The sequence below is a fragment of the Thermococcus sp. CX2 genome (assembly GCF_012027555.1).
Taxonomy (GTDB): domain Archaea; phylum Methanobacteriota_B; class Thermococci; order Thermococcales; family Thermococcaceae; genus Thermococcus.
Genome location: NZ_SNUQ01000001.1, coordinates 216855 through 435503, shown reverse-complemented (window position 1 = coordinate 435503; position 218649 = coordinate 216855). Strand labels below are relative to the sequence as shown.

Annotated in this window: 242 protein-coding genes, 1 tRNA gene and 3 pseudogenes (2 of these 246 running past the window's edge); 110 read left to right on the top strand and 136 right to left on the bottom strand. The window is 52.3% G+C overall.

All coding sequences use genetic code 11. From position 1 onward, the window contains the following. The 3 genes from E3E23_RS02455 to hjc form a co-directional block, all read right to left on the bottom strand. Window positions 1-110, bottom strand: partial view of a lysyl aminopeptidase gene (locus E3E23_RS02455; RefSeq protein WP_167906618.1) — the start only. Its footprint begins 928 nt before the window's first position; only the first 110 of its 1038 coding nucleotides appear in the window; its start codon is at window positions 108-110; its stop codon lies off the left edge, out of view. An 87-nt stretch (window positions 111-197) separates the two neighbouring features. After that, window positions 198-1727, bottom strand: a complete 1530-nt coding sequence (locus E3E23_RS02450; RefSeq protein WP_167906117.1) for a hypothetical protein — start codon at window positions 1725-1727, stop codon at window positions 198-200. Beyond that, window positions 1717-2118, bottom strand: a complete 402-nt coding sequence (hjc, locus tag E3E23_RS02445; RefSeq protein WP_167906116.1) for a Holliday junction resolvase Hjc — start codon at window positions 2116-2118, stop codon at window positions 1717-1719. The genes E3E23_RS02450 and hjc overlap by 11 nt, the downstream gene beginning before the upstream one ends. Window positions 2119-2189: 71 nt before the next feature. Between hjc and E3E23_RS02440 the strand changes: the two genes are divergently transcribed. From E3E23_RS02440 to E3E23_RS02425, 4 genes are all read left to right on the top strand, one after another. Further along, window positions 2190-2714, top strand: a complete 525-nt coding sequence (locus E3E23_RS02440; RefSeq protein WP_167906616.1) for a gamma carbonic anhydrase family protein — start codon at window positions 2190-2192, stop codon at window positions 2712-2714. A gap of 6 nt (window positions 2715-2720) precedes the next feature. After that, window positions 2721-3515, top strand: a complete 795-nt coding sequence (gene uppS, locus E3E23_RS02435) for a polyprenyl diphosphate synthase (RefSeq protein ID WP_167906114.1) — start codon at window positions 2721-2723, stop codon at window positions 3513-3515. Between the two features lie 100 nt (window positions 3516-3615). Then, on the top strand, window positions 3616-4296 hold the full coding sequence (locus tag E3E23_RS02430; RefSeq protein ID WP_167906112.1) for a TBP-interacting protein: 681 nt from the start codon (window positions 3616-3618) through the stop codon (window positions 4294-4296). An 82-nt stretch (window positions 4297-4378) separates the two neighbouring features. Continuing rightward, window positions 4379-5107, top strand: a complete 729-nt coding sequence (locus E3E23_RS02425) for a hypothetical protein (RefSeq protein WP_167906614.1) — start codon at window positions 4379-4381, stop codon at window positions 5105-5107. Here E3E23_RS02425 and E3E23_RS02420 read toward each other — a convergent pair. Then, window positions 5097-6977 (bottom strand): threonine--tRNA ligase, encoded by a 1881-nt coding sequence (locus E3E23_RS02420; protein WP_167906110.1) that lies wholly within the window; start codon window positions 6975-6977, stop codon window positions 5097-5099. The genes E3E23_RS02425 and E3E23_RS02420 overlap by 11 nt on opposite strands. A 128-nt stretch (window positions 6978-7105) precedes the next feature. On the opposite strand from E3E23_RS02420, the gene E3E23_RS02415 reads away from it, so the two are divergent. From E3E23_RS02415 to E3E23_RS02395, 5 genes are all read left to right on the top strand, one after another. Further along, window positions 7106-7693, top strand: coding sequence for an exosome complex RNA-binding protein Csl4 (locus E3E23_RS02415; RefSeq protein ID WP_167906108.1), 588 nt, complete (start codon window positions 7106-7108; stop codon window positions 7691-7693). Between the two features lie 2 nt (window positions 7694-7695). Then, entirely contained in the window at window positions 7696-8328 is a 633-nt protein-coding gene (locus E3E23_RS02410; protein ID WP_167906106.1) for a DUF2067 family protein, read from the top strand. Beyond that, complete coding sequence (locus tag E3E23_RS02405; protein ID WP_167906104.1) at window positions 8318-8605, top strand: DNA-directed RNA polymerase subunit L; 288 nt, start codon at window positions 8318-8320, stop codon at window positions 8603-8605. Before E3E23_RS02410 ends, E3E23_RS02405 begins: the two co-directional genes overlap by 11 nt. A 101-nt stretch (window positions 8606-8706) precedes the next feature. Continuing rightward, on the top strand, window positions 8707-10026 hold the full coding sequence (locus E3E23_RS02400) for a hypothetical protein (RefSeq protein ID WP_167906102.1): 1320 nt from the start codon (window positions 8707-8709) through the stop codon (window positions 10024-10026). Next, complete coding sequence (locus E3E23_RS02395; RefSeq protein ID WP_167906100.1) at window positions 10023-10409, top strand: ribonuclease III family protein; 387 nt, start codon at window positions 10023-10025, stop codon at window positions 10407-10409. Before E3E23_RS02400 ends, E3E23_RS02395 begins: the two co-directional genes overlap by 4 nt. Here E3E23_RS02395 and E3E23_RS02390 read toward each other — a convergent pair. Beyond that, on the bottom strand, window positions 10406-11212 hold the full coding sequence (locus tag E3E23_RS02390) for a sugar phosphate isomerase/epimerase (protein ID WP_167906098.1): 807 nt from the start codon (window positions 11210-11212) through the stop codon (window positions 10406-10408). The two genes, E3E23_RS02395 and E3E23_RS02390, sit on opposite strands and share 4 nt — an antisense overlap. A gap of 93 nt (window positions 11213-11305) precedes the next feature. On the opposite strand from E3E23_RS02390, the gene sppA reads away from it, so the two are divergent. Genes sppA through E3E23_RS02375 form a run of 3 tightly spaced genes read left to right on the top strand, consistent with a single transcriptional unit; the run spans window position 11306 to window position 13805 of the window. Continuing rightward, complete coding sequence (gene sppA, locus E3E23_RS02385; RefSeq protein WP_167906096.1) at window positions 11306-12313, top strand: signal peptide peptidase SppA; 1008 nt, start codon at window positions 11306-11308, stop codon at window positions 12311-12313. Window positions 12314-12325: 12 nt separating this feature from the next. Beyond that, entirely contained in the window at window positions 12326-12808 is a 483-nt protein-coding gene (locus E3E23_RS02380; RefSeq protein ID WP_167906094.1) for a PH1570 family protein, read from the top strand. Continuing rightward, entirely contained in the window at window positions 12798-13805 is a 1008-nt protein-coding gene (locus E3E23_RS02375; RefSeq protein WP_167906092.1) for an AI-2E family transporter, read from the top strand. Before E3E23_RS02380 ends, E3E23_RS02375 begins: the two co-directional genes overlap by 11 nt. On the opposite strand, the gene folP is transcribed toward E3E23_RS02375, so the two are convergent. Further along, the gene (folP, locus tag E3E23_RS02370; RefSeq protein ID WP_167906090.1) at window positions 13783-14601 is read right to left on the bottom strand and encodes a dihydropteroate synthase; all 819 of its coding nucleotides are present in this window, start codon (window positions 14599-14601) and stop codon (window positions 13783-13785) included. The genes E3E23_RS02375 and folP overlap by 23 nt on opposite strands. A gap of 71 nt (window positions 14602-14672) precedes the next feature. Between folP and E3E23_RS02365 the strand changes: the two genes are divergently transcribed. The 4 genes and pseudogenes from E3E23_RS02365 to E3E23_RS02350 all read left to right on the top strand — a co-directional run bounded on the left by E3E23_RS02365 (window position 14673) and on the right by E3E23_RS02350 (window position 18341). Continuing rightward, entirely contained in the window at window positions 14673-15644 is a 972-nt protein-coding gene (locus tag E3E23_RS02365) for a beta-ribofuranosylaminobenzene 5'-phosphate synthase family protein (RefSeq protein WP_167906612.1), read from the top strand. A gap of 1 nt (window position 15645) precedes the next feature. After that, window positions 15646-16437, top strand: a complete 792-nt coding sequence (locus E3E23_RS02360; RefSeq protein WP_167906088.1) for an N-glycosylase/DNA lyase — start codon at window positions 15646-15648, stop codon at window positions 16435-16437. A 97-nt stretch (window positions 16438-16534) separates the two neighbouring features. Beyond that, window positions 16535-17416: an ABC transporter permease subunit gene (locus E3E23_RS02355; RefSeq protein ID WP_167906086.1), complete on the top strand. Its 882-nt coding sequence runs from the start codon at window positions 16535-16537 to the stop codon at window positions 17414-17416. Further along, window positions 17416-18341, top strand: a pseudogene (locus E3E23_RS02350) (ATP-binding cassette domain-containing protein). Before E3E23_RS02355 ends, E3E23_RS02350 begins: the two are co-directional and overlap by 1 nt. A gap of 32 nt (window positions 18342-18373) precedes the next feature. Here the strand turns inward: E3E23_RS02350 and E3E23_RS02345 are convergent. Then, window positions 18374-19639, bottom strand: coding sequence for a UbiD family decarboxylase (locus E3E23_RS02345; RefSeq protein WP_167906084.1), 1266 nt, complete (start codon window positions 19637-19639; stop codon window positions 18374-18376). 75 nt (window positions 19640-19714) lie between these two features. Between E3E23_RS02345 and E3E23_RS02340 the strand changes: the two genes are divergently transcribed. Continuing rightward, the gene (locus tag E3E23_RS02340; RefSeq protein ID WP_167906611.1) at window positions 19715-21088 is read left to right on the top strand and encodes a DEAD/DEAH box helicase; all 1374 of its coding nucleotides are present in this window, start codon (window positions 19715-19717) and stop codon (window positions 21086-21088) included. On the opposite strand, the gene truA is transcribed toward E3E23_RS02340, so the two are convergent. Further along, window positions 21059-21859 (bottom strand): tRNA pseudouridine(38-40) synthase TruA, encoded by an 801-nt coding sequence (gene truA, locus E3E23_RS02335; protein WP_167906082.1) that lies wholly within the window; start codon window positions 21857-21859, stop codon window positions 21059-21061. The genes E3E23_RS02340 and truA overlap by 30 nt on opposite strands. A 178-nt stretch (window positions 21860-22037) precedes the next feature. Between truA and E3E23_RS02330 the strand changes: the two genes are divergently transcribed. Beyond that, window positions 22038-22190 carry a hypothetical protein gene (locus E3E23_RS02330; protein ID WP_167906080.1) on the top strand — a complete coding sequence of 51 codons (153 nt, stop codon included), beginning with the start codon at window positions 22038-22040 and terminating at the stop codon, window positions 22188-22190. 13 nt (window positions 22191-22203) lie between these two features. On the opposite strand, the gene pheT is transcribed toward E3E23_RS02330, so the two are convergent. The 3 genes from pheT to tdh all read right to left on the bottom strand — a co-directional run bounded on the left by pheT (window position 22204) and on the right by tdh (window position 26539). Beyond that, window positions 22204-23883, bottom strand: a complete 1680-nt coding sequence (pheT, locus tag E3E23_RS02325) for a phenylalanine--tRNA ligase subunit beta (RefSeq protein ID WP_167906609.1) — start codon at window positions 23881-23883, stop codon at window positions 22204-22206. Window positions 23884-23905: 22 nt separating this feature from the next. After that, complete coding sequence (locus E3E23_RS02320) at window positions 23906-25408, bottom strand: phenylalanine--tRNA ligase subunit alpha (protein WP_167906078.1); 1503 nt, start codon at window positions 25406-25408, stop codon at window positions 23906-23908. Window positions 25409-25486: 78 nt separating this feature from the next. Beyond that, the gene (tdh, locus tag E3E23_RS02315; protein ID WP_167906607.1) at window positions 25487-26539 is read right to left on the bottom strand and encodes an L-threonine 3-dehydrogenase; all 1053 of its coding nucleotides are present in this window, start codon (window positions 26537-26539) and stop codon (window positions 25487-25489) included. A gap of 159 nt (window positions 26540-26698) precedes the next feature. Between tdh and E3E23_RS02310 the strand changes: the two genes are divergently transcribed. After that, window positions 26699-27442: a MinD/ParA family protein gene (locus E3E23_RS02310; protein ID WP_167906605.1), complete on the top strand. Its 744-nt coding sequence runs from the start codon at window positions 26699-26701 to the stop codon at window positions 27440-27442. Between the two features lie 17 nt (window positions 27443-27459). Further along, on the top strand, window positions 27460-28686 hold the full coding sequence (gene hmgA, locus E3E23_RS02305) for a hydroxymethylglutaryl-CoA reductase (NADPH) (RefSeq protein ID WP_167906076.1): 1227 nt from the start codon (window positions 27460-27462) through the stop codon (window positions 28684-28686). Window positions 28687-28794: 108 nt separating this feature from the next. On the opposite strand, the gene E3E23_RS02300 is transcribed toward hmgA, so the two are convergent. The 4 genes from E3E23_RS02300 to E3E23_RS02285 all read right to left on the bottom strand — a co-directional run bounded on the left by E3E23_RS02300 (window position 28795) and on the right by E3E23_RS02285 (window position 32957). Next, the gene (locus E3E23_RS02300) at window positions 28795-29313 is read right to left on the bottom strand and encodes a hypothetical protein (protein ID WP_167906074.1); all 519 of its coding nucleotides are present in this window, start codon (window positions 29311-29313) and stop codon (window positions 28795-28797) included. Between the two features lie 38 nt (window positions 29314-29351). Then, window positions 29352-31232, bottom strand: coding sequence for a Glu-tRNA(Gln) amidotransferase subunit GatE (gene gatE, locus E3E23_RS02295; RefSeq protein ID WP_206205601.1), 1881 nt, complete (start codon window positions 31230-31232; stop codon window positions 29352-29354). A 5-nt stretch (window positions 31233-31237) separates the two neighbouring features. Beyond that, window positions 31238-32557: a Glu-tRNA(Gln) amidotransferase subunit GatD gene (gatD, locus tag E3E23_RS02290; RefSeq protein ID WP_167906072.1), complete on the bottom strand. Its 1320-nt coding sequence runs from the start codon at window positions 32555-32557 to the stop codon at window positions 31238-31240. A gap of 106 nt (window positions 32558-32663) precedes the next feature. Further along, window positions 32664-32957: a transcriptional regulator gene (locus E3E23_RS02285; protein WP_167906070.1), complete on the bottom strand. Its 294-nt coding sequence runs from the start codon at window positions 32955-32957 to the stop codon at window positions 32664-32666. Window positions 32958-33002: 45 nt separating this feature from the next. Between E3E23_RS02285 and E3E23_RS02280 the strand changes: the two genes are divergently transcribed. The 5 genes from E3E23_RS02280 (at window position 33003) to rsmA (ending at window position 36483) form a co-directional block, all read left to right on the top strand. Beyond that, window positions 33003-34166 carry a tRNA pseudouridine(54/55) synthase Pus10 gene (locus tag E3E23_RS02280; protein ID WP_167906068.1) on the top strand — a complete coding sequence of 388 codons (1164 nt, stop codon included), beginning with the start codon at window positions 33003-33005 and terminating at the stop codon, window positions 34164-34166. A gap of 147 nt (window positions 34167-34313) precedes the next feature. After that, on the top strand, window positions 34314-34610 hold the full coding sequence (locus tag E3E23_RS02275) for a 50S ribosomal protein L21e (RefSeq protein ID WP_167906067.1): 297 nt from the start codon (window positions 34314-34316) through the stop codon (window positions 34608-34610). 2 nt (window positions 34611-34612) lie between these two features. After that, window positions 34613-34975, top strand: a complete 363-nt coding sequence (locus E3E23_RS02270; RefSeq protein ID WP_167906601.1) for an RNA polymerase Rpb4 family protein — start codon at window positions 34613-34615, stop codon at window positions 34973-34975. Window positions 34976-35044: 69 nt separating this feature from the next. Further along, window positions 35045-35665, top strand: a complete 621-nt coding sequence (locus E3E23_RS02265) for a DUF655 domain-containing protein (RefSeq protein ID WP_167906065.1) — start codon at window positions 35045-35047, stop codon at window positions 35663-35665. After that, window positions 35662-36483, top strand: a complete 822-nt coding sequence (gene rsmA, locus E3E23_RS02260; protein ID WP_167906063.1) for a 16S rRNA (adenine(1518)-N(6)/adenine(1519)-N(6))-dimethyltransferase RsmA — start codon at window positions 35662-35664, stop codon at window positions 36481-36483. Before E3E23_RS02265 ends, rsmA begins: the two co-directional genes overlap by 4 nt. 31 nt (window positions 36484-36514) lie before the next feature. On the opposite strand, the gene E3E23_RS02255 is transcribed toward rsmA, so the two are convergent. Continuing rightward, a complete protein-coding gene (locus tag E3E23_RS02255; protein WP_240920720.1) occupies window positions 36515-36931 on the bottom strand; it encodes a ferritin family protein in 417 nt (138 codons plus the stop codon). A 226-nt stretch (window positions 36932-37157) separates the two neighbouring features. Between E3E23_RS02255 and E3E23_RS02250 the strand changes: the two genes are divergently transcribed. Continuing rightward, a complete protein-coding gene (locus E3E23_RS02250; protein ID WP_167906061.1) occupies window positions 37158-38903 on the top strand; it encodes a radical SAM protein in 1746 nt (581 codons plus the stop codon). On the opposite strand, the gene E3E23_RS02245 is transcribed toward E3E23_RS02250, so the two are convergent. The 8 genes from E3E23_RS02245 to E3E23_RS02210 form a co-directional block, all read right to left on the bottom strand. Next, entirely contained in the window at window positions 38893-39675 is a 783-nt protein-coding gene (locus E3E23_RS02245; RefSeq protein WP_167906059.1) for a hypothetical protein, read from the bottom strand. The two genes, E3E23_RS02250 and E3E23_RS02245, sit on opposite strands and share 11 nt — an antisense overlap. A 45-nt stretch (window positions 39676-39720) precedes the next feature. Continuing rightward, the gene (locus E3E23_RS02240; RefSeq protein ID WP_167906057.1) at window positions 39721-41520 is read right to left on the bottom strand and encodes an S-layer protein; all 1800 of its coding nucleotides are present in this window, start codon (window positions 41518-41520) and stop codon (window positions 39721-39723) included. Between the two features lie 200 nt (window positions 41521-41720). Continuing rightward, window positions 41721-42545 (bottom strand): hypothetical protein, encoded by an 825-nt coding sequence (locus E3E23_RS02235; RefSeq protein ID WP_167906597.1) that lies wholly within the window; start codon window positions 42543-42545, stop codon window positions 41721-41723. Window positions 42546-42550: 5 nt separating this feature from the next. After that, window positions 42551-43594, bottom strand: coding sequence for an AmmeMemoRadiSam system radical SAM enzyme (gene amrS, locus E3E23_RS02230; protein ID WP_167906595.1), 1044 nt, complete (start codon window positions 43592-43594; stop codon window positions 42551-42553). Between the two features lie 47 nt (window positions 43595-43641). Continuing rightward, window positions 43642-44355: a polysaccharide deacetylase family protein gene (locus E3E23_RS02225; RefSeq protein ID WP_167906056.1), complete on the bottom strand. Its 714-nt coding sequence runs from the start codon at window positions 44353-44355 to the stop codon at window positions 43642-43644. Further along, window positions 44352-45578: a glycosyltransferase family 4 protein gene (locus E3E23_RS02220; protein WP_167906054.1), complete on the bottom strand. Its 1227-nt coding sequence runs from the start codon at window positions 45576-45578 to the stop codon at window positions 44352-44354. The genes E3E23_RS02225 and E3E23_RS02220 overlap by 4 nt, the downstream gene beginning before the upstream one ends. Next, window positions 45554-46432 (bottom strand): lysylphosphatidylglycerol synthase transmembrane domain-containing protein, encoded by an 879-nt coding sequence (locus tag E3E23_RS02215; protein WP_167906052.1) that lies wholly within the window; start codon window positions 46430-46432, stop codon window positions 45554-45556. The genes E3E23_RS02220 and E3E23_RS02215 overlap by 25 nt, the downstream gene beginning before the upstream one ends. A 91-nt stretch (window positions 46433-46523) precedes the next feature. Beyond that, a complete protein-coding gene (locus E3E23_RS02210; protein ID WP_167906593.1) occupies window positions 46524-47459 on the bottom strand; it encodes a thiamine-phosphate kinase in 936 nt (311 codons plus the stop codon). Between the two features lie 140 nt (window positions 47460-47599). On the opposite strand from E3E23_RS02210, the gene E3E23_RS02205 reads away from it, so the two are divergent. Further along, window positions 47600-48208, top strand: a complete 609-nt coding sequence (locus E3E23_RS02205) for a hypothetical protein (RefSeq protein ID WP_167906050.1) — start codon at window positions 47600-47602, stop codon at window positions 48206-48208. 7 nt (window positions 48209-48215) lie between these two features. On the opposite strand, the gene E3E23_RS02200 is transcribed toward E3E23_RS02205, so the two are convergent. Together E3E23_RS02200 and E3E23_RS02195 are read right to left on the bottom strand one after the other, a co-directional pair. Continuing rightward, the gene (locus E3E23_RS02200) at window positions 48216-49475 is read right to left on the bottom strand and encodes a TIGR00375 family protein (RefSeq protein ID WP_167906048.1); all 1260 of its coding nucleotides are present in this window, start codon (window positions 49473-49475) and stop codon (window positions 48216-48218) included. Between the two features lie 9 nt (window positions 49476-49484). Beyond that, complete coding sequence (locus tag E3E23_RS02195) at window positions 49485-51206, bottom strand: chloride channel protein (RefSeq protein WP_167906046.1); 1722 nt, start codon at window positions 51204-51206, stop codon at window positions 49485-49487. 74 nt (window positions 51207-51280) lie between these two features. On the opposite strand from E3E23_RS02195, the gene E3E23_RS02190 reads away from it, so the two are divergent. Beyond that, the gene (locus tag E3E23_RS02190) at window positions 51281-51751 is read left to right on the top strand and encodes a hypothetical protein (RefSeq protein ID WP_167906591.1); all 471 of its coding nucleotides are present in this window, start codon (window positions 51281-51283) and stop codon (window positions 51749-51751) included. A gap of 13 nt (window positions 51752-51764) precedes the next feature. Here E3E23_RS02190 and E3E23_RS02185 read toward each other — a convergent pair whose 3' ends face one another. After that, window positions 51765-53084 carry a cation:proton antiporter gene (locus E3E23_RS02185; RefSeq protein ID WP_167906044.1) on the bottom strand — a complete coding sequence of 440 codons (1320 nt, stop codon included), beginning with the start codon at window positions 53082-53084 and terminating at the stop codon, window positions 51765-51767. Beyond that, window positions 53072-53566: an HPP family protein gene (locus E3E23_RS02180; protein WP_167906589.1), complete on the bottom strand. Its 495-nt coding sequence runs from the start codon at window positions 53564-53566 to the stop codon at window positions 53072-53074. Before E3E23_RS02180 ends, E3E23_RS02185 begins: the two co-directional genes overlap by 13 nt. A 398-nt stretch (window positions 53567-53964) precedes the next feature. Here E3E23_RS02180 and E3E23_RS09980 point away from each other — a divergent pair, with 398 nt between their 5' ends. Then, the gene (locus tag E3E23_RS09980; protein WP_206205600.1) at window positions 53965-54123 is read left to right on the top strand and encodes a hypothetical protein; all 159 of its coding nucleotides are present in this window, start codon (window positions 53965-53967) and stop codon (window positions 54121-54123) included. A 62-nt stretch (window positions 54124-54185) separates the two neighbouring features. On the opposite strand, the gene speB is transcribed toward E3E23_RS09980, so the two are convergent. The 5 genes from speB to E3E23_RS02150 all read right to left on the bottom strand — a co-directional run bounded on the left by speB (window position 54186) and on the right by E3E23_RS02150 (window position 58810). Continuing rightward, window positions 54186-55049 carry an agmatinase gene (gene speB / locus E3E23_RS02170; protein WP_167906042.1) on the bottom strand — a complete coding sequence of 288 codons (864 nt, stop codon included), beginning with the start codon at window positions 55047-55049 and terminating at the stop codon, window positions 54186-54188. A 75-nt stretch (window positions 55050-55124) separates the two neighbouring features. Continuing rightward, window positions 55125-55535, bottom strand: coding sequence for a translation initiation factor IF-5A (locus E3E23_RS02165; protein ID WP_167906040.1), 411 nt, complete (start codon window positions 55533-55535; stop codon window positions 55125-55127). A gap of 83 nt (window positions 55536-55618) precedes the next feature. Beyond that, window positions 55619-56998, bottom strand: a complete 1380-nt coding sequence (locus tag E3E23_RS02160) for a sodium-dependent transporter (RefSeq protein WP_167906038.1) — start codon at window positions 56996-56998, stop codon at window positions 55619-55621. 86 nt (window positions 56999-57084) lie between these two features. Next, complete coding sequence (locus E3E23_RS02155; protein ID WP_167906036.1) at window positions 57085-57744, bottom strand: 16S rRNA methyltransferase; 660 nt, start codon at window positions 57742-57744, stop codon at window positions 57085-57087. Beyond that, window positions 57722-58810: a saccharopine dehydrogenase family protein gene (locus tag E3E23_RS02150; protein ID WP_167906034.1), complete on the bottom strand. Its 1089-nt coding sequence runs from the start codon at window positions 58808-58810 to the stop codon at window positions 57722-57724. The genes E3E23_RS02155 and E3E23_RS02150 overlap by 23 nt, the downstream gene beginning before the upstream one ends. Before the next feature lie 60 nt (window positions 58811-58870). On the opposite strand from E3E23_RS02150, the gene E3E23_RS02145 reads away from it, so the two are divergent. Both E3E23_RS02145 and E3E23_RS02140 read left to right on the top strand, forming a co-directional pair. Further along, window positions 58871-59449 carry a metallophosphoesterase gene (locus E3E23_RS02145; protein ID WP_167906032.1) on the top strand — a complete coding sequence of 193 codons (579 nt, stop codon included), beginning with the start codon at window positions 58871-58873 and terminating at the stop codon, window positions 59447-59449. Beyond that, window positions 59449-60411, top strand: a complete 963-nt coding sequence (locus E3E23_RS02140; protein ID WP_167906030.1) for a hypothetical protein — start codon at window positions 59449-59451, stop codon at window positions 60409-60411. Before E3E23_RS02145 ends, E3E23_RS02140 begins: the two co-directional genes overlap by 1 nt. On the opposite strand, the gene E3E23_RS02135 is transcribed toward E3E23_RS02140, so the two are convergent. The 4 genes from E3E23_RS02135 to argF form a co-directional block, all read right to left on the bottom strand. After that, window positions 60380-61051: a DUF257 family protein gene (locus E3E23_RS02135; protein WP_167906028.1), complete on the bottom strand. Its 672-nt coding sequence runs from the start codon at window positions 61049-61051 to the stop codon at window positions 60380-60382. The genes E3E23_RS02140 and E3E23_RS02135 overlap by 32 nt on opposite strands. Next, the gene (locus tag E3E23_RS02130; protein ID WP_167906026.1) at window positions 61048-61677 is read right to left on the bottom strand and encodes a DUF257 family protein; all 630 of its coding nucleotides are present in this window, start codon (window positions 61675-61677) and stop codon (window positions 61048-61050) included. The genes E3E23_RS02135 and E3E23_RS02130 overlap by 4 nt, the downstream gene beginning before the upstream one ends. 51 nt (window positions 61678-61728) lie before the next feature. Then, window positions 61729-62658 (bottom strand): RsmB/NOP family class I SAM-dependent RNA methyltransferase, encoded by a 930-nt coding sequence (locus tag E3E23_RS02125; RefSeq protein WP_167906024.1) that lies wholly within the window; start codon window positions 62656-62658, stop codon window positions 61729-61731. A 71-nt stretch (window positions 62659-62729) separates the two neighbouring features. Beyond that, a complete protein-coding gene (gene argF / locus E3E23_RS02120) occupies window positions 62730-63677 on the bottom strand; it encodes an ornithine carbamoyltransferase (protein WP_167906587.1) in 948 nt (315 codons plus the stop codon). A 233-nt stretch (window positions 63678-63910) separates the two neighbouring features. On the opposite strand from argF, the gene E3E23_RS02115 reads away from it, so the two are divergent. The 5 genes from E3E23_RS02115 to E3E23_RS02095 all read left to right on the top strand — a co-directional run bounded on the left by E3E23_RS02115 (window position 63911) and on the right by E3E23_RS02095 (window position 68547). Then, window positions 63911-64417, top strand: coding sequence for a DUF996 domain-containing protein (locus E3E23_RS02115; RefSeq protein ID WP_167906022.1), 507 nt, complete (start codon window positions 63911-63913; stop codon window positions 64415-64417). Window positions 64418-64512: 95 nt separating this feature from the next. Beyond that, complete coding sequence (thyX, locus tag E3E23_RS02110) at window positions 64513-65250, top strand: FAD-dependent thymidylate synthase (protein WP_167906585.1); 738 nt, start codon at window positions 64513-64515, stop codon at window positions 65248-65250. Between the two features lie 50 nt (window positions 65251-65300). Beyond that, window positions 65301-65957 carry an ACT domain-containing protein gene (locus tag E3E23_RS02105; protein WP_167906020.1) on the top strand — a complete coding sequence of 219 codons (657 nt, stop codon included), beginning with the start codon at window positions 65301-65303 and terminating at the stop codon, window positions 65955-65957. A gap of 157 nt (window positions 65958-66114) precedes the next feature. Next, window positions 66115-67746, top strand: a complete 1632-nt coding sequence (locus E3E23_RS02100; RefSeq protein WP_167906018.1) for a Na+/H+ antiporter NhaC family protein — start codon at window positions 66115-66117, stop codon at window positions 67744-67746. Between the two features lie 105 nt (window positions 67747-67851). Continuing rightward, a complete protein-coding gene (locus tag E3E23_RS02095; RefSeq protein WP_167906016.1) occupies window positions 67852-68547 on the top strand; it encodes a hypothetical protein in 696 nt (231 codons plus the stop codon). Here the strand turns inward: E3E23_RS02095 and E3E23_RS02090 are convergent. Continuing rightward, the gene (locus tag E3E23_RS02090; RefSeq protein WP_167906014.1) at window positions 68544-69044 is read right to left on the bottom strand and encodes an HIT domain-containing protein; all 501 of its coding nucleotides are present in this window, start codon (window positions 69042-69044) and stop codon (window positions 68544-68546) included. The genes E3E23_RS02095 and E3E23_RS02090 overlap by 4 nt on opposite strands. A gap of 137 nt (window positions 69045-69181) precedes the next feature. On the opposite strand from E3E23_RS02090, the gene E3E23_RS02085 reads away from it, so the two are divergent. From E3E23_RS02085 to E3E23_RS02075, 3 genes are all read left to right on the top strand, one after another. Next, window positions 69182-70414: a 2,3-bisphosphoglycerate-independent phosphoglycerate mutase gene (locus E3E23_RS02085; RefSeq protein ID WP_167906584.1), complete on the top strand. Its 1233-nt coding sequence runs from the start codon at window positions 69182-69184 to the stop codon at window positions 70412-70414. Between the two features lie 108 nt (window positions 70415-70522). Beyond that, window positions 70523-71359 (top strand): aldo/keto reductase, encoded by an 837-nt coding sequence (locus E3E23_RS02080; RefSeq protein ID WP_167906012.1) that lies wholly within the window; start codon window positions 70523-70525, stop codon window positions 71357-71359. Continuing rightward, complete coding sequence (locus tag E3E23_RS02075; protein ID WP_167906010.1) at window positions 71359-73212, top strand: aldehyde ferredoxin oxidoreductase family protein; 1854 nt, start codon at window positions 71359-71361, stop codon at window positions 73210-73212. Before E3E23_RS02080 ends, E3E23_RS02075 begins: the two co-directional genes overlap by 1 nt. A gap of 43 nt (window positions 73213-73255) precedes the next feature. Here E3E23_RS02075 and E3E23_RS02070 read toward each other — a convergent pair whose 3' ends face one another. From E3E23_RS02070 to E3E23_RS02020, 11 genes are all read right to left on the bottom strand, one after another. Beyond that, complete coding sequence (locus E3E23_RS02070; protein ID WP_167906582.1) at window positions 73256-73981, bottom strand: tRNA-binding protein; 726 nt, start codon at window positions 73979-73981, stop codon at window positions 73256-73258. After that, window positions 73908-75014, bottom strand: a complete 1107-nt coding sequence (locus tag E3E23_RS02065) for a tetratricopeptide repeat protein (protein WP_206205597.1) — start codon at window positions 75012-75014, stop codon at window positions 73908-73910. The genes E3E23_RS02070 and E3E23_RS02065 overlap by 74 nt, the downstream gene beginning before the upstream one ends. 63 nt (window positions 75015-75077) lie before the next feature. Beyond that, a complete protein-coding gene (locus tag E3E23_RS02060; protein WP_167906006.1) occupies window positions 75078-75404 on the bottom strand; it encodes a hypothetical protein in 327 nt (108 codons plus the stop codon). 2 nt (window positions 75405-75406) lie between these two features. Then, window positions 75407-76393 (bottom strand): bifunctional oligoribonuclease/PAP phosphatase NrnA, encoded by a 987-nt coding sequence (locus E3E23_RS02055; protein WP_167906004.1) that lies wholly within the window; start codon window positions 76391-76393, stop codon window positions 75407-75409. Then, window positions 76371-76703 carry a DUF3194 domain-containing protein gene (locus E3E23_RS02050; RefSeq protein WP_167906002.1) on the bottom strand — a complete coding sequence of 111 codons (333 nt, stop codon included), beginning with the start codon at window positions 76701-76703 and terminating at the stop codon, window positions 76371-76373. The genes E3E23_RS02055 and E3E23_RS02050 overlap by 23 nt, the downstream gene beginning before the upstream one ends. Window positions 76704-76734: 31 nt before the next feature. Then, window positions 76735-77085 (bottom strand): prefoldin subunit beta, encoded by a 351-nt coding sequence (locus E3E23_RS02045; protein ID WP_167906000.1) that lies wholly within the window; start codon window positions 77083-77085, stop codon window positions 76735-76737. A gap of 92 nt (window positions 77086-77177) precedes the next feature. Continuing rightward, a complete protein-coding gene (locus tag E3E23_RS02040) occupies window positions 77178-77768 on the bottom strand; it encodes a type I restriction endonuclease (protein WP_167905998.1) in 591 nt (196 codons plus the stop codon). Between the two features lie 87 nt (window positions 77769-77855). Next, window positions 77856-78134, bottom strand: coding sequence for a KEOPS complex subunit Pcc1 (gene pcc1 / locus E3E23_RS02035; RefSeq protein ID WP_167905996.1), 279 nt, complete (start codon window positions 78132-78134; stop codon window positions 77856-77858). Further along, complete coding sequence (locus tag E3E23_RS02030; RefSeq protein WP_167906580.1) at window positions 78077-78718, bottom strand: ribosomal biogenesis protein; 642 nt, start codon at window positions 78716-78718, stop codon at window positions 78077-78079. The genes pcc1 and E3E23_RS02030 overlap by 58 nt, the downstream gene beginning before the upstream one ends. A gap of 55 nt (window positions 78719-78773) precedes the next feature. After that, entirely contained in the window at window positions 78774-78923 is a 150-nt protein-coding gene (locus E3E23_RS02025) for a DNA-directed RNA polymerase subunit P (protein WP_167905995.1), read from the bottom strand. Window positions 78924-78957: 34 nt separating this feature from the next. Then, a complete protein-coding gene (locus E3E23_RS02020) occupies window positions 78958-79218 on the bottom strand; it encodes a 50S ribosomal protein L37ae (RefSeq protein ID WP_167900725.1) in 261 nt (86 codons plus the stop codon). Between the two features lie 844 nt (window positions 79219-80062). Here E3E23_RS02020 and E3E23_RS02015 point away from each other — a divergent pair. The 5 genes from E3E23_RS02015 to E3E23_RS01995 all read left to right on the top strand — a co-directional run bounded on the left by E3E23_RS02015 (window position 80063) and on the right by E3E23_RS01995 (window position 83682). After that, entirely contained in the window at window positions 80063-80563 is a 501-nt protein-coding gene (locus tag E3E23_RS02015; protein ID WP_167905993.1) for a hypothetical protein, read from the top strand. A 64-nt stretch (window positions 80564-80627) separates the two neighbouring features. Then, window positions 80628-80891: a hypothetical protein gene (locus E3E23_RS02010; RefSeq protein WP_167905991.1), complete on the top strand. Its 264-nt coding sequence runs from the start codon at window positions 80628-80630 to the stop codon at window positions 80889-80891. Beyond that, window positions 80888-81649: a 7-carboxy-7-deazaguanine synthase QueE gene (locus tag E3E23_RS02005; RefSeq protein WP_167905989.1), complete on the top strand. Its 762-nt coding sequence runs from the start codon at window positions 80888-80890 to the stop codon at window positions 81647-81649. The genes E3E23_RS02010 and E3E23_RS02005 overlap by 4 nt, the downstream gene beginning before the upstream one ends. A gap of 9 nt (window positions 81650-81658) precedes the next feature. Beyond that, the gene (locus tag E3E23_RS02000; protein ID WP_167905987.1) at window positions 81659-82093 is read left to right on the top strand and encodes a hypothetical protein; all 435 of its coding nucleotides are present in this window, start codon (window positions 81659-81661) and stop codon (window positions 82091-82093) included. A 266-nt stretch (window positions 82094-82359) separates the two neighbouring features. After that, window positions 82360-83682, top strand: coding sequence for a RuvB-like helicase (locus E3E23_RS01995; RefSeq protein ID WP_167905985.1), 1323 nt, complete (start codon window positions 82360-82362; stop codon window positions 83680-83682). Window positions 83683-83692: 10 nt separating this feature from the next. Here the strand turns inward: E3E23_RS01995 and E3E23_RS01990 are convergent, their stop codons facing one another. The 4 genes from E3E23_RS01990 to E3E23_RS01975 are packed head-to-tail and all read right to left on the bottom strand — an operon-like array spanning window position 83693 to window position 86095. Further along, window positions 83693-84703 carry a PIN domain-containing protein gene (locus E3E23_RS01990; RefSeq protein WP_167905983.1) on the bottom strand — a complete coding sequence of 337 codons (1011 nt, stop codon included), beginning with the start codon at window positions 84701-84703 and terminating at the stop codon, window positions 83693-83695. Then, window positions 84687-85181, bottom strand: a complete 495-nt coding sequence (locus E3E23_RS01985; RefSeq protein ID WP_167905981.1) for a hypothetical protein — start codon at window positions 85179-85181, stop codon at window positions 84687-84689. Before E3E23_RS01985 ends, E3E23_RS01990 begins: the two co-directional genes overlap by 17 nt. Further along, window positions 85175-85624, bottom strand: coding sequence for a hypothetical protein (locus E3E23_RS01980; protein ID WP_371807512.1), 450 nt, complete (start codon window positions 85622-85624; stop codon window positions 85175-85177). Before E3E23_RS01980 ends, E3E23_RS01985 begins: the two co-directional genes overlap by 7 nt. 9 nt (window positions 85625-85633) lie before the next feature. Continuing rightward, complete coding sequence (locus tag E3E23_RS01975) at window positions 85634-86095, bottom strand: DUF2284 domain-containing protein (protein ID WP_167905979.1); 462 nt, start codon at window positions 86093-86095, stop codon at window positions 85634-85636. Window positions 86096-86249: 154 nt separating this feature from the next. On the opposite strand from E3E23_RS01975, the pseudogene E3E23_RS01970 reads away from it, so the two are divergent. Continuing rightward, a pseudogene (locus tag E3E23_RS01970) lies at window positions 86250-86728 on the top strand (YbhB/YbcL family Raf kinase inhibitor-like protein). Between the two features lie 3 nt (window positions 86729-86731). Here E3E23_RS01970 and E3E23_RS01965 read toward each other — a convergent pair. Both E3E23_RS01965 and E3E23_RS01960 read right to left on the bottom strand, forming a co-directional pair. Then, window positions 86732-86983 carry a hypothetical protein gene (locus E3E23_RS01965; RefSeq protein WP_167906576.1) on the bottom strand — a complete coding sequence of 84 codons (252 nt, stop codon included), beginning with the start codon at window positions 86981-86983 and terminating at the stop codon, window positions 86732-86734. A gap of 100 nt (window positions 86984-87083) precedes the next feature. Then, window positions 87084-87548 (bottom strand): hypothetical protein, encoded by a 465-nt coding sequence (locus tag E3E23_RS01960; RefSeq protein ID WP_167905978.1) that lies wholly within the window; start codon window positions 87546-87548, stop codon window positions 87084-87086. A gap of 92 nt (window positions 87549-87640) precedes the next feature. Between E3E23_RS01960 and E3E23_RS01955 the strand changes: the two genes are divergently transcribed. Further along, window positions 87641-88246 (top strand): CGP-CTERM sorting domain-containing protein, encoded by a 606-nt coding sequence (locus E3E23_RS01955; RefSeq protein ID WP_167905976.1) that lies wholly within the window; start codon window positions 87641-87643, stop codon window positions 88244-88246. A 62-nt stretch (window positions 88247-88308) separates the two neighbouring features. Further along, window positions 88309-89037, top strand: coding sequence for a cytochrome c biogenesis CcdA family protein (locus E3E23_RS01950; protein ID WP_167906574.1), 729 nt, complete (start codon window positions 88309-88311; stop codon window positions 89035-89037). Here E3E23_RS01950 and E3E23_RS01945 read toward each other — a convergent pair. The 4 genes from E3E23_RS01945 to E3E23_RS01930 form a co-directional block, all read right to left on the bottom strand. Then, window positions 89032-89379, bottom strand: coding sequence for a thioredoxin family protein (locus E3E23_RS01945; protein ID WP_167905974.1), 348 nt, complete (start codon window positions 89377-89379; stop codon window positions 89032-89034). The two genes, E3E23_RS01950 and E3E23_RS01945, sit on opposite strands and share 6 nt — an antisense overlap. 60 nt (window positions 89380-89439) lie before the next feature. Continuing rightward, entirely contained in the window at window positions 89440-90009 is a 570-nt protein-coding gene (locus tag E3E23_RS01940; protein ID WP_167905972.1) for a hypothetical protein, read from the bottom strand. An 11-nt stretch (window positions 90010-90020) separates the two neighbouring features. Beyond that, window positions 90021-90836, bottom strand: coding sequence for a hypothetical protein (locus tag E3E23_RS01935; protein WP_167906572.1), 816 nt, complete (start codon window positions 90834-90836; stop codon window positions 90021-90023). Between the two features lie 71 nt (window positions 90837-90907). Further along, complete coding sequence (locus E3E23_RS01930; protein WP_167905970.1) at window positions 90908-91294, bottom strand: transcriptional regulator; 387 nt, start codon at window positions 91292-91294, stop codon at window positions 90908-90910. A 340-nt stretch (window positions 91295-91634) separates the two neighbouring features. Here E3E23_RS01930 and hcp point away from each other — a divergent pair, with 340 nt between their 5' ends. Continuing rightward, window positions 91635-92999, top strand: a complete 1365-nt coding sequence (gene hcp / locus E3E23_RS01925; RefSeq protein WP_240920719.1) for a hydroxylamine reductase — start codon at window positions 91635-91637, stop codon at window positions 92997-92999. Here the strand turns inward: hcp and E3E23_RS01920 are convergent. After that, window positions 92996-93475 carry a DUF1858 domain-containing protein gene (locus E3E23_RS01920; RefSeq protein WP_167905968.1) on the bottom strand — a complete coding sequence of 160 codons (480 nt, stop codon included), beginning with the start codon at window positions 93473-93475 and terminating at the stop codon, window positions 92996-92998. The two genes, hcp and E3E23_RS01920, sit on opposite strands and share 4 nt — an antisense overlap. Before the next feature lie 135 nt (window positions 93476-93610). Between E3E23_RS01920 and E3E23_RS01915 the strand changes: the two genes are divergently transcribed. The 3 genes from E3E23_RS01915 to E3E23_RS01905 are packed head-to-tail and all read left to right on the top strand — an operon-like array spanning window position 93611 to window position 96338. Next, window positions 93611-94945, top strand: coding sequence for a DUF438 domain-containing protein (locus E3E23_RS01915; protein ID WP_167905966.1), 1335 nt, complete (start codon window positions 93611-93613; stop codon window positions 94943-94945). Between the two features lies 1 nt (window position 94946). Then, window positions 94947-95258 (top strand): cupin domain-containing protein, encoded by a 312-nt coding sequence (locus tag E3E23_RS01910; RefSeq protein WP_167905964.1) that lies wholly within the window; start codon window positions 94947-94949, stop codon window positions 95256-95258. 3 nt (window positions 95259-95261) lie between these two features. Next, complete coding sequence (locus E3E23_RS01905; RefSeq protein WP_167905962.1) at window positions 95262-96338, top strand: Xaa-Pro peptidase family protein; 1077 nt, start codon at window positions 95262-95264, stop codon at window positions 96336-96338. Here the strand turns inward: E3E23_RS01905 and E3E23_RS01900 are convergent. After that, window positions 96335-96796 (bottom strand): Lrp/AsnC family transcriptional regulator, encoded by a 462-nt coding sequence (locus E3E23_RS01900; protein ID WP_167905960.1) that lies wholly within the window; start codon window positions 96794-96796, stop codon window positions 96335-96337. The two genes, E3E23_RS01905 and E3E23_RS01900, sit on opposite strands and share 4 nt — an antisense overlap. A gap of 118 nt (window positions 96797-96914) precedes the next feature. Here E3E23_RS01900 and E3E23_RS01895 point away from each other — a divergent pair, with 118 nt between their 5' ends. Together E3E23_RS01895 and E3E23_RS01890 are read left to right on the top strand one after the other, a co-directional pair. After that, window positions 96915-98246 carry a leucine/methionine racemase gene (locus E3E23_RS01895; protein WP_167905958.1) on the top strand — a complete coding sequence of 444 codons (1332 nt, stop codon included), beginning with the start codon at window positions 96915-96917 and terminating at the stop codon, window positions 98244-98246. A gap of 79 nt (window positions 98247-98325) precedes the next feature. Continuing rightward, window positions 98326-99627, top strand: a complete 1302-nt coding sequence (locus E3E23_RS01890; protein ID WP_167905956.1) for a uracil-xanthine permease family protein — start codon at window positions 98326-98328, stop codon at window positions 99625-99627. Window positions 99628-99666: 39 nt separating this feature from the next. Here the strand turns inward: E3E23_RS01890 and E3E23_RS01885 are convergent, their stop codons facing one another. From E3E23_RS01885 to E3E23_RS01810, 16 genes are all read right to left on the bottom strand, one after another. Continuing rightward, window positions 99667-100251: a DUF996 domain-containing protein gene (locus E3E23_RS01885; RefSeq protein WP_206205596.1), complete on the bottom strand. Its 585-nt coding sequence runs from the start codon at window positions 100249-100251 to the stop codon at window positions 99667-99669. A 59-nt stretch (window positions 100252-100310) separates the two neighbouring features. After that, on the bottom strand, window positions 100311-100481 hold the full coding sequence (locus E3E23_RS10010; RefSeq protein WP_240920717.1) for a hypothetical protein: 171 nt from the start codon (window positions 100479-100481) through the stop codon (window positions 100311-100313). Between the two features lie 389 nt (window positions 100482-100870). Further along, window positions 100871-101518, bottom strand: a complete 648-nt coding sequence (gene nuoI / locus E3E23_RS01875; protein WP_167906568.1) for an NADH-quinone oxidoreductase subunit NuoI — start codon at window positions 101516-101518, stop codon at window positions 100871-100873. 5 nt (window positions 101519-101523) lie between these two features. Continuing rightward, on the bottom strand, window positions 101524-102699 hold the full coding sequence (locus E3E23_RS01870) for an NADH-quinone oxidoreductase subunit D (protein ID WP_167905952.1): 1176 nt from the start codon (window positions 102697-102699) through the stop codon (window positions 101524-101526). Window positions 102700-102709: 10 nt separating this feature from the next. Then, the gene (locus E3E23_RS01865) at window positions 102710-103243 is read right to left on the bottom strand and encodes an NADH-quinone oxidoreductase subunit C (protein ID WP_167900734.1); all 534 of its coding nucleotides are present in this window, start codon (window positions 103241-103243) and stop codon (window positions 102710-102712) included. 5 nt (window positions 103244-103248) lie between these two features. Then, complete coding sequence (locus tag E3E23_RS01860) at window positions 103249-103821, bottom strand: NADH-quinone oxidoreductase subunit B family protein (RefSeq protein ID WP_068666612.1); 573 nt, start codon at window positions 103819-103821, stop codon at window positions 103249-103251. 10 nt (window positions 103822-103831) lie between these two features. After that, on the bottom strand, window positions 103832-104761 hold the full coding sequence (locus E3E23_RS01855; RefSeq protein ID WP_167905950.1) for a respiratory chain complex I subunit 1 family protein: 930 nt from the start codon (window positions 104759-104761) through the stop codon (window positions 103832-103834). A 3-nt stretch (window positions 104762-104764) separates the two neighbouring features. Next, window positions 104765-106624, bottom strand: coding sequence for a proton-conducting transporter membrane subunit (locus E3E23_RS01850; RefSeq protein WP_167906566.1), 1860 nt, complete (start codon window positions 106622-106624; stop codon window positions 104765-104767). Further along, on the bottom strand, window positions 106624-108111 hold the full coding sequence (locus E3E23_RS01845; protein ID WP_167905949.1) for a proton-conducting transporter membrane subunit: 1488 nt from the start codon (window positions 108109-108111) through the stop codon (window positions 106624-106626). Before E3E23_RS01845 ends, E3E23_RS01850 begins: the two co-directional genes overlap by 1 nt. Continuing rightward, a complete protein-coding gene (locus E3E23_RS01840) occupies window positions 108108-108452 on the bottom strand; it encodes an NADH-quinone oxidoreductase subunit K (RefSeq protein ID WP_068666617.1) in 345 nt (114 codons plus the stop codon). Before E3E23_RS01840 ends, E3E23_RS01845 begins: the two co-directional genes overlap by 4 nt. After that, entirely contained in the window at window positions 108449-109159 is a 711-nt protein-coding gene (locus E3E23_RS01835; RefSeq protein ID WP_167905948.1) for a Na(+)/H(+) antiporter subunit B, read from the bottom strand. The genes E3E23_RS01840 and E3E23_RS01835 overlap by 4 nt, the downstream gene beginning before the upstream one ends. After that, complete coding sequence (locus tag E3E23_RS01830; protein WP_068666621.1) at window positions 109153-109437, bottom strand: DUF4040 domain-containing protein; 285 nt, start codon at window positions 109435-109437, stop codon at window positions 109153-109155. The genes E3E23_RS01835 and E3E23_RS01830 overlap by 7 nt, the downstream gene beginning before the upstream one ends. Next, window positions 109434-109814, bottom strand: coding sequence for a monovalent cation/H(+) antiporter subunit G (gene mnhG / locus E3E23_RS01825; protein ID WP_167905947.1), 381 nt, complete (start codon window positions 109812-109814; stop codon window positions 109434-109436). The genes E3E23_RS01830 and mnhG overlap by 4 nt, the downstream gene beginning before the upstream one ends. Further along, window positions 109811-110065, bottom strand: a complete 255-nt coding sequence (locus E3E23_RS01820; RefSeq protein ID WP_167905946.1) for a monovalent cation/H+ antiporter complex subunit F — start codon at window positions 110063-110065, stop codon at window positions 109811-109813. Before E3E23_RS01820 ends, mnhG begins: the two co-directional genes overlap by 4 nt. Further along, window positions 110062-110568 carry a Na+/H+ antiporter subunit E gene (locus E3E23_RS01815; RefSeq protein ID WP_167905945.1) on the bottom strand — a complete coding sequence of 169 codons (507 nt, stop codon included), beginning with the start codon at window positions 110566-110568 and terminating at the stop codon, window positions 110062-110064. The genes E3E23_RS01820 and E3E23_RS01815 overlap by 4 nt, the downstream gene beginning before the upstream one ends. A gap of 277 nt (window positions 110569-110845) precedes the next feature. Continuing rightward, the gene (locus E3E23_RS01810) at window positions 110846-111346 is read right to left on the bottom strand and encodes a regulator (protein WP_167906564.1); all 501 of its coding nucleotides are present in this window, start codon (window positions 111344-111346) and stop codon (window positions 110846-110848) included. Between the two features lie 185 nt (window positions 111347-111531). On the opposite strand from E3E23_RS01810, the gene E3E23_RS01805 reads away from it, so the two are divergent. Then, a complete protein-coding gene (locus E3E23_RS01805) occupies window positions 111532-112791 on the top strand; it encodes a radical SAM protein (RefSeq protein ID WP_167905944.1) in 1260 nt (419 codons plus the stop codon). 42 nt (window positions 112792-112833) lie between these two features. Beyond that, window positions 112834-113511, top strand: coding sequence for a hypothetical protein (locus tag E3E23_RS01800; protein ID WP_206205594.1), 678 nt, complete (start codon window positions 112834-112836; stop codon window positions 113509-113511). Here the strand turns inward: E3E23_RS01800 and wecB are convergent. Beyond that, window positions 113504-114637, bottom strand: coding sequence for a non-hydrolyzing UDP-N-acetylglucosamine 2-epimerase (gene wecB, locus E3E23_RS01795; RefSeq protein WP_167905942.1), 1134 nt, complete (start codon window positions 114635-114637; stop codon window positions 113504-113506). The genes E3E23_RS01800 and wecB overlap by 8 nt on opposite strands. Continuing rightward, window positions 114634-115920: a UDP-N-acetyl-D-mannosamine dehydrogenase gene (locus E3E23_RS01790; RefSeq protein WP_167906562.1), complete on the bottom strand. Its 1287-nt coding sequence runs from the start codon at window positions 115918-115920 to the stop codon at window positions 114634-114636. The genes wecB and E3E23_RS01790 overlap by 4 nt, the downstream gene beginning before the upstream one ends. 285 nt (window positions 115921-116205) lie before the next feature. Between E3E23_RS01790 and E3E23_RS01785 the strand changes: the two genes are divergently transcribed. Then, window positions 116206-117336 carry a DUF354 domain-containing protein gene (locus E3E23_RS01785; RefSeq protein ID WP_167906560.1) on the top strand — a complete coding sequence of 377 codons (1131 nt, stop codon included), beginning with the start codon at window positions 116206-116208 and terminating at the stop codon, window positions 117334-117336. On the opposite strand, the gene E3E23_RS01780 is transcribed toward E3E23_RS01785, so the two are convergent. Next, complete coding sequence (locus E3E23_RS01780; RefSeq protein WP_167905940.1) at window positions 117271-117852, bottom strand: stage II sporulation protein M; 582 nt, start codon at window positions 117850-117852, stop codon at window positions 117271-117273. The genes E3E23_RS01785 and E3E23_RS01780 overlap by 66 nt on opposite strands. Window positions 117853-117857: 5 nt before the next feature. Beyond that, entirely contained in the window at window positions 117858-118136 is a 279-nt protein-coding gene (locus tag E3E23_RS01775; protein ID WP_167906558.1) for a lipoate protein ligase C-terminal domain-containing protein, read from the bottom strand. A 70-nt stretch (window positions 118137-118206) separates the two neighbouring features. On the opposite strand from E3E23_RS01775, the gene E3E23_RS01770 reads away from it, so the two are divergent. Then, on the top strand, window positions 118207-120105 hold the full coding sequence (locus E3E23_RS01770; protein ID WP_167906556.1) for an arginine--tRNA ligase: 1899 nt from the start codon (window positions 118207-118209) through the stop codon (window positions 120103-120105). A gap of 45 nt (window positions 120106-120150) precedes the next feature. Continuing rightward, window positions 120151-121032: a dihydrodipicolinate synthase family protein gene (locus E3E23_RS01765; protein WP_167905938.1), complete on the top strand. Its 882-nt coding sequence runs from the start codon at window positions 120151-120153 to the stop codon at window positions 121030-121032. On the opposite strand, the gene prf1 is transcribed toward E3E23_RS01765, so the two are convergent. The 3 genes from prf1 to E3E23_RS01750 all read right to left on the bottom strand — a co-directional run bounded on the left by prf1 (window position 121026) and on the right by E3E23_RS01750 (window position 123156). Further along, window positions 121026-122273, bottom strand: coding sequence for a peptide chain release factor aRF-1 (gene prf1, locus E3E23_RS01760; protein ID WP_167906554.1), 1248 nt, complete (start codon window positions 122271-122273; stop codon window positions 121026-121028). The two genes, E3E23_RS01765 and prf1, sit on opposite strands and share 7 nt — an antisense overlap. Window positions 122274-122347: 74 nt before the next feature. After that, window positions 122348-122584 (bottom strand): pro-sigmaK processing inhibitor BofA family protein, encoded by a 237-nt coding sequence (locus E3E23_RS01755; protein WP_068666657.1) that lies wholly within the window; start codon window positions 122582-122584, stop codon window positions 122348-122350. Between the two features lie 11 nt (window positions 122585-122595). Next, window positions 122596-123156, bottom strand: coding sequence for a HEAT repeat domain-containing protein (locus tag E3E23_RS01750; RefSeq protein WP_167905936.1), 561 nt, complete (start codon window positions 123154-123156; stop codon window positions 122596-122598). Window positions 123157-123361: 205 nt separating this feature from the next. On the opposite strand from E3E23_RS01750, the gene E3E23_RS01745 reads away from it, so the two are divergent. Next, entirely contained in the window at window positions 123362-124939 is a 1578-nt protein-coding gene (locus E3E23_RS01745; RefSeq protein ID WP_167905934.1) for a DUF2079 domain-containing protein, read from the top strand. Beyond that, window positions 124932-127199 carry a glycosyltransferase family 39 protein gene (locus E3E23_RS01740; RefSeq protein WP_167905933.1) on the top strand — a complete coding sequence of 756 codons (2268 nt, stop codon included), beginning with the start codon at window positions 124932-124934 and terminating at the stop codon, window positions 127197-127199. Before E3E23_RS01745 ends, E3E23_RS01740 begins: the two co-directional genes overlap by 8 nt. 259 nt (window positions 127200-127458) lie before the next feature. On the opposite strand, the gene E3E23_RS01735 is transcribed toward E3E23_RS01740, so the two are convergent. Beyond that, window positions 127459-127635, bottom strand: coding sequence for a class III signal peptide-containing protein (locus E3E23_RS01735; protein ID WP_167905931.1), 177 nt, complete (start codon window positions 127633-127635; stop codon window positions 127459-127461). 177 nt (window positions 127636-127812) lie between these two features. Between E3E23_RS01735 and E3E23_RS01730 the strand changes: the two genes are divergently transcribed. Further along, window positions 127813-128316: a hypothetical protein gene (locus E3E23_RS01730; protein WP_371807511.1), complete on the top strand. Its 504-nt coding sequence runs from the start codon at window positions 127813-127815 to the stop codon at window positions 128314-128316. On the opposite strand, the gene E3E23_RS01725 is transcribed toward E3E23_RS01730, so the two are convergent. Genes E3E23_RS01725 through E3E23_RS01715 form a run of 3 tightly spaced genes read right to left on the bottom strand, consistent with a single transcriptional unit; the run spans window position 128306 to window position 131163 of the window. After that, window positions 128306-129556: a site-2 protease family protein gene (locus E3E23_RS01725; RefSeq protein ID WP_167905929.1), complete on the bottom strand. Its 1251-nt coding sequence runs from the start codon at window positions 129554-129556 to the stop codon at window positions 128306-128308. The genes E3E23_RS01730 and E3E23_RS01725 overlap by 11 nt on opposite strands. A gap of 44 nt (window positions 129557-129600) precedes the next feature. Then, the gene (locus E3E23_RS01720; RefSeq protein WP_167905927.1) at window positions 129601-129993 is read right to left on the bottom strand and encodes a DUF126 domain-containing protein; all 393 of its coding nucleotides are present in this window, start codon (window positions 129991-129993) and stop codon (window positions 129601-129603) included. Window positions 129994-130002: 9 nt separating this feature from the next. Further along, window positions 130003-131163, bottom strand: a complete 1161-nt coding sequence (locus tag E3E23_RS01715) for an aconitase X catalytic domain-containing protein (RefSeq protein WP_167905925.1) — start codon at window positions 131161-131163, stop codon at window positions 130003-130005. Between the two features lie 121 nt (window positions 131164-131284). On the opposite strand from E3E23_RS01715, the gene E3E23_RS01710 reads away from it, so the two are divergent. From E3E23_RS01710 to E3E23_RS01665, 10 genes are all read left to right on the top strand, one after another. Then, entirely contained in the window at window positions 131285-131737 is a 453-nt protein-coding gene (locus E3E23_RS01710) for a hypothetical protein (RefSeq protein ID WP_167905923.1), read from the top strand. A 14-nt stretch (window positions 131738-131751) separates the two neighbouring features. Then, the gene (locus tag E3E23_RS01705; protein WP_167905922.1) at window positions 131752-132456 is read left to right on the top strand and encodes a hypothetical protein; all 705 of its coding nucleotides are present in this window, start codon (window positions 131752-131754) and stop codon (window positions 132454-132456) included. 86 nt (window positions 132457-132542) lie between these two features. Continuing rightward, window positions 132543-132620: transfer RNA gene (locus E3E23_RS01700), tRNA-Met, on the top strand. Between the two features lie 45 nt (window positions 132621-132665). Further along, window positions 132666-132884, top strand: a complete 219-nt coding sequence (locus E3E23_RS01695) for a hypothetical protein (protein WP_167905921.1) — start codon at window positions 132666-132668, stop codon at window positions 132882-132884. Between the two features lie 152 nt (window positions 132885-133036). Then, entirely contained in the window at window positions 133037-133579 is a 543-nt protein-coding gene (locus E3E23_RS01690) for a lamin tail domain-containing protein (RefSeq protein WP_167905920.1), read from the top strand. Window positions 133580-133662: 83 nt separating this feature from the next. Further along, the gene (locus tag E3E23_RS01685; RefSeq protein WP_012571476.1) at window positions 133663-134118 is read left to right on the top strand and encodes a 30S ribosomal protein S15; all 456 of its coding nucleotides are present in this window, start codon (window positions 133663-133665) and stop codon (window positions 134116-134118) included. A gap of 29 nt (window positions 134119-134147) precedes the next feature. Then, the gene (locus E3E23_RS01680) at window positions 134148-135578 is read left to right on the top strand and encodes a DHHA1 domain-containing protein (protein ID WP_167905918.1); all 1431 of its coding nucleotides are present in this window, start codon (window positions 134148-134150) and stop codon (window positions 135576-135578) included. After that, window positions 135568-135819, top strand: coding sequence for a KEOPS complex subunit Pcc1 (locus E3E23_RS01675; protein ID WP_167905916.1), 252 nt, complete (start codon window positions 135568-135570; stop codon window positions 135817-135819). The genes E3E23_RS01680 and E3E23_RS01675 overlap by 11 nt, the downstream gene beginning before the upstream one ends. A gap of 18 nt (window positions 135820-135837) precedes the next feature. Continuing rightward, window positions 135838-136440: a 30S ribosomal protein S3ae gene (locus E3E23_RS01670; RefSeq protein ID WP_068666683.1), complete on the top strand. Its 603-nt coding sequence runs from the start codon at window positions 135838-135840 to the stop codon at window positions 136438-136440. Between the two features lie 89 nt (window positions 136441-136529). Then, entirely contained in the window at window positions 136530-137579 is a 1050-nt protein-coding gene (locus tag E3E23_RS01665; RefSeq protein ID WP_167905914.1) for an SPOUT family RNA methylase, read from the top strand. Between the two features lie 143 nt (window positions 137580-137722). Here the strand turns inward: E3E23_RS01665 and E3E23_RS01660 are convergent, their stop codons facing one another. The 7 genes from E3E23_RS01660 to E3E23_RS01630 all read right to left on the bottom strand — a co-directional run bounded on the left by E3E23_RS01660 (window position 137723) and on the right by E3E23_RS01630 (window position 141527). Next, window positions 137723-138436, bottom strand: a complete 714-nt coding sequence (locus tag E3E23_RS01660; protein WP_167905913.1) for a DUF92 domain-containing protein — start codon at window positions 138434-138436, stop codon at window positions 137723-137725. 78 nt (window positions 138437-138514) lie between these two features. Continuing rightward, window positions 138515-138964, bottom strand: a complete 450-nt coding sequence (locus E3E23_RS01655) for an Lrp/AsnC family transcriptional regulator (RefSeq protein WP_167905912.1) — start codon at window positions 138962-138964, stop codon at window positions 138515-138517. Window positions 138965-139133: 169 nt separating this feature from the next. Then, window positions 139134-139436, bottom strand: a complete 303-nt coding sequence (locus E3E23_RS01650) for a MazG nucleotide pyrophosphohydrolase domain-containing protein (protein ID WP_167905911.1) — start codon at window positions 139434-139436, stop codon at window positions 139134-139136. A gap of 8 nt (window positions 139437-139444) precedes the next feature. After that, entirely contained in the window at window positions 139445-139822 is a 378-nt protein-coding gene (locus tag E3E23_RS01645) for a helix-turn-helix transcriptional regulator (RefSeq protein ID WP_167905910.1), read from the bottom strand. Window positions 139823-139879: 57 nt separating this feature from the next. Further along, window positions 139880-140251, bottom strand: coding sequence for a Mov34/MPN/PAD-1 family protein (locus E3E23_RS01640; protein ID WP_167905908.1), 372 nt, complete (start codon window positions 140249-140251; stop codon window positions 139880-139882). 23 nt (window positions 140252-140274) lie between these two features. Further along, the gene (locus E3E23_RS01635) at window positions 140275-140661 is read right to left on the bottom strand and encodes a RidA family protein (protein WP_167905906.1); all 387 of its coding nucleotides are present in this window, start codon (window positions 140659-140661) and stop codon (window positions 140275-140277) included. Between the two features lie 77 nt (window positions 140662-140738). Continuing rightward, window positions 140739-141527, bottom strand: a complete 789-nt coding sequence (locus E3E23_RS01630) for a DUF2666 family protein (RefSeq protein ID WP_167906550.1) — start codon at window positions 141525-141527, stop codon at window positions 140739-140741. A gap of 117 nt (window positions 141528-141644) precedes the next feature. Here E3E23_RS01630 and lonB point away from each other — a divergent pair, with 117 nt between their 5' ends. From lonB to E3E23_RS01610, 4 genes are all read left to right on the top strand, one after another. Further along, complete coding sequence (gene lonB, locus E3E23_RS01625) at window positions 141645-143552, top strand: ATP-dependent protease LonB (RefSeq protein ID WP_167906548.1); 1908 nt, start codon at window positions 141645-141647, stop codon at window positions 143550-143552. A 113-nt stretch (window positions 143553-143665) separates the two neighbouring features. Further along, the gene (gene sufC, locus E3E23_RS01620) at window positions 143666-144412 is read left to right on the top strand and encodes a Fe-S cluster assembly ATPase SufC (RefSeq protein WP_167905905.1); all 747 of its coding nucleotides are present in this window, start codon (window positions 143666-143668) and stop codon (window positions 144410-144412) included. Beyond that, window positions 144405-145742, top strand: coding sequence for a SufD family Fe-S cluster assembly protein (locus E3E23_RS01615; protein ID WP_167905904.1), 1338 nt, complete (start codon window positions 144405-144407; stop codon window positions 145740-145742). The genes sufC and E3E23_RS01615 overlap by 8 nt, the downstream gene beginning before the upstream one ends. 114 nt (window positions 145743-145856) lie before the next feature. After that, window positions 145857-146150, top strand: coding sequence for a hypothetical protein (locus tag E3E23_RS01610; protein WP_167905902.1), 294 nt, complete (start codon window positions 145857-145859; stop codon window positions 146148-146150). 8 nt (window positions 146151-146158) lie between these two features. Here E3E23_RS01610 and E3E23_RS01605 read toward each other — a convergent pair whose 3' ends face one another. From E3E23_RS01605 to hydB, 5 genes are all read right to left on the bottom strand, one after another. Beyond that, window positions 146159-146620, bottom strand: a complete 462-nt coding sequence (locus E3E23_RS01605) for a hydrogenase maturation protease (RefSeq protein ID WP_167905901.1) — start codon at window positions 146618-146620, stop codon at window positions 146159-146161. A 133-nt stretch (window positions 146621-146753) separates the two neighbouring features. After that, the gene (gene hydA / locus E3E23_RS01600; protein ID WP_167906546.1) at window positions 146754-148034 is read right to left on the bottom strand and encodes an NADPH-dependent hydrogenase/sulfhydrogenase 1 subunit alpha; all 1281 of its coding nucleotides are present in this window, start codon (window positions 148032-148034) and stop codon (window positions 146754-146756) included. Beyond that, window positions 148034-148822, bottom strand: a complete 789-nt coding sequence (gene hydD, locus E3E23_RS01595; RefSeq protein ID WP_167905899.1) for an NADPH-dependent hydrogenase/sulfhydrogenase 1 subunit delta — start codon at window positions 148820-148822, stop codon at window positions 148034-148036. Before hydD ends, hydA begins: the two co-directional genes overlap by 1 nt. Before the next feature lie 10 nt (window positions 148823-148832). Next, window positions 148833-149708, bottom strand: coding sequence for an NADPH-dependent hydrogenase/sulfhydrogenase 1 subunit gamma (gene hydG, locus E3E23_RS01590; protein WP_167905898.1), 876 nt, complete (start codon window positions 149706-149708; stop codon window positions 148833-148835). Beyond that, window positions 149705-150808, bottom strand: coding sequence for an NADPH-dependent hydrogenase/sulfhydrogenase 1 subunit beta (gene hydB, locus E3E23_RS01585; RefSeq protein WP_167905896.1), 1104 nt, complete (start codon window positions 150806-150808; stop codon window positions 149705-149707). Before hydB ends, hydG begins: the two co-directional genes overlap by 4 nt. 514 nt (window positions 150809-151322) lie before the next feature. Here hydB and E3E23_RS01580 point away from each other — a divergent pair. The 10 genes from E3E23_RS01580 (at window position 151323) to E3E23_RS01535 (ending at window position 161926) form a co-directional block, all read left to right on the top strand. Next, complete coding sequence (locus E3E23_RS01580) at window positions 151323-152777, top strand: hydrogenase 4 subunit D (protein ID WP_167905895.1); 1455 nt, start codon at window positions 151323-151325, stop codon at window positions 152775-152777. Next, on the top strand, window positions 152777-154711 hold the full coding sequence (locus tag E3E23_RS01575) for a complex I subunit 5 family protein (RefSeq protein ID WP_167905893.1): 1935 nt from the start codon (window positions 152777-152779) through the stop codon (window positions 154709-154711). Before E3E23_RS01580 ends, E3E23_RS01575 begins: the two co-directional genes overlap by 1 nt. Window positions 154712-154728: 17 nt before the next feature. Then, window positions 154729-155625 (top strand): respiratory chain complex I subunit 1 family protein, encoded by an 897-nt coding sequence (locus E3E23_RS01570; RefSeq protein WP_240920715.1) that lies wholly within the window; start codon window positions 154729-154731, stop codon window positions 155623-155625. Window position 155626: 1 nt separating this feature from the next. Then, window positions 155627-157270: an NADH-quinone oxidoreductase subunit C gene (locus tag E3E23_RS01565; protein WP_167905892.1), complete on the top strand. Its 1644-nt coding sequence runs from the start codon at window positions 155627-155629 to the stop codon at window positions 157268-157270. Continuing rightward, window positions 157267-157809 (top strand): 4Fe-4S dicluster domain-containing protein, encoded by a 543-nt coding sequence (locus E3E23_RS01560; protein WP_167905890.1) that lies wholly within the window; start codon window positions 157267-157269, stop codon window positions 157807-157809. The genes E3E23_RS01565 and E3E23_RS01560 overlap by 4 nt, the downstream gene beginning before the upstream one ends. Next, window positions 157806-158603 (top strand): NADH-quinone oxidoreductase subunit B family protein, encoded by a 798-nt coding sequence (locus E3E23_RS01555; protein WP_167905888.1) that lies wholly within the window; start codon window positions 157806-157808, stop codon window positions 158601-158603. Before E3E23_RS01560 ends, E3E23_RS01555 begins: the two co-directional genes overlap by 4 nt. Window positions 158604-158649: 46 nt before the next feature. Then, the gene (locus tag E3E23_RS01550; RefSeq protein WP_206205592.1) at window positions 158650-158859 is read left to right on the top strand and encodes a hypothetical protein; all 210 of its coding nucleotides are present in this window, start codon (window positions 158650-158652) and stop codon (window positions 158857-158859) included. Window positions 158860-158864: 5 nt separating this feature from the next. Continuing rightward, the gene (locus E3E23_RS01545; protein ID WP_167905884.1) at window positions 158865-159923 is read left to right on the top strand and encodes an FAD-dependent oxidoreductase; all 1059 of its coding nucleotides are present in this window, start codon (window positions 158865-158867) and stop codon (window positions 159921-159923) included. 5 nt (window positions 159924-159928) lie between these two features. Continuing rightward, the gene (locus E3E23_RS01540; RefSeq protein ID WP_167905882.1) at window positions 159929-160435 is read left to right on the top strand and encodes a 4Fe-4S dicluster domain-containing protein; all 507 of its coding nucleotides are present in this window, start codon (window positions 159929-159931) and stop codon (window positions 160433-160435) included. Between the two features lie 270 nt (window positions 160436-160705). After that, on the top strand, window positions 160706-161926 hold the full coding sequence (locus E3E23_RS01535; RefSeq protein ID WP_206205591.1) for an iron-containing alcohol dehydrogenase: 1221 nt from the start codon (window positions 160706-160708) through the stop codon (window positions 161924-161926). Between the two features lie 261 nt (window positions 161927-162187). Here E3E23_RS01535 and E3E23_RS01530 read toward each other — a convergent pair whose 3' ends face one another. The 6 genes from E3E23_RS01530 to E3E23_RS01505 all read right to left on the bottom strand — a co-directional run bounded on the left by E3E23_RS01530 (window position 162188) and on the right by E3E23_RS01505 (window position 168594). Beyond that, window positions 162188-162361: a hypothetical protein gene (locus E3E23_RS01530; RefSeq protein ID WP_167905880.1), complete on the bottom strand. Its 174-nt coding sequence runs from the start codon at window positions 162359-162361 to the stop codon at window positions 162188-162190. Window positions 162362-162427: 66 nt separating this feature from the next. After that, window positions 162428-163468 (bottom strand): ABC transporter substrate-binding protein, encoded by a 1041-nt coding sequence (locus tag E3E23_RS01525; RefSeq protein ID WP_167905879.1) that lies wholly within the window; start codon window positions 163466-163468, stop codon window positions 162428-162430. Between the two features lie 108 nt (window positions 163469-163576). Then, window positions 163577-164770, bottom strand: a complete 1194-nt coding sequence (locus E3E23_RS01520) for a hypothetical protein (protein ID WP_371807510.1) — start codon at window positions 164768-164770, stop codon at window positions 163577-163579. Window positions 164771-164974: 204 nt separating this feature from the next. Then, a complete protein-coding gene (locus tag E3E23_RS01515; RefSeq protein ID WP_167905878.1) occupies window positions 164975-165547 on the bottom strand; it encodes a CBS domain-containing protein in 573 nt (190 codons plus the stop codon). A 287-nt stretch (window positions 165548-165834) separates the two neighbouring features. Then, entirely contained in the window at window positions 165835-166704 is an 870-nt protein-coding gene (locus tag E3E23_RS01510) for a DMT family transporter (protein WP_167905877.1), read from the bottom strand. Window positions 166705-166875: 171 nt separating this feature from the next. Beyond that, window positions 166876-168594, bottom strand: coding sequence for a hypothetical protein (locus tag E3E23_RS01505; protein ID WP_167906538.1), 1719 nt, complete (start codon window positions 168592-168594; stop codon window positions 166876-166878). Window positions 168595-168706: 112 nt separating this feature from the next. On the opposite strand from E3E23_RS01505, the gene E3E23_RS01500 reads away from it, so the two are divergent. Further along, window positions 168707-170170 carry a DHH family phosphoesterase gene (locus E3E23_RS01500; RefSeq protein ID WP_167905876.1) on the top strand — a complete coding sequence of 488 codons (1464 nt, stop codon included), beginning with the start codon at window positions 168707-168709 and terminating at the stop codon, window positions 170168-170170. Between the two features lie 2 nt (window positions 170171-170172). On the opposite strand, the gene E3E23_RS01495 is transcribed toward E3E23_RS01500, so the two are convergent. From E3E23_RS01495 to E3E23_RS01475, 5 genes are read right to left on the bottom strand one after another with little or no spacing between them, the layout of a single operon-like run. Beyond that, complete coding sequence (locus tag E3E23_RS01495; protein ID WP_068666737.1) at window positions 170173-170382, bottom strand: PRC-barrel domain-containing protein; 210 nt, start codon at window positions 170380-170382, stop codon at window positions 170173-170175. Between the two features lie 41 nt (window positions 170383-170423). Further along, entirely contained in the window at window positions 170424-170948 is a 525-nt protein-coding gene (locus E3E23_RS01490; protein WP_167905875.1) for a hypothetical protein, read from the bottom strand. Further along, complete coding sequence (locus tag E3E23_RS01485) at window positions 170945-171583, bottom strand: DUF120 domain-containing protein (RefSeq protein ID WP_167905874.1); 639 nt, start codon at window positions 171581-171583, stop codon at window positions 170945-170947. Before E3E23_RS01485 ends, E3E23_RS01490 begins: the two co-directional genes overlap by 4 nt. Beyond that, window positions 171580-172149 (bottom strand): endonuclease V, encoded by a 570-nt coding sequence (locus E3E23_RS01480; protein WP_167905873.1) that lies wholly within the window; start codon window positions 172147-172149, stop codon window positions 171580-171582. Before E3E23_RS01480 ends, E3E23_RS01485 begins: the two co-directional genes overlap by 4 nt. Window positions 172150-172179: 30 nt before the next feature. After that, on the bottom strand, window positions 172180-172797 hold the full coding sequence (locus tag E3E23_RS01475) for a haloacid dehalogenase (protein WP_167905872.1): 618 nt from the start codon (window positions 172795-172797) through the stop codon (window positions 172180-172182). Window positions 172798-173132: 335 nt separating this feature from the next. Here E3E23_RS01475 and E3E23_RS01470 point away from each other — a divergent pair, with 335 nt between their 5' ends. Further along, on the top strand, window positions 173133-174350 hold the full coding sequence (locus E3E23_RS01470) for a methionine adenosyltransferase (protein WP_167905871.1): 1218 nt from the start codon (window positions 173133-173135) through the stop codon (window positions 174348-174350). 41 nt (window positions 174351-174391) lie between these two features. Here the strand turns inward: E3E23_RS01470 and E3E23_RS01465 are convergent, their stop codons facing one another. Beyond that, window positions 174392-174613, bottom strand: coding sequence for a hypothetical protein (locus E3E23_RS01465; RefSeq protein ID WP_206205590.1), 222 nt, complete (start codon window positions 174611-174613; stop codon window positions 174392-174394). Between the two features lie 134 nt (window positions 174614-174747). Between E3E23_RS01465 and E3E23_RS01460 the strand changes: the two genes are divergently transcribed. From E3E23_RS01460 to E3E23_RS01450, 3 genes are read left to right on the top strand one after another with little or no spacing between them, the layout of a single operon-like run. Continuing rightward, window positions 174748-175278, top strand: coding sequence for an adenylate kinase family protein (locus E3E23_RS01460; RefSeq protein WP_167905870.1), 531 nt, complete (start codon window positions 174748-174750; stop codon window positions 175276-175278). 4 nt (window positions 175279-175282) lie between these two features. Continuing rightward, window positions 175283-176155 carry a zinc metalloprotease HtpX gene (htpX, locus tag E3E23_RS01455; RefSeq protein ID WP_167905869.1) on the top strand — a complete coding sequence of 291 codons (873 nt, stop codon included), beginning with the start codon at window positions 175283-175285 and terminating at the stop codon, window positions 176153-176155. A 33-nt stretch (window positions 176156-176188) separates the two neighbouring features. Beyond that, window positions 176189-176833: a metallophosphoesterase gene (locus E3E23_RS01450; protein WP_167905868.1), complete on the top strand. Its 645-nt coding sequence runs from the start codon at window positions 176189-176191 to the stop codon at window positions 176831-176833. Between the two features lie 23 nt (window positions 176834-176856). Here the strand turns inward: E3E23_RS01450 and E3E23_RS01445 are convergent, their stop codons facing one another. Together E3E23_RS01445 and E3E23_RS01440 are read right to left on the bottom strand one after the other, a co-directional pair. Continuing rightward, a complete protein-coding gene (locus E3E23_RS01445; RefSeq protein ID WP_167906535.1) occupies window positions 176857-178026 on the bottom strand; it encodes a pyridoxal phosphate-dependent aminotransferase in 1170 nt (389 codons plus the stop codon). 79 nt (window positions 178027-178105) lie between these two features. After that, window positions 178106-179710 (bottom strand): carbamoyltransferase, encoded by a 1605-nt coding sequence (locus tag E3E23_RS01440; protein ID WP_167905867.1) that lies wholly within the window; start codon window positions 179708-179710, stop codon window positions 178106-178108. A gap of 91 nt (window positions 179711-179801) precedes the next feature. On the opposite strand from E3E23_RS01440, the gene E3E23_RS01435 reads away from it, so the two are divergent. Further along, window positions 179802-180188 (top strand): pyrolysin, encoded by a 387-nt coding sequence (locus E3E23_RS01435; protein ID WP_167905866.1) that lies wholly within the window; start codon window positions 179802-179804, stop codon window positions 180186-180188. Window positions 180189-180265: 77 nt separating this feature from the next. Here E3E23_RS01435 and proS read toward each other — a convergent pair whose 3' ends face one another. After that, the gene (gene proS / locus E3E23_RS01430) at window positions 180266-181714 is read right to left on the bottom strand and encodes a proline--tRNA ligase (RefSeq protein ID WP_167906534.1); all 1449 of its coding nucleotides are present in this window, start codon (window positions 181712-181714) and stop codon (window positions 180266-180268) included. Between the two features lie 100 nt (window positions 181715-181814). On the opposite strand from proS, the gene E3E23_RS01425 reads away from it, so the two are divergent. Genes E3E23_RS01425 through E3E23_RS01415 form a run of 3 tightly spaced genes read left to right on the top strand, consistent with a single transcriptional unit; the run spans window position 181815 to window position 184600 of the window. Further along, window positions 181815-182816 (top strand): 2-hydroxyacid dehydrogenase, encoded by a 1002-nt coding sequence (locus E3E23_RS01425; protein ID WP_167905865.1) that lies wholly within the window; start codon window positions 181815-181817, stop codon window positions 182814-182816. A gap of 10 nt (window positions 182817-182826) precedes the next feature. Further along, a complete protein-coding gene (locus tag E3E23_RS01420) occupies window positions 182827-183822 on the top strand; it encodes a M42 family metallopeptidase (protein WP_167906533.1) in 996 nt (331 codons plus the stop codon). A 13-nt stretch (window positions 183823-183835) separates the two neighbouring features. Beyond that, on the top strand, window positions 183836-184600 hold the full coding sequence (locus E3E23_RS01415) for a sulfite exporter TauE/SafE family protein (protein WP_167905864.1): 765 nt from the start codon (window positions 183836-183838) through the stop codon (window positions 184598-184600). On the opposite strand, the gene E3E23_RS01410 is transcribed toward E3E23_RS01415, so the two are convergent. After that, window positions 184542-185099 carry a hypothetical protein gene (locus tag E3E23_RS01410; RefSeq protein WP_167905863.1) on the bottom strand — a complete coding sequence of 186 codons (558 nt, stop codon included), beginning with the start codon at window positions 185097-185099 and terminating at the stop codon, window positions 184542-184544. The two genes, E3E23_RS01415 and E3E23_RS01410, sit on opposite strands and share 59 nt — an antisense overlap. A 105-nt stretch (window positions 185100-185204) precedes the next feature. On the opposite strand from E3E23_RS01410, the gene E3E23_RS01405 reads away from it, so the two are divergent. Genes E3E23_RS01405 through E3E23_RS01395 form a run of 3 tightly spaced genes read left to right on the top strand, consistent with a single transcriptional unit; the run spans window position 185205 to window position 187635 of the window. After that, window positions 185205-185486, top strand: a complete 282-nt coding sequence (locus E3E23_RS01405; protein WP_167905862.1) for a hypothetical protein — start codon at window positions 185205-185207, stop codon at window positions 185484-185486. 55 nt (window positions 185487-185541) lie between these two features. Next, entirely contained in the window at window positions 185542-186750 is a 1209-nt protein-coding gene (locus E3E23_RS01400; protein ID WP_371807509.1) for a hypothetical protein, read from the top strand. A gap of 36 nt (window positions 186751-186786) precedes the next feature. Beyond that, window positions 186787-187635 carry a helix-turn-helix domain-containing protein gene (locus E3E23_RS01395; RefSeq protein WP_167905861.1) on the top strand — a complete coding sequence of 283 codons (849 nt, stop codon included), beginning with the start codon at window positions 186787-186789 and terminating at the stop codon, window positions 187633-187635. A gap of 7 nt (window positions 187636-187642) precedes the next feature. Here E3E23_RS01395 and metG read toward each other — a convergent pair whose 3' ends face one another. Next, a complete protein-coding gene (metG, locus tag E3E23_RS01390) occupies window positions 187643-189844 on the bottom strand; it encodes a methionine--tRNA ligase (RefSeq protein ID WP_167905860.1) in 2202 nt (733 codons plus the stop codon). Window positions 189845-190022: 178 nt separating this feature from the next. On the opposite strand from metG, the gene E3E23_RS01385 reads away from it, so the two are divergent. Continuing rightward, complete coding sequence (locus E3E23_RS01385) at window positions 190023-190370, top strand: 6-carboxytetrahydropterin synthase (protein ID WP_167905859.1); 348 nt, start codon at window positions 190023-190025, stop codon at window positions 190368-190370. Here the strand turns inward: E3E23_RS01385 and E3E23_RS01380 are convergent. The 9 genes from E3E23_RS01380 to E3E23_RS01340 all read right to left on the bottom strand — a co-directional run bounded on the left by E3E23_RS01380 (window position 190367) and on the right by E3E23_RS01340 (window position 197395). After that, window positions 190367-190837, bottom strand: a complete 471-nt coding sequence (locus E3E23_RS01380) for a DUF192 domain-containing protein (RefSeq protein ID WP_167905858.1) — start codon at window positions 190835-190837, stop codon at window positions 190367-190369. The two genes, E3E23_RS01385 and E3E23_RS01380, sit on opposite strands and share 4 nt — an antisense overlap. Before the next feature lie 61 nt (window positions 190838-190898). Further along, window positions 190899-191459, bottom strand: coding sequence for a 2-oxoacid:ferredoxin oxidoreductase subunit gamma (locus E3E23_RS01375; protein ID WP_167905857.1), 561 nt, complete (start codon window positions 191457-191459; stop codon window positions 190899-190901). Continuing rightward, entirely contained in the window at window positions 191456-192301 is an 846-nt protein-coding gene (locus E3E23_RS01370) for a 2-oxoacid:ferredoxin oxidoreductase subunit beta (RefSeq protein WP_167905856.1), read from the bottom strand. The genes E3E23_RS01375 and E3E23_RS01370 overlap by 4 nt, the downstream gene beginning before the upstream one ends. After that, window positions 192302-193450, bottom strand: a complete 1149-nt coding sequence (locus E3E23_RS01365; RefSeq protein WP_167905855.1) for a 2-oxoacid:acceptor oxidoreductase subunit alpha — start codon at window positions 193448-193450, stop codon at window positions 192302-192304. It abuts the gene before it with no gap. Beyond that, complete coding sequence (locus tag E3E23_RS01360; RefSeq protein ID WP_167905854.1) at window positions 193447-193959, bottom strand: 2-oxoacid:ferredoxin oxidoreductase subunit gamma; 513 nt, start codon at window positions 193957-193959, stop codon at window positions 193447-193449. The genes E3E23_RS01365 and E3E23_RS01360 overlap by 4 nt, the downstream gene beginning before the upstream one ends. A gap of 5 nt (window positions 193960-193964) precedes the next feature. Beyond that, complete coding sequence (locus E3E23_RS01355; RefSeq protein WP_167905853.1) at window positions 193965-194819, bottom strand: 2-oxoacid:ferredoxin oxidoreductase subunit beta; 855 nt, start codon at window positions 194817-194819, stop codon at window positions 193965-193967. After that, a complete protein-coding gene (locus E3E23_RS01350) occupies window positions 194819-196009 on the bottom strand; it encodes a 2-oxoacid:acceptor oxidoreductase subunit alpha (protein WP_167905852.1) in 1191 nt (396 codons plus the stop codon). The genes E3E23_RS01355 and E3E23_RS01350 overlap by 1 nt, the downstream gene beginning before the upstream one ends. 3 nt (window positions 196010-196012) lie before the next feature. Next, the gene (locus tag E3E23_RS01345) at window positions 196013-196270 is read right to left on the bottom strand and encodes a 2-oxoglutarate ferredoxin oxidoreductase subunit delta (RefSeq protein ID WP_167905851.1); all 258 of its coding nucleotides are present in this window, start codon (window positions 196268-196270) and stop codon (window positions 196013-196015) included. Window positions 196271-196420: 150 nt separating this feature from the next. Next, window positions 196421-197395, bottom strand: coding sequence for an archaeosine biosynthesis radical SAM protein RaSEA (locus E3E23_RS01340; protein ID WP_167905849.1), 975 nt, complete (start codon window positions 197393-197395; stop codon window positions 196421-196423). Window positions 197396-197454: 59 nt separating this feature from the next. On the opposite strand from E3E23_RS01340, the gene surE reads away from it, so the two are divergent. Continuing rightward, window positions 197455-198237, top strand: coding sequence for a 5'/3'-nucleotidase SurE (gene surE / locus E3E23_RS01335; protein ID WP_167905847.1), 783 nt, complete (start codon window positions 197455-197457; stop codon window positions 198235-198237). Window positions 198238-198287: 50 nt separating this feature from the next. Further along, window positions 198288-198794 carry a hypothetical protein gene (locus tag E3E23_RS01330; RefSeq protein WP_167905845.1) on the top strand — a complete coding sequence of 169 codons (507 nt, stop codon included), beginning with the start codon at window positions 198288-198290 and terminating at the stop codon, window positions 198792-198794. Window positions 198795-198825: 31 nt separating this feature from the next. Here E3E23_RS01330 and ftsY read toward each other — a convergent pair whose 3' ends face one another. Next, on the bottom strand, window positions 198826-199731 hold the full coding sequence (ftsY, locus tag E3E23_RS01325) for a signal recognition particle-docking protein FtsY (protein WP_167906531.1): 906 nt from the start codon (window positions 199729-199731) through the stop codon (window positions 198826-198828). Between the two features lie 139 nt (window positions 199732-199870). Then, window positions 199871-200320, bottom strand: a complete 450-nt coding sequence (locus tag E3E23_RS01320; protein ID WP_167906530.1) for a hypothetical protein — start codon at window positions 200318-200320, stop codon at window positions 199871-199873. A gap of 122 nt (window positions 200321-200442) precedes the next feature. Between E3E23_RS01320 and E3E23_RS01315 the strand changes: the two are divergent. From E3E23_RS01315 to E3E23_RS01300, 4 genes and pseudogenes are all read left to right on the top strand, one after another. Then, window positions 200443-201679 (top strand): annotated as a pseudogene (locus E3E23_RS01315) (BMP family protein). A gap of 45 nt (window positions 201680-201724) precedes the next feature. Then, the gene (locus E3E23_RS01310) at window positions 201725-203251 is read left to right on the top strand and encodes an ABC transporter ATP-binding protein (RefSeq protein ID WP_167905843.1); all 1527 of its coding nucleotides are present in this window, start codon (window positions 201725-201727) and stop codon (window positions 203249-203251) included. Then, the gene (locus tag E3E23_RS01305; protein ID WP_167905841.1) at window positions 203244-204278 is read left to right on the top strand and encodes an ABC transporter permease; all 1035 of its coding nucleotides are present in this window, start codon (window positions 203244-203246) and stop codon (window positions 204276-204278) included. The genes E3E23_RS01310 and E3E23_RS01305 overlap by 8 nt, the downstream gene beginning before the upstream one ends. Further along, entirely contained in the window at window positions 204275-205165 is an 891-nt protein-coding gene (locus tag E3E23_RS01300; RefSeq protein ID WP_167905839.1) for an ABC transporter permease, read from the top strand. The genes E3E23_RS01305 and E3E23_RS01300 overlap by 4 nt, the downstream gene beginning before the upstream one ends. Before the next feature lie 46 nt (window positions 205166-205211). Here the strand turns inward: E3E23_RS01300 and E3E23_RS01295 are convergent, their stop codons facing one another. Continuing rightward, window positions 205212-206195, bottom strand: coding sequence for a metal ABC transporter solute-binding protein, Zn/Mn family (locus E3E23_RS01295; RefSeq protein ID WP_167905837.1), 984 nt, complete (start codon window positions 206193-206195; stop codon window positions 205212-205214). Between the two features lie 178 nt (window positions 206196-206373). Between E3E23_RS01295 and E3E23_RS09975 the strand changes: the two genes are divergently transcribed. Next, complete coding sequence (locus tag E3E23_RS09975) at window positions 206374-206664, top strand: hypothetical protein (protein ID WP_206205589.1); 291 nt, start codon at window positions 206374-206376, stop codon at window positions 206662-206664. On the opposite strand, the gene E3E23_RS01285 is transcribed toward E3E23_RS09975, so the two are convergent. The 3 genes from E3E23_RS01285 to cysS form a co-directional block, all read right to left on the bottom strand. Continuing rightward, window positions 206646-206969 carry a hypothetical protein gene (locus tag E3E23_RS01285; protein WP_167905835.1) on the bottom strand — a complete coding sequence of 108 codons (324 nt, stop codon included), beginning with the start codon at window positions 206967-206969 and terminating at the stop codon, window positions 206646-206648. The genes E3E23_RS09975 and E3E23_RS01285 overlap by 19 nt on opposite strands. A gap of 12 nt (window positions 206970-206981) precedes the next feature. Next, a complete protein-coding gene (locus E3E23_RS01280; RefSeq protein ID WP_167905833.1) occupies window positions 206982-207629 on the bottom strand; it encodes a phosphoribosyltransferase in 648 nt (215 codons plus the stop codon). A gap of 90 nt (window positions 207630-207719) precedes the next feature. Next, complete coding sequence (cysS, locus tag E3E23_RS01275) at window positions 207720-209150, bottom strand: cysteine--tRNA ligase (protein ID WP_167905831.1); 1431 nt, start codon at window positions 209148-209150, stop codon at window positions 207720-207722. Between the two features lie 116 nt (window positions 209151-209266). Between cysS and E3E23_RS01270 the strand changes: the two genes are divergently transcribed. Both E3E23_RS01270 and mrtA read left to right on the top strand, forming a co-directional pair. Further along, window positions 209267-210313, top strand: coding sequence for a peptidylprolyl isomerase (locus tag E3E23_RS01270; protein ID WP_167906529.1), 1047 nt, complete (start codon window positions 209267-209269; stop codon window positions 210311-210313). Between the two features lie 37 nt (window positions 210314-210350). After that, window positions 210351-210953: a CPBP family archaeomyxosortase MrtA gene (gene mrtA, locus E3E23_RS01265; RefSeq protein WP_167905830.1), complete on the top strand. Its 603-nt coding sequence runs from the start codon at window positions 210351-210353 to the stop codon at window positions 210951-210953. Here mrtA and E3E23_RS01260 read toward each other — a convergent pair. The 4 genes from E3E23_RS01260 to E3E23_RS01245 form a co-directional block, all read right to left on the bottom strand. Beyond that, window positions 210934-212835, bottom strand: a complete 1902-nt coding sequence (locus E3E23_RS01260) for a GNAT family N-acetyltransferase (protein WP_167905829.1) — start codon at window positions 212833-212835, stop codon at window positions 210934-210936. The genes mrtA and E3E23_RS01260 overlap by 20 nt on opposite strands. 97 nt (window positions 212836-212932) lie before the next feature. Then, a complete protein-coding gene (locus E3E23_RS01255; RefSeq protein WP_167905828.1) occupies window positions 212933-213769 on the bottom strand; it encodes a DUF835 domain-containing protein in 837 nt (278 codons plus the stop codon). 434 nt (window positions 213770-214203) lie between these two features. After that, window positions 214204-215514: a bifunctional hydroxymethylpyrimidine kinase/phosphomethylpyrimidine kinase gene (gene thiD / locus E3E23_RS01250; RefSeq protein ID WP_167905827.1), complete on the bottom strand. Its 1311-nt coding sequence runs from the start codon at window positions 215512-215514 to the stop codon at window positions 214204-214206. Window positions 215515-215517: 3 nt separating this feature from the next. Further along, entirely contained in the window at window positions 215518-216276 is a 759-nt protein-coding gene (locus E3E23_RS01245; protein WP_167905826.1) for a sulfide-dependent adenosine diphosphate thiazole synthase, read from the bottom strand. Between the two features lie 80 nt (window positions 216277-216356). Between E3E23_RS01245 and thiC the strand changes: the two genes are divergently transcribed. The 3 genes in view from thiC to E3E23_RS01230 are tightly spaced (each overlapping or abutting the next) and all read left to right on the top strand, a layout consistent with a single transcriptional unit that may run on beyond the window. Further along, on the top strand, window positions 216357-217646 hold the full coding sequence (gene thiC / locus E3E23_RS01240; protein ID WP_167906528.1) for a phosphomethylpyrimidine synthase ThiC: 1290 nt from the start codon (window positions 216357-216359) through the stop codon (window positions 217644-217646). Further along, the gene (locus tag E3E23_RS01235; RefSeq protein ID WP_167905825.1) at window positions 217643-218302 is read left to right on the top strand and encodes a phosphoribosylaminoimidazolesuccinocarboxamide synthase; all 660 of its coding nucleotides are present in this window, start codon (window positions 217643-217645) and stop codon (window positions 218300-218302) included. Before thiC ends, E3E23_RS01235 begins: the two co-directional genes overlap by 4 nt. Further along, on the top strand, window positions 218299-218649 hold the 5' end (the start) of the coding sequence (locus E3E23_RS01230; RefSeq protein ID WP_167905824.1) for a formate--phosphoribosylaminoimidazolecarboxamide ligase. 582 nt of this gene lie beyond the right edge of the window; only the first 351 of its 933 coding nucleotides appear in the window; its start codon is at window positions 218299-218301; its stop codon lies beyond the right edge, outside the window. Before E3E23_RS01235 ends, E3E23_RS01230 begins: the two co-directional genes overlap by 4 nt.

The following is a 218649-nucleotide window of genomic DNA, read 5'->3' as shown; positions in this document are numbered from 1 at the left end:
TCAACGTGGCCCTCGAGGGTCTCGATGACGACGTCTCGTATTCCGAGAAATTCGTACCCAGAAACACCAGGAGCCTCAATGACCTTTTTCAAAAGCTCGATGTCCACCATTTCAATCACCTCTTTCGTTAAGATTTCCATCTAACGGTAAAGCTTCCTTTCCTTAAAAGGTTTGCCGCAGAAGAGGGAGAAAAGAGGTCAGCCGAGGATTACCTGGAGGTAGGCCTCTTCACCTGGCTCCAAATGCTCTATTTCCCAGATTACTCTGTTGTCCTCAACTTTTGCCGTCCCCTTGGTTGCCCTAACGTCTATGGCAGACACAGCCTTTTCAAAGCGGAAGTTATCCATGCCCCTGAGCCTCGGTGCCTTCACCTTCACGAAGTAATAGCGGTCGAGCACTTCCTCTTGGGTTAACGGCATGAAGAAGGCCGCGTAGGACGTTCCAGCGAATAGAATGCCGGCTATGATGAGTATGACACCCAAGGGACCGTAGCCCTTTTGAGGCTCCTGCGGAACTGTGCTCGTCGAGGCGTTGCTTTCGGGTGTGGTCGTTGTGGGCGTCGGCGTGGGAGTTATGGGAGGAACTACCTTAACGCTCGCCTCTGCTCCAACGTATCTGCTGCTCTCGGCCTTGAGCATGATGGTCCCGTAGCCGGTCTTCTTCAGATCTACCGTAGCGAGACCTGACGAGTCCGTCACGGCGTAGGTCTTTCCTAGGGGCCCCGATGCCGTTACGGTGATGTTGGGAACTGGAACGCCGGTGGAATCCACGACTTTAACCAGCAGTGTATCATTTTCTTGAGAATAGCTCAGAAAGAGCTTTTTCACCTCGACGAAGGTTGTTATGATTCTTCCATCGAGGTTGAGCACTATTTTGTACGTTCCGGGCTGGTTCACCAGGTAGGCGACTGTGCCATCGTCATCCGTCTTGAACGGAATTTCGTTTATCTTACCCGAGATATCTGGGACGCCGTTTCCGTTCTCATCGTAAACCTGAACGTAAATCACTCCGTCCCTGAAGTAGGCTTCGTATTTGAGGTTCCTCTGGTAGACGCGGAAAGTCGCGGTGGTGCTCTTGAACCTGCCGCTAAAGTTGCCCCAGAAGTAAATCATGTAGTTGCCAACCTTGGGCGTGGTCAGCGTGAGGTTCTGAAGCCAGCTCTCGCCGGGTCTAAGGTAGATGACCGTGGAAAAGCTCTTGAGAAGGGTTCCATCGTAATAGAAACTGTATCCTATCCGCCCGATGATAACACCGTTCGCTTGGGACGTGATCCTAAGGAGGGCCGTTACGTTGTTTCCGTAGAGGTATTCATCGTCGACATCTATCCTGAGGGCGTAATCGACAAAGGTTTTCACCGTTATCGTTACCTGTGCTTCCGAGTAGCTTGAACCCACACGGGCGACAATGGTAAGGATATATTTTCCGGGATCAATGTTAAGGATCTTCACGGATAGAGTGTCCTGAACTGTCTCGTTTGGTCCGATTGGATCCCTGATGACCTTGCTCTGGTAAAGGAAGCCCTCCGTCGGTCCCGTAACGTACACGGTAACGTTCGAGATTGTCTCGTTTCCAAGGTTTATGAGACGGAAGGGTATTACTATAACGTCGCCAGGGACACCAGAAAAGTTATCATTTAGTGGAATGATAGCTAGCGGGGACTGGGCGCTGGCGGATGGAAGGAAAACCGGAATCATCAGGAGGACGAGAATTAAAGCCCTAAGCTTCACGACTTATCACCTCTTCGAGAGACCTCTGCTTTCCAACGACCTCATCAAAGGTCAGGTAGTTTGATGTTTGGAGGCTAACCTTATAGTTTTTGCCTCCCCTCTCAAGGTTTTCCGGATGGAAGAAGCGCCAGCCGTTGTTGATGAACTTGACAGCTATAATAGGCCTCCCCCCGAACTTCTCCGCGAAGGAGACGAGCTTATCGTAATCTTCCCGACTGAAGTAGAGCTTCTCGTCGTGGGTGCTCTTCACCTCTATACAGAGGTACAGCTTTCCATTGCCGGCCACGATGTCAACCTTCTTGCTCCCGGCGGAGCGTACGACTGCGAATCCCTCCTTCTCGAGCATCTTTATGAGCTCCCTCTCGGCACTCGCACCCCTTCTGTACTTCATTGCACTCCCTCAGACTATCTTGTCTGGTTAGGTTTATAAGTTATGTCGAGGAGTTAGGGGCGGTGGTACTAATGGCAGTCTACGAGCTGGATGGAAAGAAGCCTAAAATTCACGAGACCGCTTTCATTGATGAGACTGCATCGGTCATAGGTGATGTTGTTCTTGAAGCCAAGACCAGCGTGTGGCCATCGGCCGTGCTCAGGGGAGACATAGAGCAGATTTACGTGGGCGAAGGCTCCAACATCCAAGACAACGTGAGCATACACACATCCCACGGACAGCCGACGATAATCGGCAAGTACGTTACCATCGGGCACAACGCCGTCGTTCATGGGGCGGAGATAGGGGACTACACCATCATTGGAATGGGTGCGGTTGTCCTAGACGGTGCTAAGATAGGCAAGCACGTCGTCATTGGCGCCGGTGCCCTCGTCCCACCGGGCAAGGAGATACCGGACTACAGTCTCGTTGTCGGTGTTCCAGGTAAGGTCGTCAGGCAGCTCAGTGAGGAGGAGATTGAGTGGACAAAGAAGAACGCCGAGATTTATATCGAGCTGGCTGAAAAGCACATGAAGGGTAGGAAGAGAATCGAGTGATGCGTGATGATATCCCGTTTGGTTTCCCATATTCCCCACATTTTATTCAAGCCCGCCTACGACCTCTACGAGAGCTACCTCCTAGACAAGGTTAAGAGGGGCCGTATTCCGAAGCATGTAGCAATAATTATGGACGGAAACAGGCGGTGGGCGAGGAAGCTTGAGAAGCCCCCGTGGTACGGCCACCTCTTCGGCTCCCGAAAGCTTGAGGAGATTCTGGAGTGGTGCCGCGAGCTCAATATAAGGACGCTCACCGTTTATGCCTTCTCCACGGAGAACTTCAAGCGCTCGCCAGAGGAAGTAAATGCCCTTATGAACCTCTTTAAGGAGAAGTTCCACGAGCTGATACACGACGAGAGGGTTCATAAGTACGGCATCCGCGTGAACGTTATAGGCAGAAAGGAACTCCTCCCCGAAGACGTCAGGGAGGCCGCTGAAGAGGCGGAAAGGGCCACAAGAAAGTACGACAACTACTTCCTGAACATAGCGATAGCCTACGGCGGGAGAAGCGAGATAGTGGATGTGGTGAGGGAGATCGTTGACGACGTTCTCGCTGGAAAAATAAGCAGGGAAGACATAGACGAGGATCTCATAAAGCGCTACCTCTACTACCCCAACATGCCGGACCCTGATATCGTGATAAGGACGGGCGGCGAGGTGAGAATAAGCAACTTCCTTCTCTACCAGATAGCATACAGTGAGCTGTTTTTCGTCGATGTCTACTTCCCTGAGTTCAGGAAGATAGACTTCCTCAGGATAATCAGAGAGTACCAGAAACGGCAGAGGCGCTTCGGAAGGTAGCACTTCTCAATCGCAGCCCCCATTGGGCAGAACGACCCTTTTTAAAATTTTTCGCTAAAGCTTATTAACGTTAGCTTCCATCTCTTCACGGTGGTGATTAATGACCTACGCGGAGCTCAGTCCGAGGATTAAAAAAGTCTATGCCCAAGTGAGATACCTTGATGACTATTACTGGGAGATTAAGGATGACAGAATCATCGGAATCCACAAGAAGAGCAGTGTGAAGATAACAATAGACGTCGCCGACAATAAGGAGCACGCGGAGAAGCTTTCAGAGGAGGACGCTGATGGAATAAGGATAATCGCCATACCGGACAAGAGCGTCTTCTACATCCACAACGGGGCCTTTATCCTCACCTACCGCTACCTCAAGGCAACGCTCGCCGACATAAACGACCACATAGTGTGGAGCGGGTTCAAGGTCGTCGAGGGGGACGGCAGGCTGGTTCAGGAGGATTTCTACGAGTACCTTGGGGGCGTGCTCGTCCAGCACATCAAGAACAACATGCTGGCTGGCCAGGACTACGTCTTCTGGCAGTTCTACAGGTGTAAAGACTGCGGGAAGTATGTTGATATAGAGAGCGTCGAGAGGCACCTCAAGTGGCACGGTATCAAGCACCATGAGAAGAGCGAGGAGAGGTACGAGGTCTTCGAAATCAACTTCAGGGATGGCAAGGTTTACGACAAGTACGGAAAAGAAGTGCCGAGGGAGCAGTTCAGCGAAGAGGCCAAGGACTTCCTCGACGAGATTATGGCAGGTATGCGGGAGTCCGTCGAGTGATTTCTTCTTCTCTAATTCTTGTTACAATCAGCTGGCTGGAATTCAGTGTGCATCATTCGTGGAGGTGGTGCCAGTGAAGGAGATGAACGTCATTGAAATCTTCCACAAGGAGCACCTCCCAGGTTCAACGGTTAGCGTAATCTACGATGCCTACTCGTCGGCTTGGCAGATAGCGCTGCTCCTTCTACGCTATGGCCTGGAAAACGGCTACTTTGGAATTGTTTCAAACTACAGCGTCCCGCTAAGTGCGTTCATAAGAAAGGCCGAAACAGTTGGCCTTGACATCAGGAACACCCTAGAGAAAGGGGAGATGGCAATAATAGACCTCTTTGGGTCCAGGTACCTCTCAAAGGAGGAGCTTCCCAACGTCTTCTACCTCGATAAGGTCGAGCCAGAGACCCTGAACCCGAAGATAGAGCGTATCTACGATGGTCCACTGAAGGAATATCTCTCGGAGAAACCGGCACTTCGCCTGATATACACCCTTGATGGGGCCTCCCTCCTCCTGGGGGAGGATAATACCCTGAAGCTTCTAAATCAGACGCTTGCCTCGAAGAGCATTCAGCTCCTGGATTCCACCCTGGTCCTTGCAATCAATAGGGACGTGGTCTCTCAGCGCTTCGTGGCGTGGGTGGCGAGCATAAGCGACTACGTCATCCTTACCAAGTCTCAACTCGACGAAGACGGTCCAAAAGAGTTCCTCTATCTAATAACGGCCCCCTACGAGGAGTTCGAGCCAACGGCTTATTCATTCAAGGTTACCAAAAACAGAGGGATGGATAAATTAAAGGTCAGAAAAATCAGCCCCTGAACTTGGGCCTCTTCGAGAGGAGAAGTGGCAGAGGCCTCGGCTTGTAGGGGAAGCCCTCAGTCTGGCTCTTTATCTCCCTGATGAGATCCTCGAGCTGCATCTCGGCCTGGCCTCCGCTCCTGCGCCTTACAGTTACAGTGTTCTGCTCCTTCTCGTTTCTGCCGACCACGATGACGTAGGGAATCCATTCTTTTTCTGCCTTCCTTATCTTCTTGTTGAGCCTGTCGTTGGTGTCGTCGACGTCGACCCTGATCCTTGCCCCCTCGAGCTTTCCTGCGACGTAGAGGGCGTAGTCAAGAACCTCCTCGCTGACCGGAATGACCCTGACCTGTATCGGGCTCAGCCAGAGCGGGAACATCGGCTTTACTCCCTTGGCCTGGAGCTTGGCCTGTTTCTCAAGGATGGCGTACATGACGCGCTCTATTGCTCCGCTCGGCGAGCAGTGGAGTATGAGTGGATACTGCTCCTTGCCTTCCTCATCGTAGTAGGTGATACCAAAGCGCTCGGCGTTCTCGACGTCTATCTGGACTGTGCTAAGTGCGGCCGCCTTGTCGAGGTTGTCCACGAAGTTGAACTCGAACTTGAGGATGAAGTAGAAGAACCTCTGCTTCCACATCTCGATGAGCACGGGTTTTCCTATAATCCTGGCGAGCTCCACTATGAAGTCCCTGTTCTCGTTCCAGAAGTCCTCCGTAAACCTTATGGCCACCTCGTAGTCTTCTGGGGTAAGCCCGACACCCTTGAGGACCTCCATACTGAGCTTGTACTGCTTCTTGAACTCGTCCATGGCCTGCTTGAGGTCCTTAGCGACGGTGTGCATATCTGGCATCGTGAATGCCCTAAGGCGCCTGAGTCCGCTCAGCTCGCCGCTTTTTTCACGCCTGAAGGAATATCTGGTGAGCTCGTACATTCTGAGCGGCAGGTTGCGGTAGCTTATTATCGCGTCCTTCTTGATGAGGAACTGGCCGAAGCAAGCCGCAAAGCGGAGGAAGAACTTCTTGTCACCGCTCTTAACTATGTACTGCCTCGCTGGGAAGCGGTTGAGGTACTTCTCGAGAGCTGGGTGCTCGAAGTCATACATGATAGGGGTCTCGACTTCCATCGCGCCGTACTCGATGACCTTCTCAGTTACGTACTGTTCGAGGAGGCTCTTTATCAGCCTGCCCTTCGGGTAGTAGCGCAGGTTGCCTGGGTCGCTTCCCGGCTCATAATCCACGAGCTCCTGCTCGAGCATTATCCTGACGTGTGGTGGCTCCCTGTCAGCGATGCGGCTCTTGCTTATCTCGTAGTTGGCGAACTTTCTGAGGTTCTCGTGGCCTGTGAAGTCGAACTTGTCGACCTCGATAAGCTCGCCTTCGGGGGTGAGTATGTACCAGTAGCTGACGAGTTCTTCCTCCTCCTTCTTGAGGGCCTCTGGGACCTCCTCTTCGGCCTTGGCTTCGCCGCTCGGGACTATCGTCCTGCTGAGTTCTGCCAGCGGGTGGCCCTTACAGGAGAGCTTGAAGGCCTTGTAGTAACCAAATGGGGCGCGCTTGACGTTGAAACCCTCCTCTTTGAGACGCTCTTCTATCTTTTTAAGGATTTCAAGGGCCACATCGGGCTTGGCGAGCTCACTGCTGAGGTGGGCGAACGGATAAACGAACACGTTTTTGGCTTTAACCTGAGAGGCGACATCTTTGATTTCGTTAACGGCCTTTTCTACAACTTCATCGGGATTGGTCTCGTCGACCTTCTCAACGCTTATAAAGGCTGCCAGAACCTCCTCAAGCCTTCCCTTCTTCTGCTCTTCACTTATCGGCTCGGGGTTCTTTAAAGCCTTATCTTTGACCTCGTACTCCAAATAGTCGCTGTGTATTAGAAGCATTCTCATCTTTAACCACCACCCTAGGGTCAATAGGAATTACTAAAACTTTTCCCTCGGCCTTTATAAACTCTCACCTGACGTCCCATAGCAAAGACTTAAAAAATCCGAACCCGAACTCCCTTGGAGGTGGGAGAATGGATGAAAAGAAACGGGTAGAAAACGGCGACCTCGTTCTCCCTGGAGATTATCTCGGCGTCATCGAGGAGTACTTCCCTGGTGATGGTGTTAAAGAGGAGAACGGGGAACTCTACGCGATCAGGCCAGGAAGAGTCAGGATAAATCCAAACAAAATGGAAATAAGCATAGAACCAGTTACGGACACGCCTCCGCTTCCGCAGATAGGAGACATCGTTATAGCCAAGGTCATAGAGGTCAAGCCCCAAGCTGCGATAGTCCAGCTCGTTAGAATCGAGGGCCGGAACGAGAGGGAGATCGCCACATCGAAGCTGGCCGGCATCCACATCTCCCAGGTTAGGGAGGGCTACATCGAGAGCATGACCAACGAGTTCAAGATTGGGGATGTAATCAGGGCCAGGGTAATAGCCAACGAGAAGAGTCCAATACAGCTCTCCACGAAAGGCCATGACCTTGGGGTGGTTTACGCGCTGTGCACACGCTGTAGGGCTCCACTCGTCAGACGCGGGAACCAGCTCGTCTGCCCAAGATGCGGCCACGTCGAGACAAGGAAGCTCTCCTCCCTCTACAGAAAGCTGAAGGTGTGAGCATGGCGAGGGCAAAAAAGGTAATTACAATTCACGTTCAGGACGATAGGGAGAAGGAAGAGTTCCTCAAGGAGCTCCAGAAGCTCCGCCTTCCAGCTTTCATCTACGTCCACGGAAAGCTCAACGACCTCAAGATAAACATACAGGGAACGAAGGAGGAGATCCGCGAGGCGACTTACAAAATCAAGGAGATTCACAACCGCGTGAGGGCTAAGCTCTACCCAGATAGGCGCGGACTCTACCGCTACAATCTCGACGATCTCTTCAGGGGAGCCGGCGCGAGCGTCTCGACACCAATCCTCGTTAAGACCCTTGAGCTCCTCGGGGAAACCGTGGAGGTCAAGAATGGAGAGCTAGTAACGTCGATGCCGTGGGAGGAGATAATTAAACTCGTCGGAAGGCTGGGTGAGTATCTCGGTGATGTTTCCCTCCAGACAACGAGGCAGATACGCGAGGTGATTCTCCCGGTAGCCATCCGTTACAACTTGGATCCCGAGGAAGTTATAGACATCCTGCTGGAACTGGGTCTGGCCGAGTGGAAGGAGGATAAGTTTAAATACGAACTGGTGAAGAACAAGGAGCAGGCGTTGGAGATCCTGCTAAAGCATCTGAAGGGTGAGGAAGATGAAGATTGAGGTCATCAAGCGTGAGGAAAACGTCCTTGAGTTCTACCTTGAGGGTGAGGACCACACCTTTGCCAACCTGCTCAACGAAGTCCTTCACGAGAACGAGCATGTGACCTTTGCCGGCTACACCATCGAGCACCCGGTTCTCATGGCCAGGAAGCCGAAGTTCAGGGTCGTCACCGATGGAAAAGTGACTCCAGAGCAGGCACTTGAAGAGGCTGCCCAGAAGATATTTGACAGGGCGAGGGCCGTTCTCGAGGCCTGGAAAGAGGCCGTTGGCCAGTAAGCCCTCCACCCTTTTTGTTAACCCCCGCTTCCAAAACCCTTAAATCCTGAACTCTTCTAACTTTAAGTTGAAACCTCCCGACCCTCTGTGAGGTGGAATGATTGAAAAGTCCTCCCCCACTGCTTACTGCACTAATCCTAACTGGGCTCGCTGTGAGGCTGGTATTGGCCCCGTATTCAGCTGGCAGTGATTTGGCCCAGTTCTACGGCTTCGCTGGGACAATGCTTGAACATGGAGCCTGCTTTTACTCCTACGCTGATGGGATCGGCCACATCGGGGAGGGCTGGCCGTATCCCTGGCCCTACGTCTACGGCCCGGTTCTGGCTTATCTCTTGGCTTTAATCCGCCGTCTCGTCGGGGGTTCTGTAGAAGCCTTCTGGAGCGATGGGAATTACTACGTCTATGTTGACCCCACATGGGCATTGTCTGTGAAGCTTTTCTTCATCCTTGCAGATGCTCTCGTGGCGCTCCTGCTCTACCGCATGCTCATGTCAAGGGGTGAGAAGAAAGCCTTCTTCCTGACCGCGCTCTATTATTTGAACCCGATGACGATTTACGTCTCCTCCATCTACGGCATGTTTGACGGGCTGGCACTCCTCCTTTTTCTGCTGGGCCTCTACATCTCGACCCTGAAGGAGAATCTCTCCCACGCACTTTACGGCTTTACATTAGCCGTCAAGCACACCCTTCTCTTCCCGGCTCTCGTCTCAGTATGGGACGCCCTTCTAACTGGAAGAGGAGCTGTTAAGAAGCTCGCCCTCTTTCTTCTGGGTGTCTCGCTTCCGTTCCTTCCACTTCTACTCCTCTGTCCTTCGAGCCTCCGCTCGGTACCGGAACTTATGGGTGGGATGTCTATAGGCTACACGCTTCCGATCCCCTACAGCCTAAACGGGGTTTCAAGCCTGGCCACTTACCTCCACCAGACGAGGGGAGCCGAAACCCTTGCCCTTCTGGAGCACTGGTACGTCCCAGCGGCCATTCTGCTCTCCCTCGTTTTTGTGAGGCACTCCTTTGAGGGGAACTTGCTCGTCTCAAGCTCCCTCGCCTATGCCGTTTTCGTGGCGACCTTCTGGAGGGTAAACCCCCAGTACCTTGCCCCCCTCGTGGCGTTCCTGGTTCTGATTGCTTCCCGCGGAAGGGACTTCCCCTCAATCCTTGCCCTTGGAACGGCAATCTACGCTGGGTTCTGGCCGATAATGCAGCCGGCGAGCTTCTGGTTCCATGTGCATCTGAAAAACCCGAACTGGAGAATGGTGCACCTGGTAGACAGTTTAACCCTGAGGATTTTCAAGGACGAGCCGTACGTTGCCTACAGCCTTGGTCTGACGGTTCTTCTTTACCTCATAGTTTTGACCTCGACCGTTCCCCACCTCAAAACCCTTAAAACCTGGCTCTCCAACCGTCTTGGGGTGGGAGCTTGAGATACGAGAGGGACTTCAGGGACAAGGGGCTGTCGAAGTTTGGTGATTCTCTGGTGAACTTCGTCTTCTCGCTGGCGCTGAGCGAATATCTTGGGCGCCCCACCGGCGAGAGGGTTCCGAACGCCTCTCTAAGCATGGCCCTCGAGCTCTCTGGGCTGAGGCACGTGGTTCCACCGAGGACCGACAAGCACGGGAAGGGGGACATAGCCGAGGCCATATTCGCCTACGCCTGGCTTGAGGGTAAGATAACGGTCGAGGAAGCCGTCGAGATTTTGAAGGAAAACTTCACCGAGGATGTTACTCACTTCTCAAGGAGAAAAGAGGCAATAGGAAAGGCCTTTGCAGAGGTTTTCAAGGTAATAAGGGAGAGGCTGGAGCTTTAAAGGCTCGTCAGTAGCTCAATAAGGCCCTGCTTGTTGGGAACCTTGGCGAACTTCTCCGGGTTCTTGACCTTTAGCAGGAGCGGGACGTCACCGAAGAGCCTGAGCACCTTTCCGAAGGGTATGCTTCCCTCGCCGGGTATCAAATGGAGGTCACCGACGCCGTAAGCTAGGGCATCCTCTGGCTCGACCTGCGGGAAGAGCTTTCCGAAGTTGTCGTGTATCATCAGAATGATCGTCTTGTCGGTACCGAGCTTGACGTCCTCGAGGAGCTTGTCTGCATCGCCCTGGGCGCTCAGGAAGGCGTGGGCAACATCCAGGGCAAAGCCAACGTTCTCCCTGTCGACGTTGTCAACGACGTAGAGTGTATCCTTGACGCTGAAGGTGTTTTCGAGGGCTATCTTTATGCCGAATGGGTGCACCATATCGGCAAGCTGCTGTATGGCCTCTATCTCGAGGTCGAGCCTTCCGGTTCTGCCGCTCTGCATGACGATGACCTTGGCACCGAGCTTTATGGCGACGTCGGCCACGGCCCTCGCGACGCGGAAGTGACGCGTGTAGTAGATGTGGTCGCGCAGGTTGACCGAGATCGGCATTCTGACGATGTAGTCGATGCCCACTCCGCGAAGCGTGGTCTCGACGTTTCTGAGCTTCTTCTCAATGACAATGCCGTTCATTATAAGGCCGAGGGTGTGCGGGAAGATTGACACGAAGTCGTAGTTCTTTATCTTGACGTCGGCGAGAATCGATGCGAGCGTCTTGTCCTTCGTGACGAAATGTGGATAAATCGTTACACCTATCTCCATACTATCACCTACACAAGAGTGGAGCGGAGGATATAAAAGCTTAGCGAGGGGCAGGTTTAAAAGTTCCACTTGGGAGTATATGTGGGTGAGCGGATGAGGGAAAACATTTGGAAGTACGTCTCGGCGATTCTTATCCTCCTTCTCGCAACGTCGAGCGTAGCGGTCGTTTTGCTCTACATGCAGAACTCCGAGCTGAGGAGTTACACACCACCGAACGTCACAAGCACGGTCATCGTTGAGAGACCCCTCAACGCGAGCTGCAATTTGACGGCCTATGAGCTGCAGGTAGAGGAGCTCCGGAAGCAGGTGGAATTTCTGAAGGCCCAGCTAAGGGAGCAGAACCTGCCTGAAGGCAACACGACCATAGCAATCGTTCCCATTTTTGGACTCATCGATGAGTATACCTCCCTTAGTATAATCCCCATTCTAAGGGATATCGCTAAAAACGACTCCATAGGGGGGGTCGTTCTCTGGATAGAGAGCCCCGGCGGCTACGTGGGGCCAGTGAGGGAGATATACGCGACCGTGAAGAAGCTTAACATGATAAAGCCAGTCGTGGCCTACACTGGCGGAATAGCGGCCTCCGGCGGCTACTACATAGCGGTCGGTGCGGAGAAGATAATAGCCGACCCGCTCGCTGAAGTGGGAAGCATAGGCGTCATCTACGTCCACTACGACATGGAGCAGAACTACCAGATGAACGGAATAAAGGTTGAGGTCTTCAAGACGGGCCCGTACAAGGACATGGGCGCCGAGTGGAGGGGTCTGACTGAGGAAGAGAAGAACATGATAGCCGAGAGCATCGACACTTACTTCCAGGCCTTCCTGCAAGCGGTCAGCGGCGGCAGGAACATGAGCCTCAACGAGACCAGGGAGTACGCAACTGGAAGAACCTGGTTTGCCATCAACGTGACGGGCACGCTTGTTGATGAGACCGGCGATCTCGACTACGCGGTTAAGGTTTTGGAGGACATGCTCAACGTTACAAACGCGAGGGTGGTGATATATAACAGCCGCTCCTCCTCGGACTTCGGGATATTCGGAAGCATGGCCCTCCTCCTCGACCCCCGCTACGTTAGTCCCTATTTAAGGACGGGCTGAGGGGGTGGGAGCTTGCTGTGCGAAGAGAAGCTGGAAGTGTTTGAGAACGGCTTCGAGGACGGGAAGTTCAACCTCAGGGTGGAGTTCTACGGAAGCGACGCCAGGCGGGTTCTCCTGGCCATCATTAGGGAGCTGTACCTTCCAGATTACGGAGAGGACTACGTCTATCCATTCGAGTGCGCCAAGGAGTTCTGGGGCATCTACATGGATGCTGGAGAAATAATCGCCGAAGACTTCACGCCGAGTCCCATAAAGTTCCTGAACAGGAGTGTGCTCAACAAGCTCGAAAAGGCCCTCGACGAGATAGATGCTCCCGAGGAAGTCAAAGAGGCCATCGATTTTGAGAGCGCGGAGGTTCACAAGCTCAAGAAAGGTTTATTAGCCCTCGGGAAGAACTTCATCCTTGACGAGGGCAGAGGGGTGCTCTTCGTCTTCAACAAGCCCAGCGCCCGCGAGCTGATACTCAAGTACTTGGGGATGGCGGATGGAGCTTGAGGCGGCCATATGGATTGCGATTTCCATCATAATCCTTTACCTCGTATGGGAAACGGTTAGCCCAATCCTTTCTCCTCTAATCATCGCCGTGACCCTTGCCTACATACTCTACCCCTTCCACGAAAGATTGTCCAAGAAGATGGGCAACAAGCTTTCCGCCTTCACCATAACGGCCATCCTCACGGTTATAATGTTCCTCTTTATAATAGGCTTCGTCCTGTGGATGAACGACGTCAAGCGCTCCCTGGCTTACTACCTGGATGGCTTCTTCACATGGCTGCTCACCTTCAATCTTCCGCCTTCACTCTATGAACTCCTCCAGAAGCTTGCGGAGGACATTCCGAAGCGTTTTGAAGAATATATCCTCGGATACACCTATTCCCTTCCTAAACTCTCGCTCCAGGCGATAGTGACGGTCTTTGCATTCTACGGCATTCTTGTCAATGCCAGAACCATCAGGCGTGAGGTCTACTCACTCCTCCCGCCGGAGAACAAGGAACTGGCAATAAAACTCCTTGACAAGGCTGGAGAAACCCTCCACACTCTCCTGCGTGGCTGGCTCTCCCTCAGCGTCCTCAAGGGAATCTTCACCGCGGCGGGCTTTTTGCTCTTTGGAATGGCCGATATGGGCGGTGCCATAGCCGCTGGAATTTTCACCATAATCTTTGAGCTCCTCCCGGTCTTCGGCGGCTGGGTGGTTTGGCTCGCAGGGATGATCTACCTTATCAACGGAGGTCAGATTATTTCCGGACTGTTATTTGCGCTCTACGGTGTGGTGTTTATCTCGCCGCTCCCCGATATCGTCCTCAAGCCCAGAATAACCGTTAGGGAGCGGGGTGTCAACGCCCTCATCTCGCTCATCGGAATCTTCGGAGGACTGCTGGCTTTTGGATTCGTAGGAATCATAATCGGACCCGTTGCCCTTGGTCTGTTCGCGACCCTCGTTGATGAGTGGAAAGAAACGAAGAAGAAAATTAAGGCGCAAACCGCCTTATGAATTCCGCCATCCTCACAGCGTCGAGGGTTTCCTTGACGTCGTGGGTTCTGATGATGTTTGCCCCATTGAAAACTGCTATGGCCGTGGCGCTTAGGCTCCCGGGGAGTCTCTCGTTTGGATCCTTCCTCCCCGTTATTGCGCCTATGAAGGACTTCCTGGATACGCCCACCAGAATGGGCTTTCCGAATATCTTGAGCATATTGAGGTTGGCTATGACTTTAGAATCCCATTCGTACCAGGGGGGCCACTCCGGACGGAGAAATCCGATGGCTGGATCCACTGCAACCTCCTCAATGCCGTGCTTTTCCGCTATTACGAGGCTTTCTTGGAGGAAGTCCATGACAGTGTGGATGGGGTCGCTCAGGTTTTTGACCTCGCCGTGGGCGCAGACTATCACCGGAGCGTTGTATTCCCTGGCTATTTCGGCCATCTTGGGGTCTCCTTTAAGGCCGGTGACGTCGTTGATTACGTCCGCTCCCGCCTTCAGGGCTTCTTCTGCCACCTTGGCGCTGGTGGTGTCTATGCTTATCGGGACTTCAACGTGCTCGCGGATGGTCTTTATTGCCCAGACTGCCCGCCTTACCTCCTCCTCCAAAGGAATCTGCGTTTCAAGATACGGGGCAGTGGATTTTGCCCCAATGTCAATGAAGGAGGCGCCGTCCTCGACCATTTTCACGGCTGTTTCAATCAGTTTCTCCTCGTCGTTCCTGACGCTTCCCTTGTAGAAGCTCTCCGGCGAGACGTTAATGACGCCCATTATCTTTGGCTCTGAGAGGTCTATTCCTGCGAACTTCATGGTACTCACCCCCTCAAGAGTACAGCGCTGGGTATAAAAGGACTTTTGCCCTTTCAGTTTTGGTGGTGTTCATGATAATCCGTACTCCCAGGAGGCTCCACCTCGGCCTTATAGACCCCTCCGCAACGCTCGGAAGACGATTCGGAAGCCTTGGCGTTGCCCTGGAAGGAGGCTACGAGATTAAAATCATCGAAAACGACACTATGGAGATAGTAGCTGAAGGTGAGGATAGAGAGACGATAGAGTTCACAATAAAGAGGATGAACTCACGCTACGAGGTCGGCGTGAACTACCTTGTCGAAGTCAGGAAATCGATTCCCAGACATGTGGGCTTAGGCTCAACCACACAGCTCAGTCTGGCCGTTGCAATGGGGATAGCAAAGCTCAGAGGGTTGAACGTTTCAGTTGAAGAGCTTGCCAGGATTCTTGGCAGGGGGAGGAACGGAGGGGCCGGGATCTATGCTTTCAAGCATGGGGGATTTGTGATAGACGGCGGCGTGAAGGGGGACATACCTCCGCTCATCTTCCGTGAGGACTTTCCAGAGAACTGGGCGTTTCTGCTGATAACGCCCGACCTCAGGCCGGGACTGGATGAGAAGGAGGAAAAGCCCGTTATGGCGCGAATGACGGGAAGGGTTGACGTTGCGATGGAGATATCTTACAGAATCCTGCTCGGTCTCCTGCCCGCGCTGAGGGAGAGGAACATAAAGGTCTTCGGCGAGCACTTGAGTGCCATCCAGAGACTCGTCGGGAAGCACTTCGAGGCCTACCAGGGAGGAGAATTCAGGGAAGATGTAAAGCTCATCTTGGACTTCCTCGCCCAAAAAACCTACGGCTACGGTCAGAGCTCGTGGGGACCAACCGTCTATGGGCTGATACTCAAGGGAGAGTTCGCGAGACTCAGCGCAGAGGCTCACGACTACTTGAGGGAGCACGGGATAAAAGCGCGGATTGAGCTTGGCCTTCCGAGAAACAGGGGTGCCGAGGTAGTTGAGGAGAACGCCTTCCTCCAAAGGATTCTGCGGAACGTGGCAGGTGAGTGAAGTGACGCTGGACAGGTTCCTCAGGGTAAAGTACAAGACCGACGAAGCAAAGGTCTTCCGCTTAAAGGAAATCCTTAGTGAGCTCGGCATCGAGTGTGCGAGGACCATCGAGGAAAAGGTTGACCTGCAGTTCCCTGCGCTGGAGAATCTCCATAAAAACCTGAAGGACAGCGAGCTCTTCATTAAACTGGTCATAGCGAATGCGATAGTGAGCTACCAGCTGACTGCGACCGGGGAGGAGTGGTGGTGGGAGTTTTCGATGCATTTCTCGAGAAATCCACCACGGGAGGGCATAGCCAAGGCCTATTCAGAGTTCCTCCCAGCTTCGAAAACCAACAGGCGATTGGTCTCCGGGAAGGTAAGAAGACTGCAGAAGCTGGAGCCGTTTCTGGAAAAGCTGAGTCTGGAAGACCTTAAGGGGTATTACTTCACTGGAATGAGCGCCCTGAGGGACGACCTCGCTCAGGTTCTCGGTTCGAAGAGGAGCGCCAAAACCATAGTCTTTGCCGTCAAGATGTTCGGCTACGCTGGGAGAATAGCCTTTGGCGAGTTTGTTTCCTATCCAACAGAGATAGAGATTCCCGATGACGTCAGGATAAACGCCTACACGAAGCGCTTCACGAATGAGCCGCCGGTAAGGTTTTGGAGCAGAATAGCTGAGGAGGTTGGCATTCCACCGCTCCACATTGACTCAATCCTGTGGCCGGTCTTGGGAAGACACAGGGAAGTGATGGAGAGGCTCAAAAAATACTGCCCAAGGGCGGATCTCGTTTTTGAACTGGCGACTCTTTGATGTATAACCTCTTTTTGAGAAAAATTTTTATACTCCGCTATTTAGTTGTAATTGAAAGCTATTCGCGATAATGCTCGCGACTGTAGAGGTGATTCATATGTGGTGGGGATTTCAGCTTGAGTTTAAGCAGAGCCTTCGAACAAAGAAGCTCTGGGTGATACTCGGCACAATGGCGCTTCTCTACATCCCCGTGTTCTACATCATGAAGAGTGCGGGTGTACAGGATTTCACCACCGAGGAGGCCATGTCGTTTCTGATACAGTTCGTCACAGGCATGGCGGGGTTCTTCATTGGGATACTCGCCCTGCTCATGGGCGCGACAGCAATAAACAGTGAGATAGAGAAAGGCACCCTTCGCGTTGCGATGAGCAAGCCCATAAAGAGGCTCAGCTACATAGGCGGCAAGTTTTTCGCCCACGCGGTGGTTCTCCTCATAGCCCTGCTCATATCAACTCTCATCGGGGTGCTGGGTGTTGTCTACCTCGGTGTGCCCCTGAGCGGCCAGCTCGTGACAGACGTTCTGCTTCTCAATATGCTCCTTCTCCTAGCAATGCTCCAGCTCGTTGCCCTTGGCTACATTCTTTCCACGGTAATAAAGTCCTCGAGCTCAGCCCTTGGGGCCGCGCTGGTTCTGGTCTTCGTGATGTTCCTCATAGTCCCCAACATCGTTGGATACATGGTGTTTAAGGAAGCCATGGACAACCCCGACATGAGCATGACTGAGCTCAAACAGCTGCAGAAGGACTACACCACCAAATACCTCTTCTACGTCCCGACATCACAGGTTGGCGTCATCACTGGAGACGTTGGAACTGTTTCAGATGGAAGATTCGGGGATTACGGAGATGTTAACACTGAATACAAGGGCATGGCATACGCCATAAGCAACAACCTCGTGAACTTCGCGATAATTGTTGTGATGACACTTCTCTACCTGGGCATCGGATTCTACAGGTTCAGCAGGATGGATCTGAGGTGATGATAATGGTACTGAAAATCGAGAACCTTGTTAAGGTTTATAAGGACGTTAGGGCTCTGGACGGTCTCGATCTTGAAGTGAAGAAGGGTCAGATTTACGGTTTCCTCGGCCCGAACGGTGCTGGAAAGAGCACGACTATCCTGAGCGTTCTTGGTCTTATCTTTCCCCAGGAGGGTAGGATAGAACTCTTTGGAGAGGAAGTCTTCCGAAACGGGAAATACGATGAGAGCAAGCTCGTTGAGGCCAAGAGGAGAATCGGCTACATGCCTGAGCACGCTACTCTGTGGGACTTCCTCACGCCGATGCAGACCCTTGACATAATAGGCGAGGCCTTTGGGATACCAAGCCCGAAAGGGAAAAACAGGCGAGGGAACTGCTCGAGCTCCTCAACCTATGGGAGGTCAGGGATAAGAAGGTGGGCAAGTTCTCCAAGGGAATGCAGCAGAGACTCCTCCTCGCCCAGGCCCTAATGAACGATCCGGAGCTGCTCATCCTCGATGAGCCTATGACGGGCCTCGACCCAACAGGGATAGCGGAGTTTAAGGGGATAATCAGGGAGCAGAAGAAGGCTGGAAAGACGGTGTTCTTCTCCTCGCACATCCTCGCACACGTCGAGGAGATATGCGACACAGTGGGAGTAATCGTGAAGGGCAAACTCCGCGTGGAGGACAAACTTGACAACATTAAGCGCGAGTTCCTCCAGAGGGCAGGATACACCATAGTCCTTGAGACCAACAGGCCGGTTGACTTCAGCGGCGTTGAGTGGAAAGTCACACCCCTCGGGGAGAAGAAATACCGCATCGTCGCGCCTGGAGACATCAGGGAGGCAGTTCATGACTTCGTGGCGGCACAGGGCGCTAAGGTACTTACGATGCAGGTCAAGGAGCCCAGCCTCGAGGAGATTTTCCTTAAGATGGTCGAATGACTTGGCATAAAAAGTGAAGTGAACTGGGAGGTCTAAATCTTAGCCCTCTCGAATTCCTCTTTTCTATCGAGCGGCTTTGTGGCGTCGATGCCCCACTTGGCTGTAAGGCTCCTCTCAGCAGAGGGGTCGAGGGAGCTTCCCCTCGCGTTCGGGATTACCACGAGATCCCTATCGGCTTGGAAGCGAGTGGCTACCGCCCACTCCACTTCTCTATCATCATAGATGTCGATGTCTTCATCAACGACGATGACGTGCTTGAGCGAGGGATGGCCAGTGAAGGCCGCTAGGATGGCGTTTTTACCGTCGCCATCGTGCTGCTTGGTTATGCTGACCACTGCATGGAGCCACATCGCTCCGCCTTCAGTCAAACGGACCCCGTGAACCTTTGGAACGACCCGTTTCACGCTGGCATAGATTTGGGGCTCCTTGGGGAGTCCCATCAGCATGTAGTGCTCATAACCTCCTGGGAGGAGGGCATGGAATATCGGCTCGTCAACGTGGTACATCCTCTCGAAGACCACCACAGGCTGCTTTCTAACATAGTCGTAGGTTCCGGTGATGTCCACAAAGGGACCCTCGTCCGTTAGTTCGGGAAGTATCTTTGCCTCGAAGACGAACTCGCTCTCCACTGGTACAGGAATCCCGTTGAGGTCAACGACCTCTAAGGGCTTTCCGAAGGTTCTTTGGCTTATGGCGGATGCTATCTCAAGCTCACTTACGCCGTAGGCGACGCTGGTTGCTCCAGCCAAAAGCAGGTGAATGGGGTTGCCTACGACTATTCTAACGTTCAGTGCTTCGCCATGTTCCATTTTGTCCTTCCACATCGAATAGAGGTGCCTAGGTACGAGCCTTATCGCAACGCGCTTATCATCGAACACCATCATTCTGTGGAACGACATATTTACGAAACCGTTCTCGTCCTTTGCAATTACCATTGCGGAGGTAAAGTACTGGCCCCCATCCTTCGGGAAGTACTTGGGAATTGGGAGCTCCTTAAGGGAAAAGTCTTTCGTTGAGTTCTTCATAAAAGGGGCCTTCTCGGCCTTTTGGTATGGCATGGGATTCTCCATGGCCTCTGCCATGAGATGGAGGATTTCCCCCTTCTCCACACCGAGATAGTCCGCTATCCTTTCCCTCTTTGACCAGATGTTTCCAACAACTTGCCAGCCATCAACGTCCTTAAAGAGCACTGGCCGATCTCTGTACTTCATCAGGTAGCGGGTTACCTCGAGCTCTTTGCTAACCGGCCTCTCGATGACCACGGTATCATCAAAATGTTCGATGATCTCTCTCAGCATTTTACCACCTTAGACTACTGTTCCAAAAGGTCTATAAAGGCTTTTTCCAGAACTCTTGTCTGATTGATCATGCCCGTGGTTGTCCTTCGTATTCCTGACGGTTCCGCATTGGTGCACGTAGAGAAGGCAGATCCACAGGTTTACTTTAGAATATACGAGCTACTGACGTATAGAAAGGATTTCGGCAAGTGGGAGAAGCCCGAGAGCCTCTACGATCCCTACGAGAAGACTTTCCCTGTTGGTGTGCTTCCAAGGGTGAAGAAGTTCCTTAACTCCAAGGGCTACCGCGTCAGGGTAAAGGACGAGCGAGAGATTGGGGGCGTTAAGCTCAACTCGACTTGGAACGAGGACTACATTATGAGACGGTATCAGCAGAGAGCCGTTAAAAAGGCTTTGAAGGAGAAAATGGGTGTTCTTTCACTTCCAGTTGGTAGCGGAAAGACTGTAGTTGGGCTGAGGATAATCCACGAGCTTGACCTTTCGGCTCTCATTGTCGTTCACACCAAAGAGCTCCTCTATCAGTGGGCGGATAAGGTGCACGAGGTTCTCGGTGTCGAGCCGGGAATTGTTGGAGACAACAAGTGGGAAGAAAAAGCCGTAACCATAGCGATGATCCAGACACTCCTCTCAAGAGGCGCTGATAAGCTCCAGAACAACTACGCAATAGTCATGTTCGATGAGTGCCACAGAACCTCTGCAGCTGAGAAGTTTTACAAGCTGGGTCTCTCTCTACCCCAGGTCTACCGTTTTGGACTCTCTGCTACTCCCTGGAGGCGCGTTAAAGGGGAAGAAATCAAGATCGAGGCAGTTGTTGGTCCAACGATATTTGAGGTTCGTGCTGAGGATCTCATCAAGGAAAGCTTTCTGGCAAAACCGCGCTTCGAGATAATAACCTATGAGTCGACCATGCCTTCATTCAGTGAGCGCTATAAGGAGCTCTACGAGGATATGATAATGAACAACGACGAGAGGAACAGGGCAATAATCAAGAAGGCTGTGGAGCTGGCCAAGAAGGGCCACAGAGTCCTCATAGACGTTAAAAGGATAGAGCACGGTAAGATACTAAAGGAGATGCTCGCGAAGGAGGGCATAAAAGCGGAATTCCTCAGTTCCAAGAGTCCCAACCGCTGGGAGATTCTCGAGGGCTTCAAGGAAGGTAGCATACCTGTCCTCGTGTCAACCCTGCTGAAAGAGGGTGTCGACATACCTGAAATCTCGGCGATAATTCTTGCTGGAGGCGGGAAGAGCGACATCATGACCATCCAAACCATAGGCAGAGCTCTTAGACCGAAAAAGGGTATGAAAGCCGTCATTGTGGACGTTCAGGACGACGATCCCCTGCTCTTTACGCACTTCCTTGAGCGGCAGAAGGCCCTCAAGCAGTACTACGGCAAGTACTATGACAGGGAAATGGAGAGATCAAAGGCCAAGAAGAAGGTCACCAAATAGGGCTGCCCTTGTTAGGGCCTCGGAATAGCGCTCAAAGAGGTCACGTTTCGCTTTTTTAATCCCCCTTTCATCCGCGGAAAATTTAACCCCCTCATATTCTATTCTCCAGAGCACGAGGCCCTCTGGCCTCGCTGGCGGTATCTTCTTGGAGTACTCCCCCCTGAGCATGCCCTCGATTTCCCTCTCCGTCAGGATACCCAGTCCGCAAAATCGGAGTGCATTGACTATCCTCCTGGCCATTTCCCAGAGGAAGCTTTTCCCTTCAAGCTCGATGATGTAGTAGCCCTGGCGTTTAATCACTTCCACCCTCGTGAGTTCCCTCACTGGGTCTCTGTGGGGTTCGAGCTTTGCAAAGGCTGAAAAATTGTGGGTTCCGACGAATAGCCCCGCGCACTCCCGCATTGCTTCTACATCAAAGCCTTCATCGACGAGGTAGTACCTGTAGGTCTTGGACTTCGCCCAGAAACGTGGGTGGAAGTCCTCGGGAACCTCAGCAACCCCAAGAACCCAGACGTCCCTAAGATGGTGATTGAGGATTTCAGGCCTTGCCAAGCGAGAATTTTCTGTGTCGAAAGAGACGACATTGAAGAAAGCCGAAACGCCCCTGTCAGTTCTCGAGGCACCCTTGAAGTTGGAGCTTTCGGCATCGTCGATTATTCCAAGCTTGGTGAGAACCCTGATGAGTTCTCCCTCAACGGTTCTAAGGTCCGGTTGCCTTTGGAATCCGTAAAAAGCTGTTCCATCGTAGGCTATGCGAAGGGCAAGTCTCATGGTCTGGAGTTGTTAGGTAAAGTTAAAGCCTTTTTGGTGCTTAATTTGTTGGCATTCTGATAATAATTGGTGTAAAAACTGGGCGAATTTTGACAAATATTTTCAAAATTTTTCGAAATGTTTAATAAAGCGACCTTGGAGTTATCAATTTGAAAAAAGTTATGGAGGTGATCACTAGGTGGAATCTGTGATTGAACCCGAAGTCTTCATAAACATCGTGAACTTTGATATTATGTGGCAGTTCCTTCTTAAGAAATTGAATGAAAACCCTGAGAATGTCGGAAAAGATGCTAATTCGGTATCTCCGTCTTTCTCTCTCCAAAAGAGATAGATAGTAGAGAAGGTCAGAAATACGGTTCTGAATAGAGCGGTCTGAGAAAAATCTCAAAGGCCGCCACTGGCATTTCTATTCCCCAGTTTTCGAGCACCTGCGGATGGATTTCTCCGATTATACCGATTTCCTGACCGTTCACTATTATCTTGCCAACCCTTCCAGGGATGAACGAGCCGTGTTCAGTTTCCTTTAGTTCGTACTCAAAGCCTAAATGGTAGATAACGCTCTCGAGTATCTCTTTGACCTCAGTGAATGTGACGCGTGGGTGGGCGATGGCAACGGCGAGCTTGCTCTCGCTTATCGTCTTCGTCTCCCTGCTCTCGTCTATCAGCGTGGCCTTCCCGACCTCAAAGATTTTCTGCGGGTACTCCTCGTGGGTGTTCTGGCTCAGGAACTCAAGAAGGGAAGGTATGAGCCACTTCCTCAGGGCCGACCACTTTAGGCTTATCGGGTTCTCTATTTCGACGATGTCCTCCTCCGGAATGTTCATCTTGGCGAACTGGGCCTCCTTGTTCGTCAGGTTGAAGGTCATGACTTCCTGCAAGCCGAAGCCGATCATCAGCTCCCTTACAGCATCCTCAAACCCCACGAATTTGTCTCCCCTGCCCTGAACGGCTAACTTGGGCTCCTCGGGTTCGATCTCGTTGTAGCCGTAGGCTATGAGGACGTCCTCGAGCACATCGCGGGCGTGCATTATGTCGTCGCGGAAGGCCGGATACTTGAGCTTTGCCTTGCCATCGACCAGCTCGACCTCGTAAAACATCCTCTCGAGGAGGTCTTTGATTTCAACATCGCTCAGCTCTATCCCGGCTAGCCTTTTGATATAGTCGAGCTCGACTTCAAAGGTCTTGGGGGTTAGATCTGGGGTTTCGATCTCGAAGTCCTTGTAAACTACCTTGACGCTCTTTATCTTGCCGCCGCGCTCGGCTAAGGCAGTAACGACTACATTGAGGGCGAGCATTATCTTTTTCAGGTCCCAGCCAGTGACGTCAACAAAGACATTCTTGGTCTCGGTGGTTACCCTTCCGGTGAGCTCGGAGTTGATAATCGGTGGCATGGAAAGAACGTTGCCCTCGCTGTCAACGAGGAGCGGATAGTATGGTTTGTCCTTTATGAGGTGGCCGTACTCCTTACCCTTCTCGTGCTTTTCGAGGATTTCCTCCAGAGTGAGCTCCTCGTCGAAGCCAAGGGGAATGAACTTCTCTGTTTTCTCCGCCGCACGATAATAGATAGGTGGCTTCACCTTGTCGAAGTCGAAGATGCCTATGGCAACCTCCCTTCTGCGCCTTCCGAAGGTTAAAGCGACTTTTTCCTGGAGGTTGATCATCTGCTTGAGAGCCTCTTCGTCGAGGCTGAGACCCTCAACGATGGCATAGACACCGTAGGGCCTGATATCTTTGAGCTTCTCGTCAACGTAAACAGTGACGTCGCTCTTCGCAACTTCATACCTCGGGAGGCCTTTCTGGAATCCGAGCGCCCAGCGTATCTGCCTTGCTATACCCTCGGCGCTCCAGAGGTCTGGCCTGTTGGTGTCCTTCGAGTCCGCCTTGAAGTAGATTTGACCGTTCTCCTCCCAGACGTCGTCGAGCTCACATTTCGCGTAGAGGAAGAGGTCTTCCCACTCCTGTACGCTGAAGGTCTTCCCAACGAGCCTTTCCAAATCAGTCTTTGAAACGTCGAACTTCGGCACGAGCATCACCACCCGTGAGGTTTCACCATACCAGCCTCGCCTCTCTGAGCCACCTCAGGTCGTAGCTGAAGAGGTAGCGGATGTCATCAATTCCGAGCTTGAACATGGCCAGCCTGTCTATTCCAATTCCCCAGGCTATGACAGGGACATCTATACCCAGAGCCTTGGTCATCTCCTCACGGAATATTCCTGCTCCTCCGAACTCAACCCAACCGAGTTCTGGATGGTAGGCACTCATCTGAACGCTCGGCTCGGTGAACGGGTAGTAGTCAGGCAGGAACTTGACTTTCTTTGCTCCGGCAATTTCAACGGCGAAGCGCTTGAGTATACCTAAGAGATGCCTGAAGTTGAGATCTTCGCCAACCACAAAACCGTCTACCTGGTTGAACTCTATGAGGTGGGTTCTGTCAAGGACGTCAGGCCTGAAAACGCGCTGTATCGTGAAGTATTTACCTGGAATCTCGACACCTTTAGCAAGCTGCCTGCCGCTCAGGGCGGTACCGTGGGCTCTTGGCATCAGCAGCATGGCCCTCTCCGGACTCCAGACGTAGCCCCAGCCGCGTGAGCCAGCTATGCCTCTCTCGTGGGCGGTCTTAACCCTCTCGACGAGTTCTTCATTGGGTAGGTAGCCGCTCTTTGGGTATTTGAGCTGGTAAGTGTCTGTCCATTCCCTCGCGGGGTGGTTCTGGGGCTGGAAGAGGGCGTCGAAGTTCCAAAACTGAGTCTCGATGAGGCTGTCAACGGTCATCTCGATGAAGCCCATCTCGATGAGCCTTCTCCTTATCTTGTCGAGGAACGCCCTGTAGGGCTGTTTTTTGCCCGGATAAACCCTTCTAACGGGTGCGGAGATGTTGAAGCGCTTGAACTCAACTTCCCTCCACTTGCCGGACTTTATCAGCTCGGGTGTGAGGGTAGAAACTTCCTCCTTGAGCTCAACACCTGCTTTGACCACATCCTCTCCCTCTGGTGTTATCTCAACCTCGCGCTCTGTGACGGTGTCTTCTTCCGCTATCTTCCTCCTCTTGAGTTCGTTCACCTTAACGAGCCCCTCGATTTCACTAACCGGAAGGGCTTTCCTCTTGGCGAGCAGTTTGAGGGCCCTGTCTATCGGTCTCTCCCCGGCTTTGAGGCCCTTCTCCGTTATCTCAAGGATGAGCTTTCCTTCTTCCTTCCTGACGCTTGCCCAGCCTTCTCTCCTGAGAAGGCCAACTATCGGCTTGAGCTCATCCTCGCTGAGGACATCCCTAAGGTCGTCGAGCGTGATTTTTCCTTTCTCCCTCAAAACGCTCAGGGCTCTCCACTCCGGTAATCCTATTTGGGCGTACCTTTTACCCGTCTCGGTTAGCTTTACTACTCTCTCGCTCCTCTCGTGGAGCCTGGCCAGCCCCTTGCTCTGGAGCCAGAGAACGGCTCTCATCACAGCCACTTGATCAAGACCCGTCTTCTCAACGAGTTCTTCGAACTTGGCGCGCTTTAAATCGTTAAGCTTTATGAGCGTCAGCTTTTCCTGGTAGCTCAGATCCATAAGGCCACCTCCTTGGGTTGAGTTTGAGGAGAGTTACTTAAGAATTGCGGTTGATGAAGGAAAAGGGAAGAAGAGGACTCACTTCTTGTGGGGGAAGAAGACGACTTTTCCAGTCTTGCCCGCGCGCATGAGCTCGAAGGCTTCCTCGAACTTGTCGAAGCCCTTGTACTTGTGGGTGATTATCGGGTCGAGGTTGAGCTTGCCGCTCTGGATGAGGCTTGAGACGGTATACCAGGTCTCCCAGAGGTGTCTTCCGGTTATGCCGTGAACTTCGAGGGCCTTGAAGATTACGAGGTTGTTGACGTCGAAGGTGACCTCCCTCGGGAAGAGGCCGAGCAGCGAAACCCTTCCTCCTGGGGTTACCGCCTGGAGTCCCTGCTCCAAGGCCTTTGGTGCCCCGCTGAACTCTAAGAACACCTCAACACCGGCTCCATCAGTTATGTCCATTACGAACTTAACTGGATCCTCCTCGAATGGGTTGACGACATAGTCGGCGCCGACCTTTTTCGCTAGTTTTCTCCTGAACTCGCTCGGCTCACTAACGATGACTGGATAAGCGCCAGCAGCTTTTGCAACGGCGATTCCAAGCAGGCCGAGCGGACCGGCTCCGGTTATGAAGGTGCTTCTCCCGGCTATCGGGCCGGCTAAAACTGTATCGACCGCGTTTCCAAGGGGCTCCTGAAGGCTTGCATACTCGGGCGGCATGTCCTTCGGGTTCTTCCAGGCGTTCTGGGCTGGAACTATGGCGTATTCAGCGAAGACACCGTCCATGTCGACGCCGAATATCTTGGTGTTCTGGCAGACGTGGTAGCGGTTATGCTTGCAGGCGTAACATTTTCCACAGACGATGTGGGTCTCAGCTGAAATGTAATCTCCAACCTGGATTGTATCGACGCCGGGGCCAACCTCTACGACCTCTCCAGCGACCTCGTGCCCCATAATCTGGGGAGTTTTGATTCTGCTCTGGGCCCACTCGTTCCACTCGTATATGTGCAAATCGGTTCCACAGATGCTCGTAGCGAGAACCTTGATGAGAACCTCTCCGGGACCGGGTTTGGGGATATCAACTTCAACAAGCTCCGCACCGTAAGCGGGCTTCGTTTTCACGATGGCTGGCATCTTGCCTTCCATAGTTATCATCTCCAAAGCGTTTACACGCATATCTAAACGAGAGGCGATATAAACCTTTTGCGAGCGTATAGCGATGTAAACAATAGTTTTCCTGATGGATCATCGGAAACCTTATATTCTCCTGCAAGTATTTCCCTAATGGACAAAGGGGGTTGGAAGATGGCGTTGATCGTCGTGACTGGACGCGGGGGTGCAGGAAAAACCACCACTACCGCAAATCTCAGCACTTTCCTGGCTATGAGAGAGTACCGCGTTCTGGCAGTTGATGGTGACCTCTATCTGCCGAATCTTGGTTTTCACTTTGCACTCGATACCGTAAAGTATACACTTCACTCACTCCTCAAAAACCCCGATATCGATCCAGAATGGGCCATATACAAACACCCCCAAACGGGAGTCCACGTGATGCCGGGAAGCACACAGCTCCAAGATGTCCTTGGTATTTCTCCGAAAAGATTGGTGGAGATTCTCGATAAAGTCAAGTACAAGTTCGGTGTCGTCTTTGTAGACTCACCTACGGGCATTCCATTCGACACGCTTCCCACCTTTGAGCTGGCCAACTACCAGCTTATAGTGGTTGAGATAGAGCGTTCTCCAATTTACTCCTTTGAGACGATGGTGAAGAACGAGATAGAGAAGCTGAAGGCCCTGGGTGAGAGGTACAAACTCAACATTGGCGTGATACTGAACAAGGTGAGGGAGTCTGAGGATGTGGTTGATGCGATAATAGATGCCGTTGAAAGTGACCTTGGTGTTCCTGTTCTGGGGTGGATACCCTTTGATAACAACGTCCCCGAGTCAATTAACGTTGGTATTCCAATCCTTAAGTACATGCCCCGGAGTGATGCTGCCCTCGCGTTTCGTGAGGTGGGAGAAATTCTCGAAGAGTGGATATTCGGCTGATTTCTGGAGGTGTTAGGATGAACGTGGAAGAGCTCGTGGATAAGGTAGCCAGGGGAGAAATAAAGCTCCACCAGGTTGAGAAGTACACGGACGGCGACAAAAGGCTCGCCACTGAAATAAGAAGGAAGGCCCTCGAAAAGAAGCTTGGAATAAGCCTCGAGAACATAGGACACTACTCCATTGACCCGAACCAGGTCATTGGAAGGAACATCGAAAACATGATAGGAGTTGTCCAGATTCCGATGGGAGTCGCGGGGCCGTTAAAGATCAACGGAGAGTACGCCAAGGGAGAGTTCTACATCCCGCTCGCGACGACGGAAGGGGCACTGGTTGCCTCCGTGAACAGGGGCTGCTCTGCCTTGACGGAAGCTGGGGGAGTTAAGACGACCATCGTAGGGGATAAAATGACCCGCGCGCCGCTCCTCAAGTGCCCCGACGCGAGAAGGGCTAGAGAAGTTGCTGAGTGGGTTAAGGCTAACCTCGACTATCTCCAGGAGAAGGCAGTCTCAAAGGTAACAAGGCACGGAAAGCTCCGGGATGTTAAGCCCTTCATAGTGGGCAACAACCTCTACCTCCGCTTCGAGTTTGAGACGGGCGATGCCATGGGCATGAACATGGTGACCATATCGAGCGAGGAAATAATGAAGGTCATTGAGGAGGAGTTCCCCGACGTTAGGTACCTAGCCCTATCCGGTAACCTCTGCGTTGATAAAAAGCCCAACGCCATGAACTTCATCAATGGCCGTGGAAAGACGGTCATAGCCGAGGCAATAATCCCGCGCGAGATAGTCGAGAAGAAGCTCAAAACCACCCCCGAGCTTATCGCTGAGGTCAACTACCGCAAGAACCTCGTAGGCTCTGCCCAGGCCGGCTCCTACGGCTTCAACGCTCACTTTGCCAACATCGTTGGAGCCATATTCCTCGCCACTGGTCAGGACGAGGCGCAGATTACGGAAGGAGCCCACGGCATAACTCTTGCAGAGGTTACACCAGAAGGCGACCTCTACATCAGCATAACAATGCCGAGCCTCGAGATAGGAACCGTCGGCGGAGGAACGAGGGTTCCAACTCAGAGGGAAGCGCTCAGCATAATGGGCGTCGCCGGCGGTGGAGATCCACCGGGGACGAACGCCAAGAAGTTCGCGGAGATAATAGCTGGTGCAGTTCTCGCGGGCGAGCTCTCCTTGTTAGCGGCAATAGCGGCGAAGCACCTCGCCAAGGCTCACAAGGAGCTTGGTCGTTGAGCCTCTTTCCCTTCTTACTTAACGCTTAAAAATCCTCGAAGAAATGTGTTCTGGGGATGATGACCATTTCCCTCACTCTGACAAGTGATGAGGAGCCGATGCTCTGACCTATCTTCTCCTCCTCTTGTAGCCTCTCCTCAGGCCCTCTATTGTTCCGGAGATGAGGAGTATAAGGGGCAGGTAGTTGGAGACCTTTTCGAGTTCTTCGTTTCTGTATCCGAGATAACTCATGAGGAAGAAGCTTCCCCATAATAGTCCCTGGAGAAGCCACGATATTCTGTCGGAGCTCCACTTCCCCTTAAATTTCTCGTCTATGATTTCATTGAAAACTACCTCAAGGCCCTTCCACTTTCCTACTTCATACTCGTAGGCGAGCGTGGGCTTTTCTATCCACTTGAACTCCTTGTCCGTCAGGTAGAACCATCTGCTAACTCCGTCGCTCAACTCGATTACATATATTTCCTTGGACTCTTTGAGGAGTCCCCTCGCGTTTTCTAGCAGGGTGAAGTCATCAGGATTCACGAGCCTGATATAGCTTTCCAAATCTTCCTCAAATCTCCTTGCGCGGACGCTTATTGGCTCGTCCGTCAGTTTGTGGAGGTAGTAGTAGATGATGAACTTTCCCATGTTCTCACGAGAAGAAGTAAGAAAAGGGAGTTAAAAGCTTAACTGAGCTCCTGAATCTTCTTCCTGACCAGAGCGCTGACGAGCTTTCCATCTGCCCTGCCGCGGAGCTTTGCCATGGCTCTGCCCATCAGCATTCCCATCGCGCCCATACCCTTGGCCTTGATTACCTCGATGTTCTGCTGGACTATCTCGTCAATAATCCTCTCGACCTCTTCCTCGCTGAGCAGCGTTAGGCCCTTCTCTTCAGCCACTTGTTTTGCAGTCTTCTCTGGATTGAGGGCGAGCTCTTTGAATATATCCTCAAAGGCTTCTTTGGCTATCTTTCCAGCGAGGTAAAGCTCGAAGGCCTCCTTTATGTGCTCGTCGGTGATGTTCTCTATTGGGGCCTCCTTCTTGAGGCCCTTCAGGACGACAACAAGCGTCGAAGCCGCCAAAGAGGGCTTGACGCCCATCTCTATAAGCTCCTCGAAGAGCTCGTCGCGCTCGTCATTTACCAGGGTCTCAGCTAAACTCTTGTCTATCTTGTACTCCTTCACGTAGCGCTCAACTCTCTCCTGTGGGAGCTCTGGGAGGTTGGCAAGTATCTCCTCCTTCATTTCCTTCGTTATGAGTATCGGCGGGATGTCCGTCTCGGGGTACATCCTTGCCTTTCCTGGGAGCGGGCGCATGTACTGGGTGTTCCCGTCTGGCAGAGCCCTTCTCGTTTCCTCGGGAACTCCTTCTATAGCCTCCCTCGCACGCTGAATTACTTCTCTGAGGGCGTTCTTTGCGGTCTCCTCTTCGGCAGCAACGAGGACAAACGCGTCCTCCTCGCCGAGGCCAAGTTTTTCGATAACTGCATTAACCTCTAATTCTGTAATTCCATAATTCGGCAATTCGTCGATGTGGAAGATGCCCCTAACGTACTTCTTGGCCCTGTCGGCCATCTCCGTTCCGAGCCTTCTGCCGGGCTGTATCTCCTTCCCGATGAGCCCACGGAACTTGGGGAGCTTTATCGCCAGAACCTTTCCGCCCGTCTTAATCGTCCTCGCGATTATCTTTGACGGGGTGTTTTCGAATATTTCCGTGACGTCGTAGAACTCCTCCCTTATGTCCTCCGGCTTAACCCCGCGCTTCCTCAGCTCGTCCCTTATCTCCAAAAGCTTGAGCTGCCTTTCGATTTCCCTCTCGATAATGAGTGGTATCATATCAAGCTCTTGGACGCCCTTGATCTCTACCCTAGCACCACCCTTTATCGAAACGTTGAGGTCCTGCCTGATGGTTCCGAGGCCGCGCTTGACCTTCCTGGTTGCCCTCAGCGCGTCGCCTATGAACTTGGCTACAACCTTGGCCTGCTCCGGGTGGTGGATGTCTGGCGTCGTTGAAATCTCGACGAGGGGGATTCCAAGCCTGTCGAGGCGGTAGATTACCTCCTTCTCCCTCCTCTCAACTATCCTGCACGCGTCCTCCTCAAGGCAGACGGTTGGGATGCCGACCGTTCCCCACGGCGTTTCCACCTTTCCGTTCATGGCTATTATCGCTGTCCTCTGGAAGCCCGAGACGTTGGAGCCGTCTATGACGATTTTACGCATGAAGTGGACCTCGTCAACGGGGGTGGCGTTGAGGAGGTAGCCTATCTGGAGCGCTACGCGGAGGGCCTCTTCGTCCGGCATGTGCGGCGGCTCTTCGTCTATGTACACGAGGTCAGCGAGCTCGTAACTGCCCTCGTAGATGTAGGTTCTTCCCTTCTTGAACTCCTCCAGTGCGGCTGGATCAATCTCGCCGAGCTCGCTTATGGTTGGCCTTAGCCTTCTCTGGAAGGTGAACTCCACCTCGTCGCTCAGCTCGCTCGGAACGGGTGAGAATAATTTCTTGGTGTCGAGCTGCCTGTGAATCTCAAGACCCACCTTAAGCCCAAGCTTTTCGTAATCGTACGCCATTATTATCACCTCAGGAACGTGTCAAACCTCGTGTAGGGGGTTATCTCGCCCGCGTAGCTGGTCAGCATCATCTCCCTGACTTCCTTTGGATCGTTGGTGTGGCCGAGAACCCACATGAGCTTAACGTAAGCCGTCTCTGGAAGTATGTCCTCACACGGGATGACTCCAGCTTTGAGGAGCCTCCTTCCCGTGGAGTAGACGTTGAGGTTCACCCTTCCGTAGAGGCACTGGCTCGTCATGCAAACGGTGACACCTTCCTCCGTGGCGCGCTGGATGGAGTCAATGACGTAGGTTGGCACGTGGCCGAGGCCTGTTCCCTCTATTACGATGCCCTTGTAGCCTTTATCAACAAAGAAGTCTATTATCTCCGTTGCCATTCCGGGAAATGCTTTGACGAGGGCCACTTTCTCCTCCATCTCGTCATCTACCCAGACCTCGCTCTCGGTTCTCCTCCTGTAGTCCTTCCTGAGGAACTCGATTTTTCCATCGGCCATTATCTTGGCTATTGGGATGTCATTTATGCTCCTGAACGCATCTCTCCTGCTGGTGTGCATCTTCCTGACCTTCGTTCCGCGGTGGGCGAGGCAGTAGCTGTCAGAAGTCTCGCCGTGCATGACCACGGCCACCTCGCCGAAGTCTGCGGTGGCCATTCTGACCGAGCAGATGAGGTTCATGGCAGCGTCACTGCTCGGCCTGTCACTGCTTCTTTGAGCACCTACGAGAATAACGGGCTTTCCAAGGTCGCGGAGCATGAAGCTCAACGCCGAGGCAGTGTAGGCCATCGTATCTGTTCCATGGGCGATGACCACTCCATCCTCTCCGTTGTTCAGCATCCCTGCGACCTCGTGGGCTATCTTAATCCAGTACTTGGGCTTCATGTCCTCGCTGAGTATGTTCATGAGAAGCTTTGGCGTGATGTTGGCTATTTCGAAGATTTCTGGAACCGCCTTTGCGAGCTCCTCTGCTGTAAAGGCCGGGTGAACTGCACCAGTCTTGTAGTCTATCCTGCTCGCTATGGTTCCCCCCGTTCCGAGAATGGCAACGTTCGGCAGGTCTGGCTTTTTGGGAAACACTTCCTCGAACTGGATTTCCTCTTTGGGCTTGGCCTTCTCAATTATTTCGACGGAGGCTATCTGGTCAACGAGAATTCCGATGTTGTAGCCGTTGTCGAGCTTGAGCGTAAGTGTCTCGCCGCTGGAGAGTTCGTAGGGACTCATCACGATGCCCTCATAGACGCTCTCGTTTCCGTTTTCCTTTTCAATTATTCTGACGTAATCCCCAACGTTGAGGCCTTTTTCTTTCATGAACCGCTCGACTTTGCGCATAACTACTCCCTCCGCCCTATACTGGTGGGAGGCTAATATAAACCTTCGGGCTGGACGTATGACGAAAATCGTGGAAAAATACCGCAAAAATCTGTCATTATGGCAATCACTTGGGGGCTATTTTAAACCTAGGCTCCTCTATCCACTCGGACTTGCAGCGCGGACAGCGCGATGGAATGTTTATTTCTGGCCTGAAAACGAAGCCGCACTTCCTGCACTCGGCGGGCTTTATGAGGAGAACCTTTCCCTCGCGCTTGAGAACCTTTTGGATGGCTTTGAGGTCTTCGAGGATTAATTTCTTCGCCCCCCTTCCTCGGAGCTCCAAAGCCATGGCTAACTCGCTCGGTGAGTAGTCCCGCTCCTCCAAAAGTTTTATTATCCGTTGCCTGCGAGTCATCATTGCGAGATGCTTGGAAACAGAAGATATAAAGCTTAGGGTGGGAGCATGATAGTCAAAAAGGCCGAAGAGGTTCTCGAGAATCACAGTCTCTGCAATCACTGCCTTGGCAGGCTCTTCGCCAAGCTCGGAAAGGGCACCAACGAGGAGCGTGGAGGGGCAATAAGGTTCGTTCTCAACATGGAACGCTCCGAAAAAGGACTGGAACCCGTCGAAAAGCCTGCGAGATGTGAGCTTTGTAACAACGTTTTCGAGAGGCTTGACCAGTTCGTTGAGCTGTGCTTAAAAGCATCTGAAGGGATTGAGTTCTCAACCTTCTGGGTCGGCTCGAGGTTTCCCGATGAGGTGCTTGAGAAGGAAAGGCGAATCTGGGAGGAGTTTGGTATAGAAACAGCCGAGCCGATAAAGGCCGAGTTCAACCGCGAGCTCGGAAAGGCCCTCGGAAAGAGACTGAGAAAGGAAACTGAGAGAGACAACCCCGACGTGGTCTTCATCGTGGAGCCCTTCTCTGGGAAAGTGGAGCTTCAGATAAACCCGCTCTACGTTTATGGCCGCTATAGAAAGCTCGTCAGGGGAATCCCCCAGACGCCCCTACCGGACTTCGAGGACAGCGTTGCGTCGCTGATATGCAGGCCTTTCTCAAAGGCAACTGGGGGGAAGTGCGTCTTTAAGGGTGCAGGGAGGGAGGATGTTGACGTCAGAACCCTCGGCAACGGCAGGCCCTTCATCCTTGAGATAAAGAACCCCAAAGTGAGGAGCGTTGACCTCAACGTCCTCACAGAGGAGATAAACGGGAGTGGAAAGGTTGAAGTGCTTAACCTTCGCTTCGTTACTCCTAAGGAGGCTGAGAAAGTTCTCACCAAGAACCACCGAAAGGAATATCTTGCGCTCGTCCTCGTTGAGGACGGCGTAACTCCCGAGGAAGCCGAGGAAGTCGCGAGAAAGCTTAGAGGACTTGAGATACGCCAGAGGACGCCGTGGCGCGTGAGGAAGGCGCGGGCCGACAAGGTCAGGGTGAAGAGGGTTCACGATGCCGAGGCTAGGTGGATAGACGAGAGGCACTTTGAACTGAGGCTCATAACTGACGGCGGCCTCTACATCAAGGAGTTAATCTCCGGGGATAAGGGAAGGACGAAACCGTCCGTGAGCGAGCTGCTCGGAAAGCCCGCCTGGTGCGAGAAGCTTGATGTGCTGAACATCCTCGATGACTGAAAACTTTATAAACGCTTTTCGCTGATTGGGTAACGAAGCCATAATAGGCTTAGTCTATACGCCGAAAAGATTTGGAGAATTCGAAAAGTGGAGATAAACCTCTCCATGTCCGTTGCGGGATGAGTAAAAATTAGTGAGGTGATTGGTATGGTTCAGAAGGCCCACAGCTTTAGGAGGAAGACCAGAGGCAAGCTCAGCAAGAAGCCGAGGAGGAGGGGACTTCCCCCGCTCACCAGGTTCCTCCAGGAGTTTGAGGTCGGGCAGAGGGTTCACATCGTCATAGAGCCAAGCTACCACAAGGGAATGCCCGACCCAAGGTTCCACGGTAGAACTGGAACCGTCGTCGGCAAGCGCGGCGATGCTTACGTCGTCCAGATTAGGGACGGCGGCAAGATAAAGACCTTCTTCATCCACCCGGTTCACCTGAGGGCTCAGAAGGGATGAGCATGATAGGCAGGAAGAAGCTCGAGGAGCGCTATCTTACGATAGCCGAAACGAAAGAGCTCCTCGAGAGGCGCAAGGCTGAGGGCATCGAGGAGAACCCTGAGGAGCCGATGTTTTACGAGGCCAGGGTTAGCCTCGAGCATGCCGAGCGCTTCACCAGGCTCAAGCCAGAACAGGCAGTTGAGCTCAAGGAGAAGCTCATGGAGCTCTTCGACTGGCTCGACGAGAGGTTGGCAGCTAAGCTCGTCGACCTGATGCCGGAGGACTACTTCGACATCCGTGTCATCTTTGCCAAGGAAGAGTACTTGCCAACGAAGGAAGAGGCCGAGGAGATAATAAGGCTCCTCGACGACTACAGGGAGTGACTTCCTTCTTTCCCTTTTCTCGACAAAGTATAAAAACTCCAAGTGGGTATAATTTCTGGGGGAGAGAAAATGGATCGCTACAGAAGGCATTCTTATAGGGAGAGCCTCGAGAAAAAGAGGCGGAATGTTGAATATGAAGAGTACGCATACGTGCTGGACTATCTGCCGGAGGGATACACCGATTTGAAGACCGGGAGGAGGACCGGAAGACCTGTGGCCCAGGTAATAGGTGAAAAAGCCTTCACGCTCCTTGAGGTGGCCCCGAAAGAAGATCTGATGCTGTACGAGAGAGTGTTCATAGGCAAGGGCCAGAGGGACAAAATTCTCATGATAAATAAGAAGATCCATTACGATGATCTCACCGCCACGGCCAAGGCCGAGCTTCCCTACGTCGTTGAGGAGATAGTCAAAAACAACGAGGAGCGCTTTGTTCAGTTCTTCAACCTCGCTCCACCGATAACCAACAGGCTCCACAGTCTCGAGCTCCTGCCGGGCATAGGGAAGAAGCACATGTGGGAGATTATAGAGGAGCGCAAGAAAGAGCCCTTTAAGAGCTTCGAGGATCTAAGGCATAGGGTCAAGGGACTCCCTGATCCAGCGAAGATGATAGCCAAGCGCATCGTTGACGAACTGGAAGGCAAGGACAGATACCGCCTCTTCGTTGGCTCGAGGAGGATATTCAGGGTATGAGGGAGCGCATCTTTTCTCTTATTTCTAAATATGGGTTACGGGCAAATTCTAATCTCGGCCAGAACTTCCTCATAGTTGATGACATAGTTGAGCGGAACGTTGAGAGGGCTGAACTGAGCGAAAGCGACACGGTTCTTGAGATTGGGCCCGGTTTGGGAGTCCTCACGGACGCGCTGAGCAAGAACGCTGGAAAGGTCTACGCGATAGAGAAAGACCCTCGTCTTGTTGAGATACTAAAAAAGGAGTATGCCTGGCCCAACGTTGAGATAATAGAGGGAGATGCCCTGAAGGTGGACTTTCCTGTGTTCAACAAAATAGTGTCCAACCTTCCCTATCAGATATCCTCACCAGTGACCTTCAAATTTCTCAGATATGAGTTCGACAGGGCAGTTCTGATATACCAGCTCGAATTTGCCCAGAGGATGGTGGCGAAACCTGGAGATGGAAACTACTCCCGCTTATCCTTGATGGTTCGAGCAAAGGCCCACGCCGAGCTCGTCGAGAGGATAGGCAGGGGTGCTTTTTATCCAAGACCAAAGGTGGACTCTGCCGTCGTAATCCTGGAACCCAAGCCTAAAGACGAAAGGATAGAGCTCGACGAGAACCTCGTTAAGGCCCTCTTCCAGCATAGGAGAAAAAAAGTCAGTCGGGCACTGAAGGATTCACATCACATGCTTGGCCTTGGTAAGGCGGAGCTCAAGGCCGTAAAGGGGCTAATAGCCTCGGTTCCACATGCAGAGAAGAGGGTCTTCCAGCTTTCTCCGGAAGAGGTTAAGGAAATAGAGGATTACCTACGGGCCAACCATATCATCGGGTAAGTGGAAGCAAAGAACTGGTGGCGGAATTATCTTATTCTTTCTCCAGTTCATCCCCGAAGAGTGCCTCATAGATCTTCCTGAGCCTCTCGTAATGTCCATTCTCGATGTCAGCCAGCCATACGAGAGTTGCCTTTGTTTTTTCGTCGGTAGCGTGATCTGCCAGGTAACGGTAGACCTCGTGCGCAAGCCTTTCGGTGCCCATCATGTACTCGATGATGTCCCCCAGGTTCCCCTTAAACACCATCTCCCTGAGGCGATCCTCGGATAACTCCACCTCCAGGGGAGGGATGTCTACCTGAACTACATTTTCCCCGGGAAACATCGTGTGGTATAGCCTTAGCAATATCTCAGCGTGCCCCAAACTGTCCCTGTAGAGTTCAAAGAAAAGCTTTGGAACCCGTTCATCCCACATAATCTCTTTGCTCATCGTGTAGAGTCTGTGGTACATCTCGGCCTCCTTTACCTCTTGGTCTATCCAGTATGAGATAAGTTCCTTATGGTTGAGCTGGGAAAGTGTCTGGATGATTTTTTCAAATTGAGCTTTTTTCTTAGTTTTGTAACGGGAGGTAGTCATTTGAGTGGTCATATTTATCCCAGTTCTGTGCTACGGCGTCGAACCGTTTATACTTTTCGGTATCGATTGATTTTTAAGAGGCCCAGTTGATTCACCCAACATGATAGTTGCCATCATCGACGGTTACACAGACGAACCTGCCGGGCTGGGGGTTCCGCCTTATCTTGGCATATACCCAAGGTATGCCTACGGGGCAATTAAAAAGGCCAGAAATGATGCTGAAGTATTCTACCTAACCATAGATGACCTCAGAGCTACGTTCATCGGGGAAAACGGCATAGCAACCAAGAACAAAACTCCAAACTTCCCGAAGACTAGGCAAATCCTTGAAAAGGCTCAAGTTATAATATACATCGGTGGCTTGCACACTCCTGGCAAATATCTTTCGGCAGTTCCATCCCAGGTTGAGGAGGTTGCAAAGTTTCTGAAGCCTTTTCAAGGGGTTAAAATCCTTGGTGGGCCTGCGTTCATGGGCTCCGCCCATCAGGGTGGGACGAAGATAACCTCGCGAGAACTGATGCTGGCCCAGGAGGTTTTTGACCACATCGTTTACGGTGACCTGGAAGCGTTCCTCCATGATTTTTTTAGAGACCCGAGAGAGGCTGACCCATTCAGGTTCAGAACCTATGACGAGCTCCGGGATTACGCGCTCCTTGGGGCTGAAGTTGTCAAACAGTTTCCTGACTTCCCGGATTTTGTAATAGTGGAAATCGAAACGCAGCGCGGCTGTCCAAAGGCTATGGGTATTGGGGGATGCTCCTTCTGCACGGAACCCGTTAGGTACAGAACCGTTGAGGACAGGCCAGTTAATGATATAGTAAAAGAAGTCGAGATTCTCTACAACTTGGGAGTAAGACACTTCCGCGTCGGCAGGCAGAGCTGCATCTTCTCCTATATGGCGAAGCCGAACGGCCGCGTTCCCATACCAAACCCCGAGGCGATAGAGAAGCTCTTCCGTGGAATCCGCTCGGTCGCTCCAGACCTGAAAACCCTCCATGTGGACAACGCCAACCCAGCTGTAATAGCCAACTATCCAGAAGAGAGCACGCGTATAGCGAAGGCCCTTGTTGAATATGGCACTCCGGGGAACGTTGTGGCCTTCGGGCTGGAGAGCGCAGATCCCAAAGTGGCCAGGCTCAACAACCTGAACGCCACTCCCGAGGAAACCTATGAAGCTGTAAAGCTGCTCAACGAAATCGGCGGGAAGAGAGGATACAATGGGATGCCCTGGCTCCTGCCGGGTATAAATATTATCTTCGGCCTTCCAGGAGAGACAAAGAAGAGCTACGAGCTGACGTTCCAATTCCTAAAGAGGCTTCTCGACGACGGTTTGATGGTTAGGAGGATAAACATCCGACAGGTGGTTGTCTTCCCCGGGACTCCGCTATGGCACATGAGAAACAAAGTCAAGACAGAGAAGCACAAGAAGATCATCCAGCACTACAAGTATAAAATCCGTCATGAGATAGATCTGCCGATGCTGAAGCGGGTTGTGCCCGTTGGGACTGTGCTTAGAGACGTTAGGGCTGAGGTTTATGATAACGGCCTTACCTACGGCAGGCAGATAGGAAGCTATCCCCTTATAGTCGGCATTCCAAAGGAGGTCGAGCTGAACCGCTTCTACGATGTGGTAATAGTCGGACACGGCTTCAGGAGTATAACGGGAATTCCAGTACCGATAAACGTTAACACTGAGAGTCCCAAGGTTCTTCAGCAGATTCCGGGGATAGGGAAAAAGAAGGTTGTGAAACTTCTTTCAAGGAGACCGTTCAGCAGTAAGGATGAATTCTTTGAAGTGGTTGGAAAAGAAGAGAGAAACCTCCTGGAGGATTTGATCACCCTGTAGTATTCCCTTCTCCACTCGGCCATGTGAACCCTATCAGCTTTTCTATCAGCGTGATTTCTGCCCTGAGGGTGTCGTCGGTCACTCCCTCTATCACAAGCACACCTCTGCGTGGGGCAAAGATCCGGTTCTCCTTTGCGCCCTCAGCCGGTCCAATGATGAGTATCACCAGGTGGTCTGGGTTTCCAATCTTACCCCGGCCAATATCGAACTTAGTCATGAACGTTAGGTAGACCTTTCTGTACCTCAGCCAGGTCTGGTTGTAAGCGTACTGCTTGGCGGTGGCGTTGTCATAGCCCATCTCTAAGCCCTTTAGATAGTAATTTGTCTTGAAGATGTTGGATACTACGCCGGATATCTCGGAAACCACCAGTGTTCTGTACGCGCAGTCTCCAACGTACAGCTGTGGGTTGTCTTTACAGTTCTCAGCCGATGGGTCACCGAGTACTATGGTGAAATAGTCGTACATGCTCCTGAGGGTTAAGTTCAGGTCCACCTCAGGACTTCCTGTTATGTAGCTGTCCACTGTGATGTTGTATATCCTCGAACCCGTAGGTGGCCTGGTTCCTTCTTTGAGGAGCTTCCCGTACTGCTCCTCAGTGAGGACATAGAACTGGGCTGAGGGAGTGTATATCACGATGTACTGGCTCGATGCCTTTGGTGATCCTGGATTGAGGACGTTAGAAAACTCATGATATGCATAAATGAAGTAGCTTATTGGAGCAACGATTATGAGGAGAACTATGAAAATGACTGCAAGCTTCTTTTGATTCAAGGTTAAAACCCCCAGAAGAGAGAATTAAAAGAGAAGGAAAGGCCTTCAGAGGCCAGCGAGGTACTGCATGAGGGCCTCGGCGGCAGCCTTGGTCTCGGTCCTGGTGGCACCGGCGACGATGACGACGTCGTAGCCGCCAAGGGCGTCCTGGATGTACTCGATGTCGCCTGGGCTGTTGTACCAGTCGACCTGGCTGATGCCCTCATCGACGAGGTACTGGGTGACACTGTTGGCAACCGGGCCGCCAACGAGGATGAGGTTGCTTCCTGGGTTCTCGAGGTCAACCTCGTAGTCCATGACGGTTATCGGGCCGGTGACCGGCTTGAGGATGATGTTGTCGGCGTAGATGCCCTCGATGGTCCAGCCCTCGAACTCGTCGCCAACGGTGAGCTCCTGCTCGAGGATGGTGGGCTCCTTCTCGGTGAGGCTGATGTAGGCGTAGGCAACAGCGTAGCTGGTGTCGGTGATGTTGCCGTCACCGTTGATGTCGTAGTTGACGTCGCTCTCCTTGAGGAACTTGATCTCGAAGCTGTAGCCAAGGTTGTAGGTGCCGAATATGTCAACCGGGTTGCCCTCGAGCGGGTCGACGTTGGTGAGGGTGATGTTGGTTATGTAGGTGCCGTTGGTCTTGATGGTCATCTCCCAGGTCTTGCCATCGTAGACCACGGTGGCACCGCTCGTGTAGTCAACGACATCAACCTGGGACTCGATGCTGGCTATGAGGTGGCCGTCGATACCGACGAAGGTGTCCCTGAGGGTGAGCCACACCCTACCGTCGCCGAAGACGTCCCGTGGGTTGTCCTTCTCAAGGATGAGCTGGTCGCTCTCCTCGCCGGTGACGGAGTTCTTGACGACAACGAGGGCCCTCTGGTCGATGATGCTTATGTCGAGGACGGTGACGATCCAGTCGGTGCCCTCGATGGCCTGCGGCTGACCGACCTGGTACCAGGCGGTGCCCTTGTCGAGACCGGCGGTGAAGGTGTCGTTGCCGACGCTGAGGACGTAGTAGGTGTTGCCGAAGACGCTGAAGGTCTCACCGACGCCGACACCTGGGTCGTAGGTGCCGACTATGGTTCCGCCATCGGCGGCAACGTTCTCGGCGTCGCCGATGTACCAGTCAGTAACAGTATCGTAATCGGCCGGGACGCCCCACTCTGGGTACTCTGGCCTAACCTCAGTGGTGTAGGTCACGGTGTAGTTGTAGAGCACGTAGTCGAGGAAGACCTCAACACCACCGGCGGGGATCTGTATGTCGGCGTCCTTTGGTGGCATGGTGCCGTCCCACTCGGCTGGGTCCTTTGAGACGAGCTCGATGCCGTTTATGGTGATGTGCCAATCTATGGTCTGGTCATCTCCGGTCTTGTCCTTGTCGGGTATGGTGACGCTGGCGGTGAATCCACCGGCCCAGACGGTGTAGTTAGCGGTGTAGGCGGTGCCGTTGAACCAGTAGTCGCCCGGAAGCTCCTCGTAGGCGGTAGCCCATCCGGTGAGGTCGGTGAGGTTGTGGTCAACGGTCATAGTGTCGTAGTTGTAAGAGTAGATGGTCCAGTCCTGAATGTGAGCAGGCGGGATCTCCTGCTTGACCTTGACGTAAGCGTTCTGGGCCTCGACCTGCTCGGTGGTGTAGAGCAGGCTTCCAAGGGCAACGGCTATGTCAGCGGCACTGGCAACGTCCATTGCAGCAGCGTTACTTCCAACGACGATTTTAACGTTCGGGGTTCCATCGGCGTTAACGAAGAAGTCCTTCGGTATGTTCGGGACGGTCGGCTGGGCGCTGGCGAAGCCGACGGTTGCTCCAACCATTGCGGCACCAAGGGCAAGGGCCGCGATTTTCTTCACTTTCATTTCCCAACACCTCCATAAGTTTGGGTTTAACACCCTAAGGTGGCCTAATATGTATTGTCAATGACTTTCTATCAGATACGGGTATATATACTTTTCGCTTTCAGACCCTTTCTCTGCTTAAAAAGAGCACGCTGATTGCCGTAAAAATGAAAGGGAGCTTAATTAAATGCCTATAGAGTATTCGCCTTTTGCCGATAATATCACGGGCTGAGCTTGAACTCGGTGTTCTTTTTCTCCATAATCTGCCTCTTTATGGGTCTGGTAACCAGTTCGTTCACGAATCCGGCCAGATCCGTGAGGATGTTTTGGAGCTCGTTGGCAGTGACGTCGATGATTTCGGGCTCAAGCACAGAAATCGCCACAGGGGCGTATTTTGCCGTGAGCTGCATGAGGGACTCGAAAGACGAGAGGAGCTCAGCCGCTAAAAGTCCCTTAAATTGACCGTCCTCTTCCTGCCCCTGAACAGCGAGTTTGTTTATCCTGCACCCTTCGATGGTCAGGGCCTTTGCCATAGTCGTTTTTATGGCCTCCTCGCTTTCACCAAAGACCTCTATCACAAAACGATAGAGAATGTTCCTGTCCTCGACGATTAACTCCTCGATTTCCTCTCGGGAATAGCCTATTCTCGGTTCTGGCAAATCGTCGAGTTTGGGGTAAACCGCCAAACCGCCGAACTTCTGCATGAGCTTGCCCATGAAGAGGGAAACCTCTCCCAGGATCTTCATGAGCGTTTTGGACTCGACCTCGACCTTTCCGGGTCCAAGCACCTCGACAACTGCCGGTGAGTATTTGAGGGTTAACCGGACTATGTTTCCCAGATCCCCGGAGAGCTGGGCTTCTATGACTCCGGAATACTTTAGAAGCTCCTCATCTTCGTTTTCCAGCACGTCTTCAACGTTTATGTATTTGATCTTGACCCCCTTTTCATCTTTGAGGTTCTTGGCAGTCTCCTCTAAAGCCCTTTCTAAAACTTTCTTGTCGTTGCCCAAGGCTTCTATGTAAAAAATAACCTCAATCTCGGACAATTTCATCACCACATCCAGCTATATTGCTTTTTTAAGTACGTCCCAACTATTGGAATGGGTTCGCCGCAGTACTCGCACTTCCCGTCCTTCACGTGGTATTCGATGATTTTGAATCCCCAGCGGACTATTAAAGGTTTGCTGCAACTTGGGCAGTACGTATGCTCCCCTGTGTGCCCAGGCACGTTGCCGGTGTACACGAACTTCAGGCCCTCCTCCCTGGCAATGCGGTATGCCATCTCGATGGTCTCAAGCGGTGTCGGCGGAAGGCTGGCGAGCTTGTAGTGCGGGAAGAAGCGCGAGAAGTGGACGGGTGTGTCGTCCCCTAAATGCTCGACTACCCAGCGGGCGAAGGCTCTTATCTCCTCTTCTCTGTCATTGAGCGTTGGAATGATAAGATATGTCAGCTCAACGTGAATTCCGAGTTCTTTCTTAGCTATCTCCGCGATTCTCTTGCTCGGCTCTCCGGAGGGGACGCCCGCTATCTTCATATAGAAGACATCATCGAAGGCCTTGATGTCGATGTTCATGGCGTCTATGTATTTAGCCAGCTCTCTGAACGGCTCCTCGTTAATATAGCCGTTGGTGACGAGGATGTTGTTCAGACCTTCTCTCCGCGCTATCTTTGCAGTATCCAGCACAAACTCGTACCAGATTACGGGATCATTGTATGTGTACGCTATGCTCTCACAGCCGTAGCGCTTGGCCAATTCAACTACCTCAGGAGGAGAAACATCCCGTATATAGGGGAGGCTCTCATCTGCTTGGCTTATCTCCCAGTTTTGGCAGTGCTTGCAGTGCATGTTGCAGCCGACGGTTCCGATCGAGAATGCGCAGGAACCGGGCCAGAAATGAAAGAGCGGTTTTTTCTCCACTGGGTCCATAGCCATCGAAGAAACCTTGCCGTAGTTTAAGGTGTAGAGTTTCCCACTGATGTTCTTCCTTATCCTACACGAGCCGCGCTGCCCCTCATCGATGATGCAGTTGACTGGACAGAGCCTACAGCGAACGCGGTTACCGTCGAGCTTCTCCCAGAACATTGCCTCTCTCATAACTATCACCTCCATCTCACTTAGATATAATTGGAAAGGAAAGTTAATTAGGCTTTCCCATACCTCTTGTAGTAGTCTCTCACAAGGAGGAACTCGGCGTTCTGGCTTTTGTAGTAGTCTATAAGCCGGGCGAGGAGCTCAAGGGCTCTATCTCCAGTGTTGAACCTGCAGTCGAACCTTATGGGCTCCTTCTGCATCGGAACGAACTCCCAGGGGTGGGCGAAGTAAACGCGTGGCTCGCTCAGTCTGGGGTGAATGAGCTTCTGGATTCTCCATGGGAGCCTTATGACAGAAGATGTTGTTGACGCGGGAACCTCAAGCACGTTCCCAAAGAATCTAACCCCTTCGCGGTAACCCTTGTAAGTTGCCTTGGACGAGTCAACCAGTATACCATTCCTTTCCAGTATCTTATAATAATAGTTAGGAAACTGCAGGTTGGGGGCCCTGAACGAGACGACATCACCAAACTCCCTTAGGATTTTGAGGGATTTCTCTATCACGTACCTTCCTTCGTCCTTTGAGAGCTTGTCCAGTCTCTCGTGGTTGTAGTTGTGACTTCCAAGCTCATGGCCTTCATCTACAACGCGCCGCACAAGGTGCGGAAAGCGCCTGGCCATTTCCGCGGTAAAGAAGAAGGTCGCCTTAACGTTCTTCTCGCTTAGAAGGTCGAGAAGCTTCGGCAGGCCTTCCTCCATTCCTTTTGTGGTCGTTAGGTAGGGCGGACAATCGTGTTCAACATCGAAGGTTATTGAAACCATCATCCCTTGCTCCCCCTTAGTATCCTGTAGAGTATATATCTCTTATCGGCCCCATCTACGGCATCTAATGTGGTTTTGTAAACATCGAGGAGCTTTTCAAGGACTACCTTCCAGGAGAACTCTCTCTCTGCGCGTTTTCTGGCCTCTCTGCCTATTCTTTCTATGATATCCCCGTTGGAAATCACTTCAGCGAGCTTCTGGCTGAGCTCCTCCTCACTGTTGCCAAGGAATCCGGTGAGGCCATCTACTATCAGGTCAGAGAGTCCGCTTTCGTTCCGACCAACTATCGCACGTCCCGTGGCCGAGGCCTCAAGACCCACTATTGGAAACGCCTCCAGCATTCCTGGCATTAAAACAACATCCGCCGCCCAGTACAGTTCTCTAACCTTCTCCCTTGGCAGGAAATCAAAGAGAACCGTGCGCTCGGCCAAACCGGTTATGTGGAGGTTCTCCTCAAGTTTAGGACGCATAGCTCCGTTCCCGACAGCAATCAGTCGTATCTTGTCCTTACTGAGGCCCGAAAGCTTCAGAGCAGAAGAGATAACGAAAGGAAGCCTGTGGGCCTGCTTCCTCTCGGTCATCCTGCCTATGTAGAGGAGTGCTATCTCATCGGAAAGTCCCAGCATTTCCCTGGCCTTCTCTCTTTCCTCCGGCTCTGGGGGCCGCCACTTTTCGACATCGATGCCATTGGGAACGACCACCACAGGACGCCCGTTCAGCCTTTTTCCGAGCAGTTTCTTGGTGTCCTCTGCCACGGGGGTGCTCACGGCGATAAAGGAGTCTACCCTCCTAAGGTAGTGCCTCAGCATGGGGCCGAGGATAAAGTCAACCTTGGGGTTTCCGTAGAATGAGTGGTTAGTCGCAACAACTGGAACACCACGGACGCCCCGCGAGAGGTTGGCGACGGCAATTGAAAGGGGTGAATATATGCTGTGAACATGGGTAATGTCAAAGCCCACCTCTTTGTAGAGCTCATTTATCTTCCAAAGCTGGTTTGGGCCGAGGCTGACATGGTAGTTTTTCAAATACATGGACGCGGAAAACCTCCTGACTGTATATGGAAAGTTGTCCTTGTAGGGTTTCAGATATCGGTAATCGTGGGTGATCACATAGGGCTCGTGCCCGATTTCGAGGAGATTCCGGGCGAGATCGTCAATGTGAGTCTCGATTCCACCGATTTTAGGAAAAAACCAGTCGGACACTATCGCGATTTTAAGGCTCTCCATACCTCTCTCCCCCCGGACGTTAGAAGAACCACTAGTCCCACGAGGGTGCTGAGCACGTAGGAGACAAAGCGCTCCAGCAGGGTTACGGAAACGGCAAATCCCAGTGGGATACCGAAGTGAGTAAGCGTTCCAACGAGACCCCCCTCAATGATACCGATGCCTCCCGGAGTGAATGCCACCAGGCCGAGGAGCAGGTTTGCTATGGAAATGACTGCGATCAGGCTCAGGCTTAAGTGGAGCCCAAAAGCGAGGGTTATCAGCTTGAGCCTTGCAACATCGAGTATCCAGACGGCCGAGCTCAGAAGAATGCCCATGAGGTTTATATTGTGCCGATCCCTAAGGGAGAGAATTTTTTCCATCTCTTCCTCGCTCACAGAGGTCTTGAACAGCCTCAGGGAGAGCCTCACAAAGGCTTCCCATTTAATCCATATCGCCGCCACGCCCGCGACCCCTATAAGGAACAGCAGTTCAGGTGTTGAGGAGAAATAAAGCATCCCCACCAGGAACAGAACGAAAACTGGGACTGTCTCAAGGATACGCTCGTATACTATGCTCACCGTGGATATGCCTGTGGGGATATTGTTCTTTTTACTTATCCACGCGATTCTCAGGAGTTCGCCGCCGCCGCGGCTCATCGGGGTCACGTTGTTCATGAAGATGGAGGCCAAAATTGCCTTCACCAGCTCGAAGAGGGGAGCATCACGCCCCATACCTCTGAGAACGAGCTTCCAACGGATGGCGTACAGCACGACGCTCACGTAGTATGTGAGGAGCGCCAGGGCTAAGTAGTGTAGGGGAACTTTTTCTATAAGAGTCAAGTACTGTTCTGTTGATACCCCGACATTCTCGAACATACTCCCAACCAACCTTTACTCACGATGATCGCTTATAAACCTTATCCGAGTTTGAGGGGTAAGGAAGGCGGACGTGGCAGAAGGCTGGTGTTCAGGGCCCCCTGAGGTGTTCCCACCCTAACAGGGGCATTTTCAGTCGTTTTCCGGAGGTAGTAATAAATACCCCAGCCCCTTTGTGTACCGCACCTATAACCGTAAAGTCAAAGCTCAGTTCTTCCAGATTTTGGGGCGGAATAGTGAAGAGCAGCTCGAACTCTTCCCCGGAGGCCAGTGCAATTTCAATGGGATCGGCATTTATAATTGAGGCGACTTCATGAACTTCTTTCCGTATCGGCAGGTTTTCCCCGTCGATCTCGATTCTCACGCCGCTCATCTCTGCAAGGAGATGCAACTCCTTGCTCAGTCCGTCGCTGATGTCTATCGCCGAGTTCGCGTACTTACTCAGCTCGATTCCTTCCTTTACCCTCGCTTTTGGCTCGAGCAGCTTTTCGTAGAGGACTTCTCTTGTTTTCCTGTCAATGTCGAGATCGTTCAAATAAATCATGAGGCCCGACAGTGCCCTTCCTATGTCTCCGGTAACGCATACTAAATCGCCTGGCTTTGCTCCACTCCTCCTAAGGAGGCGCCTTGTCGTTCCGAGGGCGATGCCGTCGATTATCAAATCGTCTGCCTCGTTGGTGTCTGCGCTCAACACCGGAACGCCATAGAACTCAAGCGCTTCACCAATCCCTCTCGCAACACCTTCGATATAGCCCCAATCAATACCCCTTGGCACTCCTAGCGAGAACAAGAATCCGATGGGCCTGGCTCCCATAGCTGCCACGTCGCTCACGTTCATAGTTACGGCTTTGAAGCCGACCTGTTCGGGGGTCATTATATTGGGAACGTCGGTCTTTTTCACGAGCATGTCGTTGGTTGCAACCAGCCACTCATCACCTAGCCTTAGTGCTCCTGCATCATCACCGAGCGGCAAATCGCCCTGCTTTCTGAGATGTTTCATGAAGAGTTCGATGATTTCGCGCTCCATGGGCATCACACCAAGGTTCGGAGGGGTAGTTATTAGGGTTGCCTTCGGCACCCGCCGAAAGTTCGCTAGACAAAACGAGAAACTTATAAATGAAACCGTGATAATTTGATTAATTTACCCAACTTCGGAGGGGGAATAAGATGTTAAAATATCTGCTGCTTGCGGTGTTTTTTCCAGTGCTGGCGATAGTGCTGACGAAGAAGCTAGGAGAAGACTATGCGTGGATAAACAGGAAGATAATCCACTTCAGCAGTGTTCCGGCAATCCTCATGTTCAGAGAAGGCCTTGTTTCTGGCGTTGAACTTGCTGGTGCCGTCATGGTCTTTGCTATCGTCCAGCTTATAACTCATATAATGAAAAAGGAGCTCAGCTGGTACCAGATAAGGGACAACTACGGCGAGGTCTTTTACTGCATCATGTTCAGCGCCATGGCGGTCTTTATGGATGTCAACTACGCCTCCGCGATAATGCTCGTGATGGCCATCAGCGATGGTATCACTGGTGTGCTCAGGTTCTACTATTTCAAAAAGAACGGCTTCAACGTCAAGCTCAGGAAGCACTGGATCGGCAGCGTGGGGTACATCCTCAGTGCCCTTATCATAGCCTTTGTAATGCTGCCCGATCTGAACGTTGTCATGAAGTTTGCTTGGTCTGGCATACTGATGCTCGCCGAGTATCAGAAAGTCATCGATGATAACATTGCCGTTCCAGTAGTTGCGGTTCTGATAAAGCCCCTCTTCATGCTTTGATTTCCTCTTACCCTTTCAAAAATTTCATCAGCGAAGTCTGCTTCGGCTTGTATTCTTCCTTCGGCACTTTCACCTCAACGCTCTCCAGCTCGTCTATTCTAGCCTTTCGTATTTCCTCGGGCAGTCTTATCTCTCCGTACTTTCCCCCTCCGCCGGGGATCACTATCAGCTTGCCCTTCCTATAGGCCCAGACCGCTTTTGCCACCTCTTCGTGAACCTCCGCGAGACTCTCGATAGGCACGTCAACGAGGACTTTAATCTCGCTTCCAAACTCCTTCAAAAAGCGCTCCCAGATGACCTTCACGGCCTTCGTCTCGACACCTTTGCCGATTACCATCGCTATTATCTCAGCCAGAGGGGCAAGCCTCAGGTAGGGCGGCCTGTCTTTGGGCCTTTCTTCTGTATCCGCCAGCTCGAGAATTCTATCGTGAACACCCTTCTTTATCCTCCCGCCGCACTCGGGGCACTTCCATTTGAAGGCTTTGGCTTCCTCTGGTGAATACTTGGCGTAGCAGCGGGAACAGGCGGTTAGATGGTACTTCCCGAGCCTTGGGTCAAGCCCTGCGTTGAGGACTATCCTCCTTCCTCCGCGCTTCAGGATGGCTTTTCTGACCTCCTCAAAGGTTGCCTCTTTGATATCGAAGCGGTTGAACTCCCTCCCTAGTCGGTGTGGCATCGGTGAGTGGGCATCTGAATTGCTGAGGTAGGTGAGCCCGTGATGGGCTTTTATTCTATCTGCCATCTCGGAATCGGCGGAAAGGCCGAGCTCGAGGAAGTGGATTTTGGCTCCCTGATAAGCCTCCTTCAGGCTGTTGTACTCCTTGTAGAGTGCTGTCCAGGGTGTGAAGGCGTGGGCAGGACCGATCAGGACACCAAGATCGTTGGCAAGGTCCGCTATCTCTGCCGCCGAAAGGCTTACGTGGGGGCGACCTTCCGTATCTATATCGTTGGAATAAGGTTTAAGCAGCTCCCTCATCTCGTGGACGGCTCCAATGTTTGGGAAGATAAGAACGTGGTGGACTCTCTTATTGTCCTCGACCTCCGTCGTGAGCAGGAAACGTATCCCGTTCCTTTCGTAGGTTCCTTCATCAGCTTCCTCTGCGTATCTGAGTAGCTCTTCCTCCCATTTCGGGTTGAGTATGTCGCCGGTTCCGACAATTCCAAGGCCCTTGAACTTCGCGTTCTCCGCGAGCATTGGAATCGTCATAAGCTTTGAAACCGCCTTCGAGTAGCGGGAGTGGATGTGAAGGTCAGCGTCAACCAGCATGAAACCACCTCAGTCTATGTACATACCCTCCAGTCCGCGGTAGTAGGCGCGGTATATGTCCCTTTTGGTGACGACTCCGACGAGCTTCCTGCTCTGTGGGCTTTCCAAAACAGGAAGGAGGTTCTGGTCGTAGGCCATCAGTTTCTCAAAGGCATCCTCCGCTGTTTCCGTTGGATATGTAACACCGTAGGCCCTGTTCGTGAAGCGCTTCACGTGCATTCTCTTGAGGGAAGTCGGCTTCTTCAGAATGTCCTTTATCCCGATGATACCAACGACCTCGAGGTTGTCATTAACGACGGGGAAGCAGTCGTGGCCGGTTTCACCTATCAGATGCTCGACGTCGAGGAGTGTCTGGTTCTCGTGGACGTAAACGGGCTCGCGCGTCATTATCTCGCTGACCGAAATGGTTTCGAGGATTACCGGCCTTCCTGTTCTGACGCGGTAACCTTTCCTGCGGAGCTTAAGGGTGTATATGGACTCTCCCTTGAGGAAGAACCTCGCGGTCAGGAAGCCTATCGTCGCTGAGGTCATTACAGGGGGCAGGACGGCGTAGCTCCTCGTTAGCTCGGTCACCATGAGTATCTGCGTCAGTGGTGCCTGCGTCATCCCACTGAAGAAGGCAGCCATTCCAGCGAGGGCGTAAACGGTGGGATTTGGCTCCAGCGCTGGCAGGATTAGCTTTACCAGCTGGCCGAAGGCGGCGCCGAACATCGTCCCAATGTAGAGACTCGGCGCGAAAACACCGCCGCTCTGGCCAGAGCCTATGGTCAGCGCGGTTGCAAGCATCTTTGTGAGCCCGAGAACTATGAGGAGCCATATCGCCAGCTCGCCGTAGAATGCCATCCTCATGCCATCGTAGCCTATGCCGAATATCCCGTAAGCTGGAAAGAGCATTCCAAGGAAGCCAACGCCGATGCCGCCGATGATGGGCTTTGAGAGCTCGGGGAGCTTCGACTCGCTGAACCTGTCAACGACGGAGTAGAGGAAGCGGGCGTAGAATGCCGCAAGGAGGCCGAGGACGAGACCCAGGAAGAAGAAGAGCGGCAGTTCTGGGAGCGTGTGGCCTATCTTGTCTGGAATGTCTATTTCAACCGCCCTGTTGAGCACCGCCAGAGTGACCGCGTTGCCTGTTACTGCCGCTATAAAGATTGGCACGAAGTTTATCGAGAACGCCCCCATGTAAACAACCTCAAGGGCGAACATAGCTCCCGCAAGAGGCGTGTTGAAGGTCCCTGCTATTCCCGCGGCTAAGCCGCAGGTAACGAGGAGCTTCTTCATTTCCTTTGAGAGATGGAATCTGCGAGCGAGGACAGAGGTAAGCGAGGCCCCGATGAATCCTATTGGGCCTTCTCTTCCTACGCTTCCACCTGCGCCAATTGTTATCGCCGTTGCGACGGTCTTGATGACCGCAAAGGCTCCGGGGATGTTACCGCCCTTGAAGATCACGGCCTCTATGACTTCGGGAATGCCGTTGCCTTTTATGTCGGGGTATTTAACGATGAAGAAGCTAACTACGAGGGCTCCCAGGGTTGGTAGGAGGATGTAGCCCAGGTTGAAGTCTCCCACCTGGTAGGACACCTTCGGCAGCAACCAGACAAAGAAAAACTCGTGAACGAGCCCGATTAGAATCCTGAATGCAATCGCTCCAATACCCCCGACTAAGCCTGCAAGTATCGAGAACGCTATTACACCTCCCCACTTCTTAATGTAGCGCCCGTTTTCAGGGGCCATCAAATGGTAGTAAGTATCGCCAATAAAAAGCTTAAGCTTTTATACCTCCTCGAGAACTTCCTTCGGTGGAAACTATGAAGGTTGAAGGATTCGTCGCTTCCCTCAGAAACGCCGAGACAATCGGCGAACTGTTCAAGATACTCCAGGAGAAGGGCGCCCCCATAGTTGAGCTCGATGGTCAGAGGTTTCTGATAGTCGTCGAAGGGGACTTCGAGGGGAGAAAGTTCTGGACCGAGATAAACGGTGAAAAAGCTAATCAGGCTCTCGGAGATGCCATGCTCAACTCCTCAAGCTTCCCCTTCAAGTGCAAGCGCCCGTACACGGGCGGAAACGTCATCTTCGTGAACTTTGACGACATCGAGGTCGACGACTTCCTCGTTGCCTACCGTGAGGAGGAATACGGCGTCTTCTACCGCGTGAAAGGTGGAAAGGCCGAGGAGATAACCGCTGAGGAATATGGGAAGCTCAAGACCGAGATGCCCGAGTTCAAGATAAAGTCCATGAGCGAAGAGCAGATGGATATGATGGGAGCCTTTTTCGGCTGAAAAATTTGAAGGCTCAAGAAGAGCCTTTAATCTCCTTTATCTTTCTATGCGTCGTCTGTATCCTCTCGACCTTTTGGGCTGCCTTGATGTTTCTGGCCTCTTCGATCTCCCTCTTGAAGGCCCACTTTAGGAGAGGCGGCGTTATGAGTACTGAAACGGTTATGAATATCAGCGTGGCCGCTATGAACTCTGGTGCATGCTGCTGGCTTATTGCCCCTCCATGTATCGCCACCATCAGGTCAACAAGCGCCACTTCGGTTCTGGGGACGGAGCCAATTCCCATCTGGAGGGACATCCAGAAGTTCTCCCTGGTAAAGAGGAACTCCTTTCCGCGGCCCCAGGCGGTAATCCATGCTCCGATGCCCCTACCGAAGATCTTTCCGAAGACTGCAACGGTAGTGAGAACAGCGGCGAGAACGAGGGCCTGGGCGTTCTCGAAGACTGTAAGATTTAGCATTGCTCCCGTGTGCACAAAGAAGAACGGTATGAGCAGGCCGTAGCCTATGGCCCTAACGTCTTCCATCAGGCGCTTTCCTTCTGGGAGCTTTGAGAGGACGAGTCCCATCATAAAAGCTCCTTCGATTGCAGCTGCGAACCAGCCTTCTGCCAAAGCCGCGAAGAGGAACATCACGCCAAGAACCATTCCGAGAATGCCCTTCTCGACGTGCAGCTTTTCCGCGAACTTGATGTAGTAGTCAACGAGGAACCACCAGATAACGCCCGTTATTATGAAGAAGGCCACAATCTTAGCGCTCAACTCAATAAGACTGCCCGTTCCGACTGCGAAGATTATCAGCGCTATGCCAAGGAAGTCGTCCATCACGCTCGCGCTCAGCGATGCCGCTCCAACTTCGCTCTTCAGCACGCCCAAGTCCATCATGACACGGACGGTGAGACCTATGCTCGTGGCCGTGAGCAGAACGCCGCCTGCAAAGGCCTCCCTGCTGTCGTAGCCCATTTCCATGAGAGCAAACCAGCCAAGGACGAGCGGGACGAAGACGCCGAGAAGAGTCGAAACTGTGGCGGTGAGGCCCGTCTTCTTCAGCTGCTCGAGGTCTGCATCGAGGGCGCCGAGGAAGAGCAGAAATATTATACCAAGCTTGGCGAGGAAGTTGGAGACGACTGTCAGGTCTGTGGTGAATTCCTCGCCGCTGACTATTGGGAGGTACTGGGGAGCAACTATGCCGAAGTAGACGAGGTTTCCAAGGATCATTCCCATGAGCAGCTCTCCGAGGACTCCTGGTAGCTCATAGCGCTCGATTATGCTGTCTCCTATCTTCGCCAGGATGAGCGAGAGACCTACCGCGAACAGCAGCCACGTCACTGTTTCCATTGGGCACCACCTACCCTGAGCAGTCTAAGTAGCTCGTCAATCAGTATGCGAAGGCTCACTTCTCCGACCAGCTTTCCGTCCTTTACCACAGCCAGCACCTGAATCCTGTACTTGCGCATCTTCATGAGGGCTTCAAGTACCGTCGCGTCTTCCTCTATGGTGAGCACGTGCCTCTCGGCTATATCCTCTGCCTTCGCCGCCCCGCCCAGCATAGAGCGCATCGTCCTGCTGGTCATTCCGAGCTTGAACTTGTGGGCCTCTGGCGGCAGGAGGACATCTATCACATCGATGTAGCGGATGACACCCACGAGCTTCATGCTCTCCTTGTTCTCGACGACCCAGACGTGGTGCCTTGTCCTCAGTATCTTGAGTACGCTCATCAGGTCAGCATCAGCGGTAACGACTGGCATGATTTCGAACTTGGGCATTATATCGGTCAGCTTGAGTGAGTGAAACTTCTCGAGGGCTGACTCGACGCTCATGACCACCACCAATTCTGAAAGATGAAAAAAGTTCTATTTAAGGCTTTGTGGGTCTAGGGGGGCATTGGGGAAACGTTTAGAACATTGTACCAAAAAACAACTGAAGTTTCACCGCTCCCTCGGCCAGTAGGGACGGGCAGGAGAGCCTTTCGGCACCATCTTCGGCATGCTTATTAACTCCAACGATAAACAAATAGGATAGAGGAATCAAAATGACAGTAACAGACGCCCGAGACCGTAATCGTCACGGAGTCCATCTTCAACGGCCTCCTAGGCATAGTTTTGACCTCCTTCGCCGTGGCTCTGTTCGTTCCTGAGGCATCGAGTGCCACGGTTCTCGAGGGCATAGCCAGCTACGTTGGCATTTTACCCCGCCGCGGTGCTCTTCTTCCTATGGGATGTCCATAGTCATTGGCGTGGCACTTAGAATAGTCGGCTACAACATCCTCAAGCGGGCGAGGGTAATGAACTTCCCGGAGGTCGTTATATTCTCCCTCGCGCTGGCCTTCGGTGGTTTCCTTCTTGGCGAGTTTGCCAGGCCTCGGGCTATCTCGTGACGACCGTTACGGGCATATCTTGGGGCACTGTTGGCAGCTTGGCTCGTTCTCAAAAAAGGAAATCAGATATCCCTTCCCATTGCTCCGATGAAGTAAAAGAGCAGCTTTGCTGCGGTGAGGGCAGTTACATCTCCCAGCTCCGTCCCTGCAACCTCGGTTATGTCGAAGCCGGCTATCTTCTTGTTCTCGACGAGCCATTCGAGGGCCTCGATAACCTCCCAGAACCTCAGGCCACCAGCCTCGGGCGTACCAGTGCTCGGAACCATCGAGAGGTCAAAGACGTCGATGTCCACCGAGAGGTAAACCGGCTCCGGAAGGGGTTTAACCAGCTCCACGAAGGCATCGAAGGAGTAATCCCTCGCGTGAACCCAGGCGATGCCTTTCTCCTCGGCGTATTCCACCTCTTCCCTCGTTCCGCTCCTCACCCCGAAGATGGCCTCCCTAATCCCGAGCTCGGAAATCCTTCTCGCCACACACGCGTGGTTGTAGGGGTTGTTCTCATACTGGTCACGGAGGTCGAGATGTGCATCGAACACGACGTAGCTGGCAGGCTTGAGGGCCTCGACCGGACCGAGGGTTATCGAGTGCTCGCCGCCGAGGGTTATTGGTATTGCGTCGGGGTTTGTCCTCTTTAGCTCTTCGATGGTTTCTCTCACCCTTTCCGCCGTGCCCTTGGCATCACCGGCAATGACCGCTATGTCTCCAATATCCGCTATGGGGAGCTCGGCTATATCCATGCCGTAGTCTAGAATGTAGCTCTCGAGGTTGAGCGTTGCCTGCCTGATGAGCGTTGGACCGAATCTGGTTCCAGGCTTGTAGGAGGTTGTTCCGTCGAAGGGGACTCCAAGAATTACGAACTTGGCATTTTCCGGCTCGACGAGGGGAAACTCGAGTTTGAGGGTGTCGTAGGTGTAGAGGAATTCCACGGTCTCACCTCCGGAGAAAATTGAGCGACCCGTTTAAAAGGTTGCGCAGAAGGGAAGTAGGGGCGAAAGAAAAAATCACTCGCCCTTTAGCTTCATTATCTTGATCCTGCCCAGGGTCTCCCAGTACTCGACGTTGATGCCCTCCTTGAGCTGGTCCTTGACCTCGTCAGCGACGCCGGTCTCTATTGGGACATCGTAGAGCTCGTAGGTCTCCATGTCCATGATCTGGACGGTGTCTGGGGTCATGGCGATGATCTGGGCGGTCCTCTTGTCGATTATCGGAACGTCAACCTCTGCGCTGGTGGGCTTGACGATGCTCCTGACCTTGCCGTCGAAGATGCCAACGGCCTCAATCCTCGCCTTGGCGGAGCCGTGCTTACCTGGGGAGGAAACGGTTATGTTCGCTATTCTGCAGGGCTCACCGTCGATGAGGATGTACCTTCCAGGCTTGAGCTTGCTAACCTGAACCTTAGTCTTGTCTCCCATTTTTCAGACCTCCATAAGCGTTCTAAAGGGGATTAGGAAGGGACTTTAAAAAATTTTTGAATAGGAAAGAAAACGGAGAAACCTCAACGCCTGCCTTTTATCAGCATGCCGTTCATAAGCATCGGCACAAAGAGCACGAGGCCGAGCAGTGCGCCTATCTTCACCGTGGTCAAAGGTGCCCTGAAGGTGTAGTAGAGGGTCACCAGACCACCCAGTAATAGCAGGAGTATCACTGCCTCCACGGCTCCTTTGTTGTGGGCTAACTCGGAGGACAGGAGTGGATAAGCCTCTGCTGCAGCTATGAGGGCACCAACACTGAAGGGCACAACTACGAACATCATTCTGATATCACTGACCATCATGAGGCCGGCTATTATCATGCCAATTACGGAAACAATGGCAAGGCTCCCGCTCCTGTCGAGCTGCATGACCTCTGAAAGTATCTGGCTGCCCATCTCGATAAGGATTATGATGGTTGTTAGGCCTGCGAAGTACAGTGAAAGCATGAGCAGGTAGATTAACCTGTCAGCATTTGCTATGTTGCCCTTGAGAACCTCGGGGATCGAGTAGAAGACCTCAATCGAGTCTATCGGGCTCTTGGTGCTGTCGGTGGCATACTCCTTGAGGTCTGTGAACTTGAGGAAGAGCTTCATGGACTCCTCTGGTGGGATATTGGGATTGTGGAAGCTCCTATCGAATCCCTGATAGGCCGCGCCGAGGGAGTAAGCAACGGTGAATGCTGCGGCAAAACTGAGGACTATCTGGAGTATGAACACTATGCCCAGAACCTTCCTCAGGTCAAGCTCCTCGGGGGTAAAGCTGCCCACCACGTAGTAAACTCCCGCGCCAAGGCCGAAGGAGATGAGAACCGAAACGAGCATGTAGAGAACTCCTTTGAACGTCAAGGGTTGGCCAAAGGAGGTTATTGATGAAACTGCTCTCTCCATGTACTGAACAGCCTGTGGGGTGGTAACAGCGCTCAGGGCCTGGTTCCTAATAAGAACGGCTGATATTATGGCGAAGAGCACGAAGAGTATGGATATAACAGAGATGAACTCAAGGGTCCTGCCCTTGGCCATGAGTAAAAGCACTGCGGAGATTAGAACCGTTACAACCCCTAAGATGGGAACGTAGCTCGCTTCAAGTCCGAAGATGTATATGAGGCTGTAGGAAGTGTAGTATGTTGTTACACCGAGCATTATCAGCAGAAACATTATCAGGGTGAATATCAGGGCGGGTGTCCTCGCTATCTTAAAGAACAGCTCATAGATTAGATACCTTGTCCTTTTAGTGCTCTCAGCTTCACTGTAGATCAGGAACAGGGCTATCAGCATTGGAATCAGCGAAACCAAAAAGCCCTTCAGTCCGAAGGTTATGTAATACTTCGGTAGAACCAGGAAGTTCCAGATTCCAAGAATGTACCCGGTTATTAGGAACGCCATAAGGACGCTTATTTTTCTCATTGAGATACACCCCCACAGAGGCTGTTTCTAAGAATGAGCTAAGAGGAAAGAAATATAAAAACATTGTGTCGTTTTCTTATTTGGATTTAGAAAACCCAATGTTCAAAGTTGATGATTATCTCGTTTACAACCGTCCATGCCATCAGCGGGGCTTTGTAAATGCTTATTTTTTTCCCTGGGATTTCACTTCTGAAGTCCCCGTGAGGGAATCCACCGACAACCACAAGGGGCTCATGGAGTTCGGCAAGGGTTTTCCCGAATTCCTGGGGCTTCAAGAGCTCCCCGTTTTCGTGCATGATAAAAACGCCGTCCGGTTTAATCTCGTCGATGAGCTCTTTGAGGCCCTTCTTTTCCATCCTGAGGAGCTCCAAGTCTTTCGGCACGACACGGTTCTTGAAAAGGCTCTCCATCAGGCCAACGAAGCGGTTGTAATTCCTTGGAATCCTAGTCTCAGGTTTTATGTAAATCACCTCGTCGTTCCTCGTGTGAACGTAAACCTTCAGCAGGCCCTCCTTGTTTGCTATGCTTTCGAGGGCATTGAGGAGACAGATGTGTACTATGTCCGGCCTTCCCCGTCTCTCGCCGTCTTCAAGTTTTTTCAGTGCCGCATGGTGGTAAGTGCTGTCCAGGAGCACTTCCTCTGGCCTCTTGTTTCTCCTTCTGGCGTAGTTCACCACCGCTGGATGGTCCCTTATACCCTCTGGAACGAGCTCCAGCTCCGAGTCAGCTATCACCAGGTGGAGCATTTTCCCACCTCTCAATTGTTATTCCCCTATCTGCGAGCTCCTCGGTTATCCTTGTGAAAGTGTCTATCCTCATGCCGAGTATCTCGGGGGGTATGATTCCGAAAATGCAGCCCTTCTCGGCAACAAGACGCGCTATTATCGCCGCTGTGAAGCCAGTAACTCTAGCCATCGATGTGAAGCCGCCCCTTTCCTCGTCGTAGAGGAAGTAGCCGATCTCTTTGTCCTCCCCATCAAGCGTGCCCCGCCCAACAACCTCCATTATCGAGAAGTCTGGGCTCTTGTAGATCATGAGGGGCGTGATGACCTCAAGCGTCTTATCGATGTGCTCTGGTTTAAAGAATCCCAGCTCCCTAAGAACGCGCATCTTTTCGAGGTGCCCAGGCCAGCGTAGCGTCCACTCCTCAAGCTTTTCTGCCTTGACGCTTTCAAGCAATGAGCGGAGGCCATCACTCACGAATGCCTCGAACTCAAAATCCCCAACCTGGACGTGCTCGAGCCTCTCAAATGGATCAACTGAGATGACCTTGCCGTTCCTGATGACTCGTGCGGGCCTCGTGTACTCCTCTATCAGGTCATAGGGCGACCAGGTGATGCGATAGTAGAGCGGTGGCCTCGGCTCTTTCGGCAGGCCTCCGACGTAGATGCGGCCTTCCCTGAGCTCGTCAATTTCTTGCCATATCCTTCCCATGAAGATGTGGCTCAGTCCCGGTGCAAAGCCGGCATCAAAGATAATTGTTACCTGAGCTTTTTCAGCCTCGTCGCGGAGCTTCAGCGGGTTCTCCGGCATGAAGGAGACGTCCACCATGTCAACGCCCGCCTTTATTGCCGCCTTTATCGAGCGGTATCCGAACCTTCCCGGCAGGGCACCGACGACAAGTTCAAACTCCTTCATAGTCTCAACGAGAGAATCAAAGTCTGAAGCATCGACTTTTATCGTCTCGGCAAAATCCCTGACGGAGTTTAGCCTATCCTGACTTCTGTCTCCGACCCATACCTCGAATTCATCCCTTAAGTCCCAGGCTATCGCCTTTCCAACGTTTCCGGCTCCCAGAATGAGCACCTTCACGGTAACACCCATAAGAAACTTGAGAGAAGATATATATAAGGTCTGCTCCTACTTCATTCAATGCAGATTAGACTGCCCCTGTTCAGAAAGAGAGTCCTGGAGCTATTGGCCTCCTCTGACGAGATAAAAGTCATGCACATAAGCGATACTCCAGAGAGCTCCTACCGCTTCATAGAGGGACTCATTGAGAAGGTCGGACCTGGCTATATAATCCACACTGGGGATCTGGCCGACAATATAAAACTCGAGAGGAAGCCGCATCTTAGGCGTCGCTACAGGGGAGCCCTGAGAAAGCTCGCGAGGATGTTCGACGGCTCCAATGCGCGAATATACATCGTTCCTGGTAACGAGGACGACTTGGAGATGTTGCGGGAGTTCTTTGGTGAGAACCTCATAGAGCCCGGGAGCGTTGTGGATATAGAGGGGGCCCGCTTTGCTCTCGGGCACACGTGGAAAGACGTTGTCAATCTCGATGCGGACTTTAAGCTCTACGGCCACAACTTCAAGCTCATTGAGAGGGGCCTGAACGGTGTTCTTGGGGTAAACTTCGTCCTCCTTCCGAGCAGGAGAACCTATAGGGTCAAGTATCCCCCCGGGACCGACTTTGAGAGGGGATACAAGATGTGGAGGGGTATGTAATGCGCGTTCTGAGGTTTGGGCCATCTATAGTGTTCTTGAGAACCAAAGAGGTGGAGACCGTCAAGGCCAAGCTGATGGAGATTTTTGGCGTTCATGAGATACCGGCCAACGATGCCATACGCGAAAGCAATGAGTTTGAGACGATAGTCTTCGTCACTGACGAGTGGGAGAAAGAAACGATTCCACCGGAGATGGCCTTCTTGATCAACAAACACGCTCCCGTAGTGCTGAGCGAGATCATCAACGAGGGGATGCCGATTGAGAAGGTCCATATCGAGGGCACCATGATAATGATACGAATCCCCACAAGGGTCGAGGAGGGGCTTAAGCTTCTCGCCGAGAAGTACGGCGGGGAAGTGATGGACATAAGGACGGCCCTCGATGAGGGCGAGGCAGCTGATACTATAATAGCAGTTACCGAGAAGAAGCTCAACTGCCCCATCGGGCCGGAGGACATAAAGGGGGCCGTGCTTCTCCACAGGGACTTCCTCGACGTTTATCGTGAACTCAGTACAGACGCCCCCATACTCCTCACGAAGCTGATGCCGGAGTGGAAGGAGCTGATCATAAAGGTATACGACACCGATAAGCGCTACGACGAAAACATAGAGAGGCTCATGATGGTTATAGAAGACCTGGACCTCGGTTTCATAGTCGGCGAGGGCTGGGACTGGGACTATCCAAGGCCATTTATGCGCGTTCCGGTTTACAAGCTGAAGCTCCTGACGTGGGAAGACCCGATGAGGGTCAAGTTCCTCCTTAAGGGTCTCGAGTACGTGGGCTACAAGAGGCTGTGCGACATAGACGTCTTCGTTGAAGGCAAAAGGATAAGTTGGGTAAGTGTTTCAAAGGGCTTGGAGAAGTTTGAACTCGCAAAAAAAGCAAGGGAGGAACTTGAATCTCTGCTTAGTGAGGAAGTCAGAGAGAGGCTTAAGGACCTTGATAAGATGCTGTCTCGGTAACGTAGTCCATGGGCACGAGTATCTCGGCTCCTTGTTCTTCTGGATTTATGCTCTTCTTGATTCTTATCAGCAAGCCCTTGGAACACTCCACCGAGACGACCCTTGTGGAGAGTTCCTCCAGCTGAGCCCTGGCACGCTCGCTGATTAGACTGGGGTTGATGAAGTAAACCGCGATTCTCTGTGGGACGTTGAGGAAGGATCTAAGCAGATCCATAAAAAACATCTCATCCCTGCTCCCTGTGCTACTCTTCACGATGAGCTCCTCCAAGCCAAGGACAAGCAGCACGGTTTCCGGATGGGAGTTAAGGTATCTGTAGAATGTGTCCTGGTACTTTCTAATGTAAACCCTCTCGTCGTGAGACACGTCAATGTGTGCTATCAGATTCCCTATCCGTATCCTCCCCCCACCCTTTATGACGTCTAACTTGTCCAGGTCAATGTCAATGCCGACACTCTTGAGATCCTGGACAACGATGGCCAGTCTGTCAAAGCCGTCCAGAACCAGGACGTTCATACCCCTCTCCCGCGCTGACTTAAGAGCCCCATAAAAGACAAGATGAAGGGGAGAACGCGATGATAGCTCGACGGTTACTGTTTCCCCCAGTTTGAACGACCTCACGAAGTCTCTGAAATCTTTCATGGAACCACCCCCAAACCAACGAACCTTGGGTGGACATGCTTGAGAATCTCGGCCTTCTTTCCTCCATCCTTGAGCTCAACGATGATTGGAATGTAGAACTCCAACTTCTCGAAAGTCTCAGGCTTCAGTACTCCGGCGTTGGCGAAGACAACGCTGCGGAATTCCTTTGTAATGCGGGTTTTCATAATAATCTCAATGAAGAACCTGCTCAGGTCATAGGGGTTGTTCTCCCAGATTGAGAGGAGTTTTCCGGCTCCAAGGAAGAAAATCATGGTTCCTGGCGTTGCGATATCTTTTATTTTCCTGGACAACTCCTGAGCAAAGATGGACACATCATTAAATGGGTTGATAGTCGCTACGACCTTTCCTTCTTGGACGAGGCCTCCAATCCTTACAGTTGGTAAATTCTTCAGGAAAGTGACGTCTCTGCCGCTGAATTTGAGCATTGTCGTGAAAACGTGGAACGTGCTGAACGCGTCTACAATAATCACGTTCACTCCCTCGTCAAGGACATGCTTGACGGCACTGTAAAACAAGAGCTCGGGATGGTCGGTTAGGAGATACCTAATTAGAACCATGTCTCCTAGAGTAAGGGTTTCCAGAAACTGGTCGATTCCCAATTCCATCGGTAACCCCTCCCCGACTTTATCTTGGGATCTGCCAGATAAAAACTTTCCTCAGAGCTTTCTAATTTTGGCCACAAAGAAGCCGCTCGTTCCGTGTCTATCCGGATAGAAACGCCTCGCGTTTCTTATCTCATCACTCAGCTCGACGCCGAAGGGAGCGGTTAAAGCCGGCTCCCCGTATCTGAGGGGCAGAAGCTCGACGTCAAAGTTGTCAAGGACCCACTGGATCACGAACTCGTTCTCCTCGGGCTCAAGGGAGCAGGTAGAATAGACCAGAATTCCCCCAGGCTTTAGGTTCTCCAAGGCCACCTCCAGCATCTTCATCTGCAGTCCCTGGCAGAACTTCACATCCTCCATCGTGCGGTTGGCCTTTCGCTCTGGGTTCTTGTGTATCGTCCCCGAGCCAGTGCAGGGAGCATCAAGGAGGATCTTGTCGAACTCTACCCCAAGCTCCCCCATGTGGAGCGAGGACTTGTGGATTAGAACCGTGTTGGTAACGCCCAAGCGTGAGAGGTTCAGGCGGGTCTCCTTCAGGCGTTCCTCGCCGACGTCAAAGGCGTAGATGATGCCTTCGTTTTTCATGAGTTGGGCCATGTAGGAGGTCTTTCCTCCGGGAGCGGCCGCCATGTCAGCTATGACATCCCCTGGCTGTGGCTCCAGAGCAACAGGAGGATACATTGACGAGGCCTCTTGGATGTAGAGCAGCCCGCTCAGGTATTCGGGCGTTGAAGTTATCGAGAATGGCTCCCTCGTTAGGCAGAAGCCTTCCCTCGCCCAGGGCACTCGCCTGAACTGGAAGCCCTTCTTGTTGAGCAGCTTGGTGAGCTGGGACACTTCAATGCGGAGCGTGTTAACCCTAAAGCACCTCGGCAGGGGCTTTTCCATGGCCTCAGCTATTGCCAGAGCTCTCTCGCCCCAGAGCTCGTAATAGCGCTCCGCGAAGGTCTTCGAGTAGCCGAGGCTGAAGAGTTTCTGGAGCATAACTAAAGTTGGAATGGGGATTTTAAACCTTAACCCCTAGAAACAAAGGAAGAAATGGTCAAAAATAGGGGTCACACCTTAATCCCGCCCATAACCAGGGCCATCGCCGCCTTCTGGGCGTGTAAGCGATTCTCGGCCTGGTCGAAGACGACGCTGTTGGGGCTGTCGATGACGTCGTCGGTGACTTCCTCTCCTCTGTGGGCCGGGAGGCAGTGCATGAATATGTAATCCGGCTTGGCGTGCTTGACGAGGTCCTTGTTGACCTGGAAGGGCTTGAATATCTTTCTTCTCTCCTCTGCCTCAGCCTCCTGGCCCATGCTGGCCCAGACGTCGGTGTAGATGACGTCGGCATCCTTGACGGCCTTGACCGGGTCGTGGAGGAGCTCAAAGGAGCCACCGCTCTCGGCCGCGTTCTGCTCGGCCCACTTGATGACCCTCTCGTCTGGCTCGTAGCCCTCTGGAGTTGCAACGACGACGTGAGCGCCAAGCTTGGTTCCGGCTATCATGAGAGAGTGGGCCACGTTGTTACCATCGCCGACGTAGACAATCTTGAGGCCCGCTATGCGGCCTTTCTTCTCGAGAATGGTCTGGTAATCGGCCAGAGCCTGGCAGGGGTGGCTGAAGTCGGAGAGACCGTTTATGACTGGAACATCCGCGTACTTGGCGAGGTCGACGACGTCCTGGTGGTCGAAAACACGGGCCATTATTCCGTCGACGTACCTGCTCAGAACGCGGGCGGTATCGGCTATCGTCTCACCGCGCCTGAGTTGCAAATCATTGGCGTTGAGGTAGAGGCCGTAACCACCGAGCTGGTAGATTCCAACCTCAAAGCTTATCCTCGTCCTGGTCGAGGGCTTTTGAAAGATCATTGCCAGGGTCTTGCCCTCAAGAACGCGGTGCGGCTTGCCGATCTTGTTCCATATCTTCATCATTTCGGCGGTTTTGAGAATAGTCTCAATCTCCTCCCTCGTGAAGTCCTGGAGGCAGAGAATATCCCTTCCGGCTAAGCTAACCACCATGTGCATCACCGTTTAAAGCTGGCCATCCCTTTTAATAATCCTTTCGTCGGATAAAGGTGCTTCCAACTGAAACCTTTTGAGCACCGATGCTCAAGAGCTTTCTAAACGTAATGGACACCAGTGGAATGTAAATGACATTCATGTATTTTCGATGGAAGTGTGTCCAAAATTTATTGAGAAATGTGGAAAATCTTTTATAATATAACGCCTCATTATTCCCTGAGGTGTTATCTATGGGAGAGCTTGGTAACGCTAAGATACTTGGCGGTGTTGGTGCCCTGCTTGGACTCGTAGGACTTGGGTTCATAGGCTTCATACTGAAGCTCTTGGCGGTGAAGAAGATATCCGAGGCCACTGGAAATGATGAAATATTCCAGAAGTACCTGTACGCGGCTATACTGGGAATTGTGTCCAGTCTTATACTGTTTGTGGCCGTGATGCTCCCAGCGATGCGTGGTAGAGCTATGGATGTTGTCGGCATGGGAGTTGTGGGGGTAGTTGGCATAGTTCTGCTGATCGCAGCGGTATTGTTCATGAAGATCAGCTATGACCTGATAGCGAAGGAAACTGGCGTTGGGATGTTCCACACAGTGGCACTGCTCTACATAATTGGCGCAGTTCTGATGGTAGTGATGATAGGAGCCCTAGTTTTATTCATAGCAATAATTCTGGAGGTCGTGGCCTTCTTCTCCCTCCCGGACGAGGTTCCAGGAAGGGGCGAGGCTTCCCCGGCCATTTGAATTTCCCTTTTATTTTGATATGCAGGGTATTTGGTTCTCTGTTCCCATCGGGTAAACCTAATAAACCTGAAGCGGTTTTACCTTCGGTGGCGCTGATGGGGGATGGAATCAAAGTCAAGCTTGTCAATTATACGAAAAAACCTCTGGAAACCGTCACTTGGGCAGCTCTTATAAGCTACTGGGATGAATGGGAGACGGAAGCCTTTGAGCGAATGGGCGAAAAGGACGTCACGATGCACCTTCCGAAGGTTCTCGGCTATGGCCATGAGTCCATTCTGGAGCATGCGGTTCTAACGTTTTCCATTGAGGGTATATCCAGGATTACCTCGCACCAGCTCGTTCGTCACAGAATAGCAAGCTATACGCAGCAGTCACAGCGCTACATAAAGCTCAACCCTGAGAACGTCGAGGAGACCTTTGTAATCCCCGAGAGCGTTAAGGAAAGGCCAGAGCTCTACGAAAAGTGGAAGGAATTCATGAAAAGGGCGATTGAGCTATACGAGGAGAGTTACAGCGAAGGCGTCCACCAAGAAGATGCTCGCTTCATCCTCCCCCAGGCTGTAAAGACGAAAATAGTGGTCACAATGAACCTCCGCGAGCTCAAGCACTTCTTTGGATTGAGGGCCTGCGAGAGGTCCCAGTGGGAGATAAGGGAAGTGGCCTGGAAAATGCTCAAGGAGATCGCGAAGAACGATGAGCTGAGGCCGATAATAAAATGGGCGAAGCTTGGGCCGCGTTGTATCCAGCTCGGTTATTGCCCCGAGGGCCAGCTTATGCCCCCCGGTTGCTGGAAGAGGACGCGGGAGAAATGGAAAGAAGTAGCTCTGGGGTGAAACCCCCCGTTAAATTCTTTTGAAGGGTCAGCTCTTGGTGGGTGGAGCTTATGAGTGATGAGAGGAGGAGTATAACCGACGTTATACGGGAGGAGATAATGAGGAGGCCCTTTGTGAGGGAGTGCATAAGCTTGGGAATTGTTAACTATAGCGCCCTTGCGAGACTTCTTGCTGAGGAGCTTGATCTGGATTCTTCGATTCCCGCCATTAAAATGGCACTGATAAGACTAGGCGAAGAGCTCAAAAAAGAAAAATCCCTCCTGGAAGGCAGGGTTAGGGAGGTTATCGGGAACAGCATTATAGAGTTGCAGTCCGATGTGAGCGTGATAACGGTTTCAAAGGAGCGCATTACTGGAGTTATAAAAGATATCTCCGAGATAATGAGTGAGTCACGGTTCTTCCAACTGACCCAAGGGAGAGAAACATTTACAATCGTTATTGCCAGTGAGGATGAGGAAAAAGTGTGCCACTTGGTGGGAGAAACCGTCAGCATACTGAGGGATCAAACGGCACTCACCATAATAAGCCCAGGGAGAATAATCGAAACTCCTGGTGTAGTGGCCTTCATGACATCAGCACTCTCATTAAACGGGATAAATATAACTCAAGTAATTTCCTGCTACAAAGACACGATCTTTGTAATTGACCGAAAAGACGCCCCAAGGGCATACCAAATTCTCGAAGAGCTGATAAGAAGGATGCGGTAAATCGTTCTAAATAAACTGTTTCAAATATAACAAAACTTGACTATTTTGAAATATTTGTTACAGAAAACATAAAAACGTTTCGATTATTCCTCGAGTGCTTCCGTTTCAGGACCTGCAGGATAGAGGATGGTTGTTGGCACTGTAAGGGGGGATAGCCATGTCAGACTTTGGAGTGCTCTCACTCTTGCCGCCTCTGGTGGCTATAGGCTTGGCAATACTCACCAAAAGGGTCCTATTCGCTTTGTTTTTTGGAGTGTGGGTAGGTGGACTTCTGGTTGCAGGTGGAGATCCAATAGGTGCAACTACTGAAACACTGAAGTGGATAGTCTTCAACATAGCTTCAGCATGGGAAGAAGACGGCCAGGTCATGACTGATCTGTGGAACACTAGAATACTGTTGTTCGACGCACTCATTGGTGCCGGTGTCGCACTTATATACAAAGCGGGTGGAATGAACGCCATCGCCAAAGCCGTAACTCGGAAGGTCAAGACCAGCAGGGCTGCTTCATTGATGACGGCTATCTTTGGTACCATAATATTCTTCGACGACTACACGAACACAATCATTGTCGGAAACACCATGAGGCCCATCACCGACAGGGCAAGAGTTTCGAGGGAGTTTCTGGCTTACGCTGACGATTCCACCGCCGCCCCGGTGGCAGTTCTGGCCGTGGTTTCAACGTGGATAGGCTACGAGCTTGGACTCCTAAAGGACGCCATCGCAAGCGTGGGTGAAAACATAAGCGCTTACTCGGCCTGGTTCGCGAGCTGGCCTTACAGGTTTTATCCAATCCTCGCGGTTATCCTTGTCTACCTCGTGGCGGCTACTCACAGGCACTACGGTCCGATGTTGAAGGCCGAGTACAGAGCCAGAAAGGAGGGTAAAGTGCTCCGCGACGGCGCCCGGCCGATGATGACCACCGAGGTCGATGTTGGAATGCCTATAGGGGACAAGGAAAGCGTCTGGGTATTCATACTACCCGTCCTGGCACTGGTTCTCATGACCTTCCTCGGCCTGTGGGTTACCGGAGGTGGAAATGCTGCCTATGCGGAGGGAGGATTCCAGGAGGTTCTGTCGAATGCAGACTCGACGTGGGCCCTCGTGTGGGGTTCGTTCTCAATGGTCATAGTTGCAATGGCGCTCGTCTTGGCCATGAAGATAATGACCCTTGAGGATGTCGAGCACACCTTGGTCGCGGGAATGAAGCAGATGCATTTCGCCATGATGATACTCATCCTCGCGTGGAGCATCAAGAGCGCCTGCGACGCCGTTGGAACTGCTGACTACATAGTCAGGGTGGCCTCAAACGTGCTCTCCCCTGGACTGATTCCCTTCGTCGTCTTTGTGGTGGCGGCGTTCATATCGTTCACGACCGGAACGAGCTGGGGAACCTTCGCGATAATGATGCCTATAGCGGTTCCGCTCTCCTACCAGCTCAGCGGAAGCTTTGGCCCGATTGTTTACGCCAGCATTGCCTCAGTCTTTGCGGGGGGAGTATTTGGCGACCACTGCTCCCCGATCAGTGACACAACCATCATGAGCTCGATGTTCTCTGGCTGCGACCATATCGACCATGTGAACACTCAGATACCCTACGCCCTCACCGCGGGTGTCGTTGGTGCAGTGATGCTTCTGCTCTTCGCCGCCGGACTAAGGAACGGCTGGGTGCTACTGGCGATAGCGGTGCTCCTTCTCGTGGTGCTTCACCGTGTCCTCAGCGAGTGGTACGGCAGACGGGCGGGTATCCCACACGGCAAGGTTCCCACCTACATCGTAGAGGAAAGCTGATTTTTCCATTTCTTTTTGTGTATGCAGTCGTTGACGGGTTCTAAACCGACGGTTTAAGAAATCCTTTTTTAAGGCCTTAATTAATAAAATAGTGGGTGAGTAATCGTGAAAACAAAGAGCTGGGAAGTTGAAATCATCCATCCATGGGAGAGCCTTGAAGTAATCCTGAGTGAGCCGGAGAAAACACTTCCGTTCTTCCCTTACTTTGAAAGCATTGAGGGGGACACCGTTCGGTTCAAGGTGCCGCGCTTCATCTTTGATTTTGGCTATGAGTTTAAGCTCGCGGTCGGCTTCCAGAAGAGAAAAGCGATATACACCTTCACTGGGGACAGGGGCATACTCACCGTCACGTTCGAGATGGCCGGGAGCAGGCTTAGGGTGACGGCCAGCTGGTCAGGATTCGGAGAGGTGTTTATGGGTAAGCCCCTCGAAACTTTTGCCAAAGGCATAGCCAAGGCAATACAGGACTTTTGCAGTGCCCAGGCGGCCTGTCCAGTGATGGCGATAACCGAGGAAGAAGGAATCGTGGAACACGTAACCCCTGAGACAGCCCCGGCTCTCATAAAAAGGATTTCATGGGAGCTGAAAGGGAAGGACTTCATCTTGGAGGGTATTTCAGAGGATGGGACGGTCCTATCGGCCACGGTGAAGGATGAACACCTCGTTGAACTCAAGGTTAAAGAGAAGGAAGGAAGGGAGACGATCATACAGGCGGAAGTGCCGGTTTTGGAGCTTACACCTGAGCTCTTTGAGGGCCTACCGCTGAAAGAAAAGTTTGAGATAAAAGTAAAGCGGATTTAAACTTTCTCTTCTTTTAGGACTTCTTCAAGTGCCCTCTTCAGCTCGTCGTAGGCCTCTTCCAGTGATTCAGGGATGACCTTCGTATCGGCTATAACCGGCATGAAATTTGTGTCGCCGTTCCACCTCGGGACGATGTGGAGGTGGACGTGGGAGTCAATGCCGGCACCAGCGACTCTTCCGAGGTTCACGCCCATATTAAAGCCATCTGGGTTCATAGCTTTCTTCAGAGCCTTTATCATGAGCTGGGAGAGTTTCATTATCTCAAGAAGTTCATCGTCGGTCAAGTCCTCCCACTTGCCCACGTGCCTGTAGGGGGCTATCATCACGTGGCCGGGGTTGTAAGGGTAGTTGTTCATGATTATGAAGCTGTGCTTCCCGCGGTAGAGGATGAGTCTCTCCCTATCGCGGTTTTCTTTCGGGAAGTCGCAGAATATGCATCCATCATGCTTGGGTGAGCGTATGTACTCTATCCTCCAGGGTGCCCACAGTACATTCATCTTGTCACCTCCAGGTGGGGAAACGGGGCAGGGTTAAAAGCTTTTTTGGACACATTACGATACAAAGACCCATAGGGGTTCAGAACCGCCCAACAAAGCTTTTAATGATTACCCCCTACTCACTCCCGGTGATAGACGTGAAGAGGAAGGGACTTCTGATAATCCTCGATGGCCTCGGAGACAGGCCGATCAAAGAGTTCGGTGGAAAGACCCCGCTCGAGTACGCGAATACGCCTAACATGGACAGGCTCGCCAAGATGGGAATCCTTGGCCAGCAGGACCCTATAAAGCCGGGCCAGCCAGCCGGCAGCGACACCGCTCACCTCTCGATATTCGGCTACGATCCATACAAGGTCTACCGCGGCAGGGGCTTCCTCGAGGCGCTGGGAGTTGGCCTCGACCTTGACGAGGACGACCTCGCCTTCAGGGTTAACTTCGCCACTATCGAGAACGGCATCATCACCGACAGGAGGGCCGGAAGAATAAGCACGGAGGAAGCCCACGAGCTCGCCAGGGCCATTCAGGAGAACGTCAAACTGCCTGTTGACTTCATCTTCGTTGGGGCGACCGGCCACAGGGCCGTTCTGGTGCTCAAGGGCATGGCTGCTGGCTATAGAGTCGGCGAGAACGACCCCCACGAGGCGGGTAAACCGCCCCACGAGTTTACATATGAGGATGAGGAGAGCAAGAAGGTGGCAGAAATCCTCGAGGAGTTCGTGAGGCAGGCCCACGAGGTTCTCGAAAAGCACCCGATAAACGAGAAGAGGAGGAAGGAGGGCAAGCCGGTAGCGAACTACCTCCTCGTCAGGGGCGCGGGAACTTATCCGGACATACCGATGAAGTTCACCGAGCAGTGGAAGGTTAAGGCCGCGGCAGTCGTTGCCGTCTCACTCGTCAAGGGCGTCGCAAGGGCGATAGGCTTTGACATATACACGCCCGAAGGGGCGACCGGAGAATACAACACCGATGCGATAGCCAAAGCCAAGAAGGTCGTTGAACTCCTCAAGGACTACGACTTCGTGTTCCTCCACTTCAAACCTACCGATGCTGCCGGCCACGACAACAACCCGAAGCTCAAGGCTGAAATGGTGGAGAAGGCCGACGAGATGATAGGCTACATCATCGACAACATCGACCTCGAGGAGGTTGTCATAGCGATAACCGGCGACCACTCAACTCCATGTGAGGTCAAGAACCACAGCGGCGACCCGGTTCCGCTCCTCATCGCTGGCGGTGGCGTCAGGGCCGACCACACTGAGGCCTTCGGCGAGCGCGAGTGCATGCGCGGTGGAATAGGCAGGGTGAAGGGTCACGACATAGTGTCTATGATGATGGATCTCATGAACCGCTCCGAGAAGTTCGGAGCCTGAACTCTTCTCCTCTTTTTTCTTCCGTATCGCTTGAAATGAACTTCATTTTAACGTTCAAATGAAAAACTTAATAAGATTCCGGGACGAACCTCCAAAATAGGTGATAGTGTGAAGAGAGTTCCGGTTTTTAACGACCTCAAGAGGATAGGAAGTGACAGGGTCACGGCTATAGGCATAGGTACATGGGGCATCGGCGGCTACGAGAGCCCTGATTACTCGCAAGATGAGGAGAGCATCGAAGCTCTCAAGCATGGTCTCGAGCTGGGCATCAACCTCATCGACACGGCAGAGTTCTACGGTGCCGGCCACAGCGAGGAGCTAGTGAGAGAAGCGATAAGGGAGTTTGAGAGAGACGATATATTTATCATCAGCAAAGTATGGCCGACGCACTTCGGATACGAAAGCGCGAAGAAGGCCGCCAGAGCGAGCGCCAAGAGACTCGGCACTTACATAGACCTCTACCTTCTCCACTGGCCAAGCAACAGCTTTGAGAAAATCAGGGAGACGCTTCGCGCCTTGGAGGAGCTCGTTGATGAAGGATTAATCCGCTACATGGGAGTGAGCAACTTCGACCTTGAACTTCTCAAGCGCTCCCAGGAAGTCATGAAAAAGTACGAGATAGTCGCCAACGAGGTGAAGTACTCCCTCAGAGACCGCTGGCCAGAGACAAGCGGTCTGCTCGACTACATGAAGCGCGAGAAGATTGCCCTGATAGCCTACACGCCGCTTGAGAAGGGTTCTCTCGCGAGGAATGAGTGCCTGGCAAAAATCGGTGAGAGATACGGCAAAACCGCCGCTCAGATCGCGCTGAACTACCTCATCTGGGAGGATAACGTCATAGCCATCCCAAAGGCCGGGAGTAAAGCCCACCTCGAAGAGAACTTTGGAGCCATGGGCTGGAGGCTCAGCGAAGAGGATAGAGAAAAAGCCCGGAGGTGCGTTTGATGTACGGCTACCACAACAAGATAGCACGCGTGAACCTAAGCAAAGGTAAGGTAACCTACGAGGAGCTGCCCGACGAGACGATTAGGAAGTTCATAGGAGGAAAGGGGCTTGGCTACTATATCATCTACCGTGAGGTTCCGCCGGGAACCGATCCGCTCAGCCCGGCGAACAAGCTCGTCTTCGCTCCAGGAGGAATGACGGGCTTAGTTCCGGGCTCGAGTAAGGTCATAGCCGTGAGCAAGAGCCCCGAGACTGGGTTAATAAGCGACTCCAGCGGTGGGGACGCCTTCGGGCCCAAGCTCAAGGGCCACTTCGACGCCCTGATAATCGAGGGGAAGGCGGAAGAGCCAGTCTACCTCTACATCCATGATGGCGAGGTTGAGATAAGGGACGCCAAAGGCCTATGGGGCAGGGGAACCTACGAAGTCGCTGGGGAAATCTGGAAGGAGCATCCCAAGGCGAGCATGGCCATGATAGGGCCAGCTGGAGAAAAAACTGCCAGGATAGCGAACATTGTCTACGACACCGAGAGGGCATCTGGAAGGGGCGGTCTTGGAGCGGTCATGGGCAGCAAAAACCTCAAAGCCGTTGTAGTTGAGCCCGGCGAGAAGCCGAAGGTGGCCAATCCAGAGGAGTACAAAAAGCTCTGGGAGAGCTTTTACAACGAGTTCGCCACCAATCCGAAGTACGGGCACACGAGGAACTACGGAACCACCGATGCCCTCAGGAGCTCGGCGAGCCTCGGCATGAGTCCTGCCTACAACTTCTCGAGGCCTTACATCCCGGACGAGCTGGCGAGCAAATTAGCGGGCGACGAGGTCAAGAAGTACGAGATCGAGCCGGAGTGGTACATCCACGGCAAGAGCTGTCCAATAAAGTGTGCTCGCTACGTCGAGGTCGAATACAAGGGGAGGAAGATACGCGTCAAGCCAGAATACGAGAGCATAGCTATGCTCGGAGCAGCAACGGGAGTCTTCAACTTCCCCGCTGTTGCGTACTTCAACTGGCTCGCCAACAACCTCGGGCTGGACAGCATCGCCGCTGGAAATACCATAGCCTGGCTCTTCGAGATGGTCGAGAGGGGCCTAATCGGCGAGGACGAGATAGGCTTCCCCGTCAAAGGCTGGGGCGACGAAGAGGCTGAAGAAAGACTTCTCAGGCTCATGGCCGAGAGGAAGGGCATCGGTGCGATCCTTGCCGATGGAGTAAAGCGCGCCTGCGAAAGGCTCGGAAGGGGCTGCGAGTTTGCAGTCCACGTCAAGGGCATGGAGTCACCGGCCTGGGACCCACGCGGAAGGAGAACCTACGCGCTCAGCTACGCCACAGCCGACGTCGGAGCGAGCCACCTGAGGGGCTGGCCAAGGCCGCATCAGCTGCCCAACCAGGGGCCGGCGAAGGAGCTCGTTCCCTCGATGATAGAAGGCAGGGACGAGAGCTACATCACCGACATGCTTGGCGTCTGTAAGTTCGTGCCCTACAGGATGGAAGACCTAGCGAGGCTCTACAGCATCGTCACTGGCGAGGAGTGGACGGTTGAGAGGCTGAGGAAAGTTGCCCAAGCGGTGGAGAGCATCGCCAGAATCCACGACACCCTCGATTGGGTCACGCCGCCGTACGACGACACCATACCGCCGCGCTGGTGGGAGCCCGAGCCAGAGGGGCCAGCGGAAGGCAACGCGGCCTTCATTGATTACAACGACTTTCTTGAGGCCAGAAGGGAGTTCTACAGGCTGAGAGGCTGGCACGAGGAGCTTGGCGTCCCGCTACCTGAGACGATGGAAGAGCTTGGCTATCCGGAGTTCAAGGAAGATGCCAAGAGAGCGATTGAGGTAGTTAAAAAACGGCTTGAATGAGCTATTCTTCTTTTCTTTCAAAATTATTTGAGAAGAAAAAGTATCAGCTCTTCAAAAACGCCTCTACAAGGTTCCTCGTCTCGTTGAAGGCCTCCAGCGGGATTCCCTTCGGCAAACCGCCGATTTCTCCCTTGACGTCCTTGAGGACGCCTTCACCAGCGCCGAGGAACATTCCCTCGCTGACTATTCCGCGGAAGTTCGCCGGCGGGAGCAGGGCAACGGCAACGCGGTTGCCTTCCTTAACGGTGAGGTCGTTGGTGACCACAGTTATTGCCCTCTCGCCGATGTTGACGTTCGTAACCAAAAGCCTGTCCGCGTTGGGGTGCTTCCCGACGCTCATGACCTCGCCGACCTTTATGTCCACCGCTATGACCGGATCGTTTATCTTACCTAATGCTAGGCGCTTGTCAAGGTTGAGGATGGTGTTGAGGAAAAACCTTATTTTTGCCACCGCCTCCTCAACCTTCTCGCGCTCGCTCTTGTCCGCCAGGCTGAGGAACTTGTGGTGCCAGTCGTCTCCACCAAGAGCCTCGATTATGCCGTTGGCCTTCTCCTTCAGAGCCTGCATCTGCGGCGTCTCTATGAGTTCCTTTGGCTCGACGTAAGAGTACCTCATCGCCTGTATCTCGGGAATCATCTCCTTTGCCAGCTGAATGGCCTTCTTCTTGTCCCACTTGCCCTTGAACTTTGCTCCCTCAATCGTCTTCAGAAAGAGCTCCACCGATTTCTCCGCCACCAGCAGGCGATAGTCCTTGCTCGTATCCCACATCTTCTTCACCCTCCAACGCTTTCAGAACGCGGTTCTTAACGCTTTCGTCCATTATGCCCTCGGCTATCGAGCGGGCCTTAGCTTCGTCGCCCCAGCGCGCGTAGGCCATTGCTATCTTCCCAAGGAGCTCCGAAGCACGCTTGTTGTCTCCAATAATCCCGGCGAGAACCAGCGGCTCCTCAAGGAGCCCTATGCGGAGGAACCTATAAGCAACGCGCTCAAGCTCCACATCAGTTGGTCTGAACTTGCCCACAAAGATTATCTCGAGAGCGTCTTCAAAGACCCTTTTTCCAAGTCTTGGCTGCTCGTGAAGGAAAAGCCAGTAGGAGAGCTCCAGCATTGAGATCGCCCTGCTCTCAAGGGGCAGGAAGCGCATGGTTTCTATCGCCAGTTCGACCTCTCCCCTCTCGAGGAGCTCCTCAACGGCGACCTTGCCGCGCTTGAGGACATCCCTTACGAGCTCTATTTTTTCCTCGAGATGTTTCGCCTGGAGCTTGAACCAGATGGACGAGTAAACATCCCTCGCCAGCTCGTAGAACTCGATGGCTATCGGATTAGGAATCTCATCCGCGCTCTTCTCTATGAGCCTTGCTATCCTTATTAACGATGAGATCGCGGCAGATGACAGTCCCCTCGAGGTCTGAAGGAGCTCGACGGCCCTTTTAAAAAGCTCCAAGGCGTCTTTGTATCTATCGGAAAGGACGAGGTTCCTCGCTATCCCTGCGAAGACCTCCCCCCTTATCCTCGGGGAACCTATGGAGTTCGCCAGTGCGAGGGCCCGTTCGAAGTAAGCCTCGGCGTCTCTGTCCTTGTCGAGGGTGTAGAGGGCCCTGCCGAGGAGCGAGTAGGCTAGTGCCCTCTCGGGAGTAGCGCTTATGGATTCCAGGGTGTCAAGCATGTTGGCAAGAACTTCGTCCCTTGGAAAAGCCGTCAGAATCTCCGTGAGAGCAACGAGTCTCTTTATTGGAGTATCTATCCTCAACGCGCTCTTGAGGGCACCTTTGTAATCCCCCTTCGATATGTGAAGCTCCACCACCTCCGCCACAAGAACCACCGACCGCTAAAAGATGTGGAACCAAAGTAAAAAAGAGTATCGCTAACCCTTTACTTTTTTGTCCCACTGCTCCAGCATCATGTCAAGGGCCAGAAGACTGTTTAGCCTGAGCCTTACCCTCCTGTTCTCCCAGTCTATTGAGCCTTTGAACTCGTTGAGAAGGTCGAAGACCTTTTCAGCTTCCTTCCGTGGAAGGTTTCCCCCGTAGAATTCCTCCCCGCAGTTTGGACACTTGAAGATGAAGCCCTCAAAGGCCCTCATAAAGCGCTCCCTGTCCTTGAAAATGGCCTGAGCGTCATCTATAGGGAGCATCTGCTCGATGAGCTCGGCCCAGTTTAAGGTTGTCCCACAGAGTGGACACTTAGCCATCTTCAACCCTCCAGATTTCTCAAAAACTTCTCAATCTCCTTCAAAATCAGCTTTATGGCCTCGTCAAGGTTGGCCTTCCCGTTCGCTCCAGCGGCACCAGCGTGGCCGCCACCAGAGCCTTCTATAACCGGCCCGACTTTCTCCATGATTTTACCGAGGTGCAGGCCTTTCTTTACCAGGTTTTCTTTGGCCCTCGCAGAAATTCTGACGCCCTTCTTCTCACTTCCGACTATTGCTATATCGGCTCCAAGCTGGAGGAAGGTCTTGCAGGCGAGGGATTCATAGGCCGAAACCTTTGACACCGCTATGATGTACTTCCTGAACTTCCTCAGCTCGAGTCTCTGGCAAGCCTTCAGCACGGCCATCCTCTTCGCTTGGTCAATGTTCTCGTCGCTGACGGGGGCAACCAGGTTGTATATCTCCCCCATCTGGATGGGAAACCTCTCCAGAATCTCGTTCACGGTCTTGAAGGTTTTGGCATTGGAGTAGCGGAATGTCGCGGTGTCGGTGACTATTCCCGCCAAGAGGGCCTTAGCTGAGGTCTCGTCATAAAAGCCGAGATATTTAAACAGCTCCCACACGATTTCAGCGGTCGAGGTTCTTGAGGAATCAACAATCATTATATCAGCCCTTATCGGATTCTCCTTCTCGGCGTGGTGGTCTATCACGATTATGAACTTGTCCTTGGGAATTTCAATAGGTTCGAGCTGCTCAATCGAGGACGTGTCGAATATCACCACGACGTCCTCGCGAACCTGTGGATCCTTCTCGATGGGAACCGGGGAAAAGGTGAGCAGCCTTTTTGTGTAGGAGGAAACACTCTGGGCCACGCCGATTCTGACCTTCTCTATTCCAATGGATTTAAGGTAGAGGGCAAAGGCTATAGCGGAGCCAAGAGAATCCGGGTCTGCATTGTGATGACAGAGCAGGAGGAAGGATTTGTCCCCTGCATTCTCCATGAAACGCTTAAGCTTTATCTTTCCCCTCATCGGCTATCTCCCTCAGCCTCGTCTCCACTCTCTCGTAGGCCCTCTCCACGGCCTCATCTATGAGCTTATCAACGTCCACCTTCACAAAGATGGGAACCTCGAGATAGACTTCAATCTCCAGATCGAGGGTCTCCCCACGGTTTATTCTCATCGTCACCTCTATGTCCTTGACCTCGCTCCGCGTGAGGTGGTCAAAGACGTAGTCTATTATCGTCTCCTGGGCAAGCTCGCCTATCTCTATGAGTTGCTCCTCGCTCAGCTCCGGAAGCCCGATGTGGATAACCCTTTTCCCACTGCTCCCCTCGTCCATCGCTATCACCTCAAAGGAAAGAGAAGAGGAATCAGCCAGCGGTCGGCCTGAGAGCGGCCTGAATCTTCTGGGTGAGCTCCTTGAGCTTCTCGTTGAGCTTCTTTTCCTGCCTCTCGAGGGCGTTGAGACGAACTTCAAGGGTTTCGACCTTCTCCTTCAGCTCCTCGAGGGCCTTAGCCTTGTCGGTCTTGACGATGAGCGTTCCCACGGTCTTGTAGATGACGGTTCCGTCTTCAACCTTCTCTATCTCCTCGAGGGCCTTTTTTGCCTCCGTCAGTTCGAGCTGAACCTTCTGCTTCTGCTGGATGACAAGCTGGAGCTGTCCCTGGTAGCTCTCGAGCTGGCCCAACATAGCCTGAACCTGCGGCGGAATGTTCTGCATGACAAACACCTCCGTAATCGTAATGCCGGGTTAGAATAAGGGCGAGGCTTTAAATAGTTTAAGGACAAAATTATAACAGGAAATCAAAAACTTTAAAGTAGACCCCTTGGCTGATATTTCCTAGGAGTACGAGATATCTCTGAATATTCCTTTGGAATTTGGATTCCAGACGAATAATAAGTTCGAATGCTTCTTCTGGAAAACCACACGAGTCTCTCAGCTGCTTCCTCTATGTCTTGGACTCTTAAATCCACGGCTACAAGGACTCTATCTTCAATCTTCTTCCAGGGCTCAAATGTTTTGAGAAGTGCCCATTGAATACCATTTGTTAAAATGCCCAAAGCAACACCTTCTTCGAAGCAGTATCCTAATAATTGTCTCGCGTGTCGTAGAATTACTTTGTTCCCCCTAAAAATTTTGGATTTGGCATTTTTGGCTTCAAGAAATGCCACCGGCCTGTAGTTTACTTTGAGAACATAGTCTGGCCGTTGTCCGTTACTGCTAGTGGCTTCAGGGTAGACCTCATCAGGGTTGTTAATATCCCATCCGAGAACTTGGAGAAGTGGTAGTATCAAATGTTGCTTTGTCGCTTCTTCATTGGATATCCGAGTTGAAATTTTTTTAGTGTACTCTATGGTTTCCAGCAACTCCCTCGAAACTGGAATTCGCAATGTTCCCCACATTATTAGTCACCAGTTTTGAAATACGTTACTAGAATCTTTTTAACTTTTTGATAACATATCTTGGGATAACTCCAGTTAGTTCTCAAATTATACTTCAATGGAATCCATAGCGACCTTAATCCAGCGGAGGTAGGAGTTTAGGGTTCCCCTTAGGGCGGAGTTGTCCTTCGCCAGAAACCTGATTATCAGCCTGTTTCCTTCGAGGAGGAAATCGATCCTGCTCCTCCGGTAGGGAACGCTCTCGTGCTCGTAAAGGACACTCTCATAAACTACTCTGGCCGTCTCCTCGTCGGGGAGTTCCAGTTCAATCACTCCTTCGATTGGCCAGGCCTCTTCCTTATTCCCAGCGCCTCCTTGTAGTCCCATCTCCTGCCGTCCTCCATTATCCATATCTTGACGCTTATGAGCGGGCCGACGGCCCTCTCCTTGGATACGTCGAGGCGGTAGAAGTTGACGGCCATTCCGCGCGGATGGCGTTCTATAACACCCAGAACGTCGGTGTTGTACCTATCAGCGATTCCGAGGAGACTCCGCTCCCTTCTTGGGACGAACTTGCCGCCCGTGAGCTCGGCAAAGGCCTGAGCAAAGGCGACGTGATCGAGACCGACGCGCTTGGCTGTGGTTACTATGAAGGGCATCTCCTCGCGGATGGGCCTGATGTCCCTGAAACCAATCTCGCGCTGTAGCTTGATGCCGTGGAGGTAGAGGTAGCCGAGGTAGCCCCAGTCCTCCGGGTCGACCTTGATGAAGGTCATCTTCAAGGGATTACCCTTCCAGACGTTGACTATCAAGAGCCTCTCGTAGTTCCTGTCATAGGCCTCCATCAGCAAGTCCTGGATAGTCTTCTTTCCCCTGGTCAAGTAAAGGGAGTTGGGGAACACCTTCTCCAGGTCGTGTCCGAAGCTCCTCGTCCTCCTCGTTGGTCTGTGTGAAGTCGTTATCAGCATCATGGCCCTCACTCAAAACTCGGTTGATTAAATAAAAGCCTTTCGAAATTCAAAAGAATCAGATCGCCTTGACGCGCCTGGCCACTTTCGGCCTGGGCTTGTAAAGTATCTTGCTGCCGCAGTAGGGGCAGCGGACTTCCCTTGTGTTCTCGAGGTCGAGTTCGACCTCCTTTCCGCATTTTGCGCAGCGGTAAACAGCCATCACCATAGCTACCACCTTAAACTAAGCAAAGGAAAGGGAATCAGGCCTTCGAAGAGGTAACCCTCTTCGCGACCTTTCCTGCTGGGGTAACCGGCAGGTAGGCGCCGCCAGCGAACGTTGCTCCGCACTTCTGGCACTGCCATATGCCGGTGCTTATTCTCCTGACGGCCTTCCTTCCGCAGACCGGGCAGACGTGCTTCTGCTTCATCTTGGCCTCAACGGCCGCGACCCTTCTTCTGATCTTGAGACCGTACCTCGGACCGAACCTTCCGGCTGAACCGACCTTAGTAGTCCTTCCCATGAGCATCACCCCTAAAGGCTACAATTTTCACGACTGAAGGGTTTTCCAGAGGACGTTTTATAAACCTTTGCATATACCTGGACACTCGGAGCGGGCTTGTCCCTAATAAACCTTTCGTGGGAAACTTTGCTGGGCAAAGTTTCATCAAAGATTGTGACTCCCTATTATCCCCACAATGCTGAGTATGAGCGCAAATTAATTCTGCACACGGAGGTGGATTCCCTCGACACTTGTCCGCCGTGGGATGTTCACAATTTTCTTTGACGCCCGTTGGGCGTCGGTCTTTTAGTGAACACCTAAAACGCCCGTGTGAACGAATCCAACTGGAAAACTGGCAGTTTATGATGCGCTCCTTTCGAGCTTCCCCTTTTCGAGAGAGTCACAAACTTTGATCAAACTTCAGCGGAGAACGAAGTTCTCCGTGTGTTGGAGCGAAGCTCCAACATTGCTTGGCAAAAAGTTTGTATCAGAAAGGGGGCCTTTGGGAATGTCGGCCCCCTGGGGGTCCCGAGGTCATCGCAACCCAATACTCCTCGGGCGGTTGATGATAATGCAGGGAAAATAAAAGGGTTACTGGCCGGCTGTGTGCACTCTTTTACTTGGGCTTCTTTTGGTTTGTTCTCTTTGTGAAACTAAACTCTGAAAAAATTTATTCTCGAAAAAAAGAAAGAAAATACTCATCTTCTTTTTGACATGATATCTGGGTGTTCTCGTGGGAAGCGGCGAGAGCCTGAGTCTTTACTCTTTATTTGGTGTCTTTCTTTTGTTCCGGGCATGCAGGTCTGCGGGGTTCATAGCTAAACCCTTATAACCCTACACCCTACCTTCCTTTAGGTGCAAAAACATGGCTGGAACGATAAGCAAGATAATCCACTTCAGGGATGAGGAGGAGTTCCTTGAGGACATGATGGAGATAGTGGAGAGGTTCACGTATCTGGCGAGCCGCTACGGCCACAATGTCATAGAGGGTATTCTTCTCTGGGATTACATAGGTATCCAGGACGAAGAGGGAGTTAAGATATTCCGCGTTGGCGAGTTTCCCTACTTCGAGGGCACGCTGAAGCTCGACCTCGAGACGCTCAGGATAATGGAGCGCTACTTCGATGAGATGGAGAGCAAGTGGGACGAGCTCCGCGTGGAGGACATCGCCTACTTCGTGGAGATGCTGAACGAGGCTCTTGGGAGGGAGATAGTCTTCTATGAGGCCTACGACCTTGGTCTCGACAGGAACACGGCCTACATAATACTCAACCTCCTGAACCTCCAGTACCTCGAGAGCGTCGTTGAAGGCACGGACAGGGAGATATTCGAAGAGGCCGTGGGGATGCTCATGGAGTACGTTTAATTCGTTAATTGTGCAACTATTGAATTATGTAATTATGTACTTGCAGAAAACAGGGGGGAGTTGCATGCTCTTCAAGAAGAGGGGCCTCTTCACTGAGGAGGACGCCCGGAAGGTCATAGAGATTGCCAGCAGGGAGAACGCGGGGGAAATCATAGTCATGTGCGAGGCCATTGAAGAGGCCGCCAAGAGGCGCCTCTGGGACTACGCGAGAGGAGTCCAGCTCATGGCCGACATGACGGGCGAAGACAGAAGCGTGCGTGTTGAGATACTCGAGGGCTACGTGAGCGATAGGGTAAAGGGCATAGACCTCAGTGAGGTGTCGGAATGAAACTCATAATGGCAGAGGTGTTCAACAGCTGGCAGGGGGAAGGAGGGAGCGTCGAGGGTTCTGCCTTTGGACGGAGGCAGATATTTGTCCGATTCGCAGGCTGTGACCTGAACTGCATTTGGTGTGACTCGAGGGAGTTCATAGATGCCTCCAAGGTCTTGCATTGGCGCTACGAGGTCGAGCCTTTCACCGGAAAGTTCGAATACAAACCTAACCCGGCGAGTTTGGATGAGATAGTCGATGCCATCCTGCGGCTTGACACAGGGGATATACATTCCATAAGCTACACCGGCGGCGAGCCAACGCTTCAGGTCAGGCCACTCAAGGCCCTCATGGAGAGGATGCACGAGCTCGGCTTTTCAAACTTCCTTGAGACCCACGGCGGCCTTCCAGAGCTAATTAAGGAAGTAGCTCATCTCACGGACTATGCCAGCGTGGACATAAAGGACGAAACGGCTAAGGCAACTGAAGACTGGAAAGCTCTCGTTCTCCGTGAGGTAGAGAGCATAAGGATTCTGAAGGATGCGGGGGCAAAGACATACGCCAAGCTCGTGGTGACGAGGGACACAAAGATAGAGAACGTCCGCTGGTATGCCTCGCTCCTGAAAGGCCTCGCACCACTTGTGATCCAGCCGCGAGAACCCATTGACATCTCCCAGCCAAAACTGATGGAGTTCTACCGCGAGGCAGCTCTGATAATGGGTCGCAAGAACGTTGGGCTGAGCTTCCAGGTGCACAAGTACCTCAACGTGCTCTGAGGTGGTGGCATGAGAAAGGCCCTCGCGCTCGTGGGTCTTTCGGCGGTTTTTGTGCTCCTCTCCATGTACACTCAGAACTCCAATCCGACAGCTTCCCAGGTAAGCGCTGTTCTATCGCTCCTAACCCTCATAGTCGGCTCGGTTTATATCAACCGCGACGAGAGGGGAGGTAAGATAGTCCCATGGGCAGGTTTGGCGCTGCCCCTTCTCCTCTTCCTGAACTACGGGAACCCGCTCTACCTGCTCGCTGGTCTTTTCCTCGGAATCGGTTTTCTCTGGAAATCGGAGCTCTCCGTAATTTCGCTCGTTTTGGCAGGCTTTCTCCTCGGCTGGCTCGCCCTTCAGGAGGATGCATATCTCGTAAGAACCATCGGTACCTTCATCCTCGCAGCGAGCATAATCACGGGCGTTGCTTCACTGTACTTTGCTGCCAAGCTTAGGTGAGTTTTTAAGTCCGCTCGCGAACTTCCACCGGCGATGATGACATTGGCCTTTAGGGTGAGTGATGCCCGGGATCGACGGCCTGAGCCACAAAAACTTTTAATCTTCAGCCAGCGAGCACAGACTTTTGAGCGAGTCACGGGGGATTTCGCTCCGGAGGAAAAGGCCTTTGGTGCGATAAGGCGATTCCTGAAGGCCATTTCTGAGCCGTCAAATTTTTAAAGCTCCCTTATTTTAGTAACCAGCGGAAAGATTAAGGGGGTGGTGTCATGCCGGTCATCGAGGAGGTCGCGAAGGTATCCTTCGAGAGGGTCGGCATGCACTCCCACATAAGGGGCCTTGGCCTCGACGAGAACGGAAAGGCGAAGTTCATGGCCGACGGTATGGTGGGGCAGGTTAAAGCGAGAGAAGCAGCCGGAATTGCCGTCGAGCTCATCAAGCGCGGAAAGCTCGCCGGGAAGGGAATCCTCCTCGTTGGTCCGACCGGAAGCGGTAAGACGGCAATAGCCATGGGAATAGCGAGGGAGCTCGGTGAGGATGTTCCCTTCGTCCAGATGGCCGGCAGCGAGATTTACTCCGCCGAGGTCAAGAAGACCGAGTTCCTGAAGCAGGCCCTGAGGAGGGCCATAGGCGTTAGAATCAGCGAGGAAAGGAAGGTTTACGAGGGTGAAGTCAAGGAGATTGAAGTCAGAAAGACGAGGCACCCGTTCAACCCCTATGTGGAGATTCCCGAGAGCGTGATAATAACGCTCCGCACGAAGGACGATGAGAAGACCATAAGGGCCGGCAGGGAGATAGCCTACCAGCTCATGGAGCTGGGCGTTGAAGAGGGCGACGTCATACAGATAGACGCTGAGACGGGCAGGATTTCAAAGCTCGGAACTGTCAAGGAGGAGGAAGGCCTCTTCTTCAAGAGGAGAGTCAACCTGCCGAGCGGCCCGGTGCTCAAGATAAAGGAGTTCACCTACACCATCACGCTCCACGACCTCGATGTTGCGAACGCGAGGGGCAACATCTTCGGACTGCTCTTCAGTTCTGGGGCAGAGATAAGCGACGAGATAAGGGAGAAGGTCGACGAGATGGTCAAGAAGTGGATTGAGGACGGAAAGGCCACCCTCGTCCCGGGAGTGCTCTTCATCGACGAGGTTCACATGCTCGACATAGAGGCCTTCTCCTTCCTGGCCAGGGCTATGGAGAGCGAGCTGGCACCGATTCTCATCTTGGCAACTAACCGCGGAAGGACGAAGATTAGAGGAACGGACATCGAGGCCCCGCACGGCATACCGATAGACATGCTCGACAGGCTGCTCATAATCAACACCGAGCCCTACAAGAGGGACGAAATCCGGGAGATAGTCAAGATTCGCGCGAGGGAAGAGAAGATTGACATAAGCGAGGAGGCTATAGAGTACCTCGCTGAGCTCGGCGAGGAGACCAGCCTGCGCTATGCCGTCCAGCTCCTGGCTCCAGCGAGCGTCATAGCGAAGGGCGGAAAGGTCGAGAGAGAGCACGTGGAAAAGGCTAAAGAGTACTTCGCCGACCTCAGAAGGAGCATAGAGTTCGTGGAAACGCTTGAGGGAATGCTGAAGTGATTCGCTCCTTTTACCCTCTGCTCCTTTTCTCGTCCATTATCTCCATCAGTCTCCTACAGAGCTTCAGATGGAACATAAACTCGTGGTAAATCCTGTTCTCCTCGGGGAAGAGCACCTTGAGCTCGTTCAGTCCGCGCTTGCCGCCGAACTCTCCGAAAACAATTACACCGTTCACTTCAATGACCCCGAAAACGGCCGCCAAGTTGAATATCAGCGTCCTGAGTTGATATGCGGTTACCTCGTGTTTTCCGAGTTTGGCAGTTGGGTAATCGAAGAGGAAGTATTCCAGCCCCTCTATCTCCGCAACGTCGGTTATTGCTATGTCTGCAGTCAGAAAGACGAGGAGAGTTGGGGTCATCTCGTCGTAGCGCTTGAGGGACTTAATGATTATCTCGTCGTTGTTGTGGGCTTCATCCTTGACGCTCTCCGCGATGATTATGCGCTCTTTCAGGCGCTCGAACTCCTTTAGGGCTATATAGGCCGCTTTCCTAGACTTCTTCATGCGCCGGTTGCTGAACTCCTTCAGCAGGTGGGCGTTTCTGACGGCCTTTCCTATCTCGCTCAGCTGGCTGCGGTGGTATTTGTAGTTCATGGCGTTCTCTATTTCCTTCTTTACTCCCTCAGCCACGACTATCTGATAACCGTCGAGCGGTCGGAAGCCCGAGATGAAGCGGTGGTAGAAGAGATTAGTGTCGGGAGCGAAGGTAACTCCCTTGCGGAGGTACTCGTAGAGCTCGAGGCTCTTCATGAACTCCTCTATGTTGTCGTAGCGGAGTATTCCGGCGGAGATAAATGCCTCGTAGAAGTCGATGTAGGTGGGCAGCTCGTAGGACAGGTACTCCGGAACGGCTTCGCTGAACTCGTGGCGGCCGACTAGGACGTTCACTTCATAGCCAGCCTCTGATGGCCAAGCACGGAAGAGGGGCAGTTCGTAGAGGGGATAGCTAACCACTATTTCAGGAAGGACGTTTATGAGTATCTGGAGCTCGGGCTTCTCGATTATCTCATATCTCACTGACATTTTCATCACCGAGGAAGTTCTTGAGCCTCTGCATGTGTCTCGGAATCATCATGTACGGCCTGTCCGGAAAGTCCATATCGAGGAGTGCCATGTAGATTATCCTGTCTACCGGGAAGTCCCTTATCTGAACCACCGCCGCCGTTGCCAGTGCCTTCCTGCCCGAAGTTACGTCGAGTCCAATGGTATATCCCTCCTTCTCAAGCCTCTGAAAGAGCTCCTTGAACTTCTTATCCGCCTCTAGAAAGCTGTTGTCTGGGATTACCACGCTCTCTATCTCGGGCATGAAGTTGTAAGCCTCTGAGATCGCCCGTATAGCCTCAATCACCCGTGGGAGTTTGTCTCTGTAAGTCTTTTCTGTGAACACAAACACTCTCTTTGGCTTTCTTCCCTTGGAAGCTACCGCGTAGTAGGTGTTGACGAGTGCCCATTCTGAGCGGCCGAGCAGCGTTACGTATGCTATCTTCCTCGGGTTCACCATGCGAGATTCCCCCATGCGAATGCAATGATTCCATATAGCAATGCCAGCAGGCTTGGTTTAACAGTTACCTTTCCCTCCACGGTCCTGTAGGCGAGCGTGAATGGCATTATCGGCATGAGGAAGTACTCGAGGCCATAGCTCTCGTAGATTCCCAAACCAGTAAGGGCAAAGAGAATGAGCAGGGTAGCGAGAACGCCGGCCGGTATGATCATTACCGTTATGAGAACCAGGTCGGCGGCGGTGCTCTTTTTGGCGTGTGGAATGGCAACTATCCACAGCAGAAAGACGAGGAAGGAGAAGTTGATGAGGAGCGTCCCGAAGGAGACCTCCAGAAAAGGCTCGCCCTTCGCGGGTATGTAGTAGAACCACGCTGCAGCGAGAGAATAAACGAAGGACATCACGAGGGCTATCCCAAACTTCATGCGAAACGCTCTACTCCCCACGCTCCCACCTCATTCTATTAGCACCATCCCGTACAAAACGCTTTCGGAGAAGTCTATCCTCACCAGCCGTCCTATCTCTATCCCGATGGCATCTATGGACGGTCTTACCTTTGTCGGCATCCTGCAGGGCTCGCCCTGTTCAAAGGGGCAGTAATCGCATAGGTTGCAACTCCCAGGGAAGAGGGCCATCGCATACATCTTGCCCTCTTTGAATAACTCCTCTTCGCGCTTAAGAAGGTAGATGAGGGCTTTCCTTTTCTCGACCTCGAAGTTGTTGTAGTCAATCTCAAACTTGATGAGAAGCGCCCGTTTGAATGAGCTGACCCAGTCCCTAGCTTCCCTCCAGTCCGGGACGTGGGGCGGACAGCTTGGCCTTTTGCCGTACATTGGACATGCCCTACACTTCCAGACGGGCCTCGGCGAGACGACTATATCATCCGTGCTCACTTCTTTCTCCCACAGCACCCTCATGGTTCATCGTTGAACTTGGGGAATCCACCATTAAAATCTTTGCTAAGAAACGTTTTTACGGATGAGAACGTATATCTTTCCATGAAGTAGGTAGCTTGCTGGTGACCCTCACGGTGCTCGCGGCGGGTGCCTGTCTTCGAAAGGAGGTGCAGATATGTCATTTGAGAAGACCTTTGAGATAGGATCCATATTCCACGACGGAGAATTCATTCCCGTTGAGTTTACTTGCGATGGGGAGAACATTAACCCGCCGATTTTCATTGGTTATATTGACCCGAAAGCCGAGAGTGTGGCCATAATAGTTGATGACCCAGATGCTCCTGGGGGAACTTTTACCCACTGGGTGGCCTGGAACATTTCACCGCTCGGAGAGATACCGAGGGGATCCCGCCCAGGGGAAATGTTGAGCAGCCGGTTCACGTGATGCAGGGTATGAACGACTTTGGAAGGATAGGTTATGACGGCCCCTGTCCACCGAAGGGACATGGCGTTCACCACTATCACTTCAAGGTCTACATCCTTGACAGGAAGCTAAATCTAAACCCCGGAGCCAGCAGGGAAGAACTGGAAAAAGCCATGAAAGGGCACGTCATCCAGTGTGGGGAACTTGTGGGGCTCTACGAGAGAAAATAAAGGTCATGGGTAGAGCAGTTTCACCGCGAGGTTTATGGCACTCTGGAGTGCAGACAGGAAGTTCAGGGTAAAGAATATCCAGTCCCCTATTATGTAGGAGTATATCGTCAGCAGTGTTGCCGCTACAACGTAGATTATGATAAACTTCATGTTCAGCGGGCAGTGCTTTTTCTTCACGGTCTCGATGGTTTGAGGTAGCCACGAACTGACCAGCAGTAGCATTCCTAGGAGTCCTATTATCTCTCCACCGTTCATTTTTCTCACCCGAACGGGAAACGGGCGAGCCTAAAAAAGCCTTATGGATGCATACATGTTAAAACCTGGGAATAGAATGCCTGAAATAGGCAAGTCTAAGCTAAAGCTGACTCGCGAGCCGAGACATCGCCCATGTTTTAACGTCTTCATCAAGGATACTGTTGATAATCTCCATTGCATCAGAGATCTTACCTGCTTTGGCGAGGGCTAACGCAACTTCAGCCTGTATCTTCGAGCGGTTTGAGAGGTCGGGTATGTAGTTGGCTATCTTCATGGCCTCCTCGGGTTTGTCAAGGTTCAGGAACTCAAAGGCGAGGCTCATTAAAGCCTTGGTGCTTTCGTCATGGTTGTCTATATCGAGGGCGGATTTTATGGCCCTTTCCAGGACTTCCCTATAATCGGCCCCCCTCTTTGCCAGCGCGACGGCGATGCGTGAGAGGGCCTTCGCTCTGATGCCTTTGTCGGGTATATCTTCCGTCATCTTGACGGCTTCTTCGAAGTTTCCAGAATCAACAAGCTTGAGGACCGCCTCATAGAGCGCCCGAGAGCGATACCACTCCTGCATGATTATCCCCACAATTTTTGGGCTTTGAAGGATTTAAGCTTTCCGCGGCCAAGGTTTATAACCTTCCGCGAGAATTATCTGCAGGTGAGAAAATGAAGAGGATTGCTTTACTGCTGCTTTTCCTCCTGACGGTTTCGACACTCTCCTACGCAGCGGCCGAAACCCAGATAGACTCAAACAAAATTCACTTCTACATGTATGGCATGGCCACATGTCCCCATTGCCAGAACATGAAAAAGCTCATCCCGGAAATCTACGGCCCCGAAAGTCTGACCTATTACGAGCTGGTGAACAACGAGGAGAATCAGAAGCTTTTCGGTGAACAGTACAAATACACCGGCATCATGGGGGTTCCAGCAATAGGTATAGCGTACGACGGGAAGCTCTACGCCATTATAGAGGGTGAGTTCAACGTTTCGGCAACGCCCAAGATAATCGAAGCTGCCATGCAGGAAGGAGGTCTCATACTGGTTGTTGGGGGACAGGCATACCTGATAAAAAACCAGACCGTCATTGAGGAACTTCAGGCGATCTACGTTGAGCACAGGCTTCCAGGGGCCGAATCCACTGAGGCTCCCAGCATTACCGCATCTACGGGTACCTATGGAGAAGAGTCAGGGGATGATGGCAAGACCTGCGGCCCGGGAATAGTCGCGGTACTTGTTCTCCTGCCCCTCCTCGCCTTGAGAAGGCGCTGACCTTTTGTTCTCAACTTTTTGTTTTAGAAAGCAACAAAAAGTCTATGGCGGAAGTGGCTACCATGAGGAGTGAAGTCAAGGCACTGGCTATCATCCTCCTGGCTTCCTTTGGAATAAGCTCCCTGGCGCTCTGGGCACTCGGTTTAACTCACTTCATCCCGCAGTTCTTCACGCTCGCGATGAGTGACTCCATAAACCCGTGCACCTTCGTCATCTACACCATGCTCCTCATAGCACTCTCCGTTAGAGAGATTTCACGGAGGAGGCTCTATATCATTGGGGCCTCATTCATAGCGGCCGTCTACATCTCGTACTATCTCCTGGGTGTTGGCCTGCTCTACTTCGCTGGCCACCTGCCCCTGTGGGTCGCGGGCGTTGCCGCGATAATATTCGGCCTGTATACCATCGTTACAGGATTAATGGAGAAGTCAAGGGTCTTTGGGAAGAGTGACCTGAGGAAAAAGATATTCAGGAGCGACGCGACGCTCCTGGGAGCTTTCACCCTCGGTGTCATAGTGTCGACGACTCTCCTTCCCTGCTCTGCCGGGAGCTATCTCGTCTACGCGATAATAATATCAAAGAGCGGAAAAACGCTCGCCTTTCTCCTGCTCGCCCTGTACAACCTCGTCTTTGTCCTGCCGCTGGTGGTCATACTGCTGGCGATGGGAAGCGTCACAGAGAGCAAGCGCTTCTCCCAGGCAATGGTGAGGCACAGCAGGGAGCTGTCCGTGATAGCGGGGATACTGCTCATAGCGATAGGGATCTGGGTTCTCACGGGGGCCTCACTATAGGCCTAACAGCGCTCTTACTTTTCTCTCGAACTCCCCAAAGTTTGGCACGCCTATAAACTCCACTCTGTTGTTTATCAGTATGGTGGGAGTTCCGAGGATGTTGTGCTCCATAGCCTTTCTCTGTCCCTCTGGCGTTGCGACGCTTAGCTCTTTAGCTACCACTCCCTCGTACTTCCTCTCTAGCTCCTTTGCCATCTGGACTGCTATGGGACAGTAGGGACAGCCTGGGGCGGTGATGACCTCAATGAGGACTTTAGGTCCCTTTGGCTTGACCTCTATCATCCCAGCCCTCTTCATCAGCTCGAGCATCTTTTTTCTCCTAATCATCTCCAGCTCGTCCATGGCTCACCCCCAATAGAAGAGAAAAAACGGGAGCTTAAAAAGAAATTCTTGAAAAAAGCTTCAATCAACGGCGTTGAGGTGAATGATGAGCAGTATCGCGAATATTATCGCCAGTGCAATGTGAACCTTCTTCCAGTGCCCCAGTATCCTGACGAACTTCTTGGCCATGGCGCTGTCGTGCTTCTTTGCGGCTAGGGTTACTTTGCCGTGAATGTAACGTCCAACAAAGCCGCTGACGTTCAGCAGAACCAGTGTTATGGCCATGCTGAGACCGGTTCCTCCAGCGAGGCCTGAGTAATTATCGCACGAGAAGAAGTGAACGAACACCAAAAGGGTACCTGTTATCGTGAGGACATGGTGGATGGTGAGGGGGTAAATCGGCCCAAACACCGTCACGTAGGGCTGCTCAGGCTTTATCTCGAAGCCCCACTCGCTCGATTTCTTGTGGATTATCAGAAGCTTTCTTTTGGTGAGCGAGTAATAGATCACTCCCACTGCTATCATGGCAACTCCAGCCACTGCAAAGGCCGTGTATCCAGCCTCGTACTCGTCCTCTTCCCCGTATTCATCGGCGAGAACGAGTGGAACCAAAAGAAGAATTAAAAGAACCAAAGCGAGGGCCCGTTTCATCAAGCTTCACCTCAGAAGGCTCCGCTTCCGAGACCACAAATCTTTGCGAAAGGACAGACGGCACAGTCCTCTGTGTACGGCTTGAGGTAGGGCTCACCTTTCACGGCCTTCGTTATCTCCTTGGCCTTTTCCATGGCGTCGTCCTCTCCTTCAAGAACGAGCGTTACGCTTCCCTCGGCCCCACCGGCACCCCCAGCGGCTATGGGTATCGCTTCAACGCCGGCGAGTATCCTGTAGGCTTCCACCTCCGTCACTGGGTGAGCATGGGGGATTGGAACGAGAGCCGCATAGAGGCCCGTACCCCAGTCGAAGGAATATATGCCAGTGAGCTTGGCGCTCTCCTCCACGGGCGTGGGAACGAACTTCTCCAGGCTTATGGGCGTTATCGTAAAGACCCCTTTGGCTATCGTCCAGCCGAAGGTCTTGCCTATCGTCCCTCCGTCTGGGGCGGCGGCAAAGACGGCCACGTTCCAGTTTACGTCTATCGCGTTTCCGCCCTTGATGAAGACGTCCTTTGGTCCCATCTCTCTCAGGGCTTCTATCGGCTCGCCCTCGAAGGGCTTCCCCTTGTAGAGGACGAGGTGCTTCGGCCAGGTATCCTTGGGGGTAACGCACGTTCTGCCTTTGCTTATTATTCCAACGGTCCACTTCTCCTTTTCGATTTTCTCCCCGAGGAGCTCCTCGGCTATGTAGGCTGCGGTCGTTCCAGTCGCGATGTAGACAAAGCCGTGCTTAAGGGCGTGCTGGACCTCTTCCATGGCCACTACTGCTTTGGCTATCAACCTCTTGCTCTCCGGGGGAGTAAGGGTTACAAGTGCCCTTTTCATGAGAATCACCCGGTTAAGATACACGTCGAAACATATTAAATGTTGTGTTAGTCTCGGCTGTAAACTTTCGGCTAACCGAACAGCTCTAGGCAGACCCTGCACTGGGCAGGGTTCAACTCGGGGTCAATCTGGGAGTGGAAAGAACAGACGTAGCCTTTGCCCAGCATCTCCAGCGAGATTTGAACTAGCATCGAGTGGATTTCGTACTCGGTAGGTCTCTTCCTGATTATCTCCTCGGCGAGCTTTTTGAGGTCATCATCTATGTCTGGGAACTGGGCGACGTCTATTAAAGCCCCCCTGTCCATCCTCAGATATCGAGAAACGGCGGACTGGGTAATGTGCAAAAGCTCCGCTATCTGTGTCTGCTTGAGTCCCTTCTCCCTGAGTATCTCTACAAGTCTGCGCCTCAACGAGGGGTAGACATAGCGTGAAGCAACTTCGAAAGCATTAGTTTTCATGTATCCTTATATGACGCACGGAATATTTAAGACTTTTGGTCGAATTTTGGCCAAGCCTCAGGTTGGATTAAATGAACATTTTCTTTGTCATAACTCATGGTTCTCAGGAGATCACAATGTAATGACGCGTGTCATATATGCTTTGGGAGAGCGGGAAAGTTGAAAACATTTAATTCAAAAATTAGAACATGATGTAACAGTTAATGCAATTATACGTCCCAAATATTTTCTTTCCGGCTATGTAAATGTGGTCTTTTAGGTTAAGAAACCACAAACTTTTTATGAAGGTATCTTCATTTATAACTCGAAGTATATGACACGTGTCATAGGAGGGATCGTGATGAAGTTGCCTGGAGGTGTTGGGATGCTCTGCAACCAGTGTTCGATGAGCCTGAGTGGTGGCTGTACCGTTAGGGGCGTGTGCGGAAAAGACCCGGACTTGAACTCCCTTCAGGAAGCGCTGCTCTATGGAATAAAGGGCACCGCCGCCTACTACTACCACGCGCTCGAGGTTGGCTACGACAATCCAGAGATTGGCCACTTCCTTGCCGAGGCCCTATACTCTACTCTGACGAACGTCAACTTCGACAAAAACCGCTTCCTTGGGCTCATCCTTGAGAACGGAAGAATCCATCTTGAGGCCATGAAGCTTCTGGATAGGGCGTATGTTGAGACCTTTGGAAGGCCGGAGCCCGTGAAAGTGCCCACTGGCACCGAGGAAGGTCACGGCATCCTCGTCACGGGTCACAGCTATAAGGCGTTGTACGAGCTTCTCAAGCAGATTGAAGAGATGGGACTCGAGGATGACATCAAGGTCTACACCCACGCAGAAATGTTCCCCGCCCACGCCTATCCCAAACTGAGGAAGTTCAAGTCGCTCTACGGCAACTGGGGCGGGAGCTGGCTGTACCAGAGAAAGGAGTTTGCAGAATTCCCCGGTGTTATACTGGGCACGAGCAACTGCGTCCAGCAGCCGACAAAGGCCTACGCGGACAGAATATTCACAGTTGGAATAGCGGGCCTTGAGGGAGTCCCGCACATTAGGGACTACGACTTCGAGCCTTTGATAAAGAGGGCTCTGGAAACCCCGAGGATGGAAAAAATTGAAGGGGGACAGCTTCTCACGGGCTTCCACCACACCAATGTGCTCGCCATGAAAGATAAGCTCATAGAGCTCATCCAGGAGGGCAAGATACGGCACATCTTCGTCGTCGGTGGCTGTGATACGCCCCACAAGGGCATGGGCTACTACGAGAGGCTCACAGAGCTCATCCCTGACGATGCCATAATACTCTCGGCCGCCTGTGGAAAGTTCCGCTACAACGCGAGGGACTACGGGACGATCGATGGCATTCCAAGGTTCCTGGACTTCGGCCAGTGCAACAACGTCTACTCGATAATAGAGATAGCACTAGCTCTGGCAAGCGAGCTCGGAACCGACGTTAACTCACTCCCCGTCAGCATAGTACTGTCGTGGATGGAGCAGAAGGCCATCGGCATACTTTACACCCTTCTGTACCTGGGAGTGAAGGGCATTTACATAGGTCCAAAACCGCCAGAATTCCTAACGCCGAACGTTTTCGAAATCCTAAGGAAGCAGTTTGACCTCAGGTTGACTGGTGACCCAGAGAAGGATCTGAAAGACATGCTCAGCAAGGGAATAAGGGTGGAAGATGGGGCCATCTCAGTGGAGGAGATGGATTAATTCCTTTCCTCCAGTTTTTTCAATTCTTCCATCGTGGCCTTGAACTTCTCGTCGCTCATACCGAGAAGCTTTTTGGCTTGCCTAAGGGTCACTGTCCTGGCCAGGGTTTTCCTCATCACAGGGTTCTGGAGCGGGGAGAAGCCATACTTGACGAGTATCTCAAGGGACTGAGGATAGGCCTTGAGAAGCTTGGCCACGTTGGTGTCTTCTGTTATCTCATCCAGCCTATCGTCGCACTCTTTAACTTCCATCTTAAGCTCCTTCGAGCTTTCGGTCTTCGTAACTTTGAGGACGAAGAAACCGCCGACTTCCCTAACTTCAATGTTGTATCCTGCCTCCTCCAACTTGGGAATCAGGTCAACAAAGGGCCTGTCGCCTATAACCTCAAGTGTATCCCCGACCTTGAGCTTCCCGAGGCTCTCGAGGATCATAACAGCTGGTTGGGGAGGTTTCAAACCCCTAACATCGAGCATCATTTTCGCTCACCGTTCGAATGTATGACACACGGCATATAAGCTTTACTGGTCAGAATTGTTTAGTTTTTCATGCCCAGATATGTCCAGAAATACTTATAAGCGCCACCTATGACATATGTCATGAAGGTGACTAAGATGACCGAGTTACTGAACAACAGGGAGTATAAGAAGGAGCAGCTCAAGAATCTGCTCAAAAAGATACACGAGGGAGAAGATGTAAACAAGCTGAAGGCCGAGTTTAAGGCAGTCTTAAGTAGCATCTCCCCCCTTGAAATCCCGCTCATCGAGCAGGAGCTGGTGAAGGAAGGCATTTCCGCCAAGGAGATAGCCAAGATGTGCGACATCCACGTCGAGCTCTTCCGCGAGGCAGTTTCGGGTACTGACGAGCTCGAAGAGAAGGACCTTCCGGAGGGACACCCGCTCAGGACTCTCTACGAGGAGAACAAGGAGATCATGAAGGACGCCGAGATGCTCAACCTATACGCCTCGACACTGGTCAACACCAAGGACGAGCGCATGAGAAAGGAAATCCTCGGGATTCTTGAAGAGATAGTGACCAACCTCAGGAAGGTCGGCTTCACCCACTACAACCGCGAGGAGATGCTCATTTTCCCATACATCGAGCGCCGCGGCCTAACGGCAATAGCAACTGTCCTCTGGACGAAGCACGACGAGATAAGGTTCATGATAAAGCACCTCGCCGAGCTTTTGAGGAAGAGGGAGGAGATGCCCTGGGAAGAGTTTGTCACGAAGTTCAAGGAGAAGGCAAACGAGGCGGCCTTTGCCCTAACTGACATGGTCTTCAGGGAAAACAACATATTCTATCCCACCGTTAAGGCCCTGCTGAGCGAGGGTGAGTGGAAGGCTATAAGACTTCAGGAAGACGAGTTTGGCTACTACAAAGTCCAGCCAAAGGAGTGGAACCCCGACGTTGAGCCCCTTCACCCCTGGCAGATTGACCCGACGCTGAATGCAGAGCAGCTCCTCGGCCTTCCAAAGGAGGTTCAGCAGGCCCTTAAGGGACAGCCGCTGGAGTTTGACAAAGCTGAGCTCAAACGCGAGGGTGACATAGACCTTGGAACTGGATACGTAAGCATAGAGGAACTCAAGAAGATATTCGAGGCCCTTCCGGTTGATGTGACCTTCATAGACAAGGACGACCGCGTGAGGTTCTTCTCGCCAGGCGAGAGGATATTTGCGCGCTCGTTGAGCGTCCTCGGAAGGCCCGTCCAGCTCTGCCATCCACCTAAGAGCGTCCACATAGTGAACAAAATCCTCAAGGCCTTCAAAGAGGGCAGGAAGAAAGAGGCCACCTTCTGGATACGCATGGGGCCGAAGTACGTTTACATCAAATACGTGCCGCTCTTCGATGATAACGGTGAATACCTCGGGACCCTTGAGATTACGATGGACATCGCCCCGTATAAGAAAATTGAGGGCGAAAAGAGGCTTCTCGACTGGAGGGATTGAGATGATTGTTGTTAACGTCGAAAACGCCGAGAGGGTCGAAAACCCTCACGGAGTGGACGTTAGAAAGCTCCTCGCGATGGAGAATGTCAGCGTGCTCCACGTGAGCCTAAAACCCGGTGAAGAGCTCAAGAAGCACTCCACTTCAGTGGATGCCTTCCTCTACGTGCTCAAGGGAAGGGGCGTGGTAGAAGTTGGTGAAGAGAGGGCAGAGGTTAAGAAGGGATACCTCGTATACTTACCTAAGAACATCCCCCACAGCGTCTCGAACGCTGGAAGCATGGAGATGTCCTTCCTCGTCGTTAAGGTGGTGTGAAAAATGAGGGGAAATCCGGAGATATTTCGGAAAAGGGTCGAGCGCTTCCAGGAGCTTTTAAGGGAGAATGAGATAGATGGGGCAGTCATCAGAACCCTGTCGAGCTTCATCTACTTCACCGGCACCAAGTGGCTCCGTCCGAGCATCCTCATTCCGGCCGAAGGGGAACCGATCGTTTACGTCGTCAAGGGCGAGGCCGAGGAGTTCAAGCGGAGGAGCTGGATTGAGAATGTCGTCGAGTTCCGGAAGGTCGAGGACTTGATGGCCGGTGTGGTGAGCTGGATACACGGTAATGGCATGGAGCGTGTCGGTTTAGAGTTCGGCGTAGAGAGGGACGCCTACTTAATCTTCCTCAAGATATTCCAGCGGCTGAATCCAACGGTTGAGATAGTGGACATCCTCGACCTCACGATGGGTCTCAGAATGGTCAAGGATGAATGGGAACTCGACAACATCAGGAAGGCTGGAAAGATAGCGCAGAGGGGCATGAAGGTCGCTGAGGAAGTCATAAGGCCCGGTATGAGCGAGCTTGAGATAGCGGCCGAAGTTATGCGCGAGCTCATGCTCAACGGCAGTGAGGATCCCAAGGTTTATGTCTCAACCACGCCAAGGGCCCACGCAGAGCCCTTCAGGGACCTGAAAGTAAAGGAGAACGGTGTCGTCACGGTCGTCATAGGGGCAGACTGGAACCATTATTATGCGAACATGGCGAGGACTTTCGTGGTCGGCGATCCCGGCGAGAGTGTCAGAAAAGCCATTGAGGTCAAGGAAGAGGCTTACAGACTCGCGCTGGAGGAAACCAGAATCGGCGTTCCCCTTTCGGCAGTGGAGAAGAAGCTTGCGAATTTCTTCAAGGAGAGGGGCTTTGGTGATGCCTACATAGCTGGCTACACCCACGGAGTCGGCCTGTTAATCGAGGAACCACCGATAACGACCATCGTCGTCCCACAGAGGGCCACAAAGGTGCAGGAGAACATGGTTCTGACAATAATCCACCCGCCGCTCATGATTCCCGAAGGGGCCATAAAGAAGGAGGACACCTACATCGTAAAGGAAAACGGCCTTGAGAGGGTCACCTAAAACACCCTTGCGTAGCCCCACTTCCGGACGCTCGTCAGGATTGATGTTTCCGTGCTCCTTATTCCCTCTATCTTTCCCAGCTTTTCTATCAGAAAGCTCTCCAGCTCCTGCAAATCCTTCACCGTCACCTGCATGAGTATGTCGTGGGCGCCCGTAGCTATGCCGAGAACATCAACTTCAGGCAGTTTGCTTAGCTCTTCCGCTGCTCGCTTTATCTTGTTCGGCTCCACGTCAACGGCTATGAACGCCACTATGTTGTAGCCCGCCCTGAAGGGGTTTATCAGTGCCGCGAACTTCCTTATGATTCCCCTTTCCAAGAGCTTCTTCACGCGGAGCCTTACCGTCGACTCAGGTACTCTGAGCCTCCTCGCTATCTCCGAGTAGCTCGCCCTCCCGTCCTCCTGGAGGATGTGGAGTATCATCCTGTCGAGTTCGTCAAGGTGTTCATTCTCCCGCATTATGCAGCCACCTATTCTGTCAATTCGACATTGAGGTCTTAAGCTTTTCTGCGAATTCACCAAAATTTGGGCGAAATTACTATTAATTCTAAACGCGTATAGCATTGGAGGTGAGATTATGGAGAGGGATGAAATAATCATGAGGTATTCAAGGGTATTTCCCAAGGCAGCGCGCGTTACCTACGCTCCTATAGTCGGAGTGAGGGCTGAAAACGCCAAAGTGTGGGACATCGAGGGGAGGGAGTACATAGACTTCCTGAGCAATGCTGCCGTCCAGAACGTCGGCCACAACAACCCGCGCGTCGTCAATGCCGTTAAAGAGCAGGCCGATAGGCTGATTCACTTCACCTTCATCTACGGCTTTCCAGTCGAGCCCCTGCTCTTGGCAGAAAAGCTCGCCGAGATTTCTCCCATAGAGAATCCTAAAGTCTCCTTCGGTCTCAGCGGAAGCGATGCCAACGATGGGGCGATAAAGTTCGCGAGGGCCTACACGGGGAGACGTCACCTCCTCAGCTACCTAAGGAGCTATTATGGGGCAACGTATGGGGCGATGAGCGTCACCGGTTTGGAATTCGAGGTCCGCTCCATCGTCGGAGAGCTAAGTGAAGTTCACTACATTCCTTACCCAAACTGCTACCGCTGTCCCTTCGGTAAAGAGCCTAAGACCTGCCACATGGAGTGCGTTGAGTATCTGAAGGAGAAGTTTGAGGGAGAGGTTTACGCAGAGGGGACGGCTGCCCTCTTCGCTGAGCCGATACAAGGGGATGCTGGCATGATTGTTCCGCCAAAGGACTACTTTAAGAGAATCAAGCGCATCCTCGATGAGCACGGCATTCTCCTCGTGGTGGATGAAGTGCAGAGCGGACTGGGTAGGACTGGAAAGTGGTTCGCGATAGAGCATTTCGGCGTTACGCCGGATATAATAACCCTCGCTAAGCCCCTCGGTGGCGGACTGCCCATAAGCGCGATAATAGGTAGGGCCGAGATAATGGACTCCCTGCCACCGCTCGGCCACACTTTCACGCTGAGCGGCAATCCTGTGACGAGCAGGGCTGCTTTGGCAGTCATCGAGGAGATAGAGGAAAAAGAACTCCTCAAGAGGGCGGAAAAGCTTGGTGAGTACACCAAAAGGCGGCTCGAGAAGATGAAGGAAGAGCACGAGCTAATCGGAGATGTCCGCGGTCTCGGTCTGATGCTTGGGGTTGATCTCGTGAAAGACAGGGAGACAAAGGAGAGGGCCTACGATGAGGCGAAGAAGGTCGTCTGGCGTGCCTACGAGCTCGGACTCATCCTCGCGTTCCTCCAGGGCAATGTGCTGAGGATCCAGCCGCCGCTAACGATAGAGGAGGAGCTTTTGGAGGAGGGTCTTAACAGGCTGGAACAGGCCATAGCCGATGTTGAGAACGGTAAGGTCTCCGACGACGTGCTATCCAAGGTGCAGGGCTGGTAAACTTTGACAAATTTTTGTTAATCTTGCGCTTTTCCGAAAACTTTTTAAACAAATTCTGACACAGCTCGAGCGGGCTTCAATGGAGGCTGCGGAGTTTGAAAAGAAAGGCGCTTTGAAGTTTGGAATCGATGACAGGGTTGAGCCTTTGAAGGCTTTGGTTTTTGGCCTTCAGCATGTTCTGGCGATGTTTGGAGCGACTGTCACAGTGCCCCTGGTGGTCGGTGGTGCCATCGGGCTGAGCGGTTCTGAGATTGCCCTCATGATTCAGGCCGTTCTACTGGCGATGGGCATAGCGACGCTCCTGCAGACGACGATAGGCTCGCGCTACCCGATAGTGCAGGGTTCAAGCTTCGCCTTCATACCAGGTATGATAGCAATAGGCTCAAGCTTAGGAATGGCCGCAGTGGAGGGCGCACTCATCATCGGAGGCCTCGTGGAGGCGTTGGTGGGGTGGCTCGGAATCATCGGCAAGGTCAGGAAGCTCTTCACACCCCTAGTTACTGGAGTTACAATAATGCTCATAGGCTTCAGCCTGGCGGACGTTGCCGTCAAGAACTTCTTCAACTTCTACGCCGACCCAAGCGGGAGCACCATCGTGAGCTCCGTCATCGTTGCGGGGGTTACCTTCCTCACCACGGTGTTCGTCGCGCTGAAGGCGAAGGGAAGCCTCAGGGCCATGCCAGTGGTGATAGGTGCGCTCGTTGGCTACGCCGTCAGCATCCCGCTCGGCTTAGCCAACTTCGACCTTGTGAAGAGCCTTCCGGCGTTCAGTCTGCCCAAGATTCTTCCCTGGGGTGAGCCTATCTTTGACACGACGGCGATCGTCATCCTGCTCTTCGCCTTCATGGTGAGCATAATCGAGAGCGTCGGCGACTATCATGCCATAGCGACCGTTACCGGCTCGGAGATAACGGAGAAGCACATAGCTCGCGGTATAGGCAGCGAAGGGCTAGCCTGCTCGATAGCCGGCCTTTTGGGTGCCTGCGGAACAACAAGCTACTCGGAGAATATCGGACTTGTGGCGCTCACCAAAGTGGCGAGCAGGCACGTTGTGCAGGTGGGGGCAGCTATACTGATACTCCTCTCGCTGATTCCCAAGTTCGCAGGAGTCCTGGCCTCCATGCCCGCTCCAGTGCTCGGCGGCCTCACACTGGCGCTCTACGGCATGATAAGCGTCACTGGACTTAGGTTGATAACAGAAAAAGTGGAGCTCAACGACAGGAACACCCTCATACTGGCAGCCGCACTTATAGCGGGCCTCGGTGCACCCCAGCTCCCGGCTGAGTTCCTGGCGCACTTCCCGAAGGTTATAGCCAGCATACTTGAGTCAGGTATGGCCGTTGGAGCGTTGACGGCAATAATCCTCGACAGGCTCCTCTGAGCCTCTATTATTTTTTCAAAAAATTGGGGAAGGAGACCCTCACCACGTGATGACCTCTTCGGCGCTCGGTGCAGGTTCCTCACCTATTTCTTCGGGCATCTTGCTGAAGCCGATGATTATGTATATCTGGGCGATCAGGAGCAGAATGAAGCCAATGAGGACTATGGAGGTTAAAGCTCCCCACCATACCCAGTTGGCAGCGTCTCTGAACTCCTGGGTCTTGGTTATCTCGTACATTGCTTCCCATGCCTGCTTCTGGAAGTAGGCCGAGCCGATGATGAGGGAAATCAGCAGGACGAAGAAGAGGACTGCAATTCCAATTCCTGCTGACTTGCTAAGTTCGCGGCCGCTCGGGAATACCGCCAGCATACTGAGGAGCAGAACTGCAATGACGATGATGCCTCCTATCGCGAAGAGTACTCCGTAGAAGTATTTCTTGAATGGTCTCTCATCTCCCGTTGCGTCGCTTATTCCCTTAAGAGAAAACAGCACCATGAGGAAGCCGACGAGTGCTATTATGCCCCCGATATACGGTATGAAGCCGCCGAGGAGGTTCAGAATGGCGCCCCACATTCCGAGGTTTTTTTCGCTTCTGACGTTAACAACGACCACCGAAACCACCATTAGAAAATCAACGTCAAGCTTAAAACCCTACCCAAAAGAATGAGAAAAAGGAAAAAGCCTCAGTAGATGGAACTGTCCACTTTGGGCTTCTCTTCGAGTTCCTCGGGCATGTTGGCGAAGGCGAGTATCTGGTATATCCCCGCCACCAGCAGGAGTATCCGGCCAATGAGGATTACAGCCGGTAAAGCGCCCCACCAGAGCCACTTTGCAGTACTCCTGAACTCCTCCACATTTCTGGAAATAGACGGAGACTATAAGAACCGCTATGAGACCAAGAATTCCTAATAATAATATTCCGATCTCGAGTCCGGGAAACTCTCCCCGGGCAAAGGCTGTCATCTTGTACAGGTAATATTTGAACGGCCTCTCGTCACAGACTTTGTTCCATATGCCCTTGAGTGCCACTAGTATCAGGATGAAATGTATCAGCGAAACCCCGCTCGTGAAGTAACCGATGTAGGGTATCACTCCCGTGAGACCCGCGACAATTCCTATGACCGAGCCTATCAGGCCAGGTTCTTTTCACTCCGGACATCTATCCCCATGAGAATCCACCGTAAAGAATAGCACCTAAGGATCTAAAAAAGTTCACGATTGGGAAGGAAAAAGGGAAAGGCTCTCACTCCTTCTTTTCCTCGGTCTTTTCAGCTGGTTTTGTGGCTGCCTTCTGAGCGGGCTTTGTTGGTGGCTTCGGCGGCCTGATGCCGTAGCCGAGTATCTTGAATTTCATGACCTCTCCGTCTCTCAGGTAGTAGGTGACCTCTTTCGTTTCCTTGTTGAACTTTATCTTCTCCACCGGGAACCTGTAGTCGGGGAACTTCTCGTTTATCTCCCTGAACTTGTCTGGATGGATTGGAACCCAGTCAAAGAGCTCCAGCTCCTCGTCCTTCCACTCGGTGGTGAGGATGTAGTTCTCGATGAAGCCCAGCGCTCCAGTTGGACAGACGTCGACACAGAACTCACAGAAGGTACACCTGCCGTAGTCTATCTTTGGATGTGGCCTCTTCTCCATCTTGCCATCCACTTCTATCCAGGTCATCTCTATTGCCCTCGCCGGACATATCTGGCCGCAGAAGTTACAGCCGACACACTTCTTCCAGTCGAGGGTGTGGAATCCCCTGTAGTCCTTAGCTATCTGTACCCTCTCGTAGGGTATCTTGATGGTAACGGGCTTCTTGAAGAGGTACTTGAGGCCCATCCAGGGCTTGATGAATGATGGCTTCTTCCTGATTTTCTCCTCTGGGGCGACCTTAAAATCAACCTCCATCTTCATCACCTGTCGATGTCTGGTGGACAGTTGTCAAGGCTCATCAATATCACGGGGACGTCGGCTATTCTTGCTCCAACCAAGAGCTGCTCGAGAACCCTGACTCCATGGGCTATACTTGGACCCCTTATCTGCACTCTGTACGGCTTGTGCTTTCCATCGCTGACGACGTAGGCACCAAAGTCGCCCTTCGTTGATTCCACGTGGGCGAACGCATCTCCGGCCGGAACCTTGAACCTCGGGAGGTTCTTGAGCCTGGGGTCTTCAACCTTGTACGGTCCGCTCGGCGGCCCTATCTCGAGGAGCTGGTCGAGGATGTAGAGATCCTGCTCAAGCTCGAAGCGCCTTATCAAAGCCCTCGCGAGGGCATCGCCCTCCTTCAGGACGGGAACCTCGAAGTCGAGCTCTGGGTAGAGCAGGTATGGGTCGGCCCTCCTCACGTCGTAGGGAACGCCGGTGGCTCTGAGGTTTGGCCCAGTGACGCCTTCGGCGAGGGCGAACTTCTTGTCCATCACTCCAATTCCCTCAAGCCTCCTGTGGGCGACATAGTTCTCGAAGACAAGGTTGTCGAAGTCTGGTAACTTGCTCCTGATGTACTCGACGGTGTCCTTGAGCTGGCGGAGCCACTTGTCGCCCGGAATGTCCCTCCTGACACCGCCGGGGATGGTGTATATGTGGTAGACCCTGGCACCGGTCAGCTGCTCGAAGAGGGCCATCAGCCTCTCCCTGTAGGCAGCAGCCCACTGGCCGGCAGTGTAGACACCGAGCTTGAAGCTGAGACCCATTATCCAGAACAGATATGCGGAAACCCTCGCCATTTCGAGGACGGTTGTTCTAATCCACTGGGCCCTCTCTGGAACCTCCCAGCCGATTATCTCATCAACGGCCATTGAGTATATTGCCTCGGGGACGTCTGGCTCTGGAACACAGATTCTAAGGAGGAGCGCTATGTTCGTGTGCCACGGCCTGTACTCGGCAAGCTTCTCAAAGCCCCTGTGGAGGAAGCCGGGATTGGCTATGGCCTTCACAACCCTGTGGCCGTCCATCTTGAGGATTATGCTGAAGTTCTCAGTGGCCATGTGCTGTGGGCCGAAGAACAACTCGTAAGTGTCCTTATCGAGTGGGAGCAGGTCCATCCCGTTTTCTCTCGCTTCCCGAATGAGCTCATTCTGCGAAACCATAACTCTCACCTCAAATCACGTAGTTGTCCTTATCCTCATCGAACCTGTCGAGCAGCTTGTACTTCTTCTTCACGTAGGTCAGCATGTCGAAGTCCTTTCTGTGCGGGAAGAGCCCCTGCTCGGTGTCGTCGAGGATCCACGGCATCTCCATCTTCTCGTTGCCCTCGAAGTAGACTCCAAAGAAGTCGTGGGCGTCCCTCTCGTAGGTCTCAGCCACAGGGTAGATGTCCTTGACGGTCGGCATCCTTGCCTTATCGAGATCCCTCGGAATCCGTGTTCTGACCATGGCGTGGGTTCTGTGGGTCACGCTCCACATCTGATAGATGAGCTCAAGCTCGCCGTCGTTGGGCCAGTCGACGGTCGTTATCTGGAGCATGAGCTCGAAGTCGTTCTCCTTGAGCAACATGAGGAAGTCCCTTATCCTGTCTGCCGGAATGCTGAACTCAATCCTCCGTTCGCGCCGCACCTTGCCCTCGGCGTAGGGGGCTTTTTCAAGGATTTTGTCAACGAGCATCTGCTCTCTCTCCCACTTGACTTCCCCCATCTCGTTCACTCCTCCTTTTTCTTGTCCATCAGCCATGGGATCCACCTCCTGGCTTCTCTCTCACGCCATCCTTCGCCGAAGAGCTCGTCCTGGTTCTTCTTGTACCACTCATAGTTCTCCTTGTACCTCTTCCATCCGTCTGCTGTTCCGTTCTCAATCATCTCCATTATCTTCTGGATTCCATCCATGACTGCCTCTGGCCTCGGCATACATCCGGCTATGACGACATCGACCGGGATGTACTTGTCGAGGTGCTTGATGGCGTTGTAGGCGTCCCAGTAGATTCCACCGTTGAGCGGGCAGGAGCCGTGGGCCAGGACGTACTTTGGATCAGGCGCCATCTCGTAGGTGATTATGATTCTCTTGAGGGTCTTCGGCGTAACGTAGCCCGTGATGAGGAAGAGGTCGTACTGCCTTGGGCTCGGGTCCGGCATCATACCGAATCGCTCTAGGTCATACCTTGACGTCATGAGGGGCGGCATCTCTATACCGCCACATCCGGTACAGAACGACACAATCCAAAGGCTCTTCTTTCTCGCATAATTAAAGAGAGGTTCAAAGAGTCTCCAGTCCACCATTTTCATCACCTCACAGGCTTGCAAGTATCGCTCCGAGTGCGGCTATGATGGTCGGCCACTTCCAGTAGAACTTGGCCGCCTGGTCAATCGTGAACCTCGGGAATATCGTGCTGACGAATACCGCTATGAGGAGCACCGCTATCTGCTTGACGAGGAGTATTGCAAGGCTGGCGATGGTGTTCAGTATCGGGCTTGCAAAGGCAGTAATAACTGCTCCGCCAAGGAATATGTTGCTGAAGAACAGCGTCTCTGCGAAGAGGCCTATGGCGTGCTGTATCTGGAGCATTCCCATGTGCTTTCCGCCGAACTCGACCATCGGACCGAGGGAGATTTCACCTGGTGCAATCATGATATCGAAGGGCTCCTTGCCGAACATTGCCTGAAGGACGATGTCGTAGGCTATGGCGGCTAAGAGGAGCGGCAGGTGTATTATACTCCATCCGCTGATCTGCTGGGCCATGACTATCTCGTAGGTGCTGAAGGTTCCGTAAAACTCTGCGAGTGCTATTATCGCGAAGCCGAGGGGCACCTGAATGGCGAGCATAGTAAGCAGGGCCCTCTGGGCACCTATTCCTGCATAGGGGTTTCCTGAGCTCATTGCAGCGAACATTATTCCCAGCATTGGTATCTCGAGGAGGAAGGTGATGAGGATGAGGTCACCGTAGGCCCTGAGTATGCTGACGCTTCCCAGCGGGATGAAGAACAAAGCCAGTATCGTGGCTCCAAGGGCGTAGATGATGCCGAAGTCGTAGATTAATCCGTGGGTAATGTTCTCCTTCTTGCCGAAGAACTTGATGGTGTCAAGTATGGGCTGATAGATTGGCGGTCCTACCCTTCTGTGTATCCTTGCGCTCACTTTCCTGATTATTCCCATGAACATGAACCCGACGAAGGTCGCATAAATTAGGAGGAATAAAGCCTTCAGCGCTACCTCGATCATTTTTCACACCCCCCACATCGCGAGGATTAGCAGGATTATGACGAGATACCAGGCGTAGTTCTGGACGTTTCCGTTGTAGACGTAGTTCCTCATGGTCTCGGCGAAGTCCTCAACGGTCTTTCCAACGTCCTTGTAGAACCTGTCGAAGCTCATCCTGAGCCAGAAGGACAGGGCCTCCTTGAGCGGAAGGAAGAAGTTCCTCCTGATGGTGAGGTTGTACTCCATCGTTACTGGGTTTCCTGACTGGTAGGTGTCAGTTATCGGAACCTTTCTGACCTTGGCACCCATGAAGTAGACTATGGCCGCGATGAGCATGCCGACCACGAACCAGACGGTGAGGAGGAGGCCGCTGTACTTACCGAAGCCGAGGTTCAGCTCCCATATAGTTCCACCGATGACCTCTCTGCCGAATATCTTGTTCAGCTCCTGGGCCACAAGACCTGGAGCGACACCGAAGACGACGTTGAGCACCGCAAGTATGCCCATGCCTATGGCAAGTGGCAATGGAGCGTCCTTGGTGTCGTCAAGGTCGGTTGGCCTCTGACCGAACCAGACTGCGTAGGTGAACCTGATGAGGTAGACGAAACCTACGGCGCTTCCAAAGAACACCATCGCACCGAGTATCGGCATGTTCTGGCTTATGACCGACTCGAAGATTAGCCACTTGCTGGCGAAGCCGACCATCGGCGGAATTCCGGCGAGGCTGAGTATCGCTACGAAGGCCATCGCAAATGTTACTGGCATCTTCTCTGCCAGGCCGCCCATGTCCTTGAACTCCGTCTTTCCGGTGCGGTAGATTATGGTGGCCACTATGAGGAAGAACAGTCCCTTGAAGAGGGCGTGGCTGATGGCGTGGTAGATGGCGGCTTCAATGCTCAATGCCGTCCCAACGCCTATGCCCACGAGGATGTAGCCGAGCTGGCTTATACTGGAGTAGGCGAAGAGCTTTCTGATGTCCTCCTGGAGCGCCGCGAGGATACCGCCGACGATAATGGTTAGACCGCCGAGGAATGCTATGATGTAGCCGAACTTGGGGACAGTTCTAATCGTTCCGAATTCGTAGAGCAGGCGGTAGCCTATGAGCATGTAGATGAGGATAAATCCGTAAACGCCCGTCTTGCTAAGGACGCCGCTGAACATCGCGGTGTAGCTCTGGTTGGTCTCGCTGTAAGCATCGGGCGCCCAGACGTGAAGCGGGAACATCCCAGCCTTAACGCCGAAGGCGACCAGGAAGAGACCGAAGATTAACGCAATTTCGCCCCTGCTGAAGAGCGTGCCTGAACCTATAGCAGCCATCGCAACGTCCTGGGAGAACGCCTGATAGATGTCTATGAAGCTGAAGGAGCCTATCTTCGTGTAGATAATGCCTATCGCTATGAGCATAGCGTAGGCACCGATGACGCTGAGCACGAAGTACTTGAGGGATGCGGCCTTGTTGTACCTCAGCACCATCATGAAGCTGGCGAAGGTCATTATTTCCCAGAAGATGAAGAAGCCCAGCAGGTCGTAGGCTATGAATACCCCGTAGACTCCTGTGAGGCTCATGAGGGCGAAGAGCCACTCATAGCCCTTCTTAGCCGTTGAGACCATGCCGAGGACCGCAGCCAGTCCGACGACGCCAGCTATCATGGCGAATACCCAGCTCAGGTGGGTAAGCATAAACTCAAAGCTGAACCCTGCGAAGTTGAGGGTGTAGTTTACCATTCCCTCTGACTCGATGGTTGGGTATAGCTTGATGAGGTAGGCCAATGGAACCGCCGCTCCAGCGACGCCGAGCAGCTCTCTGATTCCCTTTATGTCGAGTGCCCAGGCGATGACTCCCGCAACGAGCGGCGCGAAAATGATTATGAAAAGTTCGTTAATCATGCTCCCACCCCCATCAGTGGAACGTTCTTAACGTACTGGGTCACGTTGAAGATGTCCTCTCCAGCCTTCCTGGCGAGCTCCCAGACGTAGTCTGGATAGACGCCTATGACCACCACAAGGGCCGCGAGGAAGAGCATCATGAGGCCAATGACAAAGCTCTCGTTGATCTTTTCTCCTTCTCCTTCGAACCATATCGTGTGAAGCAGCCTGAAGTAATAGACTGCCTCCACGACGCTCGCTGAAAGAACGAGCACGGCTGCCCAGGTGTAGCCGACGTCTATAGTGGCCAGGATTATTCTGACCTTGCTCCAGAAGACGTTGAAGAGCGGTATTCCGACCGTGGCTATGGCACCGATTGAAATTGCGAAGGCCGTCCGCGGCATCTTCTTTCCAAGCCCCTTGAAGTTCTCCACCTCTGCACCGCCGAGAGTTATCGCCACGTAGCCGACGGCGAGGAACAGGAGGGCCTTGACTACCGCGTGGTTGATCATGTGAAACACTCCTGCATCAACGCCGGCCTGAGTTCCGAGGGCAAATGCAAGGGCTATTAAGCCGACCTGAGCGATGCTCGAGTAAGCTATCATTCTCTTGACGTTCTTCTGCCTGAGCGCGGCAAGCTCGGCAACGACGACGGTGAGGGTGGCCATTATTATGAGCATCCTGAGCACGGAGTTCCAGCTTCCGACGTCGCTCATGAGATAGATCAGCCTCGCCATCGCGTAGAGGGCAGCCTTGACGACGAAGGCTGAGAACATGACGGTAATCGGATGGGGCGCTGCCTGATAAGCGTCGGGTGCCCAGGCGTTGAGCGGGAAGATCTCTGCCTCAACGGCCAAGCCGAAGATTATCAGCGCGAGGCCGACCTGGGCAACGGTCGGGTTCATAGTCGCAGCGAGCTGGGCTATCTGAGCCATGTTGAGGGTTCCAAGGGAGCCGTAGATTAAAGCGACACCGATGAGGAAGAAGCTTGAACCGATTCCACCGAGGATGATGTACTTCATTGAAGCCTCGGCCGCCTCGCCGGTCTTGTTGTAGGCGGTAAGTGCGTAGGCGCTTATTGCAGTTATCTCCATGAAGACGAAGAGGTTGAAGATGTCACCGGTCGCTATCATTCCAGTGGCACCGAGCATCAGCAGGAGGAAGAGCATGGCGTATTTGTCTATTGGCTCAGTTTTAACGGCGCTGATGCTGAAGACTGCCATGAAGAGACTGACGACCGCTATTATGAGCACGAAGAGTGCCGCAAAGTGGCCGATGTAGAGGTTTATTCCCACGGGTGGCTTCCAGCCGCCGGCGATGACTATTATGGGCTGGCCCGTGGTGTAGACCTCCTTGAAGACCCACGCCGCTATTCCAGTCTGGAGGGCGGTAACTAGGATCAGGAAGTACCTGACGGCGTTCTTTCCAATCCCCTTAAACACGGGGACGAAGAACGCGCTGATGAGGGGTAATGCTATGAGCAGGGAAGCGTACTGCCCGTTCATCCTCTCAACCTCCTTATCTCCTCAACGTTGAGGGTTCCGTACTTCTCGTAAATCAGGATGGCAACGCTAAGGGCCATGGCAGTGGTGGCAACTCCGATAACTATCGCCGTGAGAACCAATGCCTGCGGAATCGGGTCAACTGCCTGGCTCGGACCTATTCCTTCGCTCAGTATGGGGGCGCTCTTACCGCTCACGTAGCCAATGCTGATGAGGAGCAGGTTGACGCCGGTTTCCATTATGCTTAGCCCAACGAGGATTTTGAGCAGGTTCCTCTTGATGAGTATGGCGTAGAGGCCTATGAGGATGAGCGCTATGGCTCCAAAGTAGTAGACGCTTATCATTCGCTCACCTCCTCTTTGACCATGTTGTCAATGATTCCGCTGAGTTCGGTTCCGACCTTGATGCCGATTATGGTGTAGATTATCGGTATGAAGCCGCCGCTGAGGAGCCTGCCGATGTTGTCGGTTCCAAACTGCCAGGTCTGCCATATCCAGTCGAAGAGGAAGTAGCCGCCTATCGCGAGGCCGATGAGACCAACGGTAACGTAGCCCATGCCGGCCAGTCCTTCTGTAACCTCAAAGCCCCTGTGCGGTATCTCGTAGGCGATGTAGGCCAGGTAGAGCAGCAGGAAGGCAGTAGCTACCGTTGCTCCGCCTGGGAATCCTCCGCCCGGAGTGAGGTGTCCGTGGATGAAGATGTAGGCACCGAAGAGCATCACGAATGGGAAGAGCAGCCTCGTACCTGTTGTGAGGACGATGCTTCCCTCTGTCTTGGCGGTTCTCTTCTTCTTTCTCTTCCAGAGCAGGGCACCGACACCGGTTGATGCTATGAACAGGACTGTGACTTCACCGAGGGTATCGAAGCCACGGTAGTTGACAACTACCGCGGTGACGGCATTGACCGCTCCAGTCTGATCCTTCACGTTGTCGAGGTAGTACTGGCCGATGAGCATCTTGTCCTCGCCGAAGGGAACCTGAGACAGCCCAACGGCCAGCCAGTAACCGATGACGAGGAGGGTAATTATTGCCAAGGCGCGCTTGACTACCATCTCACCCACCACCCGGGCTTTTCTTCATCCTCGGTCTCATACCTCTGGGTTCTCTTAATCGCGAATATGAAGATTGCACCGCTCAGCGCTGCACCTATGGCAGCCTCGGTCATGGCAACGTCTGGCGCCTGCAGGAAGAAGAACAGCAGCGAGGCGAACAGACTAACCGCTGCCATTCCGACGACCGCAGCTAGTAGGTCCTTCCACTCGACTGCTAGGATTGCGGAGACTACCATGATTGCAACTATTAAGTGGGGGATGTAATATGCGAGGTTCATTCCTCACCACCCTCCTCCGTCTTTGCCTCGGCTTCGAGGTGTTCTTTGTACTTATCAACGACGCTGCCCTCCCACAGCGGGATTCCGCTCTTGTACGCTGCCCTTATGAGCGCGTGGGCGCTTATCGGGTTGGTGAGCAGCAGGAAGACCGCTATCACTATCGTCTTGGTGAGCCATGCGATGCTCCCGTAGTCGGTTCCAAGGGCCCATATTCCAACTCCGACGAGGACACCAAGGGAGCCAAGGGTGGCGCTCTTGGTTGAGGTCTGCATCCTGTTGTAGACGTCTGGCATCCTGATTAGGCCCAACGCTGACAGGAAGTAAAAGAACGTCCCCAACAGGACGAGAACTTCACCGATTATTGTAAGGGCGCTCATACTCCTCCCTCCAGGTAGCGCGCGAAGGCTATGACTCCTCCAAAGGCGAGGATCGCATACACGAGGGCAACGTCGAGGAATATCATCCTCTTGTAGTAGAGCGCGAAGAGCACCATGAGTCCGGTGGTTATGGTAGTCATGATGTCCACTGCAACGAGCCTATCGACGGTTGTGGGTCCTCTGAAGACCCTGTACATGCTCAGGAGCGTTGCTATGGCTATAAGGGCGAGGTATACGTTAATCCCTATCATCCGAAGATCACCTTCAGGAACTTTTCAAAGGGCTCGGTTATGTTCTTAGAAGCGCCTTCAATCGAGTCGTCCTTAACGTCTATCCAGTGAATAAAGTACCTGTCGCCCTTTACGTCGAGGGTGATGGTTCCCGGCGTAAGGGTTATCGAGTTCGCGAGGCTGAGCTTTCCAACGTCGCTCTTGAGAACGGTTCTGCATTCAACGATTCCTGGGTTTATGGGCCTCTTCGGGTGAAGAACCCTGTAGGCCACGTCGAGGTTGGCCATGATCATGGCCCAGAGGAAGTAGGGTATGTAGGCTATAGCGTAGGCGATTCTCTTTGGGTGCAGGTTCGCCAGTCCGTTGGTAGTGAATATCTCGTAGGTAAAAGCCGCGACTATCAGGGACAGCACAAGGCCGAATCCTAATTCCTGAGGATCTAGACTGGCCGTTAGAAACAGCCATATTGCAAACAGCACGATAACCGTATACAGATAGCGGCTTATCCTGCTTGCTTCTCCCATTCAGCAACCCTCCAGTGGTTGATGGACGTGCTCCGAACAGAGATAAGTGAAGCTAATTTTTGGTTTTAAACAATGATTTATAAACCTTACCTGCGAAGAACAAAGGTTCAAAACTTTTGGTTAAAATGGGGACAGCAGATTTGTTCTATGATGCCAAGAAGAGTCCCTCAGGGCGCATGACTTTATAGAAGCCACGAACTCCTCAAATTTGTTTACCAAAAGTTGGGAAAGTTGAAGAAAACTTCAGCCAACAAATTAGTAAGAGAGAAGAGAGAATTCAATAAATCGAAATCCTCTTGACTCCCTCAAGCTTGGAGAGCTCGTTTATCAGGTCACCCGGTATGGGTTTCTCGGTGATTATCGTGAGTGTTGCCTCTGGGTAGAGCTCCGGATCTTCGGCAACCACCTGGACGATGTTGATTTCTCTCTCGGCTATCTTCTGGGCTATCTTGGCGAGTATTCCTATGGCCCTTGGCTCGGGTTCGATTTCGATAACGCCGTAGCCGACGTGCCTTCCGACGTACTTCATGTGAACCGTGGGTTCGAGGTTGGTGTAAATCTCCTTCAGCTCGGGTATCTTGAGTATCATCCCGACAGTCTCCTTCACAACGCGCCTGTCGACGTCGAGGGCCTTGGCTATCTTTGTGTAGGGAACCTCGATGTCCCCGGCCTTAATCTTCATGTCGTCTGACACACGAAGGCCGTACTTGAGGAGGGTCTTGGCAATCTGCTTTCTGACGGGATATTCATCAAAGTAATGCTCAATCTTTCCCCACATGTGCACTCCCCCACAGTAGTCCATCATTAGACTGTTTAATTCAATAATATTAAAATGTTTCCATGCCCGCATGATGGCAAAGGGTCTCCCTTTAAAAAATTTGGCAGAATGGCCTTAAAGCTTCATCCCTGACCGGATTTTTTATCCATCGGCGGATTTTTAAAAGAGTCCGGGAACTGGAGACTATGATTGAGGTGAGGCTCCCACATACTATCTTTGAAGACCTCGGTGAGAGTGTGAGGTTAATCTGGAGGAGGACGCTCTACGCTGACTTCGAAAAAGATGAACTCAAGAGGGTTCTGAGGAGGAAGTATAAGGTTTTCCCGGACATAAGCGTGAGAGACGGGGCGCTCATCATCGATACTGATTATCCCGAAATAGAGAAGTACATCGTGATATACATCCAGAACAACCTCGGTGCACTCCTCAGGAACCGCTACACCAAGAGAAAAGTCCTCTACGTTCACGAGGGGATGGACGTTCCCCTCCTTGGCTATAACGCCTTTGGTTTGATAGACAGGGGCACAAACCTTATTCAGGTGAGGGGAGTCAGCGGCTGCAACATGAGCTGCATCTTCTGCTCCGTCGATGAGGGGCCCTACTCTAGGACGAGGAAGCTCGACTACGTGGTGGACGTCGACTATCTGATGAAATGGTTTGACGACGTGGCCAGAATCAAGGGTAAAGGCCTGGAGGCACATCTCGACGGCCAAGGAGAGCCGCTTCTCTATCCTTTTAGCGTGGAGCTAGTTCAGGCCCTAAGGGAGCATCCGAACGTTAGGGTAATCTCGATGCAGAGCAACGGGACTCTGCTGAACGATAAACTCGTGGAAGAACTTGCCGAGGCGGGTCTCGATAGGGTGAACCTCTCACTCCATTCCCTTGACCCAGAGAAGGCCAAGATGCTTATGGGACGGAAAGACTACGACCTTCAGCACGTCCTGGACATGGCCGAGGCTTTGGTGAATGCGGGCATCGACGTCCTCCTCGCCCCGGTCATAATCTTTGGCATCAACGACAACGAGGCCGAGGCTTTCATTGAGTTCGCGAGGAGGATTGGAGCAGGTAAGAGATGGCCTGCTCTCGGCTTCCAGAACTACATCCCCTACAAGTTTGGCAGGAATCCAACTATAGCCAAGCTCGTGCCGTTCAAGAAGTTTTACGAGTGGCTCCGCGAGCTGGAGAGGAAAACTGGAATGAAGCCCCTCGTTCTGAAGCCTAAGCACTTTGGCATGGAGAAGCGTGAATTTATCCCCCTTGCCTTCAGGCCAGGGGAGGTTGTAAAGGCCGAGGTTGTTCTGCCAGGCAGAATCCAGGGTGAGATGCTGGCTAAGGCCAGAAACAGGCTCATTGAGGTCATCAATACAGATGCTGAGGTCGGTGACAGGATAAAAATCAAGATAGTGAGAACGAGGCATGGGATTTACATTGGAACCGAAGTCTAGGACAATAACTCTTTAAAGTAACTGCCTAAATAAATCTAGGTGTTGGAAATGAAACGCGCCCTCTTAGTTGTGGGCATTGCCGCGCTGATAGTCCTTTCGATTGCTGGTGTGGCCTTCGCAAGTGAGTCCTATGTCATCTCAGACTACTCAGGAGCGGCACAGCAGGACGGAACAACGATTGTAGACAACAGTACCACCTGGAAGTACGCCCCGGAGAACCCTGGAGTTGTGTATATAGCAGTTTGGGCACCTGAGCCATACAAGAACTACATTACAAAGGCCCTCGTTGAGGTCGTTAGGTCTCAGGGACTCAAAGCTGTCGTTGTTAACGATGTGTCCAAGTACGACCTGAAAGGAAGGCTCGTCGTGGCGTTCTTCCCCTATACGGAGTGGAGCAACGGGGTGCTTTCTCGCGAGGTTGCCCTTTCTGGAATACTCTACTACTCCTACGATGGAGATGCGAAGTCAATAATCAATGCAACAAGGGCTTTTGACCTGTCCAAAGATGCAATATCTACCTTCGCTGGAGAACTCTGCCAGGTGAGTTCAAAGAGAATGGTATACGAACACATAGTCAACAGGGACTGCAATGTTGCCTACTGGTGGAACCTTAAGGCAAAAGTTGGGAAGTTGAGCCAGGCAAATCCATACGAGATGGTGGCAAACGAGATATCCTCCCAGCTCAAGAACTTCTTGCTTAGTGATAACGAGGCTAAATGAACCTTGAACTCCTGACTTTTAATTTTTCCATTTTGTACAGCTTCAGCAGTATCTCGGCAATTCTTTCGCCCGCTTTTCCATCGCCGAAGGGATTTGGAGCACTCGCCATCTTCTTGTAGAACTCCTCATCGCTCAGAAGTCTCTCGACGTAGCTCAGGGCTCTCTCCTTTTCGAGGCCAACGAGGACGTTGCCGCCGGCTTTCACAGTTTCCGGTCTCTCGGTGTTGTAGCGGAGGGTCAGGCAGGGCACGTTCAGGATTATGCTCTCCTCCTGAATCCCGCCGGAGTCTGTCATAACTATTTTCGCGTTCTTCTGGAGCTTTAAGAAGTCGAGATATCCAAGCGGCTTCGTGACAATAAGGTTCTCTATCGCCTCAACACGTTCCCAGAGGCCGAAACTCTCGAGCCTCTTCCTCGTTCTGGGATGCATGGGATAGACGGCCTTAATCGGCAGCGCCTCAAGGATTTCCAAGAGCCTTCTGAGATTCTCCTTGCTGTCCGTGTTCTCAGCTCTGTGGGCCGTGATGAGGATGTATTCCCTGCTTTTGAGGCCAAGCCTCTCCAGAATATCGCTCTTCCTCTCGGCTATCTCTGCGTTCTGGAGGACTGCGTCAACAACGGTGTTGCCCACGACGTAAACGTTCTCAGTTATGCCCTCACGCTCGAGGTTTTCCCTCGCCTCTTCCGTCGGGGCAAAGAGAACCTCACTTGCGTGATCCGCTAAAATCCTGTTTATCTCCTCAGGCATCGTTCTGTCGAAGCTCCTTAAGCCAGCTTCAACATGGGCAACGGGGATTTTCAGCTTGACGCTTGCCAGTGCGCCGGCAAGGACTGTGTTCGTATCGCCCTGAACGAGCGTGACGTCGGGCTTTTCTTTCATCAGAACCTTCTCGATCTTAATCATTGCTGTTCCCGTCTGTTCGGCCTGCGTTCCAGAACCAACTTCAAGGTGGTAGTCTATCTTCCTGAGCTCTAACTCCTCGAGGAATACACTGCTCATCTCGTAGTCGTAGTGCTGGCCGGTGTGAACCAGTAGAGGTTCGATGCCCATCTCTTCAAACGCCCTGATAACGGGAGCGAGCTTGATTATCTCCGGCCTGGTTCCGAAGACGAAGGCTGGCTTCAATACTCGCCCCTCCCGATGCCCTTGAAGATGAATCCCTTGGGGGGTTCCTTGACCACGTGCCGGCCATCGATGAGGATCTTATTCCGCATGATCTTTCCAAGCTCCTCCCAGTTTATGGCTTTGAAGGACGTGTGATCGGTGGCTATCACGACGGCGTCGGCACCACTGACGGCGGCTTCGAGGCTCTCGTGCGTTCCGCCCACGTAGGGGTCGTAGGTTCTTATCTCCCCAACGTCATCCCTTATGGCCTCTATGAGGGCAGACGCCGGGGAGTTTCTTGTGTCGTCTGAGTTTCCTTTGTAGGCGAGCCCCAAGATAGTTACAACTGCCTCTTCTGGGGGCAGGTTTATCTCTCTGAAGGCTTTGAAGAGCAAGTCCTTCGTGAAGAGAGGCATGCTGTCGTTTATCTCCCTTGCTAACCTTATCAAGCCGAAGTCCTCCTTGGCTGGCCAGATGAGTAAATGTGGATCTTTGGGCAGGCAATGGCCGCCGACACCTATGCCGGGGATGTGGATTCTGACCCTTGGATGGGTGTTCGCAAGCTCTATTGCCTCGAAGACGTTTATCCCATACTGGTGGGCGAGGAAGGCGAACTCGTTGGCTAGGGCGATGTTGACGTCTCTGAACGTGTTCTCCATAAGCTTAACGACTTCACTAACGGTCGAGCTCGTCTTGAACGTCTGTCCCTTTACGAAGGAGCGGTAGAGGAGTTCGGCAAGCTCGGCACTCTCGGGAGTTATGCCCCCAAAGATCCTTGAATTGTACACCAGTTCTTTGAAAATTCTGCCCGGCATTACTCTCTCCGGGGCGTGAACCATGTAGAAGTCCTCACCAGCTTTTAGACCGGTCAGCTCCTCTATCAGTGTGGCCATCTTGGCCGTTGTGAGAGGAGGAACGGTGCTCTCTATTATGACGAGTGAGCCTTTTTTCATGGCCCCAGCTACAGTTCTCACAGCGCTCTCGAGATAGCTCAGATTGGGAGTTTTGTCATCCTTGAGCGGGGTCTGGACGCAGATTATGTAAACATCCTTCCCCTTTATATCCGCAGGATTCGAGGTCGCCCTCAGGTTGCCATTTTTAAGGGCATTCTGTAGAAGCTCGTCGATTTCAGGCTCAATTATATGGGCATGACCGGAGTTTATTTTTTCAACAACATCCTCCCGAATCTCTAGTCCCGTTACCCTGAAACCCGCGTTGGCGAACATTATGGCCGTTGGGAGTCCTATGTATCCTAGTCCTATCACGGCGAGTTCGGCGGTTCGGTTCTCTATCTTTTCTCGCATTACTCTCACCTATCGACGGTGGTACTCTTGGGAATAAAAGTCTTTTCCAAAAAACGATTTCTGGCCGGATTTCAGCCCTATGCAGGACGTCTGTAGTATTTTTAACCCCGCACCCTCTTTTGGCTCTCTCTAGGTTTTTCACAACTTCAATTTCATCGAAAGAAAGCGTTTTAAACGTTTTTTTAGCTCAAAACGCCATACAAAAACTTCAAAAAGAAGGCCCCACAACCGTTTTTGGGAAAGCCTTATAATTGAACAGGAATGTCCAATAGATAGGTGAGTGGGATGAAGATATGGATAGACATCACCAATGCTCCTCACGTTCACTTTTTCAAGGGTGTAATCAGGGAGCTGGAGAAATCTGGGCACGAGGTTCTTATAACAACCAGGGAGTTTGACGGGCTGACGGATATCCTTGACATGTTTGGATTCGATTACTACGTCATTGGCCGCCATGGAGGTGCTACTCTCGAGGGCAAGCTTCTCATGAGCGCAGAGAGAATGTACAAACTCTCCAAGCTTATAATCGAGGAAAAGCCCGATCTGGCCCTGTACAAACATTCCGCAGAGGCACCACGGGTTGCGTTCGGACTTAGGATACCCTCCATCGGCTTCGTTGACAACGAGACTGCCGTGGCTCAGAACAAGCTCATCCTGCCATACACGAGCCTCTTGATTTACCCCATGGCCATAGACGCCTACGAGCTGCTCAAGTGCGGTGCAGATCCAAACGGCATGCGCCCTGTGAAAGGCTTTTCAGAACTTGCACATCTCTACGGCTTTGTTCCCGATAAAAAAGTCCTTAGGGAGCTGGGTTTAAAGAAAAACGGCTACATCGTGATGCGCACGGAGCCGATAAAGGCCAACTACTTCAACGGAGATTCTGAAAAGAGCATTCTCGAGGGCGTGATTCCCCTCCTGCCAGAAGTCCCGATAGTTCTCTTCCCGAGGATCGAGAGCCAGAGAAAAAGGTTCGAAAGATTTTCCAACGTTATAATTCCAGAACATGCCGTTGACAGCCTTAGCCTTCTTTATTATGCCAAGCTCATGATAGGCGCTGGCGGAACGATGAACAGGGAAGCTATCGCCCTAGGAACTCCCACGATATCCACATATCCTGGCAAGCTCTTGGCCGTCACCAAGTGGCTCGTGGAGAAGGGGCTTAAGTTCCACTCAACTGATCCAGTGGAAGTGGCAAGGATGGCTGAGCGCATGATGGAACTCAACGGCAGTTACAGAGCCTACATAAGGAGCATTGTTAGCGGCTTTGAAAACCCAATGGACGTTATCCTCAGGGAGATAGAGACCTACGAAGAGCTTGGAACGTTCAAGACGATAAAAATTGGGGAATCAACCAATGCCAGCGATGCTAGGGGTTACATAGGCCTCGATGAACGCCGCAACGATGAGAAGTAGCACTGAGATTCCAAAAAGCTTAAGCGCCCTTAAAGCACCTCTTTTAAATCTCCCCCCTATTTCACCTTCTCCGTGAACTATCTCCTGATACCACATTATTCCAGCCGTTCCGGCAATGGCGAGCGCTGGAATTTCGACAATTCCGTGGGGTATCAGCCCGAGGAGTATCTGCGTCGTTGAAATGTTTCCCGTGAGCTGGACTGCCCTCACTACAACACCAACGATAAAGCCGTTGAAGGCCATTATGAACCATGGGCCGAGACCAAAGAGTAAGCCGGAGAGCACCATGAAGGCCGCAACCATGGAGTTGTTGGTGAATATCATGACGAAGTTCTTGAAATCTGAGTCCGAAACGGGCCCTATTTCCTCCCCGATTTTTTGGGTGATGTTCACAGCTGCGTCGGGATTGCCTACAGCGAAGACGTATCCTATGAACGCCAGTCCCAGAAAAACGAAGAGAAGCATGATGAAAATACGGCGCGGAGATTTCTTTCCCAGTTCGAGGGCCAAAGGCATCACCCTTAATCCTTAAGGGCGTTTTTGATGGCTATCTTGAAGTCCTCAACGTTCACGTAGGGCATCCCTATGTCCATCCTCACCGCGAAGAACTCGTCTATAACGTGCTCAAGCTCCTCCAGTTTGTGCCCTTTGAGCTCCTTTTCAAGCTCGCCGATGGTTTCCTCTGGGTGGATGAAGAAGTCCCCCGTAATCTTCACGTTCTCCGCGATTCCGTTTTCCTCATCAATCTCAACCCTTATCAGGCCCTTTCTGGCCTTGTGCTCGCCGACATGGTGTTTCATATCCATCCCCAGGAGTAAACTCCGCGGAGAACTTTTTAAAGGTTGGGTCGAAGTGGTTGCGGTGATAGTGATGGGATACACGGAGGTTAAGGAGAAAGCCAAGCTCATCTTAATGGAAGAACTCGAGAAGATGCTCAAGGAGAGCGGGAAGGAGTGGGAAGGTGAGATTACGTTTGACGAAACCCCAAGCATAGAGTTCGGCGACTTTGCCACAACGGTTTCATTTCAGCTGGCGCGCGTCTTCAGGAAGGCCCCCAAGCTCATAGCTGAGGAAATCGTGAAGCGCATAGACGGGAAGCTCCCCGAAGAGATAGCTAAAGTCGAGGCCGTAAATGGGTATATCAACTTTTTCCTCGACTACGAGCGCTTTGGAAGGAACTTGATCAGCGAGATTCTTAGCATGGGCGAGCGCTACGGCGAGAGCAAGCTCGGAAAGGGAAAGAAAGTCATCGTAGAGCACACCTCCGTCAACCCGACCAAACCGCTCCACATGGGTCACGCGAGGAATGCAGTTCTCGGCGATACTATGGCGAGAATCATGAGGGCCCTGGGTTATAACGTTGAGGTTCAGAACTACATCGATGACCTTGGCGTCCAGTTCGCCCAGGTGCTCTGGGGCTACTTGAACATAGGGATCGACTCGGTGGATGCACCCATCGATAAGCTTGATCATAAGCTTGGTCTGCTCTATGTTGAGGTTCACAAGAGGCTTGAAGAAGACCCCGAGGTCGAGAAGCAGGTCAGGGAGCTGATGAAAAAGCTCGAGGAGGGCGATAACGAGATAGCCGAAGCGGGCAGAAAGCTGGCCGAGCTCTGCGTCAGGGCCCAAATGGAAACAACTTACAGAATGAACATCGCCTACGACCTCCTGAGCTGGGAGAGCGACATAGTCAGGAGCGGGATCTTCGAGGAGGCTTACAGCCTCATCGAGAAGAACGAAAACTTTGAGTGGGCAAAAGAGGGCAAATATGCCGGAGCGTTCATAATGAAGCTTGGCAAGCTCTTCCCCGACATGGAGAATCCCGACATGGTGCTCATCAGGAGCGACGGAACTGCGACCTACACTGGCAAGGACATAGCCTACCACCTCTGGAAGTTTGGTAAGGTAAAGGCGGACATGCTCTACAAGATTTGGGACAGGCACAAGGAGCACGAAACTTGGACCACCGCAAAGGATGGCGGGCCGAGCGACCGCTTTGGAAAGGCGGATATAGTCATCAACGTCATCGGTGCTGAGCAGAAGTATCCCCAGAGGGCGGTGGCGTACGCCCTCAAGCTTCTGGGCTTCGAAGATGCTTACGAGAACTTCCACCATCTCGCTTACGAGCACGTGGTCAGGCCAGAAGGGAAGTTCAGCGGCAGGAAGGGAACTTGGGTTGGCTTTACCGTTGATGAGGTGCTCAATGAGGCTGTAAAGCGTGCCAAAGAGCTCGTCGAGGAAAAGAACCCCAACCTGAGCGAGGAGGAGAAGGAAAAGATAGCCGAAGCCGTCGGAGTCGGTGCCATAAGGTTCAACCTCGTCAAGTACAGCCCAGAGAAGATAATCACTTTCCGCTGGGAGGACGTCATGAATTTCGAGGGAGAGAGTGCCCCATACGTCCAGTACGCCCACGCGCGCTGTGCCTCAATACTGCGGAAGGCAGAAAGCTCGGGAATCTCCACAGACTGGAAGAACCTGATCGAGAAGGCGGACTTCTCAAAGCTCACCCGCAGGGAGAAGGAACTGATAAAGCTCCTTGCAAAGTTCCCGGAGATTGTCGAGCAGGCTGGAAGGGACATCAAGCCTCACCTCATCCCCTGGTATGCCAATGAATTAGCTTCGCTCTTCAACAAGTTCTACATGGATCATCCAGTTCTCAAGGCCGAGGACGGGGTAAGGGAAGAGCGCCTGCTCCTCGTGCTGGCCACGAAAGGAGTGCTCAGAAACGCACTCGCGCTGCTCGGCATAGAAGCCCCCGAGAAGATGTGAGAAAAGCTAAAATACCTCCCTCTTTCTAACTTTTCTGGTGATGTCATGCGCGGTGTTATAGTACCCCTTGTAACACCCTTCAACGAAGATTACTCCATTGATGTCCCTGCCCTTGAGGAGCACATAGACTTCCTCCAGAAGGTAGGCGTCCACGGGATATTCATCAACGCAACCACCGGTGAATTCACAAGTTTAAGCCTTGAAGAAAGAAAATTCCTGGCTGAAAAGGGACGTGAACTTGTTAATTCCGCTTTCTACCTTGTGGGAGCAGCCTCTACGAACACCTTTGAGGTTATAGAACTAACTAAACACGCCCGAGACATTGGCGCGGACTACGTTGTAATAGCTCCACCCTACTACTGTCCACTAAAGGAGGAGGCCCTGTTCAGGCACTACTCGATGGTGGCTGAGAGCACCGATATTCCAATAATCCTTTACAACATCCCGAGTTGCGCGAACCCTCTGAGCGTTCAGCTTATCAAGCGGCTTGCCCTCGAGTATCCGAATATAGCTGGCGTTAAGGAGACGATAGACAGCGTAAACCACATCAGGGAAGTAATCCTGGAGGTTAAAGGCGAACGGGAGGACTTTGTGGTATTCACCGGCCTTGACCAGCACTTCTTGAACACCCTCATCCTAGGTGGAGATGGCGGGATAATGGCCTGCGCCAACTTTGCCCCGGAGCTGCACCTGGAACTCTACAAGGCGTTCCAGGAAAAGCGTTTTGAGGATGCATTCCTTTACGCCCGAAAGCTAACAGAGCTTTCGAAGGTTTACGATTTGGCCTCTTCCTTCGGTTCGGCGATAAAGCTCGCGATGAACATCAGGGGATTCTCCATAAAGCCAGTTCTGAGGCCGCCATATGTGATTGACGGAGACAATGTGAAAGAAGAGATAAGGAAACTCCTCAAGAAAGTGCTCTACTGAATCTTGTACCTCAGGAAAGCTCCAAGTCCTCCAAAGGCCTTGTAAAACTGCTGGCCCTCCTCAGTGTCGAGGGAGATTATCTCCACATCGGAGCCGCTTTCCTCTGCCATCTTTATGAGCTCCTCTGCGACGTCCCACTTCTCGAAGCTTAGGTTCTGGCTGCCACACTTGGGGCAGTGGGTGAGCTTCTTCTTGTAAACGTGGAACTCGCTCTCACTCATAGTTTTGAGCTCCTCCCAGCCGCAGGCATTGCACTTTGCCCTAACCCTGACCTTGTCGTAGCCCTCGCTGATGAGGAGAGTATCCACTGCCCCGAGCTCGAGGGCTTTCCTGATTTCCCTCTCACCGTAGGTTATTAGGCCAGTGTCCTTGACGAGATGCCTGAAGAACTCCTGAATGAGCTTTCTTTCTTTGACGGCCTCGTGCTCGCTCAGCATGTCGCTGGCCTTCTCAACGAGCTCCCTTAGGCCGTACTCGCCGTGGTAGCTGATGTCAACGACACCTATCACCTTCTTCCTCAGCTCGTGGTGCAGGTAGTCCCCATCAACGAACTCCTCCTTGGTCGGTCCAGGACCACCGACAATGATGCCCTTCAGCTCTCCCTTCTCAAGGAGCGGCAGGAAAGCCTTGGTGGCGTGTTCGGCGATCCTCTTCATGAACTCGTGGGTCTCCTGCTCCCTAATCCTCTCGTAACGCCTCGCTGACTGACCACCGGCACGGGTCTTTCCTGGAACGTTCGAGGTGAGCTCGTCAATAACTTCAATACGTTTGCCTCTGAGCAGACCGATGGTGGCCTCGTTCTTCTCGACAGTGATGAGGCCGTAGGCGTCTTTGACGCGGAGCATCTCCTCGAGGGGTTCAGTTACAAACGTCTGATCGCAGCGGTAGAGCCTAACCTTGAGCGGTTCTGGGGGGACTATTGCCCAGAGCTTGATGTCGCTGACTCCCTCCTGCTCGCTGACGTTTCCGACGAAGAGCGCGAGTCCCGTCTCAGGGGTCTTGCGGTAGAGTTTGAGGTGCTGCATGGCCCTTTCTAAGGCACCGAGAACGTTTTTCCTAGTTGACTTTGACTTGATGTTCTGAGCCGTCCCGTACTCCTCCCTAAGCTGCTGCATGACCTTGTTTATATCATAGCCTGCTGGTATGTAGAGGGAGACGAGCTCGGTCGCTCGACCTCGATAACTCTTCAGTTCCTCGACCTTCTTCTTGAGTTCGTACATTTCGGCTGATTTGTGAGACATGAGCATCACCTTCCAAAACCTTCTCTCGCTCCAAGAAGGGCACGAAAAGGGTACTTATAAAGATTTAGATGTGGCTAGAGCCACGAGAGTATCATGAGAAGGATTACCCCGAAGACCCCTCCAACGGCTACTATCAGGATATTTATGAAGGTGAACGGAACGTTCGCTATTCCGACCGCGTTCAGTATCCACAGGAGTATCAGGCCGATAACTGCGTTGGTAATCAGGTACTTCAGGATGGCTATGGTCAATTTAAAAACTAAGTACAGGACAAACGCAAGCAGGAACAAAAACAACAGCGTTTCAATCATACGATCACCTCTCAGGAGAGTTTTTCAAGGGTTTCGCGGGCAATTTGTCCGAGGGTAACCCACTTCTTGCCCTCAAATGGTAGTATGACTTTGTCTTCAACGTTGACGAACTCCTCAACGTACTCCCTGGTCTCTTTAGCGTCGAGCTCACCGAGCAACATCAATGCAAAGCCCCGGATGTTCTTATCTCCCTCTTTGAGTTCTTCGATTAGATCACTGACAATTGTCCCTTTGAGCCCCAATATTCTAGTTCGAAATCTACGGACAAGTTCATAGGATAGCACCATCGCATTTTCCTTTACGTAAGGGTTTCTGTTCTTTGTGAGCTCAATGGCTTTGGGAAAGACTTTCTCAAGGTAAGGCTCAAGCACATCACTTCGCTGTTCCGCAATCGTTCCCAGAATGAGAAGGGCATCTCCTCGAATCCCGGGCACACTGTCGTCAAGGAGCTCAATAAGGCCGTCAAGTGCCTTCTTATCTTTTAGAACCATTGTGAGGATGTCATTAAAGCGCTCCTCCTCTATGAGTTTTTTTATTTTATCCTTTTTTGAGCCGAATGAGAGGAAGCCCATGGTATCACCCTTACATTTATTTTTAGTTGAGCTTGTTAAAAATCTTTTTGGGTATGGGTATCTTTGGCACATTATCAGAAGTTAATTCTGAAGAAGTTTGTCTCCTTATCCGTGATCATTGTGGAATATTGTGTTATTCTACATTAGGATGTCTCCTCAACAATATTTTTAAGGATGTGCCGAGTTTGTTTTCTCTGGTGGTGTGGTGATAAAGACTGGAACAAAAAAATCCTTATTTTATGTTCATCTGGCTGTCTTTGGTTACATAACTTTCTTTTCGGTATACTCAATTCTTAGACATTATGTGTACCTGACTTCAGGTTATGATTTGGGCATTTTCCTACAGTCACTCTGGACAACTGCTCATAATCAAGGTTTATTGTTTAATACCGGAGAATGGCAGGATTTGGGAGTGTACTCCCACTTCGGTACACATAATCAGCCCATACTACTTCTTCTTGTTCCATTGTATAAGTTATTTCCATACGCTGAGACTCTCCTGATTATTCAGACCTCCGCCTTGGGTCTTGCAGCTTATCCGTTGTTTAAGTTTGCTTATCTCGTAACGAATGACGAGAAGAAAGCTACCTTTGTTGTCCTTCTATATCTTATGAATCCTGCAGTACACGGGATTAATAGGTTCAATTTTCACCCAGTTAGCCTTGCGGTTCCTTTTATCTTTCTGACAGCTTATTACCTTGAGAAACATGAGTATTTCAGAGCCCTATTATCTGCACTGGTAATTCTTACCGTGAAGGAAGATGCGGGTTTGGCATTAATAAGTTTGGGCTTGGTGTATATTTTTGGGGATTATACTGTTAGGGATCTTCTAAACATCCGAAATTGGACTAAAATCCTCAAAACAAAGAAAATGCCAACAGTGCTTATATCTATAGGCATCCTGTGGATATTAATTAGCATGTTTGTAGTAGTGCCAATGTTTAATCCTATGGGATACCCCTACTTCTCAGATAATAAACTTGGTGAGGTGTACTACTTCCATATTAATATCAATGGAAAGCTAGTATTAGGATATATCTTGGTAATCCTCACGTCCCTTGGTTTTTTGCCCCTGTTAAAACCAAGGTTATTCCTAGCTACGTTGCCACTATGGCTCGAAAATATATTGTCTAACAACGATTACCAAATGATGATTGGATATCAATACCCATACATGTTAATTCCATTGTTGTTTATAATGATCGTCTATGGATTGAAAGATTTGGAAGCAATAACCATCAAGGTTGCCTATAGAGATTTTACAAATACATACTCTGTAACTCTGAAAAAAATTTTAGTGATTCCATTCTTGACAATGTTACTTTTTTCTCCGGCGTTTCATGTAATTGACACCGACTATGTGTCTGGATATAGGATTACCCAACTACTTTATATGTGGAGAGTTGGAAACTCATATTTCGGCGTAATTGACGAGATAGTTGAATATCTTCAACAAAGTCAATGCCCAATATCGACTCATAATGAGCTGTTTCCTCATTTAGCTAACAGGCTGGATACTTACTATATAGTAACTCCATTTAACTCAACATACATAGACAATAAAACGATTATCCTAATTGAGTCCACGAGGCCGAGTTATAACAAAGACATAACGTATCTCAAAAAGAGTGAATACGATAACCTAATAATAGTTAATGCATCTAAAATCATCCTTGAATGCTATTCGATGTATCCTTATCCATCTGAAGCTGGTAGAGAATGCATCCATGAAAAACTTCTGGAGAAAATCACCGAATGTGAGAGGAGGAGTGAAGATGGGTAAGCTGGATCATAAGGACTCAGTGTATAGATATACCTTGTTAAGTATGATATTCTTTGCTTACATACTCCTTCGCCTGCTTATGTTTGAATCCATGAGCGAATACTATGACTATGACGAGGGTACGTATCTCCTAATTGCACGGCTGATTAACCATGGTTATCTCCCTTACAGGGATATTTTTGCGGTTCATCCTCCCCTCTATTATTATCTCCTTGCTGTCTGGCTAAGGGTATTTGGCGACAATTATATAACTGGACGGGCGCTATCAGTTTTCTTTGGTCTGCTATCACTGATCATAGCTTACTACATTGGCAAGGAGATTAAAGATTGGAAACTGGGCATTATCCTTTCGGGATTGCTGGCCCTCGATCCTCTTTTAATTCAGGTAAACTCCTTGGTTTTCCATGAATCTTCAATTGAATTTTTCACTCTGCTGTCTGTTTACTATTTTATCAGGTACATAAAAACAGAAGATGAAAAATATGCGTATATTGCGTTATTTTGGGTGGGTCTCGGAAGCACATCCAAATTCACAATTCTTCCGTATGCACTTGCACTCTACGTCCTAATACTATTCAACAAAAGTGAACGCATTATTTCATACTTACATGGTGCAATAGGGGTTATTTTTAACAAACGACAGGTCTTTATACTAGCGACAACATACCTCATCATGATTCTCCTGGTTATGGCAACTGTTATCCTATGGCCAAGCTGGTATGTTAGGGCTGTTGTTGTGGTGCCGGGTATTCATAGGATCGTTTACTGGGATCAGATAATCCCCATAATGGTTCTCCTTGTCCTCTGGGGCAGTCTGACATTGAAAATATTCAACTGCTCGTATCTTCCCCAAGTAAAAGACATGATTAGCTTTTCACTTCATAATCTAAAACGCGTCTTGCTTCTGGCTTCAGCATTCTTTTTGCCCAAAATAATCGTGGAAGGATTGTTAGGAATTGCGATTAGCACTGATTATCTCTCCCAGACATATTTGATACAGGGTGGGAGGAGCTTCCCGATAATAAACTTCTTCATATTCGTTAGCGACCTCTTCGAGGATATTTACAAGAACACTCTGGAGTTCTGGATGTTTATTCTTCCTGTTGTTCTATTAGCACTCCTAGTACTGGCTATCTGGGCATTTTCCAAGAAAGTCCCAATGTCTTCGTTGGGCAAATCCCTCCTTGTCTTGTCAACAATAACAGCGTTTATGTACTTTGCAGTGTCTCCATCTATTATCACAGGCAGGTTTATCCTGCCCCTTCTATTGTTGATACATATTCTGCTTGCGGATGTTCTTTACAATCTTCCCTCCATCGTTCAAAAAGGACATGTACGCACTCTGGGCTTTTTCCTCGTTCTATTGCTGTTGGTGGCTGATTTTGGGATTGTTTACCAGTATCCCCACGGCAATCTAAAGTTTATCTACGCGGTTCACACAAAAACGATGAGGGATGATCTTAGGGACTACCTCTCATCCGCCGACATTGCTCTGGGGACAACCTATTCCTTAAATCCAATGAATACTTACTATCTGGACGCCAACACAGTCCCATATTACATTGACGCATTTGGTTTACTTTTACTTGAAGACCTCAACGTTAGTACGATGCTTAAGATCTTGAAAGAGGAGGGAGTTGAATATTTCGTCATTAGCACCTGGGCATATTATAACTGGGTTAACAAAGAATTCAGAGATCAACTTCGGAGCTTTGCATCGACAGTGAGGATGGGTTCAACTTTACTGTATGGAGAGTCTTACGATAACAAGGATATCTTAGAAATGTATTCACGATTGCTTACTCATAATTCCGCAGGGCCACTTTATATAAGCACTTACAATGGTAGGGTCGTTGTTTGGGTAAACTCAACGGAAATTGCGAATTTCTACGCAGTTAGTAACAACACCGCTTTTAATTTCCGCACTCAGCTGAGCTATGATTTGGATAAGAATGACTATCTCGCAGTTCAGTACGCAAACGCTTCCAGCTCGGTTGCATTTAGATTGTTATTAAATGGGAGCCAATTAATATTTTTAGACGTGCCTGCTGCTCTGGTATTCAATTTTACTGGGGAGATAACAGTATTTGGCGAGGACAAATTCCTAAAACTTGGCGATGAATCTAACTCTCCAGTTGATGTTTATTGTGGGGACTTCCACTTGTTGATTGGTGGGAAAGACATCAAAGTTAGAAAAGTGTCCAATAACCGGATTGAAATAATCGGTGATAAGATAATCCTCGAGCTTAGAGATCATTAATCATCCATTTTGCAACTCGCTCAGTGCCTCGGAAACTAGATTGTCCTCCGACTCGACAAGCTGCGCAGCTGTATGATGTGGACGGTCTCTGAGTACCACAAGAATTATCAGCACTATGAGTAAACCTGCGGCGAACATAAATACATACTCCAAGGAACTTTGTGCGTGTTTTTTCATGACTTTCCCCTCAGTAAATTCCAACAATTAAATGTAGTCCGACAATTAAATGTAATTGATATAGAAAAAAAGGGCCAAGACTTCAACCGCTGGCACTCATCGAGCTAAGAACGCTGCTTATCTCTCCCTCAGCGCCTTCGATGGTCGTAGAGGCAGTCTCGCCCCTGTTCTGGAGCTGCCTGACAACAATCAGGATTATTATCAGAGCAGCTGCAATCATAAACAGGTACTCAATTGCACCCTGGGCCTTCCTCTTCATGTTCCTCACCTCCGGAGAATTACTCCATACCCTAATGTACAGAAAAAGCTTATATAGCTTTCTACTCAAATTTAGGCTAGTTATCCGCAATATTGCGGAAAGTACAGGGGTGGTCACGTGGAGTTAATGAATATGCAATGTGAATCTTCAAATATTGAGGATTGTGTAAATAGCATAGTGCTTAAGTCAAGGAACCTGCTCTCTTCAAAGCCTGGCTTCATATCGTCCTCAAAGATAACCCTGACTTTTGGTGCGTTTATGAACCTGGCAGTAACTGTTCTTCTGGATACTAGCGTCAATATGAAAAAGGGCATCCTTGCGGAATATGCCATCGGGAGAAGCAAAGAGGAAGCAGTAAATAAGGCCCTAGAGAAAATCAACAGGGCTCTGCCAAGTGAGGCACGGGTCGTGAACTTTGAGGTCGGGACCTATACCACTCCCGTCACGAGGAGAACCTACGCTGTGGGCGTCGTCGTTTACAATGTCCCCCTGGAGAAGAGGCCCTTTAGAGAGTTCACGATAAAAGAGCGCAGAGAGCTTTTGGCCAACGTCCTAGGAATGTTCAACTACAACCCGAGGGTTCTCAACATATCTGAGATAGCAAGAATATTCGGCGTCTCAAGGGACTCCATATACTACGACATAGAACAGATACTAAAAGAGAAGAAGGTCAGCCAGTGACCCATAGGGGTCTTGGTGTCGCCGACACTAGGAAGATTATCACCGCTATGGCTGCTAAGACAAGTCTTTTCTTTGATATTGGAGTGACCTCATCAAGTGCCCCGGGGTTCCCAATCGAGCCCATTAGGAGTATGAGCATGCCCCAAATAAGCCAGCCAACCCAGAAGTAGCTCATAGCTATAAGCATGATCCCTGTGCCCATGGTAAGATAGCGGTGGGTTCTTTCGTTCAAGAAAGCCCGCGCTATGTGTCCACCGTCTAGCTGGGCGGCTGGTATGAGGTTTAGAAACGTTACAAGAATACCAACCCATCCTGCTATGGCAACGGGATGGAGGAAAACCACAGTGTTGTCGGGGAACGTGACCACATACTTTTCAAGGAGAGTAAAAATGATGTTTTCCCCGAATGCTATACCGCCCTCCATTGATGGTATCTGGTCGGCGGGTATTGGAATGGAGAGCCTTAACCCGATTATACTCACCGGTATGGCAACCAAGAACCCCGCAATGGGACCGCTGACACCAAGGTCTATGGCGGCGTCCCTCGTGGGAAGAGGTGACTTTACCCTGATAACGGCCCCAAGGGTACCTAACATACTCGGAAATGGAATGAAGTATGGCATGGTTGCCCTGACACCGTGATAGGCCGCCGCTATTTTGTGCCCCAGCTCGTGGGTTCCAAGGATAGCCATAACGCTTATCGAAAACGCAACGGCGTGAATGTATGGATTCCGGATGCCTGGCAGGTTATAGTAGTCCAGTGTTGCGATGTAACCTGTCGAGAGGTAATAGCCCGCCAGCAGAGTTGTGAATATGGTCGCGATGAGGAATATCCAAGGGAGCCGCTTATTATTTTCCTTTACCTCTTGGGCGGGGAAAACAAACAGTATCACCTTACCCTCACGCTTTTTGAGCGCCCCCCAGTAGCCAAATTCTTCCAGTTCCCTCAGCACTCGCTCAAAGTTGTCCTCATGTATCTCACGAACCTCAAAAACGAAGACACTTCCCTCTACCCCCTTTAGTTCGAGCTCGTAGAAGGTTTTCAGCTTTGCTTCGAGGTCTTCTGGAAGGATTGGCCTCTCGATCTGAACTCCAAACGGTACACCCTCTTTGTCCTCTTGAAATCCAACGAGGAGCATGTCTCCGCCGCACTTTGGGCAGGCATTTTCAATGAGGGGCTCGGACGAGTCAAGAGCCTCCCTGTGGCCACAGTCAATACATTCGTAGATACCCTTCGGCATTTTCCGCACTCCCTAAAAATGGATTGAGGAGTACCTTAAAAAGGCTATTCCCCAACTTCGACCAGTCCCTCGTCGGCTTTGACCCTGACTCTCTGTCCGCTCTTGAGCTTGGAGACATCTATGCCATCAACCATAGGAATACCCGCTATTATAGCTCCTGTTGCCACTATTGTCTCGGCCTCACCGACGATTATTGCCTTCGGTGCCTTTCCGTTCTTCTTAAGGGCGTAGATAACGTAAGAGCCAACGGTTGAGCCCTTACCACGTGGAAATGCCAGGATTTTCCCGGCTATGCTCTGGCCCCTTATATCACTCTCGGCATCAGTAACTATTCCTGTCTCGGGGTCAACGCCGCCGAGGAAGGAAAGGGGCTTCTGAGAGACTATCAGTTCCCCCTCAGCCTCGCCACCGACTATCTTTCTGCCCTTGAGTTTCATTTTCTCACCTCACGGTGCCTCCTTTATGAGGTTCTCCGCATCATCGAGCCTCACCTTGAAGCCAAAGGACCGGAAGTAGAAGGCTGATTTCCCGCTGTTGGTGGCCACTCCTCTGTACCAGCCCTTTATCGGTGAGACTACGAAGCATATGTCGGGAATAATCCTGCCGTTGTAGCGCTCTATGATCTCAGTGTAGCCTAGAGAATCTGCCAATGCCTTGACCGCTCTGCTCGCCGTGATGAAGAGCGGTATCTTCAGCGGTCTCCCGCGCATGCTCAGTAGCTCGGCGATTTCCTTAACTTCCGCTAGGGAAGTATGGGGGCAGCCAATCAGAATCATGTCGATCTCGCTCCAGTCATCGGCGAACTGCTCCTTAACGGCTCTGATATCAGAATTCTCGACGGTTATCGTTTCGAGCTTCTCAGTTATAGCATTTCTATATTCGGGGGTCTCACCTTCCACATGATATAGAGCTATAGAGCCGCTCGCGGCCATAGCGGCACCCATCTCTTTGAGATACTCAGTCATCTCGGGCTTCAGGCCTTTGATGTATGGCACATCGTTGCCGAGGGTTTTTCCAAGGTGGTAACCCAAGGCCGCGTAGTCCACGAAAGTCCTGACGTTTGCCTCAACGCTGATTATGACGGTTGCTTTCCTGTTTTCGTCTAGATGCAGGCCGTAGTTAGGAGTTTTGCCGACTATGGCAGCTGCCAGACTCGAAGGCCCTCCTTCGCGGTTTGTCCTCGCACCTAAAATCGAGTTGGCGAAGCTTACCGCTGAGCTTTCGCTCCAGGCCAAGTGATCGCCGAACTTTGGAAGATTTGCCCCGTAGTAGGGGGTGCACGTGGACGTAACTTCGATGCCCATCCTGCGGTAAAGCTCGAGTATTTCCATCTGCTTTTCCATGAACTCGTCGTCGCCTATTCCGGCGGGGTTTAGAGTTGTATAGACGCTCACCTTTGCCCCAGCGTTGGCAAAGTCCCTTAGAAACTCAATTCCAGCGTCACCGATGTTTTTGTATGAAACACCAGCAACCTGGGCACTTTTAATTGGAATGAGCCTGTCAGCACCGTAGATTTCTCCCAGAGCCACGAGTATCTCCATGGCCTTCTGGAGGGCGTAGCCGTATTCGCCGGCCAGGATGAGTTCTTCCTCTTTGGTCAGGTACATTCTACCACCAGAGAATCTGGGGAAAGAGGAGTTATAAACTCTTCTTTTCAACACTTATTAACCGTAAAATTATTATACTAAAAAGTTCTAATTTTTAGTGACATCATCGGAGGTGTCTACCATGACATCTCCAGTAAAAAAAGTTGCAATGGTAATAGTTTGGATAGTTTTTTTTGAAGCAATAGTCGCAGGCTCAGTCAAGCCAGTGGGAGCATGGGGGGCTATATACGACGTGGTTCTATACGATACCGGGCCTGACTTTTATGCAACGAGAACGATAGGTTTCTGGCCGTACACTTACAAGTTTACAATGCAAGGTACTCTTGGGACATACACGACTTCATGGTACCAGGGGTCGGGGTGGGGGTACATCATTATTCCAGTTCTCGGGGTGTATGTTCTAGATTATGCGGCGGCAGAGTTAACTAATAGCGCCGGATTTAGATTATTCAGAACTTATACGGAGCCTGGATTTACAGAAAGTTTCTATTACCCCTACCCGAGAGATAATGAAGGAGGCCCTCGCTCTGAGTTGGAAATAGGTTGGCATTATGTGAATGTTTACGAGAGGTAGAGGGGGTGATCCCTATGAAAAAGATACTAGCACTCATTATTGTGTTGTTCATTGGAAGTGTTCTCGGAACAGCGTATGCTCTTGTTGAGCCTCCATCCAAGGATACTCTAGTTACCTCTGCGAGAACTCTAGTTGCTTACAATTTCACGAGAAGTATCGAGTTTAATCAGTATTATGTACATGTTATTGAGCAGAATGGGGTCAGAAAAGTTATGAAAGATTTCACATATATTGGTAAAGTTATTACAGTAGGACACATTGACATGAGAAAGGAAATAGTGAAGGCGATGGAGGAGTTCTATGTCAATGGAACCCTTCTGACACGTGCCCAGGTGATAGTAAACTTGAACACTGGGGAGATTAAGGGGACTATCATGTTGAACAATGGAACGACAATGGACTTGACAGAATTCTGGAGTCAGTACTATGGTATTGAAAAGGATGAGGCCATTACTATGTTCGAAGACAATCTTCCGATGATAGCATTCAGGCGTCTTGTCCTCAACTCAACAGGTCTATCTAGGATACAGTTGCAACTATCTACAACGGACAGGATTCTAATGGGTCTTGGACTTAAAGAAAGGTTGTTTGCGTATAGGTTCACGTCCCCCTCAGGAAAAGAGTGGACTGTATTGGTGAATTCAAGGGGCATTCCAGTACGGTTCGAGTCCCAAGATAAGGACTTGAAAGTTACGGTTGTTGTGCAACCTTCTGAGTAACATAGTGATTTTTTAGTTTTCTTATTTTGATACCTCCCCCGCAAAATTTATAAACCCTCCACGGTTCACTAACTAACGGGTTGAGCAGCGGGGTGGGGCAGCTAGGAGTGCCCGCCGGGCTCATAACCCGGAGGTCGGAGGTTCAAATCCTCCCCCCGCTACCACATTCTGGGCTGTGATGATATTTTTGAGTTTCTGAGTTGTATAATATGCTTGAAGAGGCGTTCAAGCTTTTCCTGTTCCCGCTTGATTGTGAATCCTATCTCCTTGGCAAACTTTGCAACACGGACTTACTGGTGGCAGATGTTGGAGGCAAGGACACAGTTCTCTTGAGAGCCGTTATAACAAAAGCAACCAATAGAGGAGACGGTTTCAATGGTATCCTTTTAAAGCGGGATTTTGAATCCGGCTTCGGGACTGTTCCATAGTAGAGGTCTAGAGCCCAACATAGCCCCCTATGAAGTGAGAAAACATCACCGCCTTGCGGTGGAGAGCATCATAGTTTGAAATAGATGCCGGCTGAAACAGTGATATCCCGCTAAACTTTTATTTGCTTTCGTTAATAAAATTCCACAAGGGGATGAAGATGAGAAAGGGAGTTGCCAGTATCGGATATTTGCTCCTTATTCCCGTGGCACTGGTAGTAGTGTTCGTTGTCATCCACCAGCTGGCAGTAATGACTTCTGATTACACGGCTGTAATGGAAGCTATCTCAAACGAAATAGCGCAGGAACTGACAAATCAGTCGTGCAACGGGAGTTCCAAGGTGGTGATATACTACGTCCATTATAATGCTAACGGGATAGAGCGTCTAAATCTAAACGATGAGTACGTTGTTATAGCCAATTTGGGATGTAAAGACGAAGACCTAAGCGGATGGAAGCTGGTAGATGAAAAAAAGCACACGTATTCTTTCCCAGACGGCTTCATCTTGAAGGCCGGAAAAACGGTGACTATACATACCGGCTCGGGAACTGATACTGACACAGACTTATACTGGGGCAAAAAGAAGGCTGTCTGGAACAACGACGGCGATACTGCCTACCTCTACGACGCAAGTGGGAATCTCGTGGACAGCTGCAGCTGGACCGGAGAGGAAGGGGGAGCCGTCAGCTGTCACTGACGGCAAACTTTTTAAACTCCTTCTTTTAGGCTGATGCGAAGGGGCGGCTGGCGGGAGCTGGCCGTCACCGGGAGGTGTATGATATGGCAAGGATACACGCGAGAAAGAGGGGTAGGTCTGGTTCTAAGAGGCCACCGAGGACCGCTCCGCCGACCTGGGTAGAGTACACGGCGGAGGAGGTCGAGGGGCTCGTTATTAAGCTCAGGAAGGAAGGCTACAGCGCTGCCATGATAGGAACCATCCTCAGGGATCAGTACGGCATTCCGAGCGTCAAGCTCATCACCGGCAAGAAGATAACCAAGATACTCGAGGAGAACGGCCTCGCCCCGGAGATCCCGGAGGACCTCATGGCCCTTATCAGGAAGGCCGTCAAGCTCAGGAAGCACCTTGAGATGCATCCGAAGGACAAGCACTCAAGGCGCGGTCTCCAGCTCACCGAGAGCAAAATCAGGAGGCTTGTCAAGTACTACAGAAGAACCGGCAAGCTGCCAGCGAAGTGGCGCTACGACCCAGAGCAGGCCAAGCTCTTAGTCCGCTGATTTCCCTTTCCTTCTTATAAGGTGGTACGATGGACAAGGGCGCTTTCTTGGAGAAGGCTCGCGAAGGGGCAGAGCTAATTAAGATGCACATCGAGCTAGGGCACACCATAAGGATAATCTCCCACCGCGATGCAGACGGTATAACTGCCGGTGCCATTCTCGCCAAGGCGATAGCAAGGGAGGGCGGAAACTTCCAGCTCAGTATAGTCAAGCAGCTCAGTGGGGAATTGATTCAAGAGCTGGCCAAGGAGAAGCACCGTATCTACGTCTTCAGCGACCTGGGAAGCGGTTCGATGGAGCTAATCGAAAGATACCTCACGAACGCGACGGTGGTGGTATCTGACCACCATCCGCCCGAGAAGGACGAGTTCTCCACCGATTCCCACCTCTTGGTGAATCCCGTCTCCTTAGGTGCTAACAGCGTTAGAGACCTGAGTGGCTCTGGCGTTGCTTACTTCGTCGCTAGAGAGATGAACGATAAGAACAGGGACTTGAGCTATATCGCACTCGTTGGGTCAGTTGGGGACATGCAGGAAATAGACGGAACCTTCCATGGGATGAACCTGGACATCATCGAGGACGGGAAAAAGCTCGGCATTCTCGAGATAAGGAAGGAGCTCCGTCTCTTCGGCAGAGAGAGCAGGACCCTCGCCCAGATGCTCGCCTACGCGACCAACCCTGAGATTCCAGAAATAACCGGTGACGAAAGGAAGGCCATAGAGTGGCTTAGAGCTAAAGGCTTTGATCCAGACATGAAATACTGGCAGCTTCGCGAAGAGGAGAAGAGGAAGCTTCACGATGCTTTGATAATCCACATGATAAAGCACAATGCCCCCAAGGAAGCCATAGACAGGCTTATCGGCGACGTGGTCATAAGCCCGCTCTACCCTGAAGGCGATCCGCGGCACGAGGCAAGGGAATTCGCGACACTCTTGAACGCCACCGGCAGGCTCAACGCTGGAACTCTTGGTGCCGCGATATGCTTGGGAGACGAGGAAGCTTACAAAAGGGCAAGGAAAATGCTCGACGACTACAAAAGGGAGCAGATAGAGGCGAGGAAGTTCATAATCCAGAACTGGAACATGGCCGACGAGGGCGAGCATGCCTATGTCTTCTACGTGGGCAGAAACATCAGGGATACTCTGGTCGGCATAGCGGCCAACATAGCCATCAACGCCGGCTTGGCAGACCCAGAAAAGCCCGTCGTTGTACTCGCGGACAGCGATGAGGATCCAAACCTCGTGAAGGGCTCGGCAAGGACGACGGAGAAGGCCCTGGCGAAGGGCTACCACCTCGGCAAGGCCCTCAAGGAAGTTGCGGAGAAGCTTGGCGGAGAGGGTGGTGGGCACGCCATAGCCGCTGGAATACGCTTCCCAAAGAGCAGGATAGACGAGTTCATCAAGTACTTCAACGAGGCCCTGGCAAAGCAGGTTACGGGAGGCAGCGGCAGTGGAGATTAAAGCAAAGGTCGAAATCGTCTGGCACTACGGAAACGAAGAGAGGGCCAAAGCTATAGCCCAGGCGCTCGAGGTGGACAACACGAGCCTTCCGGCGAGCCTAAAGAAAAGTTTAAATGTGAAAACCCGATGGGATGATGGGGACGTCATAACAAAGGTTAAATACTCGGGTGAGATTGAAACACTCATCAAAGCGCTGGACGATTTGGTGTTTTCAATCAAAATCGCCGAAGATGTCACGTGAAAGGTTGGAGGTGTTAAGATGGCAAAGGCTAACCCAAGGAAGAGGGCTGCTGCAACCAAGGATAAGTGGAAGATGAAAGAGTGGTTCGTGGTTTACGCTCCAGACTTTTTCGGCAACAAGGAGATAGGCTTAACTCCAGCCGACGACCCCGAGAAGGTCATCGGAAGGGTCATCGAGACTACCCTCAAGGACCTCACCGGCGACTTCACCAAGGGCCAGGTCAAGCTCTACTTCCAGGTCTACGACGTCAAGGGCCAGAACGCCTACACCAAGTTCAAGGGCCACACCCTCGCGAGGAGCTACATCAGGAGCCTCGTTAGGAGGAGAACCACGAGAATTGACGGCATATTCAACATCACCACCAAGGACGGCTACAAGCTCCGCGTTATGGGTATGGTCATCGCCTACAGGCGCATACAGACCAGCCAGGAGAGGGCCATCAGGGAGATAATGAGGGACATAATCTACAAGAAGGCCGAGGAGCTCAACTACAAGGACTTCATCCTCGAGGCCGTCACTGGAAAGATGGCCACCGAGATAGCCAAGGAAGCCAGGAGGATCTACCCGATCAAGAGGGCCGAGATTAGGAAGATAAAGGTTCTCGCAGAGCCGGAGGCCTGAAGGCCTCTCAACCCTCTTCTCTATACCTTCCAGTTCTCTTCTCGGCAAGCTTTTAAACACCCAAGCGTTCTTCCTCTGGAGGTGAGAGGGTGAAGTTTCTAGTCAAGACTCAGCGCGGGATGGAGAGTGTTGCCGCTAACTACATCAGAGAGGCCCTTCCAGATGCAGAGGTGTGGGCATCTCCGATGGGCTACTCTGGCCTCGTCATAGTGGAGACTGACGATAGAAGTGCCGAGGAAAAGATATTGGAGATACCTGAGGTTGAGAGGGCTATAAGGGTCCTCTTCGAGGTTCCCGCCGAGCTTGAGGCTATCCTGAGCGTAGCTGAGGATGTTGCAAAGCTCATCAGAGAAAACGAGACCTTTGCCGTTAAGACCAAGCGCCGCGGGAAGCACGACTTCTCGAGCCTCGACGTTAACGTCCAGCTCGGTGCGAAAATCAAGGAACTCACCAACGCCGATGTTAACCTAAGCTGGCCTGACAAGGTGGTTCAGGTCGAGATAATAGGCGATAAAGCTTACATCTCCCTTCTTCCTGGGGAGGAGTACAGGAAGTTTACCCCTGATAAAATCGACGCGAGGAAGCTCTTCCGCAAGGTTACGCTCGTCCAGATGCCCTACTGGGGTGACTACAAGGCCTGCAGGAGCTTTGGTGAGAAGATTGGAAGGGCTGCCCAGGCCTTTGAGGTGAGGGAGCTTATAATAGCCCCCAAGGAGAAGATGGATGCCTTCGAGCTAATGGAGTTCATTAAGGGGGTGAGGGTCGGCCAGGAGAGCAGGCACCAGATACAGCGCGAGGCCTATCCGTGGAAGGTCGAGAAGGTGCCCGTCAGCGTCTGGGATCTCTACCAGGTGGTCAGAGACAAGAGAAGGAATAAGAGGCTACTCATAATTACCGACCCGAAGGGACCAACGTTGGCCGAGGTGAAAGATAAGCTGGCCAAGGACCTTTACTATGCCAAGGAGGTCGTCATCTTTGTCGGTTCCCGCGAGGGAATACCGCGCGGTCTCTTCCGCTTCGCTGATTATGTCGTGGATCTGGCTCCCTACATGACCTTTGCAACTGAGCACGGTATTCCCGCTGCGCTGGTGTCCTTGTGGGAGGTTTACGAAGAGTACGCCAGGACGAGGGAAGAGTGAGCTTTTACTTTTTTATTTAATTCCAGAATTCAACAATTATTGGCAAGTAGACGGCGTCAGACCCTAAGGTCTTCCTCACCGCTCAGGAATCCGCCGTAGTCATCATCCGCCAAATCGGGCTTTTTCGCAGTCTCTTTTAAACCTCACGCAAGGACATAGAAAAGGAGCGCACCGGCGAAGCCACCGAGAAGTGAAGCCAGGAAGTTGGTGGAGTTGTTGTTTGTTATTCCCTCGTTCTCAAGGGTTGCCCCGATGAGGCTGTCGAGGTTAACCCCTATGAACCCCCCGAGGGTAACCGCCAGAAGCATGAGGGCTTTTTGAGTCGTGAGCGGAAGGGCGAAGAGCGCTATGATAAACGAGCCGATAAGCGCAAAGAGCTCTCCAGGCAGTGAAACGGCCCCGTTGACGCCGGGTTTAGCTGGCTTGAGATTGGTTATAAGCCTGGGTCGTTTTCCGAAAACTTTTCCCAGCTCACTTGCGAGGGTGTCGCCGTTGGCGGTCGCTATGGATGCAAAAGTGGCGGCCCAGAAAACGTCCATGTTGGAGAAGTATTCAAAGGCTAAGAAAATCACCGCTGCGAGTCCGTTGCCAAGAACATTGCCCCAGCTTCTTACCCCGTTCCTGCTCTGAGCGAGGCCGAGTTTTGCTTTCTCTCTGAACCTGTACTTTGTTGCCAGAACACCAAGGATTACAAAGGTTATCATAGCCAAAAGCGGATACGTTCCGCCGAGCTCAACAACAGCCAGACCTATAGCCGCGGCTGCAAGGGCACCCTTGGTATCGAGAGCCTTTATCTTGTAAGAACCTACGCTCAATCCTGCCATCACTGCAACGTCTACTGCCAGCCTTTCGAGCATCACTGTCACCTTGGAGAACTCGCTTATCAATGCTTTATTATTCTTTCTCTCGTTCATTGACGAAGGAAGTAAAGGAAATTAAAGAACCTCGAACTTCACAATCTCCGTAACGAAAGTTATATCGAGCTTGTCGATGCCGGGTATTTTCCTGGAGACATTAGAAATTATCTTTTCCATTTCCTTCATGTCTTTCGGGCCAACAATGTGCACCACCAGATTGTGGGAGCCCAATGCCCTCTCGATTACTTTGACGTTCTCATCTTCTTTGAGGAGTTCAATAACTTCGTCTATGTCAACAGATGGCCTGATGGTTATCCCCAGAATGACGTGGACGTAACCGAGAGCATCGTAGTCCGGAATTATTGTGTACTTCTTGATTATGCCGTTCCTCTCGAGACGGTCCATTCTCCTGGAAATCCTCTGCCTGGTGGTTCCCAAAATCTCTGCAAGCTCTTTGTAGGTCAAACGGGCGTTCTTGGCGAGAAGTTTCAGAATCTTCACATCAACTCCAGTTATTTTATCCGCCATTGCGTTCACCCCACCTAACTATGGCAGAAATTGTGTAAACTCTTATAAAAATCTTTCGATAATTTGGAATGTTTCCAATCAGTAGGTTATCCTAAATGCTACTACTTCCCTAAAACTGGATTATGTGATGAGACACTATGTTACATCCAAGAAATTGATAAAAGAAAGTTCATTTTTCGGGGTTTTTCCAACGTTCCGCGTCGCGCTCTCCGTACTTCCGTATGCTCTCCTCGAGTGCCTCCAGAAGGTCCACTCGATAGTAATTGGCAATACACGAGAGGGCAAACATCACATCCCCTAGCTCTTCTCTCAATTTCTTTTGGCTCCCGGCTCCCTTAACTCCCTCCAGTTTCAGGAGTTCGTCGGAGAGCTCTCCAATCTCCTCCACTAAAGCTGCCAGCATCTCAAATGGCTTCCAGTAACCCCCGAATTCCTTGACGAGCTTATCGACTCTTTGTTGATGTTCGTTCATAGAGACACCTACACTAGTTCAGTTCTAACCTGTGATAAGTATCTCTCCAGGGTCTCCGTATTTGTTTTATAGAAGTGCATCTTGCCCTCCTTCCTCTCGAGTATTAGGCCGAGGGCTCTTAGAGTACGAAGGTGGTGGCTGATTAGGGTCTGATCCTGCCCGAGTATTTTGGATATCAGGCACACACACAGCCAATTGTCTTTCAGAATTTTGAGTATCTGAAGCCTCAGTGGGTTTGATATTGCCTTAAGGAATTTTACGATGTCCTTATTCACAGAGGATTCAATGTCCTTTTCGAGATCTGGAATTCCGCAGGTTTCTGCACATTGAATGACAGTCTTCCGCTGCTTCTCGTCCAGTTCTCCTAGTACATCTTTAACCCTCATAGTGCAACACCAGTTAGTAAATTGGACAGTCCCCTTTTAAGAATTTTCACATGAAAATTAATCAAGAACCTCAAGTCTCAATCGGGTTCCATCGTTTTTGTAAGCCCTCACGCTCTCCTCTGTAAATGGGTAGGCGATTATTAGATGAACCCCTCCGAACTTGGAGAAAAATTCTAAATCTGCCTGGGAGGGCCACGGATTGGGGCTCGGGTGGGAATGAACCGTCCCCTTTATGGTCTCATCATAGGGTAGCATCCAAGTGTTGAAAAACGCCGAATTGCGACCGAAGTGTCCAGCTGGGGCGATGAGAACCTCCTCAAAAATCCCGTCTCTCTCCCTCAAAAAGCCAGCGAATTCGTTAGGATAGAACTCCCTAGCCAATTCGAGGAGATATTCGAGTAGTTCTCTGCGGATTTTGACTGTTTCCATTATCAACCACCAAAAAATGGAAGTCAAAGGGCGACGATGGCATCAATCTCAACCTTGACTCCTTTTGGCAGGTTTGAAACCTCGACGACTGCCCTGGCCGGTTTGGATCCAGAGAAATACTTGGCATAGACCTCGTTGAACTTGGCATATTCAGCCATGTCTGTTATGTAGACGGTAACTTTGACGACGTTGTCAGCGCTTCCGCCGGCGGCCCTCACAACTGCTAAGAGGTTCTCAAGGGCTTGCTTTGCCTGCTCTTCGATTGGGCCGTCTATCAGTTCCCCTGTCTCTGGATTTATCGGTATCTGGCCGGAAACGAAAAGCCACCTCTTGGCTTCCACAATTACCCCTTGGCTGTAGGGCCCGATTGGCTTTGGGGCATCTTCCGTGAAAACCACTTCCTTCTTCATTCTTTCACCTCCAAACAGGGAAGACATCAGCGAAGCGAAGATTCCTCATCGCTCCAGCTCGGGTGTCCTCGGCTTCATCATTTCTTCTCCAGGTACTTCTCGAGGTTCTTTGCCGGGACGTCGAGCGGGAGGCCTATCTTCTCCAGGGCCTTCCTAAGGGCATAAACCTCTGCGTGTTTCTCAAAGCCACTCGGTGCGTAATTCTCGGCCGGGAAGTGCTTGTACTTCTCAACTACAGCGGGAATCTCGGCCTTTTTAACCTTCTTGAATTCCCCGAACCAAGCATCTATACCATCCAGGTCTATCCCAGCGTAGATTGGAAGTTTAAGCGTTATCGTCTCGTTTATGCTCGCCAGGATTCTGGCGACATCCGCCATAGGAGTCTTATCGTCTATCATGAGCCTCTTCACGACTATCCACCTGCCGTGCTTGGCCGTGAAGTTGATGTGGTCTTCGTTGAAGGGGAGGACGATTTTGACTTCCTTCAAGGGCTCTTCGGGGTAGTCAATGGGAACCTTCTTGGCCAGAGCCGCTCTAACGAGAATTGCCTTGGCTACCTCAACGAGGTGCTTCTTTAGCTTCTTGTCCTCCTCGAAGACAAGGGTGCCAAGCTTTCTTGCCGTTCCTGGAGACTTGAGGGCCACTACAGTATCACTCAGGTCCTTTTTGGCTATCTCCTCGGCGAGGCTCATTATTCCCGCGATGTTCATGACTTCCGTTAGATACTCGGCTACCTTGAAGTTCACGGTGTTGGCAATGCTCGCGAGAAAGTGGGCAATGCTCTCGTTGTCCATATCGAGGAGCCGGTCTCCTACCTTCCAGCTTCCGTGACGGGCCGTAAAGATAATCTGATCCTCAACTTTCATTGCTCTCACCAACCTCTATGGGTGCCAAGGCCTATTTTAGCTTTTTCTTTACATCCTCAAAAAAGTTATAAATCGCTCTGAGCATTCGAGTTTGAGAGGGTGCAAGAGGGAAGGAAAATGGGGGACGACGAGAACGTTAAGAAGGAAGTCCTGACCCCCAAAGAGTACGGGGAGCGCTTAGAACTTGGCATTGAGTTCAACACCACTGAGGAAATCAAGGTTCCGGAAAAGCTCATCGATCAGGTTATTGGTCAGGAACATGCAGTAGAGGTCATTAAAACTGCAGCCACTCAGAAGAGGCACGTCCTTCTCATAGGCGAGCCTGGAACTGGAAAGTCCATGCTCGGCCAGGCGATGGCTGAGCTCCTCCCAACGGAGAGCCTTGAGGATATCCTGGTCTTCCCCAACCCCGAAGACGAGAACATGCCTAAAATTAAAACCGTCCCTGCCTGTCAGGGCAGGCGCATCGTTGAGAGGTACCGGGAGAAGGCCAAGAGTCAGGAGAATATAAAGTCCTACCTTCTCCTACTTGTCATATTCACCGTCATGATGGCGTTATTTATTCAGTTTAACGCCACCACTCTCCTCATGGGCCTGTTCGTCATAATAATCACCATAATGGCCCTCTCCAACATGCGCCTCAAAAGTTCGGTTCTTGTTCCAAAGCTCCTCGTTGATAACTGTGGAAGAACCAAGGCACCGTTCATCGACGCAACGGGTGCACACGCCGGAGCGCTACTTGGTGATGTTCGTCACGACCCCTTCCAGAGCGGTGGCCTCGGAACGCCGGCTCACGAGCGCGTTGAGCCGGGAATGATACACCGCGCTCACAAGGGAGTGCTCTTCATAGACGAGATTGCCACCCTGAGCCTAAAGATGCAACAGAGCCTGCTCACTGCAATGCAGGAAAAGAAGTTCCCCATTACCGGCCAGAGTGAGATGTCGAGCGGTGCGATGGTCAGGACCGAGCCAGTTCCATGTGACTTCGTTCTTGTGGCCGCTGGAAACCTCGATACTGTGGACAAGATGCACCCAGCGCTCCGCTCGAGGATCAGGGGTTACGGTTACGAGGTCTACATGAGGACAACTATGCCGGACACTCTGGAAAACAGGAAGAAGCTTGTCCAGTTCGTGGCCCAGGAGGTAATTAGGGACGGTAAGATTCCGCACTTCACGAGGGATGCCGTCGAAGAGATAGTAAGGGAGGCCCAGAAGAGGGCTGGAAGGAAGGGCCACTTAACGCTCCGCCTCAGAGACCTCGGCGGTATCGTCAGGGCCGCGGGTGACATAGCGGTCAAGAAGGGTAAGAAGTACGTCGAGAAGGAGGACGTTTTAGAGGCCATAAAGATGGCGAAGCCCCTCGAGAAGCAGCTGGCAGACTGGTACATCGAGCGCAAGAAGGAGTATCAGGTCATCAAGACTGAGGGCAGCGAGATAGGAAGGGTGAACGGATTAGCAGTCATAGGTGAGCAGAGCGGTATCGTCCTACCGATTGAAGCTGTTGTTGCCCCAGCGGCGAGCAAGGAGGAGGGTAAGATTATCGTCACTGGAAAACTTGGCGAGATAGCGAAAGAAGCAGTCCAGAACGTCTCGGCGATAATCAAGCGCTACAAGGGTGAGGACATTAGTCGCTACGACATCCACGTCCAGTTCCTCCAGACCTACGAGGGAGTTGAGGGTGACTCCGCCAGCATAAGCGTTGCTACTGCGGTCATCTCGGCCCTTGAAGAGATTCCTATAAGGCAGGACGTGGCAATGACTGGCTCGCTCAGCGTTCGCGGCGAGGTGCTCCCGATAGGCGGTGCAACGCCGAAGATCGAAGCTGCTATCGAGGCGGGTATAAAGACAGTCATAATCCCCAAGAGCAACGAGAAGGATGTATTCCTCAGCAAGGACAAAGCCGAGACGATAAACATCATTCCAGTGGAGACAATCGACGAGGTTCTCGAGATAGCGCTCGAGGAAAGCGAGAAGAAGAGGGAGCTTCTCAGGAGGATTAGGGAGACCCTACCGCTCTCCCGCTGAGTTTACCTTGTTTTTATCTATTTTGCGGAAGGACGCTCTTTTCATGGCCTTCTACATCTTTGGCCAGAAATGCTTAAAAAATGGCCAATCGAGGTAACCTAGGAGGTGGGAGAGTGCTCAAAGTAGAGAACCTCAGGGTCACTGTCGGAGATAAGGAGATTCTCAAGGGCGTGAACCTTTCCGTGGATAAGGGGGGCTTTCATGTCATCATGGGCCCCAACGGTTCTGGAAAATCCACCCTCGCGCTGACCATTGCTGGTCATCCGAGGTATGAAGTCAGGGAGGGTAAGATACTCTTCAATGGCAAGGACATAACCGATCTACCTCCCCATGAAAGGGCCAAAATGGGCATAATGCTCGCATTCCAGCATCCGGAAGAGGTTGAAGGGGTCAAAATAATAGATTTCCTCCAGCAGGTTCTCGCGGAAGTCAAGGGAATTGACCTTGCTGAAGCCTATGATATGATAGTGGAAACCGCTAGGGAACTGTGGTTCAAAGAGGATGACCTCATGAGATACGTTAACGCCGGCTTCTCTGGCGGTGAGAGAAAGCGGTTTGAAATCCTCCAGGCACTGCTCCTCGAGCCGAAGCTCCTAATTCTCGACGAGCCTGACAGTGGCGTTGATGTGGATTCGCTCAGCGTGATAAGCAGGAAGATCGAGGAGCTCCACAAAAAAGGAACGGCGATACTACTGATAACCCACTACGGAAGAATCCTCCAGCACCTCGACCCGAGCACGTTCAGTGTTCACGTGATGAGGGACGGCAGGATAGTGCTCGAAAAGGGAGGCGAGTTCGTGAAGGAGATTGAAGAAAAAGGCTTCCAGAGACTTTTCGAGGAGTGTGGTTGCGATGAGTGAGATAACCATTCAGGAAGCCAAGGAGATCATAGCGCAGGAGATAGAGAACCTCGCTAGGAGGAACAAAGAGCCGGAATGGATGACGCGCATAAGGTACAAAGGCTTGGAAGCCTTCGAGAAGGCCCCTCACAATGACCCGGTCATTAGCAAGGACGAACTGCTGAGGTTCATAGCCAAGCCCGAGATAGAGGGCTTCCCAGAGCACATAGAGAGCCTCGATGACCTCCCTCCAGAGATGAAGGCACTCCTCGATAGGCTCGGCATAAGCGAGGTCGAGCAGAAGTACATTGCCGGTTTGGCCGTTCAGACAGACACTGGAATAATCTACAACCAGTTCCTTCAGGAGTGGGCGAAGAAGGGCCTCATAGTTCTTCCAATGGAGGAGGCAGTGAAGAAGTACCCCGATGTCATAAAGAGGCACTTCCTCCAGATGTTCAGCCCCAACGAGAGCAAGCTGGCAGCCTATCACACGGCAGTGTGGAACGGCGGTATCTTCCTCTACGTCAAGGAAGGCTTAAAGGTTCCCTTCCCGCTCCACCTGTTCTTCCTCATACAGGAGAGCGCATTAGCCCAGGCTCCGCACATAATAATCATCGCCGAACCCAACACGGAGTTCCACCTCATTGAGGGCTGTACGGCACCCGTTTTAGTTAAGCACTCCCTTCACCTCGACATGACGGAGGCGTATATACACGACGGCGCAAGGGTCCAGCTCACGGTTCTCCAGAACTGGCCTGAGTACGTTCATACGAGACCGATGACGAGAGCTAGAATAGGAAAGAACGCCCGCTTCATCAACACCACCGTCGGTCTCGGAACGGGCAGGAGCAACATAGCCAATCCCAAGTACTGGGTTGAGGAGAACGGCTACGTTGAATTGAACGGAATCATCCTCGGCCAGAAGGACTGGTACGTTGACCTTGGCGGCGAGATGTACCTCCAGGGGAGGGAAGCCGCTGGCATAAACGCGAGCAAGGCAGTCATAATGGACGAGAGCACTGTCATAACGAGGGGCAAGATAGTGGCCGAAGCGCCAAGAACCAAGGGACACATAAGCTGCGACGCCCTGCTGATGAGCGACAAAGCGGTGATGGAGACATATCCGGGTCTGGTCAGCAGGGTTGATGATGCCGAGCTGAGCCACGAAGCCGCTATAGGTAAAATCCGCGAGGAGGAGCTCTTCTACCTCATGAGCCGCGGCCTGAGCGAGGAAAAGGCGACCCAGCTGATAGTCAAGGGCTTCCTGGAACCGATGCTCAAGGACATCCCAATGGAGTTCCTCGTCGAGATAAGGAAAATAATCGAGCTGGCAGTGAGCGGTGGAATGTGACTACTGAAGATTCTTCTCTTTGTTTCTTATACTCCCTAATTTTAGTCGTTTTTTCCCTGTGAATCCGAACTAAGGATTTTAACCGGTTCTTCATTTCTTTTGTGGGGTGATAATATGGATCCAATGGCTAAAGCGTTTGAAGAGGCAAAGAAAAACCCGAAAATGAGGAAGAAGCTGAAGATAAAGGCTACATTCTCGCTGCTTCTGTTCGTGATGTTCCTGGGTGTTGTATTCATAACGATTGGGACGATAATCGCCAGCAAAGCCGGAAGCTTCTTAGGAATGACCCAGCTGGATTTTCTCAAGCTCAGGGCCCAGTACGGCATAATAATGATGTTCCTAATTATAATCCACCTCGCGATGAACAGAAGCATAATGAAGAAGGAGCTTGAGCTCCTCTTCGGCTGACTTCATTTTTAACTGTAGAATTCATTTTTGGCCAATTCTTCAACAAGCTCGACAACCTTCGGAAGGGCCTTCTCTACTTCCTCGCTAAGCTCCATGCCGAGGTCAATTTCCTTCGCAACGATACCAACGAAGTGGATTTCAACGTTGGCGAGCCTCTCATCGAGTGCCATGAGGAGTTTGAGCCCGTCTATTGCCCCCATGAAGTGCGCGCTCCTGATTTCGGCCTTCAGCTTCTCGAAAACCTCATCGCCGCTCACGTGGATTATTTCTCCCGGCTTGAACTTTTCACTAAGTATTGCGTCGATGATTATGAGCCGCTCCTCTCCACTGTAATGGCTCTGGAGCCTGAATATGTCCGTGCCAACTTCGAGAACGTTGTAACCTTTTTCTGCCAGAAGCCTGCCGACCTTTAAGCCCACTCCATCGTCCTTCATCAGCTCGTTTCCTAGAGCTAAGATGAGCGTGCTCATGGATTTTCCTCCTTGCCTACTTTTTAGACAATAACGCTTCCAGCGTCTTTTGGTGGCCTTTCAGTGTTATGTTTTCTCGAACCCGGTTATAATAATCACGCTTCGAGTGCCAAGACAAAAAAAGAGGGAAAGCTCAAAGCCTCGCCACGTGCACCGAACAGGAGATGCACGGGTCGTAGGCCCTGACGACCATCTCCGCGAGGAGCTTGAGCTGCTCCGGCTCATCGTTAGAGTGTTTCTCTGCCATCATCCTGACGTGGTGCTCCATCATGGCCAGGTTCATCGCGGTCGGCGTTATTATATCAGCGTAGGCCACCCTACCGTCCTTGATCTCGAGCGTGTAGACGAGCAGTCCCCTCGGTGCCTCGGTGAAGCTTACTCCCCTTCCGTCCCTTATCTCTACCTCGTCTTTCGGCCGTATCGGCCACTTAGCGAGGGTTTCGTCGATTAGGTCTATGGCCCTTTCTATGAAGTAGACGAGCTCAAGCGCCTGGGCGAGGTTGTTGGCGAAGGGGTTGGTTGGCTGTAGGAGGTCTCTATACTGCGAGTAGAGCTCTTTGGCCCTGCCGTAGAGCAGCTCTGCGTTATTGGCTATCCTTGAAATTGCGCCGACCATGAATGGCCTTTCGCCGTTGTAAAAGCTGTGCTTGGCGAAGCTGTGCTCCACAACCCTCTCAACTATGTGCTTCTTGTACTCCTCAACTGGGAATTCGAAACCGTCGCTCACCTTGATGTAATCCCCGTAGATGCCGTAGACGTCTCCCCTCGGCTTAACTGCCATGTGGATTATCGGGCCCTCCACCTCTTTGTACTGCTTCAGCTTTGCAAAGAGCTCGAAGGTGTATTCTGCCAGCGGAAGTGCCTCCTTGAGCTTCCCCTTCATCTCCTCTAGTGTGGTTTTATCGGGGAGCTTCCCGAAGCCACCCAAGATAGCATTTTCTTGGTGAATCGCCCTGCTTCCAAGAACGTCCATCATCCACGAGCCGAGGTTCTTGAGCTTTAGGGCTATCTCGATTTCCTTCTTGTATTCATCTATCATGCTGAGCGGGTTGGAGTAGCCGAGATAGTCTGGCAGGACGAGGAGGTAGAGGTGAAGCGCGTGGCTCTCTATCATGTCGCCTATGTAGAGGACCTCCCTCAGGGCCTGAATCTCCTCCCTCGGGGTGAAGCCTACCGCTTTCTCAGCAGCCTCCAGGGCGGTGAGCTTGTGAGCTGCTGAACAGAAGGAGCAAATTCTTGGATAAACGGCCAGGGCTTCTTCAAGCTTCTTGCCAATTGTTATGGCCTCAAAGAACCTTGGACCTTCAATGATGTTGAGCTTGACCTCCTTAACGCCTTCGTCGCCCATGATTATCTCGATTCCGCCTTTTCCCTCTACACGCGCGATGTGATCAACAGTAATTGGTATGTACATCATTCTCCCTCCTCAAAGATTTTGTTAACCATCTCCTCGAGCTTTGGATTGTGGGCGTTGAAAATCTTCATCCTCTCAAGGATTTCTTCCTTGGTGAGGCCCTTCTCCTTGAATGTCCTGGCCAGTGAGTCGAACCAGGCAACATCGTAGCCTATAGCACCTCTACACCCTATGCACGCTATTCCGTAGCTCGGGCACCTCGCATCGCAACCAGCTACAGTTACTGGTCCAAGGCACGGCTCGCCCTTCTCTATGAGTATGCATGGGTTGCCCTTTAAGCGGCACTCGAGGCAGACTGGGTAGTCTATGTCCTCCGGCCACGAGCCGACGAGGAAAGTTCCAAGGGCGTAGAGGAAGTCCTTCTTCTCCGGTGGGCAGCCGTAGAGCTTGTAATCAACCTTGATGTACTTCTCAACGGGCTCGGCCATCTTCGGCTGGAACTTTACTTTGGCATCGCCGTAAACAGTCTTCCAAAGCTCTTCGAGCTTCTTGTCGTTGGCCCAGCTCTGCACTCCTCCATGAACAGCGCATGAGCCAACCGCGATGACTATTTTTGCCTTCTCCCTAACTTTCTTTACAAGCTCGACTTCCTCCTCTGTTGAAACGCTTCCCTCGATGAAGGCTATATCAACTTCCCTATCCTCGTCGCTGTCCCTGTCTACCATAAACCAGCACTCGATGTTGGCCTTATTGAGGAGCTGAATTATTTCATCCATCATGGCGAACTGGAGCTGACAGCCGTAGCATGAGGTGAGAGCGTAAAACCCTATCCTAATTTTCCCCGTCATTTCTACCACCTCAATCAAGCAGCCCTGGGGTTGAGACTATGTCAAAGTACGTAAAGACGGGGCCATCTTTACACACGTATTTCCATGAGGTACTCGTTCCGACGTTGCAGTGACCGCACTTGCCTATTCCACACTTCATCTTCCTTTCCAGAGTCACGTAGATGTTCTCCGGGCGGTATCCGTAGTTTATGAGCGCTTCAAAGACTGCCTTGTACATTCTCGGCGGGCCGCATATGGCTATGGCGGTGTTCTTCGGGTTGGTGTTGGCTTCAACTATGAAGTTCTGAGGCCTCCCATGCAGGCCTGGCCAGTCTGGGTCGCGCGTAACGCTCTGGATTATCTTGACGTTTTCGGCTTCGGCAAGGTCCTTCATGGCCTCAAGCTCCTTGTAGAAGAGGAGGTCCTTCCCATAACGAGCTGTGTTGATGAAGGTTATGTTTCCATACTTCCAGCGGTTGTCCATGGCGTAGAGGAAGACACTCCTGAGTGGAGCCGTTCCGAGGCCAGCAGCGATTAGGAGTAAGTCCATGCCCTCCCACTCGTCCACTGGGAAGCCATTTCCGTAGGGGCCCCTCACTAAGACGGTGTCGCCAGGCTGGAGCCTGTGGACAACGGTTGTAACTCTTCCTGCTTTCCTTATGCACAGCTCAAAGAATCCCTTCCTCATAGGCGATGAACAGATGCTTATCGGGACCTCTCCAACACCCGGGATGGTGAGCTGGACGAACTGTCCTGGCTTGAAGGTCCAGTTTTCGGCTATCTCTGGATCCTCAAACCTGAAGAGGAAAAGCTTCTCCTTCTCCGTCAGTGAGTACACCCTGAGAACTTTGACCTTGTCGAGGGCGTACGGATTGTCGTGGCAGAGGCAGACGTTGGACTCGCTCATATGTCCTCACCCCTCACGTTGTTGGCATATGCAAAACCTTTCTTCGGGATTTCTTCGCTCAGCTCGGACGGGCAGGCTGGGTCCTCCAATCCAGCTATAATTCTGAGGTTCTTCACGAAATCAATGCCGGCCGGACAGAAGGCGGTACACCTTCCACAGCCGACACAGAAGTTGATTCCAAGCGTCCAGTGGAAGGACATCTTACAGAGATAGCGGTTTATGAAGCGGTCCTTCTTGGTAGGCCTGAAGTTGTGACCGCCAGCCACGAGCGCATGGCTCCTAAACTTACACGAATCCCAGCGCCTTTCCCTGTAGCCTGTGTCGCCATCAATGTTCACGACATCCCTAACCTCATAGCACCTGCAGGTTGGGCAGACGGTGCTGCAGTTGCCACAGGCAAAGCATTTATCCGCCTCTTTTTCCCAGAGTGGGTGCTCCATCTCGAGCTCCAGCAGATAGTGGATGTTGTCCCACTCTTCGTGATACCTAAATGCCTGGGCACGCTTCCTTTCAAATTCCCTGAAGGCGCAGATGTCCTCGGATGTGACTTCGGTAAACAGCTTGATGTTCTTGTCAACTATCCTGTGGCCCGTTGGAGTTCCGATCCTCACCAGCCAGCCATCGGGAAGCTCGTGGAAAAACAGGTCAAAGCCGTCATGCTCAAAGTCAGTCCTTAGCAGGTTGCAGAAGCAGTACTCATCTGGCATGCAGCTTATACCGATGATTATGCCTTTTTCACGCCTGACCTTGTAGTACTTGTCAGGGTACTCATCCAGGTATACGCTGTCGAGTATCTTCAGACCGTAGATGTCGCAGGCATGAAGGCCGAACAAAACGAATGGCTCTACTTCCGGGATTACCTCTTTGTATTCTGCCTTTGAAATACTAAATTCGAACATTTTCTCCCTCGGAGCGAAGAAGAACTTTTTGGGCGGCATTATGGTTCTAGTGTAGTTGAATTCAATCTTCCGGACGTCGTCAATTTCTCTGAAGTCATAGAACTTATCAGAAATTTTCACTGGAGCGTACAGCTTTCCGAGGTTTTTTAGTCTTTCTAAAAATTCATATGTGTTTTCTTTTGGCAACTTGACGTATCTCACATTATCACCCCCTAATGGACATAAATGTACACGTGCTCATGTTTGTTCCCTCAGTCTAGGCTTGGTAGATAGATAAAAAAGCGTTTTTAAACCCGAAAATTGTAAACCAAAGGTTGAAACGTTTTTGTTTACGTTGAAACTTAAAAGTCTACAACATGGTTTATTAAGACAATAGGGCGACAGATATTGGTCCCATGGGGAAGGATGAGCAAAACAGCACATTGTTTCATTGTTGCCCAAGCAAACAGAGTCGTGTATGGATCTTATACTGATGGATAATGGAAAGTTCATACTCTTGAGGAACTTTTTTGCTGTACTTTTTTCATGACCATTAACAAATATGTTTAATGACAGCACACAGCATAATTGTACTTATTGAGACCATTTAAACCATATTTAGCCATTTACTCCGTTTAGTTAACTTTTTGTTGAAAACAAAGCTATCAAAAAACTCTTTTAAAGAACGGGGAATGCCTGGTTATGTCAACAATAGGACCCCGGGGGTGCAAAATAGATGAATTTTCTACATTTCAACTTATCTTTCCTAATCCCCCTGCTTTTTGGCCCATTTCTGGTAAAATTGGACGGCAAAAAAGCTGATGCTTTCATGCTAGCGGTGATTTCTGCATCATTTGTTGAAAACGCTATTGGAGTCTTTGAATATCTAAAGGTCCGTGGTGTTCACCACATCGTTTATCTCAAGACCTCCTCCATAGGCGAGGTTTACGGAGTTATAATCGACCCTATAAGCGTTCTCATCGGCATTGAGGTTAGTATCATTAGTGTCATTTTCCTTCTCTATGCCATTAATTACATAAGCGAGAAGAACAGACTGCACCCTGTCTACTCGGGCAAAGGGCGCTTTTACGCCTGGATGGTTATTCTCGTAGGAGCGACGCTGGCGTTTGTCTACGCGTCATCAATGCTTCAGATGCTCATTTTCTTTGAGATGATGAACCTAGCATGCTGGGGTGTCGTAAAATACTACGGAACCAAAGAAGCCCACATGGCTGCCCACAAAGCCTTTTTTGTCACCAACCTAGGCGCCCTCATTGGATTGTGTCTGGCGGTTGCGATAGGAGTAACTAAGCTCCACGACCTGAGCCTCTACGCCCTAGCCAGACTCGACTCTGACACCAAGCTGATACTCTTCCTCTGTACCATGATAGCTGCATTCGCCAAGAGTGCCCAGTTTCCCCTCTATTCATGGTTGCCCGACGCCATGACGGCACCGACCCCCGCAAGTGCGTTCCTCAACGGCGCGGCAATGGTAGAAATGGGGGTCTTCCTGCTGGCGAGGATAATCCAGTTTATGAGCCCCATTCCAAGAACGGCCTTCTATGTTATGCTAATTCTCGTGGCAATAACCCAGATACTGGTCATAATTTATTACCCACTCCAGAAAGACGCCAAAAGGCTGTTCGCCTACTCAACCATAGGAATGGCGGGCGTTATGTACGTTGGTCTGCTTTACGCCCTTCTAGGCCACACCGACGGTCTGCAGGCGGCTATATTCCAGCTCTTCAATCACGCCTTTGTCAAGGGTTTGGCTTTCCTCTCGGCTGGAGCCTTCAGCTACGCCCTCGGGACTCTCAACATGAAAAAAATAACCGGACTGAGGAAAATCATGCCCACCGTGAGCGTTGCCTGGTTTTTGGCACTGGTAGGTCTTGCTGGAGCTCCTCCCCTTGGCCTGTTTTTCAGCAAGGGGTATATCCTGATGAATGGGGAATTGGTACTATCTGCGGCCCTCTGCTGGGTACCACTCATCCTGGTGCTCCTCGATGCAGTGGTCTTCTTCATAGTGGCAATAACCTGGCTCAGAAGGATGCTCTACGGGGAACCGAGCGCTGAGCACGTGGAGATTCCCTATCTGATGGAAGCAACGCTAGTGGTCCTCATAATCCTCGGAATCATAGCACCATGGATCAGCTACCACTTCATAACCAGCATAGGGGTGGCGGTGTAATGGGAATAGAGGCACTCGAGATTGCGCTCGCCTTCTTCACCACTGGTGCCATTATGGGAGTCGTAGGAAGCTACCGCGCATCGGTTAGGCTCTCGAGCCTCTTCGCGGCGCTCGGCTCGACTGCGCTGATAGGCTACGTCTTCCAAGTCTACACCTCAAAGGAGAGATTCCCAATTGAGGGCCACCTCTTAGGCGTCCCACTCTACGTTGACGGCTTTTCACTAGTCTTCCTGATTATACTTGGTCTCAGCGGCCTCGCTACATCAGTCTACTCCGTGGATTACATGAACCTGTACAAAGGGCTCGACAAAGCACGGCTGTACGCCCTGGTTTACAACACCTTCCTCGCTTCCATGGCCCTTCTTATCGTTACGGGCAACCTAATGTGGTTTGTCTTCTTCTGGGAGCTGATGACGCTGTGCTCTTTCGTCCTGATTATCTGGGACGAGGATAAGAGCCTCAAACCCGCGACGGACTACTACATTGCGATGCAGGTACTTGCTACGGTTCCTCTCTTTATATCAATGGGAATTGGCTACTCCCTCACCGGCTCACTTGAGACCATGAGCTACACTAACATAGCCGGCAACATCGAAAATCTTTCAACGCCACTTCTTGCCCTGTTCTATGGCTCGTTCCTTTTTGCCTTCATGGCGAAGTCGGGAATAGTGCCCTTCCACTTCTGGGTACCAGAAGTGTACAGGACCGCTCCGAGTAACGTTTCATCACTTCTAGCAGGGATAATGGAGAAAGTGGCCCTCTACGGTCTGCTCAGGATGACCTATACTATGCTTCCACCGAACGTTAAGTTTGGCTACCTAGTTGCGATCCTGGGCATTATTACTCTTGCCGTTGGATCGCTCTACGCCTTTAAAGAGACAAACGCAAAGAGGTTGCTCGCCTATTCCAGTGTTGGTCAGATGGGCTACATCTGGCTCGGCGTTGGAATCGGGATGGCGCTCATTCCCAGAGGGGGTGAGCTAGCTATTGTCGGCGCCCTAGGTATGGTGGCCGGACTCTTCCACGCGCTCAACCATGCGCTCTTCAAGGGCTCTCTCTTTCTCACTGTCGGAACCTTCGAGTACTCCCTCGGCACCCAGGACCTCAACAGGTTGGGTGGCCTCTATAGGGTAATGCCATTCACCGCCCTCTTTGCGCTTCTTTCTTCGTTCGCCATCTCGGGGATTCCTCCGTTCAATGGCTTCCTCAGCAAGTGGATGCTCTACGAAGCTGGCTACTACTCCGGAGTGAGTCTCTTTGTCCTTGGTTCAATCTTGGCAATGTTCATGAGTGCAGTGACCTTAGCCTACTCTTTCAAGTTCTACACTGCAGCTTTCTGTGGCAAATCCGAGCTAGATGGAGAAGAGGTTCCCGCTTCGATGCTCTTTGGTCAAGGCATTCTCTCGATCTTGTGTCTCATCATAGGAATCTTCCCGGCGCTGGTAGTGCCGCTTTTGACGGAGCCAGTTATGGAGATAGTGAGCTCTGACGCGACCGGCATCGGTTACCTCTCGACGTACTTCTCGCCAGTTGGTTTCCTGATAATTCTTGGCATCATCGGGATTGGCCTCTACATAGCTCTCCCGAGTAAGACGGAGGATGCCGAGCCCTGGGACGCCGGTTCAACGGAGCTGCCAAAGGACCGCTTTGGAATGCGTGCAAGGGACTACTATTTACAGTGCGAGGAAAGAATCGGGGCATTCTACGGCTTTGGAAGTGCGGCTAAGCGGGTAGGAGAGGCCATCCTTGGGGCGGTTGTAAGGGGCTACCTCTGGATTGCCAAGTACTTCGTCAAGGTCTCTGAGATTCCGGGCGTTGATGTGAAGACACTCGATGACTTAAGGGAGTGCCCAGCGGTTTACCTTGACGAAGCCTGGCTGATGCCTGTGGTTCGTTATATTCGAACGCTTTGGACAGTACTGCGTGGGGTGTGAAAAATTTTGGCGGGGTGATGCGGATGAATGCGAGCGTGCCAATTTCTTTAGTTTTCATCCTGCTACTTCCTCCGTTCTTCGATGGGTTAGTACGGAAGATAAAGGCGAGACTGCAGTACAGTGCTGGCCCACCTCTTCTTCAGACTTTCTATGACCTGGAAAAGCTGGTCAGGTTACCTTCAAGGGTGCCCACAGATAATAAGCTCTTCGTAATCGCCCCTTATCTCGCGCTTGCGGCCGCAATATCAGCGGCGCTCTTCCTGCCCTATGGCAGTGTTGCTCCACTCAGCTTCGGTGGAGACGTTATAGTGGTTCTCTACGTTGTGGCCATGGTCAGTGTATCTGTTATGCTCGGAGCATTCAGCGTTAAAAACTCATTCTCTCATATAGGCGGTCATAGAGAAATGATAATCCTGCTCAGTACCGAACCAATCCTTGCAGTCTCCCTTGGGATATTTGCCCTCAATTCTGGAACCCTAACGGTATCAGAGGCTCCCCTAGCATTATCTCTCTCGTTCTCGACAGTCCTTGCATATATCCTTCTCGCGTATTCTGTCTACGTTGAGTGTGGTTTTCTGCCCTTTGATGTTGCGGAAGCCGAAATAGAGCTCGGTGGGGGAGTGTTTGTAGAATACAGCGGGAGACTCCTCGGAGTTTTCCTCTATGCACTGCTCATCAAGCGCTTTGCACTCATATGGCTCCTGTCAAGCTTTATAGTACTTCCGTTAGTTGGTTCGATATCCTGGCCAATCCGCCTTCTGCTACAGCTTGGAATTGCTACGGCTATTTACGCCCTCTTTGCAACTGTAGAGGGCACAAGCTCAAGACTCCGGATAGATCAGATCATGAGAATAAACATGAAAGTATTCATAACATCGCTGGTGGTGTTGGCCCTCTCGTTCGTGGGGTGGTGATATGCTCGAAGAGTTTGAGAAGAAATTTGAAAAGTTCATACGAAGAAAGAAGTGGTTATCGGGTAATCAAGTTCTCTACGTCGTTGATAGGGCTGCTCTCCAAGAAATGGTGCTGTACTGGCACGAAAGAGGAGATTCGACTCACTACTCCATGAGTGTCGGTACGGACGAGAGGCCCGTTACTGGAACATTTTCTTACATCCCAGTCATAAACGTCGCTGTCGGAAGAAAAAACCTCTGGATACTCCTGAAGGCGTATCTTCCCGCCAAAAACCCAACGTTTCCCGCGGTGGCAGAAAAACTTCCCGCGGCGCTTTGGGCTGAGAGGGAAGTTCACGATTTATTGGGGCTGAAGCCCGAAAATCATCCAGACCTAAGGAGGCTTGTCCTTCCGGAGGACTGGCCGGAGAATGTATATCCCCTGAGAAAAGATGTGAGTCATGACTATTCTCCCCTCGGGAAGAGAAAAGGGGACTATAAGCCTGGGCCGGAGGACACAACTGTCGTTCCTCTCGGGCCATATCACGTTGCACTTGACGAGCCTGCGCACTTCAGGCTCTTTGTGGAAGGAGAAAGAATAGTGGACGTTGAATACAGGGGCTTCTACTCCCACCGGAGCATAGAGAAAATAGGTGAGAGCAGATTGGGCTATAACCAAATACCATTCATAGCAGAGAGAATATGCGGCATATGTAGTTTCCAGTTTTCAACGGCGTACGTTCAAGCAATCGAGACTATAGTTGGAGCCGATGTTCCGGAGAGAGCTCTTTACATACGGACGGTTCTCCTCGAGCTGGAGAGGATCCACTCCCACCTCTTGTGGATGGGAGTTACCTGCCACATGGCAGGCTTTGATTTGGGTTTCATGCACACGTGGCGCATCAGGGAGCCGATAATGTGGCTGGTGGAACGCCTGACTGGAAACAGGAGAACGTATGGGATGAATACTGTTGGAGGTGTGAGGAGGGACTTTCTTGACTACAGGAAGGAGCTGGTACTCAAAAAAATCCAAGAGTTAAAGAATGAGTTTGAAAAGATACGTGATCTGATCCTGAACACAAACACATTTATCCGGAGGATAGAGGGGATAGGAGTTCTGCCTAAAAAGCTCGCGAAGGACTACTCTGTTCTCGGCCCGAATGCAAGGGCCTCCGGAATAAATATCGACATTAGGAGAGATTATCCGTACGCGGCCTACAAGGACATTGACTTCAGAGTTCCAGTTTACAGGAAAGGGGATGTCCTGAGTAGAGTTCTCCAGAGAATGGATGAGCTCATGGAAAGTGTATGGATAGTAGAGCAGGCCATTGATGAAATGCCCGGAGGGGAGATATACACTCCAATAGAGAAACTACCAGAATACCAGGAGATTCTTAGTTATTGCGAAGCGCCGAGGGGAGAGCTCGTAATGTATGTGATGACAGAAGGCGGCAACAGGATATACCGCTGGAAGGTCAGACCACCCACATACAACACCCTACCAGTGGTTCCAGAGGTTCTCAAAGAATACACTGTCGCGGATGCTCCACTGATAATAACCTCCTTCGACCCGTGCTATTCCTGCACGGAGAGGATACAGGTTGTGGACGTTAAAAGAGGGAAGGCTAGGATCCTGACGGCTCCCCTAACGGGGGGATGTGGATGAGTACGGTTAGCTTTATAGAAAAGCTCAGAGGGTGGAAAAGGCCCGAGGAAGACACTGTGAGAATCCCAGTTACAACTCGCTATCCTTTCACGGATACCGAAAAGCCACCGGAATATAGGGGTGCCCCGTGGATAGACCCCGCGCTCTGCATAGGATGTACTGCCTGTGTGAACGTCTGCCCATCAGACGCCCTCAGTGCCGAGTTAGACTATGAGAACGGCAAGAAGAGGATAATACTAAACATTGCACGATGCATAAGGTGCTACTACTGTGTTGAAGTCTGCCCCACGAGAGCCATGAAGGGAACAATTAACTTTGAGCTGGCGACTCCAGATAAACGCGACCTAGTAGAAGTTGTGGAGCATAATCTTTACAGATGTCCCAGGTGTGGTCGCTACGAGGATTACACAGAGAGGCTGTTTTTGAAGATGCACAGTATATCTCCGGATAAGCTGTTCAACTTGGGCGATGTTGAAAGGCTCTGCAGACGGTGCAGGATAGGCCGGATAGAGAAAGTTCTTGAGGGTGATAAGTCATGAAACGGCGCTCTGTGTGGGTGTTTCACGTCAACAGCGGTTCGTGCAACAGCTGCGACTTTGAAATACTCGATGTATTCACTCCTTATTATGATGTAAGGCGTATGGGAATCAAGCTCGTTGGTTCGCCGAGACATGCAGATGCACTTCTCGTTTCGGGCCCACTTACCAGACAAACGTACTATTCGGTGAAGGCTGTCTACGAGGCAATGCCGTCAAAACCGAGGATAGTGGTTGCAGTAGGAACCTGTGCATGCAGTGGTGGGATCTTCTACGATGGATACTCAATCTTCAATACCTGCCCGAGCAGGGGAAAAGACCTGCTAAGAACAGGCGGCATAGAGATACTCCTTGCAGAATACGGCAAAAAGCCGGACATATACATCCCCGGGTGTCCACCCAGTCCCGAAGAGATATTGTATGGTCTGGCTCAGCTCGTAGGCATAAAAGAAAAGAAGGTCAGAGGTGAATCCCATATCGTTTCTGCTTCGGATTTGTTGTCTTCGGATATGCCTGTAAGTGAGCGCATATACCTACTACTTAGGGAAGAACTGAGGAGAGTAGTTGGATACTTTGACAGGGATGATATCCTAGAGGACTTCTTGCGGCTTGTTGAGACTTCCGAGAAGAGCGAGAATCCCAAGGAGACCCTTCATCAGCTTGTCACTGAGTACACCGCGAAAGCTGATGATTCACGCGTTAAGTTTGCGATGAAGTTCCTTGAAAGGGAGTATCTGGTGATTAAAGATGAGCTCGAAAAGAACCACATGGTGCTTGGTAAGGCTCACATACTATAGCTCCCCCTACCTCTGTAGAACCCTCGCCCACTTCTCGGGCGATGTTGTGCTGTATAGAATCGTAGGAACGCTGAGTGAGGAGTGCGTGGAGCTCATAAGGGCGAGCCTCAACGCGGGGGAAGGAGAGATTCTTATCAGACCAGAAGACCTGCTTAGTCTTCCTCTAGAGTTGCTTCCTGAAGAGGATAGGAGAATCCTTCTCTCTGCAGTGGATGATCTTACGGAAGACACTGTGTTAAAGCTCATTCGGAGGTGATTCATGTGGGAGGAATGAGGTTTGCATTCCTGTGTAGGGAAAGACCCGAGCCAACTGGGAAGAAAATAGCCGTTATCGGAGCCGGACCAGCAGGTTTGGCGGTTACTGGCTACCTAGTCTGCCAGGGGCATGAGGTTCACGTCTACGACAAGCTGCCCGAACCTGGGGGTTTAATGCTCTTTGGCATACCGGAGTTCAGGATTCCAATATACCGCGTTAGGGAAGGCTACGAAGAATTAGAAAGGGTCTACAACGTCAAGTTCTTCACCAGAACCAAGGTGTGTTTCGGAAATTCGGAGGGAGAATCCGGTGATGAATTCGTTGAGAACAGGGTGGACTTCAACGAGCTTGTGGAGAAGTACGACGCGGTTCTCATAGCGACGGGAACATGGAAGTGCTGGATTCCCGACATAGAGGGAGCGGAGCTGGAGGGTGTCTTCCCGGCTCTCGAGTACCTCTTCAGGATAAAGAGCGCCAAGCTCGGTCACATGAGCTGGAGCGAGGTAACACCTATGGAGGGCAAGAAAGTGCTGGTCGTCGGCGCCGGTCACACCGCTGTCGATGCCGCCATGGAGAGCGTTCTCCTCGGAGCGGATAAGGTCTACCTCAGCTACCGCAGGACGATAAGGGAGGCTCCGGCCGGGGCCTACGAGATTAACCTCCTCCGGCAGAGGGGCGTGAAGTGGCTTGAGAGGACGATGCCGGTCAGGATAATAGGTGAGAATGGAAAGGTTAGAGCCATTGAGCTAGTGAAGACCAAGCTCAGCGAGCCCGACGAGAGTGGCAGGAGAATGTCCGTTCCGATAGAGGGCTCGAACTTCCAGATCGATGTTGACTATGTTATCTTCGCCGTCGGTCAAAATCCAACCCCACCATTTGCGGAAGAAATTGGGATAGCCGTTGACAGGAAGGGCCGCGTTGTGGTTGACAGCAATCACATGACGAGCAGGGAGGGTGTTTTTGCCGCTGGAGACGTCGTTTTGGGCCCATCAAAAGTTGGTAAGGCAGTTAAAGACGGCCTTTATGCTGCCAAGAGCATGCACCTGTGGCTGATGGGGAGGTGAGTGGGATGGTTCGAAGAGTACTCCACGTTGATTACAGCCTGTGTATTGGTTGTGAGACTTGTGAGGCGGTCTGCGACTTCATTCACGACGGCAAACCCAACATAAAGATTTACTATACCGTCACTGGACTTCCGATTCCAATAAACTGCCGTCACTGCGAGAGGGCGCCATGTATGGACGTCTGTCCCGCTGGAGCGATCTACCGCGATGAAGATGGGGCAATCATAATAAACCCGGGTAGGTGCATAGGATGCTACATGTGCCTTGCAGTGTGTCCCTTTGGCGTTCCAAGCTTCGACGTCAAATCGAAGGTCATGACAAAGTGTGATATGTGTGCAGACAGAAGACGCCTTGCTATGGAGCCGGCTTGCGTCGAGATGTGCCCGGCGGAAGCAATATTCTTTGGAAAGCCGGAAGCGGTGGAGGACCGGATAAGGCGCAGGACGGCTGAAAAGATAGCGCGCGAGAGGATTTCCTCAGTGAGCATGGAGGGGGTTGGGAGGATACTTTAGAGTCCTTTCTATTTGTTTTGTCCAACATAGTCCTGAAAAGTTATTGGGGAATGTTAAATGGACTATTTTAAATTACGACTAAAAGAAAACAAAATTAATTATGTAACAATTTCCGTAATGTTTTTATGCTTTTGTTTACCCTTTTAGTTAGAGCGTGGTAGCTTTTGTGAAACTCTTCGTTGAAAACATGTGGTTGTACATTTCTGGTTGGAGAAATGTTTTTATCCCCGTTGATGTAGGTATAAATGAACACATTTGGAGGGATGTACAATGTTGTGGGAATCCCAGATCCCCATAAACCAGGTGTTTGAGCTCAGGTGCAGGTCACTGACCTACTTCGGTGTCGGTGCCATTAACAAGTTTTACGACATAGCTAAGGACCTCAAGGAAAACCGCGGCATAAGCAGGGTCATCCTCGTCACTGGAAAGAGCTCATACAAGAAGTGTGGCGCTTGGGACGTTGTCAAGCCCGCCCTGGAGGAGTACGGCATTGAGTACGTCCACTACGACAAGGTCGGCCCAAACCCGACCGTTGATATGATCGATGAGGCCACTCAGCTCGGTAAAGAGTTCGGAGCCCAGGCCGTTATTGGCATTGGTGGTGGAAGTCCAATTGACAGCGCCAAGAGCGTTGCGATTCTGCTGGAGTACACCGACAAGACTGCCAGGGATCTTTACGAGCTTAAGTTCACCCCAACGAAGGCCAAGCCCATCATAGCCGTGAACACTACCCACGGAACCGGAACTGAGGTTGACAGGTTCGCGGTGGCTTCGATTCCTGAGAAGGAGTACAAGCCGGCCATAGCCTACGACTGTATCTACCCGCTCTACTCGATTGATGACCCCGCCCTCATGACCAAGCTTCCGGCCGACCAGACTCGCTACGTAACCATTGATGCGCTCAACCACATCACTGAGGCTGCCACCACCAAGGTCGCCAGCCCGTACTCGATACTCCTCGCCCAGGAGACCGCCAGGCTGATATTCGACTACCTCCCGGAGGCCCTGTCCCACCCGGACAACCTGCAGGCTAGGTACTACCTGCTCTACGCCTCCGCGATAGCGGGCATATCCTTCGACAACGGCCTGCTCCACTTCACCCACGCCCTCGAGCACCCGCTCAGCGCCGTGAAGCCGGACCTTCCACACGGACTCGGCCTCGCCATGCTCCTGCCGGCGGTTATCAAGCACATCTACCCGGCCACCGCCAGGGTACTCGCCGAGGTCTACAGGCCGCTCGTCCCGGAGGCCAAGGGAGTCCCAGGAGAGGCTGAGCTCGTTGCAAAGAGGGTTGAAGAGTGGCTCTTCAACATCGGAATTACCCAGAAGCTCACCGACGTCGGATTCACCGAGGAGGACGTTGACAAGCTCACCGAACTCGCCATGACCACCCCGAGCCTCGACCTGTTGCTCTCACTTGCCCCAATCGAGGCTACCAGGGAGACCGTCGCGGCCATCTACCGCGACTCGCTCTACCCGCTCAGCAAGTGAAGTATCTGCTTCACCTCCATCTTTTCAATTTTGAGTTCTCTTGGTCATTGTGGTCTTCCGTGTTCTCACAAAACAATGATGCCGTTTTAGTTATTGACAAGGTTTCTAATCCCGAACCGTGTATGAAAATCGCAAGCGCGAGCAATCGTTATGCTTCCTCACGATTTTCTCTCCAGCCTACCGGGGCCAAGGGCTCAATTTTGAGGTTACATGGGTTAATAGGACTTCTCAACGCGCTTTGCTCGTCAAGCGAAGGGCATCTCAGTCTCCCCTCGCCTTTGCATCAAAGCGGAGGTAGATGAAAAGCATAACCATGAACAGGGTTATGTAATAGCTCACCTCGAAGGGAACCACTCCTATAAGTCCCAATGTGTATATGAACGTGAGGACAAGAACGACGGCGAGCAGCAGGCGATAAAACGTCTTTCTCTCCATGGTATCACCGAAAAACGTTGGGGGGATGGTTTTTAACCTTTGCCAAGGGGAAAAAGAAGGAAAGGCTCAGCCAGATGCCGAAGAAGTTGCGTTGCAGACAAGTGGCTGTGGCTGATAGTTGAAGAGCTCCGGGTGCAGGAACTCAGCAATTTCCTCTAATCCGTAGATTATCCTCGGTCCGGGCCTTGAGACGAGGTTGTCGTCGCTGACGGTGAAAACCATGCCGTTCTTGACTGCATTGGTGTTCGCGAGTTCGGTGCTGCAGAGCTCTTCCGCGGTGATGCCTGCGTGGGCGGATAGTATTATCACGTCCGGGTCTCTCTCGAGAACCTGCTCGATGCTGACCTGCGCCCAGCCGCTCACGTCAGCGAATATATTCTCTCCTCCCGCAAGCTCTATGAGGTCGTTCTGGAAGGTGCCGTTGCCTGGAACGTAGAGCGGGTTCCACCATGTAATAAAGAGCACCTTGGGCCTGCTCTGGTTGGCCACTATTGAGGTTATGTAGTTCACCTTGGCTTCCATGTCAGCAACGACGAGCTTGGCCTGCTCTTCACGGTTGGTTATCTTGCCGAGGAGCTCTATGCCCCTGTATATGTCGGTGAGGTTCTTGGGGTCAATGATGACGACCGGTGCTATCTTTTCGAGGTCGTCCAGTATTACCATGGAGAAGCTGTCCGCGAGGATGAGGTCTGGATTAAGGGACGCTATGACCTCAATGTTGGCGTACTGACCGTAGCCCCCAACACTCGTGATGTTCTTGACCACGGGCGGGAAGTCGTCGTAGTCGGTGACACCGACTACCTTATCGCCCGCGCCTATGTAGAAGAGGCTCTCGGTGATGCTCGGGGCGAGTGAGACTATTCTCTGGGGTTCGCTCTCAATGGTAACCGTCCTGTTGGCGAAGTCTGTTATTGTGACTGGATAATACGGTGTCTCGGTTGAAGTGGTAGTGGTTGTTGTCATTGTGCTCGTTGTAGTGGCGGGAGATTCGGTGCTTGGCGAGGTGGTACTTGAAGTTGTGGTGGTCTCAGTGGAGCTTATACATCCCGATGCCACCACCGCTCCAAGCATCAGGACGAGGAACAAAATCACCGCGGTTCGCCTCATTGGTATCACCTGGATTATTTGTCCATGAGTGGTTGGGGCGGTGGTATATAAGCTTGTTGGATATTTTGGCCAGGTTGAGAAAAATGTATGAAAAGTAACGAAGAATTGTCACCGCCTCTTCATCACGAGAAACGCCAGGATAACGGCCCCCAGGAGTAGAACAGCGACGAGGCCGATGCCCCACGCTGGGATTCCTCCGGAGTCTTCTGTTGTTGTGGTGGATGAAGTCGCATCAACCATCGAAGTTGGAGTGATTGTGGATGTTGTTGTCGTTGTGGTTGTGGTGCCTGTGGTTGTCGTGGTGCTTAGTGTAGTCGTTTCTTCTTCTGGCTTCAGGTTTGAGGCCTGCAGGGTAGCCCAGCGGAGGAGGTTTGTGACAAACTGCTGGCCGTCAAACAGATAGGAACCATAGCGGTTCACCCAGATAGGCACTGGGCTCCCGTAGGGACTCTCGGCGCTGAGGATAAGGAGGCTCTCCCTCCCGTTCGGGAACTTTACGAACTCCACGGCTAAAAGCGTGAAGAGGCCCTTTTCCCATGTCCTGTATGCCATTGGCTCGGGGGCGGAGTAGTCCTCTATCATGCCGTTGCCGCTCGTGGTGATTATTCTGTATACTCCCTCCGGGATTTCCCCGGCGATAAGGGGATGCCACTTGCCGTTCTCATCAACCCATGCCAGAACACCCGGTTCGTGGAACAGCACTTTGCCGACCTCGGAGTGGTAGCCCTGGTTGAGGATTGAAGCGTCTGGGGTGTGCAGGTCCACTCTGACGTAGCCGGCTACGTAAGTGCTTTTTCCCGCGTTGCTGAAGGTGTCAGTGGCTGTCGCGTAGTCAAACCTGAGCTTGGCATTTGGAATTGCCGCAAGGAGCCGGTTTGCGTTGTCCTGGATGTAGGCACCGGTTTTGATGTCCGAATCCCCTGCCACCCAGAGGACTTTTCCACCCTCGGAGAACCACTTCACTATCGCGTCTATCTCTCCCTGGGAAAGCCCTTCCCTAAGCTGGCCGATTATCAGCATGTCCACGTCTTTCAAGGCGTCGTAGGTTATGGCATCTCCCAACCTCTTTACGCCTGCGTTTTCCAGTTCTGGCTCGTATCCGAAGTAAGACCAGTCGTACCAGGAGAGGGTCGGAATAATCCCCTCTGCCACGATCTTACCCGTCGTTGGGTCAACTATCGAGGCAACCAGTGCAATCGTTCCTTCATCGTGCGATACATCAACGGCTATTGTGGTCGCCCCGACGCACTGGGAGAAGACACCGATGAGGATTAGAACCATGAGGAATAACACCTTTTTCACAATCCATCCCCCCATTATGGGACAACTAATCTTGTGGATGTTTGTGCGCGGACGATAAAAACATTTTCATGTAGACGCCTTCAAAAGTCTAAAAACGTAAAGTTGGGGGAGAATATACTCCCATCGAAAAGGCTTTTCAAAAATGTGGCGATATCACGATGCTGGGAGCTTTTCCAAACACTCGGGCAAAAAGAGATATGAAGACTACTCTTTTTCTTTCCCAATCCTGAAGATGTCAACCCTCGTGATTATCCCCGTCATTCTTCCCTCCTTGTCCTGGACGAGAACAGCCGGGTGTTCCTCTAAGAGATACTTCACGACCTCTAGGTCTTCGTCCTCACTGACTATCGGGAAGGGCTCCTCCATAACCTCCATAACCTTCCTGTCGTAGATGTCCTCGTACTCAAGGCTCTGCCTGATGAGGGTTCGCTCTGTAACCGAGCCAACGACCTTGTTGCCAGCTATCACCGGAATCTGAGAAATGTTGTGCTCATTCATTATCTTGATGACGTTTTCCACACTCTCATAAGGCTTGACGGAGATGACCGGGGAGGACATAACATCTTTAGCCCTAAGCTGGGCCTTTTTGCACTCGAGAAGGGCCTGAAGAATTCGGTTGAACGTGGACAGCCGGGGGTCGACCTTTCCCGCCTCAAGCTTAGCTATGTAAGCCTGTGTCACTCCTGCCCTTTCGGCGAGCTCCTCCTGGGTTATTCCTAATTCCTTTCGAATTCGCCTTATCTCTCGGGGGTCTATGGGGCGGGGTATTATCACCATAAATAACCACCAGTTATTGACTGTAGTCTTCTGGGTTATAAGTTTTGTCCAGAGCGCCGTTTTACGGTTCAGAAGAGGGTGGAAAAGCTGTGGGCCGGCGACAGAGGCCCGCGTTCATTCGCTCGCGCGGGTGGATGCACCGGCCCTGTGGGCTCGGCGTGAGCACAACCCCCTCACCCAACCCGACGCGTTGGGGGTGCGGGTTCGTCCGAGCCCCACGAGGGTACGATTGTACCCTCGCTGTCGGCAGTATTCTCTATATTCAAAGCCTTAAAAAGGTTGGCGGATCATGCGGTGGAAATCAGGATGACCCCAAGAACGGCCAGAACGAGACCTTCTATTATCTTTTTGTTTGGAGGCTCCTTCAGGAGCAGGATTGCAAGGGCTGAGGCTATGATTGGGTTTATGGCGGAAACTGGCGCCGCTATCTGAGAGCCAACGAGATTGACGGAGTAGACGAAAAGGTACTGCCCGAGCATCAGCCCGCTGATTGCGGCACCTATGAGGAGCGTCGCCTCGCGCTTCGTTATCTCTCTCAGCTCGGAACCATATCTCGGTAGAAATAGCGAAACACCGATGGCCGCGAACATCATCCTGATTCCAGCTAAAGTAAGAACGTCCATACTCCCGGTGAGCCAGTCCATAGTGAGTATGGCGAAGCTCCAGGAGAGCGGTGCGAGGAGGGCGAAGACGAAGCCTTTGGGGTTCAGGTGCTCCTCTTCCTCGGCCTTTCTGACGACTATTATCGCCGCAACGACGAGTATCGCTCCGATTAACACCTGGGGGCTGATGTTCCTTCCGAGGAACAGGAACGTCCACAGTATCGTCCAGAGGGGATAGGTCGAGGTTATCGGCACCGTTCTGGAGACGCCCATGAGATTGAGGGCGTTGAAGTAGAAGTAGTCCCCTATGACGAAGCCGAACTGGGCGGAAAGGAACGCTACCAGAAGAAGCTTCCAGGAAAGAGATTCTATTTGCGAGAGCGTGCCGTTGAACAGGAATATGGCCGCGAACATTACGGAAACGATGTAGAGGCGGAATATATTGACGGCCACCGGGCTTTTGTTCCTCATGCCTGCCTTTATCAGTATCGTCGAGGCTGCCCAGGAGAACGCTGAGGTAAGCGCCGCGAGAACGCCGAGGATTAAGGTGTTCATGTATCCATCGGGAAACTTTCAGCTTAAAAACTTAACGTTTCGATGACGGACTAAAAGTCAGCGGGGTCAATGTTATAAGGGGGCCCAGCCACGGTAACATAGATGATGACCTCGGCAGAACTGACGTCAGGATGATGACGATCTTGAGTGCTGAAAAAGATAATGAAACAATCAGCGGATAATAACGTTGAGCTTCCGAAGGACCATTCCAATTCCGTGCTCCCTTGAGACTTCTTTTATAACCCTGTTTATAGTTTCCGCAACGTCCCTGCGTATCCTATCGTCGGAGACCCCAGAGAATGAGCCAAAGAGTCCCCCAACGCTCTCTCTCAGGAAGCTAGCCTCGATGTCGACGTAGACAGTTGAGCCCCTGACCTCGTGGTTCATCTTGAGCCACTTAAAGGTGACCCTCGGAACGAGCTTGAGCTCAGCGTGTATCCTGCTCTTGAGGGTTTCTACAGCAGGTTCTATGCGGCTCTTGAGCATTGCTTCCTCAGCTTCCTTCTTTTTCTCTTCCGTGAGTATTGAGAGCTCTTCTATCCCCGCCTGCTTGAGGAGTTGTTCAACTTCTTTCTCAAGGAGTGCCTTTTTGGCAAGGATTTCGGCGGCTTTGCTTGAAGTGCCGACTGTGGTAGCGTGGGTGGTGGAAGGTGCCGTAACTTCGGGAGTGATAATTTCGATCTCGATGTTGTGGACTGTTATATACCTCTTTATGCTCCTGCTGAGCTCCCTTGCGTGTCTGCTGAGAACATCCTTCACAATTCTCCTGACTTCGTCTTTTGACATTCCCGTTTCCGCTGCCATAGAGAGGTTTATTTCAAACTCCCTGCGTCCCTTCACGTCGAAGTGGGCCTTCTTGATCCTTATCTCGGCGCTCTCTATTTCAGTGATGACAGTTCTGGCGTAGGCACTGAAGTACGGCCAGACATCCTCAAGAACGGAGAGGGTTATCCTCCCGTCCTTCGTAACGTTGCCAGTCTTCTTTTTGTCCCTGTCAACTATCTCCTGCGGTTTGACCTCCTCACCGTCAATGACAATACTAACGTCCCTGATTATTGGCTTAATCTCCGCTTCTCTAAGGAGAACTGGAGCATACTTGCTGACCGCGTGGAGCATTCTCTTCTCCGCTATCTCGATATCCCTTGCGCTCCCGTCCGAGGAACCTTGGATGTGAACGTTGAGGTAAACGACACCCTCACCAATGTTGGCATCGAACTCGATCCTGTGGATTCTGAGACCTTTTATCTTCTTGGCCTCATTCAGGAGGTCCTCTGCATATATCTGGAACGCGTTCTCGGGAATGGTCCCTCCCGTTAAGTTAATGATAACCTCGGGCTTCGTTACTGGGGCGGGTTTTGGCTCTTCCTTTGCAACCTCTCGAAGTTTCTCCTCAACCTTTTTCTCCATAACTTCCTCGATGGAGGTTGGCTTTGGTATCGCAGGGGCAGCCTCGGCTGCAGCTATGGCCGCTACTTCCTCCCTCTTTGTTGGTTTCTCGGGGGGAGCTTTCACCTTAAACAGCTCGTCTAGTGGAATCTTCGGGGTCTGGACGTATACATCAACGTTATCCGCTATCGATAGCTTTATTTCCAGATCATCGAGGGCATAAACGTCAACGACCAGGGGTTTACCAATGAATGACTTCAACAGCCTGATTACTTCTTCCCCGATCAGATTCTCCTTTTTGTCCACCAGCAGACATTCTGCAGCCAAGATCTTGGATCTGTCAAAGAGAACAGTAACGTAGTACTTTCCGCTCGCGTCCTTGGCGAATATCTTAAGAAACGCTCCGCTTCCCTCAGAGAGGGCTTTTTGTATGAGGTCTCCCAGTTCCCCTACCGAAGTTACTACAACGTTCTCCATGAGTGGTTGCTTGTCTGGCAGCTGCATCCTCATCACCATTAGCTATATATATCCTTCTATCAAAGAAATCCCGAGGGAATTCACCGTCTTAGTATATTAGCGCTTATATTTAAACATTATCGTGCAAAAGGTGAGAAACATGAGGGTGCTGATACTCGGGGGTGGCGCAATCGGCCGCTCAATAGCTGAGTCTCTCAAGGGAGAATTTGAGATTATAATCATCGAAAAAGACGAGCTTCGGGCTAAGGCCCTTGAAGAGAGCGGTTTTCAGGTAATTCAAGGTGATTTCTCATATACAGCTACACTCCTGAAAGCTGGAATTGAGAGGGCCGAGATGGCTATAATCACGACGATGAACGTCGATACAATCAAAAAAACCGTCTACGTCATACGTACAAACAACAAAGAAATTCCTATTCTGACTGTCTTACCTGACGAAATAAGCCTTGATGAGCTCATCTCTCAGATAAATGAGGAGTTTGAGGCGGAGGTCAAAGTGGACTATGCGATCTCTCCAAGGGCTGCACTCAAGGATGCAATGGTAAGGACAGTTGAGATGCTCGGAGAAAAGAAAAACGCCAACCTTCTCGTCAAGAAGCTCAAGGAGCTTCGGAACGAGGGAGATTCCCTTCTCATTGTCATACACGACAATCCCGACCCAGACGCGATAGCAAGCGCCACAGCCCTGAGCGTCATAGCCCAGACCCTCGGATTCAAGACCCAGATAGTCTACGGTGGTGAGATAACCCACCACGAGAACAGGGCCTTTGTGAACCTCCTCGGAGTAGAGCTCAGGAAAATATCCCGCGGCTCCTATGAGCTGAGGCGCTACCCCTTCATAGCCCTCGTTGACTGTCAGCCTAATGGAAACCTGACGATACTCGACCAGAGTGACTACGAAAAGATAAAAGTTCTCATCGACCACCATCAAATCCTCCAGCACCTTCAGGAGCTCCTTCCCGAGGATGCCTTCCTTGACATAAGGCCCGAGGTCCATTCCTCCTCCGCAATACTGGCAGAATATCTGAGGATGCTCAACATCTCGGTTAACCACATCCTCGGGACGGCCCTGTTCTATGGCGTATATATCGACACCAAAAAGTTCTCCAAACTCAGTCATGTCGATTTGAAGGCCATTGAGTTCTTAGCCGAGAAGGTGGACTATGAGCTCCTCGATAAGATAGAGCACCCGGACATATCCACTGAAACTGCCGAGATACTCGCGAAGGCCATAATGAACAGGCGCATCTACAAGAACGTGGTCATTTCCAACGTTGGGTTCATCACCAACCGCGACGCCATAGCGGAATCGGCGGACTTCCTCCTGAGGCTGGAGGGAATAACGACGGTTCTCGTCTTCGGCATCGTTGACGACAGGATTGAGATTTCAGCCAGAACGCGCGACGTCAGGGTCAATATCGGGGCAGTTCTCAGGGAGGCCTTTGGCGACATCGGAAGCGGCGGTGGCCACGCCCAGTCTGGCGGCGCGAGGATTCCCCTCGGGATCTTCAAGCTAGCCAAGGACAAGAGCTCTCTCCTAAGGCTGGCAGAAGAGGCAATAACGGAAAAGTTCCTTGAGGCATTAAAAGTTAAAGAGGCTTAGCCTCACTCTTCTTTTGACCTTACGAGGATTATGTCGCCTATCGCCGTGACCCTGTCGTAGGGAACGCCGACTTTCTCGCCAGGCAGTCCAAGGGCAAGGATCTTCCCGCGTCCTTTGTCTATCTCAATGAGAACCTCGTCGACGTAGCCGACATAGTAGCCCCTGGTGTTGTAAATCTGCTTTCCGTAGAGCCTCGAGAGACGCATCACCATTCTAACCACCAGAGTAGGTTACTGGCGAACATATTTAAACGTTACCTCATTGGGATCTTCTTCGCTTTTGTAAAGGTCCACCTCGCGAAGACCGCAAAGAATGCTAAGATCGCCCCCATCACACCAACCACAAAGAGGCTTACAACAGCACCTTCTGTCCCCTGGAGCGGCTGGTAGCCCTTAAAGGCCAGCATAGCCACTGTAAAGCCCCCGAAGTATGTTATCGGCACGAGGAACATGTCTAAAAGACCCTCGGATTTTATGAAGAGCATTATAGTCATCACTGCGGCCAGGAACAGGTAGACCTCGGTCGGCCTTACGTCCCTCACCATCCAGATGCCGGCTAGGATAACAGTGACCGCAAAACCAAGGGGAAAGGAATAGGCGGAGGCGTTGACCTCAATCCTGTACCTAAGGCCGAGGAGTGCACCGATGAGCATGCCCACGTATATCAAGTATACCACATCATCGTTGTTGAGGGTGGAGTAGAGTGCCACTGCCACGGTGAATCCAAGAAACGCTCCGATTCCCGCCCCTGTTAGGATGGACTTCCATTCCTCCTTCATCCTTTCACGACCCTTAGAGTTATTCTTGACCCGTCCTTAAGGTTTAGTGCTTCCCTCAAATAGACGGGAGCTATTATTTCAGCTATTCTGGGCGGATGGACGGTTCTCGAGGGTACCACTATCGCGCCCTCTATGTCGTTGATCCTAATGCGGTAGGCCTTGACGTCCCCAAAGGTTCTGCCATCCTTGGTGAAGCCCGGGAGTACAACAGGCCTGACCCCACAGAGGGCGTCGAAAACGGTCTTCGGGAAGAGAACCCTGATGTTGAGCGTTCCGGGATATGGATCGAAACCGAGGTACTCCCTTATTAGGTGGGCGTACTGCTTAACGTAATAGGCCCCCTCTCCGATTCCTGAGATTACCTCTCCTATTATTACCCCGTTGTAGAGCGCCTCGGAGATGGCATCGCAGAGGCTTTCGAGGAACGCTAGCCCCTCATGGTCTATCTCGACGTAGGTTTTCCTGCCCAAGACCTCTTTGGAAACCAGGCCTTCCTTCTCCATCTCGTCTAGCAGCCTGAGAACCGATTGGGGAGATATTTCTAGCTCATCGGCGAGCTCCCTGAGAGTTATCTTGACTTTTTCACCTATCGCACCCCTTTTTGCGAGCGTGACTAGCAGTTTGAGCTTCTTCATAGGCTTCCCCTCTTTGAGAGCCTATCAGCGAGTTTTAGCGGTTTTGGATAGCCTCGCTCTAGTAGAGCTTCAACGATTCTCACCGCAGAGTTCAAATCGATTAGATGTCCGACGCTTACATAAGCTTTTCCCACCCTCACGAAGGATTCCTCAGGAACGCCGCGCAGGGGCCTTTTGGCGACGCCTATGGTTGGTTTATGGAGTAGGAGACCTATATGGGAGGCCAGCCCGTAGCCCCTGGGGTGTGCCCTTCCGTGGCCCTCGACGAGCAGGACATCGAACTCTTCACCGCGAAGGGCCAAGAGGACTGACCTTGTCTCCCTGAGGAAAAAGAACGTCGAAACGTAGGGAAAGCTAACTTCGGTTTCTATAACCTTGGATTTCAGAACCTCGCAGGAAGGAAAAGAGCACAGGATGAAAGCGCTCCTCGCGAGGCTCTCCCTGTAGGAAACATCAACTGCCCCAACTGTTTCGATGTCCTCCAAGTTGAGCGGCCTCTCGACTACCCTGGCGGCGAGCTTCCGCTGAACCTCCGCAATCCTCTCGAGCTTTTTGTTTAATTCCATAATAACTGAATCACCTAATTATGTAATTAGCTAATCCTTTAGAGTTTTCTCGAGCTTCTCCTCTAGGCTCTTGCTCAGCTTCGCCCTCGTCAAATCTTCGAGAGTTCTCTCGAGAATGTGCCTTGCCTGATCCTGCTTCTGGCGAATGTTTACAAGACCTTTTGGATATTCGAGCGTCATGAGCTCCTCGTAGGCCTCTTCCATGAATCTGTAGACTTCCTCGGCTTTATCCAGTTTGCCCTCAAGGAGCAACAGCAGGAAATGTCTCCTCAGCTCGCCGATGAAGTCCCCTATGCCCAGGGCATAGTCCGCCGCTGGAACGCCGAGTTCTCCCGGGGACGGGAAGTCCCTCCCAGCGATGTAGCTGTAGAAAAGCGTCGCCTCAACGAACTCCTGGTGAGCGCTCTGGACGTAGCCGCTGAAGTAGAGGTCTGGGTGGTCGGCCAGTCTCTCCCTCAGCTGCGCAACTTTCTCGCGCGCCAGTTTGAGCCTCTCCTCGGCTTTCTCAATTTCTCCCCTGTGGAGGGCCTTTATCGTGTCCCCGCTCAGTCTTACTATCTCTCTCGTGAGTTTCAATGCTTCTTCCCTGAGGGCGTCCTTTTCGTCGAGAACGGCTCTAATCTCGGAGACTATTTTCTTCAGCCCCATGTTTTCACCAGAAAAAGTTGGGGGAAGTCCTTAAAAATGTGGGCTTGGCTGATCCCCCGCCTTCATCGAAAGCCGGAAGGCAGTCTCGAGCGGTCCGGAGGCCAAGCCCTGTTCGCTCGGCCGTCCACCGTGCTCACAGCATCCCTTTGGGAAGCTCCCACGGCCGGGCTGCCGAGCGGCGTCGGATGCTTACCCGTTATGGAGAATTTTCGAGGAAAATTTTAAGGGTTTCGGATTTCATAACTGTGGAGAATATTAGTCTTCCTAATTCATGCCGAAAATTATATAAGCTGATGAACAGACCCGTCCAAGACAACAAAGTTGAGGTGACGCTCATGGCCGAGAAGGTTAGGAACATAGTGGTTGAGGAGCTCGTTAGGACTCCTGTGGAGATGCAGAAGGTCGAGCTCGTCGAAAGAAAGGGAATAGGACACCCCGACAGCATAGCCGACGGTATAGCCGAGGCCGTTAGCAGGGCTCTCAGCAGGGAGTACATAAAGAGATATGGAATTATCCTCCACCACAACACGGATCAGGTCGAGGTCGTTGGCGGTAAGGCCTACCCGCGCTTCGGTGGCGGTGAGGTCATCAAGCCAATTTACATTCTCCTCTCCGGTAGGGCTGTCGAGATAGTCGATAGGGAGATGTTCCCCGTTCACGAGGTCGCAATAAAGGCTGCCAGGGAGTACCTGAAGAATGCCGTCAGGCACCTTGATCTCGACTACCACGTCGTCATCGACTCCCGCATAGGCCAGGGAAGCGTTGACCTCGTTGGAGTCTTCAACAAGGCCAAGGAGACTCCGATTCCGCTCGCCAACGACACCTCCTTCGGTGTCGGCTACGCTCCGCTTAGCGAAACCGAGAGGATAGTCCTTGAGACCGAAAAGCTGCTCAACAGCGACGAGTTCAAGAAGAAGTGGCCGGCTGTTGGTGAGGACATCAAGGTCATGGGCCTCAGGAGGGGCGATGAGATAGACATAACTATAGCCGCCGCCATAGTCGACAGCGAGGTTCAGAACCCTGAGGAGTACTTTGTCGTCAAGGAGGCCATCTACGAGGCCGCTAAGGGCGTCGCCGAGGCCCACACCGAGAGGAAGGTCAACATCTACGTCAACACCGCCGACGACCCGGAGAAGGGCATCTACTACATCACCGTCACCGGAACTTCAGCCGAGGCCGGCGACGACGGTTCCGTTGGTAGGGGCAACCGTGTTAACGGCCTCATCACTCCAAACAGGCACATGAGCATGGAGGCCGCCGCTGGAAAGAACCCGGTCAGCCACGTTGGAAAGATTTACAACCTCCTCTCGATGCTCATCGCCAACGACATCGCCGAGCAGGTCGAGGGCGTCGAGGAGGTCTACGTCAGGATACTCAGCCAGATAGGCAAGCCGATTGACGAGCCGCTCGTTGCCAGCATCCAGGTGATACCTAAGAAGGGCTACAGCATCGATGCCATACAGAAGCCCGCCTACGAGATAGCCGACGCTTGGCTCGCCGACATAACCAAGATCCAGAAGATGATTCTTGAGGACAAGCTCACCGTCTTCTGAGCTTTTCCCCTTTCTTTACAAAGTTTTTAAAGTTGAGGGAGTCAGACGGCTGGGTAGCCGCTCTGCTTAAGGGTTCTTATGAGCCTTGCTTCTTCCATCAAGACCTGGAACTTCTCCTTCCTAACCTTGGAAAGAACCTCCGCAGCTATTTTCTTCTGGCGGGAAAGCCTAACCAGCCTGGCCTCCTCGAGGAGGAGCATCTTTTTCCTTTCCCTTACCACCTGAAGCCTCTTCTGAAGTAGGGTGGATTTCAGCCGCTTCATACTACTCACCTGCCATAATTAGGGGCCCCAAACCTTATAAGTCTTTCGTTTTCTGCTAAAGTTGAAATCGACAAGTGTCGAAGCGAGACCATAGGTTTAAAAACCTACTTGTGGTTATTAAAACTGGTGAGGGCATGAGGATAGCAATAACAGGAACGCCTGGGGTTGGGAAGACAACAGTCTCAAAACTGCTCGCCGGGAGGCTGGGCTACGAGTACATAAGCGTAAAAGACTTCGCGGTCGAACACGGGATAGGCGAGAGGGTTGGCGATGAAATCGAGATAGACGTTGATGAGCTCGCCGAGGTCATGGACAAGACCATTGGGGAGAACGTGGTCATAGACGGCCATCTGAGCCACTACGTTCCGGTGGATTTCGTGATAGTCCTGAGGGCAGACCCCAAAATTGTGGCGCAACGTTTAATTGAGAGGGACTACCCAAAGGAAAAGGTAGGGGAGAACGTGGAGGCCGAGCTCATAGACGAGATACTGGTTGAGGCTCTGGAAGAGAACGAGAACGTGATTGAAGTGGATACAACTGGAAAGACTCCCGAAGAAATCGTAGAGGAAATAGTACACCTCTTGGAGGGAGGAGTTAAAAGGCGCGTTGGAATTGTAGACTGGAGTGACAGGTTTGACGATATAGTAAAATATCTGAGGAGGTGATAGAATGGGACTTGAGCTCTGGTTGAGAACAAGCCTGCTCATGGGTTTCCTCACTGGCCTGTTGATGGCCATCGGCTACGTCATAGGCGGCCAGGACGCGGCCTTCCTGATGTTCCTCTTCGCGCTGGCGATAAACTCCTTCTCCTACTGGTACAGCGACAAGATAGTGCTCGCTTGGTACAGGGCAAGGATAGTGGACGAGAGCGAGGCCCCAGAGCTCTACGCTATAGTCAGAAAGCTCGCCGAAAAGGCGGGCATTCCCACGCCAAGGATTGCGATAATTCCCAGCGAGACGCCAAACGCCTTCGCGACTGGCAGGGATCCTAAGCACGCGGTAGTGGCTGTTACCCAAGGTCTCCTTAGGATTCTCGACAGGGACGAGCTCGAAGGAGTCATAGCTCACGAGCTGGGCCACGTAAAGAACAGGGACATACTCATAAGCACAATTGCGGCAGCCCTGGCTGGGGCCATAATTAACCTCGCCTACTGGGCGAGGTGGGTAGCCATCTTCGGCGGCTTTGGCAGGGACGACAGGGACGGAAGCAACGTGATCACGGCTATCCTCATAGCCATCCTCGCCCCGATAGTGGCGATGATGATACAGATGGCAATAAGCCGCTCAAGGGAGTACCTGGCGGACGAAACTGGGGCCAGAATAAGCGGCAAGCCGTGGGCCCTCGCGAGGGCACTCGAAAAGATTGAAGCCGCGGTGAGATACAGGCCTATGAGCGAAGGCAACCCAGCCACCGCTCATATGTTCATAGTGAACCCCTTCAGGGGAATGAGTGTCGCCGAGTTGTTCTCCACCCACCCGCCAACGGAGAAGAGGATAGCGCGCCTCAGGAAGATAGCCGAGGAGATGGGCATGTACTTCTGAGTCTCTCATCATTTTTGTTCTGAGGTGGTAGCAATGAGGCTTGTCGCTATAACTGACCTCCATGGAAACCTCGAAATGGTCGAGAAGTTCTCCAGCAGGCTCTCTGCGGAGGACTTCGATGCCCTGCTCATTGCAGGGGACGTAACCAACTTCAGCGGTGCTGAAACGGCCAGGAGGATTCTGGGGCCTCTCTTGGAGCTCGGCAAGCCAATCATAGCCGTCCACGGCAACTGCGACGGCAGGGACGTGCCAGAGCTTTTGGAAGAACTCGGAATTTCTGTCCACAACAAGCGGGTTGAGCTCAACGGACTGGGCGTCGTTGGAGTCGGTGGCTCAAACATCACCCCTTTCAACACAATATGGGAGCTAACCGAAGAAGAAATCCACGGGATTCTTGAGAGGAACTACCAAAAGGGAGACGTGATACTCTCCCACGCTCCACCCTACAACACGGTAACTGACAAAGTTCGCTCCGGACTTCACGTCGGCAGTAAGGCGTTGAGGAGTTTCATCGAGGAGAGGCAGCCGCCCCTGGTCATCTGCGGCCACATCCACGAGGCGAGGGGCGTCGACAGAATTGGAGAAACCACTGTAATAAACCCTGGGCCGCTCTTCAAAGGCTACTACGCGATCATAGAAGTTGGAGAAGAGATAAACGCCATGTTGGAGCGCCTGTGAGGTCAAATGGAAAAAGGAAAACCTCAGACCAGCTTTTTCTCTTTTAACACCTTCTCCATTCTGTCCATTGCTTCTTCAAGCTGCTCGTAGGCAGTGGCGTAGCTTATCCTTATGTAGCCCTCGCCGGCCTCTCCGAAGGCGCTGCCGGGAACGACCGCGACCTTCGCCTCGAGGAGCATCAGTTCGCTGAACTCTTTGCTCGTCAGCCCAGTGTCCTTTATGCGCGGGAATATGTAGAAGGCTCCCTTCGGTTTGACTGTCGGCAGGCCCATCTCGTTCAGCCTCTTCCAGACGAGGTTTCTCCTCCTTTCGTACTCCCTGCGCATCTCCTCGACGGCCTTCCAGCTCCTCTCGTCCCTCAAAGCTTTTGCAGCCGCGTACTGGACGAAAGTTACGGGACAGGTGGCGTTGTACATCTGGAAGCGGGTCATCTTTTCGATTATCCACTCCGGCGCGGCAACGAAGCCGAGGCGCCAGCCGGTCATGGCGAAAGTCTTGGAGAAGCCGTTTATCGTTATCGTCCTCTCGAACATGCCGTCGAGAGCCGCTATGCTGTGGTTTCTGACGCCGTCGTAAACGAAGTGCTCATAAACCTCGTCGCTGAAAACTATCAGGTCGTGCTCGACGGCAAAATCGGCTATCTCCTCGAGGTCCTTCTTGGTCAAAACGGCTCCCGTTGGGTTGTTCGGACTGTTTATTATGAGGGCCCTCGTCTTCTCGGTAACGTATTTCTCGAGGTCATCAACGCTCAGGCGGAACTCGTTCTCTTCATAGGTCGGGACTTCAACTGGTTTTCCTCCTGCGAGGATTACCGCTGGGGCATAGCTCACGAACATCGGGCTTGGGATCAGAACCTCCTCGTTATCCCTGAGAAACGCTGCGAGCCCCATGATGAACGCCTGGTTGGCCCCGACGGTTATCATTACCTGGCTCTTGGGGTCAACCTCGATGCCGTTCTGCTCCTTTAGCTTCCATGCAACGGCCTCGCGGAGCATCATGATTCCGGCGTTGGGGCTATAATGTGTCATCCCCTTGTCTAGGGCCTCTTTTGCGTACTCCTTGATATGCTCTGGGGTGTCAAAGTCAGGTTCTCCGATTCCGAGTGAGATGAGGCCCTCGACACCCTGAGCGAGGTCGAAGAGCTTTCTAATCTCAGAAGGGTTAACGAGATCTAATCTGTCGCTCAGCGCCATGAGAATCACCAAAGGCCCTTCGGTCCAATGTTTATAACTTTACCTCAGCGAAAAGATGGACATCGAAGAATAGTAAAGTTCACTGATGAACGACAAATCCCTCAAGAACCAGCACGTCCAGCCCCGCCTTTCTGAAGCTTTCGAGGGCATCCTTCGGCGAGCAGACTATCGGTTCGCCGTGCATGTTGAAGCTCGTGTTCAGCACAGCGCCAAGGCCAGTTCTCCTCTCAAAGGCTTTTATGATGTCGTAGTAAACTGGGTTGAGCTCCCTCACAACGCTCTGCGGCCTCGTTGTTCCGTCCACGTGGACAACCGCCGGGGCTTCCCTTCTAAACTCGTCGCTCGCGGTGTAGCTCATCGTCATGAACCTGTTGGGCTCGCCGTTGAGGTCTGCCAGATATTCTTCTGTCCGCTCTTCGAGCATCGAAGGTGCGAAGGGCTGGAAGACGTCTCTCCTTAGGGCCACGTTGAGCCTCTCCTTAACTCCCTCCTCCCTTGGGTCTGCTAAAATAGAGCGGTTGCCCAAGGCTCTTGGCCCAAACTCCATTCTCCCCTGGAAGAAGGCGACGATTTTTCCATCGGTTAGCGCATCTGCAACGAAGGAGGGGACGTCGCTTACTTCCTCGTAGGCGATGCCCTCTTCCTTAAGGAACCCCTCAACTTCTTCCCTTGAGTAGCCAGGGCCAAGGTAAACGTGCTCAAGCTTGAAGGGTCTCCACCTTCCGTCGAGCCTTTCCATCTGGGCCTTAACGAAGACCGCTGCTCCAAACGCCAGTCCTCCATCGTCCATCGCTGGGAAGACCCACAAGCTTGGGAAGAGCTTTCTCAGAATGGCGTTGGCCTTGACGTTCTGGGCAACTCCGCCGGCGTAGGCGAGCGGAAGACCATAGTCCTTCAGCTTAAGCCCTAGCTCGTCAATGAGCTTTTCGAGGTGCGCCTGAGCGCTGGCCGCTATCTCTATTGCCCTTCTCTGGAGTTCGCCGTCAAGCTTCCCGCGCTTCATCTGACTGGCTATCTCTTTGGCTTTACTTAGAGGATAGCCGAAGAGCTCGGCGAACTTTCTCGTCGCCTCGACGCCGATGAGCTTGAGGTGATTGTCAAAGGTTAGGCCGTTGAGCTCGATGATGTTGCTTAAGTCGTAGCTCGGTCTTCCGTATGCTGCCAGGCTCATCACTTTACCCTCGTGTCTCATCGGCTTGAAACCGAGCAGCTCGGTAACCGATGCATAGAAGTCGCCGAGGGAGTCTAGATAGGTGCTCTGGGCGATTTTAATCATCTCTCCATCTCTCGCGATATAGATTGATGAGCTCAACCCATCTCCGGCAGCGTCTATGCTTAGGGCTATAGCATCCTTCCAGCCGCTCGTGTAGTAGGCACTCGCCGAGTGGGCGAGGTGGTGCTCGACGAAGAGGACCTTTCGCTTGAAGTCCGGGCCAAAGATGTCCCTGAGATGGGCCTCAAGCTCCAGAAGCCTCTTCTGCTTCCTGAAAACGCCAGCTACCGCTATAACCTCGACGTCTTCTATTGAAGCGTCCGCCATCTCAAGGACTTTCCTAACGCTCAGCTCCGGAAAGCCGCGGTACTTCTTAACTCTGTTCAGCCTCTCCTCGTTGACCGCGAAAATCCTCTCACCATCTATTAGCACAGCCCCTGCATCGTGGCCGTCGTGGATTCCCAAAATCATAGTACTTCATTCGATGTTCATTTTTTAAACGTTAGGGGAGAAAAGAATTTAAAGGTACTCATGGATGAATACATTTGAAGGGGGTGGAACCATGAAGAGGGCCGTTGCACTCCTCGTGGTTTTGATGGTGGCACTTGTCCCATTCGCGGGAGCCGCCGGTGCCACCGCTTGGAGCTATGAGAACTTCATCAAGCAGTCCATCGCCTGGTACTACCTCTACCAGAGCGACGAGGAGAAGTTCAACGAGCTCTACAACCTCAGCGTCCAGGCCAACGTCAGCAACGAGACACTCCAGCTTGCGATGGAGCTCTACACCAACGCCACCGCCGAATTCGAGAAGGCGCTGATGTACGGCATTCCGGACGAGGGAAGGACCCTGCGCTGGGTTGTCTTCAGCGTCCACATCAGGAAGGCCTACCTCTACATCAAGCAGGCCGTCGAGCTCCTTGAAGCCGTCATCGAGAACGAGAGCGCCTGATTTTGCCCTATTCCCTTTTCTCGACTGTTTTCTAACTGTACTCCAAAAGTGAAGTGTGGGAGAATAGAAAGGAAAGTTCAGTATGTTCTCGCAAACCTGGCGATGAACTTGGCTTCCCTTCCGCAGATGGGACACTTCTTGCCTTCAGTGCCCTCCCTGGCCTTCTCCTCGGGATAGGGCGTTCCGAGCATCTTAGCTTCGAGTTCCTCTTCCATTTTCAGACCGCACTCCTCCTCGCCGCACCAGGGAATCTCGACTATTCCGCGCCTGTCCTCAAAGACGGCCTTGGCCTCCTCGATGGTGTCAACGCGCTTTATGTGGCTCCTGAGGAACTCCTCTGCCCTCGTGTAGAGGTTCGCGTGGATTTCGTCGAGGGTCTTCCTGACGGCCTCGACTATTCCCTCCCTCTCAACGGTCTCCTTCGTGAGCGTGTCACGTCTCGCCAGAACTGCTTTTCTTCCTTCGACGTCTCTCGGGCCGACCTCTATTCTAAGCGGCACGCCCTTGAGCTCCCAGTCGTAGAACTTCCTGCCCGGCCTTATGTCGCGCTCGTCTACATGCACCCTGATTCCTGCGGCTTTAAGCTCATCCGCTATCTCCCTCGCGTAGGCGAACACATCGGCCTCGGCGTCTTTCTTCGGAATCGGTACTATGACTACCTGGATCGGCGCTATCGTCGGTGGCAGGACCATTCCCCTGTCGTCGCCGTGGATGGCTATGACAGCAGCCAAAAGCCTCTCGCTCATTCCGAAGGTCGTCTGGTGGACGTACTCATGGTCGCCATCCTCGGTCTCGTAGAGTATCTCGTAGGCCTTGGCAAAGTTCTGCCTGTAGTTGTGCATCGTTCCTATCTGGAGCGTTCTCCCGTCGGGCATCATGACCTCGGCGCCGAGGGAGTAGTATGCACCCGGGAACTTGTCCCATTCGGGCCTCTTGGAGACGATGTATGGGATTGCAAGGAACTTGGCGAGGTTGTCGAATATCTCAAGATCCTCCTTTATCTGCCTCTCGGCGTCTTCAAAGCTGTCATGGGCTGTGTGAGCTTCAAAAAACCTGCTAATCTCCCTGACACGGATGAGCGGCCTCGTGTGCTTGGTCTCGTAGCGGTAGGTGTTAACTATCTGGTAGACCTTGAAGGGAAGGTCGGCATGTGAGCGAATCCAGAGAGCGAACATTGAGTACATTGCCGTCTCGCTCGTCGGCCTGAGGATGAGCTTGATGTCGAGGGGATCGTGACCTGCGTGGGTGACCCAGAAGACCTCACCTTCAAAGCCCGCTATGTGTTCTGCCTCCTTCTGGAACTCGGTTTCAGGGATGAGTGCCGGGAAGAGAACCTCATCGTGGCCGGTTCTTTCCATCTCGGCATGTATGAACCTCTCAATGTTGCGCATTATTTTAAGCCCGTACGGGAGCCAGATGTTCATTCCCTTGACCGGGTAGCGCTTGTCCTGTATCCCGGCAGTTTCAATCAGCTCGTTGTACCACTCGCTGAACTCCTCGCTCCACTTCTTTCGCTCAACCTTCATCGGCACCACCTAAAGTGAGAGGCCAGAAAAACTTTTTAAGCTTTCCCGGGAGGCGGAAAACTTATTAGCCCGTTTCGATAATCATCTTAAGGTGGGAAACATGAGACCAAAGGTGGGCGTTCTTTTTAAAATGAAAAGCAAGCCTTTAGAGGAACTCAAAAAGCACGCAGACGTTGAGCTGCTCCTATATCCAAGTGTGGAGGAGCTCAAGGAGAAAATTGGGGAATTCGACGGGATAATTGTTTCCCCCTTAAACCCAATCCCGCGTGAAGTCATCGAGAGGGCCGAAAGGCTCAAAGTTATAAGCTGCCACTCCGCCGGCTACGACCACGTCGACGTGAAGGCCGCCACCGAGAGGGGAATATACGTCACAAAGGTTAGCGGTGTTCTAAGCGAGGCAGTCGCCGAGTTCGCCGTCGGGCTTATGATAGCCCTCCTCAGGAAGATAGCCTACACCGACAGGTTCATACGTGCTGGAAAGTGGGAGTCTCACACAGTAATATGGAGTGGCTTCAAGGACATTGAGACCGTTTACGGCAAAACCGTTGGGATACTCGGCATGGGGGCGATAGGGAAGGCCATAGCGAGGCGAGTCAAGGCGCTCGGCACGGAAGTGGTGTACTGGTCGCGCTCGAGGAAGAAAGACATCGAAGAAGAGGTTAACGCGAAGTACCTCCCGCTCGAGGAGGTTCTCAAGAGCGCTGACATCGTTGTTTTGGCCCTCCCTGCAACGCCGGAAACCTACCACATCATCAACGAGGAACGCCTAAAGCTCATGGAAGGGAAATACCTCGTCAACATCGGCCGCGGAAGCCTCGTGGATGAGGAGGCCCTCGTGAAGGCACTGAAAGACGGAAAGCTGAAGGGCTACGCCACGGACGTCTTCGAGAGGGAGCCCGTTACCGAGCACGAGCTCTTCGGCATGGAGTGGGAGACGGTTCTAACGCCGCACCACGCTGGTCTGAGCAGGGAAGCAATGGAGGACATGGGCTTTCGGGCTGTGAAGAACCTTCTCACCGTTCTCCGCGGTGAGGTTCCAGGAGACTTAGTTAATCGGGAGGTTCTAAAGGTCAGACCGATTGAGGAGGTAAAGATGCTCTGAGGTGATGAAAATGCTCGTTGAAGAGCTGAGGGAGATAACCGCCATACCAGGTATTTCCGGCTACGAGGAGAATGTTAGGGAGAAGCTCATGGAATGGCTTGAGCCCTACGTGGACTGCACCGTGGACACTATCGGAAACCTCATCGTAGAGCTGGGCGAGGGTGAGCTCAAGGCCATCTTCATGGCCCACATGGACGAGATTGGGCTTCTGATTACGGGCATAACCCCCGATGGGAAGCTCCGCTTCAGGAAAATCGGTGGAATAGACGACCGCCTCCTCTACGGCAGGCACGTGGATGTAATCACCGAGAGCGGGAAGCTCGACGGCGTTATAGGGGCTTTGCCAGTCCACCTGAACCTTGAGAGGAAGTTCGATACGGTTCCATGGAACAGGCTCACCATTGACATCGGAGCGGAGAGCAAGGAGGAAGCCCTCGAGATGGGAGTCAAGGTTCTGGACTATGCGGTCTTCAAGAAGCACTTCGCGGTGCTCAACAACCGCTACGTCTCGACCCGCTCCTTGGACGACCGCTTCGGTGTGGTTGCCCTCGTTGAGGCTATTAAGGACCTGGTCGACCACGACCTCAACGGCCGCTTCATCTTTGCCTTCACCGTCCAGGAGGAGATAGGCCTTAAGGGGGCCAAGTTCCTCGCGGAGCACTACTCTCCAAAGTACGCATTCGCCATCGATTCCTTCGCCTGCTGCTCCGAGCTGACTGGAGATGTGAAGCTCGGTGGCGGAGCGCTCATAAGGGCCGTGGACAACTCAGCGATTTACACTCGCAGGCTCGCTAGGAAGGTCTGGGAAATAGCGGAGAAGAACGATATACCTATTCAGATCGGTGTGACTGGAGGCGGAACAGACGCCTCTGTCTTCCAGAGCAAGAGCGAGGTTTTGGCCCTGAGCGTGCCCATAAAGTACCTCCACAGCGAGGTCGAGACGCTCCACTTGGGCGACCTTGAGGCACTGATAAAGCTCATAGAGGCGATAGCCTTCGAGCTGTAACGGAGGTGATTGATTGCTCAAATACCTTGGCTATTTCGCGGTTGGCGTGTTCATAGGAATCCTCGCGGCCCTCTTCGGCCTCGGTGGGGGCTTTCTGATAGTGCCGACGCTTAACCTGCTTGGGGTTGAGATACACCACGCGGTGGGAACTTCCTCCGCCGCGGTTGTTTTTACCTCACTGAGCTCTGCCCTCGCATACTCTAGGCAGAAGAGGATACACTACAAGATTGGCCTTCTGCTCGCTAGCACCGCAGTGATTGGAGCATACATCGGGGCCTGGATGACGAGCTTCATAAGCGCTGGAACGCTTAAGGTCATCTTTGGAGCAACGCTCATCATAGTCGCAATCAGGATTTACCGCAAGAAAACGGCGGAGCCAACGGAAGTAAGGCTTGAAGACGTGGAGGTTGACTACAGGCTCGTCCCAATCGGCGGCTTTTTCGCTGGAATAGCGAGTGGCCTGCTCGGCGTCGGAGGAGGGATAATCAACGTGCCCTTCCTGACGTGGCTCGGTCTCCCGATACACTACGCGGTGGCCACTTCCAGCTTCGCCATAGTCTTCACCGCCACGGCTGGTGCCATAAAGCACTACACCCTGGGGAACGTCGAGCTTCACTGGCTCGTTCTCCTCATTCCGGGCTTGATAGTCGGCGCCCAGCTCGGGGCAAGGATTGCCAAGAGAACCAAGGCGAAGAACCTGAAGAACGCCTTCGCGGTCGTCATGGCTCTGCTTGCCCTGAGGATGATTCTGAAGGGGCTGGGTTATCCTGTGCCGTGAGGTCTCTCTTCTCTTTCTCCTCTGATTTTCTGTAGAGCAGATAGATAGTCACAGCAATGGCCGTCAGAACGACCTCTGCTATAACCAGTGGCCTGTCGTATGAGTAGTAAGCTTTTCCCGTGAGAACCCACGGAAGGCTCGGTAAGAAGAGGTAAAGGGCCATCGATGCCATCAGGAAGGAAACCACAATGAAATCAAAGAAGCTGAAATTCGGGTTGACCTCATCGAGTGCCAGCATGTCTGCCTGATAGCCTACCACCGCGATAGAAATCAGGAGGAGCGCGTGAAGGGTCAGGCTAATGATCCCTATCTTTTCTCTCCTCAAAAGGCCATACAAGAAAACAAAAACCGAGACTCCAAAGGCTGCTTCCATCCACGCACCCAAATCCTTGTAAAAGCCGTAGGGAGCGTCCCAGTTGGCCACACCTATTGCTCCAGGCTGAGTAACTATCACGGCGAGAACAGCAATGAGCCAGAATATGAGAACCTCACGCTTCAATGCCCCGCCACCAAAAATAATTTGCCTATAAATCATTAAAGCGTTTTTCAAGAGACTGGGGCTCAGGTTTATTAGTCAAGCCTCCCATATTAGGCTGGTGGGAAAATGAAAGAGCTCTTCGAGAGGGTGAAGGTCGAGTACGGGATTGAAATCCGCGACGAGAGTGATATGACCAATGCTTGGAAGCTTATCGAGACACTTGAGGAGAAGGGCTGGGTGATTTACATCATAACAGGTAGGGGAAGGAAGCAGGTGGACGCGTGGCACTCCAACTACGGAAGCCTATACTCTCAGTTTGGGGATATTCCAGCGTTTGGAAGCATAATTGAGGGAATTTGTGCCACTGCTCTGTATATAAGGGAGCTCGAGAAGAATGGAACGGTGTGAAACGTACTTTTCACAGGATTCCTCAAATAGGTTGAGCCAGTAGGTATGAACGGTGATGCCCATGGCAGGCACGAAGTGGGGGGCACTTGCCCTCGTCCTGCTGTTGCTTGGAAGCGTCGTTCCACTGAGCATGGCCGAAGACAACGCCACTGCAAGCGATGCAACCCTTCTGGACAACAGCACCAGGGAGATGGTGATAGCGGAGCAGCTCATCAACCAGCTGCAGAGGCTGAGTAAGTTTGCTGAGGATAGGATAGAACCTATTAAGGACAAGCTGCCCGAGAATTCCAGCATACTGACTAACTACGAAACCGCAGAGGAATATAAGGACAGGGCTATCAGCGAATATGAGGCCGGGGGCTACTACAACTCAATCCTGGACAGCCTGACGGCGATGCACTACTACAAGCTCGCCCTCTCAGGGCTTCAGGAAGCGGCAGATAGGGTTCAGGATCTCAGGGAGCGCATCAGGATCGAGGCTGAGAGGATGATGGAATACTTCCAGATGGTCGAGAAGACTATCAGGTTCGCCCAGAACCAGGGAATAGACGTGAGCAACATAATTCAGCTTTACAACGAGGCCAAAGCCGCTTACAAGCTCGTCCTCGATGACCTGAAGGCTGGGGACATAGAGAAGGCCAAGGCAGACTACGAGGTTGCCCTAGAGAAGAAGGTCCTACTCGACGAGGAGCTGGGGAAGGTTCGCGAGGAGCTCGCCTATGCAAACGCGGATAAGATAGTCCAGGAGTTCCTCATCAAGGGCGAGAAGGGAATAGAAATCGCCCAGCAGGCAATCGAGAAGGCCCAGGAGAACGGCTACGACACCGCTGAACTCCAGGAGAGACTCAACGCTTTCCTTGCCGTGTACGACGAAGTGAAGGCCCTTGCCGACGAGGGCAAGTGGGGGGAGGCCCTCAAAGTAATGGACGAAAACAGGGAGACCATCAGGGAATTCCAAAAAGCCATTGAGTTCATCAGGATGAAGGTCTACGAAAGGGAGCTTGAGGAGAGGCTTAACGACATCAGGGCCTTCCTCAGGGAAATGAACGACAGGATTGGGAAGGACGCCAAGGCACTGGCCGAGCTCAAGAGGGAGGGCGTAGACACCACCCGCGCGGAGATCCAGCTAAAGACCGCCGTGCAGGAGCTCAGGATAGGCGTTGAACTCCTTAAGGACAGAAAGCCGCTCCAGGCCAAGGCTCATTTCGCAATAGCCCTGGACATGCTCCACAGGGTCGACGAGTTCATCCTTGCCCATGCATGACCTTTCCCTTTTCATTTGATTTGGAGGGATGCTTAAATGGAGAGGAAGTCGCTCGTGATATTCATGATAACGGCTCTCATTCTCGTTCCGGTGGTTAGTGGAGAGTATACCGTCTCGTCTCTGGTTCTGACCGTCTACGAGGACGGCTACGTTAAGGTTGAATACGAGCTCCTCCCCGCTGATTACGCCTCTCAAATTGAGGTTTCCCTCCTCGGAGAGCATTATGAGAACCTCTTTGTAGAGGATGAGAACGGGAACCCCCTGAACTTCCGGCTAGATAACGGCAGCCTTTTGATTTACTCAGAGGATGCCCAGGTCGTCAGGGTCTCCTATTATACTCCCGACTTAACATCCAAGGATGGCATTGTCTGGACGCTCAAGGTTTCGTCTGAGAGCCCTTTCACCGTGGTTATCCCAGAGAACGCCATAGTGGTTGACCTGAGCGACATTCCCCTCGAGATAGCGGGCAACTCCATAACTATGCCTCCAGGAAACCAGAGCGTCTCCTACACCCTCCAGTACACTGGAACTTCCGAGGAGAACTCGCCGAACTACCTCCCCATTGCTCTCTTCGTTGGTGTCGCCGCGGTTGGAGGTATAGCCGCATACCTCCTCAGAAGGAGAGGCAGCGGGGGAATGGGAAGACCTAAGCTCACGCGCGAGGAGTTCGAGAAGAAGCTTGAGGGACTCGAGCTAAACGATGAGGAAAAAAGGGCCCTGCTCTACATCTTCGACAAAGGCGGCAGAGCGAGTCAGGCGGAGGTGCGGGAGGCCATCGGACTTCCCAAAACTACTGCCTGGAGGATGTTCAAGCGCCTGGAGCGGAAGGGGCTGGTGAAGGTCATAAAAGGCAGAAAGGAAAACTGGGTGGAGCTCAGGCTCTGAGCTCCCCTCACCTTATCCTTGCTCCCAGCTTTATCTCCTTGTCTGGCATGAGCAGTGCAACGTTCTCGCCGTCGTCCGCTGCCAGCAGCATTCCCTGGCTCTCTATTCCTCTGAGCTTCTTGGGCTCAAGGTTGGCTATGATGACGACGTAGCGGTTGAGGAGGTTGTCCTTGCTGTAGTACTTCTTGAGTCCAGCGACGAGCTGCCTGACCTCGTCACCGAGGTCAACCTTTACCACGTAGAGCTTGTCGGCGTTCGGGTGGTCCTGTACCTCAATAATCTTCCCAACCCTCAAGTCGAGCTTCATGAAGTCCTCGAACTTGACGTACTCCACTTTTCCACCCTCCTTTTTCTTCTCCTTTTTGGCCTTTTTCTCAAGCCTCTCGCCGTATATGCTCTTAAGGATTGCCATGGCCTCATCTCTACGCTTCTCACCGAACCTCTCGAGGGCAACCTTAACTACATCGTCCGTCCTGTAGTACTTGTCGAGGAGCAGCCTTGCGCTCTCAGGGTTGCCCCTGGCTACGTAGTTCACGATGAAGAATATTATGTCCTCGTCGGTGACCTTCCTGAAGAGAATCTCGGCCCTCCTAACCCTGTGGCCAGCTGGAATCTCGGTGAACTCCCAGCGCTTGGTCTCCTCGAGGTTGAGCAGGTGCCATATCTTCTCGCTCGCATCCGGAAGGAACGGCTCCAGGAGTATTCCAAGGGTCTTGACGATCTGGAGGGAGACGTTTACGGTCGTTGCCGTCCTCTCGCGGTCTTCCTTGGCAGTCTTCCATGGCTTCTGGTAGTCGAAGTAGCGGTTGCCGAAGATTGCCAGCTCCATTACGCGCCTGAGAGCATCTTTGAAGCGGTACTGACTTATCAGCTCACCGGTTTCTCTGAAGGTAGCTTCAATCTCCTCGAAGGCCTGCCTGTCCAGATCATCAAGCTCGCCCCTTTCGGGAACGACGCCGTCGAAGTAGCGGTTGACGAAGGTCAAAGCCCTGTGCACGAAGTTTCCGAGGTTGTTCACCAGCTCCTCGTTAATCTTTGTCTTGAAGTCGGCGAAGCTGAAGTCGCTGTCCCTCGTCTCGGGCATTATGGCGGTGAGGTAATAGCGGAGGTAGTCAGCCGGGAAGGCGTCGAGGAACTCGTGCACCCAGATGGCCCAGTTCCTGCTCGTTGAGAACTTCTTGCCTTCCAGGTTGAGGTACTCGTTGGCGGGGATGTCGTACGGAAGGAGCCACTCGGCCTCGGTCTCTCCGTCCTGGTACTTGCCGTAGGCCATCAGGAAAGCCGGCCAGAATATCGCGTGGAAGGGTATGTTGTCCTTGCCGATGAAGTGGATGACCTTTGTTTGTCCGTCAAGGTTGAGCCAGAACTTCTTCCACTCATCCTCTTTGCCTTCCCTCTTGAGGTGCTCGACGGTTATGCTGATGTACCCTATCGGCGCTTCAAACCAGACGTAGAGAACCTTGCCCTTGACGTCCTCGTCGTCGAGCGGCACTGGAATGCCCCAGTTCAAGTCCCTTGTTATGGCCCTCTCCTCAAGCCCCTCGTCAATCCAGCCAAGGACGGTGTTTCTGACGTTCGGCTTCCAGTGCTCCTGGCTTTGGACCCACTCCTTCAGCTTTTCTGCGAAGTCCTGCATCTTGATATAGTAGTGGGCAGAGTCCTTGAAGGTTATTGGATTGCCACAGATGTTGCAGCGCGGGTTTATGAGCTCTTCCGGCGTGAGCGGGTGGCCGCAGACCTCACACTGGTCTCCCCTCTGGTTCTCGGCACCGCAGTAGGGGCACGTGCCTATGACGTACCTGTCTGGGAGAAACATCTTGTCGTGCTCACAGTAGGCCTGCTTGCTCACCTTTTTAACGAGGTGGCCGTTTTCGAGGGCCTTCAGGAAGAACTCCTGGCTTATGCGGTAGTGGACCGGCAGTTCAGTTCTGCCAAAGTAGTCGAAGCTTATCTTGGCCCTCTCAAAGGTCGTTTTGATGTGCTCGTGGTAGTAGTCGACTATCTCCCTCGGGCTTCTCCCCTCTTTGAGCGCTCGGAAGGTTATTGGTGTCCCGTGTTCATCGGTTCCGCTGATGAAAATCACTTCCTCCCCCTTGAGCCTCAGATAGCGGACGAATATGTCCGCAGGCAGATACGCTCCAGCAAGGTGTCCAGCATGAATCGGCCCGTTGGCGTAGGGAAGAGCGGAAGTCACCATGTACCTGACCATTTTAACCACCGCCACACCGTCGTTTTAGCTCCTTATAAGACCTGCGGGTTTTAAGCATTACGGTGGGTTATTTTTAAAGGCCAAAAATATGTTGAGTTATACATAAATCGATCCCAAAGGTTTTAGGGCGTTGGCGCTAATTTGGGTTCCGGATGGTAAGAAAGTCAGGGTGAGCAAAATGAAGTCCCGCATCGTCGAGCGTTTCAAATTTGAGGCGGCCCATGCCGTTATCATAGATGGAAAGCCCGAGGAGATACACGGCCACACCTTCTGGCTTGAGGTTGCTGTTGAGGGGGAACTCAGAGAGGGCTACGTTATGGACTTTCTTGAGCTGAGAAGAATAGTCAATGAAATTATCGAGAGGCTCGACCACAGGAACCTCAACGCCCTCTTTGAGAACCCGACGACTGAGAACGTCGCCCTCTGGATAGCGGAAGAGGTTAAAAAGAAGCTCCCCGAGGGTGTCAGGCTCCAGAGGATAGTCCTATGGGAAGGAGAGGAGAATGGAGTGGAGCTCGAGTTTTAGGCCTTTTTGGTTTTTAGTTTACTAACGCTCTCCGCCATCGCCACACCGTTTGAACTCTCGAAGGAGAGCTTTTCCGGCAGGGAAATTTTGACTGGAATCGCTTTTTCTTTCTCCTCACTCGGGCTCCAGCTTATCAAGTCGCCTTCCTCAATCTCCAGGGTCTTTATCATCCCCACTGGGCCCTCGATTATGTACTTGGCGGCCTTTTTGGGAGCATAGACTCGCCACTTTCTGGCTGTCTTGAAATCCACCACCCGACGAGAAGAGTCGAGCCAGATTACGTCGATGTCGCTCAGCATGAAGAACATATGAATTGAAGCGTTTACCCTGGTTTCAGCGGGCAGGACGAAGACAAGGGCGTAATTGACGTTTCTAACCAGCATCAACCCCTTAAACCGCTTGAAGAACGTATCTGCTAGCTCTACCTTCCCGTGCCAGACCTTTCTTTTACTCTCGTTTACCAGCATAGACTCCACTCTCCGGCCGGATTGATAAGATTTTTGGGAAAATGGGGGAGAAAAGACGGGCTCAAAGCTCGCCTTTTTTAGCCTTCTCGCCGAGCTCGAAGCCTCTATGGAGTGCTTTGAGGTTGATTTCCTCCGTGCCCTTCGGAACCGCATCGAGAACGGCCTTTTCTATAGCCTCCCTGCTCACGACGTCGGTCAAAGCGACCAGCAGGCCAAGGGTGAGAATGTTCATGGTAAGGCTGAGACCGGTAGTTTCTTCGGCTATCTTAGTCAGTGGGTAGGCGTAAACCTTCAGCTTTTTCTCGAACTCTTCATCTCTGTGCGGCACGAGCTCGCTCTCGACTATTACAACGGCACCCTCCTTAACGGTTTTCAGGTACTTGTTGTAGGCCTCCTGGGAGAAGAAGACCGCGTAATCGGGGTGAAGCGTCTTTGGGTAATCAATCGGCTCGTCGCTTATGACTACCTCAGCTTTGCTCGCGCCCCCCCTTGACTCCGGTCCATATGCCTGGGTCTGCACCGCGTAGAGGTTCCCGTAAACGGCCGCGGCTCTTCCAAGGATGACGCTGGCCAATATGACACCCTGACCTCCAAACCCGCTGAAAAGGACTTCTGTCCTCATTCTTCCCACCCCATCATTCTCTTGGCCCTCTTCTTGTACTCCTCGTACTCCCTAATCAGACCGGGCCTATCCCTGTCCACGAACTCGCCGATGACTATCTTGCCTTCAAGCTCCTCTGGTGACATGTTCTTGGCCTTGCTTATCGGCACGGTTATCCTCTGGTACCACCTGAGCAATTCTGGGGCCGTCTTCATCCTGTTCCTCCTTCCGAAGCTTATCGGACACGGTGAGAGGAACTCCACTAAGGTGAAGCCCTCCTTCTGGAGTGCCTTCTTGATGCTGTTGATTCCCTGGAGGTAGTTGAAGACGCTCCACCTGGCCACGTAGTTGGCACCGGCTGAAACGGCAAGATCTGCTATATCAAAGGGGTTCTCAAACTGACCGTATGGCGCGGTGGTTCCGCGGAGGCCCTTCAGAGCAGTTGGAGCCACTTGACCGCCGGTCATCCCGTAGGTGAAGTTGTTGATTAGTATCACGGTGATGTCGAGGTTTCTCCTTATGGCGTGGATGAAGTGGTTTCCTCCGATAGCCGCCGCATCGCCGTCTCCCATGAATGCAATTATCTTGAGGTCGGGATTTGCGAGCTTTATACCTGTGGCAAAGGCTAAGGCCCTTCCGTGGGTCGTGTGCAGGCCGTCGAAGTTGACAAAGCCAGGAACACGCGAAGAACAGCCTATGCCGCTCACCCAGACTATCTCGTCGGGGTTGAGGCCGAGGTCGTCTATGGCCCTGAGCGTGTACTGTAAAGCCGAGCCTATTCCACAGCCCGGGCAGAAGATGGTCGGCAGCATGTCCTTGCGCAGGTATTTATCGCGAATCTCGTAAGCGGACTTAAGGTACATTCAGCTCACCACCCTCTCAACTATCTCCATCGGCGTGTGAACCTCGCCGCCTATCTTGCTTATGAGCTTGACCTCGGCTTTCCCGTTGGCACCTTCCCTGACGAGGTGGTAAAGCTGTCCAAGGTTCATCTCCGGCACGTATATCTTCTCGACCCTCTCGGCGAGTTCTTCAATCATGTCGAAGTCGAAGGGCCATATCGTGTTGAGCTTGAGCATGCCGGCTTTGATACCCCTCTCGCGCAGTATCTTGACGGCCCTAATCGCGGAACGGGCGACTATCCCGGTGGACACTATTGCTATCTCGGCGTCTTCCATGCCAAAGGTCTCGTAGGAAACGATGTCGGCCTTGTTTCTCTCGAGCTTTTCAACGATCCTCTTGATGAGCCTCTCGTGCACCTCAGCATCAACTGTCTTCGGCCTTCCACGCTCGTCGTGGGTCAGGCCCGTAACGTAGGTGCGGTAGCCCTTTCCGAATATCGGCATCGGTGGAATGCCATCGCCGTGAATGTCACCGAAGGGATACTTGGCCTCCTCCTCGTTGGCGGGAAGCTTTCTCTCAACGATCTCAATCTCCTCGGGGAGGGGAATGTAAACCCTCTCACGCATGTGGGCAATCTCGGCGTCGGTGAGAAGGACGACGGGCGTGCGGTACTTCTCGGCAAGGTTGAATGCCCTTATTGTCATGTCGAATGCTTCTTGAACCGTCGATGGACTGAGAACGATAAGGCTGTGGTCGCCGTGGGTGCCCCATATGGCCTGCATTATGTCCCCCTGTGCAGCTAACGTCGGCTGACCCGTGCTTGGCCCTCCCCTCTGGACGTCGACAACAACCACTGGAGTTTCAGTCATGATCGCGTATCCCAGGTTCTCCTGCATGAGGCTGAATCCCGGACCAGAAGTCGCCGTCATGGCCTTGGCACCGGCCCATGAGGCCCCTATTATTGCCGCCATGCTAGCCAGCTCGTCCTCCATCTGTATGGAAACGCCGTCAACGAGGGGCATGTATAATGCCATCGCCTCGAAAATCTCGCTCGCGGGAGTTATCGGGTAGCCAGCGTAAAAGCGGCAGCCCGCCAAGATGGCCGCCCTTGCTATGGCTTCATCACCCTGGATGAAGTCGCTCTTGCCAACGGGGAAGGGGTATCTCATTTCAATCCCTCCTCATAACCAACATTGAAGGCCTTGAGGTTTATCTCCTCGGTTCCCCTAGGAACGCGCCTTCTAATGGCTTCTTCAACGCTCTCCGTCTTAACCACTCCCGTCTTGGCAACCAGATAACCCAAGGCCACCATATTGACCGTCAAAGCCAGCCCGGTATTTTCCTCCGCCAGGCGGGTGAAGGGCGCGCCTATGTACTCCCCATCGGGCTTCACAAGGTCAGTGTCGATTATCAGCAGGCCGTCTTCCTTCAGTTCGTCCTTAACGGTGTCGTAGCCGAGCTGGTGCAAAGCTACCAAAACATCCGCCTTGGTGACCACCAGGTCGTAAATCGGCTCCTTCGAGACTATGACATCCGCTATACTGTGGCCGCCTCTGCTTGCGGAGCTGTAGTCCTGGGTCTGCAAAACGTTAAGCCCCTCAATCGCCGCGGCCTCGCCGAGGATGACGCCGGCCAGGACCACTCCCTGGCCACCTATACCAGCGAAACGAATCTGCATGGCTCTCACTCCTCCCTAAGGCCGAAATGTTCCTGGACCTCATCAATCAGCTTGTTCAGCTCCTCCGTGAACTCTGGTCTCTCCCGGTTCACGAGCTCCCCGATGACGAACTTGCCCTCAAGCTCCTCTGGCGACATGTTCCTGGCCTTACTTATCGGCACAGAGTCCTTGAGGAACCAGCGGAGCATCTCGGCCGGTTCCTTCATCCTGTTCCTTCTTCCGAACTGGACTGGGCACTGGGAGATGACCTCCACGAGGGAGAAGCCCTTCACGGTCAGGGCCTTCTTGATGCTCTCGATGAGCTGGTAAACGTGGGCGGTTGTCCACCTTGCCACATAGCTCGCTCCAGCCGCCGCCACCGTCTCGGAAATCTGGAGCGGGTGCTCTATGTTTCTGTATGGGGAAGTGGTAGTTCTCGCTCCAAAGGGCGTCGTCGGGGCAACTTGGCCGCCGGTCATTCCGTAGATGAAGTTGTTCACGAGGATGACCGTTATGTCGATATTCCTCCTCGCGGCATGGATGAGGTGGTTTCCGCCTATACTGGCTAGATCACCGTCGCCGCTTATGACGACGACCTTCTTGTCCGGCAGGCCGACCTTAACGCCAGTTGCGAAGGCTATGGCCCTTCCGTGGGTGGTGTGAAGCGTGTCGGCCAAGAAGTAGGGCGAGGCTATCCACGCGGAGCAGCCGATACCGCTCACAACCACCAAATCCCTGGGGTCTATCTTGAGCTGGTCAACGGCATTGGCAAAAGCGTTGAGAACCGTTCCACCACCGCAGCCGGGGCACAATGCTGTGGGAAGCGCCTCCTTGCGGAGGTATTTAACCATCGGATACGTGGAATAAATCTCCTTCGCCATCAGGCAACACCCCTTATCTCGCGCAGGATTTCCTCAACGGTTAATGGAACGCCGCCGATCTTGTTCACGCCCTTGAGGAGAACGTCGTCGTTGACGAAGCGCTGGACTTCGAGAATGAGCTGTCCGAGGTTCATCTCTGGAACGAGTATTGCACGGACCTTCTTGGAAAGTTCTCTCACGCGCTCTCCCGGGAACGGGTGAACCGTCTTCGGCACGAAGAGGCCGACCTTTATTCCTTCTTCTCTGGCCTTGAGAACCGCTCCGAGCGAGGGCCTCGCGGTAACGCCCCAGCTGACGACGAGTATCTCGGCATCATCCGTAAAGTACTCCTCGTACTTCTCATAAACGTGCTTATTCTGCTCTATTTTCCGGTGAATTCTTCTCACGAGTCTATCGTGAACTTCCGGGGTGTAAACATCTCTGAGGCCGTTCTCCTTGTGGGTTGAACCCGTAACGTGGGTGAAGTAGCCGTGGCCGAAGAGGGGCATGGGTGGGACACCGTCGCCGTGCGGGTCTCCGAAGGGGAGCTTTGCTTCCTCCTCATTGGCCGGGAGCTTGCGGTAGGTCACTTCGACCTCTTCCGGATCGGGAATCCTTATCCGCTCCCTCGCGTGGGCAATAATACCATCGAAGAGAACCACGACCGGTGTCCTTAGCTTCTCAGCTATGTTGAAGGCCCTGACCGTCTCCCAGAATGAATCTTCAACACTCGTCGGTGAGACGGCTATTATGGGATGGTCGCCGTGGGTTCCCCAGCGAGCCTGGAAAAAGTCCCCCTGAGCGCCTTTGGTGGCCTGGCCAGTTGATGGACCGCTCCTCTGGACATCGACAAGAACGAGCGGAGTTTCGGTCATCACGGCATAGCCGAGGTTTTCCTGCATGAGGCTGAATCCGGGACCGGCTGTGGCGGTCATCACTTTGAATCCAGTCCATGAGGCGCCGACCATGGCGGCAATGCTCGCTATCTCGTCCTCCATCTGGAGGTAGTATCCCCCCAGTTTCGGCAGTTCCTTCGCCATCGTTTCGGCTATCTCACTCGAAGGCGTGATTGGATAGCCTGCGTAGAAGCGACAGCCGGCAAAGAGGGCGCCGTAAGCGACAGCCTCATTGCCCTGCATAAAATAGTTGCCTTTTTTGTAAAGCTTTCTCAGGAGCCTGATTTGCTCAGGCTCATCGCCGCGGATTATCATGAGTCACCACCTTACTGATATGGCGAAGTCGGGACAGAGCAGCTCGCAGAGCTTGCATCTGACACATTTGTCAGCCGCGGCCGGAACGGGATAGTGCACGCCCTTTTCGCTCAATTCCTTACTCCACTCAAAGACCTTTCTCGGGCACATTTCAACACAGATCCCACAACCCTTGCACAGAAAAGTATCGACATCGATTTCCACGGCATCGGTCTTCCCGATCACGAGGTAGTTATCCCGGCTAATTTCGACATCCGCCATAATTATCACCTGCGATTTGCTAAATCCGTTTACGTATGTAAACATTTAAAGCTTTCGTGGATGTGCATTTCTGAACATCAAAGAAGCCCGGTGGATGTTAAAAGGCAGGCGAAAAGAAGGCGTGAAACGAATTTCAAAAACGAAATCTCTTCACCACGTGAGGAGCTGCCAGTCGAGGAGTCCTTCCTCAACTATGTATTTCCACCCCTCCCTGCACACAGGTTCAAGCTTCTCGAGGTGGCTGATGTCCTGCGTTGCCGAGAACTTCTTTATCGCCCTGCCAATTTTTCGGTCATGGTCGGTCAGGCAGTTGTGGGGGCCTCTCTTGGAGCCCGCTCCTACAGGGTCGCTGAGGATTCTCTTGTTGGGGAAACGCCTCTTTGCCCACAGAAGAACCTCCACGGCACTCCAGAGCCACGGCGGGCGGTATTCACTCTTCTCCCAGAGCCTCTCGTAGAGCGTGCCTTTCTGGATGTCGGTGATGTTTATCGAAAAGGTGTCCGTGTAGGGCTCCGCCCGAATAATGCTCTCCTTCACGTCCTCAATCCCATCGCGCTCGCTCAGGAATATCGGCTTGAGCAGGAGGTAGGTCTTGACCTTGGCGCCAGCCTCGTGGGTTATCTCCGCTGCCCTCACGAAGTCATCGAAGGTGTTGCCCTTGTTTATGCTCACATCGGCGATATCGTCGTTTGCCGTTTCAAGGCCCATCGCTACCTCGAAGTGCTTGTCGGGGACTATGTCGACGAGCTCTTTAACCGCGTCGTAGCGGACAAGCTCGCTCCTGCTTTCGATAACTATCTCCTCAACGTTCTCCATCTGGGCCAGAAGCTCGAAGATTCTCCTCCTTGTCTCGGGCTTCAGCTCTCCGTTGTCGAGGAACGAGCCAGAGGTGAACATTCTTACCGCAAAGGGCCCCTTTTTGCCTTCTATCGTCTTCAGCGCTTCCCTCACGTAGTCGACTATAGCCTCCTGGCTCCACCTGACCTTGGGTGCCGCAGTTGGATATGCGCACATGTAGCAGGCCTGGTTGATCCTAAACCTGTAACAGCCTATCGTGGGAAGGATTATGAAAAGCGCCGTTCCAGGCTTTCCGGCCACGTTGTCCTCGCTCGTCCAGTAGGTCATGCTCTCACCTAACTCCGCTCGAAGTTAGGGTTTTTAAAGGTGAGGCCTTAGTCCATAGCATGCCGAGGATACTCATAACGAACGATGATGGGATATATTCGAAGGGCCTCCTGGCCGCAGTCGAGGCAGTCAGAGACATTGGAGAAGTCTACGTCGTTGCTCCCCTCTTCCAGAGGAGCGCCAGCGGAAGGGCCATGACCCTCCACAGGCCGCTGAGGGCAAAGCTGGTGAACGTGCCTGGGGCAAAGGTTGCCTACGGCCTAGACGGTATGCCCGTTGATTGCGTCATCTTTGCTCTCGCAAGGTTCACCCACTTCGACCTAGCGATAAGCGGTATCAACCTCGGCGAGAACCTGAGCACAGAGATAACAGTCTCCGGAACGGCTTCTGCTGCCATAGAAACCGCCACCCACGGGATTCCCAGCATAGCGATAAGCCTCGAGGTCGACTGGGGAAAGGCCCTCAGCGAGGGCGAGGGGATAGACTTCTCAGTTGCGTCGCACTTCCTGAGGAGAATAGCCAGGGCAGTCCTTGAGAAGGGCCTTCCAGAGGGCGTTGACATGCTCAACGTGAACGTCCCGAACGACGCCACCCCAGAGACGGAGATAAAGGTGACGAGGCTCGCGAGGAGGAGGTACCGGCCAACCATTGAGGAGCGCATCGACCCGAGGGGGCATCCTTACTACTGGATAGTCGGCAGAAAGTGCGAGAAGTTCGAGCCCGGGACGGATGCTTACACCCTAAAAGTGGAGAGGAAGGTCAGCGTGACGCCGATAAACATAGACATGACGGCAAGTGTGGATTTAAAAGAGGTGGAGAGGCTGCTGAAATCCGGCTTATAATCGAATGGTGCAAATGATTTGTCGTCCCCCTGAGAACAGGATGTGTTGCAGTGGTGTTTATGACAAAGAACGGCCCCTCCAAGCTGATCTCAGTTTACCTTCCTGCCCTCACCATTGTGTTTTTTGGTGAGATTTCTCTGTTCTGGCTTCCCAGGGACTACTACATAGGTGCCCACTGCTGGTCTCTGATGCCTCCCGCCTGCAACTTCTACTACAAACCCAACTTCATCCTTCCAGCTCTGGCTTTAACACCCGCCCTGCTCCTTCTGCTTCTCTGGCAATGGAGAAGGGTTGAGCACTTCAAAGCCGCCGCCATGGTTACCGCGTTCTCGGCTTTACTCATCACGACCCTGCCTGCGATAGTTGGTGTCCCTTCGTTGTCCTCATTCACTCTGATGCTCATCGTGTCGTTCTTTTTCCCTTTGGCAGTTGCTTGGAGTATGGGAGACTACTACCGGGACAACAAGGCTGGCATCGCCTTCCTTGTACTAACCTCGGTCGTGGTGGCGTTCATGCTGTGGGCTTTAATCCGCATGGGTGTCGCTGTGGTAGTCTAACATGGAAACACTGAGAAAAAGGATGGGAGTCTTAGGCCTCCCCGAAAATCCTCTCCACGAACCACTTCTCATTGAAGGGCTTAAGATCCTCGTAGCCTTGGCCAACTCCCACGAAGAGTATCGGTGCGCCTATGGCATGGCTTATGCTGAGCGCGGCTCCGCCACGAGCGTCTGCGTCGAGCTTTGTGAGTATGACGCCGTCTATCCTCACCGCCTCATTGAACTGCTTTGCCTGCTCTACCACGGCATTTCCAGCGAGGCTGTCACCGACGAAGATGACCAAGTCAGGTTTTGAAACGCGGACGATTTTCTTCATTTCGTCCATCAGGTTCCTGTTAAGCTCGTTTCTTCCGGCAGTGTCTATGAGAACCACATCAACGCCCCTCGCCTTCGCGTGCTGTATTGCATCATAGGCAACTGCCGCGGGGTCCGCTCCATAGTCATGCTTAATGACTTTGACGCCGACCCTTTTGGCGTGCTCCTCAACCTGCTCTATGGCCCCGGCCCTGAAGGTGTCGCTGGCAGCGATGACAACGCTTAAGCCGTTCTTCTTGAGCCAGTGGGCGAGCTTCGCTATGGTGGTTGTCTTTCCAGAGCCGTTGAAGCCGACGAAGGCTATGATGAAGGGCTTCTCCTCCTTGGAGCGGATCATCCCGAGCAGGTCTATCCTTTTGGGAGGGGTGAGAATCTCCAGGACTGACTCTCTGACGGCGTTTTCGACGAGCTCCTTCTTGTTGGTACCTATCTTGACCTTCTGGCCAACAAGCCTTTCCTTTATCTTCTCCTTGAGCGCCTCGACGGTCTCGAGGGCGACGTCGGCCTCGAGAAGCTCGAGTTCCAAGTCCCAGAGGGCGTTTTCGACGTCTTTCTCCTTTATCTCGGTTTGAGACACCTTCTCGACGAATGAGCCTAACTTCTCCTTCAGCTTCCTGAACATCTTCACCACCGGATGAGCAAGGGGGTCAAGCGTATATAATTATTATGAAAATGCCCTCGGCGATAGCTGGTGTCATCACACCTCAGACCCGAAACCGCTCGTCATCGGGCGTTGATGATTCGGCGGGAGGGTTTATAAATCAGCGCCTCCTGACGTAGGTCCTGCTCTCCACGACTTTTCCGTCCTCAAAGCGCATCACGTCTATCCTCTCAAAGCCAACTGTCTCGCGCTTGTAAGCGATTAAATAATCAATGAGTTCCCTAATCGCATAGCGCGTTATGGAGTCCTTCACGTATTTACCTTCGTAGAGCAGGATAAGTTTATCTCTGTTCTCAGCAAGCCAGCGGTGGAGCTTTTCGCGCTCTGCCTTTGAGCGTGAGAGCGGGTTTACTATAAGGTAAGCATCGAAGCTTGTCCCCTCGTAGGGCGAGCCGATGTACACTTCCCCATCGATCTGAAATGGTAGGTACTCGACGAGTATGGTCTTTCCCCTGCGACTCCATGCATTGAGGTATATTCTCGCAAGTCTCTTAGCATCACCGGTTATTAAAACCACTCCCGAGTCCAGTTCAGCTATTTCCTTCAGCATAGGCATCACAAAAAACTTTTACCAATCAGTTAAAATTTTTTCCCAAGTTTTCGGCATTCTCTTGACCGCAAAGTATATATCCCGCGCGGAGTTATAACTGTGAAAACTCCAGGGGTGTTAGTATGAGGAAGTGGTTAAGTCTGTTTTTAATCGGCCTCCTGGCTATTAGCGTCGTAGCCAGCGGCTGTATCAGCGGTGAAGGAGAGACAACCAGCACTCCTCAGTATGAGGGCAAGATAGCCATCGTCTATGACGTTGGTGGCAGGGGTGACCTGAGCTTCAACGACATGGCCTACCTCGGCGCCTCCAAGGCCGCCAAGGACTTCAACCTGGAGCTGGTTGAGGTTCAGAGCGCCAAGGAGACCGACTACCTCCAGAACCTTGAGACCCTTGCCCAGCAGGGCGACTACGAGATAATTATCGCTGTTGGTTTCATGATGACCGATGCTGTTAAGCAGGTCGCCGCCAAGTACCCAGACCAGAAGTTCGCCATCATCGACGGCTACGACCCAGAGATGCCAGACAACGTCATGATGATCCTCTTCAAGGAGAACGAGGGTTCAGCGCTTGCTGGAGCTTTGGCTGGAATGATAGCCGCCAACGACGGTAAGGACAAGGTCGGCATTGTTCTCGGTATGGAGATACCAGTTCTCTACAAGTTCGAGGCCGGCTACCGCTTCGGTGTCTCCTGGGGTGTCGACTACTACAACCAGAAGATGGGCACCAACAAGAAGGTTGATGTCATCTACCAGTACACCGGAACCTTCACCGACGCCGCCAAGGGTAAGGCTGCCGCCCAGGCCCAGCTCCAGCAGGGCGCTTGGGTCATCTACCAGGTCGCCGGTGGAACCGGTGTCGGTGTCTTCGATGCCGTCGAGGAGGCCCTTAGGGCCCAGGGCAAGGACATGGGTCCACCGTTTGCAATCGGTGTTGACTCTGCCCAGGACTGGATTAAGCCAGGCGTCATCATAGCGAGCATGATGAAGCGCGTTGACGTCGGTGTCTACACCGCGGTTAAGGCAGCTGTCGAGGGCACCTTCAAGGGCGGTGTCGTCGAGCTCGGCCTCAAGGAGAGCGGTGTTGGAATAAGCACCATCGACGACGTCAAGGAGATGTTCGACTCTCTCCCAGAGGAGACCAAGAAGCAGAAGCTCCAGGAGCTTGGATTCGACAGCGAGGACCAGCTCTTCGCCAAGCTTGAGGAGACCAGGAAGCAGGTTCCCGACTGGGTCTGGGATGCCATCGAGGAAGCTCAAGCAGAAGATCATCAACGGTGAAATAACTGTCCCAGCACCAATGGATAAGGATGGTATTGAAAAGGTAAGGAACGCCAACGACTGGACTGAGATGACCGGCTGAGAACCTTTTTCTTCTTTTTCGTTTCTCTTTGTAGGGGGTGTTGCAATGGAAGAAGTGCCTCTGATCCAGATGAAAAACATTGTGAAGGTGTACTCCGACGGTACGAAAGCTCTTAAGGGCGTTGACTTTTCCGTCAAAAAAGGCGAGATTCATGGTCTGTTGGGTGAGAATGGAGCTGGAAAAACGACCCTAATGAAAATCCTCTCCGGAATGATAAAGCCCACAGAGGGTAAAATCTACATAAACGGTGAGGAGGTTCACTTCAAGAGTCCCGCCGATGCCCTCGAGAAGGGTATCGGTATAGTCCATCAACACTTCACTCTCGTTGAGGTGTTTAATGCCCTCGAGAACATAATCCTGGGAATGGAGGGCCACAGTCTGTTCTCAAAGATAGACGTGGAGAAGGCCACCGAGAAGCTCCAGAAGCTCATGGACGAACTGAACTTTCAGGTCCCGCTCGATGTCCCCGTTGAGAAGCTTCCCGTTGGCGTTCAGCAGAGGATTGAAATTCTCAAGATGCTCTTCCGCGACGTCGATATACTCATCCTCGATGAGCCGACGGCTGTTCTAACGCCGATAGAGGTCAAAGAGCTGTTCAGGGTTCTCAACCTGCTGAAGAGCCAGGGCAAGACGATAATCTTCATCAGCCACAAGCTCAAGGAGGTCATCGAGATAACTGACCGCGTTACCGTCCTCAGGAAGGGCGAGCTCATAGGAACCATAGACACCAAGGACGCAACGCCCCAGATACTCGCCAAGATGATGGTTGGAAGGGAGGTCGTTCTCAGGGTGGAGAAGCCCCCCAAAGAGCCGGGAGCGCCTATTCTTAGGGTTGAGAACCTCTGGGTTAAGGGCGACAGAGGTGAGGACGCCGTCAAGGGTCTCTCCTTCGAGGTTCGCGCCGGCGAAATATTCGGTATAGCCGGTGTTGAGGGCAACGGCCAGACCGAACTTATCGAGGCAATAACCGGATTAAGAAAGATAGAGAAGGGTAAGGTAATTCTAAACGGCAAGGACATAACCGGAAGATCGCCAAGAGAACTGTATGACTTGGGACTGGCCCACATCCCCGAGGATAGAATAAACATGGGCCTCATCGTGGATATGAGCGTTGCCGAAAATACCATCCTTGGCCTCCAGTGGAGAAAGGAGTTCAAGGGGCCGTTCGACAGAATTAGGTGGGGTGCCGTCAGGGAGCACGCGAAAAGACTTGTGGAGCAGTTCGACATCGTCGTTCCGGGCATAAGTGCCCCTGCGAAGAGCCTCAGCGGTGGAAACCAGCAGAAGCTCATAGTTGCGAGGGAGGTCAGCAAGGAGCCCGTTCTTATAGTCGCCTCCCAGCCGACGAGGGGTGTCGATGTGGCCTCCACCGAATACATCAGGAACTACCTTGTCAAGCTTAGGAACGAGAACAAGGCCGTCCTGCTCGTTTCGGCCGACCTCGATGAGGTGACCCAGCTGAGCGACAGGATGGCGGTCATATACGAGGGAGAGTTCATGGGCATCGTGAAGCCTGAAGAAGTCACCGAGGAAGAGATAGGAATGATGATGGGAGGGATAAAGCGTGAATGAAACTATAAAGGGCTTTCTGAGACCCCTTGCGGAAAGCCTCCTCGCGGTGTTCATCGGATTCTTCATAGGCGCGATAATCCTAGCTGCCTTCGGTTACAGCCCCTACGAAGCATACTACTGGCTATTCAAAGGTTCGCTCGGCTCCATATCAGGAATAGCATCAACCCTTAGCTATGCCACCCCAATAATGCTCACCGCCCTGACCTTCGCCATAAGCGCCAGGACGGGAATCTTCAACATCGGTGCAGAGGGTTCGGTCTACTTCGGTGCGATAGCGGCGATAATCTTCACCAACATCTACGGCAACGTCTTCTTCGGGCTCCTCATGGGCATGCTCGTTGGAGCGCTCTGGGGATTGCCAGCAGCGTTCCTCAAGGTCTACAGGGGAGTGCATGAGGTCATCTCGACCATCATGCTCAACTGGATTGCCTGGTACGGTGTGCTGTACCTCGTTACGGGCCCATACGCCAACCCCAGCGACCCCAACAAGACCATTCTCGTCCCTGAAAGCGCGAGGCTCCCGCTCATCGGAGAGTCAAACCTCTCAATAGGCATAATACTTGCCATCATCGCTTCCATCATCGCCTACTACATCCTCTGGCACACGGAGCTGGGTTTCGGCATGAGGGCCAGCGGTATGAACCCGAAGGGAGCTGAGTACGGCGGTATAAATCCGAAGAAGGCCATCATCTGGTCATTCGTCATAGGTGGATTTGCGAGCGGCCTCGCTGGGGCTGTTGAGATCATGGGAAGGCCTCCAACTTATGCCATAAGCCAGGGAATGGCCAACATCTACGGCTATGGTTTCGATGGAATAGGCGTCGCCCTCGTCGGCAGGAACCACCCACTAGGCATTATCTTTGCGGCGATATTCTTCGGCATGCTCCGCGCTGGAACGACCATGATGCAGATAGGAGCAAGGGTTCCCCTCGAGATAGTCTACGTCATCCAGGGTATAATTGTCATAGCCGTGGCCATACCGGGCCTGCTTGACATATTCAAAATGGTGGGGAGGGGGAAGAAATGAGCCTTGAGTCATCAATAATCCCCATCCTTGTAACCTCGCTCATGGCCATGGTGCCCATAGTCCTCACGAGCGTAGGTGCCGTCGTCAGCGAGCGCGCTGGAATAGTCAACATCGGCTACGAAGGAATCATTATGATAAGCGCCTTTTTCGGCTCGATAATAGCGGAGGCAAGCGGGAACTGGGTCGTCGGCCTTCTTGGGGGAATGTTCGTTGGGGCCCTCCTTGGAATGCTCCATGGCGTCATCACGGTTTACCTAAAGGGCGACCACATCATCCCAGGTATAGGCATAAACCTCCTCGCCATGGGTCTGGTGCCCTTCGGTATAATGGCCTACTGGGGAACGGCCGGACAGCACCAGGTAGCCGTTAGGGTGCCACACTGGAACACCCCCTACGGCGACTTGAGCCCGATGATAATAGTGACCCTCCTCATAACCTTCGCCACCTACTGGGTGCTCTTCAAGACGCCGCTCGGATTGAGGATAAGGGCTATGGGTGAAAACCCAGAGGCGGCAGACGCAATAGGCCTGAGCGTCGAGAAATACCGCTTCTGGGCCGCCGTTTACGGAAGCGCTCTAGCTGGACTGGCCGGCGTTTACATCAGCATAGACTGGGTGGGAGCGGTTACGAAGAACGTGGCCGCAGGTAGGGGTTTCATTGCCCTCGCCAATATGGTCTTCAGCGGATGGAACCCACTAGTGGCGCTCCTCGGAGGATTCCTCTTCGGATTCTTTGACACGGTAGCCATATGGGTCCAGTCGAGCCAAGTGGTTCCGTGGCAGTTCGTCCAGATGCTGCCCTATGTGATGACTCTGATAATAGTTGCAGGAGTCATCGGAAAGGTCAGGCCGCCGAAGTGGGACGGCAGGCCCTACAAGAGGGAGTGATTCCCCCTGCTTTTTTCTTTAGCTTTTTGATGGTGTAAAAAGAAAGCTACTTCTTAAGGATGACCCCCAGGGCCGTTCCGAGGACGAGTCCGACGATGAGGGAGATGAAAACGTACTGGGTAATGTCCGTCTTAGTTGCTGGAACGTCTTCTTGGGGTGTCTCTTCGAGGGCCTTCACGACGGCGGCGCTGTTCTCTATGAGCACCTCCGTATAGGGCCTGTCCTTCCAGAAGACGGTTATCCCTGCCAGAGGCTTTCCGCTCTTCGAGGCCAACTCCTTGGCTGCGTCTGTTAACTGCTCCGGGCTCTCGTGGCCGTAGACGATTAGGTCTGCCTCGGCGGCCTTCCCAACTAGCTCATCGACACCCAAGGCTGGAACTTCCTCCTCCGGCTTTATCGAGGCTACCGCCGTTATTCCAAGCCACTCTATGGCGTACTGGTTGGAGGGCATCTGGATGACTGCGGTGAGGTTTTCCGTCACGATGGCCCTGTAGGATTCTACGATGGTTGTGACTCTCTCATTGAAGCCTTCAAAGCCCTTCCTGTAAAGCTCGGCGTTGTGGGGATCGGCTTTTTCCAGGGCTTTTTCTGTCGCCTGGGCAATCGCTAGGGCATTGTAGGGGTCAAGCCATATCCCATGGGGGTTGTCCTTCTCGTTGTACCAATGCTCTTTTAGATAGCGAAAGCCATTGGCCTTGTAATCGTCTATGAAGAGAGCCTCGCCGGTTATTGTCCCTTCGGCCTTCAGCTCGGCTATCTTTTTCTCAACTGGCAAATGACCGCCGGTTGTCACGATTACGTCCGCCCTCTGGAGGAGTTCTATCTGACTAGCTGTCAGTTGGTACTCGTGCGGGTCTGCCCCGAGGGGGATTATGTACTCCACCCTCACGGAATCGCCAAAGGCGTCCTGAATTATCGCCGCCAGCGGCGCTATGCTCGTCACCACAAGGGGCTTTTCCTCGGCTGCACTCGTGAATGGAATGAACGCGCTGAGCAGAAGGAAGGCCATCAGTATCGCTCTCGCCTTCATTTTCGGTCACCCTAAAAGACCTAAGGCCCCCAGCTTTAAAGCTTTCTTCAGGGGCAACCTGTCCAGTGCGCTGTGCCCGAACTTCTTTGCCAACACTCTCAATCGCCAATGAGCGACCCCGAAGATGCTCTGATGGGCAGGGTGTGCCCTTTTCCGACTCGGAGAAACACGGGGACGAGTGGGTTTTGGAAAGGTCGGAGCACTGGGACTGGAGATTGCCTCCTTCATACTCCAGGAGAACGATGCATATCCGGTCCTTGAGGGCTGGAACGCCAACTACCTCAACGCATCGGTGATAATGGCCATCAGGAACCCGCTCAACCCTGAGAGCTACATCGTATGGATAGCCGGAGCAGACCGCTACGGCACGAGGCTCTACAAGAATCCAACCTACTACCTCAGCAGCTACGAAGTACTCAATGGAAAAGAGATAGAGATGGGGTTCTACGTTCAGCTGGAAGCCTCTTGAGGAGTCTTTTCTTCCCTCTTTTTCCCGCCATTGTCTCCGCTTCTGATGTGGGGCTTGCCGATGGCTATGGTGAATCCCTTGAAGCTGTCGTCCTTCCTGTTGAACTCCAGAGCTAAGGGAAGGCCGTTGTCCTCGTTAATGACTATGCGGACTATTCTTGCCCGCGAATGATCGTTCAAGTAGTCTTCCTTGAGCTGCTCGTAGTTATCTATTGCCTTGTTGATGCTCTCGCTGTGCATGTCGTAGATTTCCCTGGCGTAGACGCTGTGGTTCCTGATTTCCTCGACGGTTTTTTTCCTGTCCAAGTTACCACTTCCTCAGGCTTTGCGCCAGGCTCCCTCGCGGAACTTAAAAACCTTCCTGCGCTCAGCCATGCGGAGTGCCTCTTCGAGCTTGCCCTTCGGGACGTCAATGCCGTGGAGCTCCCTGAAGAGCTCGACGATTTCGTCGGTGGTCAGCGCTTCCTTCTCCTCGAAGAGGTTGTTAACGAGGTTTATCATGTCCTCCACGAAGTTCCAGGGGAAGACTATCCAGGCCCAATCGATTTCTTCTCCATAGTAGTCTGGGTTGAAGCGGGAGCCCTTTATGGTGAGGAGCGTGGCGACCCTGACCTCCGCTGGTTTCTGGCTCTCCACGTAGTTCTTGGCCAGCGTCAGGCTCTCACCGGTGTCGCTGATATCGTCCACGATGAGAACCTTCTTTCCGCTCATGTCGTAGTTGCTGCCGTACTTGAGCCTGGCCTTGCCATCCGGAGTGGCCGTAACCCCCCAGTGCTCCACCTTGAGGCTGACGAGGTCCTTGACGCCGAGGTAGTCGCAGTACAAACGAGCGGCAATCCAGCCGCCTCTCGCGAGGCCGACTATAACGTCCGGCCTCCACTCCTCTTCGAGAACCTTCCATGCGCCTTCCTTCGCCCACTTCTCTATATCGTCCCAAGAAGCAAGATAAGCCGGAAACTTCTTCATTGGATTTCCCTTACGGGAGGGAAGGTAATGTAATATTTAAGCCTTACGCTCTGCCGTTTGACGGAAAAGTGGCAAAAGAATTGAAGAAAATCAAACGTTAATCCTCTTCCAAATCGTCCCCTGGGGGGTGTCCTCGAGCTGTATGCCCAGCGCTTTAAGCTCGTCTCTGATTTTATCGGCTAAAGCAAAGTTGCGCTGTTTTCTAAGTTCGGCCCTGACCTCTATGAGGAGTTCTATCAGTGCCTCCTCGTTCCCTGCCTTCTCCTCCTTGAAGTAGTCTTCAAAAATGCCGAATATCTCGCTTACCATCCTGAAGAACTCCATGGCCTTCCTGAGGACGCTCTCCTTCGGATTCTCCACTTTGGTGAGGTATCTGTTCACGGCATTTGAGACTTCAAAGATTGGTTTCATGGCTTCGGCCGTGTTAAAGTCATCGTCCATCGCATTGTAGAACTTCTTCCTCGCTTCCCTGATGGTCTCGTAGAGCTCGAACTCTTCGCTGCCCCACCTGAAGGAAATCTCCGCCCTCTCTAGGGCAATCCTAATGTTCTCCAGCGTGTTGTAGAGCCTCTCAAGGTTGTTCTTGGCATGCTGGATGCCCTCCTCTGTGTAGTCCAGTGGCGAGCGGTAGTGCTTCTGGAGGACGAAGAAGCGGATGACCTCGGGCGAGTACTTCTCGAGGAGCTCCCTAATCGTTACAAAGTTGCCCAGGCTCTTGCTCATCTTTTCGCCGCTGACCATAACGAAGCCCGTGTGCAGCCAGTACTTGACCCACTCATGACCTGTGCAGGCCTCGCTCTGGGCGATTTCATTCTCGTGGTGCGGGAAGATAAGGTCGTTTCCGCCCCCGTGGATGTCGAAGCTCTCACCGAGGTACTTCGTGCTCATCGTGGAGCACTCGATGTGCCAGCCTGGCCTTCCCTCGCCCCATGGGCTGTCCCACTTAGGCTCTCCGGGCTTGGCCTTCTTCCAGAGGGCGAAGTCCTCGGGGTTCTTCTTACCTTCGCCGGGCTCGACCCTTGCTCCCTTAACCAGCTCTTCAAGCTTTATTCCGCTCAGCTTACCATAGTCCTTGAACTTCCTGACCTCGAAGTAGACCCCATCGCTCCCCTCGTAGGCGTAGCCCTTTTCCTGGAGCTTCTTCACGAAGTCTATAATGTCCTGAATGTGCTCCGTAACGCGCGGATAGATGTCGGCCGGCTTAACCTTTAGAGCTTTCATATCCTCAAGGAAGTAGCGCAGGAACTTCTCGGCGAGCTCCTTCGGGTCTTCGCCGGTCTCGTTGGCGCGCTTGATTATCTTGTCATCTATGTCTGTGAAGTTCATGACCATCAGAACCGTGTAGCCCTTGTGCTCGAGATAGCGTCTAATGACGTCAAAAGCCACGTACGTCCTTGCGTGGCCCAGATGAGTATAATCGTAAACCGTTGGACCGCAGACGTACATCCTGACCTCCCCTTCCCTCAGGGGCTTGAACTCCTCCTTCTGCTTCGTCAGGGTGTTGTACACTCTAATGGCCATCTTTCTCACCACCGGGTGAACTTTGCCGGGGCGTTTTATTAGGTTATCGCCCGGTGGGAAAGCTTAAAAACCAACTCCCTTAATCGGGGTAGGAGCACGAAAAGGAGGTAATGCTCATGGTCAAGGTTCAGAAGGGAGACGTCATAAGGCTCCACTACACCGGGAAGGTTAAGGAGACCGGAGAGATATTCGACACTACCTACGAGGAGGTCGCCAAGGAGGCAGGAATCTACTCCGAGAAGGGTATCTACGGCCCGGTTCCGATAGCCATCGGCGCCGGTCACGTTCTCAAGGGTCTTGACGAGCAGCTCGAAGGGCTTGAAGTCGGGAAGAAGTACGAGATAATCCTCCCGCCCGAGAAGGGCTTCGGCAGGCGCGACCCCAAGCTCATAAAGACCTTCACCCTCGGTCAGTTCAGGAGGCAGGGTCTCTACCCGTTCCCCGGTTTGGAGGTTGAGATTGAGACCGAGAGCGGCAGGAAGCTCAAGGGTAGGGTCATAAGTGTCTCGAGCGGCCGTGTCAGGGTTGACTTCAACCATCCGTTCGCCGGCAAGCACCTCGTCTACGAGGTCGAGGTTGTCGAGAAGATCGAAGACCCAATCGAGAAGGTTAAGGCCCTCATTGAGCTTAGGCTCCCAATGGTTGAGGCCGATAAGGTCATCATCGAAGTTGGCGAGAAGGACGTTAAGGTCGACTTCAGCAACGTTGAGATAGACAAGAACACCCTCGTTCTTGGCGAGATACTCCTCGAGAGCGACCTCAAGTTCATAGGCTACGAGCAGGTCGAGTTCAAGCCTAACGTTGAGGAGCTCCTCAAACCGCCCGGGGAGGAGGTTATCGAGCTCGAGGAAGAGGTCAGCGAGCCGCTCATCGAGAAGGCCGAGGAGGAGAAGCCTGCTGAAGAGACCACCGAAGCTGAGGAAGTGAAGGCCGAGGAAAGCGAGGAGAAGAAGGAAGAGACTCCCGAGGCTGAGGAGGAGGTCAGGGAGGAGCCAGAGACCACAGAAGAAGAGCAGGCCGAGAAGAAGCCAAAGAAGAGCACCAAGAAGTCCAAGACCACGAGGAAGAGGAGCACCTCGACCAGGAAGAGGAAGACCACCAAGAAGAAGACCGAGGAATCGGTTGAGGGTACCGATGAGAAGAAAGAAGAGGTCTCCGAGTGAGGCCAAAGCTTTTATTCTCTCTCCCTAACTTTTCTCCATGAGACTCAAGCGGAACGCCTGGCTTCTCTACGCAGTCTCGCTTGCGTTCATTCCCTTAGCCTGGCACAGGGGAGATAACGTTTTCGAATGGGCGGCCTACGACTTGTTCTTTTACGTCGTTCTGCCTTTAGCTGCCGCGTACTTCCTCGGGTTCAAACCCCGAGAGCTCGGCTTCCAATTTGGGAAAAAAGAAGGTTACAAGTGGTTCGCGGTTCTTTTTCTCCTTTCAATCCCCATAAGCCTCTACGGGACGACGGTTCCCTCGATGAAGAGCTACTATCCCGTCTTTTCCTATTCGGGCTGGGTGGATTTCCTCATCAAGGAGCTGGCGGTTGGAGCTGTAATGTTCGCCCACGAGGCATTCTATCGCGGAGTTCTGCTCTTCCCACTGGCGAGGAAGAACGAGTGGCTTGCGATTCTGGCCCAGGACATTCCTTACACTCTCGTCCACATTGGAAAGCCCGGCATTGAAGTCCCCTACGCCTTCTTCGCAGGGATAATATTCGCAAAAATGGATTTGAAGGGCGGGAGCTTTCTCCCGAGCTTCTTCCTTCACTGGCTTGGCTCGGCCCTCTTCGACGTCATGTGCGTCCTTCTTTAGTCTTTTCCTCTATCCTGGCTGTTCCGTAGCCCACGAAGAGGACTTTATCTGGGTCAAGGGCCTTGAGAACCTCCGGTCTGTGGGTGATTATCAGCGCTGTAATGCCAGCCTCGCGGATTATCTCGGCCACCTTCTTGGCCACGCGCATAGCCGTGAGCGTGTCGAGATGGGCCGCGAACTCGTCTATTAACAGCAGGTTGGGCTTCTCGGCTAAGAGCGACGCTATCTTTGCCCTCTCCTTCTGGCCGGTCGAGAGCTCACCAAAGCGGGCCCTGTAAAGCACTGCATCGCTCAGTCCGGCCCGGTTGAGAATTTCGACGGCCGCATTTAAATCTCTGATTTTCCTGTAAACGTGCTCCAATATGCTCTCTGAGCCAAATTCTGGCTCGAACTCACCTGGAATCAGCACGGAGACCTTGACGTTGTCGGGCACCCCTATCTCTCCAACTGTCGGCCTGTATTTTTCCTCCCAGTATCCCCTCGCCGCGCCGAGGATGAGCCTCAGCAGGGTGGTTTTTCCTGCTCCGCTCGCCCCGACTATGGCCACAAGCTCGCCGGGCTTGAGTTCAAAGTCCAGGTTTCTCAAAACGGGCCTTTGAATTACGCGGTGCCTGACGCCGAAGGCCTTTAAAAGCTCCTGAATTTCTTCGGGCAGTCCCTTAACGTCAAGCTCGCTCTCAAAGACCTTGCTGACGTTCTTAAAGACTATCGGCCCGCTTAGCGGCTCGACTCTTCCGTAGCTTGGCCTCCATAAGCGGCCGTCCTTCGGGGCGTAGGGGTCTTCCCTCAAAAAGCGCTCTATGTATTCCTTAGCCTCATCGCTGAGCGGGTAAAAGAGAACCGGTCTCCCGCTCGCGGTCTCCCAGAGGAACTTAAAGCCGACCTTCTCGAAGAATGGGTTGTAGCGGGCCATTTGAGCTATGGTCTCGACTATGTGTTTCCTCTTTCTCATCTCGGGGATTCTTCTCTCGGCAATCCACTCCAGTGCTGCCTTGACGCTTAATTGGCCCAATCCGTCGGAGCGGTAGTCTGGGTGAACAACGACGCGCGCTATCCTTGCTCCAGCTGTGTTCGTCTCCCTCAGGGCCCTCCACTTTGCCTCCTCCCAGAGCATGGAGCGGGCTACTCTCCTGGTGTGCTTCCTCTTCAGCTCCTCGTATAGCTCCCTCATTATTCTCTCGGGCCAGAAAGCGGGCTTAAACCAGTCCTCTGGAAAGACCTTTTCGCGAATGTTCCTTTCCACCTCGCCGTTCGGCAAACGCCTGTGCATCAGCGGAATGGGCGGATCAATGCGGACGTATGCTAGAATCCTCGGCTCGTACTCCTCCCTGTTCTCCAGCTCGAGAATCAAGAAGCGCGACGCTGGGGTTGAGCCCTTGATTTCGAGGATGTGAACATTGTCGCTCCCGCAGACTGGGCAGCTCTCCTTCGTGTTGGCCTCGAAGATGTGGCCGTTTTCACAGCGCCATAAGGCCACCTTCTCCTTCTGGCTGGCGTAGTGGTACTGCTCCAGCTCGGCTATAGCCTCGAAGTCGCTCTCGTATTTTGCCTCTCTCGCGCGTATCCTGTAGGTGTAGAGGAGCTCTCCAGTCAGGGGAGAAAAGCGCTTTGCCTCGAACGTCTTTTCCCACAGCGGCCAGACCTTGACCTTATCACCCGAATAAAATTTGTAGAGCTCGTAGTCGTCGAAGTCGAGGATTTCTTCCTCCGGCTCTTTCTTGAGGTGAATCTCTACCTCATCACCGCTCAGGAACCACTGGGCGGCGTTGCCCGTCATGTAGAGCTTGAGCCTTCCCTTCTCGGTCTCGACCTCAAGAATCCCAAACCACCGGTGTTTGAAGCGCGGGATTTCGCTGCCAATTACCCTGCCCCGAAGAATCATCGGACATCACCACTGATAATTGAACGGGTGAAATTAATAACTGTTCTCCCTTTTGACAAGGAATCCAGGCCTCTAAGTACCTGTGCACTTGTTTTTCTCAATGATTATCGCGATCCACCACGGGAAACTCCCTTGTGAGAAGTGTCCACTCATTGTTTCTCCAGACTTCTTGGGACGTTGCCAGGAGAATAATCGAATTGGTTATCAGGGCATGGTCTTTGAGATTTAAAAGAAACTTGAAAACCTGCTGAAAGCCGTTCTCGATAACGAGATACTCTAGGCAGTCTATCAGAACGACCTTGGGTGTTTCGTTTTCCTTGAAGAACTCGACCACCAGATGTCCCAAGTACTCAAGACGGGTGGGGAAGACGTGCGATTTTCCATCCACTCTCGTGATCCATATGACGGGCGTCCGCTCAAGCCCGAGTCTCCTCTTGATTTCCTCTGGGGGTGTTCTTGAAATCACCAGGCCAGGATATTTCTTCAGGAGGCTCAGGAAAAACCCTTTCGCCTTTCCTGGGAAAACTATGTGTGTGCCAGGGGATAACATTAACGCCGATTCGTTCTCACCGCCTTTTGGAACCTCTTTAACGACCTCCACCCGATAGTTGTTTATAAGTGCTCCAAACAGCGACGCAAAGGCATAGAAAAACAGCAGCTGAAACACTATCCATATGTTATCGGCTATCAATTCAGATTTTTCTATGAACTCTTCGCTGAAATAGTCAGAGAAATAGCCTGGGGCGTAGAAGCATTCTGCGATAAACCATACAATTGTGGCAAGGAGAAGTGCATCGTAGAACTTTCCTACGCCGGGATACGTGCTCCGGAAGGACTTTCTGAATTTGACTGCCAAGGCCACCGTGGCTATGTTGATTATCAAGGTGACAGTTTCATTAAATTCGGCACTTAGGAGTATTTGGATTATACCCATGTAAATGCCACCACTTAGAAAGTTAGTGTTCGTAATTTAAAACTCTTGCTGTATGGGTTGTGATTGTAGTTGCATAATTCAGCAGTCTTTAACAAAACTTTAGGGACTTCGTGAGTCCTTATTTTCCGTTTAGACGATTTTAAACAATTATAACTTTAAGTTATTTAACTTCTCCGCAGTTGTTAACGGAAGATCTATTACGTCTGTGTGGAGACACCAAGATAGGAGCTCACTTTGAAGCCCGTTGAGAGAAAGCAAACATTTATGGGATTCATAAGGAGGGCCCGAAAGCTATTTGGCCCTTGAGAGGACTGATCTGATTGATAAAGCCATATAGACAGCGAGAAAAATAAGGGGGAAGACACGTTCGAGATGTCTCTATCGACCATTGTACCATAGGCCTGAGCCGGTCAAGGGGATCACACTGGAACACTTTAGGATTGCCCTCTTGGAACGTCCAAGAGTTCCTTGACTTTTTCAATAACCTCCAAAGGATTCTCTCCAAATATAAGGACCATTGGCTCCTTGCCCCAGTCACCAAGGTGGTATATGACGTCGGGCCTCTCCCTGACCCTCCTTATCGCCGTCTCTATGCCCCATGGAATCGTTCCGCCCTCCCTGGTCTTAACGTCCTCTGGCTCCTCGCGCCTGTCGTAGAAGGAAACCGTGAGGCCCAGCTTTTCTGCCCTCTCGATGAGCTCCCTTGAATAGCGGAGGTTGATAACGGCCCTTACCTCGGGGTAAAACTCACGGAACTTGAGGAGGGCTCGTTTTAGGTGGTCCGACGCGTTTAGCTCGACCGGTCCAACTGGTTTAATCGTTTTTCCGTAGCGCACTATCCTGCCCTTCACCGCGAAGACCTCGCCTTGGGGAGTGGCGTAGGCGAAGTTCGTCCCAACCTCCGGAACGAAGGGATTCAAAAGCTCACCCATCTCCACGAGTCTTTTCACTGCATTTTTGAGCCCCGAATAGGCCCTCCAGCGCTCGACGTCGATTTCAAGCGGTGCAAGGGGGTTGATGCACTTGCCCTCTCTGGAAGAGAACCTTATCGCAGTTTCAACGAAGCGCTTTGCCTCCTCCACGGCCTCTGGAAGCTCCATCCCCTTGGCGAGGAGGGAAGCCAAAGCCGAGGAAAATGCGCAGCCCGTTCCGTGGGTGAAGCCTTCAATCATTTCACCTCGGAACTCGTAGAACTCTCCATTCCAGTAGAGGACGTCGGTGTAGTCGAGGTGTCCCCCCTTAACGACGGCCGCCTTGGCTCCGAACTCCTCAACGAGAATCCTGGCGGCCTTCTTCATGTCCTCAACGCTTGAAACCTTCATCCCCGTAAGCTTCTCGGCCTCTGGAACGTTCGGTGTGACTATTGAACCTGGAATCAAGAGGTCCTTTAGCGTCTCGATGCCTTCCACATCTATCAGGGGATGATCGGTGGAGGAAGTCAAAACCGGGTCAAGAACCCTCAGAAGGCCCTCCGTTTCCTCGGCGACTATTTTTACAGCCTCCCCGTTGCCGAGCATGCCTATTTTTACCGCCTCAATCTCGAAGAAATCCTTGACGGCCCTTATCTCCCCGCGGATGAGCTCTGGAGGAAGGACGTGGTAGCCTCTGACCCCATCGGGGTTCTGGTAGGTTACCGCAGAAAGGATAGGGAGGGGATGGAGACCGAGGGCTGAGACGGTCTTTATGTCGGCTGCTATTCCAGCCCCGCCGCCGGTGTCGAGGCCCGCTATTATCAAGACGGCCATGGCTCACACCTTGAGCTTCTCGAGGATTTCAATGGCTGCTTTTCTCCCGCTCAGGAACATGCCGCCGAATATTGGCCCCATCCTCGGGGCACCGGCAACTGCGTTTGCCGCCATGCCCGTGACGTACAGTCCCGGGAAGACCTCCCCGGTATGCTCCACCGTGAGCCTCTCACCCATCTCGGCCCACATGGGGCCCTCCCCGGGGAGCTTCTCTATCAGCCCTCTCTTCAGCAGGTGCTGAGTTACCTGAGCTCCATGGCCCGTTGAATCAATCACGAACCTTGCCTCCACCGTTAGGGGATCCACGTGGAGGCCCGTCATCTTCACCGGCGTCCAGTTTATGACCACCCCGGCCACGCGGTCGTTTTTAACTACTAAGTCCTCGACCTCAACCATGTTGAATATCTTTACCCCGGCCTTCACCGTCCTGCTGGCTATCGTCGTGGCAACTTCAATCGCGTCGGCTACGTAAAGACCCGGTCTGAACTCCCCGTAATCTATCCCAAACTCATCGAGTATCTCCCTGGCGCTCTCCTCCACGACGATCCTGTTGAAGCCCATCGCGCCGCCCCAGATTCCACCGCCCACGCTGAGCTTCTTCTCGAAGATTGCCACCTTTGCTCCGCCCTTGGCGAGATAGTAAGCTGCAACCATGCCCGATGGGCCAGCACCGATGATGGCAACATCAAGCGTGAGGTTGTCGAGCAGGTCTTTCATGTAGGCCTCGATTATCGCCCCACTTATCTCGACGTCCTTCAGCATTCTGACCACCCCAAAGCTTATAAGCTGCGGTGAAAACTGAGTTTTGAAATTTAAAAACTTTGTTATACACGGTGGTGGCAATGACCCAGCTTGAAGAAGCCAGGCGCGGAGTAGTTACGGAGGAAATGAAGTTCATAGCGGAGCGCGAGGGGATAAGTGCTGAAAAGCTGAGGAGAAGCGTCGCCAAAGGCCACACCGTCATATTCCGCAACGTGAGGCACGATTGGGTCAAGCCCGTTGCAGTTGGTGAAGTCGTCCGCGTCAAGGTCAACGCCAACATAGGCACCTCGCGCGACATAGTAGACGTCGAAGCTGAGATAGAGAAGGCCAAGATCGCGGTCAAATATGGCGCCGATACCATAATGGATCTCTCAACTGGCGGCGACCTCGATGAAATAAGAAAGCGCATAATGAAGGCTGTGGACGTTCCCATTGGCACCGTTCCCATCTACCAGGCCGCCGAGGAGATGCTGGCTAAAGGAAAGGCCATCATCGAGATGACCGAGGACGACATGTGGAAGGCTGTGGAGAAGCACTTCAGGGACGGCGTTGACTACACGACGATACACGTTGGAGTTACAAAAGAGGTCGTCGAGAAGATGAAGAGAACCAAGAGGATTGTCGGCATGGTCTCCCGCGGCGGAACGTTTCTGGCAGCGTGGATACTTCACTGGGGCGAGGAGAACCCCTTCTACAAGAACTATGACTACCTCCTTGAGCTCGCCAGGGAGTACGATGTCGTCCTAAGCCTCGGCGACGGGTTGAGGCCTGGTGGACTGCCCGATGCTGGCGATGAACTGCAAATAGCCGAGCTTTACACCCTCGGAAGGCTCGTTAGGAGAGCCAGAGAGGCAGGAGTTCAGACCATGGTTGAAGGGCCCGGCCACGTTCCGATAGACCAGATAGCAGCCCAGGTGAAGCTGGCCAAGATCGCCACGGATAACGCTCCTTTCTATGTGTTGGGTCCGATAGTTACCGACGTCTTCCCAGGCTACGACCACATCACGGCGGCCATAGGCGGAGCAATAGCCGCTCTAAACGGGGCTGACTTCCTCTGCTACGTCACCCCAGCGGAGCACCTTGGCCTCCCGACTGTCGAGCACGTGAGGGAGGGGGTTATAGCCGCCAGGATAGCCGCCCACGCCGTCAATCTAACGCGCTTCGAGGCCGATTTTAAGAAGGATTACCTCATGAGCCTCGCGAGGGGAAGGCTGAACTGGGCGAAGCAGTTCGAGCTCAGCGAGGACAAGGAGATGTTCGTCGAGATAAGGAAGGAGAGACCGACAAAGACCGAGGCATGCTCTATGTGCGGCGATTTATGCGCGATAAAGCTCATCAACGACATGCTGAGGACGGGTGAGGCCGAGTGAGGCTCATCTACCGCGGTAAGACGAAGGACGTTTACGAGGATGGCCCTTATCTAGTCTTTTACTTCAAGGACTCCCTGCTGGGCGAAGACGGCAGAGAGGACACGGGTGGCAACGAGGTGATAGGCGAGAGACCGGGCAAGGGGAGTGCAGTTCTCAAGCAGACGGAGTTCTTCTTCAGCCTGCTGGAAAGGAACGGGATAAGGACACACTTCGTCGAGCGGATTGACGAGAGAAGGGCGCGCTTTCTGAAGGCAGAGAGGATTCCGCTGGAGACTATATACCGCTTCAAGGCTTACGGAAGCTTCCTCAGGAGATACAGCGGATGGGTGGAGTCCCTCCAAGAGCTGGGAATAGTCGAGTTCACCCTCAAGGACGACTCGCTCGGCGACCCTCTCATAACCGAAGAAGCAATATTGCGGCTCGGTATAGCGAGCGAAGGGGAGCTGGAGGAGATGAAGGAGGTAACGAAAAGGGTCGCCGAAATCCTGGCGGAGTTCTTCTCCGCAAAGGGGCTTGAGCTAATAGACTTCAAGCTGGAGTTCGGCAGGCTGAATGGAGAGCTTCTGGTGATAGACGAGCTCAGCGGCGACACGATGCGCGTTATGAAGGGTGGAAGGCTTTTGAGCCAGGAAGAGCTCCTGGAGGTGGTAGAATGATAATCTCCACCATAGCTTCCCATTCCTCCCTTCAGATACTCATGGGGGCAAAGAAAGAGGGCTTCAGAACGAGGCTCTACGTCAAATCGAATAGAAAGGCCTTCTACTCCTCCATCCCGCTCGTCGATGAAATCGTCGTAACGGAAAACATGAGGGAAGTACTCGGTGATGACGGCATCGTCGTACCCCACGGCTCTTTCGTGGCCTACCTTGGCATAGAGGCCATCGAGGAAGCAAACACTAAGTTCTTCGGCAACAAGCGTTTCCTCAAGTGGGAAACCAGCTTTGAGCTCCAGGATAGGGCCCTTAAAAAGGCCGGCATTCCGATGGTTGAAGTCATCGAGCCC

What these genes read in the sequence shown, in the direction of transcription:
- gatD (WP_167906072.1), bottom strand. Translation starts at nt 32,557, where the DNA reads ATGCGCAAAGTCGAGCGGTTCATGAAAGAAAAAGGCCTCAACGTTGGG.
- E3E23_RS02115 (WP_167906022.1), top strand. Translation starts at nt 63,911, where the DNA reads ATGGGAGAGCTTGGTAACGCTAAGATACTTGGCGGTGTTGGTGCCCTG.
- E3E23_RS01300 (WP_167905839.1), top strand. Translation starts at nt 204,275, where the DNA reads ATGAGCCTTGAGTCATCAATAATCCCCATCCTTGTAACCTCGCTCATG.
- E3E23_RS02020 (WP_167900725.1), bottom strand. Translation starts at nt 79,218, where the DNA reads ATGGGAAGGACTACTAAGGTCGGTTCAGCCGGAAGGTTCGGTCCGAGG.
- E3E23_RS01295 (WP_167905837.1), bottom strand. Translation starts at nt 206,195, where the DNA reads ATGAAGGCGAGAGCGATACTGATGGCCTTCCTTCTGCTCAGCGCGTTC.
- E3E23_RS02425 (WP_167906614.1), top strand. Translation starts at nt 4,379, where the DNA reads ATGAACGTCATTGAAATCTTCCACAAGGAGCACCTCCCAGGTTCAACG.
- E3E23_RS01820 (WP_167905946.1), bottom strand. Translation starts at nt 110,065, where the DNA reads ATGATAGGGATTAACGTATACCTCGCCCTTATAGCCATAGCAACGCTC.
- E3E23_RS01575 (WP_167905893.1), top strand. Translation starts at nt 152,777, where the DNA reads ATGGGAATAGAGGCACTCGAGATTGCGCTCGCCTTCTTCACCACTGGT.
- E3E23_RS01890 (WP_167905956.1), top strand. Translation starts at nt 98,326, where the DNA reads ATGGAGGCTGCGGAGTTTGAAAAGAAAGGCGCTTTGAAGTTTGGAATC.
- E3E23_RS01945 (WP_167905974.1), bottom strand. Translation starts at nt 89,379, where the DNA reads ATGGACGAGCTGGAGATGATTAGGAGAAAAAAGATGCTCGAGCTGATG.
- E3E23_RS01975 (WP_167905979.1), bottom strand. Translation starts at nt 86,095, where the DNA reads ATGAGGGTGCTGTGGGAGAAAGAAGTGAGCACGGATGATATAGTCGTC.
- E3E23_RS02415 (WP_167906108.1), top strand. Translation starts at nt 7,106, where the DNA reads ATGGATGAAAAGAAACGGGTAGAAAACGGCGACCTCGTTCTCCCTGGA.
- E3E23_RS01920 (WP_167905968.1), bottom strand. Translation starts at nt 93,475, where the DNA reads ATGATGCTCGATGTTAGGGGTTTGAAACCTCCCCAACCAGCTGTTATG.
- E3E23_RS01280 (WP_167905833.1), bottom strand. Translation starts at nt 207,629, where the DNA reads ATGAAGAAGTTTCCGGCTTATCTTGCTTCTTGGGACGATATAGAGAAG.
- E3E23_RS02000 (WP_167905987.1), top strand. Translation starts at nt 81,659, where the DNA reads ATGAGAAAGGCCCTCGCGCTCGTGGGTCTTTCGGCGGTTTTTGTGCTC.
- E3E23_RS01255 (WP_167905828.1), bottom strand. Translation starts at nt 213,769, where the DNA reads ATGGGTATAATCCAAATACTCCTAAGTGCCGAATTTAATGAAACTGTC.
- E3E23_RS01400 (WP_371807509.1), top strand. Translation starts at nt 185,542, where the DNA reads ATGCCCATGGCAGGCACGAAGTGGGGGGCACTTGCCCTCGTCCTGCTG.
- E3E23_RS01440 (WP_167905867.1), bottom strand. Translation starts at nt 179,710, where the DNA reads ATGATTTTGGGAATCCACGACGGCCACGATGCAGGGGCTGTGCTAATA.
- E3E23_RS01955 (WP_167905976.1), top strand. Translation starts at nt 87,641, where the DNA reads ATGAAGAGGATTGCTTTACTGCTGCTTTTCCTCCTGACGGTTTCGACA.
- E3E23_RS02215 (WP_167906052.1), bottom strand. Translation starts at nt 46,432, where the DNA reads ATGTTCGAGAATGTCGGGGTATCAACAGAACAGTACTTGACTCTTATA.
- E3E23_RS01740 (WP_167905933.1), top strand. Translation starts at nt 124,932, where the DNA reads ATGGGTAAGCTGGATCATAAGGACTCAGTGTATAGATATACCTTGTTA.
- E3E23_RS01985 (WP_167905981.1), bottom strand. Translation starts at nt 85,181, where the DNA reads ATGGTGAACCCGAGGAAGATAGCATACGTAACGCTGCTCGGCCGCTCA.
- E3E23_RS01660 (WP_167905913.1), bottom strand. Translation starts at nt 138,436, where the DNA reads ATGCTCGAAAGGCTGGCAGTAGACGTTGCAGTGATGGCAGGATTGAGC.
- E3E23_RS01450 (WP_167905868.1), top strand. Translation starts at nt 176,189, where the DNA reads ATGAGGCTTGTCGCTATAACTGACCTCCATGGAAACCTCGAAATGGTC.
- E3E23_RS01705 (WP_167905922.1), top strand. Translation starts at nt 131,752, where the DNA reads ATGAAAAAGATACTAGCACTCATTATTGTGTTGTTCATTGGAAGTGTT.
- E3E23_RS01965 (WP_167906576.1), bottom strand. Translation starts at nt 86,983, where the DNA reads ATGAACGGTGGAGAGATAATAGGACTCCTAGGAATGCTACTGCTGGTC.
- E3E23_RS02320 (WP_167906078.1), bottom strand. Translation starts at nt 25,408, where the DNA reads ATGGATCTGAGCTACCAGGAAAAGCTGACGCTCATAAAGCTTAACGAT.
- E3E23_RS01525 (WP_167905879.1), bottom strand. Translation starts at nt 163,468, where the DNA reads ATGAGGCGAACCGCGGTGATTTTGTTCCTCGTCCTGATGCTTGGAGCG.
- E3E23_RS01915 (WP_167905966.1), top strand. Translation starts at nt 93,611, where the DNA reads ATGACCGAGTTACTGAACAACAGGGAGTATAAGAAGGAGCAGCTCAAG.
- E3E23_RS01435 (WP_167905866.1), top strand. Translation starts at nt 179,802, where the DNA reads ATGAAGAGGGCCGTTGCACTCCTCGTGGTTTTGATGGTGGCACTTGTC.
- E3E23_RS01515 (WP_167905878.1), bottom strand. Translation starts at nt 165,547, where the DNA reads ATGGTGATAATACCCCGCCCCATAGACCCCCGAGAGATAAGGCGAATT.
- mnhG (WP_167905947.1), bottom strand. Translation starts at nt 109,814, where the DNA reads ATGAGCGCCCTTACAATAATCGGTGAAGTTCTCGTCCTGTTGGGGACG.
- E3E23_RS02160 (WP_167906038.1), bottom strand. Translation starts at nt 56,998, where the DNA reads ATGAGAAAAATAAGCGTCCTTATGGCGTTCCTAATAACCGGGTACATT.
- E3E23_RS02135 (WP_167906028.1), bottom strand. Translation starts at nt 61,051, where the DNA reads ATGAAAGATTTCAGAGACTTCGTGAGGTCGTTCAAACTGGGGGAAACA.
- ftsY (WP_167906531.1), bottom strand. Translation starts at nt 199,731, where the DNA reads ATGTTCAGGAAGCTGAAGGAGAAGTTAGGCTCATTCGTCGAGAAGGTG.
- E3E23_RS01815 (WP_167905945.1), bottom strand. Translation starts at nt 110,568, where the DNA reads ATGGGAGAAGCAAGCAGGATAAGCCGCTATCTGTATACGGTTATCGTG.
- E3E23_RS01355 (WP_167905853.1), bottom strand. Translation starts at nt 194,819, where the DNA reads ATGGCGAAGGAGATTTATTCCACGTATCCGATGGTTAAATACCTCCGC.
- E3E23_RS02375 (WP_167906092.1), top strand. Translation starts at nt 12,798, where the DNA reads ATGGAGCTTGAGGCGGCCATATGGATTGCGATTTCCATCATAATCCTT.
- E3E23_RS01720 (WP_167905927.1), bottom strand. Translation starts at nt 129,993, where the DNA reads ATGAAACTCAAGGGCAGAAAGATAGTCGGTGGCGAGGCTGAGGGGGAA.
- E3E23_RS01775 (WP_167906558.1), bottom strand. Translation starts at nt 118,136, where the DNA reads ATGAAACACCATGTCGGCGAGCACAAGGCCAGAAAGGGCCTGATAAGG.
- E3E23_RS01615 (WP_167905904.1), top strand. Translation starts at nt 144,405, where the DNA reads ATGAGTGAGATAACCATTCAGGAAGCCAAGGAGATCATAGCGCAGGAG.
- E3E23_RS01345 (WP_167905851.1), bottom strand. Translation starts at nt 196,270, where the DNA reads ATGGCGGATGTCGAAATTAGCCGGGATAACTACCTCGTGATCGGGAAG.
- E3E23_RS01840 (WP_068666617.1), bottom strand. Translation starts at nt 108,452, where the DNA reads ATGATAAGCGTCTACTACTTTGGAGCCATAGCGCTCATCCTCATAGGC.
- E3E23_RS01655 (WP_167905912.1), bottom strand. Translation starts at nt 138,964, where the DNA reads ATGGCGGATAAAATAACTGGAGTTGATGTGAAGATTCTGAAACTTCTC.
- E3E23_RS01465 (WP_206205590.1), bottom strand. Translation starts at nt 174,613, where the DNA reads ATGAAGCGGCTGAAATCCACCCTACTTCAGAAGAGGCTTCAGGTGGTA.
- E3E23_RS02070 (WP_167906582.1), bottom strand. Translation starts at nt 73,981, where the DNA reads ATGTGGGATACGAGCAAGGACTATCGCCTGCTGGTGGCGGAGAAATCG.
- E3E23_RS02105 (WP_167906020.1), top strand. Translation starts at nt 65,301, where the DNA reads ATGAGTGATGAGAGGAGGAGTATAACCGACGTTATACGGGAGGAGATA.
- E3E23_RS01530 (WP_167905880.1), bottom strand. Translation starts at nt 162,361, where the DNA reads ATGGAGAGAAAGACGTTTTATCGCCTGCTGCTCGCCGTCGTTCTTGTC.
- E3E23_RS01995 (WP_167905985.1), top strand. Translation starts at nt 82,360, where the DNA reads ATGCCGGTCATCGAGGAGGTCGCGAAGGTATCCTTCGAGAGGGTCGGC.
- E3E23_RS02165 (WP_167906040.1), bottom strand. Translation starts at nt 55,535, where the DNA reads ATGGGAGACAAGACTAAGGTTCAGGTTAGCAAGCTCAAGCCTGGAAGG.
- amrS (WP_167906595.1), bottom strand. Translation starts at nt 43,594, where the DNA reads ATGAGAGAGGCAATGTTCTGGGAGAAGCTCGACGGTAACCGCGTTCGC.
- E3E23_RS02265 (WP_167906065.1), top strand. Translation starts at nt 35,045, where the DNA reads ATGGATCGCTACAGAAGGCATTCTTATAGGGAGAGCCTCGAGAAAAAG.
- E3E23_RS01380 (WP_167905858.1), bottom strand. Translation starts at nt 190,837, where the DNA reads ATGCTGGTAAACGAGAGTAAAAGAAAGGTCTGGCACGGGAAGGTAGAG.
- tdh (WP_167906607.1), bottom strand. Translation starts at nt 26,539, where the DNA reads ATGGAAGGCAAGATGCCAGCCATCGTGAAAACGAAGCCCGCTTACGGT.
- E3E23_RS01755 (WP_068666657.1), bottom strand. Translation starts at nt 122,584, where the DNA reads ATGATTGAAACGCTGTTGTTTTTGTTCCTGCTTGCGTTTGTCCTGTAC.
- E3E23_RS02280 (WP_167906068.1), top strand. Translation starts at nt 33,003, where the DNA reads ATGATAGTCAAAAAGGCCGAAGAGGTTCTCGAGAATCACAGTCTCTGC.
- E3E23_RS02180 (WP_167906589.1), bottom strand. Translation starts at nt 53,566, where the DNA reads ATGAGCGTCGAGTCAGCCCTCGAGAAGTTTCACTCACTCAAGCTGACC.
- E3E23_RS01370 (WP_167905856.1), bottom strand. Translation starts at nt 192,301, where the DNA reads ATGTACCTTAAGTCCGCTTACGAGATTCGCGATAAATACCTGCGCAAG.
- E3E23_RS01480 (WP_167905873.1), bottom strand. Translation starts at nt 172,149, where the DNA reads ATGGAATTAAACAAAAAGCTCGAGAGGATTGCGGAGGTTCAGCGGAAG.
- E3E23_RS01895 (WP_167905958.1), top strand. Translation starts at nt 96,915, where the DNA reads ATGGAGAGGGATGAAATAATCATGAGGTATTCAAGGGTATTTCCCAAG.
- E3E23_RS02275 (WP_167906067.1), top strand. Translation starts at nt 34,314, where the DNA reads ATGGTTCAGAAGGCCCACAGCTTTAGGAGGAAGACCAGAGGCAAGCTC.
- E3E23_RS01340 (WP_167905849.1), bottom strand. Translation starts at nt 197,395, where the DNA reads ATGACCTACTGGACGAGCGAGGACAACGTGGCCGGAAAGCCTGGAACG.
- E3E23_RS01560 (WP_167905890.1), top strand. Translation starts at nt 157,267, where the DNA reads ATGAGTACGGTTAGCTTTATAGAAAAGCTCAGAGGGTGGAAAAGGCCC.
- E3E23_RS02185 (WP_167906044.1), bottom strand. Translation starts at nt 53,084, where the DNA reads ATGGAAACAGTGACGTGGCTGCTGTTCGCGGTAGGTCTCTCGCTCATC.
- E3E23_RS01900 (WP_167905960.1), bottom strand. Translation starts at nt 96,796, where the DNA reads ATGCGGGAGAATGAACACCTTGACGAACTCGACAGGATGATACTCCAC.
- E3E23_RS01650 (WP_167905911.1), bottom strand. Translation starts at nt 139,436, where the DNA reads ATGAACGAACATCAACAAAGAGTCGATAAGCTCGTCAAGGAATTCGGG.
- E3E23_RS01695 (WP_167905921.1), top strand. Translation starts at nt 132,666, where the DNA reads ATGCTTGAAGAGGCGTTCAAGCTTTTCCTGTTCCCGCTTGATTGTGAA.
- E3E23_RS01500 (WP_167905876.1), top strand. Translation starts at nt 168,707, where the DNA reads ATGAGGGTGCTGATACTCGGGGGTGGCGCAATCGGCCGCTCAATAGCT.
- E3E23_RS01780 (WP_167905940.1), bottom strand. Translation starts at nt 117,852, where the DNA reads ATGCCTTTGGCCCTCGAACTGGGAAAGAAATCTCCGCGCCGTATTTTC.
- E3E23_RS02025 (WP_167905995.1), bottom strand. Translation starts at nt 78,923, where the DNA reads ATGGTGATGGCTGTTTACCGCTGCGCAAAATGCGGAAAGGAGGTCGAA.
- mrtA (WP_167905830.1), top strand. Translation starts at nt 210,351, where the DNA reads ATGAGACTCAAGCGGAACGCCTGGCTTCTCTACGCAGTCTCGCTTGCG.
- E3E23_RS02050 (WP_167906002.1), bottom strand. Translation starts at nt 76,703, where the DNA reads ATGGACGAGGGGAGCAGTGGGAAAAGGGTTATCCACATCGGGCTTCCG.
- E3E23_RS01710 (WP_167905923.1), top strand. Translation starts at nt 131,285, where the DNA reads ATGACATCTCCAGTAAAAAAAGTTGCAATGGTAATAGTTTGGATAGTT.
- thiD (WP_167905827.1), bottom strand. Translation starts at nt 215,514, where the DNA reads ATGGCCGTCTTGATAATAGCGGGCCTCGACACCGGCGGCGGGGCTGGA.
- E3E23_RS01735 (WP_167905931.1), bottom strand. Translation starts at nt 127,635, where the DNA reads ATGAAGAGGAAGGCCCAGGGTGCAATTGAGTACCTGTTTATGATTGCA.
- E3E23_RS02060 (WP_167906006.1), bottom strand. Translation starts at nt 75,404, where the DNA reads ATGGCTAAGTGTCCACTCTGTGGGACAACCTTAAACTGGGCCGAGCTC.
- E3E23_RS01580 (WP_167905895.1), top strand. Translation starts at nt 151,323, where the DNA reads ATGAATTTTCTACATTTCAACTTATCTTTCCTAATCCCCCTGCTTTTT.
- E3E23_RS01635 (WP_167905906.1), bottom strand. Translation starts at nt 140,661, where the DNA reads ATGAAGAAGGAAGTGGTTTTCACGGAAGATGCCCCAAAGCCAATCGGG.
- thyX (WP_167906585.1), top strand. Translation starts at nt 64,513, where the DNA reads ATGGGGGATGGAATCAAAGTCAAGCTTGTCAATTATACGAAAAAACCT.
- E3E23_RS02310 (WP_167906605.1), top strand. Translation starts at nt 26,699, where the DNA reads ATGGCGTTGATCGTCGTGACTGGACGCGGGGGTGCAGGAAAAACCACC.
- E3E23_RS02210 (WP_167906593.1), bottom strand. Translation starts at nt 47,459, where the DNA reads ATGGAGCGCGAAATCATCGAACTCTTCATGAAACATCTCAGAAAGCAG.
- E3E23_RS01460 (WP_167905870.1), top strand. Translation starts at nt 174,748, where the DNA reads ATGAGGATAGCAATAACAGGAACGCCTGGGGTTGGGAAGACAACAGTC.
- E3E23_RS01565 (WP_167905892.1), top strand. Translation starts at nt 155,627, where the DNA reads ATGCTCGAAGAGTTTGAGAAGAAATTTGAAAAGTTCATACGAAGAAAG.
- E3E23_RS02130 (WP_167906026.1), bottom strand. Translation starts at nt 61,677, where the DNA reads ATGGAATTGGGAATCGACCAGTTTCTGGAAACCCTTACTCTAGGAGAC.
- E3E23_RS02285 (WP_167906070.1), bottom strand. Translation starts at nt 32,957, where the DNA reads ATGATGACTCGCAGGCAACGGATAATAAAACTTTTGGAGGAGCGGGAC.
- E3E23_RS01685 (WP_012571476.1), top strand. Translation starts at nt 133,663, where the DNA reads ATGGCAAGGATACACGCGAGAAAGAGGGGTAGGTCTGGTTCTAAGAGG.
- hjc (WP_167906116.1), bottom strand. Translation starts at nt 2,118, where the DNA reads ATGAAGTACAGAAGGGGTGCGAGTGCCGAGAGGGAGCTCATAAAGATG.
- E3E23_RS01360 (WP_167905854.1), bottom strand. Translation starts at nt 193,959, where the DNA reads ATGCAGATTCGTTTCGCTGGTATAGGTGGCCAGGGAGTGGTCCTGGCC.
- cysS (WP_167905831.1), bottom strand. Translation starts at nt 209,150, where the DNA reads ATGGCCATTAGAGTGTACAACACCCTGACGAAGCAGAAGGAGGAGTTC.
- proS (WP_167906534.1), bottom strand. Translation starts at nt 181,714, where the DNA reads ATGAAGGTTGAGCGAAAGAAGTGGAGCGAGGAGTTCAGCGAGTGGTAC.
- E3E23_RS02100 (WP_167906018.1), top strand. Translation starts at nt 66,115, where the DNA reads ATGTCAGACTTTGGAGTGCTCTCACTCTTGCCGCCTCTGGTGGCTATA.
- E3E23_RS01670 (WP_068666683.1), top strand. Translation starts at nt 135,838, where the DNA reads ATGGCAAAGGCTAACCCAAGGAAGAGGGCTGCTGCAACCAAGGATAAG.
- E3E23_RS01310 (WP_167905843.1), top strand. Translation starts at nt 201,725, where the DNA reads ATGGAAGAAGTGCCTCTGATCCAGATGAAAAACATTGTGAAGGTGTAC.
- E3E23_RS01420 (WP_167906533.1), top strand. Translation starts at nt 182,827, where the DNA reads ATGCTCGTTGAAGAGCTGAGGGAGATAACCGCCATACCAGGTATTTCC.
- E3E23_RS01540 (WP_167905882.1), top strand. Translation starts at nt 159,929, where the DNA reads ATGGTTCGAAGAGTACTCCACGTTGATTACAGCCTGTGTATTGGTTGT.
- E3E23_RS02240 (WP_167906057.1), bottom strand. Translation starts at nt 41,520, where the DNA reads ATGAAAGTGAAGAAAATCGCGGCCCTTGCCCTTGGTGCCGCAATGGTT.
- E3E23_RS01510 (WP_167905877.1), bottom strand. Translation starts at nt 166,704, where the DNA reads ATGAACACCTTAATCCTCGGCGTTCTCGCGGCGCTTACCTCAGCGTTC.
- E3E23_RS02410 (WP_167906106.1), top strand. Translation starts at nt 7,696, where the DNA reads ATGGCGAGGGCAAAAAAGGTAATTACAATTCACGTTCAGGACGATAGG.
- E3E23_RS09980 (WP_206205600.1), top strand. Translation starts at nt 53,965, where the DNA reads ATGTCCATAGTCATTGGCGTGGCACTTAGAATAGTCGGCTACAACATC.
- E3E23_RS01365 (WP_167905855.1), bottom strand. Translation starts at nt 193,450, where the DNA reads ATGAGATACCCCTTCCCCGTTGGCAAGAGCGACTTCATCCAGGGTGAT.
- E3E23_RS02075 (WP_167906010.1), top strand. Translation starts at nt 71,359, where the DNA reads ATGTACGGCTACCACAACAAGATAGCACGCGTGAACCTAAGCAAAGGT.
- E3E23_RS01505 (WP_167906538.1), bottom strand. Translation starts at nt 168,594, where the DNA reads ATGCAGCTGCCAGACAAGCAACCACTCATGGAGAACGTTGTAGTAACT.
- E3E23_RS01870 (WP_167905952.1), bottom strand. Translation starts at nt 102,699, where the DNA reads ATGGTTTCGCAGAATGAGCTCATTCGGGAAGCGAGAGAAAACGGGATG.
- E3E23_RS02355 (WP_167906086.1), top strand. Translation starts at nt 16,535, where the DNA reads ATGTGGTGGGGATTTCAGCTTGAGTTTAAGCAGAGCCTTCGAACAAAG.
- E3E23_RS01610 (WP_167905902.1), top strand. Translation starts at nt 145,857, where the DNA reads ATGGATCCAATGGCTAAAGCGTTTGAAGAGGCAAAGAAAAACCCGAAA.
- E3E23_RS01805 (WP_167905944.1), top strand. Translation starts at nt 111,532, where the DNA reads ATGATTGAGGTGAGGCTCCCACATACTATCTTTGAAGACCTCGGTGAG.
- E3E23_RS02345 (WP_167906084.1), bottom strand. Translation starts at nt 19,639, where the DNA reads ATGCTGAGAGAGATCATCGAACATTTTGATGATACCGTGGTCATCGAG.
- prf1 (WP_167906554.1), bottom strand. Translation starts at nt 122,273, where the DNA reads ATGTCTCACAAATCAGCCGAAATGTACGAACTCAAGAAGAAGGTCGAG.
- nuoI (WP_167906568.1), bottom strand. Translation starts at nt 101,518, where the DNA reads ATGGAGGTTGATTTTAAGGTCGCCCCAGAGGAGAAAATCAGGAAGAAG.
- E3E23_RS01845 (WP_167905949.1), bottom strand. Translation starts at nt 108,111, where the DNA reads ATGAACGGGCAGTACGCTTCCCTGCTCATAGCATTACCCCTCATCAGC.
- E3E23_RS01790 (WP_167906562.1), bottom strand. Translation starts at nt 115,920, where the DNA reads ATGCGAGAAAAGATAGAGAACCGAACCGCCGAACTCGCCGTGATAGGA.
- E3E23_RS01630 (WP_167906550.1), bottom strand. Translation starts at nt 141,527, where the DNA reads ATGAAAGTTGAGGATCAGATTATCTTTACGGCCCGTCACGGAAGCTGG.
- E3E23_RS02090 (WP_167906014.1), bottom strand. Translation starts at nt 69,044, where the DNA reads ATGAATGTACTGTGGGCACCCTGGAGGATAGAGTACATACGCTCACCC.
- E3E23_RS01750 (WP_167905936.1), bottom strand. Translation starts at nt 123,156, where the DNA reads ATGGGCTTCCTCTCATTCGGCTCAAAAAAGGATAAAATAAAAAAACTC.
- E3E23_RS02055 (WP_167906004.1), bottom strand. Translation starts at nt 76,393, where the DNA reads ATGAGGGGAAAGATAAAGCTTAAGCGTTTCATGGAGAATGCAGGGGAC.
- E3E23_RS01860 (WP_068666612.1), bottom strand. Translation starts at nt 103,821, where the DNA reads ATGGTGGACTGGAGACTCTTTGAACCTCTCTTTAATTATGCGAGAAAG.
- uppS (WP_167906114.1), top strand. Translation starts at nt 2,721, where the DNA reads ATGATATCCCGTTTGGTTTCCCATATTCCCCACATTTTATTCAAGCCC.
- E3E23_RS01885 (WP_206205596.1), bottom strand. Translation starts at nt 100,251, where the DNA reads ATGGTGGTTTCGGTGGTCGTTGTTAACGTCAGAAGCGAAAAAAACCTC.
- E3E23_RS02220 (WP_167906054.1), bottom strand. Translation starts at nt 45,578, where the DNA reads ATGGAGAGCCTTAAAATCGCGATAGTGTCCGACTGGTTTTTTCCTAAA.
- E3E23_RS02405 (WP_167906104.1), top strand. Translation starts at nt 8,318, where the DNA reads ATGAAGATTGAGGTCATCAAGCGTGAGGAAAACGTCCTTGAGTTCTAC.
- E3E23_RS01865 (WP_167900734.1), bottom strand. Translation starts at nt 103,243, where the DNA reads ATGGGGGAAGTCAAGTGGGAGAGAGAGCAGATGCTCGTTGACAAAATC.
- hydG (WP_167905898.1), bottom strand. Translation starts at nt 149,708, where the DNA reads ATGAGCGAGTCCAACGTCTGCCTCTGCCACGACAATCCGTACGCCCTC.
- hydA (WP_167906546.1), bottom strand. Translation starts at nt 148,034, where the DNA reads ATGTACATACCAATTACTGTTGATCACATCGCGCGTGTAGAGGGAAAA.
- E3E23_RS01935 (WP_167906572.1), bottom strand. Translation starts at nt 90,836, where the DNA reads ATGAAAAGGGCACTTGTAACCCTTACTCCCCCGGAGAGCAAGAGGTTG.
- E3E23_RS02225 (WP_167906056.1), bottom strand. Translation starts at nt 44,355, where the DNA reads ATGATGGTTTCAATAACCTTCGATGTTGAACACGATTGTCCGCCCTAC.
- lonB (WP_167906548.1), top strand. Translation starts at nt 141,645, where the DNA reads ATGGGGGACGACGAGAACGTTAAGAAGGAAGTCCTGACCCCCAAAGAG.
- E3E23_RS01835 (WP_167905948.1), bottom strand. Translation starts at nt 109,159, where the DNA reads ATGGTAGTCAAGCGCGCCTTGGCAATAATTACCCTCCTCGTCATCGGT.
- E3E23_RS02040 (WP_167905998.1), bottom strand. Translation starts at nt 77,768, where the DNA reads ATGTGGGGAACATTGCGAATTCCAGTTTCGAGGGAGTTGCTGGAAACC.
- E3E23_RS02195 (WP_167906046.1), bottom strand. Translation starts at nt 51,206, where the DNA reads ATGGCCCCTGAAAACGGGCGCTACATTAAGAAGTGGGGAGGTGTAATA.
- E3E23_RS01495 (WP_068666737.1), bottom strand. Translation starts at nt 170,382, where the DNA reads ATGGTGATGCGTCTCTCGAGGCTCTACGGAAAGCAGATTTACAACACC.
- E3E23_RS01690 (WP_167905920.1), top strand. Translation starts at nt 133,037, where the DNA reads ATGAAGATGAGAAAGGGAGTTGCCAGTATCGGATATTTGCTCCTTATT.
- E3E23_RS02145 (WP_167906032.1), top strand. Translation starts at nt 58,871, where the DNA reads ATGCAGATTAGACTGCCCCTGTTCAGAAAGAGAGTCCTGGAGCTATTG.
- gatE (WP_206205601.1), bottom strand. Translation starts at nt 31,232, where the DNA reads ATGGCGTACGATTACGAAAAGCTTGGGCTTAAGGTGGGTCTTGAGATT.
- E3E23_RS02125 (WP_167906024.1), bottom strand. Translation starts at nt 62,658, where the DNA reads ATGCTCCAGAAACTCTTCAGCCTCGGCTACTCGAAGACCTTCGCGGAG.
- E3E23_RS01445 (WP_167906535.1), bottom strand. Translation starts at nt 178,026, where the DNA reads ATGGCGCTGAGCGACAGATTAGATCTCGTTAACCCTTCTGAGATTAGA.
- E3E23_RS02045 (WP_167906000.1), bottom strand. Translation starts at nt 77,085, where the DNA reads ATGCAGAACATTCCGCCGCAGGTTCAGGCTATGTTGGGCCAGCTCGAG.
- E3E23_RS02205 (WP_167906050.1), top strand. Translation starts at nt 47,600, where the DNA reads ATGTTAAAATATCTGCTGCTTGCGGTGTTTTTTCCAGTGCTGGCGATA.
- E3E23_RS01855 (WP_167905950.1), bottom strand. Translation starts at nt 104,761, where the DNA reads ATGATCGAGGTAGCGCTGAAGGCTTTATTCCTCCTAATTTATGCGACC.
- E3E23_RS01950 (WP_167906574.1), top strand. Translation starts at nt 88,309, where the DNA reads ATGAGGAGTGAAGTCAAGGCACTGGCTATCATCCTCCTGGCTTCCTTT.
- truA (WP_167906082.1), bottom strand. Translation starts at nt 21,859, where the DNA reads ATGAGACTTGCCCTTCGCATAGCCTACGATGGAACAGCTTTTTACGGA.
- E3E23_RS01960 (WP_167905978.1), bottom strand. Translation starts at nt 87,548, where the DNA reads ATGCAGGAGTGGTATCGCTCTCGGGCGCTCTATGAGGCGGTCCTCAAG.
- E3E23_RS01910 (WP_167905964.1), top strand. Translation starts at nt 94,947, where the DNA reads ATGATTGTTGTTAACGTCGAAAACGCCGAGAGGGTCGAAAACCCTCAC.
- E3E23_RS01405 (WP_167905862.1), top strand. Translation starts at nt 185,205, where the DNA reads ATGAAAGAGCTCTTCGAGAGGGTGAAGGTCGAGTACGGGATTGAAATC.
- hydD (WP_167905899.1), bottom strand. Translation starts at nt 148,822, where the DNA reads ATGACGGGGAAAATTAGGATAGGGTTTTACGCTCTCACCTCATGCTAC.
- E3E23_RS01725 (WP_167905929.1), bottom strand. Translation starts at nt 129,556, where the DNA reads ATGCCGAAGGGTATCTACGAATGTATTGACTGTGGCCACAGGGAGGCT.
- E3E23_RS02300 (WP_167906074.1), bottom strand. Translation starts at nt 29,313, where the DNA reads ATGGGAAAGTTCATCATCTACTACTACCTCCACAAACTGACGGACGAG.
- E3E23_RS01375 (WP_167905857.1), bottom strand. Translation starts at nt 191,459, where the DNA reads ATGAGGACAGAAGTCCTTTTCAGCGGGTTTGGAGGTCAGGGTGTCATA.
- E3E23_RS01715 (WP_167905925.1), bottom strand. Translation starts at nt 131,163, where the DNA reads ATGTACCTGACCAAAGAGGAAGAACTCATCCTGGCCGGCGAATACGGC.
- E3E23_RS01485 (WP_167905874.1), bottom strand. Translation starts at nt 171,583, where the DNA reads ATGAAGAAGCTCAAACTGCTAGTCACGCTCGCAAAAAGGGGTGCGATA.
- E3E23_RS01765 (WP_167905938.1), top strand. Translation starts at nt 120,151, where the DNA reads ATGCGCGGTGTTATAGTACCCCTTGTAACACCCTTCAACGAAGATTAC.
- hcp (WP_240920719.1), top strand. Translation starts at nt 91,635, where the DNA reads ATGAAGTTGCCTGGAGGTGTTGGGATGCTCTGCAACCAGTGTTCGATG.
- E3E23_RS02255 (WP_240920720.1), bottom strand. Translation starts at nt 36,931, where the DNA reads ATGTACCACAGACTCTACACGATGAGCAAAGAGATTATGTGGGATGAA.
- E3E23_RS01645 (WP_167905910.1), bottom strand. Translation starts at nt 139,822, where the DNA reads ATGAGGGTTAAAGATGTACTAGGAGAACTGGACGAGAAGCAGCGGAAG.
- E3E23_RS01535 (WP_206205591.1), top strand. Translation starts at nt 160,706, where the DNA reads ATGTTGTGGGAATCCCAGATCCCCATAAACCAGGTGTTTGAGCTCAGG.
- surE (WP_167905847.1), top strand. Translation starts at nt 197,455, where the DNA reads ATGCCGAGGATACTCATAACGAACGATGATGGGATATATTCGAAGGGC.
- hmgA (WP_167906076.1), top strand. Translation starts at nt 27,460, where the DNA reads ATGAACGTGGAAGAGCTCGTGGATAAGGTAGCCAGGGGAGAAATAAAG.
- E3E23_RS02190 (WP_167906591.1), top strand. Translation starts at nt 51,281, where the DNA reads ATGAAGGTTGAAGGATTCGTCGCTTCCCTCAGAAACGCCGAGACAATC.
- E3E23_RS01245 (WP_167905826.1), bottom strand. Translation starts at nt 216,276, where the DNA reads ATGCTGAAGGACGTCGAGATAAGTGGGGCGATAATCGAGGCCTACATG.
- E3E23_RS01385 (WP_167905859.1), top strand. Translation starts at nt 190,023, where the DNA reads ATGAAGTCCCGCATCGTCGAGCGTTTCAAATTTGAGGCGGCCCATGCC.
- metG (WP_167905860.1), bottom strand. Translation starts at nt 189,844, where the DNA reads ATGGTCAGGTACATGGTGACTTCCGCTCTTCCCTACGCCAACGGGCCG.
- E3E23_RS01570 (WP_240920715.1), top strand. Translation starts at nt 154,729, where the DNA reads ATGCGGATGAATGCGAGCGTGCCAATTTCTTTAGTTTTCATCCTGCTA.
- E3E23_RS01810 (WP_167906564.1), bottom strand. Translation starts at nt 111,346, where the DNA reads ATGTGGGGAAAGATTGAGCATTACTTTGATGAATATCCCGTCAGAAAG.
- E3E23_RS02010 (WP_167905991.1), top strand. Translation starts at nt 80,628, where the DNA reads ATGCTCTTCAAGAAGAGGGGCCTCTTCACTGAGGAGGACGCCCGGAAG.
- E3E23_RS01830 (WP_068666621.1), bottom strand. Translation starts at nt 109,437, where the DNA reads ATGAACCTCGCATATTACATCCCCCACTTAATAGTTGCAATCATGGTA.
- E3E23_RS01270 (WP_167906529.1), top strand. Translation starts at nt 209,267, where the DNA reads ATGGTCAAGGTTCAGAAGGGAGACGTCATAAGGCTCCACTACACCGGG.
- E3E23_RS01470 (WP_167905871.1), top strand. Translation starts at nt 173,133, where the DNA reads ATGGCCGAGAAGGTTAGGAACATAGTGGTTGAGGAGCTCGTTAGGACT.
- E3E23_RS01555 (WP_167905888.1), top strand. Translation starts at nt 157,806, where the DNA reads ATGAAACGGCGCTCTGTGTGGGTGTTTCACGTCAACAGCGGTTCGTGC.
- thiC (WP_167906528.1), top strand. Translation starts at nt 216,357, where the DNA reads ATGACCCAGCTTGAAGAAGCCAGGCGCGGAGTAGTTACGGAGGAAATG.
- E3E23_RS02140 (WP_167906030.1), top strand. Translation starts at nt 59,449, where the DNA reads ATGCGCGTTCTGAGGTTTGGGCCATCTATAGTGTTCTTGAGAACCAAA.
- sppA (WP_167906096.1), top strand. Translation starts at nt 11,306, where the DNA reads ATGAGGGAAAACATTTGGAAGTACGTCTCGGCGATTCTTATCCTCCTT.
- E3E23_RS02155 (WP_167906036.1), bottom strand. Translation starts at nt 57,744, where the DNA reads ATGCTCCACCTGGTGATAGCTGACTCGGAGCTGGAGCTCGTTCCAGAG.
- folP (WP_167906090.1), bottom strand. Translation starts at nt 14,601, where the DNA reads ATGAAGTTCGCAGGAATAGACCTCTCAGAGCCAAAGATAATGGGCGTC.
- E3E23_RS01785 (WP_167906560.1), top strand. Translation starts at nt 116,206, where the DNA reads ATGAAGATATGGATAGACATCACCAATGCTCCTCACGTTCACTTTTTC.
- E3E23_RS01350 (WP_167905852.1), bottom strand. Translation starts at nt 196,009, where the DNA reads ATGATAATCCGCGGCGATGAGCCTGAGCAAATCAGGCTCCTGAGAAAG.
- E3E23_RS02365 (WP_167906612.1), top strand. Translation starts at nt 14,673, where the DNA reads ATGATAATCCGTACTCCCAGGAGGCTCCACCTCGGCCTTATAGACCCC.
- E3E23_RS02390 (WP_167906098.1), bottom strand. Translation starts at nt 11,212, where the DNA reads ATGGAGATAGGTGTAACGATTTATCCACATTTCGTCACGAAGGACAAG.
- E3E23_RS02250 (WP_167906061.1), top strand. Translation starts at nt 37,158, where the DNA reads ATGATAGTTGCCATCATCGACGGTTACACAGACGAACCTGCCGGGCTG.
- E3E23_RS01905 (WP_167905962.1), top strand. Translation starts at nt 95,262, where the DNA reads ATGAGGGGAAATCCGGAGATATTTCGGAAAAGGGTCGAGCGCTTCCAG.
- E3E23_RS01640 (WP_167905908.1), bottom strand. Translation starts at nt 140,251, where the DNA reads ATGGAAACAGTCAAAATCCGCAGAGAACTACTCGAATATCTCCTCGAA.
- E3E23_RS02005 (WP_167905989.1), top strand. Translation starts at nt 80,888, where the DNA reads ATGAAACTCATAATGGCAGAGGTGTTCAACAGCTGGCAGGGGGAAGGA.
- E3E23_RS01320 (WP_167906530.1), bottom strand. Translation starts at nt 200,320, where the DNA reads ATGCTGAAGGAAATAGCTGAACTGGACTCGGGAGTGGTTTTAATAACC.
- E3E23_RS01395 (WP_167905861.1), top strand. Translation starts at nt 186,787, where the DNA reads ATGGAGAGGAAGTCGCTCGTGATATTCATGATAACGGCTCTCATTCTC.
- E3E23_RS01490 (WP_167905875.1), bottom strand. Translation starts at nt 170,948, where the DNA reads ATGAAGGAGGAATGGAAGTCCATCCTAACAGGGGCGGGAATCGGAGCG.
- E3E23_RS02015 (WP_167905993.1), top strand. Translation starts at nt 80,063, where the DNA reads ATGGCTGGAACGATAAGCAAGATAATCCACTTCAGGGATGAGGAGGAG.
- E3E23_RS01990 (WP_167905983.1), bottom strand. Translation starts at nt 84,703, where the DNA reads ATGTCAGTGAGATATGAGATAATCGAGAAGCCCGAGCTCCAGATACTC.
- E3E23_RS02440 (WP_167906616.1), top strand. Translation starts at nt 2,190, where the DNA reads ATGGCAGTCTACGAGCTGGATGGAAAGAAGCCTAAAATTCACGAGACC.
- E3E23_RS01940 (WP_167905972.1), bottom strand. Translation starts at nt 90,009, where the DNA reads ATGAAACGGGCCCTCGCTTTGGTTCTTTTAATTCTTCTTTTGGTTCCA.
- E3E23_RS02420 (WP_167906110.1), bottom strand. Translation starts at nt 6,977, where the DNA reads ATGAGAATGCTTCTAATACACAGCGACTATTTGGAGTACGAGGTCAAA.
- E3E23_RS01770 (WP_167906556.1), top strand. Translation starts at nt 118,207, where the DNA reads ATGGGATACACGGAGGTTAAGGAGAAAGCCAAGCTCATCTTAATGGAA.
- argF (WP_167906587.1), bottom strand. Translation starts at nt 63,677, where the DNA reads ATGGTGGTTAGCTTAGCCGGAAGGGATATTCTCTGCCTCCAGGACTTC.
- E3E23_RS01930 (WP_167905970.1), bottom strand. Translation starts at nt 91,294, where the DNA reads ATGAAAACTAATGCTTTCGAAGTTGCTTCACGCTATGTCTACCCCTCG.
- E3E23_RS02030 (WP_167906580.1), bottom strand. Translation starts at nt 78,718, where the DNA reads ATGATGCTGATAACGACTTCACACAGACCAACGAGGAGGACGAGGAGC.
- rsmA (WP_167906063.1), top strand. Translation starts at nt 35,662, where the DNA reads ATGAGGGAGCGCATCTTTTCTCTTATTTCTAAATATGGGTTACGGGCA.
- pcc1 (WP_167905996.1), bottom strand. Translation starts at nt 78,134, where the DNA reads ATGGGACTACAAGGAGGCGCTGGGAATAAGGAAGAGGCCTGGCCAATC.
- E3E23_RS01475 (WP_167905872.1), bottom strand. Translation starts at nt 172,797, where the DNA reads ATGGGGCTGAAGAAAATAGTCTCCGAGATTAGAGCCGTTCTCGACGAA.
- E3E23_RS02200 (WP_167906048.1), bottom strand. Translation starts at nt 49,475, where the DNA reads ATGCTGGTTGACGCTGACCTTCACATCCACTCCCGCTACTCGAAGGCG.
- E3E23_RS01260 (WP_167905829.1), bottom strand. Translation starts at nt 212,835, where the DNA reads ATGATTCTTCGGGGCAGGGTAATTGGCAGCGAAATCCCGCGCTTCAAA.
- E3E23_RS02430 (WP_167906112.1), top strand. Translation starts at nt 3,616, where the DNA reads ATGACCTACGCGGAGCTCAGTCCGAGGATTAAAAAAGTCTATGCCCAA.
- E3E23_RS01680 (WP_167905918.1), top strand. Translation starts at nt 134,148, where the DNA reads ATGGACAAGGGCGCTTTCTTGGAGAAGGCTCGCGAAGGGGCAGAGCTA.
- E3E23_RS02270 (WP_167906601.1), top strand. Translation starts at nt 34,613, where the DNA reads ATGATAGGCAGGAAGAAGCTCGAGGAGCGCTATCTTACGATAGCCGAA.
- htpX (WP_167905869.1), top strand. Translation starts at nt 175,283, where the DNA reads ATGGGACTTGAGCTCTGGTTGAGAACAAGCCTGCTCATGGGTTTCCTC.
- E3E23_RS01605 (WP_167905901.1), bottom strand. Translation starts at nt 146,620, where the DNA reads ATGAGCACGCTCATCTTAGCTCTAGGAAACGAGCTGATGAAGGACGAT.
- E3E23_RS01425 (WP_167905865.1), top strand. Translation starts at nt 181,815, where the DNA reads ATGAGACCAAAGGTGGGCGTTCTTTTTAAAATGAAAAGCAAGCCTTTA.